A 223386-nucleotide genomic window follows, 5' to 3' on the forward strand; every position below is an offset into this window, starting at 1 on the left:
CATGATCGGGCACGTCACGTACGTCATCAGCGGCAGCCGTTCGGTGGCCTGCGCCACCGCGCCCAGCACCGACCAGGCGTACGGAGAGTGGCCCATCTCCTCCAGCCACGGGAAGTAGTGGTCGGAGATGACGGCGTAGTCGAAACCGGTCCGTTCGGCCGCGACCGCGTCCTCCACCAGCTCCTTCGCGGGCGTCTGCTCGCACATAAGGGTGAAACCGATCTCTGCCATACGGCCACCCCTACCCACGTCCGGGCGTTCAGACCGCCCAGCCGTACTGGTCGGGCCGGCGCGCGGCCGCCCCCAGCTCGCGCGCCGCGTTGTGCGGCCAGTACGGGTCGCGCAGCAGCTCACGGCCGAGCATCACCGCGTCGGCCTGCCCGGAGGCGACGATCTCCTCGGCCTGGCGCGGCTCGGTGATGAGGCCGACGGCCGACGTGGGCAGGTCGGTCTCCGCCTTCACCCGGGCCGCGAACGGCACCTGGTATCCCGGCCCCATGGGGATCCGGGCCTTCGGCGCGTTGCCGCCCGTCGAGACGTCGAGCAGGTCCACCCCGTGGGCGAGCAGCTCCTTGGCCAGCCGTACGGTGTCGTCGGCGGTCCAGCCCTCGCGGGGGTCCTCGGGGTTCTCGCTCAGCCAGTCGGTGGCCGAGACCCGGAAGAACACCGGCAGCTCCTCCGGCCATTCGGCGCGTACCGCGTCGACCACCTCCAGGGCGAAGCGAGCCCGGTTCTCGAAGCCGCCGCCGTACGCGTCGGTGCGATGGTTGCTGAACGGCGACAGGAACTCGTGGATCAGGTAGCCGTGGGCGCCGTGGATGTCCACCACCTTGAAGCCGGCCGCGAGCGCGCGGCGCGCGGCCGCCGCGAAGCTCTCCACCAGCCGCCGGATGCCGGCCTCGCTCAGCTCGTCGGGCACCGGGTGGCCCTCGGCGAACGGGATCGGGCTGGGCGCGACCGGCCGCCAGCCGTGGTCCTCGGGGCCGACCGGCGCGCCGCCCCGCCAGGGGCGGTCGGTGGACGCCTTGCGCCCCGCGTGCGCGAGCTGGATGCCGGGCACCGCGCCCTGATCGGCGAGGAACCGGGCGATGCGGCCGAACCGCTCCTGCTGGCGCTCGTTCCACAGCCCGAGGTCGGCGGGGCTGATCCGGCCTTCGGGGGACACGGCGGTGGCCTCGACCACGATCAGCCCGGCCCCGCCCACCGCGCGGGAGCCGAGATGGGTCAGATGCCAGTCGGTCGGGACGCCCTGCTCCGGCCCTTCCACCGCCGCGCTGTACTGGCACATCGGCGACATCCAGACGCGGTTGGGGATGGTCAGGTTCCGCAGGGTCAGGGGCTCGAACAACGCGCTCACGCCGTGCTCCTCTCGTCGTCGGGACTCTTGTACGATAGCTCTCGTAGTACGGCATCTGTCAAACTACGAAGACCTTCGTACAAAGGAGGCTCCGATGACTCCTCGGACGCTCGACCATCCGGACCGATCCGAGATCCGGCTCGAGAACGTGCTGCACGCGCTGTCCGATCCCGTACGCCTCCAGGTGGTGTGCTACCTCGCCGGCAGCGGCGAGTCGTCCTGTTCGGCGATCGACCTCGCGGTCAGCAAGTCGACGAGCACCCACCACTTCCGAGTGCTCCGCGAGGCGGGCGTGATCAGGCAGGTCTACCGGGGCACCGCGAAGATGAGCTCCCTGCGCCGCGACGACCTCGACGCCCTCTTCCCCGGCCTGCTCGACACCGTGATCCGGGCGTACGACATGCGGCGGGCCGCGACACCGTAACTGTCCAAGGCAACTTGACCAGTTACTCCTCTTTGCCGTACCTTTGTAACTGACTAAGCCAATTAGGACAGTTACAACGACGACCGGGACGGCAATGATGTTCTACGACTACTCCCTGGCCACCGAGCGCATCACCGAGCTGCACCGCGAGGCCGACAACGCGCGCGTCGCCAGCCGCCTGGTCGCGGCCCGGCGCTGGTCGCGTCTCGCGTCCTGGGCCCAGCGGCAGGCCCGGAGAGCGAGCCACGACCTGGGCTGACGGGTTCGTCACCGCGCCGGCCCGGAAGGGAAGGGCCGATGCGTACGACCTCCGGCATCCGCGCGGCGGTGGTGAAGCCGACGACCGCCGACCTCATGGAGGACGCGGGCACCGGCCTCGACTACGGCACCCGGCCCGACCGCCTGCCCGGCCTGCTCACTCCCACCGACCGGTTCTTCGTCCGCAACCACGCCCCGACCCCCTGTCTCGACGCGCGGACCTGGGCGCTGCGCGTCGAGGGCGGCGGCGTACGCCGGACCGTCCGCTACACCTACGACGACCTGTGGCGCCGCTTCCCCCTCGTGTCCGTCGTCCGGACCCTCGAGTGCGCGGGCAACCGGCGCGCCCTCCTAGGCGCCGAGCACGGCCACCGCTTCGGCGGGGTGCAGTGGGGCCGCGGCGCGATCGGCACCGCCGAATGGACCGGAATCCCGCTGCGCGACCTGCTCGAACCCGCCGGCCTCACGGACGCCGCCGTCGAGGTCATGCCCGAGGGGCTCGACGGGGCGCGCGGACGCCGCCCGATGCCCCTCGCCAAGGCCCTGGCGTCCGACACCCTGCTCGCGCTCGCCATGAACGGCGAGATCCTGCCGCCCGACCACGGCTTCCCCGCCCGCGTGATCGTCTCCGGCTGGCTCGGCGCGGCGAGCATCAAGTGGGTGGGCCGCATCGAGGTGTCCGACCGGCCGCTGCGCGCGCCGTGGAACACCGAGGACTACGTGATCGTCGCGCCCGGCCGGGAGGCCGTGCCGATCACCTCCACACCGGTCGCGAGCCTGGTCGAGCTGCCCTGGCCCGCGCGCCTGAGCCCCGGCCCGCAGACGATCCGCGGCCGCGCCTACGCCGGGGAGGACCGCGTCGCGGCCGTCGCCTACCGGATCGACGACGGTCCCTGGCTGCCGGCCGCCCTCGACGGTCCGGACCTCCCCGGCGTCTGGACCCGCTGGCGGTTCCCCTGGGATCCCGCCCCCGGCGCGCACGTCGTGCGGGTGCGGGCCACCGACGAGCACGGCCGCTCCCAGCCGGACGCCACCCCCTGGAACGACCTCGGCTACTGCCACAACTCCGTGCTCCCCCACCCCGTCCTGGTGGCCTGACGGGGTCAGGGCACGAGGACGACCTTGCCCGTGGTCGCGCGGTTCTCCAGCGCGGCGTGCGCGGCGGCGGCGTCCTTGAGCGGGAAGCTCTGCACCAGCGGGACCAGCGCGCCCGACCCCGCGGCCGCCAGCGCCCGCTCCTCCAGGCCCCGCAGGCCGCCCGGCCGCTTCAGCACCCGGGGGCCGACCGCCACCGCCGCCGTGATGCCCCGCGCGTACAGGTCCTCCGTGGTCAGCGCGGTCGGGCCGCCCTGCGCGTCCGCCCAGCCGAACAGCACGATCCTGCCGCCGACGCCGAGCAACTCCAGGGTCGTGCGCCCGAGGTCCCCGCCGACGCCGTCGAGCGCCAGCGTGACCTCCCGGTCGCCGAGGAGCGCCCGCACCTGGTCGGGCCAGCCGGGCGCGGTGTAGTCCACCGCGTGGTGCGCGCCCAGCGCGAGCACCCGGCGAGTCTTCTCCTCGCCGCCGGCGAGCCCGACGACCGTGGCGCCGGCCCGCACCGCCGCCTGCACGAGCAGGTTGCCCACGCCGCCGGCCGCCGCCGTCACCAGGGCGACGTCGTCCGCCCGGATCTCCGCGACGTCGAGGATGCCCATCGTGGTCCGGCCCGTGCCGATCATCGCCACCGCCTCGCCGTACCCGAGGCCGTCCGGGATCTCGTGGATCGCCGTCGCGTCCCGTACGGCCAGCTCGGCGTAGCCGCCGGGGGCCATGCCGAGATGGGTCACCACCCGCCTGCCGACCAGACCGGGATCGACCTCGGGGCCGACCGCGTCGACGACCCCGGCGACCTCCCGGCCGGGGATCGTGGGCAGGTCGGGGACGGGGATCGGGCCGCCCGCGTACTTCCCGGCGCGCAACGTGGTGTCGACCAGGTGCACCCCGGCCGCCCGTACGGCGACGCGGACCTGGCCCGGCCCGGGCTCGGGGTCCTCGACCTCCTCGTAGACGAGATTCTCGGCGGGACCGAAAACGTGCAATCTGATGGCGTACATATGCCCGTTATAGGTTTCCGGGCCGTGCCTCCACATCGGGCGATGGTCCTAGGTCCCTTGTGAGCCGATAGATGGAGTCACAGAGTTATGGCGTTCTTCGCTGGGTTTCTCCCGGCCGGCCCTTATGCTCGCAGCACGTCCTCTTTACTTCCATGAGTGAGGAGAAGTTGCGTGGCCGATGACGCGCCGCCACCACCGGGTATCGATTCGCGCGTCCCCAACCCCGCGCGCATGTACAACTACTTCCTGGGCGGCAAGGACAACTTCGCCGCCGACCGGGAGGCCGCGGAGCAGGTTCTGCGGGTCGCGCCCGAGGCCCGTGCGCTGGCCCGCCGCAACCGGGCCTTCATGCGCCGGGCCGTCCGCCACCTGGTGGCCGAGGCCGGGATCCGGCAGTTCGTGGACATCGGCACCGGACTGCCGGCCGAGGGCAGCGTGCACGAGGTGGCGCACGAGATGGACCCCGGCGTCCGGGTCGCGTACGTGGACAACGACCCGGTGGTGCTCGCACACTCCCGGGCCCTGCTGTCGGGCACCGCGGCCAGCACCGTGACCGTGCAGGGGGACCTGCGGCGGCCCGAGGAGATCCTGGCCCACCCGGAGCTGCGGTCGCTGATCGACCCCGCCGAGCCGGTCGCGATCCTGCTCGTGGCCGTGCTGCACTTCCTCACCGACGACGACAAGCCGGCCGAGCTGGTGGCCCGGCTCCGGGAGTCCGTCGCCCCCGGAAGCCACCTCGTGCTGTCCCACGTCACCGACGAGGAGCGGTCCGGCGACGCGCACGACGGGGCGGCCGTCTACCGGCAGGCCAGCAGCGGCGTCACCCTGCGCAGCCGCGAGCAGATCCTCGAGCTGTTCGACGGCTTCCGCCTCGTCGAGCCGGGCCTGGTCCCGCTGGACGACTGGCGGCCCGACGACGAGAACCTGCTCGCCCGGCAGGCCCGGCGGCACCTGCCCACCTGGTTCCTCTGCGGGGTCGGACACGCGCACTGAAAAGGCCGTGAATATTGTGTTACGTCCTGCGTGTACTGGTTTCTTCCTTTAGGTGCCGTACGCCAGGCTAGGCGGCATGCTCAAGCGCACTCGGCTGTTCGGGCAGAAGACCCGAGTCACTTTCACCCTGCCCGTCGACGACCCCACGGGGACGGTCAGCGTGGTCGGCGACTTCAACGACTGGCTGCCCGGCCGCCACGAACTGCTGCGGCGCAGGAACGGCACCCGCACCGTGTCGGTGATCCTTCCGCCCGGCGCGCACCGGTTCCGCTACCTCGCGACGGGCGGGGTCTGGTTCGACGACGACGGCGCCGATCACGTGGACGAGCAGGGCAGCGTGCTGCACCTCTGACCCGGAAAGGGCCGTTTCTCCCGCCAGAAGTAGGGCATACGGGAACGATCGCGACACCCCGGCCCTTTTCTGGAGGGGAACCATGAAGGCAGTTACCTGGCACGGCAAGCGCGACGTACGGGTGGACGAGGTCCCGGACCCGGCCATCAAGGAACCCACCGACGCGATCATCCGAGTCACCACGACCGCGATCTGTGGATCCGACCTGCACCTGTACGAGGTGCTCGGCCCGTTCATCGGCGAGGGCGACATCCTGGGCCACGAGCCGATGGGCATCGTCGAGGAGGTCGGCGCGGAGGTCACCCACATCAAGCCCGGCGACCGTGTGGTGATCCCGTTCAACATCTCGTGCGGCCACTGCTACATGTGCGACCGCGAGTTGTACGCCCAGTGTGAGACCACCCAGGTCCGCGAGTACGACACGGGCGCCGCCCTGTTCGGCTACACCAAGCTGTACGGCGAGGTGCCCGGCGGCCAGGCGGAGTACCTGCGCGTCCCGCAGGCGCAGTTCGGGCCGATCAAGGTGCCGGACGGGCCGCCGGACGAGAGGTTCGTCTACCTCTCCGACGTGCTGCCCACCTCCTGGCAGGCCGTCGAGTGGGCCGAGGTGCCCGACGGCGGCAGCGTCACCGTCTTCGGCCTCGGCCCGATCGGGCAGATGTCGGCCCGCATCGCGCGCCACCGCGGCTACCGGGTCATCGGCGTGGACATCGTCCCCGAGCGCCTGGAGATGGCCCGCAGGCACGGCATCGAGGTGATCGACGGCAACGAGACCGACGACGTGCCCGAGGCGGTCCGCTCGATGACCGGAGGCCGGGGCACCGACTCGGTCATCGACGCCGTGGGCATGGAGGCGCACGGCTACACCGTCGGCAAGTTCGCCCAGACGGTCACCGGGATGCTGCCCGACAAGGCCGCCGCCGCCATGATGACCCGCGCCGGCCTCGACCGGCTCGCCGCCCTGCAGGACGCCATCGAGACCGTGCGCCGCGGCGGCACGATCTCGATCAGCGGCGTCTACGGCGGGATGACCGACCCCATGCCCATGCTGCAGATGTTCGACAAGGGCATCGCGCTCCGGATGGGCCAGGCCCACGTCAAGCGGTGGATCGGCGACCTCATGCCGCTCCTGACCGGCGACGGCGACCCCCTGGGGGTCGGGGACCTGGCGACCCACCGCCTGCCGCTCGAGCAGGCGCCGCACGGCTACGAGATCTTCCAGAAGAAGGAGGACGGCGCGATCAAGGTCCTGCTCAAGCCCTGACGGCCACTCTCCTCGCCGCGGCCCGCCTGACCCGGCCGCGTACGGCGGTCCCGAGGAAGACCGTCCCGAACACCAGGCCCACGAACAGGGCGATGGAGGCACCGGTCGCGACGTTCCACCGCGTGGAGACCCACACGCCCGCGAGCGCGCAGGCGACCCCGATCGCCGCGGCGAGCGGGAACAGCGGCGCGAGCCTGTCGGTGAGCAGGCGGGCGGTCGCGGCCGGGCCCACGATCAGCGCCACGGCGAGGATCGTCCCCAGCGCGGGCACGGTGGCGACGACGGTCACCTCGACGACCGCGAGCAGGGCGAAGTCCAGCAGCAGGGTGGGCAGCCCGAGCGCCGCCGCCCCCACCGGGTCGAACGCCGCGAGCAGCAGTTCCTTGCCCACCAAGGCGAGCAGGAGCAGCACCCCCACGGTGACGGCGGCGGTCGCCACCAGGTCGCCCGTGCCCACGGCCAGGACGTCGCCCACGGTGTAGGCCGCCAGGTCCTTGGTGAAGCCGTCCTGCGCCGACACCAGCACCACCCCGAGCGCGAAGCCGCCCGACAGCGCGATTCCGGTGGCCGTGCCGAAGTCCTGCCCGCGGCCCCGGCCGAACAGGAGGACCGCGGCGACCACCAGCAGCCCGAACAGCCCGCCGCCGAGATAGAGGTTCACCCCGAGCAGGGCGGCGATCACGATGCCGGGGAACGTCGCGTGCGTGAGGGCCATCGTGAAGAACGGCAGCCGCCGCGCGACCACGAACACCCCGACCACCCCGCCGAGCACGCCGACCAGGACGGCCTCGACCAGGGCCCGGTGCACGGTGGAGTCAAGCCAGCTCATGCGGCACTCTCCACCACCGCGCGGCGGCGGGCGCGGCTCAGGCCCGCCTTCCTGCGTACGGCCCCGGCGGCGTGGGCCAGGCCGTACAACGCGACCAGGACGAGCACCACGGTCGCGCCGGAGGCGAGCCGCACTCCGTGCTCCACCGACGCCTCGTAGCTCACGACGAGCCCGAGCCATCCGCCGGCCGCGCCGACGAGGCAGGCCAGCGGCACGATGACGGCGAGCCGGTCCGACAGGCACCGGGCCGCCGCGGCCGGCACGATGAGCAGCGCGATCACGAGGATCGTGCCGACCGCCTTCACCGCGGCCACGACGACCAGCGCGACCGCGATGTTCAGCACGAGGTCGAGCAGGCCCACGCGTACGCCGGCCGCGCGGGCGCCCTCGGGGTCGAAGGCCCGCAGCAGGAGCGGGCGCCGCAGCACCGCCAGCAACGCCACGACCACGACCGTCACGACGGCGGTCTGGGCGAGTTGCTCCTCGGTGACCGTCAGCACCCGTCCGAACAGGAACGCCGTGAGGTCGGAGGTGAAGCCCGTCTGCCGCGAGACCACCACGACGCCGACGGCGAACAACGTGGTCAACAGCATGGCGAGCGCGGCGTCCTCGCTCACGCGGCGGCGGTGCGTCAGCAGCGTGAGCAGGACGGCCGTGAGGACCCCGGCGGCCAGCGCCCCCCAGAAGATGCCGCCGTCCCCGGCCATGAGGTGGCCGATGACCACGCCGGGGAAGACGGTGTGCGTCAGGGTGTCGCTGACGAAGGCGAGCCGGCGCAGCAGCACCAGCACGCCGACCGTGCCCGCGAGCGCGCCGAGGAGGACCAGTTCGACCAGCGCCCGCGCCATGAAGGGCAACTGGAACGGCTCGAAGAACATCATGTCTGGGTCACGATCACCCGGTCGCCGCGCAGTTCGAGCGCGTGCCCGCCGTACGTCGCGCGCAGCCGCTCGGGCGTCAGCACGTCGCCGGTCGGGCCGAAGCCGAACTGGTGCCGGTTGAGCAGGCACACCTCGTCGCAGGCCAGATGCGCGATGGCGAGGTCGTGGGTGCTGACGACGACGGAGGCGCCCTGCTCCTTCAGCGAGCCGATCGCCTCGAGCAGCGCGTGCTGGCTGACCGCGTCCACGCCGTTGAACGGCTCGTCGAGCAGCAGCATCCGGGGCTTGGCGGCGATGGCGCGGGCCAGCAGCACCCGCTGGCGCTGCCCGCCCGACAGCGTGCCGAACCGCTCCCGTGCGCGGTGGGCCAGCCCGACCCGTTCCAGGGCCTCGGCGGTCTCGGCCCGGTCGGCGGCGGAGGGGCGGCGCAGCCAGCCGATCCGCCGGTAGCGGCCCATCATCACCACCTGCTCGACCGACACCGGGAAGTCGGGATCGAGCGTGTCGGCCTGCGGCACGTAGGCGACGTCGCGGCGGGCCTGCGCCGGGGGCCTGCCCAGCACCTCGATCCGGCCGCGCACCACCGGCACCAGGCCGAGCAGCGCCCTGATCAGCGTCGACTTGCCCGCGCCGTTCGGGCCGATCAGCGCCACGGCCTCGCCCTCGTGGACGACGCCGTGCAGTTCCTCGAGGACCGGGACGTCGCCGTAGGCCACGCTCGCCCGGTCGAGCACCAGGGTGGGCGTGCGCTCGCTCATGCGGCGGTCCCCCTCAACGCGTTGACGATGGTGTCGGTATTGTGCTCCTCCATCTGGAGGTAGGTCGCACCGGCCGAGCCTTCGGGGCCGAGCGAGTCGCCGTACAACGCGTCTTCTCCGGCCACGACCGTCACCCCGGCCTCGCGGCCGATCGCCTCGGCCGTCTTGGGCGGCAGCGACGCCTCCGAGAAGATGGCCGCCACTCCGGTCGACCTGATCTCGGCGACGAGGTCGGACACCTGCTTGGCGGACAGCTCGGCGGAGGTGTCGAAGCTCGGGATGATCGATCCGACGAACGTCAGCTTGTAACGGTCGAGGTAGTAGCCGAAGGCGTCGTGGTTGGTCACGATCTTGCGCCGGGCGGCGGGCACGGACTCGATCTTCCTCGCGATGTCGGCGTCGAGCGCGTCCAGCTTCGCGTCGTACGCCGTCCGGTTGGCCTGGTAGGCCGCCGCGTCGCGCGGGTCGGCGGCGGCGAAGGCCTTCTCGATCGTGGCGACCATCGTCTTGACGTTGAGCGGGTTGTGCCAGATGTGCGGGTCGCCCTCGGACTCGTCGTGATCGTGTCCCTCCTCCCCGTGCCCCTCCTCGTGCCCCTCCTCGGAGCCCATGCGGATCTGGACGTTCTGGGAGGCGTCGACGACGGTCCCGTCGAACCCGGCGGCCGAGATCGTCTCGTCCAGCCACTTCTCCAGGCCCACGCCGTTCTTGACGAGCACGTCGGCCTCACCGATGGCCCGCATGTCGGCCGGGGACGGCTCGTAGTCGTGGGGATCGACGTTCGGCTTCAGCAACTGATGGACCGTGACCCGGTCGCCGCCGACGTTGCGGGCGAAGTCGGCGACCTGCGTGGTGGTCGCCACCACCTTCAACGGCCGGGCCGTCTCCAGGGCCGGGTCGGAGGAATCGGAAGGCTTCTGCGCGCCGCCGCACGCGGCTGCGAACAGCACGACCAGCGCGGCGGACGACAGCGTACGGGCAAGCGGCGAGAACACGACCCAAATGTCCCGCAAATGAAAATCATTGTCAACTTGCGGCGATCCGCCGGGAACGCCCCGCGAGCACCGCACGGGCCGTGCCGGGGTTGTCGGCGAAGACGCCGTCCACGCCGAGGTCGTAGAGCATCGCCAGCCAGCCCATCACGTCTCCCGTCGCCCGCGCGTACGCCGGGCCGTCCGGATCGCCGCGCCGGAAGTCGGCCGGGAGCTGGGCGTTCTCGTCGCGGACGGTCCACACGTGCACGTCCAGCCCCACCCTGTGGGCGTCCCGCACCAGTGTCGTGGGGGCGAGGAGGCGGCCGCCGGAACCGGTGGGCACGACCCGCGAGGTCGCCACGCCGATGCCGTCCGCGTACGTCGCGATCTCCTCGAGCCCGGCGGGCGTGACCATCCGGTCGTACGCCGCGCCCGAGCCGCCGATCAACTGAATCAGCGGCAGCCGGGTCGTTTCGCGCAGCTCGCGCAGGTTGGCCGCCTCGAACGACTGGATGAAGACCGGGTCGTGCCGGTCGCGCCGGCCGTGCCGGCCCAGCACGTCGAGCAGCGGCTCCTCCAGCGACAGGCCGATGGAGTCGAAGTAGGAGGGATGCTTGGTCTCGGGGTAGACGCCCACGCCGTGCCGTACGGCCAGCTCGACGACCTCGTCGAACGTGGGGATCGGGGCCAGCCCGTCGAAGGCGGCGTTGCCCGGGCGCAGGTCCGGGATGCGCTCGGTGGCCCGCAGGGTGCGCAGCTCGGCCAGCGTGAAGTCCTCGGTGAACCAGCCGGTGACCGTCACGCCGTCGATGGTCTTGGTGGTACGGCGGGCGGCGAACTCGGGGTGGTCCGCCACGTCCGTGGTCCCCGAGATCTCGTTCTCGTGGCGGGCCACCAGGACGTGGTCGCGCGTGGAGACCAGGTCGGGCTCGATGTAGTCGGCCCCGAGCGCGATCGCCGTCTCGTAGGACGGCATCGTGTGCTCGGGCCGCAGGGCGCTGGCGCCCCGGTGGCCGATGACGAGGGGTTCTGGCTGGTGCGGCACGACGGCCACCGTACATGCCCGACATACGCGTACGGCTCCCGCGCCGGACGCGGGAGCCGTACGAGGACGGGGGAACCGTCAGACCTGGCCGGCCTTCTCCAGAGCCGTGCAGCAGGTGTCGACGATCAGGCGGGTGACGACGTAGGGGTCGACGTTGGCGTTGGGGCGCCGGTCCTCGATGTAGCCCTTCTTGTCCACCTCGACCTGCCACGGGATGCGGACGGAGGCGCCGCGGTCGGAGACGCCGTAGCTGAACTTGTCCCACCGGGCGGTCTCGTGGTGGCCGGTGAGGCGGTCCTCGATGCCGTGGCCGTAGTTCTTGACGTGCTCCATGGCGTTGTCGCCCAGGGCCTCGCAGGCGGTGATGATCGGGTCGTAGCCCTCACGCATCGCCTTGGTGGAGAAGTTGGTGTGCGCGCCGGCGCCGTTCCAGTCGCCCTTCACCGGCTTGGGGTCGAGCGTGGCGGCCACGTCGAACTCCTCGGCGGTGCGGTAGAGCAGCCAGCGGGCGATCCACATGTGGTCGGAGACCTCCAGCGGCCCGGCGGGGCCAACCTGGAACTCCCACTGGCCGGGCATGACCTCGGCGTTGATGCCGGAGATCTTCAGGCCGGCGGCCAGGCAGCGGTCGAGGTGCAGCTCGACGATGTCACGGCCGAAGACCTCGTCGGCGCCGACACCGCAGTAGTAGCCGCCCTGCGGAGCGGGGAAGCCGCCCAGCGGGAAGCCGAGCGGGCGGCTGTCCTTGAAGAAGGTGTACTCCTGCTCGATGCCGAACCACGACTCCTGGTCGGCGAAGCGCTCGGCCACCTCCGCGAGCGGGGAGCGGGTGTTGGAGGCGTGCGGCGTCATGTCGGTGTGCAGGACCTCGCACAGGACCAGGACGTTGTCGCCGCCCCGGATCGGGTCGGGGCAGGTGAACACCGGCCTGAGCACCAGGTCGGAGGCGTGACCGGTGGCCTGGTTGGTGCTGGACCCGTCGAAGCCCCACAGCGGCGGCTCGGCGCCGTCGGCAAGGACCTTGGTCTTCGAGCGGAGCTTCGCGGTCGGCTCCGTGCCGTCGATCCAGATGTACTCGGCCTTGTAGGTCACGTCGATCCCTTCGAACGAGGCGGCCTGGCGTTCGTCCGCCACGCCCAACAGTGCCGTTTCGGGATTTCGTGACTTTTGCCCGTTTGTAACCAGAGTGTTAACGCGCATTCTTTGCCTTGGCAGTGCTGTGACCCGCGGCACATGATCCCGGCTCTCCTGGGCAGTCGGAGGACGTCCACCAATCGCAACCGCACTGGGAGTGAGGGCAGATGGTCTTACTGGGCCTGCTTCTGGTCCTGATCGCGGCGGCGGCTGTGATCGAGGTGTCGGTCAACGACACCGCGAACACCATGCCGATCACGGTCCTGGACCGCACGTTCAACCTCAGCCCGTTCGAGCTGTTCATCGCCGGTGTCGTGACCGCCGCCGTCTTCGTCGCCGGCCTGCTGCTCATCACCGGCGGCATGCGCCGGTCCGCAGTCAAGCGCCGCCGGCTGCGTGAGGCGCGCCTGGCGGAGCGGGACCGCGTGTCCCGTCTGGAGGCCGAGAAGCGCGACCTGGAGCGCCGCCTGGAGACGACTTCGACGGCCTCCACGACGGCTGACACGACGGCCGACACGACGGCTGAGCGGCCGAAGGTCGACCGGGACCGCGACGGCGTCGACGACCGGGCCGAGCGCGCCGAGCGTCCCACCGCGCCGCACAACCGCGTGTCGGTGCCCGCGCAGCAGTCGTCCCCCGACCAGCTGGTGGCGGGCGGGCGTCACGCGGCCGACGAGCGCCGCGTCTGATCCGTGATGCCGGGGGTGACACTCGCCCGTCCGGTCATGGCCGGACGGGCTCGGGGGACCGCTCGGGAAGCCGCGCCCTGCTCACGTCCCGCCCCTGCGCGCGGGCCAGCTCCGCAAAGGTGATCGCGTTGCGAACGGCGGCGCCGCCGGGATCGTTGTTGAAGTACACGTAGGCGTCCGGCGCCTCGCCCAGGCGGTCCACCCAGCTGCGCAACGCATGCGAGCCGTAGCTGGGCCAGGGCTCGGCCCGTCCTTCGTGGAAGCGGAGGTAGACCCAGTCGGCCGTACGCCACAGGGGTCCGGCCGGCCGGCCGAGACGGTCGGCCCAGCACAACGCCGCCCCGAACTCCGTCAGCAGGGCGCGGATCTCGTCGGTCCACCACGAGGCGTGCCGAGGCTCGACCGCGACCCGTACGGACCGCGGGAACCGGGCCAGGCAGGCCCGCAGCCGGCCGGCGTCCACCTGCAGGGTCGGCGGCAGTTGCAGCAGGATGGGGCCCAGCTTCGGGCCGAGCCCTTCGGCCACGCCCATCAGCCGCTCGACCGGCTCCTCCGGGTCCTTGAGCCGCTTGATGTGCGTGAGGAAGCGGCTGGCCTTGACCGCCATGACGAAGTCGGGCGGCGTACGCTCCCGCCACGCCTCGAACGTCTCCCGCTTCGGCAGCCGGTAGAAGGCGTTGTTGTTCTCGACGGTGGCGAAGATCTCGCCGTAGCTCTCCAGCCACAGCCTCTGGGGCACGCCCCCGTAGACGAGGTCGCGCCAGTCGGCGTACTGCCAGCCGGAGGTCCCCACGAGCACGGGCATGCCGGTCCCCTACCCAGCGGACGGCATAGATCGCACCCGTCCGGGCACGCGACGTCAAGAACGAGCAAAAGAGGGGAGCAACGATGATCCAGGGCAAGACGATCGCATTCCTCGTCGCCCCCGAGGGGGTCGAGCAGGTCGAGCTCACCGAGCCGTGGAAGGCCGTCGAGCAGGCGGGTGGCACGCCGAGGCTGGTCTCGGTGGAACGCGGGGAGATCCAGGCGTTCAACCACCTCGACAAGGCCGGCACCTTCCCGGTGGACGCCGTGGCGGGAGAGGTCTCCGCGGCCGAATTCGACGGGCTGGTCCTCCCCGGCGGGGTCGCCAACCCGGACTTTCTGCGGATGCGGCCGGAGGCCGTGCGGTTCGTGAAGGAGTTCTTCGACGCGGGCAAGCCGGTCGCGGCGATCTGCCACGCGCCGTGGACCCTCGTGGAGGCCGACGTGGTGCGCGGGCGCACGCTGACCTCGTGGCCCAGCCTGCGGACCGACCTGCGCAACGCGGGGGCGACCTGGGTGGACCAGGAGGTCATGGTCTGCACGGGCGGCCCGAACACGCTGGTGACCAGCCGGAAGCCGGACGACCTGAAGGCCTTCTGCCAGGCCGCCGTGGACGCGTTCGGCGCCTGAGCGAGGGCTTTCCCCGGCGGATCAGGGTCTGTCATGCTTTCCGGGTGCAATTCCGCGGACTCACGGCATGACCGAGGTTTTCACGCTCGGAGAGGCATTGGGCGTCGTCTCCGGCGACCGGCTGCGGCATGACACGACCATCCGGCTCGACGTGGAGGGGCCCGAGCTGACGACGGCGGTCGGCCTGGCCCGGCTCGGCCACACGGTGAGCTGGCTGGGCCGGGTCAGCGCCGACGAACTCGGCACCCGCACGCTGACCGTCCTGCGCGGCGAGGGCGTGGACGTCTCCCACGTACGGGTGGACGAGACGGCGGCGACCGGGCTGATCCTGCGCCAGCGGCGCATCGGGCGCTCGTCGCACGCCGTCCATTACCGGGAGGGCTCGGCCGGGTCCCACCTGTCGACCGGCGACGTACCCGGCGAGGCGGTGCAGTCGGCGCGGATCCTGCACGTCACGGGCGTCACCCTCGGCCTGAGCGGCCTCGCGTGGAGCGCCGTCCACCACGCCGTCAAGCTCGCCAGGGACGCCGGGGTGCTCGTCTCCGTGGACGTCAACCACCGTGCGAACCTCTGGGAGAGCGCGGAGGAGGCCCGGCAGGGGCTCACCGAACTCGCCGCCTCGGCCGACGTGCTGTTCGCGACCCAGGACGAGCTCATGCTCGTGGAGCCCGTGCTCGCGTCCACGCCCGAACTGGTCGTGACCCGGGGCGCCAAGGGAGCCAGCGCCACCGTCGAGGGCCTGCGCTACGACACCCAGGCCGCCCCCGTGACCTCAGTCGATCCCGCCGAGGTCGGCGGCGCGTTCGTCGCGGGCTACCTCAGCGCGATCCTCGACGGCCTGCACCCGGCGGACCGCCTCAAGCGCGGCATCTCGGTGGCCGCCTTCGCGGTCGCCAGCCACAGCTCCTGGCAGGGCCTGCCCACCCGCGGCGAACTTCCTCCGTGACAACCACGAACCCTCCGCGGGAGTCCGGTCAGAGCCTTCTGTAGTAGACGGCGACCGCACGACCCGCCCGCCGGCAGTGGGACCGCCGATGGCCGGGGCCGGTCGTCGTGGGTGCTGGTGGCCTCGGTGCGGGAGTCGGCGCAGTCGTTGGCGCTGGCGCCGGTTCCCGACGATGCGGACATCTGCCTGGCCGAGGCCGAGGACCTGATGTACGCCCGGGATCGGATCACGTCTGCTCTTGCGGATCGGGTGGCGCGGGTGCATCGGGCGGGGCAGGCCAGGCGGCACGGTCATGCCTCCACCCGTAGCTGGCTGCGCACCACGGGCGGGATGACCGTGGCCGGGGCGGGCCGGCTGGTGACCAGTTTCACAACCGCGACCGCTACACCCGCCACAAGATCGGCACAGACCGCTGGGCCTTCACCTACCACCCGGCCCACCCGGCCCGCACCAAGCCCGTCACCCCGGGCCGGGCTTGATACAAGAGCCTTTTGGAAGTTGCGTCATCGGTACTGCCGTGTAACACGCGACCCAGAAAATCGGATCAATGGTCTGAAGGTAGACCAAAAGGAGCCGGGCATGCCAGATCCCGTCGCAGACGACAAGACCGGCGGCTGGATACCCCGCACCAGTTAGAGCCGGTTAGAGGAGGCCTCATGGCGCAAGCCCTCGACGACGACGCCAAACGACTAGCGGAACTCGGCTACAAGCAGGAACTGGCCCGCACCTGGAGCGGGTTCTCCAACTTCGCCATCTCCTTCTCCATCATCTCGATCCTCGCCGGCTGCTTCACGACCTTCGGCCAGGCGTGGAACAACGGCGGACCGCTGGCGATCTCCGTCGGCTGGCCGCTGATCTCGGCGTTCATCCTGATCATCGGCTTCTGCATGGCGGAGCTGGTCTCCGCGTTCCCCACGGCGGGCGGCATCTACTGGTGGGCCGCCAAGCTGGGCCGGCCCGTGCACGGCTGGTTCACGGGCTGGCTGAACCTGATCGGGCTGATCGCGGTGACCGCGTCCGTCGACTACGGCTGCGCGACGTTCCTGAACATCACGATCGGGCGCTTCAGCGACTCCTGGGCGAACGGCAGCGCGCTGCACCAGACCTTCCTGCTGTTCGCCGTGGTCCTGGTGCTGCACGCGCTGATCAACATTTTCAGTCACCGGCTGATCTCGCTGCTGCAGAACGTCTCGGTGTGGTGGCACGTGTTCGGCGCCGCGGCCGTCGTGCTGATCCTGATCTTCGGTCCGACGGAGCACCAGAGCGTGGGCTTCCTGTTCGAGACGTTCAACAACTCCGGTTTCGGCGACGGCGACTCGGGCCCGGCGTTCTGGCTGTACGTGCTGCCACTGGGCTTCCTGCTCACGCAGTACACGATCACCGGATTCGACGCCTGCGCGCACGTGTCGGAGGAGACCCACGGCGCGGCCCGCACGGCGGCCAAGGGCCTGTGGCAGTCGATCTTCTACTCCGCGATCGGCGGCTGGATCCTGCTGCTGGCGTTCCTGTTCGCGGCCACGAACGTGGACGCCGTCAACGCCGAGGGCGGCTTCGTCGGAGCCATCTTCACCTCGTCGCTGTCGTCCACGCTCGCCACCGTCGTCTTCGGGATCTCCACGATCGGGCAGTTCTTCTGCGGCATGAGCTGCGTGACCTCGATGTCGCGGATGACGTACGCGTTCTCCCGGGACGGCGCGGTGCCGGGCTGGAGGCTGTGGTCGAAGGTGGACCGCAACCGCACGCCGGTCAACGCGATCATCGCCGGCTGCGGGGTCGCGCTGCTGATCACGCTGCCCGCGCTCTACGCGCCCGAGGGCACGACGACCCCCGTCGCGTTCCTCGCCGTGGTGTCCATCGCGGTGATCGGGCTCTATCTCGCGTTCCTCATCCCGATCTGGCTGCGCCTGCGTGCCGGGGACTCCTTCCAGCCGGGGCCGTGGACTCTGGGCCGCAAGTACAAGGCGCTGTCCTGGATCGCCGTGATCGAGATCGCGATCATCTCGGTCTACTTCGTCCTGCCCATCGCCCCTGCGGGCGTGCCGGGCAACGCGGACTTCACCTGGACCTCCGTGAACTACGCCCCCATCGCGGTCGGCGCCGTGCTCATCGGCATCGCCCTGTGGTGGCACCTGTCCGCCAAGCACTGGTTCACCGGCCCCCGCCGGACCGTCGACGACATCGGCGACGACGTCGGCCGGCCCGAGCCCGTGACCTGATCTCCGCGTGTACGGCCCGCCCGCCCCGGCGGGCCGTACGCTCGCCTCATGATCGACGACACTCGGCGCAGGCGCCGCCTGGCCGCGCTCGCCCGCTCGGCCCTGACGGCCTACGACGTGCCGGTGGCCCGCCTGACCGCGATGGCGAAGGGCTTCAACACCACCTTCCGCGTGAACGGCGCGGACGGCCGGCGTTATGTGCTCCGCGTCCAGCGCCCCGACGGCCCGAGCCCGGAGATGGTCAGGTCGGAGGCCCTGTGGCTGCGGGCCCTGCGCCGCGACACCACGCTGGCCGTCCCCGAGCCGGTGCCCACCCGTACGGGTGACCTGCTGACCGTGGCCGAGCACGCGGAGGTGCCGGCGGCGCGCAGCTGCGTGCTGTACCACTGGGTGGACGGCCGGTTCCTGGACACCACGCTCACCACCGCGCACCTGCGCCGGGTCGGCGCGTTCACCGCTCACCTGCACCTGCACAGCGCGCGGTGGACGGCGCCGGCCGGCTTCACCCGGGGACGCGTCGACGCCGTCACCGAGCCGGGCCGTCGCGCCGCGACCCCGCCACAGGAGGAGGCCGAGCAGGCGGCAAAGCTGGTGGAGCGGGTGCATTCGGCGGCGGGCGCCGAGATCGTGCGGACGGTGACGGAGCGCGTGCGGCGCGTCCGGGACGCCCTGGGCCACGGGCCGGACGCCTACGGGCTGATCCACGGCGACCTGCACCAGGAGAACTATCTCTTCCACCGCGGCGAGGTCCGCGCCATCGACTTCGACGACTGCGGGTACGGCCACTTCGTCTACGACCTGGCCGTGACCGCAAGCGAACTCGCCCACCTGCCGCACGCCGCGGATCTGCGTGCCGCCCTGCTCGCGGGATACCGCGCCGTACGGCCGCTGCCCGCGAGTCACGAGGACGCGATCGGGGTCTTCACGGCGTTGCGGCGCCTCCAGCTCACGCTGTGGGTGGTGCGGGAACGGGCACAGCCGATGTTCCGCGACGACTGGCGGGACCGGGTGACCCGCGGCCTGGAGAGCGCGGCCCGGGCCCTGTGACCGCCGGCGTCAGGAGGCCTCGAACGCCTCCGCGACGACCGGGCGGGTCTCCTCCATGGAGGCCCGTCCGAGCTCGCGGGCGATCGAGGTCATCTCCACGTCGGGCATGCCGCAGGGGATCGCGAGGTTCCACGGCGTGAGGTCGCCGTCCACGTTGAGCGCGAAGCCGTGGCTGGTGACCGACCGGCTCGACCGCATGCCGATCGAGACGATCTTCCGCCCGGTGTCCCGCGTCCAGACGCCGGTCAGCAGCTCCGACCCGGGCGGGGTGTCGCGGCGCTCGGCCGGGACGCCGATCCGGGCCAGCGCCTCGACCAGCCGCAGCTCCACCTCGCGGATGTAGTCGACCACGCCCTCGCCGTCCCGCAGCTTCACGATGAGATAGCCCACCAGCTGCCCGGGGCCGTGATAGGTGAGCTGCCCGCCGCGGCCGGTCGGCACCACGGGGATGCCGGCCGACGGGTCGGGCAGGTGGGTCTCCAGCGTCCGCTTGCCGACCGTGAAGACCGGCGGGTGGCTGAGCAGCCACAACGTGTCGGGCCGCGCGTCGTCCTGCCGTTCCTCGACCAGCGCGGCCATCCGCTCCATGGCCTTCTCGTAGTCGACCAGCTCGTCCTGGATCAGCGTCAGGGGCCGTTGCCGCATCATCGCTCACCTCTTCCGATGTGAGCATAAACGCGGCCGCGCCGTGCGGCGCAGCCGACTACCTGCGCCCGTACGAGTAGTCGTGGCCCGCCGACGTGGGGGCCGGGGCCTTGGGGAAGAGCACCCACATGATGATGTAGGCCACGAACTGCGGGCCCGGCAAGATGCACGACAGCAGGAACAGCAGGCGTACGACCGTCGGCGACATGCCGTACCGGTCCGCGATCCCCCCGCAGACGCCAGCGATGATCTTGTGCTGTCTCGATCGGTACATCGATCGGCTCCTTTCGTCATCCGGTTCAACGGGCCTTCCTGAAGACACGTTCCGCGAGGAACCCTGAGAAAACCCTGATCCCCCTACGTCGTTGATTCAGGGGTATCCCGACTGGTGATCTTCTCCCGGAAGAGGGCATATAGGGAGGCAACAGACCGTCTTTGGAGACTCATATGGATATAGCGACCTTGCAGGCGCAGAGCCGCCTGTACCTGCGCCAGAAGATCACCATGATGGTGAACAGGTACGTCGTCCATGTGGCTCTCCCCGACGGTTCCGAGGGCGAGGCCGTGGCGTTCGCCGAGCAGAAGCGGATGGCCCTCAAGGAGCAGGTGACCCTCTACACCGACGAGTCCCGGCAGGCGACGCTCGCCGGTTTCAAGGCGCGCAAGGTCCTCGACCTCGCCGGCGAGTACGACGTCGTCGACGACAGCGGGGCGTCGATCGGCATGTTCCGCAAGGACTTCGGCCGGTCCCTGCTCCGCTCGACCTGGCATGTCCAGCAGCCGGGGCTGCCGACGCTGACGGGCCAGGAGCGGAACCTGGCGGTCGCCCTGCTGCGCCGGTTCTCCGACTCGCTGGAGTGGCTGCCGTACCACTTCGACTTCAGCATCGGCGCCTCGATCGCGTTCTCCGTCGACCGCAGGTGGGGGTTGCGCGACCGGTACGCCATCGAGATCCGGGATCCGCGCATCGACCGCCGCCTGGTCATCGCCATGGCCGTGGCGCTCGACGCCCTGCAGTCCCGATAGATCTCGAGGAATCGCCGCGACAGGTGAGACTGTTATAGTCGAGGAACAGCCGTATGGTTCTGGCTCCATCTCGAGCCCATACGCGCCCAGCATGTGCCTGGTCAACCGCCTGGTCGACCGTCATCGTCCATCTAGACGAGACGCCGCGCCGGGAGCCCCACGCTTCGCTCCGCCCGGATGACGCGCCACGCGCGAACTCCCCCAGACATTTCCCAGCCCTAGGAGTCCCATGACCACCACCACTCTCAGCGTTCCCAAGCCGCGCAGCGTCTCCCGCGCCGCGTCGGCCCGTACGAAGAACACCCGGACCACCGAGGTGACCGGCCTGCTCGACCGGGCCGGCCGGAACACGGTGATCCGTACCAACGGCTACCTGCCCGGCCCGAAGGACGTGACCGTCCCGGCCGCCCTCGCGGACGCGCTCGACCTGCGCCGCGGCGACCACGTCCGCGGCATCGCCCAGAACGGCACGCTCACCTCCGTCACGACCGTCAACGGCGGGCCGGTGGGCGCGGCGCGGCCGGACTTCGCCGACCTCGTGCCGATCCACCCCGACGAGCGGCTGCGCCTGGAGACGGCGCGAAACGTCCTGGCCACGCGCGTCATCGACCTGTTCGCCCCGGTCGGCAAGGGCCAGCGCGGCCTCATCGTCGCCCCGCCGAAGGCCGGCAAGACCACGCTGCTCAAGGCCGTCGCGAACGCGATCGCGATCAACCACCCCGAATGCCACCTCATGGTCGTCCTGGTGGACGAACGGCCCGAGGAGGTCACCGACATGCGCGAGTCGGTCCGGGCCGAGGTGATCGCCTCGACCTTCGACCGGGCGCCGCAGGACCACATCACCGCGGCCGAGCTCGCCGTCGAGCGGGCCAAGCGGATGGTGGAGACGGGCCGTGACGTGGTCGTGCTCATGGACTCGATCACCCGGCTCGGCCGGGCGTACAACATGGCCGCGCCGAGCGGCGGGCGCGTGCTCACGGGCGGCATGGACGCCCGGGCCCTGCACCAGCCCAAGGCGGTCCTCGGCGCCGCGCGCAACATCGAGGGCGGCGGCTCCCTCACGATCCTCGCCACCGCGCTGGTCGAGACGGGCTCGAAGATGGACGACATCGTCTTCGAGGAGTTCAAGAGCACCGGCAACATGGAGCTGAAGCTGAGCCGGAACCTGGCCGACCGCCGCGTCTTCCCCGCCGTCGACGTCGTCGCCTCCGGCACCCGCCGCGAGGAACTGCTGCTCCACCCCGCCGAGCAGCCTCCGATCTGGCGGCTGCGGCGGGCCCTGCAGGACCAGGAGTCGTTCGATCGGTTCCTCACCACGCTGAAGAACACGGGCTCGAACGCCGAACTCCTCCTGGCCCTGGGGAAGAGCTAGATCCCGATCGGATGCCAGACGGTCTTGGTCTCCAGGAACGTCGTCATCCGCCCGATGCCGGGGTCCGCGAGCCAGTCCACGGGACCGGCCGGCGGCCGGAGCACCCGCTTGAGGTTCTCCGCGGCCAGTTCCTCACACGTGACGGCCGACTCGGCGTCGGCGCCCGTCAGGTCGATGCCGTTGACGTCCATGTGGCCCGCCAGCCAGGGAGCGATCTCGGCGGCCGAGCCGGTGAGGATGTTCACCACCCCGCCCGGCAGGTCGGAGGTCGCCAGCACCTCGGCCAGCGTGATCGCCGGCAGCGGCGCCCGCTCGGAGGCGATCACCACGCAGGTGTTGCCCGTCACGATCACCGGCGCGATCACGCTGACCAGCCCGAGCAGCGGTCCCGCCTGCGGAGCGACCACGGCCACCACGCCCGTCGGCTCCGGGCTCGACAGGTTGAAGTACGGCCCGGCCACCGGGTTGGCCGACCCGAGCACCGCGCCGATCTTGTCGGACCAGCCCGCGTACCAGACCAGCCGGTCGACCGTCGCGTCCACCATCTCGCCGGCCTGCTTGACCCCCACGCCGCCCATGGCGGTGATCTCCGCGACGAACTGCGCGCGGCGGCCCTCCAGCATCTCGGCGATCCGGTACAGGATCTGGCCCCTGTTGTACGCCGTGGCGCCCGACCAGCCGGGGAACGCCTTCCGCGCGGCCGCGACCGCGTCCCTGGCGTCCTTGCGCGAGGCCCTGGCCGCGTTGGCGAGGAAGTCGCCCTTGGAGGAGGTCACCACATACGACCTTCCGCTCTCCGAACGCGGGAACGCGCCCCCGATGAACAGCTTGTACGTCTTGCGCACGGCCAGCCGCTCACTCATCGAAACTTCCAATCTCCAGTGGACGGGCCGGCTGGTAGGTCTGGCCGCACCGGCACACGCCGCCGCGGTGGGCGAACCAGCCGTGCCGTACGGCGAAGCGGCCGGAGCGGCGGCCCCGGGAGAAGCCCTCGCCCGCCCCCGCGCGGACGCGGCGGACGAGACGGCGGCGACGCCCGGAGTCGCACCTGCAGGACGGGCGGCCGGTCGGATGATCACACCGCAAGGTAGGCCTCCAGACCGTGCCGCCCGCCCTCGCGGCCGTAGCCCGACTCCTTGTAGCCGCCGAACGGCGAAGTGGGGTCGAACCGGTTGAACGTGTTGGACCAGACGACGCCGGCCCGCAGCCGGGACGCCATCCACAGCATGCGCGAGCCCTTCTCGGTCCACACGCCCGCCGACAGCCCGTACGGGGTGTTGTTGGCCTTCTCCACCGCCTCGGCGGGGGTGCGGAAGGTCAGCACCGACAGCACCGGCCCGAAGATCTCCTCCCGGGCGATGCGGTGCGACTGGGCCACGCCGGTGAAGAGGGTGGGCGGGAACCAGTAGCCGCGGTCGGGGATCGGGCAGGCGGGCGACCACCGTTCGGCCCCCTCGGCCTCCCCGGCCTCCGACAGCTCGCGGATCTTGGCGAGCTGCTCGGCCGAGTTGATCGCGCCGATGTCGGTGTTCTTGTCCAGCGGGTCGCCGAGCCGCAGCGTGCCGAGGCGCCGCTTGAGCGCCTCCAGCAGGTCGGCCGCGACCGACTCCTGCACCAGCAGCCGGGATCCGGCGCAGCACACGTGGCCCTGGTTGAAGAAGATCCCGTTGACGATGCCCTCGACGGCCTGGTCGAGCGGCGCGTCCTCGAACACGATGTTGGCGGCCTTGCCGCCGAGCTCCAGCGTGAGCTTCTTGCGGGTGCCCGCGAGGCTCCTGGCGATGAGGCGGCCGACCTCCGTCGAGCCGGTGAAGGCGACCTTGTCCACGCCGGGGTGGTCGACGAGCGCGGCGCCCGTCTCACCCGCGCCGGTGACGATGTTGACGACCCCCGGCGGCAGGTCGGCCTGGCGGCAGATGTCGGCGAACGCCAGCGCGGTCAGCGGCGTGGTCTCGGCCGGCTTGAGCACGACCGTGTTGCCGCAGGCCAGGGCGGGTGCGATCTTCCACGCCAGCATGAGCAGCGGGAAGTTCCACGGGATGACCTGTCCGGCCACGCCCAGCGGCCGGGGATCGGGGCCGAACCCGGCGTACGACAGCTTGTCGGCCCAGCCCGCGTAGTAGAAGAAGTGGGCCGCGACCAGCGGGAGGTCCACGTCGCGGGACTCCCGGATCGGCTTGCCGTTGTCGAGCGTCTCCAGGACGGCCAGCTCACGCGCCCGCTCCTGGATGATCCGGGCGATCCGGAACAGGTACTTGGCCCGCTCCGCGCCCGGCATGGCCGACCACACCGGGAACGCCTTGGCGGCGGCCTGGACCGCGCGGTCGACGTCGGCCTCCCCCGCCCACGCGACCTCCGCGAGCACCTCCTCGGTGGCCGGGTTGACGGTCTTGTGGCGCTCCTCGCCCTGCGGCTCGACCCACTCGCCGTTGATGAACAGGCCGTACGACGGCCGGATGTCGACGATGTCCCGCGACTCGGGCGCGGGTGCGTATTCGAACATGCCTCAGTCCAGCCCTCAGTCCAGCGTGAAGTAGTCGGGACCGGCGTACCGGCCGGTGGCCATCTTCTGCCGCTGCATGAGCAGGTCGTTCAGCAGCGAGGAGGCGCCGAGGCGGAACCAGTCGGGGTCCAGCCAGTCCGGCCCGGCGGTCTCGTTGACCAGCACCAGGTATTTGATCGCGTCCTTGGTGGTGCGGATGCCGCCCGCGGGCTTCACGCCCACCTTGCGGCCGGTCGCGGTCAGGAAGTCGCGCACGGCCTCCAGCATGACGAGCGTCACCGGGAGGGTCGCGGCCGGCGACACCTTGCCGGTCGAGGTCTTGATGAAGTCCGCTCCGGCGATCATCGCCAGCCAGGAGGCCCGCCGCACGTTGTCGTACGTCGCGAGCTCGCCGGTCTCCAGGATCACCTTCAGATGCGCGTCGGCACAGGCTTCCTTGGTGGCGACGATCTCCTCGTACACCTTGAGGTAGTCGCCGGCGAGGAACGCGCCTCGGTCGATGACCATGTCGATCTCTGCGGCTCCGGCGGCCACGGCGAGGCGGGTCTCGGCGACCTTCACCTCCAGCGAGGACCGGCCGCTGGGGAACGACGTGGCGACGGACGCCACCTTCACCCCCGACCCGGCCAGCGCCTCGACGGCGGTCGCGACCAGGTCGGGATACACGCAGACCGCGGCGACGGGCGGCACGGAGGAGTCGGCGGGGTCGGGCCGCACCGCCTTGGCGCACATCGCCCTGACCTTGCCGGGGGTGTCCGCGCCTTCGAGCGTGGTGAGGTCGACCATCCCGATGGCCATGTCGATGGCCTGCTTCTTGGCGGTGGTCTTGATGGATCGCGTGCCCAGCATCGCGGCCCGGGCGTCCGCACCGACCCGGTCGACCCCGGGAAGGCCGTGCAGGAACGCCCGCAACGTCGAGGGTGAGGAGGCGACCTCCGCGAGCGGAGTAGTCATAGTTGGCACGGAACCAGCATCCCCGACCACTCGGATTGATTCCAAACCCGGGGACTACGCCGCTCCTAAGGCATCGCCTTAGCCGCCTTAGAAGTCCTACGCCGCAGGCCCATGCCAGAGATCGCCAGAGATAGGGCATCCGCCCGATGTGCCGCACCACGCCTTAGACCGAACCTTGAGGAGTACGGAAAGAGACCCGAACAAGGAGACGCAGCGATGGGTCCGGAACTGCACTACCAGGTAATGATCAACCGGGCGGCCGAGCTTCAGGAGGAGGCCGCCGGTCACCGGCGCGCCCGCGAGGCGCAGGCGGCGCTGAAGAGCCGGCAGCGCTCCGGCCAGCGCCGGCTGCGTGCGGCCTTCGGCAAGCTCCGCACCTCATGAGACGCGTACGAAGGCCCGGCCGGACCCTCCCTCCCGGCCGGGCCTTTGCGCCCCCTTGAGCCGTCGTGAGCCCCGCCAGTCAGTCAGATCTGACCGTAAAACCAGGCGAAGCGACGCAAAGGGTCATGACATGCTTGACGACATGACACGCCGGGCGGTGAGCCCCGTTTTCGTCGGGCGGGGCGCGGAGTTGGAGACCCTGGGCGAGGCCTACGACCAGGCCCGCAAGCAGGCCACCGCGGCGGTGCTCATCGGCGGCGAGGCGGGCGTGGGGAAGACCCGCCTCGCGGTCCGGTTCGCCGAGCAGGCCGCGCAGGACGGCGCCCACGTGCTCGTCGGGGGCTGCGTGGAACTGTCCGCCGAGGGCCTGGCGTACGCGCCGTTCACCGCCGCGCTGCGGCAGCTCGTCCGGGAGTGCGGGGCGGCCGAGGTCGCCGCCCTGCTGCCCGACGGCGCCGCCCGGGACCTGGCGAGGCTGCTGCCCGAGTTCGGCGAGCCGAGCGGCGAAGGGGAGACCGAGTCGGCCCGCGCCCGGCTGTTCGAGCTGATCCTCGCCCTGCTGGAACGCCTCGCCGAGCGGCGGCCGGTGGTGCTCGTCATCGAGGACGTCCACTGGGCCGACCGCTCCAGCCGCGACCTCATCGCCTTCCTCAGCCGCAACCTCAGGTCGGCTCCCGTCCTGATGGTCATGACGTACCGCTCCGACGAGTTGCACCGCACCCATCCCCTGCGGCCGGTGCTGGCCGAGCTGGGGCGGGTCGACGGCGTGGTCCGGGTGGAACTGCCCCGCTTCACCCAGGACGAGGTCGCCGAGCAGATGGCCGGCATCCTCGGGGTGACCCCCGAGTTCGCCAAGGTGGACCGGGTCTTCGAGCGCAGCGGCGGCATCCCGCTGTTCGTGGAGGCGCTGCTCGACTGCGGCGACGAGTGCTCGTTCCCCGACTCGCTGCACGACCTGATCATCGGCTCGGTCGAGCGGCTGCCCGAGGAGACCCAGCGGGTGCTGCGGATCGCCGCGGCCGGGGGCGTACGCGTCGGGCACGACCTGCTCGCGGCGGTCGGCGGGCTGTCCGACGTGGACCTGGAGAACGCGCTGCGGCCGGCCATCGCCGCCAACGTGCTGCAGGTGGCCGACGGCGGGGCGTACGCGTTCCGGCACGCCCTGATCCGCGAGGCGGTCCACGACGAGCTGCTGCCCGGCGAGCACGCGCGGATGCACGCGCGGTACGCCGAGGAGATCGACCGCGACCGCACCCTCGTGCCCCCGGGCCGGGCGGCCATCGAGATCGCCCACCACTGGTACTCCGCCCGCGACGACCTGTGGGCGCTGATCTCGGCCTGGGAGGCGGCGGAGAAGGCGGCCAAGTCGTTCGCCTACACCGAGCAGATCCAGCTGCTCGACCGCGTGCTGACCCTGTGGGACAAGGTCCCCGACGCCGCCGAGCGCATCGGGCACGACCACTGCACCGTGCTCGAGCGGGCCTCGGAGGCGGCGTACGTCGGCGGCGACATGGAGCAGGGCACCAAGTACGTGCGCGGCGCCCTGGCGGAGCTGGACGAGCGGACCGCCCCGGAACGGGTGGCCGAGCTGCTGGTCCGGCTGGCGAACATCAAGATCCAGAAGGGCAAGACCAGCGGGCTGGAGGAGCTGCGGCGCGCCGAACGCCTGGTCCCGCGGCCCGGCGACATCCGCACGCTCGTGCTGACCCGGCTGGGCACGGTGCTGATCAATTCCGACGAGATCGCCGAGGGCACCGCGCTCACCGAGGAGGCTCTGCGCACCGCCCGCGAGAAGGGCGACGAGGTCCAGGAGGCCGACCTCCTGATGAACCTCGCGCTCGGACACTCGATCAACGGCGACCTGGAGACGGCGTTCGCGATGAACGAGCGCGCCCTGGCCATCGGCACCCGGCTCGACTCACCCCGCATCACCCTGCGCGCCCTGGCGAACAACGTCGACGCCCTCGACAACCTCGGCCGCTCGGAGGAGGCGGTGCGGCTCGCGCTCGAGGGCGAGAAGCTCGCCCGGCGATTCGGCAGGTTCCGCCACCAGGGCACGTTCATCGCCAACAACCGTGCGGAGGCGCTGGAGTCCCTCGGCCGGTGGGACGAGGCGATCGAGATCATCGAACGGTCGATGACGATGGGGCCGACCCTGCGCAACCGGTGGCACATGCTGCGGGTTCGCGCGGACATCGCGATCGCGCGCGGCGAGGAGGACCTGGCGCAGGACATCCTCGCCGAGGTCGGGGCGTTCTCCCCGCATCTGGACGAGCAGACGCAGGAGTGGACGAACAACACCCGCCTGGTCGTCGCGTGGCACCTGCTGCGCGGCGAGCCGCTGCAGGCCCTGGCCGTACTGGAGACGGCGCTGGACGACCCGCCGCGGTCGGGCAAGGCGATGCTCGCCGGCCGGCTGCTCGCATCGGTCCGCTACGTCTGCGACGCCGCGGCGCCGGTCGCCCCCGAGCAGGTCGAGCGCGTACGCGCCATGGGCGACCGTCTCGCCGAGAACCTGGGCGACGGGCCGGTGGACGAGGCGTTCGGGCTGGTGTACCGGGGCGAGTTCGACGCCGCGGCCGAGGCGTGGCGGCGGCTGGGCCGTCCGTACGTGCGGGCCAAGGCGCTGCTGCACGCGGCGATGGCCGCCGCCGCGAGCGGCGACCGCGACGGGGCCTCGGCGCGCCTGCGCGAGGCATCCCCGCTCGCGGCCGAGTTGCGTGCCACCCCGCTGGTCACGCAGATCGAGACGCTGGCCCGCCGCGTCGGCGCCCCCCTCTCCCGTGCCACGCCGTCCGGTCCCACACCGCCGGAACCCGCGCGGCAGGCCGACCTGACCCCGCGCGAACTGGAGGTGCTGCGCCTGGTGGCGGCCGGGCGCAGCAACAGGGACATCGCGGCCGAGCTGTTCATCTCGGCCAAGACCGTCAGCGTGCACGTGTCGAACATCCTGCCCAAGCTGGGGGTGTCGACCCGGGGCGAGGCCGCCGCCGCGGCCCACCGCCTGTCTCTTCTCGATTAGGCGATCCTCGGTCTGGCGATCCTCGGTCAGGCGCTCCTCGGTCAGGCGAACAGGGGCTCGATCAGCAGCAGCACGCCGAAGACGGCGAACGCGGCGGCCGCGCCATACTTGATCCATTTCTCGGGCAGCCGGGTGCCGAGGAACCTGCCGACCAGGATGGCCAGCGCGTCGGCGGCGACCATGCCCACGGTGGAGCCGACCCACGTGCCGAACCAGCCGTGCTGGGTGGCCAGCGTGATCGTGGCGAGCATGGTCTTGTCGCCCAGTTCGCTGAGGAAGAACGCCACGGCGACGGCGATGAACGCGTTGCGGGTGGTCTTGGCCGCCTTGCCCTTCTCCTCCTCGGTGAGTTCGTCGCCGCGCAGCGTCCAGGCGGCGAAGGCGAGGAACGCGATACCGGCGATGATCGAGATGGCGGTGGTGGGGAGGGCGTCGCCGACCAGCCGGCCGAGGCCGACGCTGAAGAGATGGACGAGCGCGGTCGCGGCGGTGATGCCGGCCAGCACCGGCCCCGTCTTGAACCGGGTCGCGAAGGTCAGGGCCATGAGCTGGCTCTTGTCGCCCAGCTCGGCTACGAAGATGACGACGAGGGAGATCCAGAGGGCGTACACGGGTCGCCTTTCGTCCCTTTCAGGGGGATTTGCGACCGGGCCGGCGTACGACACCCGGGGAGTTCGGGCACGACTTCGGCCCGGCAGCATGCGGTCATGACTGTCGGGCCGAAGGTCTCGTCCGCCACGAGGGCTCCACGACCGGGCGGACGAACCGCCAGTGTGTCGATCAGTGGATTTCGGACTACTCCCCTTCGGTGTTGCCCCAGTCTAACCCGGGCTAAAGACTCACTCCCACCAGCACGGGCTCGTTGACGAGCCACACTCCGAACTTCTCGTGCACGCCGTCGCGCACCTCGCGGGCCAGCGCCAGCAGTTCGTCCGCGCCGGCCTCACCGGTCGGGTTGGTGAGGGCCAGCGTGTGCTTGGTCGAGATGCGGGCCCGCCCCTTCTCGTAGCCCTTGGGGAAGCCGGCGTTCTCGATAAGCCATGCCGCCGGGACCTTGACCATGCCGTCGGGCATGTCCCAGCGCGGGTGGCCGGGGGCCCGCAGTCCCAGGGCCGCCGCCTCGTCCGGGCCGAGCACGGGGTTGGTGAAGAAGGACCCGGCGCTGCGCGTGTCCGGGTCGCCGGGGTCGAGGACCATGCCCTTGCCCCGTCGCAGCCCCAGCACCGCCTCGCGCGCGTCGGACAGCGGCACCCGCTCACCGAGCTCCACGCCGAGGCGTACGGCCAGCTCCCGGTACGCCACGGGCCCCGACAGCGGCGAGTGCTCCAGGGCGTAGGTGACGGCCAGCACCACGTGCCTGCCGGGGTCGTGCTTGAACGCGCTGTCCCGGTAGGCGAAACCGCACTCGGCCGCCGTGAGGTCCCGCACCTCGCCGGTGACCCGGTCGTACACGCGGACGCCGGTGACGGTCTGCGAGACGTCCTGGCCGTACGCGCCGACGTTCTGGATGGGGGTGGATCCCACCAGCCCGGGGACGCCCGACAGGCATTCGACCCCCGACCAGCCCTCGGCCACGCACCGGGCGACCAGGGCGTCCCAGTCCTCCCCCGCCTGCACGGTCACCCGCACCCGTCCGTCGTCGGGGGTCACCTCGACGCCCCGGGTGGCGACGCGCACCACGAGCCCGTCGAACCCGTCGTCGGACACCACGAGGTTGCTGCCGCCGCCGAGCACCAGCACGGGCTCGCCATCGCGGTCGGCCTCGGCCACGGCCGCGATCAGCTCGTCCTGCGTCTCCGCCTGCGTGAACGCCCGGGCCGGCCCGCCCGTCCGCAGCGTGGTGTACGGGGCGAGCGGCACCCCTGCCAACCGGTCAGCCATCGGTCTCCTCGCACGCGGAACGTCCGACGAACAGGATAGCTATCCGCGGTCCTCGCGCTCCGCCTCGGCTATCGACTCGTCGATCCTCGACGTGGCCGAGCTGCCGTCCCACAGGAGCTGGGAGGCGACCATCGACGCCTCTCCCGAAGGGGTCAGCGCGGTCTCGATCGTCCCGCCGGGCGCGACGTCCCGCTCGACCTCGTCGATCTCTTCGGGGCCGGTGGCCTCGGCGGCCTGCCTGGCGTTCTCCGCCCGCGGCCGCGGCATCGCGCCGCCGTGGGCGTCGCCGGCCTTGCCGGGGTCCTGGGTCTGTGCGGCGACGCCTGCGACGTCACCGGTGCGTTCCGCTGCGTTGTCTCGATCTGCGTTGTCTCGATCTGCGTTGTCTCGATCTGCGTTGTCTCGATCTGGGTTGTCTCGATCTGGGTTGTCTCGATCGCTCACGATCCGACCGCTACCCAGCACCGCCGCGGCCAATCGGACCGGCCCGGAGGGGCACGGTCAGGAGAGCTGAACCACCGCGCGGGCCTTGGACAGGACCCGGGAGTCGCCGGACTTCGCGGTCAGCGCGACGACGACACGCTTGTCCTCGCGCTTCTCCTCGACGATCCCGCTGATCGTGATCGTCGCGCCGTTGTCGTCGTCCGGCACCACGACCATGGACGAGAAGCGGACGCCGTACTCCACCACCGCGCCGGGGTCGCCGGCCCAGTCCGTCACGAACCGGCCGCCCTGCGCCATCGTGTACATGCCGTGCGCGATGACGTCGGGCAGGCCGACCGCCTTCGCGTACCGCTCGTTCCAGTGGATGGGGTTGAAGTCGCCGGAGGCGCCGGCGTACCTGACCAGGTCCACCCGGCGGACCATGTACTCGACGGCCGGGATCTGCTGGCCGGCCTCCACCTCGTCGTACTTCACCGTCGCCGCCATGTCAGGCCGCCCCTCCCCGCTCCACGATGACGTTGTAGGTCCGGCAGACCAGCTCGCCGGAGGTGGTGGAGACGTCGCTGCGCAGGGTCAGGAACTCGTTGCGCCCGACGCTGCGGATCTCCGCGATGGTCGAGGCGCACACCAGCTCGTCGCCCGCGTGGATGGGCCTCTCGTACTCGAACCGCTGCTCGCCGTGCACGACCATGGAGAAGTCGAGCCCGAGCTCGGGGTCGGCGAGCGCCTCACCGGTACCGAGAAGGCTGAACACGATGGGGAACGTGGGCGGCGCGACGACGTCCGGATGCCCGGCCGCCACGGCGGCCTGCCTGTCGTGGTAGATCGGGTTGGAGTCGCCGATCGCGGTGGCGAACTCGCTGATCTTCACGCGGCTGACCTCGTAGGGCGCGGACGACGCGTACGTCCGCCCGACGAAATCACGGTTCAAAGCCATCGGGCCGGGGCTCCTTCTGCTGAGCGGGTAGGCCGTACCGTAACAGAACCCGGACACGACAAACCGGCGTCCCCGCGGGGAACGCCGGTGTCGGAAGTGCGATGGGGTTCCGAAGTGGTGCCTGCGCGGACCGCGCCGCGTACCGGAACTAGCGGGTCTCGCGGTGCGCCCGGTGCGTCTTGCAGTTGGGGCAGTACTTCTTCAGCTCAAGCCGATCCGGGTCGTTGCGCCGGTTCTTCCGCGTGATGTAGTTGCGGTGCTTGCACTCCTGGCAGGCCAGCGTGATCTTCGGCCTAACGTCTGTGGCAGCCACGTGGGAGTGCCTTTCTGCGTTCGGGACTACTGGACAACCCACGCCGGGGCCGTCTTGTGCAGATGACCCGGGAGGGTAGTAGCGGAGGCCGGACTTGAACCGGCGACACAGCGATTATGAGCCGCTTGCTCTGCCTGACTGAGCTACTCCGCCTTGGCCGGAAATCGGATCCGGCCACGCAAGGATACCCGACCTGTACGGCTATTCGCGCATCGGGATCAGCCATGATCGAGGTCGGTCTTCCCATGGGAATGAGACATCCCCACCAAGCCGAAAGCCCCACCCGGCAGCATCAGTCAGAAACACTGCTTGGATAGGACTTCTCGACTAGAGCCCCCAAACGGAATCGAACCGTTGACCTTCTCCTTACCATGGAGACGCTCTGCCGACTGAGCTATAGGGGCGGGTCCGCCGGCCGCTCTCGCGTTGCGGACAGGTGTAACCATACACGGCCACGGCGGCCTACGCGAATTCGAATCACCCGCGTGGCGGGCCGCCTCAGGGCGTCGGCAGGACTCCGGACAGGTCGGCCTCGGGCCGATGCCGGGCGGGCACGTCGGCCGTGACCGCGTAGCGGCTGAAGTAGCCCTTGCCCTTGACCGGGATCACGCTGCTCAACGTCACCGTGGCGTCGTACGGCGCGTCCGCGCACTCGGGCAGGCACCAGGTGCCGCTGAGTTTGCCCGCACCGGTCGCCCGGGTCGGTCCCCAGGTCCGCCAGGTGACCGCGCTCATCGCGCTGAACTCCGAGAGCACGAGGTTCGCCGGCCGCTGGTCGGGCCTGCCCCGCTCGGCGTCCCGGAAGTTGAGCACGTACACCGGCGTCTCGGCCGCGGGATCCGCGGGCGCCGACCCGCAGCCGCCCAGTACGGCGGCGAGTGCGCTCACGGTGACGAGCAGACCGGCGGGCAGACGGGCGGGCAGACGGGCGGGCAGGGCAGGCAGGCGCATCGATTCCCCCTCGGCACTGTGAGTGCCCAGGGCCCGCGACTGTTACGCCTGTGACCTGGCTATCTGACGGCCGTACGGGCGTCGCCGGCCCGGACGGGCAGCGGAATCACCTCGCACAGGTCGGCGAGGTCGACATACCGGGCGACCTCCTCGACCGACAGGCAGTCGGCGACCACCCGGCCGTGGCGCCGCACCCGCAGCACCTGGCGGTCGTGGCGGTACGCGGGAACGATCTCGTAACCGTCCGGTCCCACCCATCGGCTGTCCATGACGGACCAAACTAGCGGGTTCTCCCCACGCCTATCTCCCGTCCCATGGGAATCGGCCTTAAGTAGGGTCTTAACCGACCCCAAGTGCCCGGCCGCACAGTGAGCGCGACATACCGCCGTTCCCGCTCATGAAGGGTCCCCCGATGTCCGACACCCCCAACCTGCTGGGCTTCCGCATCACGCACCGGGCGATGCGGGCCGACTCCCGGCGCCTCGCCGACGTCACCGCCGAGATCGCCGCGGGCCGGCAGCCGTGCGGGCCGGAACGCGCCGCCGCCATCAGCGAGTACGTCACCAAGCTGTGCCGCGGCATCCACCACCATCACAAGGCGGAGGACGACCGCCTGTGGCCCCTGCTCGTCCGGTCGGCGGGCGCCGAGGTCGACCTGAGCGAGCTGAGCGAGGACCACTCCGAGCTCGACCCGCTGCTGGAGGAGATCCGGTCCGTCGCGGGCGACCCGGCCGAGCTGGCCAAGCCGCTGCGCCGGCTGGCGGACCTGCTCGACGAGCACATCGAGGAGGAGGAGCGCACGATCTTCCCGATCATCATGCGGCACGTGTCCGGCAAGGACTGGGAGGAGCTGGAGCAGTACGTCCGCAAGGGCGGCGACGTGCGCTTCGAGCTGCCGAGGATCGAGCAGCACGCGCGGCCGGAGGAGATGGCGGAGCTGCGTGCGCTGGCCGGGCCCGTGCTGGTCGTCATGCTGGCGGTGCTGCGCCGCGCCCACCGGCGCCGCGAGCGCCTCATCTTCGGCGCCGCGTGAGCGCCGCGTCGTCGAGCCCACGGCGGGCGGCCTCCTCCCAGTGCGGGGAGCCGACCTGCCGGGCGACCTCGGCTGCCCGCAGGTAGTGGGCCCCGGCGTCGCCGGGCCGCCCCAGGAACACCGCCAGGTCGCCGAGCGTGTGCGCCACCGGCCCCAGCGTGACCGAGCCCGAGTGCAGGCCGGCCAGCTCGCCGTCGTACGGCAGGAGCAGCCGGTAGCACTCCCCGGCCACCTCCGGGTCGCCCAGCTCGATCGCGTTGTCCGAGCGGAGAGCCATGAACACGAGCCAGTAGTAGTCCCGGCGAGGGGCGCGTAGGGGAGCCCAGACCGCGCGGGCCTCCTCCGTGCGGCCGGCGCCGGTGAGCGCCCGCGCGTACAGCTCGCCGGCGTCCTGCGGCAGGCGTTCCCACAGGGCGGCGAGCTCCTCGACCGAGTCGTGGACCCGTCCCGCCGCCAGCTTGACCACGAAGCGGCCGACCGCTCCCACCATCGCGCCGTTGGCGTCACCGGTGCTGGCCAGCTGCTCCCCGAGCTGTGAGTAGACGCTCTCGGCCCGCTCGAACTCACCCCTGACCAGCAGGTGCAGGGCGTCGAGGAAGCCGAGGATGCCGAGGGCCAGGCCGAGCTGGCCGCTCGTCGACAGCTCCATGGCCTTGTCGGCGTGCCGGCGCGCCGTCGTCCAGTCGTTGCGGCCCAGCGCGGCCATGAGCAGCGAGAAGTGGCCGAGCGTCTGATAGCCGAGGAGCCCGGCGGCGGCCGAGGCGGCCAGCAGATCGTGCCCGAGCCTCTCCAGGTCGTCCCGCCTGTCCGGGGTCAGGCAGACCCAGTAGCGGCCGTTGAGCGCCATGCACCGCAGCCGCGGGTCGCCGAGGGCGTCCGCGATCGCCAGCGCCTCCCCACCGGCCGCCTCGATGCGCTCCGCGTCGTGTCCTTCGAGCGCGTGGCAGAGGGCGACGAGCATCCGGCAGCGCAGTTCCCCGGCCTCCGCGGGCAGCGACTCCTCGATCGCCCGGACGAGATCGGTGTCGAGCACGCGGTCCGGCTGGATGGTCCAGATGACCGGCGCGTCGAGCGAGGACACCGCCCGCGCCACCGCGTCCCTGCCGCCCATCCGGCGGGCGACCGCCAGCGCCCTCGTCCGGTTGCGCACCGCCGTGATCACGTCGCCCGCGTGCGCCTGCGCGGACACCAGACGGCACAGGAGGTCGAGGCGGACGTCCCGATGCGCGTCGTCGGTCCCCTCGCTCAGCAGGTCGAGCGCGCCCAGCGCGCCCTGCAGCAGCCCGGCCGCCTCCCTGTGGGCGTAGAGCGCGGCGGCCTGCCCGGCGGCCCGCGCCGCGTACTCGGCCGCCGTGAGGGCGGTCGCGGTCGTCGCGGCGGCGAGCGCGTGGTGCCCGAGCGCCCCCACGTCGCCAGGGCGCACCCGCTCCAGCGCCGTCAGGACCTTGCCGTGCATCCGCGCCCGGCGCAGCCGCGGGATGTCCTCGTACAACGTCTCGCGGACGAGCACGTGGGCGAACCGGACACGGCCGGGGCGGGGCTCCTCCAGCAGGCCGGACAGCACGCCCGCCTCCAGGCCGTCGAGCACCGTCTCCTCGTCCGCTCCCGGCAGGGCGACCAGCACGTCCGCGTCGGCCTCGCGACCGAGGACGGCGGCCGTGCGCAGCGTGGTCTGCGCCGTCGCGGGCAGCCGGGCGAGGCGGCGGCGGATGAGGTCGCGCACGCCGGGCGGCAGCGCGTGGGCCGCCGAGGGGCCGTCCACCGCGAGCAGCCGGGCCGTCTCGGTCACGAACAGCGGGTTGCCGCCGGTCCGCTCGGTGACCGTGCGCGCCGTGGCCTCGTCGACCTCCGTGCCGGAGCGTGCCGTGAGCAGGCGGGCCACCTCCGGCTCGCCCAGGCCGCCCAGGGTGATGTGCTCCACCGTCTGCACGGCGAGCGCAGCGGCGGTGGCCGTGAGGTCGTCGCCCGCCTCGGCCGGCCGATGCGTCAGCAGGACGAGGACCGGCGTCCGGGTCAGGCGGCCCGCCAGGTGACGCAGGAGCTGGAGGGTCTCCTCGTCGGCCCGGTGCACGTCCTCCAGCACGATCAGCAGCGGTCCGGGCACGCCCTCCAGGTAGTCGCCGGCCGCCCGCGCCAGCCAGAACTGGCCCACGGGCGCGGCGTCGTCGGTCAGCAGAGGCGCCAGCCGGGCCGCGGTCTCCGGCTCGGGCGGGCAGGTCGCGGACAGCTCCCGCAGCACCTCGCTCCACGCCCAGGCGGGCGGCACGCCGCCGGTCGTCTCGGGGCAGCGGCCGACCACGGTCTGCCAGCCGTCCCCGGCCAGGCGCCGCACGAGCGCGTCGGCCAGCGTGCTCTTGCCCGAGCCCGCCTCGCCACCGAGCCACACGATGCGGAAACCGGCCCCGGCCTGCTCGGCCGCGGCGGCCAGCCGGGACAGCTCCGCCGTACGGCCGACCATGCGGGGGGAAGCGGAGTCCGGGGCGGGCGCGGGAACCGGGATCACGAGCTCCGGAACTGCGGGGACCGCGTCGAGCGACTCGGCCTGCGCGAGGATGTCCGACTCCAGCGCGCGCAGGGCGGGCCCGGGGTCGACGCCGAGCTGCTCGGCGAGCAGGGTGCGCGTCCGGCGCAGGGCCGCGAGCGCCTCCCCCTGCCGCCCGGCCCGGTAGTAGGCGAGCGCGAGCAGCCGAACGGCGTTCTCCCGCAGGGGATGCGCGGTGAGGTGACGCTCCAGCTCCGGGACGACCTCGGCGTGACGGCCGAGCGCGAGCCCGGCCTCGGCGCGGTACTCCACCGCGACCGCCCGCAGCTCGTTCAGATGGACCACTTCGGGGACGGCCCACTCCTCCTCGGTGAACTCCGCGTACGCCGGGCCGGTCCACAGCGCCAGGGCCTCGTCCACGGCCTCCAGCGCGTTCGCGGGCCGCCCCTCGGCGAGCAGACCGGCGGCGGCCTCGACCAGCCGGGGAAAGCGCCAGGCGTCCACGTCGCCGGGCTCCAGCGCCAGGCGGTATCCGGGGGGAGCGCTGACCAGCACGCGGGCGGCGGCGCGGGGGGCGCGGTCCGGCTCCAGGGCCCGCCGCAGGTTCGACACGTAGACCTGGAGCGCGGCCAGCGCGCGCGGCGGCGGCTGCCCCCGCCACAGGTCGTCGACGAACCGGTCGGTCGACACCACGTGCCCCTGGGCGCCCACCAGCCGGGCCAGCACGGCGCGCTGGAGCGAGGTCCCGAGGTCCGCGGGGCGCCCGTCGACCTCTGCCGCAATTCGCCCCAAAACGCGCACTTTTACCATGACGGAGCAAGCATAGGGATCAGGCCGGATAGTGGTAATAGCCGAGCAGGTCGTCCAGAACGCTCACGTCGTCCATGCGAATCCGTGTCCCGGTCGCGAACGCGTTGATCATCTTTCCCCCGCCGACGTACACCCCGACGTGGTGGGTCCTGCCCGGCCTGCCGTAGAAGACCAGGTCGCCGGGTTGCGGCACGCCGACCCGGCGCAGCCTGCCGAGGTGGTCGTCGGTGTTGCCTGGGCCGAGCACGTCCTCCCCGAAGGCCAGGCCGTACACCCAGCGGGTGAACCCCGAGCAGTCGAAACCGCGCGTCCGGCTCGCCGGGCAGGGCTTGATCGAGCCGCTGTAGCCCCGGCACGTCCCCTTCGACGGTCCCGGCCGCGCGGCGTGCCCTCCGCCCCACGAGTACGGAAGGGAGCCCTGCGCGGCGTACGCGACGGCGACGGCGCGGGACAGCTCCTCATCGAGCGGCGCCGACCCGGCGGCGGCCAGCGCGACGATCCCTCCGATCAGCAGCCGGCGCTTGATCCCCATGGATCGGGACAATAGCCACCCATCTTTTTATTGACCATGGAAGCTTTACCCCACTCGATCGACGCGCAGGAAGAGGATTGTTACTGTGAGTGCGGCTCAGCTCGTACGTTCATCGGCGTGTCGGTCGAAGCGCTTCGTCGGTCGCCCCGGACCTCCCGTCCCGTTCCCCGGTGGTCCCCGGCGCCAAGGAGAGCGAAGGGAACCACCGTGGAGACGTGGACGGCACAACCCCCTTCCCCCACCCGCTGGTGGGTGCTGGGGCTGCGCGGAGAGCTGGATCTCCACGCGGTCCGGCACCTGCGCGAGCCGCTGCGCACGCAGATCGAGGCCCACGGCCCGTGGCTGGCCATCGACCTGAGCGAGGTGCGGTTCATCGACACCACGGGCGTGGGGCTGCTCGTGCGCCTGGTGCACAACCTGCGTGAGAGGGACGGCGACCTGGCGCTCATCGCGCCGGGCGGCCAGGTGCTGCGCATCCTGCGCTGGACCAACCTGACCCGGCTGTTCCGCGTCCTCGACACCGCCGACGCCCTCGATTAGTTCGGCAGGATCTGCACCGGCGTGTCGCCGCCTCCCGCCGGACCGTCGCCCCCCGTGGGCGGCGTCACGGACACCAGCCCCCGGCAGCTTCCGCCACAGCCGCCGAACCGCTCGGTGTTGATCGGCGTGAACTCCGTCGCGGGCACGCCCCGCAGCGCCCGCAGCATCGTGTCCTTCCAGATCGGGCCGGGGACGCTGGCGCCGAAGACCGAGCCGTAGTAACGGCCGCCGATCGTGACGCCGTTCAGCTTGTACTTCGAGGTGCCACGGGGGTCGCCGAGGCTGACCGCGCCGGCCAGGTCGGGGGTGAACCCGGCGAACCAGGCCGAGGAGGAGTTGTCGTTGGTCCCGGTCTTGCCCGCCGCGTCGCGGCCGATGCCGCCCACCGCCGACATCGTGCCCTTGGTGAACACGCCCGACAGGATGTGCGCCGCCGCGTCGGCCACCTCGGGATCGAGGGCCTGCCGGCACTTCGGCTTGTAGTCGGTGCTCTTGCCCGTGCTGTCGGTGATCCGGGTGATCGCCATCGGCGCGCAGTACTTGCCGCGCGCGCCGATCGCGGCGTACGCGGTGGCCACGGTCACCGGGTCCATCTCGTTGATGCCGAGCGTGAACGTCTCGACCTCCTTGAGCGGGGCGCCGTCGGAGCGGTGGATGCCCAGCGACTTGGCCGTCTTGACCACCTCGCAGAGGCCGACCCGCTGCTCGAGCTCGACGAAGAACGTGTTGACCGACGCCCAGGTGCCGGTCTGCAGCGTCTTCCAGCCGGGAGCGCCCTCGTCGTTGGTGACCGTGTGGCTCGGGTCGCCGATGTTCTCGCCCGCGCAGTTCTTGAAGGCCGCGTAGCTCCGCGCGGTGTAACCGGCGCCCGCGCTGAAGCCGTCGTTGATCTTCATGCCCTGTTTCAACGCGGTGAGCAGGGTGAACGTCTTGAACGTCGAACCGGCCTGGAAGCCTATGCCGCCACCGTGCGCGACGTCGGCCACGAGGTTGTAGGACATCTGGTGCTTGCTCTTGCGCGTGCCGTACGGGCGGCTCGCGGCCATCGCCTTGATCGCCCCGGTGCCGGGCTGGACCAGCGCCTCGGCGGCGACGGGGTTGTCCGACGGGTGGACCCACTTCCTGATCGCCCGGTCGGCGGCGGCCTGCATCGTGGGGTCGATCGTGGTCCTGATGGTCAATCCGCCGCGGTTGAGGAACGCCAGGCGCTGCTTCGCCGTCTTGCCGAAGTCGGGGTTGTTGAGGATCTCGTTGCGCACGTAGACGCAGAAGTACGGATACTTGCTCGACTCACAGCCGCCGGGCAGCGGGGTCCCCTTGTAGCCGAGCCTGGCCTTCTTCGCCTCGGCCGCCTGCTCCTTGGTGATCTTGCCGAGCTCGGCCATCCGGTCGAGCACGACGTTGCGCCGCTTCAACAGCCGGTCGCGGCTGGTCTTGCCCAGGTTGGGGTCGGTGGCGTTGGGGTCCTGCACCGCCCCCGCCAGCGTCGCCGCCTGCGGCAGCGTAAGCTCGCTCGCGCTGATCCCGAAGAACCGCTTGGCCGCCGCCTCGACGCCGTACGCCCCCGCGCCGAAGTAGGCGATGTTGAGGTACTTCTCCAGGATCTGGTCCTTGGAGTACTTCTTCTCCACGCCCATCGCGTAGCGCAGCTCGTTGAGCTTGCGGGCGTAGCTGGCCTCCAGGGCCTTGTTCTTCTCCTCCTCGGTGTCGGCGGCGTTGAGCAGCACCTGCTTGACGTACTGCTGGGTGATCGAGGAGCCGCCCTGGGCCACCCCGCCCGACTGCAGGTTCGTGGCCAGGGCGCGGAGGGTGCCTTCGATGTCGATCGGGCCGTGCTCGTAGAACCGGTAGTCCTCGATCGAGATGATGGCCGTCTTCATGATGTCGGCGATCTTGTCGGACGGCACGACCTCGCGGTACTGCTCGTAGAACCGCGCGATCTCGCGGCCCTTCACGTCCTGGATGACCGAAACCTGCGCCAGCGGGGGCTCGGCGAGATCCCGTGGCGCGATGCCCACGTCCTCGACGGCCGACACCAGCCCGACGCCCGCGCCTCCCACAGCCGGCAGCGCGATGCCCGCGACCAGCACGCCGGCCGCCGCTCCCATGGCGGCCAGACGCAGCACCTTCCCCGTGGCGTTCACTAAGTCCTCCCCCAAATGGCTATAGACAAGGTTATGGGGCCGTAAAACGCGATCGGCCCCATAACGAGTTGTTACGGCAGCCGGCCGAGGCCGCGCGCGAGCACGGTGGCCGTCTTGGCGACGACCTTGTCGTCACCGGAGCCGTCGGCCGCCAGGCGGTTGGTGTAGATCGCCATGATGATCGGGGCGGCCCCCTTGGCCGGCCAGACGACGGCGATGTCGTTGGCGGTGCCGTACGTCCCGCCGGTGCCGGTCTTGTCGCCGACGATCCACGTCTTGGGCAGCCCGGCGCGGATGCGCGCGTCCCCTGTCGTGTTGTCGCGCAGCCACCCGATCAGCCGGGAGCGGTCCTTCGCGCCGAGCGCGTCGCCGGCGGTGAGCGCGCGCAGATCGCGGGCGATCGACGCGGGCGTGGTCGTGTCCCGCCGCTCCTTGGGCGACCACTCGTTGAGCTCGGTCTCCCACCGGTCCAGCCGCGAGATCGGGTCCTTGAGCGTGCGGAAGTAGCGGGTGAGCCCCTCCGGCCCGCCGATGCGCTTCAGCAGCATGTTGCCGGCGGTGTTGTCGCTGTAGATGACCGCCGCCCGGCACAGCTCGGCGAGGGTCATGCCGTCCTTCACGTGCTTGGCGGTCTCCGGCGAGTACGGCTTCAGCTCGTCGGCCGTCCAGTGGACGACCTTCTTCGTCAGCTCCCGGTCGGTGGTGCGGTCCAGCACCGCCGCGGCGGCCACCGCCTTGAAGGTGGACGCCAGCGCGAACCGCTCGCCCGCCCGGTAGCCGATCGTCTTCCCGGTCGCCGTGTCGATCGCGTACGCGCCGATGCGGCCCTTGAAAGACGTCTCCAGCGCGCGCAGCGCGGCGGCCACGTCCGTCGGGGGCGCGGCCGGTGCGGCGGCGGCCGGGGTCGCGGCCGGGGCGGCGCCGACCAGGACGAAGACCGTCATCGCGGCGGCTTTCACCGTCACCGGGTGTCCCATGGATGTCCTCGCTCTCGTGCGTCGGTGATCTGTCAGACGCAGGAGCAAACCAGAGGGTTCGGAACAAGTCCAATATTCATATGGACACCCGGCCGATATCGGTTCACATATGAGACCAGCTCAGAGCGGCGGGGCGAAGTGGCGGCCGGCGGCGACGAGATCGTCCACGGCCCGCGCCGCGGCGGCGAGCCGCTCCCCCGGCGATCCGGCGACGACGACGTGCGGGAGGCCGCGCCGGGACAGCTCGGCGCGCAGCCGCCGGTCCATCTCGTGCCTGACGTGCTCACCGTCGCGCCAGCCGTCCTGCTCGAAGGGCACGCCGTCCACGGACGTGTGGATCCACAGGTCGTGCCGGGCCCGCTCGTGGACGCGCAGGACGTCCGCGCTCACCGTGCCGAGGTAGCGCTCGTGCCACAGGGCGGTGGCGAGCGCGTCGGTGTCGCAGAACAGCACGGGCGAGCCGACCCGCGCCGCCGCCTCCTCCCAGCCGAGCTGCCGGTGCGCGATCAGCGTGAACTCCTCCGGCTCCCACTCCAGGTCGTCGAGCCACGGCTCGGGCGCTCCCGCCTTCTTGGCCGCCCGGCGGGCCAGGGCCAGCTTCTCCTCACAGTAGGTCCTGCCGTACTCGGGCACCCAGCGGGTCGCGGACCAGACGCCGCCGCGTGCGGCGTAGTGGGCGGCCAGGGCGCGGGCGAGCGTGGTGGTGCCGGTGGACTCGGCTCCGACGACGACCACCCGCCAGGCGAGGTGGGCGCGTACGGCGGGGCTCAGCCAGGGCCAGGCGGCCACCGGGTCGTCGCGGACCATCGTCCCGCTGACCGGGTGGCGGCTGCGGTCCGGATCGACCGCGACGTGCACGCCGCCGAACCTGCGGGCCAGCTCCGGCCCGTACGCCTCGGAGGAGAAGACGGCGTCCACGTCGGGCGCGCCGCCGCCGTGGGCGAGCGCCAGCGCGTGCCGGAACGCCTCGACGTGTGCGGCCCAGACGTCCGGGTCGTCGTAGTCGATCTCGACGTCGTCCACGACCGGCGCCACCACCACGTGCGGCTGCGGATGGGCCTCGCGCAGCCACGCCGTACGCAGGGCGAGCGGGATGCTCTCCACGCTCGAGGCGGCCACGACCACCGTGACCAGCGCGCAGTGCCCGGCGGCCGTGTCGACGAGGTGGTGGTGGCCCGCGTGCGGCGGATAGAACTTCCCGATCACCAGCCCGTGCGCGTAGCGGGTGCTCATTGCGCCACCGCCGCGTCGGGGGCGGGGACGGGCCGGGCGGCCAGGTCACGCCGCCAGGCGACCAGCCCGGCCACGCACAGCGCGAGGAACAGCACGTAGAGGACGCTGGTGAGGTAGAGGTCCTTGTACGCGTAGAGGGGGATGTAGATCAGGTCGACCGCGATCCACAGCCACCACGACTCGACCCGCTTGCGGCACTGTCCGTAGGTCGCCATGAGCGACAGGGCGGTCGTCAGGGCGTCCCAGAACGGGACGGCCGAGTTGGTCCAGGCCGCCAGCGCGGCGGTGAGCAGCCCGGTGGCCCCGGCGCCGGCGAGGGCGAGCCACACCCATTCGGCGCGGCCGGTCCTGGTGACCACGAGCGTGGTCCGCCCGGCCCCGCCGTAGAGCCACTGCCACCAGCCGTACAGGCCGAGGACCACGTAGACGATCTGCAGGCCCGCGTCGGCGTACAGGCCCACGGCCAGGAAGACCAGGCCCAGGAGGACGACGTTCGCGACGCCGATCGGCCAGTTCCAGATGTTCTGGCGGGCCACCAGCCAGACGGTGAGCGCTCCCGTCACGAACCCGAGCAGCTCGGCCCAGCTCGTCGACACGCCGCCCAGGGTGATGGCGGGCTCCAGGAGGGGCCCCAGCAGATCGGTCAGTGCCACCACGACCTCCTTAATCGTCAGTGTGACGATAACAAGGGATCGCGATCAGGGAAACATGGACGACGTATCCGGCGGCGGCGCCCACGGCGTACCAGAACAGGTCGGGGGCGTTGAAGGTCGTGCCGAGCGCCAGCCGGGCCAGCGCGCTGTGCGCCGACAGCTCGGCCGGCACGCCGGTGAGCTGGGCGAACTCGACCAGCCAGCTCAAGCAGAGCGCCACGGCCGCCACCGCGACCGGCCGGGCGCGCGGCGCGGCCACGACCACCAGCGCGTACACGAGGAGGGTGTAGAGGAGGTCGCCCGCGTACTTGCCGACCGCGCCCGGCAGCAGCGCCCGGACCGCCAGGCCCGCGCCTACGACGACCACGGCGGCGGCCAGGGCGGCGAGCCGGCGATGCGGGGAATGCGGCGGATGCGGCATCCGGGCACCGTATCGGGGCCGGTCGTCAGGGGACCCGGTGGTAGCGCACCCAGATGTCTCCGCCGATGTGCCCGGACAGCCGCAGCACGACGCCGTCGGGGTCGGGCGGCACGGGAGAGGTGTTGTGCACGCGCCTGTGCCGGATCCACCCGCCGGAGGTCACCTCGTCGGCGACGACCCGCCAGCCGAACGGGACCCGGATGACGACGTCCCCGAACATCGAGTCGCAGCGGACGGTCATGCCGATCTCCCGGTGCGGGCAGTCCGCGTACCGGAAGTCGACCACCGCCGTCCGCCAGGTGCAGTCGAGCGTGATCCGCGGCGGCACCCTCCAGCGCCCGGTCTTCCTGACGGCACGCGTGCCGCGGGTGAACAGCAGCAGATCGTCCGCCGGCTCCGATCGCACCTCGGGCGCCCGCGTCCCGGGCAGGTCCGCGACCAGGGCCTCCAGCTCACCGTAGGTGCGCGCGGCGTACAGACGGTCGAGCCGATCGGTCAGCTCGTCCAGGGTGATCCGGCCCTCGCCGACGGCGGCGCGCAGCCTGTCCGCGGTCCGGTCCCTGTCCCGGTCCCCGGCGCGTAATTCCGCCTGGTCGCCCACAAGTGAGCAGTTTAGTAATCGGCATTCCAGGGTCGCCAGGTTCATATATCCGAAATAGCGGTACTCGTCGGCCCGAAATTTCGGGAGCGCATGCGAAAAATCACGTGATGGAACGATCTAGCCGGAAAAACGATCGCTAGTTAAACTCCGAGTCAGCTTCGGCCGCCCGTCTCGGGTGGCCGTTCGCCCGTCGCCCAACGGGGAGGGCCCGTGCCCTCCCATGCCCCGGGGCGGCGCGGCTCCTCCACGCCCTGAGCGGCGGGGCCTCACAGGTCTCCATGGAGGTGTCGTGTCGAGGAAGCCCCCACCTGCCTACTTACGGACCACAGCGGTCGTCGCCGGCCTCGGCCTGGTGACGGCGATGATCCCGGCGGCCTCCGCCGCCGCCGACCCGAGCCCCACCCCGTCGCGGTCGTGGAGCGCCACGGCCGTGACGGGCGCCGAGCGCGTCCAGGGCGCCAAGTCACCCAGCGGCAGGCTCGCCAAGAGCGACCCCGCCCTGCTCGCCTCGCAGTCGCCGGAACGGACGAGCGTCGTCGTCAAGCTCGACTACGACGCGCTCGCGGCCTACAAGGGCGGCCTGCCGGGTCTGCCCGGCACCAGCCCGTCGGTCACCGGCAGAGCGCTCAACCTGAAGAGCGGCGACGCGGCGAAATACACCAAGCACATCGAGAGCGTCGAGAACACCTTCCTCGGCGAACTCGGCGCCAAGATCCCCGGCGCCAGGGTCGGGCAGAAGCTCCGCACGGTCTACGGCGGCGTCGCCCTGACACTGCCCGCCAACAAGGCCGCCGAGCTGCTGAAGCTGCCCGGCGTGGCCGCCGTGCAGGAGGACAAGCGGGAGCAGCCCCTCACCGACTCCAGCCCGGAGTTCATCGGCGCGACCACCGTCTACAACCGGCTCGGCGGCGTGAAGTCGTCGGGCAAGGGCGTCATCGTCGGCATCCTCGACACCGGCGCGTGGCCGGAACATCCCTCGTTCGCCGACCCCGGAACGCTTCCGGCTCCCCCGCCGAGGGCGGACGGCACCGCGCGGACGTGCGACTTCGGCGACAACCCGCTGACGCCGGCGGCCGACCCCTTCCGGTGCAACAACAAGCTGATCTCCGGGCAGCCGTTCCTGGAGACGTACAACGCGGTCGTGGGCGGGGAGATGTACGGGGACAGCGCCCGTGACTCCAACGGCCACGGGACGCACACCGCCTCCACGTCGGCGGGCGGGCCGGTCGACCACGCCGACCCGCTCGGCATCGACCGCGGCGCGATCCACGGCATCGCGCCCGCGGCGCACGTCGCGGTCTACAAGGTCTGCGGCGCGGAGGGCTGCTACCAGTCCGACTCGGCGGCCGCGGTCGCACAGGCCATCGCCGACGGCGTGCGGGTCATCAACTTCTCGGTCGGCGGCGGCGCGGACCCCTACAGCGACCCGGTCGAGCTCGCGTTCCTCGACGCGTACGCGGCGGGCGTGTTCGTGTCGGCCTCGGCGGGCAACTCGGGACCGGGCGCGGCGACGACGGACCACCGTGGCCCGTGGGTGACCACCGTTGCGGCCTCGACGCAGAGCCGCACCTTCCAGTCGACGATCACGCTGACCGGCGGGCCGTCGATCAAGGGCGCGTCGATCACGGCGGGCGTCGCCTCGCCGCTGCCCGTGGTGCTCGCGTCGGCCCCGCCGTACAACGACGCGCTGTGCGTCGGCACCCCGCCCCCGGGGCTGTTCGCCGGGAAGATCGTCGCCTGTGAGCGCGGCCCGAACCGGGTGCTCAAGGGAGCGCAGGTCAAGAAGGGCGGCGCCGCGGGGATGATCCTGTACAACTCCACCCCGCTCGACGTCATGACCGACAACCACTGGCTGCCGACGGTCCACATCGACAAGCCGGAGACCGACGTGCTGCTCGCCTGGCTGAACTCGCACCCGGGTGCGACGGCGAGCTTCACCCAGGGCGAGAAGGCGACCTGGCAGGGCGACGCGATGACGACGTTCTCCTCGCGCGGCCCGGGCGGCGACTTCCTCAAGCCCGACGTCACCGCGCCCGGCCTGCACATCCTGGCGGGCACCACCCCGACGCCGGAGTCGGAGCTGGAAGGCCCTCCGGGCAACCTGTACCAGGCGATCGCGGGCACCTCGATGTCGTCGCCGCACGTGGCGGGCGCCGGCGCGCTCGTGTTCGCGCTGCACCCGGACTGGACGCCCGGCCAGGTCAAGTCGGCCCTGGAGACCACCGCGACGACCAAGGTCACCAAGCAGGACCGGACCACCCCGGCCGACCCGTTCGACTACGGCGGCGGCCGCATCGACCTGAGCAAGGCGGGCGACGCGGGCCTGACCCTCGACGAGACCGCGGCGAACTACGCGGCTTCGGCCGCCGATCCGCTGAACCGGATCGATCTCAACCTGCCGTCGGTCAACGCGCCCGTCATGCCGGGCGTGATCAGCGCCAAGCGCACGCTCGTCAACGCGACCGGCAAGACGCTGATCTACACCGCTACGGGCACCACCGTCAGCGGGGCGAACATCACCGTGCTGCCGCCGCTGTTCACGGTGAAACCGGGCAAGAGCCAGAAGATCACGGTCGTGATCACGGCGCCCGACCTGCCCGACGGGCAGTACTTCGGCCAGGTGAACCTCAAGCAGGTCGGCGGCGACCGGGAGCAGCACCTGCCGGTGGCCTTCTACCGGCAGGAGGGGGCCGTGCCGATCGACCAGACCTGCGCGCCCGGCACCATCGCCAGGAACACGGGCGAGTCCACCTGCACGGTCACCGTCCAGAACAACACCCTGGAGGACACCGAGGTCACCGCGGTCAGCACGCTGGACCTCAAGCTGCGGCTGAACGGCGTCACCGGCGCGACCAAGATCGGCAGCCAGATCGTGACGGCCAAGAGCACGCTCCCCGGCAGGCAGCCGGACAAGCCGACCATCGCACCCGGCGAGAGCCCGGCCGGCTACCTGCCGCTGGCGGCCTTCGGCATCGCCCCGACCCCCATCGGCGACGAGGAGGCGCTGAACTTCACCGTCCCGGCGTTCACCTACGCCGGCCGTACGTTCACCAGGATCGGCGTCGTCTCCAACGGCTACACGGTGGCGGGCGGCACGAACGGCGCGGCGGACATCCAGTTCGCCCCGCAGACGCTGCCCGACACGGCCCCGCCGAACGGCGTGCTCGCGCCGTACTGGACCGACCTGAACGGCACCGGGGCGCCGGGCGTCTACGTCGCCTCCCTGACCGACGGCGTGAGCAGGTGGCTCGTCGTCGAGTGGCAGGTCAACCTGTACGGCACGAACAGCCGCAAGGTCTTCCAGCAATGGATCGGGCTGGGCGGCGCCGAGGACATCTCGTTCGCCTACAACCCGGGCAACCTGCCGGGTGACCCCGGGGCGGCCTACGGCCTGACCGTCGGCGCCGAGAACGCGGAAGGCAACGCCGGCAGCCAGATCAGCGGCCCGCCGACGCAGGACTACCGGATCACCAGCACGCCGGGCGCCCCCGGCGGCACGCTCAGCTACTCCTTCACGGTCAAGGGCGTGTCCCCGGGCACCGGCAGCGTCACGACCGGAACCTCCACCCCCCAGGTGAAGGGCATCACGGTCGAGGTCGACAAGATCACCGTTCAGTAGGGATACCCGGGGCCCGGCGGACCAGCGCTGTCCGCCGGGCCCTCCCGTTGCCGCCGGTCAGCCGGCGGCGGCGATCTGGGCGCGTACGGCGGGGCTGAGCCCGGCCAGAAGGCGCTCGGCGCGGCCGTCCGTGGTCGCCCGCAGCAGGGCCGCGGTGACGGGCGGGGGCACGTACTCCAGCACCTGCCGGGCCCGCCGGGTCGTCATCGCCTCGACCAGCCGGACCGCGGCGGGCGTGACGCCGAGCGCGTTGAGGATGTCCGCGGCGACCCGGTCGGCCACGTCCGCCAGAATGCTCGCGCCCCGGCTCGCCGGCATCTGCCGCAGCAGCGCGGCCGCTCCCGCGGCGGTCATGTGGCCGACCACCCGTCCCGCCTGGCCGGCCGGCAGCAGGGCCAGCACCTCGGCCGCCCGGGAGGGATCGTCCGTCATGGCGTCCAGCGCCTGTCCGGCCGCACCGGGCGTCATCGCGGCCAGCGCCGCGGCGGTGCCGCGTGAAGAGGAGCCGTACGGGGAAGATCCGCGCGGCGGCGACGGCGGCTGCTGTGGTGCAGGTGGCGGTGAGTGTGGCGGCCGCCTCGGCGGCGTGGACCGCGGCGGGGCGAGGATCGCCGCCAACCGGCGGTCGAGTTCGGCCGCCCCGATCCGGAGGCCGGGGTCCTTCCTGAGCAGCCCGGCGATCACGTCGTACAGCGGCCCGGGGCGGCGAGGCGGCGGGAGAGCGTCGTTGCAGACGGCGTGCACGGTCGCGTAGGGGTTGTCCCGCCGGAAGGGCGAGTAGCCTTCCAGCGCGCAGAAGAACGTGATTCCCAGCGCCCACAGATCGGCGGCCGGTCCCACGGTGCGCCCGTCGACCCGCTCGGGCGCCATGAACTCCGTGGTGCCGAGCAGGGTGCTGCGTGAGGTGAGCCCGCTCTCGCCGGCGATGTGGGCGATGCCGAAATCGACCAGAACCGCCTTGCCGTCGTGCCCCACGACGATGTTGGCGGGCTTGACGTCGCGGTGCAGCACGTGCGCGGCGTGCGCGGCCGTCAGCCCGGCCAGCACCTCGCGTCCCATGGTGGCGATCTCGCGCTCGGACAACCGCCGCCGCCGGATCAGGTCCTCCAGGGAGCCGCCCTCGACGTGGACCATGACGATCCACGGCGAGCCGCCCTCCTCGAAGACGTCGTAGATCCCGGCGATCGCGGGATGCCTGATGCGAGCCAGGGATCGGGCCTCCCGCAGAGCCCTCGCCCGCTGGACCTCGATCGCCTCCCCGTACGGCGTCAGGGCGACTTCCTTGAGCGCGACGAGCCGGCCGAGCATCCTGTCCTTCGCGAGCCAGACCGTGCCCATGCCGCCACGGCCGAGCTGGGACCTCAGCTCGTAACGGTCCCTGATCACCCGCCCCGGGCTCGCCATGGGAACGTCAGTCGTCATCGGGCAGCAGCTCGACTCCCCCGTGGCGCTCCGCGCCGGCCCGCGGCACCCGCATGGTCCTGTCGTCCGGCATCCGTCTCAGTTCCTGGTCCTCCAGCGAGTCGTACACGTCGGTCTCGCCGACGGTCTCCGCCCGCGTGCCGGTCGGGCCCGCCGGGTACGGCGCGCCGTCCCCGGGGACGTTCACGACCGGCTGAGGGCCGGTTTCGCCCGTACGGGACCAGATGCGCCAGACGTCCTGGGAGCGGGCCGAGGGCGGGACGGACGTCCCCGGACCGGCCGTGCCGGGCGAGGCGAAGGTGCCCCGCGCGTCCCGGAACTCGTGCTTCTCCGCCAGCGCGAGGACCTTCTCGTAGTTGCCCGGCCGCTGCATCAGCTTGACCGCGATCGGCAGGCACTCGATCAGGAGGAACAGCAGGAACAGCAGCAGGCGGGTGACGCTGAGGCTCGGGTCCTTGCCGGTGATCTCGTTCAGCGCCTGGATGCGGATGAGCAGGCCGTTGGTCGCCATGTTCTCCGCGTCGAAGGACGCCTGGAGGTCGGCCTGCCGCTTGATCCCCGCGTCGAGCTGCGCCTTCGCCTTGGGCAGGGCCTCCCGCGCGCTGGCGAGACGGGCCTGCTTGGCCTCCTCGCTACTCGCGCTCAACTCGCGCTTGCGGCTTTCGATCTGCCGGTTGATCAGGTCGATCCGCCGCTTGTCCTTCTCGTACGCGCGCCGGCTGTCCTGTGCGAGGGGACCGTCGCCCTTCTTCGGGCACGAGGGTCCTCCGTACAACTGGCACTGCCACTCGTCGTAGTGCTTGTCGGCCAGTTTCTGCTGTCTGGCGCGTTCGACGGTCAACGCCTTGACGGCCGGGTCCTGCTCGGTGTCGATGGGCACGTCGCCCCCGGAGGAGATCACCTTCTCCAGATCCGCCACCTCCTTGCGGAGCTGGCCGACGTCCTTGCCGACGTTGCCCTGCTGCTGCTGCGCGACGAACACGTCCGCACGCCGCTGCTTGATTTGCACGATTTGCGCATCGATCTCGGACCGGAAAATCTGCAGCACCAATGGCGTCGAGATGACGAAGCCGAGCAGAAGTGCCATGAGAACGCGCGGAACGGCCAGCGGCCAGCGGCGCGGGGCGTCCGCCCTCATCGTGGTGACCAGCCAGCGGTCGAGGCTCAGGATCATCAGGCCCCAGACGAGCGCCGCGATGACCGCCAGGACGACGTTGACGCCCAGGGCGCTGTTCAGGGCGAACGTCATCGAGACGACCGCGAGGACGGCCGTGGTGAGCACGGCGCCGCCGATGCCCTCGAACTTCCCGTACTCCGTCGGGCACCGTTGGAGCACCTCCGGCCGCGCTCCGGACAGCGCAATCAGAAACCGTCTCATGTTTCTCCTCGCCTATGCGGCCCCCACCTGGAGTGCCATGTCGCAACGTGGCATGACGCACGCGACGCGGGCTATCGTAGATCCCCGTCATCGGATTGCGGGAAAATGACAATTATTCGCCGCAACGACACAACAAGAAGCCTAGCGTTATGACAAGTCGTCTCTTCGTAGCTGCCAACTAGACATTATGGAACGTGGGCGACAAATAGGACGATAACCGGAGGACTCGTGCCAGAGCCCGACAAGGCTCTGCTTCGCAAGGCCGTCGCCCGGGCCGTTGCGGGGCTCACCGCCACCGGCCGCCTCACGATCGTCGAGGTCGCAGCCGACGCAATGACCGTCTTCCGGATCCACCGGGACGACAACGGCAGACCTCGCTGCCACTACTGGTCGCTGTCATGGGGCGACCTGACCTCCGAACACGGGTGGGCGGACGAGTCCACCCGGCAGGCCGTGCTCCGGGCCGCCGACCTGCCGTCCGCCGACGAGGTCGTCCTCGTCTGCTCGTTTCCGGACGGCGCGGAGGCGAACCGGGTGCTCGGCTGGCTGAGCGAGGCGCGGCCCGCCGCCGTCCACCCCGTCGACGGGCCGGTCACCGCGGTCATCGAGGACGTCCTGGCCACCGACCCCCTGTCGCGGTCGTACGACCTGGTCGTGATGCGTGCCGACCATCCGAGCGGGCGCCTGCGGCTGGGGAGCAAGCAGCTGTTCCCGATCGGCGCCGTCCCCGGCACGCGGGCCGAGGTGACCGTCCGCTGCGAGCCCGGCGACGAGTACGGCACGGCGTTCGCCGTGGTCACCTGGCAGGGCCGGGAGCCCAGGCTGCTTTCGGTGCACAGCGCCAGGCTCACCCCCGGGCGTTACCCGCTGACGGCCGAGCTGATCCGGCCGGGAAAGGTGCGGTTCACCGGCCTGGGCGAGCTGACGCGCGACCCGCGCGACTGGGGCGACCTCGTCGCCGCGGTGCCGTCACAGTTGCCGCCCCGGGCCGGACCGGCGCATCTGATCTGCGCGGTGGAGGTGTGCGGGCCGGACGCGAAGGTGGAGGAGCGGCTGAGCCGGGTGCGCCAGGTGGTCAATTTCCTGTCCGCCGAGCTGGCCGGCCTCCTGCGGGTCTCCCTCGTGGCGTACGGCGCGCACTCCTACGACGACCGGTCGGCGGGAGAGCATCCGGTGGAGGTCGCCGCCTGGCAGGTCGCGCCCGAGCACGCTCTGGCCGCGCTGGAACCGCTGGAGGACCGCGGCGCGATCACCGAGGGCTATCCCTATTACCCGCACGCCGCCCAGGTGGAGGACATGCTGGACGCCGTGGCCCGGCGACTCCCGACATCGGAACACATGCGCACGGTCCTGCTCACCGTCGGCGACCGCCCGCCGCACCCGGTGCGCGCGAACCGGTCGTTGATCCTGCCCTGCCCGCATCCGCACGACTGGCAATCGCTCCTGAGTCGCGTCCAGCACCGGCCGGACACCCTGCTCGCCGCGATCTGCGACCGCCGGGACGCCTCCGCGCACCCGGCCTGGCGTCAGCTCGGCGCGAACGCCGTCGCGCATCTCGATGCCCTCGACATCCGGGGGCTGGCCACCGATCTGGGGCTGAGCGCGCCCGCCGCCCTCCCCATCCCGTTCCCCCTCCTCGACGAGACGGAGTGAGACCAGGCATGCAGTCCGATCCGGCGCCGGGACCACCGGCACACGACATCGCGATGTGGGGCGCCCCGGGCAGTGGCAAGACCACGCTTCTGGCCGCCCTGAACATCGCGCTGATGCGGCGGCATGACGACTGGAAGATCATCGGGTCCGACGCCGCCTCGTCCGACTACCTCATCGAGCGCACGAACGCGCTGTCGAGCGGGAAGGTCTTCCCCGAGGCGAGCCAGAGCCTGGAGCACTACCGCTGGACGCTGGTCGGGCCGACCGAGCGGCACAAGCGCCGGTGGTGGCGCAGGCTCCGGCCCGCCCCGCCGCTGAAGATCGGCATCAGCATGGTCGACGCGCCCGGAGGTCTGTTCAGCGCGGCCCCCCTCCGTACGGGGACCGGCTCCGGAAGTGTCGAGGACCCGCGTCGCCGCCTCATGGACAACCTGGTGAAGAGCCGGGGCCTGGTCTTCCTTTTCGACCCCATCCGGGAGTTCGAGCTCGGTGACGCCTTCAACCACCTGCACCCGCCGCTCACCCGCCTGGCCGAGAAGATGCTGGAGACCGGCGAACTCCGGGACGGGAAGCTCCCCCATCACGTCGCCGTCTGCATCACCAAGTTCGACGACCCCCGCGTGCTCGAGACCGCGGAGAAGCTCAACCTGCTCGACCCCGCGCCGGACGACGAGTACGGATTTCCCCGCGTGAGCAGCGAGGACGCCCGGGACCTGTTCCGCGCGCTGTGCGAGGTGTCCGCGAGCGGCAACGCGGACATGGTCGTCAACGCCCTGGACCAGTTCTTCGACCGCACGCGCGTCGAGTTCTTCGTCACCTCGTCGATCGGCTTCTACGTACGGCCGCAGACCAAGACGTTCGACTGGCACGACTACCAGAACCTGCTGCCCGAGGCGGGCAGGGACCTGCGCATCCGGGGACAGGTCCATCCCATCAACGTCGTCGAGCCCATGCTGTGGCTGGGGCGGCACCTCGCCGCCGGCGGCTCCCGGTGATCGGATTCGAGTGGGCGCTGGAAGGCAAGCGGCCCGGCAGCTACGACGAATACGGTCTGCTGAACTGGAGCGACGGACGGCTCGACTACGAGGTGTTCGAGAAGCTCAGGGACCGCTACACCACGGGTACCGCCGTCGACCTGCCGCAGGTGACGATCGGGACCGCGAAGGTCAGCGAGAACGGGGAAATATCCCACTATGTGGTCCTGGCGATTCGTGAGTGGTCCGGTCACCACGACTTCGCCAACCGCAGGATCGCCTACACCCGCTGGTTCTACGTGCCGTACGAGCAGCTCGTCGACCGGCCCGTGTCCTACACGGCGCTCTACACCGCCTTCGCCGCGTTGCCGCTCGAGCCGCGGCCTCCGCTGACCGTCGACGTGCCACCGTACGATCCGGAGGCGGTCTCTCCCGGGCCGGACGCGCTCTCGGCGGCGGCGCTGCTGCTGAACGGCCGGCCGGTGTGCGTGGTGGGCGCCGACGCCGTCCCCATGATCGACCGGCTGCGGTTCGTGGACACCGTCGCGGCGCTGCTGCCGTACGGGACGCGGACCAGGTTCACCGCCGCCACCTGGACCAGCAGCACGACCGAGCACACCATCAAGCTGTCGTTCGCGCGGTACGCCCCCGAGGGAGGGCAGACGGTGGTGTGGGGACACGCGGCCGAGAGCGTCCGCGACCAGACGGCCTCGAAACTCTGCCACCAGTTCTACACACGGTCCGACGTCCCCGTGGCGACGATGGTCGCGAGGCTCGCCCGCGGCACCGAGCCGCTGTCGCTCGAGAAGGACCGGCCCAAGGTGCTCAAACTGGTCGAACTGTCCGGCAGCGCGGTGCCCGAGATCGAACCCTCTCCGGACCCTCCCCCCGCCCCGCCCGCGGGTCCCGCGGACACCACGGTGGCGTACCGGAACGGCGCGGGAAACCCCTTCATCGAGGCGCTGGCCGACGCGCTCATGTACGCCAAGGACGTCCGCGGCGCGGTCGAGGAACTGGCGCGTACGGGCACGACCCCCACGGCGCGGCAGCACCTCCAGCGGGCCCTGCTCCAGCGCAACTGCTTCCGCGGCGTGATCGATGCGCGTAGTGACGCGAGCGTCCTCTACAGACGGCTCGTGGACGCGGCCTTTCCGCTCGAGGACATGGGGAGGCGGTCCAGCCAGGACATGGCCGACGCCCTCATCTGTTCGGACACCACCCCCGAGACCGTCCGGCGGCTGCTCACCTCTCTCATGGGCGAGCCGCCGCCCGAGCGCCGGTGGACCTGGCGGGCTCTGAACCGGCGAGCGCGTCTGACGGTGACCCTGGCGGGAACGGCCCTGCTCATCGTGGTGTCCGTCGTGGCCGTCTTCCTGGCTCTGGGCGACGCCGGCGAATCCTCCCCGGAGAAGTTCGCCCCTCCGCCGGTGGTCGTGCAGGCGCCCGCGGAGCAGCAGTACGCCGCCGAGGCCTTCGCCGAGATGCTCCGCCGCGACGGCTACGCCCCGGCCATCGAGACCCTCGATCCCGCGACCGTCACGCCGCGCGCCGAAGTGCCGACCGTGACGATCGCCTACGACCTCGACGTCCTCCGGGCGGTCAGCGGCGGCCGGTACTCCGGCAGGGACGTGCGGGCGGAGCTGCAGGCTCTGGGCCTCAGCGAACTGGCGGACCTGCGGGTGACCGATCCCGACGTCCTGCTCGTCAATGACGACATCAAGCCCGAAAGGTTCCTCGACCATCCCGAGAAGGGCGACGAGGTTCTCATCCGCGACACCCTCGGCGCGGAACAGCTGAACGCGCTGCGTGATCGGGGCGTCCTGCTGCACCCCTCGTCGCCCGAGGATATTTCGCGTCGGCTCGCGGAGCACTCCGCCGACGCCGCGATCGTCCCCGAGAGCGTGAGCGCCTACGAGGGCTACCGGCCCTCTGCTGTAGGTGACCTGCCGCTTCCGCAGCGCAGGATGGTCGTGCTCGTCAACAACGCGGCGGGCGACGGGATAAAACAGGATCTGCTACAGGTCACCCGGGCGGCGGATCTCGGACACGCCCCTCCGGGCGACCTCAAGGCGGCCGCGAAGGCCCTCATCGACACGATCGCTCCGGTGGTGGAACCGGCGACCCTCGAAGAGCCGGCGAAAGGAAGCAACTCCTTCCCGTACGTCCTCTTCTTCGTGGCGGTCGCCATCGCCTTCGTGGCGGTGGTGCTGTGGATGTGGGGTCCCGACCGGATCGGCGGCCACCCCCTCAGCTCGAAGCCGTCCAGGAGAGGGAGCAGATGATTGATCGCGATAGGTCCGCCGGCTATGACATCCGGGATATGCGGGAGGACGACGCCGCCCAGGTCCTCGCCATCTACCAAGCGGGGCTCGACAGCGGTGACGCCAGCTTCGAGATCACCGCCCCCACCTGGCAGGCGTTCGACGCCGCGAAGCTGCCCCTCCACCGGCACGTCGCCGTGGACACCACCACCGGGCAGGTGATCGGCTGGGTCGCCGTCAGCGCCGTCTCCGGCCGCTGCGTGTACGCCGGGGTCGTCGAGCACTCCGTCTACGTCGATCCCGCCCACTCCGGCCGGGGAGTCGGGATGGCGCTGCTGAACGCCCTGATCCGGTCCACCGAGGCCGAGGGCGTCTGGACCATCCAGTCGGGCGTCTTCCCCGAGAACACCGCCAGCCTGCGCCTGCACGAGAAGGCCGGCTTCCGCGTCGTCGGCGTCCGCCACCACATCGGCCGCCATCACGACCGCTGGCGCGACGTCGTCCTCCTCGAACGCCGCAGCACCGTCACGGGTCTCTGACCGCGTTCGATCGACCGTGGGGAGTCTTCATGGAGAACGAAGTGGCGGAGTGGCTCAAGTCGCGAGCGATACCGCTGGACGGCCTCACACCGGGCGCCGGGACCACCGACCTGGCGCCGTTCCGCGCCGCCCTGGACGGGGTGCGGGTGGTGGGAGTCGGCGAGGGCACCCATGGCAGCCGGGAGTTCTTCCTGATCAGGCACCGGTTGCTGGAGTTCCTGGTGGAGGAGCTGGGCGTCACGACACTCGCGGTGGAGGCGAGCGCGTCGGCGTCGCGGGCCGTGGACGACTACGTGCGGGGCGGCTCCGGTGATCCGGTCGAGGCGCTCGCCGGTCTGGGCTTCTGGACGCTGCACACCGAGGAGATGCTGGCGGTCGTTCAATGGCTGCGCGACCACAACCGCACCGCCGCGGCGAAGGTACGGTTCGTGGGGATCGACCCGCAGCATCCCGCGGCCTCGCTGGAGGCCCTGCGTACCCACCTCGGCGACGACGCGCCGGACCTGCTCGACCCCCTCGCTCCCCTCACCGGCAAGCGCCTGGGTGTCGGCCCGCCGCTGGACCGGCGGATCGAAGCCGACGCCCGCCGTGTGGAGGACTTCCTGACCGGCCGGACCGCCGGCCCCGAACGGGACGAAGCGCTGGCGCACGCGCGGATCGTGCGGCAGAGCGCCGACCTCGCGAGCCGGCCGTTCCGGCATTCGGACCCCGCCGAGACCGTGAGCGTCGCCCGCGACCGGTACCTCGCCGACAACCTCGACCTGCTCCTGACCGACCCGAACGCCAAGATCGCCCTCTGGGCGCACAACGGCCACATCATGAGGGGCAGCCACAGCGGCGGGTCGGTGCCCGCCATGGGATGGCACCTCGCACAGCGCCATGGTGAGGCGTACTACGCCCTCGGCGTGCTGTTCGGAGAAGGCCGGTTCCGGGCCCGGCGGCCACGATTCGGAAAGGTGAACCCGGCCAGGCCTCCGGCCACCTTCCGGGTTCCGCTCGTCCGCAAACCCACGATCGTGGAGGGCCACCTGGCCGCCGCCTCCCCGGGCGAGTATGTGATCGACCTGCGGGGCGAGCCGCGGCCCGAGGCGGTGACGCAGTGGCTCGGCGAATCCCTGTTCATGCGGAGCTACGGCGGCCTGGTGGCGAGGCGGTTCACCTACAAACTCAGCTACATGCCCACCGTGCTCGCCGAGCACTTCGACGGCATCGCCTTCGTGCCCGAGACCACCGCCTCCACGGCTCTGTAGGCCCCGATGGCCAAGGTGTTGATCACCGGGATGTCGGGAACCGGTAAGTCGACCGCACTCCAGATCTTGGGCGCACGAGGGCACCGAGTCGTGGACACGGACTACGGCCATTGGAGCCACTGGGTCACCCTCCCGGACGGGTCGCCGGACTGGGTGTGGCGTGAGGAGGCGATGACCGATCTGCTCGCCGGCCACACGGAGGGCGCCTTGTTCGTGGCCGGCTGCAAGAGCAACCAGGGCCGGTTCTATCCGCTGTTCGACCACGTCGTGTTGCTGAGCGCGCCCGCCGAGGTGCTGCTGGCCCGGGTCGGGGAGCGGACCGGCAATCCGTACGGGAAGCGGCCGGAGGAACGGGACGCGATCCTGGAGAACCTGCGCGTCGTCGAGCCGCTGCTGCGGGCCACCGCCACCGTGGAGATCGACGCTCGCGCTCCTATCGAGCATGTCGTCCGGCAGCTCGAGGTGCTTGCCGCGGCGCCGACTCCACTCACCTGAGCAACTCAAGGCATGGGCGAGCCGACGCGATGCAGAGTTCCGTCAGAGTCGATGTAGGCGAACTCTCGAAGTCCGTATGGAGTGTCGTGAGGCTCGCCGAGGCGGCCGGTGACGTCCGCGGCGGCCCATTCGGCGTACACGGCATCGGCGTCCGAGACGTAGAGGTAGACGGCCGCAGCGGTGCGGGCAGGATCGTGCTCATTCCACTCGGTCAGATGGAGCGAAACCGACCCCCGAGCGACGAACCCATACCTCGGTGACTTCGACAACAGAACATCATCCCTCACGTTGTGGTGAAAGCATGGAATGACGGAGACCTGCGCCAGCGCGGACTGGCGCAGGCTCCTCTCATGGGAGCCCTGATGCCAAAACTACATGCAACTCGCGCTGGCGCTATCGCGAGAGCGGCTCTTCTGAGCGGCCTCATCACGACATTGACCGCCGGATGCACTGGAGCAACTACCTACGCTGCCGCAGCAAACGGGGAATCTACTGCCCAAAAGAACACGGGAGTTCCGGCCGAACAGCGCTACACACAACTACGTTGTTACAGCGTGGCCAGCCCCGAAGGGCACTTCGTCGAAGTTAGGTTCCCGCGCAAAGCAGGAGAGTTGCAGGAGCCGCAGATCACGCCTGAGGGGGCGAAGGACGCTTGTGCCACGCTATTCCGCGAGGGTCGACTCGTGGAAGGCGTAGCGAAAAACATCACTTCCCCCGGTGGCACCGAGGGTAAAATCCCCTTGCTTTTTGTCTGCACTACAGACACATCTCGTTTCGCTGTGTTCCCTTCAAAACCATGCCAAGCGATGGGGCTTAACGAGGCATAGCTTCCACTTCTGGCCGCCTTTCCCGTCGTCTGCCCGTCATGCTCAAACGTTCATATGGGCGGATAGGGGCGGGTGGTAGTCCGCATGATTGAGGTGGACGGGCGCCTGGTGTACGCGGTCTGCCGAATTACGCTTTCAGAAATCAAGGCGGCGGCGCTGCGCGCCGCCGCACAGCGGCCCGTCGCCCGCCCGCCGTCCGGGCGTGCGGCCTGGGGGCCGGTCCCGGCCAGCGGCGGCTCGGGCCGCCCGCCGCACGCTCACTACGCCGTACCCAACGCACCCGGCGCCGACGGCGCCGCACCGCCGGAACGATTCGCCAACCGCCCATCGCGGGACCGCAGTCCTTCATGTACCTTCTCGTCGTGGATGGCTCGAATCCTGACGCTGCGTCGAGGGAGAGAATCCCCTCCGGGTGTGCCATTGTCTTTGTGCTCTTCGGTCTTGTCTTCGTACTCGCTGGCGTCCGATGGATTGGGCCTGCACTGCAGGCCGCGAAGGGCGAAGGAATCCGTGGCACATTGACGATCGAGACAAGGAACTGCCGCAAGGGATGCGACTGGAGCGGCGAGTTCGTGTCCAGCGATGGGCGGCTTCGAGTCGCCGACGTGCACACCGATGATTTGAACCACAAAACGCAGGTAGGCGATCGCGTTGCTGTCCTGTACGTAGGAGACAAGGCATATGCGCCTGAAGGGTCCACCGAGTGGCTCGGCTGGGTCGTTGCCATGCTCGTCGGGGTCACAATCATGGGATGGACGATCTGGGTCTGGCGGTTCTCCGGTCGATCCTGAGCAGTTGCTGGCAGAAATAGCTGCGAGGACCATCGACGGGGCCGTTCAGCCGGCGGTACCACCTCGGTTGACAGCAGTTGCCTCCGGCGGGGGCCTCGGCTCCGGGGTGATCGCCTGCGCGTCAGCCGGGGCCGTAGCTGGCTGAGGTGGAGACCTGATCATCCCGCCCGCCACGACCCAGGCAAGCCCAGCACACCGGCTCCTACGGCTCAAGCCCGTCTGTGACCCCTGGCGTCCAATTGCCGAGGAACGGCGACCGGCTGACGTACACGCGAAGACGGGCTTGCCCCTCCGTCCCCGGCCCGCTGCCGCTCCGCGGTGGGTCGAGGCAGACGGGATGATCAGGGAGGCGAGGCGTGCGCGTCCGCGGAGGAGCACCCCCGATCGCGTGCCCCGAGCGTGCCCTAAGTCAGGGTCAGACACGGGGAATCAGGGGTACTCGCGGATCAAGAAACGAAGAAGCCCCCGACCGGCATCTCTGCTGATCAGGGGCTACTTTTCCTGCTGGTGGCAGGTCCAGGGTTCGAACCTGGGTAGGCTGAGCCGACGGTTTTACAGACCGCTCCCTTTGGCCACTCGGGCAACCTGCCTTGTCTTCCGCTCGCTGCGGCGACAGGTAGAAGAATAGCGGACTTCCCGGGTGCACGTGACATGGGTTCCGGCTCGGCCCCCTCACACGATCGCCCGGCAGCAGGCGGCCCCGGAAAACCGGGAGCGGACGCGGCGAACGGGCGGCCATAGTGGGACGGTGATCAGACAGGCTGAGCCGGCGGATCTCGCGGCCCTGGCGGAGATCGAGACGGCGGCGGACGGGATGTTCGTGCCGCTCGGCATCGTCTTCCCGCCGGGCACCACGGTCGTCGAAGGGTGCGACGATCCCGGGCGTGTCATCGTGGCGGGCCGGCCGCCGGTGGGGTTCGCCCTGGTCGGGGTGGTCGACGGGCTGACCCACCTCGAACAGATCGCCGTGCATCCCGACCACGGCAATCGAGGGATCGGGACCCGGCTCCTCGACGCCGTCTGCGCGGCGGCCGCGCGGGCCGGCAGCGCCGCGGTGACGCTGACGACGTTCCGGGACGTGCCGTGGAACGCCCCCTGGTACGCCCGGCGCGGCTTCCACGTCGTACGACCCCACGCGTGGGGGCCGGAGCTCACCGGGCTCGTCGAGCACGAACGGTCCCTCGGCATCGAGGTGGCGCCCCGCGTCGTCATGAGGAAGGACCTCTGATCACATCGGCGCCCACTAATCTCGAAGGGCAACGGAGAGAGGACACGGACACCGATGGCCGACAGCAGTTTCGACGTGGTGAGCAAGATCGACCGGCAGGAGGTCGACAACGCCCTGAACCAGACGGTCAAGGAGGTCGGGCACCGCTTCGACTTCAAGGGCACCGGCGCGAGCATCTCCTGGTCGGGGCAGAAGGACATCGAGATCAAGGCGAACAGCGAGGAGCGGGCCAACGCCGTCCTCGACGTCTTCAAGGACAAGGTCGTCAAGCGCAACCTGTCCCTCAAGATCCTGGACGCGGGCGAGCCGAAGCTGTCCGGCAAGGAGTACCGCCTGATGGTGTCCCTCAAGGAGGGCATCGACCAGGAGAACGCCAAGAAGATCTCCAAGCTGATCCGGGACGAGGGCCCGAAGGGCGTGAAGGCGCAGATCCAGGGCGAGGAGCTCCGGGTCAGCTCCAAGAAGAAGGACGACCTCCAGGAGGTGATCTCCCTGCTCAAGGGCAAGGACCTCGACATCGCCCTTCAGTTCGTCAACTACCGGTGATACGCATCACAGCCTGACACACGGATCAAGGCCCTGACCTGCGGGTTCAGGGCCTTTGTCAGTTTCGGCCGACCCCCGCGTCATGACCATTTGATTGCCCGAAGCAACGATCACTATATGATTGCTTAGGGAAACTAAGTTTGATCGTACGGGGAAGGACTTCGATGGCGAATCCGATGACCAAGGAGACGCCGCCGGGAACGGCGGCCCCGGGAATGACGCACCGGGAGATCCTGGAGGCGCTCTCGGGGCTGCTGCTCGGAATGTTCGTCGCGATCCTGTCGTCGACCGTCGTGGCGAACGCGCTTCCCACCATCATGGTGGAGCTGAAGGCGGACGAGACGACCTACACCTGGGTCATCACCGCGACCCTGCTCGCGGCGACGGTCTCGACGCCGATCTGGGGCAAGCTGGCCGACCTGACGAGCAAGAAGGTGCTCATCCAGATCGGCCTGACCGTGTACGTGATCGGGTCCGTCATCGCCGGCCTGTCGCAGAACCCCACGATGCTGATCTCGGCGCGGGTGGTGCAGGGCCTGGGCGTCGGCGGCCTCACCGCGCTCTCCCAGGTCATCATGGCGGCGATGATCCCGCCGCGGGAGCGGGGGCGCTACTCGGGCTACCTGGGGGCGGTGTTCGCGGTCGCCACGATCGGCGGCCCGCTGATCGGCGGCCTCATCGTGGACACCGACTGGCTCGGCTGGCGCTGGTGCTTCTACGTCGGCGTGCCGTTCGCGATCATCTCGCTCATCGTGCTGCAGAAGACCCTGCACCTGCCCGTGGTCAAGCGGAAGGTGCGCATCGACTGGGGCGGCGCGGTCCTCATCGCCGCCTCGGTCTCGCTGCTGCTGATCTGGGTGTCCTTCGCGGGCAACAAGTACGACTGGCTGTCGTGGCAGACCGGCGCGATGGTCGGCGGGGCCGTCGTCCTCGCGGCGCTGTTCCTCCTGGTCGAGACGAAGGCCAGTGAGCCCATCGTCCCGCTGCGCCTGTTCCGGATGCGGACGGTCAGCCTCTCCGTGGTCGCCAGCGTGCTGGTCGGCGTGGCCATGTTCGGCGCGACGACCTTCCTCAGCCAGTACTTCCAGCTCGCCCGGGGTGAGACGCCCACGGTGGCCGGCCTCATGACGCTGCCGATGATCCTCGGCCTGGCGCTCTCCTCGACCGTCTCCGGGCAGATCATCACCCGCAGCGGCCGCTGGAAGGTCTTCCTGGTCTCCGGCACGTTCTTCCTCACCGCCGGCTTCGCGCTCATGGGCACGCTGCGGTACGACACCGACTACTGGATCGTGGCCGTCTTCATGTTCCTCGTCGGTGTGGGCGTGGGCATGAGCCAGCAGAACCTCGTGCTCGCCGTGCAGAACGAGGTGCGGGCGGAGGACCTCGGCGCGGGCAGCTCCGTGGTCGCGTTCTTCCGGTCCCTCGGCGGCGCGATCGGCGTGTCGGCGCTGGGCGCCGTGATGGTCCACCGCGTCAGGAACTACCTGGAGGAGGGCCTTTCGGCGCTGGGCGTCAGCGGGACCGGCGGAGACAGCGGCGCGATCCCCGACCTCGCCGCGATGCCCGCCCCGATCCGCACCGTCGTCGAGAGCGCGTACGGCCACGGCGTCGGCGACCTGTTCCTCTACGCCGCGCCGGCCGCCTTCCTGGCGCTGCTCGCCGTGCTGTTCATCAAGGAGATCCCGCTGCGGACCAGCGCGATCACCGTCCGCGCCGACGGGCGGGAACCCGACGAGACCCTCACCCCCGAGCTCTCCCACCAGCGGGGCGGCGCCGCGCCCGGACGTCACGCGCAGCGCGACAGGCAGCGGCCGATCACGGCCGGCGCCGAGGTCGCCTCGCCGAACGGCCACGCCCTCACGCAGCCCCTGAACGCGCAGCCCCTGAACGCGCAGGTTCTCACCGCCACGCAGGCCCAGCCGTACGCCGCCGTGGCGATGGACACGCATGGCCCGGGCGGCGTGGAGATCCGCGGGTTCGTCAAGGGCCAGGACGGCGTGCCCGTGGGCCGCGCCACGCTCACGCTGATCGACGTACGCGGCCACCAGCTCGGCCGTACGGTCACCCGGGACGACGGGGGCTACACGCTCCAGACTCCGGGCGGCGGGACGTACGTGCTGATCGCGTCGGCGGGCGACCGGGAGCCGCAGGTCGCGACGCTGGTCGTGGGCGATCAGCCGGTGGACTTCGACATGGTGCTCGCGGCCTCGGGCCGGCTCGTCGGCACCGTGCGCGGGACGGACGGCGCGCCGGTCGCCGAAGCGGTGGTCGTCGTGACCGACGTGCGCGGCGAGGTCGTGGCCACGAGCGCGACCGACGCCGAGGGCGGCTTCGCCTTCTCCGGCATCGTGGCCGGCACCTACACGCTCACGGTCAGCGGCGCGGCGTACCGCCCGGCCGCCGTTCCCATCGAGGTGCTGGGCACCGGTCAGACCCGGCACGACGTCGTGCTCCTGCCCGGCGCGCGGGTGCGCGGCACGGTCCGCGTCAAGGACGGCGTGCCGCTGGCCGACGCCAGGGTCACGCTGCTCGACGCCGCGGGCAACGTGGTGGGTGTGGCGACCACCGCCGAGGACGGCGAGTACGCCTTCACCGACCTCACCGGCGGGCAGTACACGATCGTCGCCAGCGGCTACCCGCCCGTGGCGAGCACGCTGAACCTGGGCGGCCAGGGCGACGAGCCGTACGACGTGTGGCTGGGACACGAGCGATGAGCGTCTCGGAGACGGTCCCCGGGGGGCTGCACGCCATGGTCCGCAGCAAGGACGGCTGGGCCGTCCAGCACGCGGTCGTCACGGTGACGGACACGGCCGGCCGCCAGGTGGCGCGGGCGGAGGCGGACGCCGACGGGCAGGTCGCCACCGCCCCGCTGCGGCCGGGCGTGTACACGGTGGTCGCGACCGCGATCGGGTACGCGCCGGCCGCGTCCACCGCGATCGCGACCGCCTCGGGCGCCGCCGAGGCCGGCACGCTGGTGCTGGCCCGGCAGGGCGGCACCGAGCTCCCCCCGCCCGGCGTGTGGACGATCGACGTCGAACACTCGAAGATCTCGGCCACGGCCCGGCATCTCGGTCTCAGCAGCGTGCAGGGGCGGTTCACCGAGTTCTCCGGCCGGATCGACATGGGCGCCACGCCGGAGGAGTCGTCCGTGGTCGCCGAGATCGTCGCCGAGTCCATCGACACGGGCAGCCGGATGCGCGATGATCACCTGCGGTCCGCGGACTTCCTCAACGTCCCGGTGCATCCGGTGATCACTTACCGGAGCACCGGGCTGTCGCCGGCGGGCCCGGACCGGTGGACGGTACACGGCGTGCTGACGCTGAGCGGCGTCAGCCGCCCGGTCGATCTCGACATGGCGTACCTGGGCACCGGCCCGGACCTGTGGGGCGGGCTGCGGGCGGCCTTCCACGCGGTCACCGAGTTGCGCCGCGAGGACTTCGCGATGACCTACAACCAGGTCGTCCAGGCCGGGATCTCGCTGATCGGCGCGACACTGAAAGTAGAGCTGGACATCCAGGCGGTGCGCGGCTGAACGCCCTGCCCACCGCAGGCGGAAGGAGGCAGGCCATGACGCAGGCGGAGATCGTTCCCCGACCGCCGACGGCCGGCGAGCGCGAGGCGTACTGCGCGGTCGAGCGGCAGCTCGCCATCCTGCTCCGGCGCGCCAAGGCGTTCTCCGCCGGCATGGGGCGCAAGGTGCATCCCGAGCTCGACCCCGGCGCGTACGGCCTGCTGGTCCGCATCGACCAGAGCTCGCCGATGCGGTCCAGCGACCTGGCCGCCTACCTCCGGGTCGGCCGGGCGACGATCAGCCGCCAGCTCAAGGTGCTGGAGGAGCTGGGGCTGATCAGCCGGAGCCCCGACCCGGAGGACGGTCGGGCCCACCTGCTGGCTCTCACCGCCGAGGGCCGCGAACGGCTCGACGACGCGCGGGCCGCCCGCGAGGGCCAGCTGCGCACGCTGCTGGCCGCCTGGCCGGAGGAGGACGTGCGGCTGCTCGCGCGGATGCTCGAGCGGTTCAACACGCTCACGGAAGGCCTGAATCCCTGACACCACGTTTCACAGGCGTTACTGGCTACGACCCATGCAGTGGCCAATCCGTCATAAGGGACGCCTAAACTGCGCCTCAGACGTTTTCGCACCACAGCAAGGAGGCCGGTGTGGCTCCCTGGTCCACCTATCGGAAAGCGGCGAGCATCGGTGCGGCGGTGCTGGCGGCGGCGCTCGCCGTGTCCGCCTGCGGGAGCGACTCCGCCGATTCGGGCACGGCGACAGCCTCGGCCGCCCCGGGTGGCGTCGCCCTCGTGAACGCCGGAAAGATCACAACCTGCACGAACATCCCGTACGAGCCGTTCCAGTTCAACCAGGGCGACAAGGTCGTCGGGTTCGATGTGGACATCGTCGACCTGGTCGCGAAGAAGCTCGGCGTGACCCAGGACATCGTCGACATCGACTTCGCGGCGATCAAGAGCGGCGCCGCCCTGAACGCCCGCAAGTGCGACGTGGCCGCCGCCGGCATGACGATCACGGAAGAGCGGCAGAAGAACCTGCTGTTCTCCGAGCCGTACTTCGACGCCACCCAGGCGCTGTTGGCCAAGAAGGGCAGCGGGATCACCTCGCTGGACGACGTCAAGGCCAAGAACCTCAAGCTCGGCGCGCAGGCCTCGACCACGGGCCTCGACTACGTCAAGGAGCAGGGCTTCGAGCCGATCGAGTTCGCCGACTCCCCCAAGGAACTGCTCGGCCTGCAGACGGGCCAGGCGGACGTGATCGTGCAGGACCTCCCGGTCGTGCTGACGTGGCTCAAGAAGCCCGATGTCAGCGCCAAGTTCGAGCACGTCGCGAGCCTCGACACCGGTGAGCAGTACGGCATCGGCATGAAGAAGGACAACGCGGCGCTCAAGAAGGTCGTCGACGAGGTCCTCGCCGCCGCGAAGTCCGACGGCACCTACAACGAGATCTACAAGAAGTGGTTCGGCACCGAGCCCGGCGCCACGTCCGGTGGTGCCACTGACGGCGGTTCGGGCGCCGAGACCGGAACCGAGTCGCCCGCCGCCGGATCATGAGTGCTGTGAGCGAACAGCAGGACACCTCCCCGGCTGAGCCCCGCAAGGGGCTCAGCCCGCGGAAGAAGCAGCGCATCAGCCGGGCCATCCAGTACGCCGTGCTGGTGGTGATCCTCGTCGTCCTGGCCGCTCTGGCCGACTGGGGGGCGATCCGCGAGTCGTTCTTCAACCTGCACGTCGCCCGCGAGGGCCTGCCCGACCTGTTCACGGTGGCGCTCCGCAACACCGTCATCTACACGGTGTCGGGCTTCGTCCTCGGCTTCGTCCTGGGTCTGGTGCTGGCGCTGATGCGGTTGTCCTCGGTCGCGCCGTACCGGTGGGTGTCGGCGATCTACATCGAGATCTTCCGCGGCCTGCCGATGCTGCTCATCTTCCTGCTGATCGGCAGCCTGCCGCTGGCGTTCCCCGGCTTCGAACTGCCCGGCGGGGTGTACGGCAGCGCCGCGCTGGGGCTCGGCGTCGTCTCGGCGGCGTACATGGCCGAGAACTTCCGGGCGGGCATCCAGGCGGTGCCGAAGGGGCAGATGGAGGCGGCGCGTTCGCTCGGCATGCCGCACATGCGGGCGATGGTGTCGATCATCATCCCGCAGGCGATCCGGATCGTGCTGCCGCCGCTCACCAACCAGCTCGTCTCGCTGCTGAAGGACTCGTCGCTGGTGCTGATCCTCGGCGTCACGGCCGCCCAGGTGGAACTGGCGAAGTTCGGTAACGACCAAGCCTCCACCCACGCCAACCCCACGCCGATCCTCGCGACCGGCCTGACCTATCTGCTGATCACGATCCCCCTCGGGTACGTCGCGAGGCGGCTCGAAGCGCGTCAGGGAGGGGGCCGATGAGCACCGTCGAGATCAGGAACCTGCACAAGTCGTTCGGCAGGCTCGAAGTTCTCAAGGGCATCGACTTCACGGTCGAGAGCGGCCAGGTCGTCTGCGTCATCGGGCCGTCCGGCTCGGGCAAGTCCACCCTGCTGCGCTGCGTGAACCTGCTGGAGCAGCCGACCTCCGGCACGGTCGTCGTCGGCGGCGTCGACCTGACCGACCCCGACGTGGACATCGACGCCGCCCGGCGGCGCATCGGCATGGTGTTCCAGCAGTTCAACCTGTTCCCCCACCTGACCGTGCGGCGCAACGTCACGATCGCCCAGGAGCGGGTGCTCAAGCGGCGCAAGGACGAGTGCGAGCGCGTCGCCCGTGAGAACCTGGAGAAGGTCGGCCTCATCGAGAAGATCGACGCTTACCCGCCCCAGCTCTCGGGCGGTCAGCAGCAGCGGGTGGCGATCGCCCGCGCGCTCGCCATGAACCCCTCGCTGATGCTGTTCGACGAGCCGACCTCGGCGCTCGACCCCGAGCTGGTCGGCGACGTGCTGTCGGTCATGCGGCAGCTCGCGGAGGACGGCATGACGATGCTGGTCGTCACCCACGAGATGGGATTCGCCCGCGAGGTCGCCGACCGTGTGGTGTTCATGGACGGCGGCGTGATCGTCGAGGACGGGCCCCCCGAGCAGGTCATCGCGGACCCGCAGCACGAGCGGACCCGCGGATTCCTGAGCCGCGTGCTGCATCCGGGCGTCTGACGCGGACGACACGAGACGAGGCGGGGCCGTCGCGGGCGCCCGCCTCGTCTCGTCTCCGCCCAGGGCCGTTCGTGGCCCAGTCGTGACAGAACCTTTCCCCGCCGCACCGCGTCTATCCAGGCGACATCCAATCCTGGCGGGACGAAAGGAACTCCGATGAGAAAGCCCGCGATCCTCGCCCTGTCGGCGGCGGCCACCATGGCGCTGACCCCCCTCGCCGGCGCCGCGCAGGCGGAGGCGCGTACGGGGGCCGTCTCCGCCACGGCGTCCTCCGCGTCCCCCGTCCGGTACGCCTGGCTGAAGTCCTGCCACAAGAAGGACGACTACTTCCCCTGCGGCTCGTGGCATCTGCTGCTCCGCGACGGCCGTGACAGCGTGCTCAAGGACGCCGCGGTGTTCTCCCGCACCGCCAAGGGCAAGATCGACAAGCAGTCGCACGCGCCTGTCTCGGTGAGCGGCGACGGACGGCACGTGTCGTACTTCCGGCAGAAGGACGGCTTGCTCGCCGTCCGCGACGTGACCACGAACAAGGTCCGCGTGCTCCCCCGCGCGGTGTCGAAGCCGCCCAAGGGCCTCGGCACGGGCGACCTCGCCACCACCCTCTCGCGGGACGGCGGCCTGCTCACGGTCGACTACTACGACGAGGACGACAAGGTGCCGTCCCTGCTCGTGAACGTGCGTACGGGGAAGGTGAGCAAGATCCCGGCCAAGGTCACGGTCCTGGGCTTCAGCCCCGACGGGAAGCACCTGCTCGTCACCCAGGGGACCGCCGAGAACACCAGCCGGTTCAGCGTCTACGACCAGGACGGGCGGCAGACCGACACCCAGGTCGTGCCGCAGGTGGTGGCCAACAACAGCCCGATGGCGCTCGCCGACGACGGCGCCTCGGTGGCGGTGCTGATCACCACCACCTCCGGCAGGCAGCGGCTGCGGGTGTACGACCTGTCGAACGACACCGTGGGCGAGGCCGTCGACGTCCGCGTGCCCAAGAAGGAGTCGGCCAGGCGCCTGGAGTGGACCCCTGACGGCGGCCTCACGCTCTGGGAGACCCTGGACTCGGCGAAGACCGGCGAGACGACCGGAGTCGTGGTCCGCGGCCTCGACGCCGGCACCGGCGCCACCACCAAGCTGGACTCCTTCCGAGTGAAGTCCAGCCTGTGGACCTGGTGGTTGCCCGGCGAGTGAGGCGGGTTATCGTCCCGTTATGGGCAAGATCTACGAGAAGCTCACCGACCGGCTGCGCGAGTTCGTCACCACGCAGCCGGTCTTCTTCGTCGCGACCGCTCCCGAGCAGGGCGGCCACGTCAACGTGTCCCCGAAGGGATACTCCGACACCTTCGCCGTCATCGACGACACGACCGTGGCCTACCTCGACCTCGACGGCAGCGGCGTGGAGACCATCGCCCACATCCGTGAGAACGGCCGCGTCACGCTGATGTTCTGCGCCTTCAGCGGGCCGCCGAAGATCGTCCGACTGTTCGGCACCGGCCGCGTGGTGACCCCCGGGGACGCCGGCTTCGCGGACCTGCTCACGCTCTTCGGGCCGCATCCGGGCGTGCGCTCGGTCATCGTCGTGAGCTGCGACCGCATCGCCGACTCGTGCGGCTACGCGGTGCCCTTCATGGCGTACGAGCAGGACCGCACGCTGCTCGACGAGTGGGCGGGGCGCAAGGACGTCCAGCAGCGGCGGGACTACCGCGCCAAGCACAACCGGGAGAGCATCGACGGGCTGCCCGCCCTCGGCCCCGCGGAGACCGACCCGGTCACCCAGCACTCCTGAACGCCGGTCCCGGCGCGTCACCGCCGGTAGCCGGCCATCCGCTCGAGACGGGCGACCCGCGCGGCGACCGGCGGATGCGTGGCGAACAACCTGCCGATACGGGTGCCCCGGAACGGGTTGACGATCATCATGTGACCGGCCGAGGCGAGCCTGCCGTTCTCCGGGAGCGGCAGCCTGCGGACCTCCATCTCGATCTTGCGCAACGCGGAGGCGAGAGCCAGCGGGTCGCCCGTCAGCCGTACGCCGGCGTCGTCGGCCGCGAATTCTCGCGAGCGCGCGATCGCCACCTGGATCATCGTGGCCGCTACCGGCCCGAGGATCGTCACCAGCACGGCGCCGAGGAACCCCGGGCCCTCGTCGTCGTCGGAGCCGAAGAGCAGGCCCGCGTACCCGAAGTACGTGATCATCGTGGCGAGCGCGCCCGTGACCGAGGAGATCAGGATGTCCCGGTTGTGGATGTGCGACAGCTCGTGGCCGAGCACGCCCTTGAGTTCGCGCTCGTCCAGCAGCCCGAGGAGGCCGTGCGTGACGCACACCACCCCGTCACGCGGGTTGCGGCCGGTCGCGAACGCGTTGGGCTGCATGGTCGGGGACACGTACAGGCGGGGCATCGGCCCGCGGGCCTCGGTGCACAGCTCGCGGACGACGCGGTAGAGGACCGGCTGCTCCACCTCGGCCACGGGCCGGGCCCGCATGGCCGACAACGCGATCCTGTCGGCGCAGAAGTAGGCGACGCCGCTGACCACGAGCGCGGCCACGACGGCGATCCGGGCACCCGTGCCACCCCCCAGCCAGGCCCCGGCCACCAGGAGCGACGCGGACAGCGCCCCCAGCAGGGCCGCGGTGCGCAGGCGGTTGTGGTGCACGCCTCCTCCTCACGGCTCGGTGCGTCCAGCCCTACCAACGCGCATGGCCTGGACGAACGTTCCCCGTGACGCGCCTCACCCCGCCACGGACAGCACGACCTGCGGGGCGACGGAGAAGACCACGGTGACGGCGACCGTGACGGCGACGGCGGCCCCGGCCGCCGCTCGCGCAGTGACCGTACGGCTCTCGCCCGCCGCGGGCGGCGCGAACAGCCGCGCGGTCCAGGCGATGTAGTAGTACAACCCCGCCACCGTGTTGGCCGCCATGACCACGGCCAGCCAGCCGAGCCCGCCGTCCACGACGGCCCGGAAGACGACGATCTTCGCGAACAGGCCGGCGAGCCCCGGCGGCAGCCCGGCCAGGCAGACGAGGGCGAAGGCGAGGGCCAGCCCGGCGGCCGGGCTCCGCGACACCAGCCCCCGGTACGCCTCCAGGTCTCCGCCCTCGTGCCGCGACACCAGCATGACCACCGCGAAGGCGATCAGATTCATCGCGGCGTAGAAGACGAGGTAGGCGATCGACGCCCCGGCCGCCACGCGGGGTTCGGCGGCATAGGCGGCCAGCGGCGCGAGGATGTAGCCCGACTGCGCGACCGACGACCAGGCCAGCAGCCGTACGGCGGCGCGCTGCCGCATGGCGAGGACGTTGCCCGCCGTCATCGTCAGCGCGGCGACGACCGCCACTCCGGGAGCCCACAGCGCCGCCTTTCCCGGCAGCGCGGACGTCAGCAGCAGGATCAGCCCGGCGAAGCCCGACGCCTTGGACACCACCGACAGCAACGCCGCGACCGGGATCGGGGCGCCGTGGTAGACGTCCGCCGCCCAGAAGTGGAACGGCACCGCCGCGATCTTGAACGCGAAGCCCGCCACGACCAGCACGGTGGCCGCCGCCGTGACCTGGGCCATGTCCCCGCCCGCGCCTCCGACGGCGCCCAGGACCGTGCCTCCGGTCGTGCGCAGGGCGGCGTCGATCCGGTCGAGGTGGACCGAGCCGGTCGCGCCGTAGAGCAGCGATACGCCGAACAACGTGATCGCGGTGGAGACCACGGAGACCAGGAAGAGCTTGAGGGCCGCCTCCGACGCACGGCCGTCATGACGCCTGAGCGCGGTCAGCGCGAAGACCGGCAGCGACACCAGTTCCAGCGACACGACCAGCATGACGAGATCGCGGGAGGCCGGCAGCAGGACGGCCCCGGCCAGCGTGGCCAGCAGCAGGAAATACCACTCCCCGGCCGGGATCCGGCCGCGCTCCGCCGGCCCGGCGCCGGCGATCTCCGTCATCGACAGCAGCACGACGACCAGCCCGGCGGCCAGCACGACCGCCGCGACGACCAGGGTGAAGCGGTCCGCGACGAACGAGCACGACGCCGCGGCGGACTCTCCCGCCAGGGAGGCGGGGACGCAGAACGTGCGCCGGGTCGCGCCGCTCGCGGCCTGGACGGCCACCACGGCCAGGGCCGCGGCCAGGCCGCCGAGCGTGACGAGGCCGAGCGCCCGCGCGCCACCGGGCCGGGCGGGCAGGAACGCGTCCAGCAGCAGCACGAGCCCGGCCACCAGCACGAGGACCAGAGGCGCCGCCAGGGCGGCGTAGTCGATGGACTGGATCACCCCGCCCGTCATGGCGCCACCCCCGGTCCGAGGAGCGCCTGTACGGCGGGCGTGGTGACGGCGAGCAGGGCCTTCGGCCACAGGCCGAACAGCACGATCAGCGCCACCAGCGGAAGCCAGGCCGCCAGTTCGTGGGCGGTGACGTCCCCGAACCGCCGCCGCGCCCCGCGGGCCCCGGCGGCGCCCGTCGCATCGGCCTCTCCGTCGTCCACCACGACTTCGGCCTCCCGCTCCTGGGCGGCCAGCGCTGCCCCTGCCGCGACCGGCTCGACCGGTTCGGCGCCCTCCCCGGCCTCGCTCAGCGCCGCGCGTACGCCTTCGGCGGTGGCGAGCGGCGGTCCCGGCGGGATCGTCTCGACCGGCCTGCCGTGCGTCACCCGGGAGAGCATGCGCAGGAAGTAGGCCGCCGTGAGCACCGTGCCGAGCCCGCCTGCGGCCATGAACACGAGGAACAGCGGCCGGGAGAGGACGGCGGCCGGGCGGAACGCGCCGAGCAGCGCGAGCATCTCCCCCCAGAACCCGGCGAGGCCGGGCAGGCCCAGCGAGGCGACGCAGGCGAAGGTCAGCAGCGACGCGACGTACGGCAGGCGGCGCAGCATGCCGCCGCCCAGCCGCCTGATGTCGGCCGTGCCGTACCGCTCCTTCACGGCTCCGGCGAGGAAGAACAGCAGACCGGTGATGAGCCCGTGGGCGACGTTGGCGAACAGGGCGCCGTTCAGGCCCACCGGCGTGAGCGAGGCGAACCCGAGCAGCACGAAGCCCATGTGGCCGACGGACGAGTAGGCGATCATCCGTTTGAGGTCGCGCTGGGCCAGGCAGGCGAGCGAGCCGTACACGATGCCCACGACGGCGAGCGCGCCGAGCCAGGGGGCCAGGGCCGCGGCGCCCTCGGGGAGCACCGGGATCGCGATCCTGGCGAAGCCGTACGACCCCATCTTGAGCAGCACGCCCGCGAGGAGGACCGAGCCGACGGTCGGCGCCTCGGTGTGCGCGTCGGGCAGCCAGGTGTGCAGCGGCCACATGGGCGTCTTCACCGCCAGGCCCAGCCCGATGGCGAGGAACGCGACGATCTGCGCGGACCGGGCGATGCCCGAGCCGTGCCGCCCGGCCAGCGCGACCATGTCGAGCGTTCCGGCCTGGGTCCAGACCACGAGCAGGCCGATGAGGAGGACGGCCGAGCCGAGCAGCGTGTAGAGGATGAACTTCAGCGCCGCGGTCCGCCTGCCCGCGCCGCCCCACAGCGCGATCACGAAGTACATCGGGACGAGCACGACCTCGAAGAACACGAAGAACAGCAGCAGGTCGAGGGCGAGAAACGTGCCGATCATGCCGACCTCGAGCACGAGCAGCGTGACGACCAGCGCACCCGTGCGGCCCCCCGCGGGCGGGTGCCCCGCGAGGTGGACGAAGCACAGGAACGTCAGCAACGCGGTCAGCACGACGAGCGGCAGCGAGACGCCGTCCACGCCCAGGTGGAACCGCAGCCCGAGGCCGGGGATCCACGGCCGGTCGGTCCGCAGCTGCATGACGGCGGGGCGCGCGTGGTCGAAGACCGCGGCGAGCGTGACGGCGAGGGCCAGCACCACGGCGGAGACGGCGATCCCCCAGGTCACCGCCTTGTCCCGGACGGCAGGGGCGATGAGCGCTCCCAGCAGCGGCACGGCGACGAGCGCGATCGGCAACCAGCTCACGTCGTCACCACCGGCGCCCGAGGCGACGTGTCACCCTTGCGAGCCCGCCGCGTCATGTGAGCACCACCGCCGCGACCGCGATCAGCACGACCCCGGCCAGCAGGCCGGTGACGTAGAGCTGCGCGTTGCCGTTCTGGGCGAGCCGCACCAGGGTGGACAGGCCGAGCGTCGCCCGGCCGGAGCCCCGGACCGCGCCGTCCACCAGCCGCGCGTCCGCGCGGACCACCCCCCGGGCCAGGCGCAGGACAGGCCGTGCGACCAGCGCCGCGTACGCGGCGTCGGCGTAGAAGGCCCGCTCGCACGGCACCCGGAACGGGCCGAGCACGCGGGCGGGGTCCTGCTCGGGCGCGGCCCGCCACACGGCGTACACGATCCCGGCGCCGAGCAACGCCACGGCGAGGCTGACGGCCGCCGGCCCCCACTCGATCTCCACACCGGTCATCGGGCCGGCGAGGCCGAGCAGCAGGCCGAGCAGCAGGGCGGGCACGGCCAGCACACCGGCCGGCCACAGCATCGACGCGGGCGCCTCCCTGCCGTCGAAGACGTGGGCGACACCGGGCGGCGGCTCCGCGAGCGGCTCGATCCGGGTGGGGCCGAAGAACGTGCGCAGCCAGGCGCGGGCGGCGTACGCCCCGGTCACCCCCACGGTCAGCAGCGCCGACGCCTGCACGAACGGCTGGGCCGGTCCCGTTCCGTGCTCGATCGCCGAGATCACCGCGTCCTTGCTGAAGAAGCCGCTCGCCGGCGGCAATCCCGCGAGCGCGGCGAAGCCGATGGTCATCGTCCAGAACGTCACGGGAAGCGCGGTGCGCAGCCCGCCCATGTGACTGAGCAGGTTCGACCCGACATGGTGGATGACCAGGCCCGCGCAGAGGAACAACAGGGCCTTGAACGCGCCGTGCGACACCAGGTGGAACATCGCCGCCCGGTCGGACCCGGCCGCCAGCGCGGCGGCCATGTAGGCGAGCTGGCTGATCGTCGAGTAGGCCAGCACGCGTTTGAGGTCGCTTTGGGCCAGCGCGGCCAGCGCCGCGCCCAGCATGCCGACGGCCGCGACCACGCCCAGCACGTCGAGCGTGGGCGGCGCCGCGAGGAAGGCGGGATAGAGCCGGGCGACGACGAAGATCCCCGCGGCCACCATCGTGGCCGCGTGGATGAGCGCGCTGATCGGGGTGGGACCGGCCATCGCGTCGGGCAGCCAGGTCTGCAGCGGCACCTGCGCGCTCTTGCCCGCGACCCCGGCGAGCAGCAGCAGCGTCGCGGCGATCAGCGTCCCTCGCGGCATGTCCGCGCGCAGGACGTCGCCGATCCGGAAGCTGCCCGCGGCCGTGCCGAGGATGAAGATCCCGAACAGGAAGCCGACGTCGCCGAGCCGGGTGACCAGGAACGCCTTGACCGCCGCCCGCGAGTTGGCCCGGTCCTCCCACCAGTGCCCGATGAGCAGGTAGGAGCACAGGCCCATGATCTCCCAGCCCACGTAGAGGACGATCAGGTCCCCCGCGTAGACCACCAGCAGCATGGCGCTGGTGAACAGGCTGACGAACGCGCTGTAGGACGGGTAGCGGGGCTCGTCCCGCATGTATCCGACCGAGTAGACCTGCACCGCCAGCGCGACCACGACGACCAGGATGCCGGCGAGCACTGACAATCCGTCGGCGCGCAGAGTCAGGGAGATCGGCGCCGCTCCCGTCTCGACGAGCGTCAGCGTGCCCTCGGCCCGCCCGGGGAGCAGTTCCGACCAGAACCGCCCTTCCGATGCACCCGTTCCCCGCGCGAGGGCCGCGGCGAGCCACACCGTGAGCGCCGCCGACACCGCGACCGGGACGACCGCGATCCAGGCCGCCCGCCGGTACGCCGCCGGTTCGCTGCGAGCGCCGAGATTCCGGGCGCCGAGGCGGGTCGCGAGCAGCCCGGCCGCGGCGGCGGCGAACGGCACCAGGACGATCAGGGCCACCACGGCGATCACGAGGCGTCCTCCCCCTCCGGGCGCGCCGAGGCGGGTGTGCGCGCGACCTCGGCGAGCGCGCGCAACCGGTCGACGTCGACGGTCCGCCGCGTACGGAAGACCGCCAGCACGATCGCCAGCCCCAGCCCGACCTCGGCCGCGGCGATCACGATGACGAACAGCGTCAGCACCTGGCCGCCGTGCAGCCGGTCCCCGAGCCAGACGTCGAAGGCCACCAGGTTGAGGTTGACCGCGTTGAGCATCAACTCGACCGACATCAGCACGAGGATCGCGTTGCGCCGGGCCAGCACGCCGTACACACCGATGGAGAACAGCAGGGCGGAGACCACCACCGGGTAGACGACGTGCATCGCGCTCACCGCCTTCGGGCCGCGGGTCCGGCAGGTAACGAGGTCATTCCCGCCCCCTGATGTCGGTGCGGGACAGGACGATAGCGCCGATCAGCGCGGCGAGCAGGAGCACCGACAGCGCCTCGAACGGCAGCACCCAGGTGCGGAAGACGCTCGCCCCCAGGGATGCGGCCGACCCCTGCCCGGGCCGGAGCGGCGCGTACGCCGTGCGGAAGCCGGTGACGACCACGGTGACGAGCACGGCGGCGGTCGCGACGGCGACCAGCGCGGCGGCCCACCGGTTGCCCGAGTCGAGGCCGGCGGAGGGCCCGATGGGCGCGCGGGTCAGCATGATGCCGAACAGCAGCAGCACCACGACCGCGCCCACGTAGATCAGCACCTGCACCCAGGCGACGAACTCGGCGGTCAGCACCAGGTAGCCGCCCGCGAGCGCGCCGAAGCAGACGACCAGCCACAGCGCCGCGTGGACGAGTTGCCTGGTCGTGACGACCAGCAGCGCCGAGCCGACGGCGACGGCGCCGAGCAGCAGGAAGACGACCTCAGGCCCCGAGGGCGGCCACAACCCCGGCGCCTGGGAGGTCATCGCTCCCCCTCGGGCCCGTCCTTCTTCTCCTGCGACGGTCCGTTCTTCCTGGGCAGCGAGCCCGGCGGCCGGATGGAGCGGATGTCCCGCATGGCTCTCGGCGGCTCACGCCGCGGGTGGCTCTCCGGGGCCTTCGCCGGTTCGGCCGCCGGTCGCTCGGTCTCCCGCGCCGTTTCCCGTGCCATCCCCTGGGCGGGGTCCTGCGCCATCCCTTGGGCCGGCTCTTGGGCCGTGTCCTGGGCCACGGACGCACCCTCGGCCGGTCCCTTCACCTGCGCGGGCCGCGCCGTACGGCCGGCCGGCACCGGGCGGGAACTCGCCGACAGTTCCTTCGGCGGTTCGGCGCCGACCTCGTGCGCCGGTGGGGGCGGCACCGTCGCGGCCCACTCGCCCAGCCTGTCCTTCTCGTGCAGGAGGTCGCGGATGTCGTACTCGGCGTACTCGAACTCCGGCGACCAGAACAGCGCGTCGAAGGGGCACACCTCGATGCAGATGCCGCAGTACATGCACAGCGAGAAGTCGATCGCGAAGCGGTCGAGCACGTTGCGGGCGCGCGGACGGCCGCCCTCGGGCGCGGGCAGGGTCTCCTTGTGGGAGTCGATGTAGATGCACCAGTCGGGACACTCCCGGGCGCACAGCATGCAGACCGTGCAGTTCTCCTCGACCAGGGCGATGACGCCCCGGCTCCGGGCGGGCAGGTCGGGGTGGACCTCCGGGTACTGCTGCGTCTCCGACTTACGCAGCATGTGCCGCATCGTCACGGCCAGGCCCTTGGCCAGCCCTTCTCCTGGAATGCGCGCCACACGCTCATCATCGCGCACTATCGGCGGCGAGTGAACGTGTGACTCCATCCCGACGGTTTTCCACATCATCCACATGGTCATCCCCAGGTTGTCCACAGCGTGTGGGGAGAAGGGGGCAGCAGAAACACCGACATATCCGTATCGTCTGGACCATGAACGGCTATGGGGGGCCGGGAGGTTACCCGCCCGGACCGCAACGACCGCACGGACCACAGGGACCGCACGGACCACAGCGACCGCACGGACCACAGGGACCGCAGGGGCACGGGCCGCACGGACAAGGACCGCAGGGGTCACAGGGGCCACAGGGGCCACAGGGGCACGGCCCACAGGGCCCACACGGACAGGGGACGCAGGGGTACGGCCCGCAGGGGCAGGCGCCGCAGAATCCGTACCGGCAACGGGGACCGTACGGGCAGCAGTGGCCGGGCCCTTACGGCGCCCATCCGGCGCCGTCCGCACAGCCACCCGTGCCACCACCCCCTGGCCCGCCGACGCCGCCGCCCCCATCGCCACCGGTGCGGCGGCCGTCCAGCGCCCCCAGCTACCTCTGGGCGCTCGCCCCGCTGTACACCTGCGGCTTCGGCACGCCCTTCAGCATGCTGTACGCCGCCATCCGCAAGCGCAGCGCGTGGTACGGGGCCGCCTCCGCCGGGTACGCCACGGCCACGGGCGCCTGGATCTACCTGTCCGAGCTGTACGACGACATGGACGCGCCGGCTCTGGCGTCCATCGCCATGGTCCTCTGCATGCTCGGCCCCTGGCTTTTCGGCACCGTGCACTCGCTCGCGGTCAGGAAACAGGTCTTCGGCGACGCCACGCCGTACGCGCCCGGGAACGAGCACGCGCTGGCGATCGCCCAGCAGCGCCGCGCACTGCGGCAGCAGGCCAGGGAACTGGCGCAGCACGATCCGGTCATGGCCCGCGAGCTGCGGATCGGGCGGCCCGACCTGCCCCGGCAGTACGACGACGGCGGTCTCGTCGACGTCAACCATGCCCCCGCGTCGGTGATCGCCGGCCTGCCCGGCCTGACGCCCGCGCTCGCCGACCAGATCGTGCGCGTACGCGACCAGGTCGGCGGCTTCGTCTCGGCCGAGGACGTCTCGGCCGCCGCGTCCCTGCCCCCGAACCTCACCGCCGATCTCGCCGAATACGGCATTTACCTCCCATAGTCATGCGGTAATCCCGGTTGTCGTCGCACATATGCCTGGCTGAGCGATCGGCGTTTCCTTAGGCTTTACGGTGCGTCAGCCGTGAGGAACGGGAGGGCCAGTGACGTCACCCGAGATCGCCGAATGCAGGGCGGACATGGCCGCGGCCGCCACCGCCGTGCGGGAGATCCTCCAGGCGCTCGCCGCCGTCCCCGCCATGTTCGGTGACCACACCTGGCAGGGCCCGTCGGCCGACCGCTGGGCGACCGGCTGGAACGCCAGAAGGACCCAGCTCACCAGGCTGTTCGACGCCGTGCTCGCCGAGCAGCCGCACCTGATCGCCCGTGTGGAGGAGGCGGAGCGCCGCAAAGCCGCCTCGTAGGCCGCCGCATTGGGAAGGATCGCCGTGGGGGAGTTCGTCGGAGTCGATCCCGAAAACCTCAAGGAGCTGACCAGACGACTGGAACAGCTTCATGAGTTGCTGGCCCGGCACAGTCCGCTCATACAGCAGAAAATGCAGAAATGGGGGAGCGAAGTCGCGGTCACTCCGTTGCCCGGCCTCATCGCCGCCGCGCTCGACGACGTCCGCGACATGGACGCCCGCACGACCAGGGCGTACGAACTGGCGAGGCAGCAGGGCTGGAGCGCGCTGGGCCGTGCGCCCGGCGTTCCCGGCCTCACCTTCAATCGGCCGCCCAACGTACGGCTGGACTGGGAGGCGACGGGGCAGAGCGGATACCAGGGCAAGCGGGATGCGGAGACGCTGATCGCCGCCCTCGCGGCCAAAGACCCCGAGGACGCACGCATCGCCCTGTCGGGACTGCCGGACAGCCTGCGGCGGCACCTCGCCGACAAGGACTACCAGGCGGCCTTCTGGGCGGGGGCGGGCCCGCTCGCGCTGCGGGCCGCCCGCGCACTGTACGAACGAGCGGGTGGCGCCCTTTTCAGCGCGGAGAGCGTGAGCGTACTGCGGGCGCTCGGGGCGTCCCTGGCCGCCGCCAGCCAGATGCGCGTCGGCACGGGCAAGGACCGCCGCCCGTTGCTGCCCGCCGCGACCCGCGCCACCCTTACCGGAAGCTCCGACCCCTGGTCGGTCGGAATGCTCGTGAAGTACGGCCCCGAGGGCAGGTCGTGGGACTCCCGTCTGCTCGCCGACCTGACCCGTGCCATGCTCGACGCCCGCGCCGCCGGCAAGACCATCTGGCCTCCCACTCGCGGCAAGCTGGAGACCGACGTCGACGCCTCACGCCACCAGCGGCTCATGGCGGACTACGACGCCGTGGGAGCCGTCCTCCAGCGGGCCGCGGAGAACGGGATGGCCGCCCGGCACGTGCTGGGCGACGAAGCCACCGGCCTCAAGTACGCCCGCATGCTCGTCAGCGACTCCTGGCACACCCCCGGCTACGACGCAAGCCTGTACTCCAGCGCCTATCTCGACCCAGTCAGCAGGGATGCCACCCCTGGCTACCTCGAACCACCAGGGAAGATCGACACTTCTTCCTCCGCAGCCGCCTTCCTGAAGGCCGCCGTCTCGGCGGAGCGAGGCACGTCAACGGACGCTAAGGAGTCGGCCTGGTCCGTCGTTCACATCGTCCAAGCCACCGCCGAGTTCTCCAAGCTTCACCCGCAGACGGTGCTGCCCAGAGAGATCCGGCACGCGCTGATCTACACCGCCGACCGCTACCTCCCCGATTTCGCCGCCTCCGTCAACGGTTACGGCAACAAGGCCCGTCCGCACGGCGATCAGCCGGGCGCTCCATGGGTCTCCTACGTCGACAGCGCTGCTCTGGCCGAACTCCTCAGGCAAGCCTTGCACGACCCCAAGGACCTCGGCGCCTTCGAGGGGAGGATGGACGCTCGAATCAGCGCAAGCGTGGCCGCGTCCATCCGGGACCCGAATCAGAACTACCTTGCCCAGATGAGTGGACTCAACGGCATGATCGCCAGGATCAAGAAGGACTTCAAATTCAACGAAGCTCAGCAGTTGGACGAGAAGGCACAGCGCTTCCAGACATTCTTGTCCATCGTATCCGGCGGATGGGGCGCGCTCAGTTTCAGCAGAGCACTGGGCGCAGGCACCGTTTCCCAAGTATTCGTCGCCGTTGCGCAACCCCCTACGAGCGAGCTCATCAACACCGATCACAAGATAGAAGCGTATAAGATCAACGAGGACGAGTTCCGAGCACGCCTGCTCCACGTCAAGATTCCTGTGATCCAAGGGCTTCTGATCGCCGATGCGATAGATCTGCCCGCGAACACCTCCTGGTACCAGGATGGAGTGATCAGCCCGAACGCGGATTTCACCGACTGGTACAGCACACATGAAGGAGTCGTATATGGTGGCCTCAAAATGGAGGAATGGGTGAGAAACGCAGAGCACGCCATGGACATGCAACGATGACGGGGCGGTTCGCACTCCGCCTGCCCGCCCTGGTGATTCTCATCGCCTTGGGAGTGACGGCATGCGATGGTGGCGCCGCCTCAGAGCAGAAGACCGATCCGGCACGCCAACGGAAGGCAGCGATAGAGAAGGCGGTTCAATGTCTACTAGATCGCGGCGCCATTCCTGACGAGCAATTACGGTCGGCGACGTGGCTGAGAGAGGGAAAACTGCTTCCCAACGCCGACTTCACCGATTGGTACACGACGCACGATAACGTCAATTACCAGGGACAGACTCTGCTTGACTGGACCGAACAAGCCGAGGAGGCCGGGAACACGTGGAGATGCCCCCCTTGATGGTTGCTTCTCTCCGGAGTTCAGCTCCGCCATATGAACGCCGCAGTGAGTGCACTCAAGATTGGGAGCGGCCTTCTCCTGTCCATGGCGTTCACCCTGGCCGCGTGTGCCGGAGATGAACGATTCCGCAAGCCGGTGAACGATGAGATACAACGGGACCTGGCGCTCGTCGCTGTCGTGCAATGTCTCATTGACAGCGGCGTCATACCCGAAAGCGAGCTTTCCGCCAGGAGCTGGCTGGTCAACGGTCAGATCCAACCCGACGCCGCCTTCACGACCTGGGTTGCAAGCCACAAGGACACGGCCTACCGGGGAAAAAGCTTGTCCGAATGGGAGGACGAGGCGACGGCGGGGTGGCCGGGGTGGAGGTGCCCGTTGTGAGGCCGCTCAGGCGGTGAGGACCCTGACGACGCCGGTGAGGGCGAGCTGGAGGAGGGCGAGGGGCACCAGGACGGTCCAGGCGAACTTCTGCAGCTGGTCCTCCCGCATGCGGGGATAGCTCACCCGGACCCAGATGACGACGAAGGCCAGGGCGAAGACCTTGACGAGCGTCCAGACCGGTCCGGGCAGGAGCGGGCCCTGCCAGCCGCCGAGGAAAAGCACGGTGGTCAGAGCGGACAGGACGACGATCCCGGCGTACTCGGCGAGCATGAACAGGGCGAAGCGGAAACCGGTGTACTCGGTCATCGGGCCCATGATGAGCTCGGACTCGGCGATCGGCATGTCGAACGGCGGCCGCCGCAGCTCGGCCAGCCCGGCGACGAAGAAGACGAAGGCGCCGATCGCCTGCCAGGGAAGCCACCACCAGCGCCACTGCTCGGCGATGCCCTGAAGGGACAGCGTGCCCGCGGCCATCGCCGCGCTGGAGGCCGCGAGCACCAGCGGCAGCTCGTACGACATGAGCTGGGCGGCGGCCCGGATGCCGCCGAGGGCGCTGTACTTGTTGGCCGAGGCCCAGCCGGCCATGATCGCCCCGAGCACGCCGACGCCCATCACCGCCAGCACGAAGAACAGCCCCACGTCGAGGTCCACGGCCGCCAGCCCGGGGCCGACCGGAATCACGACCATCACGACCAGGTACGGCACGAGCGCCACCGCCGGGGCGATCGCGAACACCCGCCGGTCGGCCGCCGCCGGGATCACGTCCTCCTTCTGGGCGAACTTGACGCCGTCCGCGAGGAGCTGGGCCCAGCCGTGGAAACCGCCGGCGTACATCGGCCCGAGACGGGACTGCATGTGGGCCATGGCCTTGTGCTCCATCTGCCCGACGATCAGCGGCAGCAGCAGGAACGCCGCCACCACGACGACCAGCCGGACCGCGACGTCGAGCACCTCGGCCATGGGACCCCTCTCAGCCCGAGGCCCAGTCGGGCGGCACGCCCGGGGGCGACATCCTGCGGCGGCTCGGCGAGCCGTGGCCGGACTCCCCCGGTTCCTTGGCTCCGGGCCACGCCTTGGCGACGCGGGCGGCCAGCACGAAGTCCTTGCGCAGCGGGTGGCCCTCGAATCCGTCCGGCAGCAGCAATGGGCGCAGGTCCGGGTGGCCGTCGAAGACCACGCCGAACATCTCGTACGTCTCCCGCTCGTGCCAGTTCGCCCCGCGGAAGACACCGGTGGCGGTCGGCAGGCGGGGGTCGGCCCGCGGCACCCGGGTGCGCACGAGCAGGTGCGTGAACGCGACCGGGTCGAACACGTGGGCCACGACGGCGAGCGCCTCGGGCGGCTCGTCCACGGCGGTCAGCCAGTCGAAGAACTCGAACCCGGCCGACCGCGTGAACGCCAGCGTCTCCACCCACTCGCCGGGGTTTACGTCGAGCACGTCCTGGCCGAAGGAGTCGGTGACGCGTGAGCCGTACCGCTCGCGCACGGCGTCCATGCTCATGCGTCCGCCTCCGGCAGGTAGCGGTCCTCCAGCGTCTCGGCCGCGATCTTCTCCTGGAGCTTCATGATCCCGTGCAGCAGCGCCTCGGGGCGGGGCGGGCAGCCGGGGACGTACACGTCCACCGGGATGATCTGGTCGACGCCCTTGGTGACGCAGTACGAGTCCCAGTACGGCCCGCCCGAGTTGGAGCAGGCGCCGAACGAGATGACGTACTTGGGGTCGGGCATCTGCTCGTACAGCCGGCGTACGGCCGGGGCCATCTTGTCCGTCACCGTGCCCGACACGATCATCAGGTCGGCCTGCCGGGGGCCGTTGGCGAACGGGATCACCCCGAAGCGGATGAAGTCGTGCCTGCTCATCGACGTGGCGATGAACTCGATGGCACAGCAGGCCAGCCCGAAGTTGAAGACCCACAGGGAGTAGCGACGGCCCCAGTTCAGCACGAACTTCATCGGTTTGGGCGCCAGCCGGGACACCGGCCCCACCGTGGGCATCGGGAGATCGTTCACGGGCATGCGGTCACCGCCATGCCGTCCATTGTCCTCCCCGCGGCCGGTCGGGTCACGTCCAGCCCAGCACCCTCTTGCGCCAGGCGTACAGGATGCCGAGCGCGATGAAGGCGAGGAAGACGAACATCTCCACCAGCGTCGTCATGCCGTACCCGGGCGCGGCGAAGACGGTGGCCCAGGGGAAGAGGAACACGGCGTCGACGGCGAAGACCACGTAGAGATACGTGAAGACGTAGTAGCGGATCTGCGACTGCGCCCAGCCCTCGCCGACCGGGTCGACTCCGCACTCGTACGTCGTGAGCTTCTCGGGGGTCGGCCGGCTCGGTCGTAACATGCGGTTCACGAACAGGCCGCCGGCGAAGATCGCTACGCCGACGAGGAAGAGGGCGACGACCACGGCATATGAGCCGAAATATCCACTCATACCGCCTCCCGACTTCGAGGATAACCCCGGCGCGATCTCAAGGGCTGAACACGTGGCGGTCACACGTGAGTCCCGCGCATATAGTTGAGGATCGTGACCCGAATCAAGCTCGTCGCCCGCTTGCACCTAGACCTGTGCCGGCTCGCGTCGGGCCTGTGTCGCCCGGAAGGCTCGCGAGGCTGACGGTGCGCCGCCCCCCGGCGGCCAGGCACCGAACGGGAACGCGCCACAGGCGTGGAAAGTCCCGGTAGACCGCACCTCAAGTGCGCATCTACGAAAAACCAGCGTGACCCCGATGGATCTAGCATGGATATGACAACGTGCCACGAGCAGGCTGGCCTGGGCGCGTCAAGGAGGACTGAGGAGCTGTGACCAAGCAGGTTCAGCAACTCGACCGTGTGATCATCCGGTTCGCGGGTGACTCGGGCGACGGAATGCAGCTCACCGGTGATCGGTTCACGGCGGAGACGGCCCAGTTCGGCAACGACCTGTCGACGCTCCCCAACTTCCCGGCGGAGATCCGCGCCCCCGCGGGCACCCTGCCCGGGGTGTCGAGTTTCCAATTGCACTTCGCCGACCACGACATCCTGACCCCCGGCGACGCCCCCAACGTGCTGGTGGCGATGAACCCGGCCGCGTTGAAGGCGAACCTCGGCGACCTGCCCAAGGGCGCCGACATCATCGCCAACACCGACGAGTTCACCAAGCGCAACCTGTCCAAGGTGGGCTACGACGGCAACCCCCTCGAAGACGACTCCCTGGCCGAGTGGCGGCTGCACGCGGTGCCGCTGACCTCGCTGACGGTCAAGGCGCTCGAGGGTTTCGACATCTCCAAGAAGGACGCCGAGCGGGCCAAGAACATGTTCGCGCTCGGGCTGCTGTCGTGGCTGTACCACCGGCCGACCGAGGGCACGATCGCGTTCCTGGAGGCCAAGTTCGCCCGTAAGCCCGAGATCGCCAAGGCGAACATCGCGGCGTTCCAGGCGGGCTGGAACTACGGCGAGACGACCGAGTCGTTCTCGGTCTCCTACGAGATCAAGCCCGCCACCCTGCGGCCGGGGACCTACCGCAACATCTCCGGCAACCAGGCCCTGGCGTACGGGCTGATCGCGGCGTCGGTGCAGGCCAAGCTGCCGCTGTTCCTCGGGTCCTACCCGATCACTCCGGCCTCCGACATCCTGCACGAGCTGTCCAAGCACAAGCACTTCGGCATCCGCACCTTCCAGGCCGAAGACGAGATCGCGGGCGTCGGCGCCGCTCTCGGAGCGTCGTTCGGCGGGTCGCTGGGTGTGACCACCACCTCCGGGCCCGGTGTCGCGCTCAAGGCCGAGACCGTCGGTCTGGCGGTGACCACGGAGCTGCCGCTGATCATCGTGGACGTGCAGCGGGCCGGCCCGTCCACGGGCATGCCGACCAAGACCGAGCAGACCGACCTGCTGATGGCGATGTTCGGCCGCAACGGCGAGTCGCCGGTGCCGGTGCTGGCCCCGGCCACCCCCTCGGACTGCTTCACCATGGCCGTCGAGGCCGGCCGGATCGCGCTGAAGTACCGCACGCCGGTCATGCTGCTGTCGGACGGTTACCTGGCCAACGGGTCCGAGCCGTGGCGCATCCCCGAGATCGACGAGCTGCCCGACATCACGGTGCCGTTCACCACGGAGCCGAACGGCGAGGACGGCACGACCTACCTTCCGTTCAAGCGGGACCCGGAGACGCTGGCCCGGCCGTGGGCGGTCCCCGGCACCCCCGGGCTGGAGCACCGGATCGGCGGCATCGAGAAGGCCGACGGCACCGGCAACATCTCCTACGACCCGGACAACCACGACCGGATGGTCCGGCTGCGCCAGGCCAAGATCGACGGCATCGACGTGCCCGACCTGACCGTGGACGACCCCGACGGCGACGCCCGGGTGCTCGTGCTCGGCTGGGGCTCGACGTACGGGCCGATCGCGGCCGCCGCCCGCCGGGTCCGCGCCAGTGGGCACAAGGTGGCCCAGGCGCACCTGCGGCACCTGAACCCGCTGCCGGCCAACACCGGCGAGGTCCTGCGCTCCTACGACAAGGTGCTGCTGCCCGAGATCAACCTCGGCCAGCTGGCCATGCTCCTGCGGGCCCGTTTCCTGGTCGACGTGATCAGCTACAACCGGGTGCGCGGGCTCCCGTTCAAGGCCGCCGAGCTCGCCGCCGTCATTCAGGACGTGATCGAAAGTGACTAGTGCCGAACTGCCCGCCTCCGGCGCGACCACCCTCAACGGCAAGGGCCTGGCCCTGATCCCTCGCACCGACGCCAAGCAGACCATGAAGGACTTCAAGTCCGACCAGGAGGTGCGCTGGTGCCCCGGCTGCGGTGACTACGCGATCCTGGCCGCGGTGCAGTCCTTCCTGCCCGACCTGGGCCTGCGCCGGGAGAACATCGTGTTCGTCTCCGGCATCGGCTGCTCCTCGCGCTTCCCGTACTACCTCGACACCTACGGCTTCCACTCCATCCACGGGCGGGCCCCGGCCATCGCGACCGGGCTGGCCGCCTCCCGGCCCGACCTGTCGGTGTGGGTCATCACCGGGGACGGCGACGCGCTGTCGATCGGCGGCAACCACCTGATCCACGCGCTGCGCCGCAACGTCAACCTGAACATCCTGCTGTTCAACAACAGGATCTACGGCCTGACCAAGGGGCAGTACTCCCCGACCTCCGAGATCGGGAAGATCACCAAGTCGACGCCGATGGGGTCGCTGGACAAGCCGTTCAACCCGATCTCCCTGGCGATCGGCGCCGAGGCCGGGTTCGTCGCCCGCACCATCGACTCCGACCGCAAGCACCTGCAGAGCGTGCTGCGTCAGGCCGCCGAGCACCGCGGCGCCTCGCTGGTGGAGATCTACCAGAACTGCAACATCTTCAACGACGGCGCCTTCGACACGCTCAAGGACCCGGCCACCCGCGACGAGATCACCGTCAAGCTGGAGCACGGCCGGCCGATCGTCTTCGGCACCGGCGACAACGAGCAGGCCGTACGGCTGTCGCCCACGGGCGGCGTCGAGGTCGTCCGGCGTGCGGAGGTGGCCGACAGCGAGATCCTCGTGCACGACGCCCACAACCCCGACCCGTCGCTGGCGTTCGCGCTGTCCAGGCTGGACGAGCCGGCCTTCCGGCACGTGCCGATCGGCGTCTTCCGCTCGGTCGACCGGCCGTCCTACGACCACCTGCTGAACGAGCAGGTCCAGGCGGCCACGGCCGACAAGGGCACCGGCAGCCTCGCCGACCTCCTCCACGGCGGCGACACCTGGACCATCGCCTGAGCGAACCACCAGAGAAGGGACCCGTCTTCGGACGGGTCCCTTTTCGCATTAGCGGCCCCGAACATTGTTCTCGCCGTCAACCCGGGTCTCGACCGGACCGTCTCCCATGCCGAGACGCAGCATGATCGAGCACCTAGGGAGAGCGCATGGCCCGGCCCCCTTCCTCCGGACCGCCGTCACCCGCACGGCCGGAAGAACCCCCATGGGTGGGAAGGAAGGTCCTGGTCACAGGAGCGCCGGGATTCATCGGAAGCCGTCTCGCCCGCCGGCTCGCCGACATGGGCGCCGAGGTGCACGCCGTCAGCCGAAGCTCCGTGCACCGGCAGGACCCGGGCCTGTGTGAACGGGTGATCCGGCACGCCGCCGACCTGCGCGACCGGGAGACGACCGGGACGCTGCTCCGGGAGATCCGCCCGGACGTCGTCTTCCACCTGGCCGGGGAGGTCGACGGAGCGAGGGAGGTCGATCTCGTGCTGCCCACGCTGGAGAGCAATCTCCTGGGCACGGTGAACCTCCTCGGTCACGCCGCTGCCCTCCCCGGGGTCCGGGTGATCCTCTGTGGCTCCAGTGAGGAACCCCGGCCCGCCAACGAGCAGTCGCCGCCCCCGTCGCCGTACGCGATGGCCAAGTGGGCGGCCACCGGCTACGCGCGGCTGTTCCACCGGTTGTGGGGCGTCCCCGTCACCGTGCTGCGGCCGACGATGGTCTACGGCCCCGGCCAGCGGGACGCCCGGAAGCTGGTGCCGTACCTGGCGCTGTCCCTGCTGCGGGGCGAGGAGCCGCGTCTCACCAGCGGGAGCAAGCGGGCCGACTGGGTGTACGTGGACGACGTGGTCGACGCGTTCGTCCTGGCCGCCGAGACCGACCGGGCCGCCGGGCAGGTGCTGGACGTCGGCACGGGGGTTCTCACCTCCGTCAGGGAGACCGTGGAGTTGCTCTTCCGCATCTCCGGCACCCCATTGCGGCCGCGGTTCGGCGCGGTCGCCGATCGCCCCCTCGACGCGGCCCAGACCGCCGACACCGGGCCGGCTGCCGAGATCCTCGGCTGGAAGGCCGTCGTCGGCCTGGAAGAAGGGCTGCGACGGACGCTGGCCTGGTATGCCGAGCGCAGGTAACAGAAGACTCCAGAAAGGCGATAGCCGTACCGTGACCGTTATCTTCTCAGGTCCCCTTCTGACGGACGAAGAGCGCCGCACACGCCTCTACGAGGGGCAGGTCTTCCTGTATCCGGCCCGTCCCGAGTCCCTGGCGCTGATCGAGTTCGCGCGGGAGCTGATCGGCGACGCGTTCGGCGGGTTGGACCCGGAAACGGCCCAGTACGACCTGCCCGTGGAGAAGTTCGCCGCGATCCTCGCCGAGCTCAAGCCGAAGTTCATCCACCACCCGCGCGCGAAGGAACTGCTGCGGGCGCTGCTGCTCTCCTTCGGCTGCGACGCCGACCGGACGTACTTCGACGTGCCGAGGATGCGGTCGTCCACCTCCGACGACTACCTCACCACCGGGATCGCCTACGCGTTCCACCCTCACCGGGACACCTGGTATTCGGCGCCCCTGAGTCAGGTCAACTGGTGGATCCCGATATACAAGGTCGTGCCCGAGAACGTGATGACGTTCCATCCGCGTTACTGGAGCACCCCGGTCAAGAACGGGTCCGCCCGCTACGACTATTACGAGTGGAACCGGACCAGCCGGTTCAACGCCGCGCAGCACATCGGCACCGACACCCGGGAGCAGCCCAAGCCGGAGGAGCCGATCGAGCTGGAACCCCGGGTGACCCTCGTGCCCGAGCCGGGCGGCGTCATGGTCTTCTCGGGCAACCAGCTGCACTCGTCGGTGCCGAACACGTCGGGCAAGACCCGCTTCAGCATCGACTTCCGTACGGTCAACGTGGACGACGTCATCGCGCGGCGTGAGGCGCCCAACGTCGACTGCGCGTGCACCGGCACCACACTCCGCGACTTCCTGCGCGTCTCCGACCTGGAGCGGCTGCCGGAGGATGTCGCGCTCGCCTACGAGGGCAAGGGCTGATGACCGTTCCGGCATTGGACAGTCTCCGCACGCCCCCAGGAGCCCCCGCATCAGAGAGGCCCCGCCCATGAGCCGTCTGAACGCCCTGCGCAACCGCTTCGTCGACGCTCCCGGCTCGCTGGGCGCGAAGGCCCGGGCGCGGCGGTGGAGCTGGTTCGCCGAGTGCTTTCCGGACCTCGACCGGATGAACGTCATCGACCTCGGGGGGACGGCCGGAGCCTGGCTGCGCGCCCCGGTCAGACCGGCCCACGTGCACATCGTCAACCTGGAGAAGCCGCCGACGGACCTGCCGTCCTGGCTGCGCGCCGACGTCGCCGACGCCTGCGACCTGCCGGCCGAGATCCGGAACGGCACCTACGACCTGGTCTTCTCCAACGCGGTGATCGAGCACGTGGGCGGTCACCAGCGCCGGCAGATCTTCGCCGACACGGTGCACGCCCTGGCCGACCGGCACTGGGTGCAGACGCCCTACCGCTACTTCCCGGTCGAGCCGCATTTCCTGTTCCCCGGCTTCCAGTTCCTCCCGCTGACGGCCCGGACGGAGATCCTCCGCCGCTGGCCGCTCATCCACACGCCGACCTCGGACCGGGAGGCGGCACGGCGCATCGTGATGGACGTCGAGCTGCTCAGCGTGACGGAGATGCGGCACTACTTCCCCGGCTCGCGGATCCGGTTCGAGCGGCTGGCCGGCCTGGTGAAGTCGGTGATCGCCTACAAGCGCGCCTGACGCCGGACGAGCGGCCGGGCCCCGTGGGGGCCCGGCCGCTCGTCGTCGTCACGACTTGCCGGGATTCACGGCTCCGCCGTCCTCCCAGGTGTTGCCCTGCCAGACGTTGCCGGAGCCCTCGTGGTCCCAGTAGGCCACCGGGCCGGCGTGCCCGCCCTTCGGCCACACCTGGCGGCTGAAGACGTTGCCGATGACCTTGACGTTCGACGAGGTGCCCTTGGTGCCCGCCCCGGCGTACAACGCCCAGCCGCCGCCCGCCAGCAGGTTGCCCTCCACCGTCACGTCGCGGATGACCCCGAAGTCCTGGAACAGCGCGATGGCGCCGGTCTGGTCGAGCGTGTTGATCACCGTGTTGTGCCGGATGATCAGCTGCGTGCCCTTGGCCGGCGCGCTGGTGCTCATGATCATGTCCGTGTGGTCGCCCGAGTAGTACTTGGGGTCGTGGAGGTAGGAGTCCTCCACCACGCCCTGCTCGGTGCAGATGCCGTTCGAGATCGTGTGGATGTCCACGCGCCGAATCGTGATCATCTTGCCCTGGTTGAGGATGCCGAACTGGGTGCGCACCTTGCCGTTGCCGAAGACCTCGACGTCCTCGACCGTCAGCCCCGAGTGGCCCTCACGCTGGAGGATCCCCCAGTAGTCCCGCTGCCCGCGGACCCGCGTGTTGCGGATGGTCACGTTGTCCGCGTCCACCGTGATGTCGCCGTAGACGTCCAGGCCGTCGATGACGGTGCCGTCCTTCGTGATGACGAGCGAGTCGGACCTCTTGAGCGTGACACCCGCGGGGACGCCCGTGTTGCCCGGACCCGGCCAGTCTCCCGTACGCGGCGGCGTCGTCCCGTTCGACGGTGTCGGGGAAGGACGGGCGGACGCGGACCTCGACGGCGTCGGTGAGGGCCGGTCCGGGAAGGGGGAACGCGACGGGCTGTGTGCCGGACTCTGTGCCGGACTGTGCGACGGACTGTGCGTCGCGCTGCGCGAAGGGGTCGCGCTACGCGAAGGAACGGCGCCGGGAGAAGGACTGCGCGTGGGGACGACGCTGGGAGAGGGTCCGCGCGTGGGCCGGACTGTCGGCCGGTGGGTCGGCCAGAAGGTCGGGCGCGTCGTCGGGCGCGTCGTCGGGCGGAGGGTCGGCGACGCCTCCGGTGGAGGGCCGGCCGAGATGCCCGGACGCGGGGAGGCCGACGATCTCGCCGTCCAGGACACCCTCGGAGTGGGCCGCACAGTGGGCCGCACAGTGGGCCTCACAGTGGGCCGGTGTCCCCTCCGCGGCGGCAGGGTGGTCCACCAGGTGACCGCCGGATACGGGTTCCGCCGCCCCGTGGGAGCCGGCGTCGCCCCTTTGCGACCGCGGCGGGAGGAGGGCGAGGCCCTGACCACCTCGGCGCCGGCCGCCCGCGCTTCCGCCCGCGCGTCCTGCTCCGCGCCGTCCCGCGAGCCGGCGCCCGTCAGCGCGACCGTCCCGTCGGACGCGTCCCGGCCGCCGGCGCCGCATCCGCCGCCGGCGAGGACGACGAGGGCGGACAGACCCGCCACGACCAGCAGCCCGCTTTTCCGGGTGTCCTTATATATCCGCACAGTCGACTCCTTCCGGTCCACGGTTATGCCGACTGTCCGCCTCTATAGGGGGAGGCTCCTTCGGGAGGGTAGCCACACCTGACACACAATGTGGGCTGTTTTCGCAAAAGGAACCATTTTCAGCGCAATCTACATGCGTCCCAATCCGCGTATAAATCGCATTCAGGCGACAAAGGGTGTTATTCGGGCGTTACCTTCCCGCCGCTCTCCCAGACGTTGTCCCGCCAGACGTTCCCGCGGCCGTGGGCGTCCCAGTACGCCACCGGGCCGGCGTGCCCACCCTTGGGCCACACCCTGCGACTGAAGACGTTGCCGATGACCTTGACGTTCGACGAGGTGCCCTTGACGCCCGCTCCCGCGTACAGCGCCCAGCCGCCGCCCGCCAGCAGGTTGCCCTCGACCGTCACGTTCCGGATCACGCCGAAATCCTGGAACAGCGCGATGGCGCTGGTCTGGTCGAGCGTATTGACCGCCGTATTGTGGCGAATGATCAATTCGGTTCCCCTGGCCGGCGGTCCGGATGACATGATCATGTCGACGTGATCGTCTTTGTAGAGCTTCGGGTCATGGACGTAGTTGTGCTCGATGAGGCCCTGCTCGGTGCTGATGCCGTTGGAAATCGTGTGGATATTCGCCCGCCGCACGGTGATCATCACGCCCTGGTTGAGAACACCGAACTGCGTGCGTTCCCTGCCGTTGCCGAAGATCTCGACGTCCTCGACCGTCAGCCCGGAGTGGCCCTGCCGCTGGAGGATCCCCCACCAGCCCGGGGTACCGCGAACCCTGGTGTTTCGGATGGTCACGTCGTCGGCCTCGACCGTGATCGCGCCGTTCACCTCCAGGCCGTCGACGACCGTGCCGTCCCTGGTCACGGTGATCGATCCGGACGGGCGCAGCCTCGTCCCCTCCGGCACCCCGGTGTTGTCCGGCCCCGGCCAGGCCGCCGGCCGCGACGGTGAGGGCGCGGGGCTCGGCGTGGTGCGCGCCGACGGCGTCGCCGAGGGGGTCGGACGCTTCGGGCCGCCGTCCGTGGTCGCCTGGCACGCGGTCTGCGAGGTCACCAGTACGGCTCCCGCGAGCAGGACCGCCGTACGCCTCGTCACCGCCCGGCGCACGCCGGGCCAGTTCCTTGGGCGATGCGGGCGCACCGGAATGACGTGATGCGGCTCACCGCGCTTACCCCCCTTGCGCCCGTCGTGCGGGCCTGTCGGCGCCGTGCGTCCCGGCGCATCTCCGGCCGCCATCACCGTACCGGGCGAGTCCGCGCCACGCCGGGAATACCGGCGGCGAGCCTCCCGCGCCCCGTCCGGCTACGCCTTGCCGTCGCGGCTGAGCAGGTCCACCAGCGCCGGAGGCGTCCAGCGCTTCAGCGTCTGACGGAAGTTGCTCTTCCACTGCTCGCCGGGCCGCTGCTTGAAGAGGGTCGTGTGGTCCGCGCCCGTCTCCTCCTCCGGCCGGCCGTTCGTGTAGTAGTACAGCGCCATCGAACGGCGGGCGCGGTCGTCCGGGCACGTCAGCGGATCAGGGTGCCCGTGGTTCGCGTCGTCGGTCGTGGCGAAGACGACGAAGCGGTTGAAGACCGGCAGGATCTTGTGCTCGCAGTGGGTCATGTCCTTGTCCCAGAGCTGCAGGTGACCGCCGTAGTCCTCTTTCCAGTCCTTGTTGAGGTAGAGCAGCCCGTTGAGCCGCCGGTCGAGGTTGAGCCTGCGGTGCCGGTTGAAGTCGGCGTGCACCTTCAGGAACCCGCCGGGCTTGATCTGGTGCAGTCCGCCGCCCTCCAGGTGCGGATCGGAGACGAGCTGCGTGATCCCCGTCAGCCGTTCGAGGAACTCGACGAACACCTGGCCGTTGAACTCGGCGAGCAGGTGGCGGGTGGCGGGGCCCATCCGCTCGGTGTCCGCCAGCGCGAGCTTGATCTCGCGTGAGCTGTCGAACTGCTGCCAGCTCGCGTCCCGCGGCTCCGGGAACTCCTCCAGGATCGGCTCCAGCACGCCGGGCGGCAGGAAGTCGTCGATCACCACGTGCCGGAACGGCCGGGCGTCGAGGAAGTCCTGGCGCCGGCGGTCGGCCAGCGGGAACAGGTCCTCCCGACGGAAGGTGAACGCCTGGGTCTCCTGCATCGATCTCTCCCTCGCCGCCGGCTGAAAGGTGTCTTTCTCGATCCGTCGCCCCCGCGCTCGCCACCGCGCACGGAACGGCGAGGCCCCGACTTGAATATCGTGCGGCGAATCCGCCGGTGTTACAGCGTCGCGTCCGGCCAGACGTTCCTCGGCCTCTTCCTTGACACGAACAGCCGGCGGCCGGCTCGGCGACGACGTGGACGCTCGCACATCAGGAGACCGGCGAGCCGGGCGAGATCGCCGTGGTCCACGACCGAGTCCGCTGAGCGGGGACGCGCGCCCGGCCACATCGACGCTCGACGCCGGGGCGAAGACCGCGGAACGCATTGCCTCCCGGATGCACCGCCTCTAGCATGCGCCTGGCGGGCAGTTCCCGACCCCCGGAGGGCCGCATGTCCGAGACCCCGCGGATCGCGGTCGTCGTCGTGACCTACAACAGCGCGCGTGTGCTGGCAGACTGCCTGGAGTCGCTCGCCGCGGGCGCGCGAGGCGCCGACCTCGTGCGGGTGATCGTCGCCGACAACGCGTCACGAGACGAGTCCGTGCCGCTCGCCGAGCGGGCCGGGGCGACGGTGGTGCAGCTGGGCCGCAACGCCGGCTACGCGGCGGCCATCAACGCGGGCGTCGCCGCCCTCGACCGCGAGGGACACCTCGGCCGCGTCGACGCGGTCGCCATCCTCAACCCCGACTGCCGCACCCGTGAAGGGGCGCTCACCCGTCTCGCGGCCGCGTTGCGCGCCCCCGGCCGCGGCATCGCCGTACCCCGGCTGGTCAGCCCGGACGGCCACACGCATCCCTCCCTGCGCCGCGCCCCCACCGTACGCGGCGCGCTGGCCGAGGCGGTGATCGGCGGACGGCTCGCGGACCGCGTCGGGCGACTCGGCGAGGTGATCACCGATCCCCGCCGGTACCGGACGCCCGGCGCCGCCACGTGGGCCACCGGGGCCGCCCTGCTCGTCTCCGTGGCGGCCGTTCGCGACCTCGGGCCCTGGGACGAGTCCTTCCTGCTCTACAGCGAGGAGACCGAGTACGCGCTGCGGGCGGCCGACCGGGGCTGGACGCTCTGGTACGAACCCGAGGCCGTGGTCGAGCACATCGGCGGCGAGGCGAACGTCAACCCCGTGCTGGCCGCGCTGCTCACGACGAACCGGGTGCGGCTGTTCCGGCGGCGGCGCGGGCCCGTCTCCTCCTCCGCCTTCTATCTGGCCGTGGTTCTCGGCGAGGCGCTGCGCGCGCTCGCCGGCCGGCGTACGGCACGGGCCTCGCTGGTGGCACTCCTGCGGCCCTCCAGGCGCATGCGGGTGCTGCCGCAGTGAGCGTGCGGGGCGGCGGAGGCGGCGTAACGGCCGGCCCGTCCGCCGCGACTACAGACATGTGAAAGTGACGCGACTCGCCCTTGAAGGCGTGCTGCTGTTCGTCCCCACGCCCCACCACGACGAGCGCGGCTTCTTCACCCGGACCTTCGACGCGGCGGTCGCCGCCGGGCACGGGCTCGACCCCGCCGCCTTCATCCAGGACAGCCAGTCACGCTCCCGCAAGGGCACCGTCCGCGGCATGCACGGCCGTTCGGGGCGTGGCGAGGCCAAGCTCGTCCGATGCGCCCGCGGCGCCGTCCTGGACGTGCTGGTGGACGCCAGGCCAGGCTCGCCGACCTTCGGCCGCCACCTAACGGTGCTGCTCGACGACGAGACCTTCGCCCATCTGTACGTGCCCCCGGGCCTCCTGCACGGTTACCAGGCGCTGACCGAGGCCGACGTGTGCTACCGCATCGACCGGGAGCACGACCCGTCGGAGGATCTCGCCGTGCGCTACGACGACCCGGATCTCGCGCTGCCGTGGCCGCTGCCGGTCGGCGCGATCAGCGGCCGGGACCTGTCGGCCGGGTCATGGGCCGAGCTGCGCGACCGCCTCGGGGCGTAGCCGGGCACGCGCCGCCTCCGCCGCGGGCGGGGCGGGCGGCGCGGCGGCGTTCTCGGCCTTCAGCGCGCGCAGCAGCGCGCCGGCGGCCCCGATCAGCAGGAACATCAGGCTGGTGACGCCGGGATAGGACAGCAGGTCGAAGGTGGCCGCGCCGACGAGCGGAACCAGCAGGCAGGCGGCGATGGTCAGGGCCAGGTTGCGGACGTTGGGATCGCCGCTGAGCCGCCGCGCGCGCAGCGCGACGACCACCCCGCAGACGATGACGCCGACGAAGGCGACCACGCCGACCACACCGGTCTCCACCAGCGAGAGCAGGTACTGGTTGTCGAACACCTGGTGCTTGTAGGGATACCAGGTCCCGATGCCCCGGCCGAAGAGCGGGTGTTTGGTGACCTCGCTCAGCGCGAACGGGTAGTCGTGCGTGCGGTAGAGGATGCTGTCGTCGGAGCCGGCGTTCGCGAACAGGTTGTAGAAGGTGCCGAGCAGTCCGGGAGCCGCCACCTTCATCAGGCCGAGGAACACGGCGAGCGCCCCGAGACTCACCAGGCAGCGCCTGAGCGGCCAGCCGGTGAACAGCACCGCGCCCACCACGACCATCCCCAGCACGGCCGACCTGGAGACCGAGAACATCAGCCCGGCCGCTATCAGGGCCGCGCACAGCCACCAGCGCCGCCACGGCTCGCCCCGGTCCCGCGCCTGCAGGGCGAAGTGCGCCGCGAACGGCAGGACCATGGAGCAGAAGACGCCGAACTCGATCGGGTGGCCCAGCGTCGCGGCCACCCGGCGCAGGTCCGCCCGCGACATCACGGTCTCGGTGCCCTCGACTGAGGTGTGCCGGAACCCGGGAAGGGACATGTAGGTCGTGGGGTCGAACTCCAGCAGATACTGGCACGTGGCGACGACCGACACGATCGCCCCGGCCACCACGACCGTCTTGAGCACGAAGTCGAGCCGATCCCGTCCCCTGACTCCGTCGCACATCATGAGCACGAGCCCGACGTACCCGGCGAACAGCACCAGGGAGTGGTCCGCCAGGTTGAGCTCGTCCGAGGGCAGGTATCCGAGGCTGGCGAAGCCGTAGCAGGTCAGGAACGCCATCCCGTACGCGAAGATCGCGGTGCGGACGGGGTTGGCGCCCTTGGCGGCGCCGAGGGTGGTCGTGAATTGCGCCAGGAGCCACACGAGGAGGAGCAGGAGGGCGACGACGTCGGCGAGCGTCAGCGACATCGGCAGCCCGCGCAGGACCAGCCGGGCCGGGATGAGCAGCAGGGAGAGCACGAACAGGCAGACGAGCGTCGCACCGTCGGCGCGCCGGCGCGATCCGGGCAGCGGGCTGTCGATCCTCACGGCACTCCCGATGGTCACGGCTGTCATTGCCGGAGCAGCGGCGCCGGCTTCGTCCGCGCGCCGGCTGGATAGGCGGATCCGTTGAGGGACGCCTGCGGCTTCGCGGCACCGGAGCGGCGGGCGCGGCGCGACCGCGCCCAGCTTTCGACGGCGAATGCGGCGGCCATGCTCAGGAACAGGCCCATCGCCAGCGCGACGCACGCCGCCCGCAGCCTGCTGCCCGTCTTCTCCTCCGGGGTTGTCGGCGGCACGACCTCGAACGCCCTGAGATAGGTCGCCCGCGGCGCGCCCAGCGCCCGCTGCTGCTCGACCAGCTTGTCCTGCGCGATCCGGCCGAGCCGCGCCACCACGTCATGGGCCTCCTGCGCCGTCGGGGCCTCCGCGGAGATGACGACGAACGGCAGCGTGATCATCAGCTCCGGGTTGGTGGTGCCGTTGCTGACCTTGAACGTGGTCCGTCCGCCGGGCGTCACCCCCACCCGTTGCGCGACCTCGGCCGAGCTGAGGCCCTGGATGAGGATCGAGGCGGAAAGGCCCAGCCCGCTGTCGACGTTGACCAGCGGGTTCGTCACCGGGTTGGGGAACTTGGGGTCCGCGGGCAGGCTTCCCCCGTCGCGGGGGACGGTCAGCACGAGGCTCGAGGAGCACACGAAGGTCTTCGGGAACATGACGTAGACGCCGGCCGCCCCCGCGAGCACGAGCACGAAGACGGGGAAGGTGACGTACCACCGCCGGAACAGGACGAGGACCGTCGCCCAGAAGTCCATGCGTCAGTCCTTGTCGTCGTCCGTACGCGCGTCTGTGGGCACACTCGCGAAGCGACGGTCGTCGTCGGCGCGCAGCGCCTCGGCCGCGTCCTTCCCCTTCACCGGCTCCGTCACGACGACGATCTCCTGGGTGTCCCACAGGACCACGTCCACGTCGTCGTCCTCGTACGCGGGGACGACGGGAGCGACGTGAACCGCCGGGAGCGCGGCGGCCGGCGGCGCCGGGTCACGCGGGGGTGGCGGGGCCTTGCGGAGCAGCGGGACCCGGCCTCTGCGCGTCAGGGCGTAAACCAGGCCGAGACCCGCGCAGGCGGCCAGGAGGCCGACGCCGGCCGCCACCTGCCACCGCGTGGACAGCATGGCCTCCGGCTTGGAGGGCGGCACGATGTTGGCGACCGTGAGGTAGGTCGAGGGCGGGGCGCCGAGCGTCCGCTGCCACCCGGTCAGCTCGTCGCGGACGCGCCGCTGCGCCTTCGTCAGGACGCCGGAGGCGACATCCGGGGACGGCGCCACGACGCGGATGTAGATGTACGGCCCGCTGATGTCCAGAACCCGGGGGTTGCTGCGCCCGTCGTCGATCGTGATCGTCGTCGGCCCGTCCTTGGGGGCGCCGAGCTGCGTCCACACGTCCTGCGTGTTCATGGACTGGATGACGATGCTCGCGGCCGTCTTCAGCGCGTCGTTGAACTGCAGGAGCGGGTTGCCCCGGGGCAGCGGGCGGTTCGGGTCCCTGGAGTAGACGCCGCCGTTGACGGGCGTGGCCAGCACCAGCGAGGTGTCCGCCTCGTAACGGGTCGGGACGACGAAGAAGGTGACCGTGCCGACCAGGATCGAGATCGCCAGCAGGGGGAGTCCGATCGACCATTTCCGTAGGAGACCGGCGATCGTCGTCCAGAACTCCACGTATCCCCCCGGCCTGTCCAGTGCCGTCGGCCTGCCAGCAGGCGTCCGGACCCTGCTTGGATACATCGTCACGCGCGGCTGTCACGTTACAACGATCCGGTGTCCCGCGCCGGGTGGTTACGTTCGGCGAACTTCCTCCGATATACGTTGCGGCGACCGGTCCGGGCGACGACGGGAGTACGGCGGATGGAGTCCTCTGCGGACCAGGCGACGGCCCCGTCCACCTCCGCCTCCACCCGGGTGACACGTGCGCCCGCGCGTCTGCCGGGCCTCGACGGGATCCGCGGGATCGCGGCCCTGTTCGTGGTCCTGCACCACTGCTGGCTGCTGTCCTTCCCGGGCTTCCCCGCCGGCACGGGCCCCGCGTGGGCCGGTTGGCTCGTCTACGGGCACCTCGCGGTGGTGATGTTCATCGTCCTGTCGGGGTTCTCGCTGGCGGTCTCACCGGCGAGGTCGGGCTGGCGGCTGAACGGTCTCCGCCGGTTCGCCTACCGGCGGGCCTGGCGCATCCTCCCGCCCTACTGGGCGGCCCTGCTGTTCAGCCTCGTGGTCGCGTGGACGCTGATCCCGCAGCCCGGGCAGGGCAGCCCGACCGTGAAGTCCGTCGTCGTCTACGGCCTGCTGGTCCAGGACCTGTTCGGCTCGCCGAGCCCCAACGGCGCCTTCTGGTCCATCGCGGTCGAGGCGCAGCTCTACATCGTGTTCCCGCTGATGCTCCTGGTGCTGCGGCGGGCCGGCGCGGCCGTCCTGCTCGCCGTCCTGACCGTCGTCGTGGCCCTCATCGGACTGCTCGCGCCGAGCGTCCCCGCGGTGGACCTGTTCATGCGGCTGACCCCGCAGTTCGCGGTGCTCTTCGCGATCGGCGCGGTCGCGGCGGGAGTGGCGGCGAAGATGCCGGCGGGCATGCCGGCGGGCATGGTGACGGGCATGGCGGCGCGCGGAGAGGCCCACGAGAACGGGTCGCCGTGGCCGTCGCGTCTCCCCTGGCTGGCCCTGGCCGCCGCGGCGCCCGTCGTCCTGCTGATCGTCGTGCGTGGTCCCGAGTGGACCGTCGGGCACTACTTCTGGGTCGATCTGGCCGTCGGCCCGGCGGCCGGGCTGCTGCTCGCCTCCGTCGCGGCCGGCCGGCCCCGGCCCCTCGTGCGCCTGCTCGACACGCGGGCGCTGCGCCGGCTCGGCTCGTTCTCCTACAGCCTCTATCTCATCCACGCGCCGATCGTGGTGGTGGTGAACCGCCTGGTCCTCGCCCCCCGTCTCGCCCCGGGCGTGACGATGTTCCTGGCCACCCTCGTGCTGACCGTGCCGTTCACGCTGCTCGCGGCGTGGCTTTTCGCGTCGGTCTTCGAGCTGCCGTTCCAGCGCCACCGCGGCTGGGGCGCGCTGCGGGCGGCGGTCCTGCGGCGCTAGCCGCCGCCCGGTTCCTTCGTCTAGAGCGGCAGCTCGGTCTGGCTGTCGGGGCGGCCGACGTACCGTCCGTAGTCGGGGTGGTCGAAGCGGTGCAGCGCGACGATGTTGTCGTTCCACGGCGCGGGCACGGCCCGTTTGTGGCGCAGGCCGTTGATCGGGGCGATCTTCAGGGTCTCGTGCGCCTCGTTGAACTCACTGATGGCCCGCAGCTCGCCGACGTAGTCGTTGTGCAGGATCTGGTCGTCGTCGCCGACGGTGTCGTCCAGGTAGCAGAAGACGCGGGGCAGGAAATACTTGTGGTCGCCCGCGAAGATCCGCAGCGCGGCGGCCGTGGAGGAGTAGAAGTCCACGTCGACGGAGACGAAGCCGATCGGCGCGGGCCGCCTGTCGTCCAGGAACTCCGCCACGGTGTCGGTGATGTTCCCGAGGACCAGGTGGGCCTCGGGCAGTCGCGCGCGCAGGGCCGCGACGTCCATGCTGAAGTCGCCCTCGCGCCAGATGTAGGGCAGGTCGCGGTAGTCGGTCGGCTTCGGCAGGCCCTCTCCCGTGTCGAAGCCGTACACGTCGATCCGCACGCCGGTGGCGGCGGTGGCCAGCCGTGCCTGGCGGCACATCTCGACCAGGCCCGCGCCGCCGGCGACGCCGAACTCGACCACGCTGATGCGGTCGACGCCGAGCCGCCTGGCCAGTTCCGCCGCCTGCTGGACGCCGTAGGCGTAGTGCGGCCGGGGGAACAGGTCGAGGGCGCAGCGCAGCTCGTACGAGCCGAAGGGCAGGCGGCGCATGACGGCGAGAACCGACCGTCCGGGCTGCATGAGCACCCGGACGAGGCGTATCACGTTCCGGTCGAACCCGCTTCGCGGCGAGGACGTCATAGTGGGTCGGCCTTTCTTCTGGTCACGTGGATGGATTGCGGCCGCCGTGCCCGCGGTCAGCCTCCCAGGAGGCGAACGGCGAGACCGGTGAGCTTGCGGCCGCGGTGGGCCAGCACCTGGCGCTGGCGGCGCCCGTATATGCGGGCCAGCACGGCCCGGCCCCGGCGACGCTGCTCGGGGGTGAGGTCCATGGCGTGCAGCGCCCGGTACATCGCGCGGAACTGGAGCGTGTTGGCGAAGTGCGCGGTCCACACCGGCACGCCGAGGGCCCGGGCGATGTGCGGCAGCCGCTTCCAGCGCAGGTTGCGGTGGGCCAGCACCTCGGGGACGTGGCCCCACGGCCCGGTCAGCGCGAGCACGGTGGCGTACACCTCGTCCTCGCGGATCATCACGGGCCTGCGGATGCCCGCCACCGCCGCGCGCCGCATCACGCCGTACAGCGGGTCGAGGAGCATGTGCTCGGTGGTGACCGCGTCCCACAGCTCCGCCAGCCGGTCGACGGGGTCGTCGGAGAGCATCCCCGTGCCCTGGTAGGCCGGCCGGTGCACCGAGCCGTCCGGGCTGGTGTACGCCGTGTCCGAGGTCACCAGGATGAGCCGCTCGTCGCTCAGGAGCGGCTCGAGCGACCGGGACACGCAGTGCGGCTCGAGATGGTCGTCGTCGCCCATCCACCGGAAGAACTCGCCCCGTGCCAGCCGCAGCACCTCGGTGAAGTTGCCGACGATGCCGATGTTGCGGGGCTGGCGGTGGTAGACGACCCGGGAGTCCTCCCGGGCGAGCCGCCGGCACAGCTCCTCCGTGCCGTCCGTGGACGCGTTGTCCGAGATGACGACCTCGAGCCGTTCGTGGTCCTGGGCGAGGACGGACCGCACGGCCTCCTCCAGCCGGTCGGCGCCGTTGCGGACCGGTATGCCGATGGAGACGAGTCTCCGTGAATCCGCCAACTCAGTGCTCCTTCGCCGTCGCCTCGACCGGCACCGGATGCCGGTGACCGGCGGGCAGCCGCTCCATCACGTGGCCGCCCACCGTTCTCATCTGGTGCAGCGGCACCACGATCAGCACGTAGACCAGCAGCCCTCCGGCGCCTCCGACGACGAGCTGGAGGAACTGGCTGCCCGCGGTCAGCGCGGCCAGGCCCACGGTGACCGCGAACGACACCGCGGCCCCGGCGAACGGCCGTACCAGCTGGGGCAGGATCGGCCGCAGCCGCACCCCGGTGCGCTGCACGGCGAGCATCGCGAGCGGGAGGGCCACCAGCAGCGCGGCCGCCGCCTGGCCGACGGCCGCGCCCCGGATTCCGTCGAGATGCGTCCCCACGATCACCGCGGGGATCAGCGCCACGCCGTACCCCAGGTTCATCCAGACGGTCGAGCGGGTGGCGCCCTGCCCGTTGAGGATGTCCAGGGCGAAGGAGGTCAGCATGCGCACCACCATCAGCACCGCGAGGAACCGCAGGACGCCGGCCGCCTGCCCCCACTTGTCGCCGTACAGGAAGTGGATGAGCGGGTGGGCGAGCACCGCCATGGCCACGGCCAGCGGCAGGATCGCGGTGATCAGGATCGGCACCGACTTCTGCACGCCGAGCGACAGCGACTCCTCGTCCCGCTCGGCGAGGCGCGAGAAGCCGGCGATGGACACCGAACGGATCGCGGTGCCGATCAGTCCGGGCACCCAGCTCGACACGTTGAAGGCCATCAGGTAGAAGCCGAGCCAGTCGGGCCCCATGATGGCGCCGACGATGATGTAGCCGACGTTGAGCAGCACGATTTCCAGGGCGATGCCCGCGGCGGAGGGGATGCCGAACCCCAGCAGCCTCTTGGCGACGCCCCGGTCGAACGCCAGACGCCAGGGCAGCCGGGCGTAGGCGAGCATGAACACGCCGGTGACCACGGCGCCGGCCACCTGTCCCCAGGCGAAGCTGTACGGCCCGGCGCCGCTCGCGGCGAGCGCGATCGCCACCGGGGCGTTCACCAGGAACCCCGCCAGGATCGCCTTGGCGCTCTTGCCCACGTGGAACCTGCGCAGCAGTGTCGCGCTGCGCACCGCGGTCACGGCCTCGATGAGGATGACCGCGGTGAGGAGCCGCACGACCGGGGTGGCCTCCTCGCTGCCCGCGAGGCTGGAGAAGTACGGCGCGCCCACGTAGAACGCGCCGTACAGGGTGACGGCGGAGATCATCGAGAGGGTGGTGGCGGTCGGCGCGACGTCCTCCAGCCTGCCCCGCCACTGCACCACCGCCGCCATGACGCCGATGTCCTTGACGACCATGACGAACTGGGTCGCGGCCAGCGCGACCGCGTAGATGCCGAAGTCCTCCGGGGACAGCAGACGGGCCAGGACGAGGCCCATGAGGAACGACCCCGCCCGGGTCGCCAGGGTGCCCAGCAGGCTCCAGCCGAGCCCGCGTCCGGCCTTGCGGCCGATATCCCGGAGGTGGCCGGCCTCGCCGTCCTGTGGCTCGGCCGGCTCCGGCGGTTCCGCCGGTTCCTCCGGCTCCGCCGGCTCCGCGTCCTGGCTCTCTCGCATCGGCTCTCCCCGATCCCTAGTTCTCCTCGGTGACCCGCTCCAGCCAGATCTCCCGCCAGAACGGCACGAACGCCCGTGGGCAGTTGGCCTTGTACACACCCGCGCAGACGACGCCGTCGAGGATGATGCAGGGGTTCTTCATCTGCAGCATGCGCCCGGTCTTCTCGTCGATGCACCGTTCCACGCGCGCGGCGACCCGGGCCACACGCCCGCAGTACCGCGCCATCTCCTCCTCGAACCCCATCCCGCGGTTGAGCCGCTTCGTGTCGAGCGTGGCGACGATCGCCTCCCGCGACTTGACCCGCACGAGCTCGCCCGGCTGCAGGTCGCTCAGCTCGGTCGGGGTCGTGGTGTTCGGGCCGGGCGGCACGAAGCCCCACGCCATGCCGTCCCTGAACCGCAGCCGGCGGGGCAGCCTGCGGCTCGCCCGCTGTAATCGGTTGAACAGCCCGAAGAAGATCGTGCGGAGGGTGGCCGGGACGCCGGCGTTGCCCACCCGGACGTCCGTGACGTACTGGCCGAGGTCCCTGAAGGGCAGGGGCTCGGGAGCGGCGCGCAGCAGCTCGGTCGCCTGGCAGCGGTACCGCACCTCGCCGTCCGCCGCCGGCTTGCCTCGGGAGTTGATCTCGAGCAGGGGAAGGCTGCGTACGGGCTCGGGTGCGGCCTCGGGTGCGGGCGCGCCCGGGGCCACCCGTTTGAGCCAGGCCTCCTTCCAGTACAGCGAGCACGAGGTCTGGCAGCCGCCGTGGGCCGAGCCGTCGCAGCGCGCGCCGGTCAGGTGCACGGCGTCCCGCATCCGCCGCATGCCCGTGCCGGTCACCGTGTCGCACAGCTTGTGCGCCACCTTGTGCACCGTCATCCGCCGCCCGCAGAACGACAGCATCTCCGGCATGAAGGGCAGGCCGTCGAGCTCGCCCTTCTCGTCGAGTGTGGCCATGATCTCCTCGACGCTGCGGACCTCCACCACCTCGCCGACCGTGAGGCCCAGGGCCTCCGGTCGTGCGGAGGCCTCGAACTGCGTCATCCGGCTACTCCTTCACGAGTCCCGCGACCAGCAGAGCCTGGGCCGCGTCCGCCACCACGTCGAACGGCAGTCCGGAACGTTCCGAGATGTCGAGCAGGCTGTGGGCGCCGTCGGACTGGTTCAGCACCCACAACATCGCCATCTGCGCCTGTTTCGTGTCACTGCGCCCGCCGAGCGAGTCGTACAGGCCGCGCCTGCCCAGCTGGGGCTCGCCGTACGGGCTGAGGTTCACGTAGGTGCGGTTGCGCTCCAGCACCCGCACGGCCCGCAGGCAGGCGTCCAGCGTGTCCTCCATCGCCTCCTCGGTGACGAAGTCCGGGTCGTCCGCCGAGGTGTGGTACTCCGGATAGCCGGCGTACGGGGTCCTGGTCAGGCAGCCGACCGGCAGGTCGAACCCGGGCGAGCAGTACTGCCGCTCGTCGTAGCCGTAGGGGGAGAAGTCCACCAGCGTGTGCGGGCGGTCCCGCAGGACGTGGGCGAGGACCCGGTCGATCTCGGCGTCCCCCCGCCGGCTGCGTTTGTAGGTGATCGGTCCCCGGTCTCCCGCGCAGGCGAGCACGAGCCCGTGCCCGATCCGGCCGGCCCGGTCCCGGTTGCGCGCCAGCCAGGCGATCGAACCGATGGTGCCGGGCGCGAACAGGAAGCGGTAGGTGTAGCGCCGCTCCTCCCGCGCCAGCAGCCGCGCCAGCCGGGTCGCCACCGCGACTCCCGCCAGGTTGTCGTTGGCCAGCGAGGGGTGGCAGACATGGCACGAGATCAGGACCTCCTCCGCGCTGCGGCCCGGGATCACGTGCTCGCCGTACGTCAGGTGCCCGTCGGCGAGCGTCGAGTCGATCCGCACCTCGTACGGCCCCGGCCCCATCCCCGCCAGCGTGTTCTCGCTGAGGCAGAACCCCCACGTCTCGGCGTAGTAACTGGTGCGGTACGGCACCAGGCCGGGCCGGTCGGGAAGCGTGTGCAGGTGGGGGCGGAGCTCGTCCAGGGTCATGGTCGCCGACACCGGCACGCTGTAGCCGACCACGTGCAGGTTGGACGCCGCGAAGTCGACGATCCGGGTTCCGGAGGAGTCCTTGATGTAGGCGTCGCGGATGTTCCATTCCTTGGGAATGGTCCAGTCGAGAACCTCGGTGCCCGTGGGCACCTCGCTGATCTCCAGCGGGATCGACTCGCCGATGATCTCCAGAGTGCGCCGCAGGCCGGATCCGGTGATGCTGCGGCACAGCGGGTAGAGCCGCCTGACCAGCGCGTGCATCTCGCTCATGGGCGCAACGAAGAGTCGACGGCGCCGGCCTCCCGCCGGTCGGACAGGCGGGCGAGCCGGGTGAAGCGGCGCTCGAAGTCCTCCCTGGTCAGCCCGTACTCGCGGTAGGCGTCGACCAGTTCAACCGCGCCGTCCTTGACCGACCAGCGGGCCTCGTACCCGGGGAGGGCGGCCCTGATGCGGGAGAAGTCCACGCGGTAGGAGCGCGGGTCGGCGCCCGCCTCGCCGGTGATCACGAGAGCGGCGCCGGGCACGGCCTCGACGACCTCGGCCGCGATCTCCGCCACGGTCAGGTTGTTGCGCTCGGTGCCGACGTTGAACGCCTTCGCGTGCACCGCCTCCCTGGGCGCGGTCAGCGCGGCGGCGAACGCCTCCGCGATGTCGCGCGCGTGGACCAGCGGGCGCCAGGGCGTGCCGTCCGACAGCACGCGCACCTCCCCCGACAGGCACGCGTGGCCGACCAGGTTGTTGAGCACGATGTCGGCCCGCAGCCTCGGCGAGAAGCCGAATGCCGTCGCGTTGCGCATGAAGACCGGGGTGAAGTCGTCGTCCGCCAGAGCGGTCAGGTCGTCCTCCACCCGGACCTTCGACTCCGCGTAGGGGGTCACCGGCCGGAGCGGCGCGTCCTCGTCCAGCAGGTCGTCGCCGCCCGACGCGCCGTACACCGAGCAGGTCGACGCGTACAGGAACCGGCGGACGCCCGCGTCCCTGGCGAGCCGGGCCAGCCGCGAGGAGGCGTAGTGGTTGATGTCGTAGGTCAGCTCGGGGGCCAGCGAGCCGAGCGGGTCGTTGGACAGCGCGGCGAGGTGGACGACGGCGTCGAACCCCTCCAGGTGCTCGGGCCGGACGTCCCGCAGGTCCACCGCGTACGTCTCGGGGTCGGCGGGCGGGGGGCCGAGCACGCAGTCGGCGAACAGCCCCGAGTCGAGGCCGACCACCTCGTGGCCGGCCTCGGCGAGCACCGGGGCCATGACCGTGCCGAGATAGCCCTGGTGTCCGGTCAGCAGTAGCCGCATCAGTTCTCCAGGTCGAGGGTGAGCTTGTCCACGTGGAAGGCCTCGGCGTACCGCGCGTGGCACTCGATGCCGCGGATGCGGGCCAGGCCGAGGAAGGCTTCCGGGTCGTACCAGGGGCGGTGCCGTTGCGAGGGGTAGTGGCTCTGCAACAGGGCGGCCTTCTCCTTCGCCACATCGGGGGTGAGCGGCTGGTAGACCGCCGGCCGGCCGAGGTCGCCGTCCCACTTGACGATCTCGTAGCCCAGGACCAGGTGGTCGCGGAACGCGGTCGGCACAAGTTCGGCGAGGCCCCGGTGATCCTGGTGCAGGTCGCCCCGGTGGGGGGCGACGACCAGGTCGGGGTCGCCCGCCGCGCGCAGCTCCTCGACGGCGTTCTTGGCCTCGTCCCAGTGGGCGGGCAGCCGCCCGTCGGGCAGCTTCAGCACGGTCAGCCGCAGGTCGGCGCCGGGGCAGAAGGCGGCGAGCGCGGCCCGCTCCTCGTCCTCCCGCTCGGTGCCGCCGCCGGACAGCACCAGGGCGTCCACGCGGACGCCGGGGTGCGCCGCGCAGACGGTCAGCAGCGTGCCGCCCGCCCCGATCGCGATGTCGTCGCAGTGCGCCGCGAGTGCCGCGATCCTGCGCACGCGGCCGGGCCGCAGGCCGATCACACGTGCTCCCACAGCGCCCACGGCCGGTCGCCGCGCGCCCACGCATGGTCCAGCTCCAGCCGCTGGTTGACGGTGTCGCTCGGCCGCCAGTAGCCGCGGTGCGGGTAGGCCAGCAGCCGGCCGCGCTTGGCCAGTTCGGCGCAGCCGTCGGCCACGAGGTCGCCGTTCACGGGGATGTGGTCGAAGACCTCCTGGCGGAGCACGAAGAAGCCGCCGTTGACCCACAGCGGCATCTCGCTGACCGGCGTGATCGAGCCGACCCTGCCGTCCTCGCCCACGTCGACGCAGTGGAAGGTGTTGGACGGCGGGACCACCATCATCGACGCCCCGGCGTCCGTGGCGCGGAACCGCTCGACGATGTCGGACAGCGGCGCGTCGGTGAGCACGTCCGCGTAGTTCGCCAGAAAGATCTCATCGCCCTCAAGATAGGGGCGCACCCGGCGAAGCCGCTCCCCAATGGGTGAATCCACCCCGGTGTCCACGAGGGAGATCGACCAGTCGGAGATGTCGGTGGACAACAGGTCCACCCGGCCGTTGCGCAGGACGAAATCGTTGGACGCCGTTTCCTGATAGTTCAGGAAAAAACTCTTGATGTGCTGTGCGCCGTATCCGAGACAGAGGACGAAATCCCGATGTCCGAAATGCGCGTAATACCGCATCACATGCCAGAGCAGCGGGCGCGGGCCGACGAGCTGCATCGGCTTGGGAATGTCCCCGCCGGGAAGGTCGCTGCGCATCCTGGTGCCCCGGCCTCCGCAGAAGAGGACGACTTTCACACGATCTCCAGTCTGGGGATCGGGAAGACCAGCCGGCCTCCCCACTCGCGTACGTACGAGAGCTGGGCGGTCAACTCCTCCCTCAGGTTCCAGGGGAGCACCAGCACGTAGTCGGGGCGGTCGGCGGCGATCTGCTCCGGCGGGAGGACGGGGATCCGCGCGCCGGGGGTGAACCGCCCGTGCTTGTAGGGGTTCCGGTCGACCGTGTAACGCAGCAGGTCGGGGCGGATGCCGCAGTGGTTGAGCAGGGTGTTGCCCTTGCCGGGGGCGCCGTAGCCCACGACCGTCCTGCCCTGCGCGGCGGCGTCGAGAAGGAAGCTCAGCAGCTCCCGCCGGACCCGTGCCACCCGCTCGGCGAACTGCGCGTAGCCGGACAGCTCGTGCAGCCCGGCGGCCTTCTCCGCCGCCAGCACCTCGGCCACACGCGGGCTCGGCTCCGCGCCGAGCTCGCTCGGGCGGGCCCACAGCCGGATCGACCCGCCGTGGGTCGGCAGCAGCTCGACGTCCACCAGGGAGAGCCCGCCGCTCGCCAGCGCCCGTTCCGCGGAGGCGACCGTGTAGTACTGGAAGTGCTCGTGGTAGATCGTGTCGTACTGGTTGAGCTCCATGAGGGTGAGCAGGTGCTGCACCTCGATGGACACCCAGCCCTCGTCGTCCAGGAGCGCGCGCAGCCCCCGGGTGAAGCCGACGACGTCGGGGATGTGCGCGTAGACGTTGTTGGCCACGACGAGGTCGGCGGGCCCGTGCTCGGCCCGTACGGCGGCGGCCGTCTCCGGCCCGAGGAACGCCGTGAGCGTCGGGACCCCGTTGTCCCTGGCCGCCTGGCCGACGTTGACCGACGGTTCGATGCCGAGGCAACGGATGCCGCGTTCCACGACGTGCCGCAGCAGGTAGCCGTCGTTGCTCGCCACCTCGACCACGAACCGGGGGCGCAGCCGCCCGGCCGCGTCCGCCACGAACCGCCGCGCGTGCTCCACCCACGAGGTGGAGTACGACGAGTAGTAGGCGTACTCGGTGAAGGTGTCCTGGGGCGTGATGAGCGCGGGAATCTGGGCGAGCCAGCAGTCCGTGCACACCCGCAGGTGCAGCGGATAGGTCGTCTCCGGCTCGTCGAGCTGCTCAGCGGCGAGGAACCTCTCGCACGGCGGCGTCGCGCCGAGGTCGACCACGCCGACGAGGCTCGCGGACCCGCACAGCCGGCACGTCGTCATCAGGACCTCCCCCGGCCGCACGGAGAACTCCGCGCCGGCCGTTTTCCGGATGATTTCCGGGCAGGCGTAATCGACAGAAACTGAGCTGGCATTTCCCCCCCAGCACCGGAGTCCGACAGTCATAAGTCGGGCGATGGACTGCGAGCGTTACAAGACGCCTGTGTCATGCTTCCGCCCATGGAGCGGATGAGTATCGAGGGAGCGTGGAGCTTCACCCCGCGAATCCACAGCGACATCCGGGGCGACTTCCTCGAATGTTTCAGGGCGGGGGAGTTACGCGAGGCGATCGGGCACACCATGGAGCTGGCCCAGGCCAACTGCTCGGTTTCCCGGCGCGGCGTGCTGCGCGGCGTCCATTTCGCGGACGTACCGCCCGGCCAGGCCAAATACGTGACCTGCGTCTCCGGGAAGGTGCTCGACGTCGTGGTGGACCTGCGAGTGGGCTCGCCCACCTTCGGCACGTGGGAGGGGCTCGTCCTCGACGACGTGTCCCGGCGCGCGGTGTACCTGTCGGAGGGCCTCGGCCACGCGTTCGCCGTCCTCAGCGAGCAGGCCACGGTGCTCTACCTGTGCTCCCAGCCGTACGCGCCGGGGCGCGAGCACGGCGTGCACCCGCTCGACCCGGAGATCGGCGTCGACTGGCGGCTCGACGGCGAGCCGGTCCTGTCGGACAAGGACGCCGCGGCGCCCACGCTGAGCGAGGCGCTGGATTCCGGGATCCTCCCGAGATACCGGCCCTCCTGACCCCTGCCGAGGCCCATACTGCTCGTGTGACGAGCGTCGTGATCCCCGCGCACAACGAGGCTCCGGTCCTCGGCCGTCTGCTCTCCGGGCTGCTGGGCGAGGCCCGGCCGGGCGAGTTCGACGTCGTGGTCGTCGCGAACGGGTGCACCGACGAGACCGAGTCGGTCGCGCGGGCGCACGGCGTGCGCGTGCTGAGCACGCCGGTGCCCTCGAAACGCGAGGCGCTGCGTCTGGGCGACCGGGCGGCCCGCGGCTTTCCCCGGCTCTACGTGGACGCCGACGTCACCGTGAGCACCGCGGGCGTACGCGCGCTCGTGGCCCGTCTCGGCGGGTCCGGCACGCTGCTCGCGGCGGCGCCGGAGCGCGATCTGGCGCTCACCGGCCGGCCCTGGACCATCCGCGCGTACTACGCGATCTGGACCCGCCTGCCGCACGTGCGCACGGGGCTGTTCGGCCGCGGGGTCATCGCGGTCACCGAGGCGGGCAACGACCGGATCCGCGCGCTCCCGGCGGTCATGGCCGACGACCTGGCCGCCTCCCTGGCGTTCGGCGAGGACGAGCGGGTGGTCGTGGCGGAGGCGCGGGCCGGGATCCAGACCCCCCGCACGTTCGCCGACCTGCTGCGCCGGCGCGTCCGCGCGGCGACCAGCGTGAGTGAGCTGGAACGCGAGACCGGTCCGGGCGGGCCGTCCGCGCGCACCAGCCTGGGCGACCTGGTCCGCATCGCCGCGCGGGAGCCGTGGCTGCTCCCGGCGGCGGCCGTCTTCGCCTGCGTCACCGTGCTGGCGCGGCGCAGGGCGCGCCGCTCCGTACGGGCGGGCGACTACACGACCTGGCTGCGCGACGAGAGCAGCCGGGCGCCGGGGTCATGACTGACGCAAGGTCATGACGGACGCGGGAACTCGAACAGCCAGGCGTACAGGAGCCAGCCCAGCTCGTACGGCCGGCATTCGCGGTCGACGGCGACCGGCGGGTAGAACCGGTCGAGGGTGGCGAGCCGGGCCGCCGGACGGGTGCGGGTGGCCACCGCGCGCAGGCCGCGCACCAGCTTCCTCGGGTCCGCCCTGGCCGCCTTCCGCCAGGTGAGGCTCAACCCCTCGTCGATGAGGGGCTCGCCGGACTCGGGCCGTTCGCTCATCCAGCGCACGCCCTCGCCGATCTCGTCCAGGTAGGCCGTGCCCCCGGCGTCGGCGAGGTCGAGCAGGGCCATCGGGGCCATCGCGAGCTGGTGGACGCTGTAGACGGGATACCCCTCGACCACGGCGCCGGTGCGGGCGTCGTAGTGCCACCACCACTGCCCCTCGGCGCCCTGGGCCGCACAGATCCCCGCGGCCACCTGTTCCGCGGCGGCCAGGGCGTCGGCGTCCCCGACCGCGGCGTGCAGCCGCGCCAGCGCCTGCAGCGGGTACACCTGATCGGCGAAGCAGCCGACGTGCGCCCGGTACCACGGCACGAGCGGCCCGGACGACGGACCGAGCACGTGCCGGTAGAGGCGGTCGGACGCCAGGCCGCCGAGCAGCCGGGCCCGGGCGCGTTCCAGCCTGCCGTCCAGCTCGGAGCTCGCCCCCAGCGTCGTCCTGGCGGCGACGAGCGCGGCGAGCTCCCAGGCGGCCTCGACCGTGTACACCTGACCCGGGGATGCGAGCCGGTCGATCCCGGCCAGGTGCCGCAGCGCCTCGTCCAGCCGCGGATGCCCCGTCTCCGCCGCCGCCCAGCAGATCAGGGCCGCGTCGCCGAGCCCGCGCACGCCGGGCAGACGTTCGACGAGGCGCCCGGCCAGGTCGACGGCGGTGTCGCCGGCGAGCGCGGCGCGCTGCCGCTCCTGCGGGAGCGTGGCCACGCCGAGCGCGACGATCGCCGAATAACGCACGCTGCGGCCCTCCGCGACGGCGTCCCACGTGCCGTCGGGCCGCCGCACGCCCCTGCGGGTGAACACGAACTCCCCGTCCACGTAGCCGGGCGGCAGTCCGCGCACCGCCAGGTCCACCATGGCCGGCAGCAGGCCGGCCGGCGCGCCCGGGCCCAGCAGGGCGATTCTGCGGTGCTGCGTCACGTTGTCACTCCAGAGAATCGGCGGAACTCGCGAGACGGCCGCGGTCACGAATCAGTCCCGCGGCCACGAGGAGGAGGAACCTCCCGTTGGTCTTCAGATATCGGGGGCCGAGGCGCGCCGGCTCCTGCAGCAGGCGGTACAACCACTCGAACCCGAGGCGCTGCCAGGCGCGGGGCGCCCGGCGGGTGCGTCCGGACAGCACGTCGAAGGCGCCGCCCACCCCGTGCACGACCTTCGCCCCGGTGGCCTCGCCCCAGTCGCGGACGAAGATCTCCTTCTTCGGCGAGGTCATGCCGAGGAACAGCAGGTCGGCTCCGGACAGCGCGATGTCCTCCGCCACCCGCGCGGACTCCTCGGCCGGGAAGTAGCCGTCGCGGTAGCCGGCGATCCGCAGGCCGGGGAAGTCGCGCCGCACCCGCTCGACCAGCAGCGCGAGCACCTCGGGCGTGGCCCCCAGGAAGTACGGCCGGTATCCGCGCCGCTCCCCCTCGGCCAGCAGCTCCGTGAACAGGTCGATCCCGGCCACGCGTTCCGGCAGCCGGTGGCCAAGCAGGCGCGCGGCCCACACGACGGACTGCCCGTCGGCGAGGACGAGGTCGCAGCCGAGCACCGACCGCCGCAGCTCGGGGTCCCTGTGCATGGTGACGATCTTCGCGGCGTTCACCACGCCGATGTCGAGCCGTCCGCCGCCGTCCACCGCCTCCACGCAGGCGGCGACGACCTGTCGCATGGTCAGCGCGTCCAGCGTCGTGCCCAGCACCGACCGCCGGTGCGCCCGTCCCGGCGCCGTCATCGGGGGACAGTCCTGTCCACGGCGTGCGCCACCGATCCGTCCACGAATCCCCACCGTCCATGAATGCCGCCACGGGATGCCGTCCATGGGTTATCGCGCGGACGCCCGCGAACGTCACAACTCGCCGGAGCCGGCGAGCCGGGGCCAGGCGTCGCGCAGCGCCTCGCGCCAGTCCCGCATCGGGGCCAGCCCCGCCCTCCCCCATGCCCCGTGCCCGAGTACGCCGTACGCGGGGCGCCGGGCCGGGCGGGGGAAGTCCCGGCTGCTCGTGGGCGTGACGCGGTCCGGGTCGGCGCCGAGCAGGCGGAAGATCTCCCGGGCGTAGCCGTACCACGTCGTCTGGCCCGCGTTCGTCCCGTGGTAGACGCCGGGGGGCGGGCTCGCCCGCACCAGCCGCACGATCTGGGCCGCCAGGTCGGCCGTCCAGGTGGGCTGGCCGTGCTGGTCGTCCACCACGCGCACCGGGTCGCCCCCGGCGGCAAGTCTGATCATCGTCCTGGCGAAGTTCGGCCCGTGCGCGCCGTACAACCAGGCGGTGCGGACGACGTAGCCGCCGTGCCGCAGGGCGGCCCGTTCCCCCGCCGCCTTGGTCCGCCCGTACGCGTTGACCGGGTTGACCGGCTCGTCCTCGGCGTACGGCGTCCGCGCCGTGCCGTCGAACACGTAGTCGGTCGACAGGTGGACGAGCGTCACGCCGTGGCCGGCGCACGCGGCGGCGAGCGGGCGCACGGCGTCGCCGTTGACCGCCAGCGCCTCCCGCTCGCGTAACTCCGCCTCGTCCACGGCCGTCCAGGCCGCGCAGTTCACCACGACGTCCGGTTTCTCCGTGCGGACCGCCGCCCGCACGGCGGCCGGGTCGCACAGGTCGAGGTCGCGCCGGGACAGCGCGGCGACGTCCTCGCCCTCGCCGGCCAGCAGCGCGGTGAGATCGGCGCCGAGCATGCCCGCGGCGCCCGTGACCAGCCACCTCATCGCGACGCCGTCACCGGGCCTGCGCCCGCAGCGGTTTCCACCACGACGGGTTGTCGGCGTACCACCGCACGGTCGCCTCCAGGCCGTCGTCGAAGGACACCCGGGGGGCGTAACCGAGGGCGCGCAGCTTCCGGTCGTCGAGGGAGTAGCGGCGGTCGTGCCCCTTGCGGTCCTCCACCCGGGTGACGAGGTCGGGTGAGGCGCCGAGCAGGTCGAGCAGGCGCCGCGTGAGCTCCAGGTTGGTCAGCTCGGCCGTGCCGGCCACGTGGTAGACCTCCCCCGGCTGGCCCACCTCGGCGACGAGCTGGATGGCCCGGCAGTGGTCGGACACGTGGATCCAGTCGCGGACGTTTCCGCCGTCGCCGTACAGGGGGACGGGCCTGCCCTCGATCAGGTTGGTGATGAACAGCGGGACGACCTTCTCCGGGTACTGGTACGGCCCGTAGTTGTTCCCGCACCGCGTCACGGAGACCGGCAGGCCGTGGGTGACCGCGTACGCGCGGGCGATCATGTCGCCGCCCGCCTTCGACGCGGCGTAGGGCGAGCGCGGCGCGAGCGGCGCGTTCTCGTCCCACGACCCCGTCTCGATCGACCCGTACACCTCGTCGGTGGAGACGTGGACGACGCGCCGCACCCCCGCGGCCAGGCACGCGTCCATGACCGTCTGCGTGCCCAGCACGTTGGTCCGCACGAAGTCGGCCGCGCCGTCGATCGACCGGTCGACGTGGGACTCGGCCGCGAAGTGGATCACCACGTCGTGGCCCGGCACCACCTCGCCGAGCAGGCCCGCGTCGCACACGTCGCCGTGGACGAAGTCGTACCGCCCCTCCACCGGGGCGAGGTTGGCGAGGCTGCCCGCGTACGTGAGCCGGTCGAGCACCGTGACGGACGCCCCGGCGAAGGCCGGGTATCCGCCCGTGAGAACCGTACGGACGTAGTGGGAGCCGATGAACCCGGCGCCGCCGGTGACCAGTAACTTCACGGAAGGTCCACACCTGTCTTCGAGCTCGGGACTGGAAAGGGATTGTGCCGGACGGGCCGGGAGAGCGGCAGCGGTCGAAATCCGTGCGGCGGCGGTCAGGAACTGATCTGGACCCTGCTGTGGTCCCCCAGCACCAGCCGGTGGGCCTTCGGCGTGTCCGGCGCCGGCGTGATCTCCACGTCGTGGCCGATCAGCGACGCCTCGATCCGCCGGACCCCCTCGATCGAGGAACGGGCGAGCACGATCGAGTACTCGATCTCGCTGCCGCTCACCACGCAGTCGGTGCCGATCGACGTGAACGGGCCGACGTACGAACGGTCGATGACGGTCCCCGCGCCGACGACCACCGGGCCGACGATGCGGGAGCGGCGCACCGAGGCGCCGGCCTCCACCACGACCCGCCCGATGAGCTCGCAGTCCTCGGTGTCGCCGTCGACACGGCGCTCCAGGGACTCCAGCACCAGCCGGTTCACCTCGAGCATGTCGGCGACGTTCCCGGTGTCCTTCCAGTATCCCGAGATGACGGCGGGCTCGACCTCGTGGCCGGCGTCGATGAGCCACTGGATGGCGTCGGTGATCTCCAGCTCTCCCCGCCAGGACGGCTTGAGCTCCGCCACGGCGTCGTGGATGGCCGGGGTGAACAGATAGACGCCGACCAGGGCGAGGTCGCTCTTCGGCTCGCGCGGCTTCTCCTCGAGGCCGACGACCCGGCCGTCATCGGCCAGTTCCGCGACGCCGAACTGGCGGGGATCGGAGACCTTGGTCAGCATGATCTGCGCGCTCGGCCGCCGTTCCCGGAATCGTCCGACCAGGCTCTCGATGCCGCCCACGATGAAGTTGTCGCCCAGATACATGACGAAGTCGTCGTCGCCGAGGTAGTCGCGGGCGATCAGGACGGCGTGCGCCAGCCCCAGCGGCGCCTCCTGCCTGAGATAGCTCGCCTGCAGGCCGAACCGGGAGCCGTCGCCCACCGCCGCCTCGATCTCGTCCTGGGTGTCGCCCACGACGATGCCGACCTCGCTGATGCCGGCGGCCGCGATCGACTCGAGGCCGTAGAACAGGACGGGCTTGTTGGCCACCGGGACGAGCTGCTTCGCGCGGGTGTGGGTGATGGGCCGCAGCCGGGTGCCGGACCCGCCCGCGAGCACGAGGGCCTTCATGTCAGTAGGCCCCCCTGCCGCCGGTGACCGCGGACCACGTCTTCCACAGGATCTGCAGGTCCAGCAGGAGCGACCAGTTCTCCACGTACCGCAGGTCCAGCCGGACCGACTCCTCCCAGGACAGGTCCGACCTGCCGCTCACCTGCCACAGCCCGGTCATGCCCGGCCGTACGACCAGGCGCCGGTGCACGTCCGTGCCGTACCGCTCGACCTCCGCGGGCAGCGGCGGGCGCGGCCCGACGAGCGACATCTCACCGCGCAGCACGTTGAGGAGCTGGGGCAACTCGTCCAGCGAGTAGCGGCGCAGCAGCAGGCCCACGCGGGTGATCCGTGGATCGTTCCGAATTTTGAACAACACGCCGTCCGATTCGTTGGACGCGGCCAGCACCGGCTTGAGCCGCTCGGCGTTCACGACCATGGTCCGGAACTTCAGCATGTCGAACTCGCGGCCGTACCGGCCGATCCTGGTCTGCCGGAACAGGGCGGGGCCGGGGCTGGTGGCGCGCACGAGCGCCGCGATGACCAGCATCGGGAAGAGCAGGATGAGCAGGAACGCGGCCGCCACGATCCTGTCGAAGCCGTTCTTGACGAGCCGCCGGGAACCCTGCAGGTCGGGGTGCTCGACGTGCAGCAGCGGCATCCCCGCGACCGGGCGGACGCTGATGCGCGGCCCCGCGACGTCCATCAGTGCCGGGGCGACGAACAGGTCGGTCCCCCGCGACTCGATCCCCCAGGCGAGGCGGCGCAGCGCGGCGCCGTGGAGTTCGGGGCACGCGAGGACCGCGACCGCCTCGGCGTCGACCTTGTCGACCACGGCGGGCACGTCCCGGAAGTCTCCGAGCACGGGCACGCCGTCGATGTCGGAGCGCTGCCTGCGGTACTGCCCGCTCGGCAGGCATGCGGCCACCACCCGCATGCCGTGGTACGGCTGCCGTCTGAGCTGCAACACCAGTTCGTGGATGGACTGCCGGTGCCCCACCGCCACGACCGGCCGCATGTACCGGCCCTTCATGCGCAGCCGGTGCAGCCGCTTGCGCATGCGGTGCCGGATCAGCAGCGTCAGCACCGTGGCGAGCGGCAGCATCGCCATGACATAGCTGCGGGCGACGTTCGTCTGCGTGAGGTACGCCCCGATCGCGACGGCCGCGATGAGACCCAGGCCCGCCTGGGCGACCGAGCGGAACTCCTCCGTCCCCTCGCCGTGGGCGCGTCCGCGGTAGCCGCCGGCGACGCCCACGACCAGTGGCCAGGAGATCGTCAGGGTGGTGCCGAACGCGATGTCGTACACCGGGATGAAGGCGCCGAACCACAGCCGCGTGAGCTCGACGCCGGCGAGGGCGGCGGCAGCGCAGAGGAGGTCTCCCGCCAGGAGGATCTTCGAATAGGAACCCGACGAGACGCTCACCGGCAGCCGCACATGGACTTCGCGGGGAAACACCCCCGATTCCGCCAACTCCGTTTGCGATTCCATCTCACCGCGCCTAGGTAGTCGGACCGTCCAGGTGATTGACGCCCCTCGCGTCCCAAAGGTTGACCCATGACTCACCCATTTGAGGGCGTGCACGCACGAGGATGATGTTAGACAGCGACGGCCCGGTAGGGAACGTAAGCCACCTGTCCACAATTGGTCGCAATGACCCCAGGTGGAGGACTTGACGGGAACGGTCCAAGATGGCACGAGGGCCCCTCAGCATGGCATATACCGCTAATATATGCCGATACATAACAGCCCATACGGCCGTCTCATACGTCCGCGAAGAGGAGTGACAGGCTCGCGAATCCAGCGAATACGTGCCTCTCTGCACCTCGAAAATACTATTTGGCCGAATCGACTCCACAATCGAACTCGGCCTTACTCGCCGATTCAAATACGTCGTAATGCGAGGCCGCTTGAACGGCCGGCGCCGGCCGGAACTCACCGAGCCGCATTCGGAGCAGCGCGGGAGCCCGCCTCACCGGCGTGAACGATTCACGGGCCGGCGCGGCACTGCCGGCCACTAGTCGTATTCGAGGTCGGGCAACGGGGACGGCGGCTCCGGGCTGCGCCACACGACGACGTAGTCCGCACGCGCGCTCGCGACCGCGGTGCTCAGCCGGTCGAGGTCGAAGTCCGGCAGATAGCGCAGCCGGGTCAGGAAGCTCGCGTCGGTCGCCGAGTGGGGGACCACACAGCCCTCGCCCTCACGGTCCAGCAGGACGATGAAGACGTCCTCCGGCTGGCCGGGCGGCTCCCGGTGGCCGTGGCCGCCGACGCGGACCTCTACCACGTCCTCCCAAGCGAGGGCCTCGACGCTGCCGTCGGCGTAGTGACGCGTCACGCCTTCTTCGGTGACGTACACATAGGTGTCCGGCACAGGGTTGCCGTGCATGGGCGCGATTGTGACGACTTGAAGTGGCGCCGTGCAAGGGAATCCGGATCCCCGGCCGCCCGGAGCCCGCGCGGCTCAGGGATGCCGCCACCGCAGGTGCTCGCGCATGGCGCGGACCGCCGCGTCCGCGGGCCCCTCCGCGATGACGCGCAGCAGCCCGGCGTGCTCGGCCGCGAGCTCGTGGGGGTCCTCGTACGCGTGCCTGAGCCGGACCAGCCCGAGCCGCGTCTCGGCCGCGAGCGTGGCGTACAGCCGCTCCAGGCGGGGGCTGCCCGCGGCGGCGACGAGCGCCTCGTGCAGGGCCATGTGCTCGGCCACGACGGCCGCCCAGGGCGCGCCCGGCGGCAGTGCGGACAGGCGGCCCAGCGCCTCCTCCGCCGCCGTCACCCGGCGCCCCGCCACGGCCCGCGCCATCAGTTCCTCCAGCGGCCCGCGCACGTACATGAGGTCGTCCAGGTCCGCGGGGGTGATCACGGGGACGTACGCGCTGCGGTTGCGCTCGCGCCGCAGCAGCCCCTCGTGGACGAGCAGCGCCAGGGCCTCCCGCACCGTGGGGCGGGCCACGCCGTAGCGTGCGGACAGCTCCTGCTCGGGCAGCGCGGCCCCCGGCTCGATGTCCCCGGACAGCACCCGCTCGCGCAGCGCGGCGGCGAGCGCCTCGACGGTGGAGACGGGTCTGAGGGTGGTCACGTGGCCGAGCCTACTAACGGGTCGCGGCCGCCGCCGTGGGCGTTTGCGCCGGGGCCTGCGGCACGGCCGCCCTCGCGGGCAGCGCCACCACGACCAGTCCCAGGGCGAGCAGCACCAGACCGGCCCACGAGACGACGGACAGGTGCTCGCGCAGCGCCACGACGCCCAGCAGGGCCGCGACGGCCGGCTCGGCCAGCGCCAGCGTGGCCGCCGTGGCGACGGGGGTCGTGCGCAGGCCCCGGCCGTACAGGAGATAGGCCAGCCCGGTCGTCGCGCAGCCGAGGTAGAGCGCGGTCAGCAGCCCGGCCGGCCGCGCGAGCCAGACCGGTCCGGTCAGCACGAGGACCGGCAGCATGAGCACGGCCGCGCCGCCGAACAGGACGCCCATCACCGTCCCCGACTCCATGCCTCCGCCGATGGCCCGGGCCGCCACGACCGCGTAGAAGGCGTACAGGAGCCCGCCGAGGAGGGCGAGCGCGATGCCCGCGGCGTCCGCGCCGCCGGCTCCTGCGCCGGCTCCTCCGCCGGTGACGAGCACCGCGCATCCGGCGACGGCGGCGGCCGTGGCGAGCGTCCAGCGCCCGCTCGGCCGTTCCCGCCCGGTCAGCCAGGACAGGAGCCCGGTGAAGACCGGGCCGCTGCCGATGGCCACCACCGTGCCGATCGCCACGCCGGTCCTGCCGACCGCCGCGAAAAAGCACAACTGGTAGGCCGCGACGGCGACGGCTCCCAGGACCAGTGCCCAGCGCGTCGCGTTCCCGAAAGCGTACCCCGGTGCGTTCCCCGGTGCGTTCCCACGCGCCGTGCGCCGCGCCCGCCGAGACGCGACCAGTGCCAGAGCGCCCAGCAGGGCCCCGCCGAGCACGAGACGGGCCGCCGCCAGCGAGACGGAACCGGCTGAGGCGAGAGTGCCCGCGGTGCCCGCGGTCCCCCACAGGACGGCCGCCGCGACCACCGCGAGCGAGCCCGATCTGGATTTCATGGAGCGATTGTCTGACAATCAGACAGTGAGTGACAAGAGCTTTCCCCCGGAACGTCGAGACTGTCCCGATATGGGGTGTGGCCCAAGTCGTTAGGAACGATCCCTGGTGGCCCAGCTCACGGATTGCTATGGTTTCGCCACTGTTAACACATGTGTAACCGACGGGCAGGTCTCATGGCTGGTCGGAAACGATCCATCCGATTCAAGATTTTCGCGATCCTGCTGGTGCCTGTGACCGCCCTGGTGGTGATCTGGGGGTTCGCCGCCAAGCTGACCATCGAACAGGGGCAGCAGCTCCTGCGTATCCAGAAGGTCTACGACAACATCGTCTATCCCGTCAGTGAGGCCATCAACCAGCTGCAGAGCGAGCGGTTCGTGTCGGTGAGCTACCTCGCCTGGCGCACCTCCTCGCTGCGCACCGACCTCCAGGTGCAGCGCCGCAAGACCGACGCCACCGCGGTCCTGCTGACCCGCCTGTCGGCCGAGGCCGAGGACGACACGCCCCCGGCGATGTGGGACCGGGTCCAGGACCTGCTCCGGCAGATGGACCGGCTCGACGTCCTGCGCGGCCAGATCGACGACCACCGGCTCACCCGCCTCGACGCGATCGAGGAGTACAGCGCCGTCGTCGAGGCCGCCCACCAGGTCTACGACCGGCTGATGATCTCCCCGGACATCGACATCATCGAGCAGACCAAGGCCCTCATCCTCATCACCCGCAGCCGTGAGCTGGTGAGCCAGCAGTCCGCGCTCGTGCTGGGCGCGCAGGCGTCCGGACGGATGACGCAGGACGAGCGGGACGCCTTCTCCGGCATGGTCGGCAAGCGCCGGCTGCTCTACCAGCTCGGCACGAGCCAGCTCGACGCCGGCCTGATCAAGCAGTACGGCGCGCTGAACTCCACCCCCGTCTACACGTCGTTCATCTCGCTGGAGAACGACGTCATCGCCAGGGTGCGGCCGGGCCAGCCGCTCCCGCCCGAGGCGATCGCCTGGCCGACGACGGCCCAGGCCCTGACCCGCCAGCTCACCGAGACGACCGACGCGGCCGCCGACGCCACCGCCGCCCGCGCCGTGCCGCTGGCCGAGGACGTGCTCTGGGACATCGGCGTCGTCGGCGCGCTCGGCCTCGCGGCCCTGCTCGCCACCGGGTTCATCTCCTTCCGGTTCGCCCGTACGGTGACCGGCGAGCTGAGCGCCCTGCACCGGGCCGCGGCCGACCTGGCCGGGCGGCGGCTGCCCGACCTCGTCAGGCGGCTGCGGCGCGGCGAGGACGTCGACGTGACGGCCGAGACCCCGCCGGTGACCCAGGCCAGCGGCACCGTCGAGATCGAAACCCTCGGCCGCGCGTTCACCTCGGTGCAGCACACCGCGATCGAGGCGGCCGTCGGGCAGGCCGAGCTGCGCAAGGGCGTCAACAAGGTCTTCCTGAACCTCGCCCGGCGCAGCCAGTCGCTGCTGCAGCGCCAGCTCGGCATGCTGGACGGCCTGGAGAAGGAGATCAGCGACCCCGACCTGCTCGAACGGCTCTTCGGCGTCGACCACCTCACCACCCGCATGCGCCGCCACGCGGAGGGCCTGATCATCCTGTCCGGCGCCGTGCCCGGCCGCGGCTGGCGCAACCCGGTCCCGCTGTACGACGTGGCCCGCGCCGCCACCGAGGAGGTGGAGGACTACCTGCGCGTGGACGTGAACGTGCCGCACGGGTTCTCCCTCGTGGGCACCAGCGTCACCGACGTCGTCCACCTGCTCGCCGAGCTGATCGAGAACGCCACGGTCTTCTCCCCGCCGCACACCCGCGTACAGGTCCGCGGGGAGATGGTCGCCCGCGGCTTCGCCGTCGAGGTCGAGGATCGCGGGCTCGGCATCCCCCCGGACGAGCTGGCGCACCTCAACGCGCGGCTCGCCGACCCGCCGGAGTTCGACCTGGCCGACAGCGACCGGCTCGGGCTGTTCGTGGTCGGGCTGCTGGCCAGGCGGCACAACATCCGCGTCTCCCTGCGCACCTCGCCGTACGGCGGGACGAGCGCCGTTCTCCTGCTCCCGAAGGAGATCGTGGTGGAGAACGAGACCAGGGAACCGGTGGTCGAGCGCCTCGCGCAGCCGGAGGCCGCGCCCCCGGCCCTGGCCCTCACGCCGCCGATCGGCGGCGGCGCCGACGACTCCCTGCCCCGCCGGGTACGGCAGGCCAATCTCGCGCCGCAACTCAAAGAGGAGCGGGGCGACCTGTTCTCCTCCTTCCAGGCAGGCTGGCGACGCGCTCAGGAGGACTCGTGAACGAGCACGAGGACGGGCCGCTGCTGCGCCCCTACACGATCACCCGTGGCCGTACCCGCCCGACCGGGCCGGACTTCGACCTGATGACCATCATCAGGACGGCTCCATCGGCGTACAGCGGGGTGACCGGGCTGGCCCCCGAGCACTGGCGGATCCTGCAGCTGTGCCGGGTCCCCTCCTCCGTGGCCGATCTGGCCTCGGAGCTCGGCCTGTCGCTCAACGTCGTCCGCATCCTGCTGGGCGACCTGCGCGACCAGGGGCTGATCACGGCGCGGCCGCAGGCCACGGTCGCCCAGCTGCCCGAGGAGCGCCTCCTCCGCGAGGTGATCCAGGGACTCCAGGCGCTCTGAGCGTCAGGAGTCCGCTTCGCAGGACTCCAGGAGCCGCTGCACGTGCCAGCGGGCGGGTGTCAGCAGCTCGTCGGCGTACCGGTCCAGCAGGTCCGCGCACGCCAGCGGATCGGCGATCTCGACGGACGGCAGGACCAGGATCTCCTCCTCGCCGTCGAGCACGAGATCGCCCCGCACGCCGAAGGTCCCGTCGCCGACCCGGACCGCGGTCTCGAACACGAGGTCGTGCCCCGGCAGCGCCAGCGCGGCGCCGAGCCGTACGGCGGGCCCGGCCAGATCGGAGACGGGCTCGGCGCGGACGTGGGGGAAGAAGTCACGGGAGACGGAGCGCCCCATCTCGCTGAACCGCGCCGCCGTACGCATCAGCGCCTTCAGGAGTTCGGCGGCGCCCTGACTGTTGGCGTCCACCCCCGCAGGGTAGATCACGGAAAGTTGCGGTTTGGCCAAATAATTGGGTTCGGCCGGAATTTCCGCCGAAAAGGGCGGCCTCAGCGGAAGGCGTAGCACTCCACCTCGGCCCGCCGGCGGGTCAGTCCGCCGTTCACGGACTCCTCGACGCAGGAGCGCTGCGCGGCGGTGAGTTCGAGCGTGCCGCAGACGCTGACCCCGGAGTACGTGCGGCAGTCGAGGTTCGGGTTGAAGGCGCCGACCTTGTACCGTTCGCGCACCTCCGTGCGGCAGGCTTTCCGCGCCTCGGACGTCTTGCGGTAGCGGCACTGGCCGACGAGGACGTCGTACTGGTCCCGGCTCACCTCCTGCCGCTCCACGCCCCCTCTGGGAGCGGGCGCCTGCGGCGCGATCCCCGCCCTCGGACCGGTCCGCGGGTGGACGCCGGCCCCGGCGTCCACCGAGGCGACCGCGGCGACCGTCCCGAGCATGGTCATCGCGGCGAGCACGGCGACAGCGACGATCTTTCTCATGGCGATCCTCCCGAGCAGGAACGTACCCACGCGGGAACCCCCGCCCCCGGCGCCGCACGGCGCCCGCATGGACGGCCGTGACCTCACGTCATGGCGAAGCCGATGCTTCCACCGGAGCGGGTAAGCGCGACATTGCGAAGCGTGCGGGCGGACCGTCGCGGGTAGGCGCGGCCGCGGGAACGGCGGGGGCGGCGTTCCCGCGCATCACCCTCGATCCCCCGGGCCGGATTCCGGTCATTCCCGAGGCGACAGACCTTTTACGGAGTCTTTGGCCGGGTCTTCACGGTGTGACCGCGGCCCCTTCCCTCCGGCGGCGCGCCTCCGCCCGTACGGCGGCGCGTACGGCGACGACCAGCACCACCGCGCAGAGCACGACCGCGAGCAGCACCGCGACGGCGTAGTCGTCGGGCAGGCCCGCGCTCCAGCCCAGGAACGGCAGGAAGACGGCGGCGAAGGCCGCGGGCGCCGCGAGCAGGAGACGCGTCCCCCTCGCCTGCCACCGCAGCAGCCAGACCGTGAGCACACCGGTCACGCCGGCGACGAACATGGGCGCGGCGAGCAGCAGGGACAGGTAGTCCTCGATCCCGTCCGCCGTCACGGCCAGCAGGACGCTCGTCCACAGGAGCGCGGCGCAGATCCCGAACCAGACCGGCCACCTGCGTGCCCCCGCCGTCGTGCCGAGGGCGGCCAGCAGCGCCGCGAGAGCCACCAGGACGGCGACCTCCAGTTCGGGGCCGATCCGATTCCCGGGGGACGTGAGGGGAGCCGGGGCGCTCTCCGACAGCGGGGCCCCTTCGGGGTTGTGCTCCGGGAAGCCCAGCCGCCGCCACCGTCCCGACACGTCGCGCAGGGCGACCCCGTCGGTCCCGTTCGCCACGGCGACGACGTGGCCGCCGGGCACCTCCTGGACGGCGACGGCCAGGGAGACGGCCGGGCCGCTGGGCACGCCCAGGGAATCGGGATTCTCGTAGACCCGGTCGAGCCAGCCCTGCCTGCCTCTGGAGATCTCCCAGGCGACCGTCCAGGTCGCTCCCCCGTCCGCGGTCTGCTCGACCCTGAGCCGGCCCGGTGTGATCCGGTAACACCGCCCCGGGTCGGAGGGCACGCACGCCCGGGTCGCCGGAGACCAGGACGGGGACGGGGACCCGGAGGGGGACGGGGACCCTGACGGGGACGCGGAGCCTGACGGGGACGCGGACCCTGACGGGGACGCGGACGCCCGGCCCTTCCAGTCGTGCCAGGACCTCCCGCCGTCCCCGCTGGCGATCGCGAACCAGTCCGGCGCCACGACGACGATCTCCCCGTCACGCACCTCGACGGCCCGGGCGGACGGCGCGGGGGGCACCGCGCTGGTCGCCGTGACGGCGAAGACCGCGGCGGGCAGCACCACCAGCAGGCGGGCCCGGGCGGCCTCCCGGCGCCCCGCACGGGCCGCGCGCCGCCACACCGGCCAGGCGACCGCGAGGGCGGGAAGGGCGAGCAGGTCCGTGGGGTCGGCCACCACCCGCGAGGACGGCACGAGCATCGCCCACGCCCGGGTCGCCGCCTCCGCGCCGGTCCCGGTCGTCTTCATCCAGGCGAACAACACCCCGGTCAGCGCGATCGCCCCCGCCGCCGTACGGCCGCCAGGCGGGACGCGGCGCACGGCCCGGGCCGCGTACGCCACGAGCAGGGCGAGCAGCGGGGGCGCGACGAGCATCCCGGCGAAGTCGCTGAGCTTGCCGGTGACCACACCCGGCCACGCGAGCTTCAGCACCCGGTCGTTGACGATCAGCACACCGATCGCCGCGACGGTCACCGGATGGCCGAGCCAGGCCGCCTGCGCCCCGAGTCCGGCCACGCTCGGCCGATCACGGTCGTACTGAAGACGATCACGCATTCGCCGATCGTAAACGCCTACCTACCGGTGCGACAGTGACTTATCGGCACGGCCGCGCCGCCGGACGAAGAAGGGGTCGACCGCCCGGCGGCCTCCGCGTGCTACGGGGTGCTGACGGGAGACGGCTCCTTGCTGAGGATGACCGGGGAGGCGCCGCCCAGCGCCAGGTGGGCGGGCAACCCCGCCGTCCGGCTCTGACGTCCCGCGCGTGCCAGCCCGCTCACGGTCAGCGTCCCGTCGCACGGCCATTCGTCCGCCCGATCGCCCGGCCGGTCCCACACGGCCAGCGGGCCGTCCACGCGCGCGGTGAGCAGATACTGCAGCGGAGTGCGCGGCAGGAACAGCTCGACGTCGGGCGTCGCGCGCCGTACGGCCCTGGGGAGCACCGGCTCGCGCAGCCGCACCAGCGTGGCGGGCTCGGTCCGCTCGACCAGTGCGCGGATGTCGGGCGTGGCCAGGTTGGCCACCTCCCTGGCCATCGAGACGTTCCGGACCAGCACGCGGACCCGTCCGGACGCGCCGTCCATGCGCGCCAGCGCCTGCTCCGACCTGGCGTCGCAGACGACCTGGTCGGCGAACAAATCGTGCAGGCCGGCCACTCCCCCGGCCCCTATCGACGCGACGGCCGCCGCCAGGGCGTCCGGACCCGTGATCGCCTCCCATCGCAGGCCGGGGCCGCAGGCCGCGCAGCCCGTCGCGGCGGACACGGACCTACGGGCGTGCGGCCCGCGGCACTCCCGTCCGCAGTCGGCGCACAGGACGGCGGAGGGCGCCGCTCCGGCCGGCGGCCGGCAGTCGTCGCAGCAGACGAGCGGGTACATGTACCGGCGGCCGGCCCGGTCGAACAGCTCACGGACGCAGGCGGAACAGAGCCCGTGCTCGCTTCGCCGAGCGCCGGGGGAAGCCGAGATGACCATGGAAGCCGCACTGCCCGCCGCAGGTCGCTCTAATCACATCCGTCACAGGGATATCGGCCTTGATCAGATTCGCTCGACGCCGAGGTGGACGCGGTGATGGCGCGGCCGCTCCGCCTCGTCCAGCACGGCGACCGCGAGATCGGGGTAGGAGATCCGGCTCCCGGCGTCGCCCGGCGCGACGCGGTACCCGCCGGTGCGGATCCCGTCGTGGTCGAAGTCGCCGGACGGGCTGATCACCAGCCAGTCCACCGGGGTGACCGCCTCACGCAGGACGGCGTCGCCCGCCTCGTGGCCGAGGTAGAACTCGCGGTACTCCTGCGGGTAGCCCGGCGTGTCCATGAGCAGCGTGCCCTCGGCCGTCCGCAGGCCGGTGGCCAGCCCGACCGCGATCAGCCGCCGGACGCCGGCCCGCTCCAGCCCGCCGAGCAGCGCACGGGCCGCCGCCGGGAAGAACTCCATCGGCGGAGCGGCCAGATCGGCGGCGGCGTTGACCGCCACCTGGTGCCCCGCCGCGACCCGCGCGATCACGTCCGCGTCCGTGACGTCGCCCGCGACGACGTCGTCCGCCTCCGGGCCCGGCCGCCCCTCCCGGAGGGCGTACGCGGCCGGGTCGCGCACGACCGCCGTCACCCGGTGCCCGCGCTCGCGGGCCTCCCGCACCACCGCGCGGCCCGCCCTGCCGCCCGCTCCGAACACCACGATCGCGCTCACGTCCGCCCCTCTCCACAGGGGACCGGCCCCACGGCCGGTCACGCAGCGGACGGTATCCGGATGGGTGGTTACCTCCGGGTCACCGGTTAGCGTGATCGCCGTGACCGAACCTCTCGACCCGGACATGTTCGATCCGCTCTGCCCGTCCGGCCTGATGCCCATCCGGCTCGGCGACAAGTGGTCGGGCATGATCATTCGCTGCCTTGAGCAGGGGCCCCGGCGGTTCTCCGAACTGCGCGTCCCCCTGCGCGGCATCTCGGCCAAGGTGCTCACCCAGTCGCTGCGCGCCCTCGAACGCGACGGTTTCGTCCTGCGCACGGCCCATTCCGGGCCCGTCCAGCGGGTCGAGTACGCGCTGACGCCACTCGGCCGGAGCCTGATCGAACCGCTGAACACCATGTGCGCGTGGGCCGAGGAACACTGGGAGGAGCTTCTCGACGCCCGCGAGGCATAGCCGTACGCGCCTGCTCAGCCGTCGGCGAGGGCGCGCAGGGACGGGCGCAGGGCCTCGGCGATCCGTTCGGGCGACGCGCCGCGCAGGGCGGTGAGGTCGAGCAACTGGTGGGCGATCGTCACGCCCAGCATCGTGCTGACCATCAGGGCGGCCCGCAGTTCCGCGTCGCCGGCCCCGATGGCGTCAGCGAGATGCGCCACCTGGCCGTCGAGCTTGCCGCGCACCTCCTCGGCGGCGTCGGGGTGGGTGAGCATGGAGCGCATCATCGCCAGCGTCGCCTCGGGCAGCGGCCCCATCTTCATGCCGATCCTGCCCAGCAGTTCCTCGACCGGCTCCGGCCCGCCGTCAAGCGGCGGGATCGACGGGATCCGCACGGCCTGGTCGAACAGGTCCTGCTTCGACCCGAAGTACTGCATGACCAGGGCGGGGTCGACCTCCGCCGCCGCCGCCACGGCCCGGATCGTCGTGCGCTGGAAGCCGCGCTCGGCGAAGATCGCCCGCGCGGCGGACAGGATGCGCTCCTCCGTGCGGCGCCGGCGCTCGGCCCGGCTCGTCGGCGTCCCCTCCACACGACGACTCTACCGGCGTTGACCATGCCGGACCGTTCGCTCTACAGTCGTTGAGTCAACAACCGTTGAGCGAAGTGGAGAATTTGATGCCGCTCACCCCACGCGAGGTGCTGGCCCGCTATCACCGGGCGATGGTCGACAGGTCGGCCGACGACCTCGCCGGTCTCTACGCCGCCGACGCCGTCCACACGTTCCCGTTCCGCGTGCCGCTGTTCCCCGCACGGCTGGAGGGACGCGAGGAGATCCGCGCCCTCTACCGGAAGACGTGGGGCGCGAGCCCGGTCCGGCTGGCCGAGATCCGCGACGTCGTCGTCCACGAGGCGGCCGACCCCGAGGTCGTCACCGGGGAATGGGAGGGCATCGGCAGTGTCGAACCGGACGGCCGGCCCTTCCGTGCCACCGGCCTGCTGACCCTGCGCGTACGAGACGGCGAGATCGTGGAGACGCGCGACTACATGGACGTGTTCGGCACCTACCACGCGATGGGCCGGCTGCGGGACGTCGCGGCCGCCGCGGAGAGCGGCGGCTGAGCCCTCGGGTCACAATGGGCACCATGACGATCTCCGGGAGGATGGTCCGCCGGGCGGAAGCGGCGGACGCCGCGGCCCTCGTCCGCCTGCGCGCCGTGATGCTGGAGGACATGGGCGCGGACACCGGGGACGAGAGCGCGCCCTGGCGGGCGGCGGCCGTGGAGTGGTTCGGGCGGCGGCTGCGCGATGCGGGGGACTTCGCCGCGTTCGTGGTGGACGACCCGGAGCTCGGGGTCGTGAGCTGCGCGGCGGGCACCTGCGACCCCCACGCGCCGGGGCCGACGAACCCGAGTGGCCTGCACGGCCACGTCTTCAACATCTGCACGGACCCGCGCCGCCGCCGTCTCGGCCTCGCGCGGGCCTGCCTCGACGCGCTGCTCGGCTGGTACCGCACCGAGACCGAGGTCCGGACGATCGACCTCAACGCCACGGCGTACGGCATCGAGCTGTACCAGTCCCTCGGCTTCGACGCGCCCCGCTACCCGGCTCTCCAGCTGCGGCTGGGCCCGCCGCTCGGGCGCGGCTTCACGGGCGGCTAGAGGTCGAACCGGTAGTGCACGGTCCGGTGCGTCGGCACGTAGCCGAGTGCCTCGTTGATGCCGCGCATGTAGGTGTTGCCGTCGGCGGTGTCGGCGAGCAGCCCGCCGAGGCCCGGGTGGCGTTCCCGGACCAGCCGGATCGTCTCGGCCTTCATCCAGCGGCCGAGGCCGCGTCCGCGATGCTCGGGAAGGACGCCGGTGCCGTAGTGCTGCCCGTCGCCCGTCCCGTCGCCGGGGACCACCAGCTCGGTGAAGCCCGCGATCGTCCCGGCGGCCTCGTCGACCGCCGCGACGGTGTGCAGGAGGTCGCCGCGCCGCGCGACCGCCTCCGCGGCGGCCCGGACCCGGCCGACGTCCCAGGGCGCCGGCCTGTAGTCGAGGCCGTCCATCGGCATGTCGTCCATCGCGCGGCGGGACGCGGCGAAGGTCTCGGCCAGTTCGTCCGGGACGACGCCCTCCCAGGAGACCAGCCGATATCCGGGATGCGGCTCCGCGAGGGCCGCGGCGAGGACGGCCTGATCGACGTCGGCCGGCGCCAGCCGGGTGAACGTCAGGCCCAGTGCCGCGCGGAACCCCCGCGCGGCCAGGAACGCCTCCCCGGGAGCGCCGGCCGCCACCTCCGCGGTGACACACTGCCGGCCCTCCTCACGCGCCGCCGTCAGGGCCGCGGCGAGCAGGCGCGAGCCCACCCCGGCGCGGCGCTCGGCCGGGTGGACGTGCAGGTCGAGCTCGGCGAGATGCTCACGCCCCGCGGTGGTGAACAGGCGCAGGTACGCCGATCCGGCGGGCACGCCGTCGGATCGGGAGGCCAGCCAGGCCAGCCGCCGGCTCGACGCGCCGGATTGGGGATCGACCAGATGGGTCAGAAGGAAAGACACGGGCGCATACCGTAACCATCGGCCCGCTCACGGTTCAATGGGATTTACCTGGTCCAGGGCCGACAGGACCCGCAGCGCCCGCAGGAACGCCTCCCTGTCTCCGGCCGGCAGCCGGGCGAGCAGCGCCTCCTCCATCCGGCGGATGCCCGCCCGAGCGCCGTCCCGCACGCGCCGGCCCTCGGGCGTGATGGACAGCAGCCGGACACGGCGGTCGCCCGGATCCGGGCTGCGCTCGATCAGCCCCCTGCGCTGGAGGTCGTCCAGGACGCGGATGATGCGCGTCTTGTCCGCGCCGATCGACTCCGCCAGCGCGGCCTGCGTGCGCACCGGCCGATCGTCCAGGCCGAGCAGCACGGCGTACGCCCACATGGACAGGCCGTGCTCGCGCAGGATCGGCGTCTCGGCGGCGATCAGCGCCCTGGTGAGGGGGACGGTCATCGCGGCGAGGTCGGGGCGGTCGGGCATGCCCCACAGCTTAAGGATCGACAATTTATAAGCATGTGCATATGATCTGCCGGAGCTTACCGATTGGAGGAGAGATGGATATCCGGGCATTTGACCGCCGGGCCGTGCGGGCGAGCGTCGAGATGGTCGCCAAGGTGCGTCCGGACGACCTGGGACGCCCGACGCCCTGCGCGGACTGGAACCTGGCCGGCCTGCTCGCGCACATGACCGCCCAGCACCACGGCTTCGCCGCCGCGGCGGAGGGCCGTGGAGCCGACCCGGACGCGTGGCGGGCGCCGCCCGCCCCCGACCCCGTCCGCGCCTACGCCGCGGCGGCCGAGCGTGTCACCGCCGCGTTCGCGGCCGAAGGGGTGCTGGACCGCGGGTTCGTCCTGCCCGAGGTGGGAGTGGACGCGCCGTTCCCGGCCGTGCAGGCGATCGGTTTCCACTTCATCGACTACCTGGTCCACGGGTGGGACGTCGCCCGCGCACTCGGGATCGACTACGTCCCGGACCCGGACCTGGCCGAGGCCGCGTGGCCGATCGCCCTGGCGGTGCCGGACGGCGGCTACCGCCGAAGGCCCGGCGCCGCGTTCGCGCCGAGCCTGCCCGCCCCACCGGGGACCAGCCGCTTCGACCAGGTCCTCGCCCGGCTCGGCAGGACTCCCGTCCACGGAGCACCTCAGTAAAGGCCACCGGCTCACGCGACCCACTGAGAGCCGTGTGAGCTGGGTTATCGTGAAAATGCCGCCCATGGCCGGACGCTGTCATGCCGGTCACGGTGCGGGCGCACCATACGGCCGCTCTCGTCGGGGAAGGGAACGTCCGATGTCCGAAGTGCTCCGTGCCGTGGACAGGCTGAGACAGGCCATCAACCGCCACGACCTCGACGCCCTGGCGCAGTGCTTCGACGAGCGGGCCGTTCTCGTGGCCCCGGACGGCATCGCCGAGAGCAGGGAGGAGATCGCCTCCTATTACAGCCAATGGCTGGAGGCGTACCCCAACATGGTGATCACGCCGCAGTCGGTGACCATGTTCGGAGACACCGTGGCGGCGGAGTTCACGATCAGCGGCACGCACAAAGGGCCGCTCCTCTTCCCCGGCGGGGACGTTCTCGAGGCGACCGGGCGGCCCATCCTCCTGCGATCGTGCAGTTTCTCCACCGTGGAGGATGGGCTGATCCTCAGTCACCGGCTCTTCTACGACCAGCTGGAGGTGGCGTCCCAGATCGGCGGCTGCCTCTGCTTCAGCGACCGCCCGTAACCGGCCTTCGCGGGGAAGGCTTCACCCGTCCGCGAACTCTTTGCCCCGCAGCGGGTGAAAGCGGGTAGCCGGATGGATGGAGCCCCCCACGTGATCCCCGAAGCACCGCCCGACCGCGTCGACGACGCCGAGCTGATCCAGCGGTCCCGGCGCGACCCCGAGGCCTTCGCGGACCTGTTCGACCGGCACGCCTCCGCTCTGCACCGGTACGTCGCCCGCCGCCTGGGCGCGTCCCTCGCCGACGACGTCGTCTCCGACACGTTCCTGGCCGCCTTCCGCAAGCGCGAGCACTACGACCCGGCCCAGCCCGACGCGCGCCCGTGGCTGTACGGCATCGCCGCGAACCTCATCGGGCGGCACCGCCGTACCGAGATCCGGTTCTACCGGGCGCTGGCGAGGACGGGGGTGGACGAGGTCGCCGAGCCGTACGCCGACCGCGTGGAGCAGCGGGTGTCCGCGCAGAGCGCGCAGCGCGGGCTGGCGAAGGCGCTGGCCGGGCTGTCGGCGGGCGACCGCGACGTACTGCTGCTGGTCGCGTGGGCCGACCTCACCTACGAGGAGGTCGCCAGGGCCCTGAACATACCGGTGGGGACCGTGCGATCGCGATTACACCGGGCGCGGGCGAAGACCCGCGCGGCACTCGGCGGCGACGACCCCAGCGCGACAAGTGAGGAGCCTTCCCATGGATGACCTGCGACTGCTCCGTGAGATGCGCGCCGAGGTGCCGGACCCGGGCCCCGAATGGCTCGTCCCGGCCAGGGCGCGGCTGCTGCGCGGTGTCCGCGCGTCGCGTCTCCCCCGGTTCGGCCGCAGGCTGCTGCTCGCCGGGGCCCTCGGCGGCGCCGCGTCCGTCGTGATCGCGACCCGGCCGCACGAGCCCGGCGGGGTCGCGCGGCCGGCGACCATACGACTCGACTCCGCGAGCGTGCTGCGGCAGGCGGCCGAGGTCGCCGAGTCGCGGCCGCGACCGGCCGTCCCCCGGCCGGACCAGTGGCACTACACCAGGACGCTGGACAAGCAGGCCAACGACGATTCCGGCACGACGCGGGAAGGCTGGATGCGCTACGACGGAAAGCAGACCGCCGGCTACGGAGAGGACGGCCGGATGCATGTCAGCGACGTGCCGCCGGACCCCGGCGACGACGACCTGTCCCCCCAGCAGTACGACGCGAAGCTGCGCCGGCTCCCCACGGACCCGGACGACCTGCTGGCCCACGTCGGCGGCGACCGGCACTGGATCGACCTGCCGGTCGAGGAGGGGGTGAGGAAGAACGCCGAGCCCCCGGACGCGCGGGCCTTCCGTGTGATCTTCCTGTATCTCGAACGGCACGTGGTCATGCCGCCGAAGCTGGAGGGCGCGATGTTCCGGGCACTGATGAGGATCCCCCGTGTCGTGGTCGACAAGGACGTCGCGGACGCGGCCGGACGGCGCGGCCTCGGGGTCCGCTTCGACTGGGGCGGCGATCCGGGCACCCTGAGCTACCACATCCTCGACCCCCGCACCTACCGCTACCTCGGCAGCCGGATGGTGTGGCTGCGCGACCAGTACTTCGAGGGTGATCCCGAGCCGGCGTTCCGAGCGGGGTCGGTGTGGGCGACCGCCCTGCTCGCCTCCGGCATCGTGGACCGGCCCGGCCTGCGGCTCTGAATATTTCACCGCAGTCGGACGCCGCCCGCGGATCCCGTACGACGTTTCGCGAGGTGCCATACGGTTCCCGCATTTCTGCCGCGGAAAGGGACATTTCCACTTCGGCGATTCGTGTACATGAGCCGGGCGATTGCCGAGTCTGGGAGCGTCGGCGCCCGTGCGTACACCGGAGACGGGCGCCGCATGCCGGAACCTGTCACCACGCCCCTGGAGACGATCGCCTATGCGCTTCGGCCACCATCGTTCCGTCCGCAGGATCCTGACGGCCGTCGCAGCGGTCGTCCCCGCCGCGGCGCTGGCCGTGGCGGGACCGGTCCTGGGCACGACATCCGCCGACGCCGCGGTCACGTGCCGGGTGACCTACACGAGCACCCAGTGGGGAACGGGTTCGGGCGGCTTCACGGCCGCCGTCTCCGTGAAGAACAGCGGTGATCCGATCGCGGACTGGACGCTGACCTTCACCTTCCCGGGCTCCCAGCGGGTCACGCAGGGCTGGTCGGCCCAGTGGAGCCAGTCCGGCGCCCGGGTCACGGCCAAGAGCGAGCCGTGGAACCGGTCCGTCGCCTCGGGCGGCTCCTTCCAGATCGGCTTCAACGGCACCTGGACCGGGAGCAACCCGACGCCCACGGACTTCGCCGTCAACGGCGTGCCCTGCCAGGTGGCGGGCACCTCGCCGAGCCCGTCACCGAGCCCGTCCGCCGGCCCCGGCACGAGCCCGAGCCCGAGCCCGAATGTCAGTCCCAGCGTCGAGCCGAGCCCGGACGTGCCGGTGGACAACCCGTTCACCGGCGTCAAGGGGTACGTCGACCCGGGCTGGGCTGCCGACGTCGAGTCCTCCGCCGTGAAGGTGGACGACGCGACCGCGCAGAAGATCCGCGGCCTGAAGACGACGCCCACCGCGGTCTGGCTGGACCGGATCGCGGACGTCACCGGCGGCGCCGGGGTCACCCGTACGCTGAAGGACCACCTCGACACCGCCGTCGAGCAGGGGGCCGGCTACATCACGCTCGTGCTCCACAACCTGCCGGACCGCGACTGCCGGTCGCGGGTCTCCAATGCCGAGCTGCACGAGCAGGACAACGGCCTCAACCGCTACAAGACCGAGTACGTCGACGCCATCGCCGCCCTCCTGGCCAAGCCGCAGTACCGGAACCTGCGCGTCGCGGCCGTCATCGAACCGCGGGCCCTGATCGACCTCATCGTGGGCGGCGCGTCGGGCATCTTCCCGTGTAACCAGGCGGCGGCGTCGGGCGCGTACGTGACGGGCATCCGGTATGCCCTCGACAAGCTGGCGCCCCTGCACAACGTCTACACGTACCTGGACGCGGGCAGCGCGGGATGGGCCGGCTGGGAGACGAACTTCACGGCGCTCACGGCCCTGGTCACCGACACCGTGCGCGGCACGACAGGCGGCCTCAACAGCCTCGACGGCATCGCCACGAACGTCGGGGACTACGTCCCCCTCGAGGAGCCGTTCCTCACGGACCCCTATCAGACCGTGAACGGCCAGCCGATCCTCCAGAGCAGGTTCATCGACTGGAATCCCTACCTGAACGAGCGGAGCTACGCCGTCGCGATGCGCGCCGCCCTGCTCGCCAAGGGCTTCCCCGGCTCGCTCGGCGTGGTCGTCGACACCTCCCGCAACGGCTGGGGCGGGCCCGCCCGGCCGACGGCCGCGAGCACCTCCGGCCAGGTCAACACGTATGTGGACGAGAGCCGCGTCGACCGGCGTCCGTCGCGGGGCGCCGAGTGCAACCAGAAGGGCGCGGGGCTGGGGGCCCGGCCGGTCGCGGCGCCCGCTCCCGGCGTCGACGCCTACCTGTGGATCAAGCGGCCGGGCGAGTCGGACGGCGCCGGCGGGCCGGTCCTGCCCGAGGGCTCCGACCGGCTGATCGACCACCGGTGCGACCCCAACGGCTCCCTCACCCCCGGTACGGACGGTATCCGGCCGACCGGCGCCCTCCCCGACGCGCCGCTGATCGGCGACTGGCACCACGAGCAGTTCGTGATGCTGGTGGACAACGCCTACCCCGCGCTCTGAGGCCGTGCCGCGGCTCCGGCGCCCGGCGCCGGAGCCGCGCTCACTCCGCCCCGGCCGAGGCGTTCACAGGCTCGCCACCCGTCGGGTGATGTCGTCCCGGGAACGGACGACCTCGTCGCGGAGGGCGTCGATGTCCTCGCCGACCAGGGAACCCGCCCACTTGCGCGCGTTCCCGGCGACCAGGACGGCGTCGATGTTGCGCGCGTCCGAGCCGAGCACCAGGGTGCCGACCGCGTCGTTGAGGGGCATGTTGTTGATGTCGTCGGCGCGGACGACGAGGATGTCGGCCTCTTTGCCCGGACTGAGAGAACCCGTCACGTCCCCGAGGCCGTTGGCCTCGGCGCCCCGCAGGGTGGCGAAGTCGAGGACGTCGCGTGTGGTGATCTTGTCGTGGGTCTCCTCGGTGCCGTAGGCGGCATTGGTGGCGCGCATCCGCTGGATGGCGTGGAGGGCTCGCATCTGGGTGAACATGTCGCTGGCGAGCGCGACCTCCACGTCGATGCCGAGACCCGGACGGATCCCGGCGGCGAGGGCCTCGTCGATGGCGGGCACGGCCGTTTCGAGACCGATCTGCGCGTCGGACGTCGGAGCGAGCGACACCGTGACGCCGGCGTCACCCATCGCGGACCAGGCGTCCCGGGTCAGCCCGGTCGAGTGGATCAGTGTGAGAGTCGGATCGAGGATCCCCATATCGGCCCAGCGCAGGATCGCGTCCGAGGAGGGAATCCCGAAGACCGCGTCGATGCTGGTCCAGACGCCGAGGTCGCGGGCGACGGCGGCGAGTTCCGGGCCGTACGCGACAGCCGGTCCCGCGATCTCGTCCGTCGACAGGGCGGCGAGCCGCAGCGTGACGAGGCCGTTCCCGGCCCCGTGGAAGTCACGCACGAGCCGGCCCATGTCCGCGGGCCACTGGCGGTCCCACTCGCCGAAGTGCGGGCCCATCGACGCGTGCACCCCACGGATTCCCGTGTCGATGAGGGCGTTGACGGCCGCGTCCGAGTGCGATGCGCTCCGGGAGTTGTGCGAGAAGTCGAGCATCGTCGTGATGCCCGAGTCGAGCGCGGTCAGAGCAGCGAGGCGGGTGCCCACGTACATGTCGTCCGGCGTGTAGCTCGGCGCGATGCCGGCGAGGGTCGACATGACGTACTCGCCGAGGTCGCGGACGTCGGGGATGCTGCGACGCAGTTGCGCCTCCCACGCGTGGCGGTGGGTGTCGACGAAACCGGGGCTGACGATCGCCCCACGAGTGTCGACGACGAGCGCCGAAGCGGCCGCGGCGGCGTGCTCCGGATCGGCGAGGAGATCGGGGCCGATCGCGACGATTCGCGAGCCGGCGAGGAGCACGTCGCCGGCGTCGAGGTCCGCGACGGCGGGGTCCATCGTGACCACGGCACCGCCGGTCAGCAGGATCGGACGCCCGCTGTCGCGTGCGGCGGCGAAATCGGCCAAGGAGGTCTTCATCAAGGTCTTCTCTCGGTATCGAGTGAGTCTCGGGAGTGGTGGCACGTGCGGCCGGGCGACGGGGGGTTCCGGCGGCTCGGGTGTGACCGCGGAGGTCACGTGCGCTCCGGACCGGCGTGGTGTCGCCGGGGGAACTCCCGGCGCATGTCAACGATCGGGGCCGGCCCGCGTCCGGACCAGGCCGGTCCGTGCCGGGGTGCGGCACGGCCCGGTTGGAGGCGGGCCAGTGAGGCGCCACAGCGCGGTGCGCGCTGCGGGGGTGCGGCACGGCCTGTTTGAGCTCGAGCATGGGACGCTAGCGTCGTCCCATGAGCTCAACCGAACTCGGCGCGTTCCTCAAAGCGCGTCGCGGCCTCGTGCAGCCGTCGGATGTCGGCATCACCGCGCAGTCGGGCCGGCGCGTCTCCGGCCTGCGACGCGAGGAGGTCGCCATGCTCGCGGGCGTCAGCGTCGACTACTACACCAGGCTCGAACAGGGCCGCGAGAGGAACCCGTCACCGGCGGTGCTCAACGCGCTGGCCGGCGCGCTCGATCTCGACGCCGACCTGCGGGAGCACGTGTTCCGGCTCGCCGGCCTGGCACCGGCGCCGCGCAGGCCGGTGCAGGACGCGGTCGACGATTCGCTCAGGGAGCTTCTCGCGGCCTGGACGCACACCCCCGCGCTGATCATCAACCGTCAGCTCGACGTCCTCGCGTACAACGACCTCGCGGGAGCCCTCTACAACGGGTTCGAGCGGATCGACAATCTCGCGCGGATGACATTCATCGACCCGTTCGGACGGCGGTTCTTCACCGACTGGGAGCGCGCGACGACGACATGCGTCGCGAATCTCCGGCTCGCCCTCGGCCACACGGGCTCGGCTGAGCACGTCCGGGCTCTCGTCGCCGAGGCCCACGCGAAGAGTGCGGAGTTCCGTCTCCTCTGGGACCGCCGCGAGGTCCGCGGCAAGACCCACGAGGCGAAGGCCTTCCGCCACCCCGACGTCGGGGATCTGCTCCTGGAGTTCAACGCCTTCGACGTACGCAGCGCACCCGGGCTCCAGCTCGTCGTGTACCAGGCGCCATCCGGCTCCCCGAGCGCCGAGAAGCTGCGGCTGCTGGGGTCCCTCGCGGTTTCCGTCGACGTCGACCGTTAATCACCCGCACGCCCCTGGAGCAGCTGCGCGTCGGCGGGGAGCGACGCCTGCGTGGAGGTGTCCACCTGTGAGGTGATGTCGATGCCGTTCCTCAGCTGGCTCCACAGGCCGAGGATGGCCGCCGCCTGCGCGACGATGAGCGCGATCCCGCTGCCCGCCGTACCGAGCCGGTAGACGACGGCCACGGGGGTGAGCCGGGACGCGAGACCACCCGGGCGGGTCTGGAGGGTCCGCGCGTCCATGAGGACGGCGACGACGGTGAGCACCAGGAACAGCAGCAGCACCCGCACGAGCGAGCCGCGCACGGGGGCCTGGCCGATGACGTTGTTCAGCACGGCGTGCGCGCCCGTCGCCGCGGCGTACGCGAGGACCGGCACGACCCCCTTGAGATAGCCGCGCCTGCCGGGCAGGCGACGCCACAGCGCGCCCAGCACGAAGCCCGCCACCGGCCAGATCAGCAGCCCGCCGATCAGGTCGCCGGCCAGGCCGTAGAACCCGTTCGGGTCGCCGAGCCGGTCGAGCCAGCCGTCTCGTCCCCGGCTGTCGGTGCTCCAGGTCGCCCAGATGAGGAACACGGCGGCGGGCGCGCCCACGTAGGACGCGTACCGCGCGGCGAGCCGCGCGTTGGCCCACCACGACACGCCCGGGCCGCGCGACAGCGCCAGGTCGAGCGGGCTGATCCCGTCCTCTCTGTCAGGGTCGAGGCCGATCTCCATCCGGAGCCCGCGGATGCGGTCGACGACCGGCCCGTTCTCCCTGTGGTAGGCGTCGTCGTCCATGTCGCCCGCGGCCCAGCGCCTCCGTAGGCCCTTCTCCCGCGCCTCCAGGTCCCGGTACTCCTCGACGATCACGGCGAGCCGCCGCCGCGACACGTCCGGGTCCGCGGCCTCGGCCCGTCGCGTCAACCGCAGCAGCAGGGGCAGCGCCGCCAGGCCGGCGAGCGCGGCGAGCGGGACGGGCATCCCCGCGTACGTGCCGGGCCACCTGATCGTGCCCACGACGAACAGGAAGACGACGAGCCAGGTGGTGAGCGGCCCGACGGTCTCCGTACGCCGCCCGTGCAGGCGCAGCAGCAGGAGAAGCAGGAGCACCACCAGCGGCCACATCAGGTACGCGACGCTCCGCAGCAGGATGAAGGGCGACTCGACCACGTCCGCCAGGCTTCCCTCGCGGACGACGACCGCGTGGGCCTCGAACGCCAGGGTCATCAGCGCCAGTCCCGGGACGCTCCAGCACAGCAGCACGCGGACGGCCCGGGGCGTCCGTCCACCCGGAATCCGGGCGGCCCGGACCGCGACCCCCCACGCCGCCCCGGTGAGCAGCAGCGCCGTCGCGACGCCCGACGCGACCACCGCGGGCTCCCCGGGGCTGGGGAAGTACCGCATGGACAGGGGCGCGTAGCCGCAGGCGACGACGAGCACCACTCCCGCGAGCACCACCGCGGCGAACACGGCGAGTCCGGAACGGGTGGGCGCCGGACGGGTGGACGCCGGACGGGTGGACGCCGGGCCGGCGCGCCGGAACCGCGTGCGCGCCCAGCGCCACGCGGCCACGCAGAGTGGCCCGACCAGGAGCGCGATCGCCGCCCCGTCCGTCAGGCCGATCAGATGGGCCAGGAAGCCCGCCTCGGTGAGCACGAGGACGACCGTGATCGCCTCCACTGTGGTGATCGCCGCCAGGACGCCGAGGACGATCCTGACAAGGGTGCGCTCGCCCCGATCGCCCGAACCCCGATCGCCCGAACCCCGATCGCCCGAACCCCGATCGCCCGAGCCCCGGTCACCCGAGCCTCGCTCACCCGAGCCTCGCTCACCCGTACGCCGCTCAGCCGTACGCCGATCCCCCGCACGCCGGTGGAGCAGCACGAGCAGCCAGGCCAGCAGCAGGTACGGCAGCGCGAAGCCGAGGTAGGTCGCGACCGTGAGCACGCTCTGCCCCCGCAGGTACACCCAGCGCTGGAACATCGCCCGCGCGGACAGCGGCACGGCGACCTCGACGCGCGGCGGGGTGGCGCCGTCCCGCCAGACATAGGTGCCGCCGGGGAGCACCTGCGACGGCAGAGGCGTCACCGTGCGCACCCGGGACTCCGGCATCTTGACGACCACGGTCCGCCAGCGTGCCCCGGCCAGCCCGGGCGGCAGGTCCACGGCCGGCGGCGCGCCGGCGGCCGAGGGCAGCAGCGCCACGAACCAGGTCCCGCCGGACTCGTGGCTCGCCCACAGTCCGGCGGACTCCCCGCTCCACCGAGGGCCGTAGTGCTCCAGGCGGGTCTCCTGCGTGCTCTGGACCACCACCTCGGCGCCGTCGTCCGAGGTCGTGACGCTCGGCGTGCCGCCGTCCGGCAGCAGGCAGCCGACCGTGCTCCCGTCGCCGCTCCCGTCGCCGCTCCCGTCGCCGCTCCCGTCGCCGCTCCCGTCGCCGAGCAGAGCGGCGGACCCCGCCCAGTCACGCGGGACGCCGACCCGCGTCGTGCTCGTCAGCACGGGAGCGTCGTGGCCGCGTTCCGTGATGGTCACGGACGTCTCCACCCACGCCGAGCGGGGAGGCCCGGACCCGCAGGCCGCCCCGTCCGCGAGCGCCCGGCCCGGGATCAGCAGGCCGAGCGCCACCACGACGAGCGTCGCCACGGCGAGGATCCCGGCCGGCTTCGTCCCCGCACCACTCGTCAGCCACCGCACAACCGGCCTCCCGTACGCGATCGATCCCCCGAAGGATGAGTCGCACCGAAAGCGGCATTGGTTACGGACGATCCCCCGAGGACCGTCCCGCCCCCGGCCTCACCTGCCGTCAGGGGCCGGTCAGGCGGCGCTCGCCCTTCGTGGTGATCACGTAGACCTGCCACGTGTAGTAGGCGTAGTAGTTCCTGATGTCCTGCTTCATCTGACGGGCGTGCAGCAGGACGGCGTCCACGTACGCCTGGGAGTGGTTGTAGGCGTACAACGCGCGCCGGTAGTCGCCGGGCGCGCCCGAGGCGTGGAGGTAGTTGGCCGCGGCGAGCAGGGCGTCGCCGGTGTCGTCGATGTCGCCGCCCATGCCGTACGCCCTCCAGGTGCCCGGCATGAACTGCATCGGCCCCCTGGCGCCCACGTAGCTGGGCGAGCGCACCCGGCCGAACTTGGTCTCGACGAGCATCACCGCCGCGAGCACCTCCCACTCGACGCCGAACCGGCGCTCGGCGCGTTTGAAGGCCGCGAGCAGGGCGTCGGCCGGCTCCGCCGGTCTGACCTTGATCTTGATCGGGCCGCTGACGGGGTGGGCGAGGGAGAGCAGGTCGCGGATGGCCGTCACGTTGTCCTTCGTCCGCGCGGCCACCGCCTTGGGCAGCTTCTCGTAGACGCGGGAGGCGGCCTTGGGATCGCGGGCGAGGTAGCGGTACACGCGCTGCTCGTACAGGGACAGCAGGACCACGGGCTCGGGCGCCTCCCCCTTCGCGGGGTCGCCCGTACGCCTCCAGTCGTCGATCGCGTCGCGCAGTCGTCCGGTCGTGCGGCTGAGGGCCTCGGCCAGCCGTGCGGGGTCCTTCGGAACCGCCTCGTCCGGGGCGGGCAGGTCCCGTGCGGACGGCTCCGGCGCGGGGCTCGCCGGGGACGCCGGCGCGGGCGGGGACAGGCGCTCGCGCGGAGCGACCGAGGCGGCCTCCCCCGCCGAGCCGCCGCAGCCCGAGAGCGGGACGACCACGGCGGCGAGCACGGCGGCCAGCACCCGGCGGCGCGGCGGTGGGATCACAGCAGGCTGATCGTTCATCGTCACCAACGTATGCCCAGCGGTGACGATCCCATGAGCCTTTCCCGGCCTCCCGCCCCTCGTGCCGCGCGTCGTCCCGTCGCGGGCTCGTCAACCGGTCCGGGCGCGCAGGCTCCGCGCCAGGGTGACGATCATCAGCGTCGCGGGGACGAGGTGCAGTCCGAGGAGGGCGATGGTGGTGGCGGTGTTCGCCCCGGAGAGGAGCGGCGGGACCAGCGAGATCGCGGTCAGCGACACCGCGGTCCACACGAATCGCCCGGCGGGGCGGGTGCTCCAGCGGAGAAGAGCGACGGCGATGACGATGCCCACGACCGAGAAGAAGCCGGTCACCACGGCGAACCCGGGCAACGGGATCGTCTCGCCGCCATCGGGGATCGCGAAGTCGACGCCGGCGGCCCGGGCGAGCGCGGCGGCGAGGGTGGTGGCCGCCATCGCCGCGAGCGTGGCGACGAGGCCGGTGCCGGCGAGCCCGCGGAGCCGGTGGGTGTGGCGGGTCCGGCCCGATGCCGGGCCTGCGACGACCCCGGTGTCGTTCGTGCTGTTCATGTCGTCCTCCATCGTTCGGTGGCTGTCGTTCGGCGGCTGGAGCAGGGGTGGGTCGACCCGCGTGTGACGGTGCCGGTCCCGGGGGTGCCCACTACTCCGTGCCGTCCGCCGGCAGGCGCTCGGGCAGCCCGAGCCGCGGGAACCGGTCGGCGTGGAAGATGAAGATCTCGGTGATCGCCCCGCCGGTGACGCGCAGGACGTCGATCGTCAGCGGCAGGTACGCGCCCTCCCGCTTGCGCCACTGGTAGAAGGCGACGGCGGGCTGCCGGTTCACGGCGGTGGGGACGGCGCGCAGGTGCTTCATGCCTTCGAAGCCGCTCTCGACCCAGTCGTTCACCACCGCGTCCCGGCCGGCGCACAGACCCGGCGTGGGCGGCATCGAGCAGCGGACGTCGTCCCGCAGCAGTGCGGCGAGCCCGTCGATGTCCGTGGCCACGCTGGCGTCGGTGAAGCGGCGCACCAGCTCACGCGTCCCGGCGTCCTCCTCGCCGCCGGTCCAGTCCTGCCGCTCGGCGGGCAGGTGCTCCCGCATGCCGGCGCGGGCCCGCTGCAGCGCGCTGTTCACGGAGTTGACGGAGTCCCCGAGGAGCTCCCCGACGTCCTTCGCCGGCCAGCCGAGCACGTCCCGCAGGATCAGCACGGCCCGCGGGCGCGGCGCGAGGTGCTGGACCGCGACCAGGTACGCCAGCTCGATCGTCTCCCGTGCGACGGCGACGGTCTCCGGCTCGTCCGCGTCGCCCGCGGGCAGCTCGTCGAGCAGCCGGTCCGGGTAGGGCTGCAGCCACGGCACCTCGCCGCCGGTCGCGGGCTCCGGGCGGCACCTGGCGAGCAGGTCCAGGCAGGCGTTGGTGGCGATCCGGTACAGCCAGGCCCGGAACGTCGACCGCCCCTCGAAGGTCTCCCGCCGCCGCCAGGCACGCAGGAACGTCTCCTGCACGGTGTCCTCGGCGTCCTCGAACGACCCGAGCATCCGGTAGCAGTGCACGTGCAGCTCCCGCCGGTGCCGCTCCGCCAGCCCCGAGAACGCCGGCTCGTCGAGCTCTCCCAGACCGCTCACGCCCAGACCGCTCACGCCCAGCTCCTCCAGCCGCGTGTCCGCACTCATCACGTCATCCTTCCGCCTCGTCGTGTCCCGTCGTAGGTGTGACGGGTGCGGGCCCGGCAACTCATCACCGGGGCGGCGGGCACGGCCGATCCGGTGACGGACCCGGTGGCGGACCGGTGGCGGAGCCCGCATCGATGCGAGCTCCGCCGGCGCGGGAACGTTTTACGGCCGACCCCTTTTTCCCCACCGCGAAAATCGGTGTTGACTCACCCAGTTATCGCCCACTAAACGTCGTCACGTGCGACTGCCCCGCGTGAAATTCGAGCACCGGCCCCACCGGTACGACGACGGCACCATTCGCATCGGCGGTGAGATTTACGGGATCGCCGCCGAAATCGCGGATCCGTACGGCTGGGTGTGGACGGCCCTCACGCTGATGGACGGCACCCGCTCCCGCGACGAGATCGCCGAGCGGCTGCGCCTGGCCCACCCCGACGTGCCGGACGCCGCGTCGATCGTCGAGCAACTGGTCGCCACCCGATACGTCGAGGACGCCGCGGCCGGGCCGCCCGCCGGGCTGAGCGAGCGCGAGCTCGACCGCTACAGCAGGAACCACGCCTTCTTCCGCGCGGTCGACGTCGCGCCGCGCGGCCACGGCTGGGAGACCCAGCTGCGGCTGAAGTCGGCGCGGGTCGTGGTGCTCGGCCTGGGCGGCACCGGCAGCCACGCGGCGTGGGCGCTCGCCGCCGTCGGCGTCGGCACCATCCACTGCGTGGACCCCGACGTGGTCGAGCTGTCCAACCTCAACCGTCAGGTCCTCTTCGGCGAAGACGACGTGGGGCGCCCGAAGGCGGAGGCTGCCGTCGCGCGGCTGCGGTCCGTCAACTCCGACATCCGGGTCACCGGCGAGCGCCGCCACATCGGCAGCAGGCGGCAACTCGACGACCTGATCGCGGGCTACGACGCGCTCGCCCTGTGCGCGGACCGGCCGACCGGGCACGGCATCCGGGTGTGGGCCAACCGCGCCTGCGCCGCCGCGAACATCCCCTGGGCCGGCGGCGGATACAACGGGCCACTCGTCACCGTGGGGTGTTTCGCGCCGGGAGCGGGCGCCTGCTACGAGTGCCTGAGCAGCGGCGAGGAGGCGCGGCGCCGCCCGGGCACGCCGGTGGACCTCGGCGGGCCCGGCGTGATCGCCACCTCGGCGGGCGTGTCCGGCCAGCTCGTCGCCCACGCCCTGCTCGGGCTGCTCACCGGGGTGCCCGTGCCGCCGGCCGGCACCATTCAGGGCGTCAACCTGGTCGCCGCCGACCACCACGTGTGGGTCCGGCATCCGCCGCGCCCCGGCTGCCCGGTGTGCGGCACGCGGGCCCCTTCGGGACCGGAGCACAATTCATTCCGGCCGATGACCGAAATCGACGCCGGCTGAATGAATAAAGAATTCCTTGACTCCCCGCAGTCAAAAGGCGAATCATGAACGCGTTCTCGCGAGAACATCCTTGTCCCCTCCCCTCAAGAGAGGAACCGGATGAACACGAACGAGCACGAGACCGAACCCGTCGACGAGACCGCCTCGCCGGCGAAGACGAAGATCACCATCCGGCTGCTCGACAAGATCGAGACCACGACCAGCAGCAACAGCGTCGGCAACTGACGAAGCACCGCCCGAGGCGTGCGGGGGTGCCGCGGGGCCGCCCGCACGCCTCGGACGACGAGAGCCAGCATCAGGGAGTGCCCAGGGAGGGAAGGGTGGCACACGCGGGGACCATCTTCGACGACGTACGGCGGGCCGAGGCGCGGGTCCTGCCCGCGGACGCCTACCAGGCCGAGTTCACCGAGGAGTTCGAGCGGGCCCCCGACGGGGTGTGGAAGCTCGAACGCGCCCAGGAGTTCTTCGAACCCGACGTGGCGAGCTGGCGGGCGATGATGGCCGGCGACTGGGACGGGTCGCTCGCCATGCTGGAGGAGCTGCGGGAGTTCCTCGTCGGCTACTACCGGACCCGGCCCGAGGCCCGCCGCGTCCGCGTCGTGGAGACGCCGCTCACCCCCTATCTCCAGTGGGAGCTGCACGTCCTCGCCGTACGGGCGACGGCGGGCGAGCGTCCCCGGGTGCTGCACGCGGACGCCGTGCGGGAGCTGGAGCATCATGCGCCGTTGCCCGAGATCGTCGTGCTCGGCCCCACGCTGCTCTACGAGGTGCTCTACGACGAGATCGGCGCCCACGTGGGCGCCCGGCGGATCACCGACCCCGGTCTCGTCGGCCCCTGCCTGGCCGCGATCAAGGAGCTCTACGGCCGCGGCGAGGACGTGCGGACGTATGTCGAGCGCAAGGTCGCCCCGCTGCCGCCGCCCGTGATCTCCGACAGGGCACGGGCCCTCCTGCCCGGCTACTCCCACCACACCGGGACCATCCGCCCCTGACCCCCGCGTCTGGAGGCCCGCGTTGGGAGAGGCCACCGTGGTCCGGCTGCGCGAGCTGGCGTTCCGGCAGGACGGCGCGCAGTGGATCGTCGGCCGCCCGGACGGGGACGAGTTCGTCGCCGTGCCGTACGAGGGGATGCGGGCCATCGAGCTGCTGTCGGCGGGCGCCACTGTCGGGGAGACGGAACGGCGGCTGCGCGCCGAGACGGGCGCCGATCTCGACGTCGGCGACTTCGTCCGCGCCCTGGGCGCGCTGGGCTTCCTGGAGGAGCCCGGCACCCCGGCCGCCCTCGCCCGGCCGCCGACCTTTCCCCGGTTGCGCCCCCGGCACGTGCGGTGGACGCTGCATCCGCTGCCCCACCTGCTGGTCGCCGGCCTGATCGCCGCCGGGATCGCGACGGCGGTCGTGCGGCGGGAGACGCTGCCGGGCTGGCGCGACCTGCTGTGGAGCGAGCGCGGCACGCTCGTGCTCGCATCGCAGATCGCGGTCGGCTGGGCGCTCATCTTCCTGCACGAGATGGCCCACCTGTCGACCGCCAGGGCGGCCGGGGTCCCGGGCAGGATCCGGCTCGGCACCCGGCTGCAGTTCCTGGCCGTCCAGACCGAGGTGTCCGGCGTCTGGCTGGCCGGGCGGCGCGTCCGCCTGACGGTCTACCTCGCGGGGATGGCGACCGACGCGGCGGCCTGTTCGGCCGCGCTCCTCCTGACCGCCGTCGTGGGTCGCCAGCCCGCGCTGTCGCTGGTCACGCTGACCTCGCTCGGCATGCTGGCCACGCAGTTCCTCGTGTTCATGCGCACCGACGTCTACTTCCTGCTGCAGGACCTGAGCGGGTGCCGCAACATGTACGGCGACGCCTCCGCCTACGTCCGCCACCTGGCGCTGCGGCTGCTGCGCCGTCCCTCCCCCGACCCGCTCGCCGGCCTGCCGCGCCGGGAGAGGCGCGCCCTGCGCGCTTACGCGGTGCTGCTGGTCGTGGGCACCGCGGCCTGCCTGGCTATGGCGTTCGCGGTGACGGCGCCGGCGACGCTGACGCTGCTCGGCCGGGCCGTGCGCACGCTGGCCGCCCCCGCGGACCCGCTCGCCGGGCTGGACGCCGCGGCGGTGCTGCTGACCGCGGTCGCGTTCCAGGTGCTCTGGGCGCGGGCCTGGTGGCGCAGGCACGGCCCGCGCGTACGCCGCGCGCTGCGTCCGCGGCGGGGGAGTTGATCAGGACCGCGCGTAGGAACCGGTCGTCAGCTCCTCGATCAGTCCCGGCCGCCGCGGAGCCCACCCGAACAGCCGCCGGGCCCGCGAGGCGTCCATCGGCGACGAACGGGTGAGGGCACCGGCGGCCGGCCCCATCGCGGCGACCGCCTGCTCCGTCGTCAGCGACACGGCCCGGGCGCCGGTCAGGCCGGCGACCGTCTCGGCGATCCGCCGGATCGGGGTCCGCTCGGCCGAGGCGGCGTTGACGACGACCCCGTCGCCGGCGGGCTCGCGGCGCTCCAGTGCGGCGACGTACAGCTCCGCGAGGTCGTCGACGTGCACCGACGACCACTCGTTGGCGCCGTCGCCGACGTAGGGCACCATCCCGTTCCGCCGGCCGGCGCCGATGAGCCCCTGGAGCAGGCCCGACCCGCCGCGCCCGTAGACCAGCGCCGCCCGGATCACCGTGCCCGCCACGTGGCCGGCCGCCAGGACCTGCCGCTCGCCGAGGACCTTGTACGGCTGGGGCGACGTCTCCGGGGCGACGGGGTGGTCCTCGTCCACGGTCGCGCCCCGCCGGTCCGGGTAGACCAGTCCCGTGCTGGTGTAGACGAACGCGCCGCCGTCGTGCAGGCCGCCGAGCAGCGCCCCGAGGGTGTCACGCTCGATGTCGCCCATGTCCGGATCGACGTAGTCCACGGCGGTGTGGACCACGGCCTCGGCCGCCGCGGCGGCGCCGCGCAGGACGTCGAGGTCCCGCAGGCTTCCGGGCACCGCCTTGGCGCCCAGCCCTTCGACCCGCTCGCGCGCCGCGTCCGAGCGGGCCAGGGCGACCACCTCGTGACCGGCCCCGACGAGGTGCTCGGCCACGACCCCGCCGACGTAGCCGCTCGCACCGGTGATGAAGATCCGCATGTTCGTGTGCCTTCCGTGAGGTCGGGTGACCGCGGCGGGTCCGTGTCCGCCGCCGGTCGGTGCCAACCCCACCGTCACCCGCGTCCGTCCCGCACAGCCAGGGACCGAGAGTCCGTGGCTGAGGGGGTCCGCGCATCCGATGCCGGACGTACGGTCACAAGCATGGACAAGCACGGGCTGGCGCGGTTCCTCCGGAGCAAGCGGGAGAGCATCGACCCCGCCGACGTCGGACTGCCTCCGGGGCGCCGCCGCCGCACCCCCGGCCTGCGGCGCGAGGAGGTCGCCCAGCTCGCGTACATCTCGGCGGACCACTACACCCGGCTGGAGCAGGCGCGGGGCCGCCACCCGTCGCGGCGGGTGCTCGACGGCATCGCCCGCGCCCTGCGCCTGTCGGACCAGGAACGCGCCCACCTGTTCCACCTGGCCGGGGAGCGGGAGGACAGCCGGTCCGCCGAGCCCGCGAGCGAGGTGCGCCCGAGCACGCTGAGCCTGGTCAACCGGCTGACCGACGCCGCCGCGATCGTGGTGGACGACATGTGCCGCGTGCTGGCCTGGAACCCGCTGGCGGCGGCCCTGTTCGAGGACTGCCCCACCCTGGCCGGCCGGGAGCGCAACGTCATCCGGCACTACTTCCTGCATCCCGACCCCGAGCGGCGGCACTTCGGCAGTGGCAGCCCGGAACGCTTCGCCGTCACGGCGGTCAGCTACCTGCGCGTCGCCGTGACCCGGTATCCGGACAGCCGCGAGCTGAGGAGCCTGATCGAGGAGCTGCTGGCGGGGAGCGAGGACTTCGCCCGGTTGTGGCACTCCCAGCGGTTCCACATCGAGCGTCACCTGCACGAGACCGTGCGGCACCCGCGCGTCGGCCCGATCGAGCTGGACTTCGACGTGCTCACCGTGCCCGACCAGGAGCAGCAGGTGATCATCTTCACCGCCGAGCCCGGCTCCCCGGCGTACGAGTCCCTCCAGTTCCTGAAGGTCATCGGCACCGAGCAGGTGCCCGCCGGCGCCTGATCCACGCCCGCGACGTCCATTTCCCCGCCCGTCGGCGGTCGATGTAAAAAGTTCTGTACATCAGGTCAAAGACGCGTTACCTTGAGGGTGTCAAAGATTTTGTACACCCGAAGGGAATCGAGCATGACCCACGAGGAGAAACGCGCCTGGATCCGGCTGGTCGTCGCCGTGATCGCCTACGCCGCCTACGTCGTCACCATCCTGAGACGGGCGGACGGAGGCCCGTTACCCGATGTGCCGTACGCCGCCGCCCTGCTGTGGACGATCGGCGGGGCGATCGCCGCGGCGATCGTGGCCGAGATCGGGATGGCGATCGTCAACCCGCGGGCCTCGCGCGTCATCGACGTCCGCGACAAGGAGATCGGGCGGCTCGGCGACTACACCGGTCAGGCGTTCGTGGTCATCGGGGCCATCGCGGCGATGCTCATGGCCTTGGCGGAGTGGGACCGGTTCTGGATCGCCAATGTGATCTACCTCTTCTTCGTCCTGTCGGCGATCCTCGGCGACGTCACCAAGATCATTCTCTACCGCAGGAGCGTTCCGGAGTGGTGAAGCCCACGCGCGTGACGAACCGCATCCGCGCGCTGCGGTTCGCCCACGACGAGATGACCCAGGCCGAACTCGCCGAGCGCATCGGCGTGACCAGACAGACCGTCATCGCCATCGAGCAGGGCCGATACTCGCCCTCCCTGGAGATGGCCTTCCGGATCGCCCGGGTGTTCGGCGCCCCGCTCGACGACGTGTTCCAGTATCCCGACCTCCCCGAGGAGACGAAGTGAAGGCCATCGTCCAGGACACGTACGGCCCGGCCGACGTGCTCGAACTGCGCGACATCGACCGTCCCTCGATCGGTGACGAGGAGGTGCTCGTCGAGGTCCGCGCGGCCGCCGTGGACCCCGGCGTGTGGGTCCTGATGACCGGCACGCCGTACCTCGCGCGTGGGGGATTCGGGCTGCGCCGCCCCAAGGTGCCCATCCGGGGCCGCGACGTCGCCGGGGTGGTGGCGGCGGTCGGCGCCGGCGTCACCCGCTTCCGGCCCGGTCAGGAGGTGTACGGCACCTGCCCCGCCGGCTCGCTCGCCGAGTACGCGAAGGCGCCGCAGGCCCGCCTCGCGCCGAAGCCGGCCAATCTCACGTTCGAACAGGCCGCCGCGGTGCCGGTCTCCGGCATGACGGCGCTGCAGGCCGTGCGCGACGTCGCCGGTGTGCGCCCGGGGCAGCGGGTGCTGGTGATCGGCGCGTCGGGGGGCGTGGGGTCGTTCGCCGTGCAGATCGCCAAGGCGCTCGGCGCGAGCGTCACCGGCGTGTGCGCGGCGGCGAAGGCGGAATTCGTACGGTCGCTCGGGGCCGACGACGTCATCGACTACACCCGCGAGCAGATCGACCGCGACGGCGCACACTACGACGTCGTCGTCGACACCGGGGGCAACCGGCCGCTGTCCCTGCTGCGGCGCGCCCTGACCCCGCGCGGCACGCTGGTGATCGTCGGCGGCGGGCACACCGCGTACCGCTTCACCGGTGGCATGGGACGCACGTTCCGGGCGCCGCTGCTGTCGATGGTCACCAGAGGGCAGCGGCTGCGCCCGATGTTCTCCGGCGAACGCGCCGAGCACCTGGAGGACCTGACCAGGCTCATCGAGTCCGGCGCCGTCGTCCCGGCGATCGACCGCGCCTATCCCCTCGCCGCCGCGCCCGACGCGATCCGCCACCTCATGGAAGGCCACCCCGCCGGCAAGGTCGTCGTCACGGTGCCGGGAACGGCCTGATTCCCGACTCCCCGGGTCTGGTGAAAAATGATATCACTTTGCTAGTGTCGTGCTAGACACCCCCGAGGAGAAGACATGACAGACCTGCAGATCGCCGTCGACATGCCGGCCCCCCAGACCCACGAGCGGACGGCGCGAGCGGCCGTGGGATGGCCCATCCTGATCCTGGCCCTGGTGGGCCTGCTGAGCCCGGCCGCGCTGGTCCCGATCGGAGCCGTCCTCGCGAACGACGGCAGCGGCGGCGCGGGAGCGGCGCTGATCATCGCCGGGGTGCTGCTCCTCCTGGCGGCGATCGTCGTCTTCTCCGGCCTCACCGCGGTCGCCCCGGGCGAGGCACGCGTGGTCCAGCTGCTCGGCCGCTACGTGGGCACGGTCCGCACACCCGGCCTCCGGTTCGTTGCTCCCTTCACCCAGAAGCGCCGGGTGTCGACCCGGATCCGCAACCACGAGACCGACATCACCAAGGTCAACGACGCCGACGGCAACCCGATCGAGATGGCCGCCGTCGTGGTGTGGCAGGTCGAGGACACGGCGAAGGCCGTCTTCGAGGTCGACGACTTCGTGGAGTTCGTCGCCTTCCAGACCGAGACCGCGGTCCGGCACATCGCCGGCAGCTACCCGTACGACGGGCACGACGACACGCTGTCCCTGCGCCAGAACGCCGACGAGATCACCGGCCGCCTGTCGGCCGAGATCCAGGCCCGGGTGGCCTCGGCCGGGGTCAAGGTCATCGAGTCGCGCATCACCCGCCTGGCGTACGCTCCCGAGATCGCGCAGGCGATGCTGCGCCGCCAGCAGGCCGGAGCGGTCGTCGCGGCCCGCCAGCGGATCGTGGACGGCGCGGTCGGCATGGTCGAGGCCGCCCTGGCCCGCCTCGACGAGCACGACGTGATCGAGCTCGACGAGGAGCGCAAGGCCACCATGGTCAGCAACCTGCTCGTCGTCCTGTGCGGCGACCGCGACGTGCAGCCCGTGGTGAACACCGGCTCCCTGTACCACTAGACCGTGGCGACCGAAAGAAAGAGCATCCTGCTGCGGCTGGACCCCGCGGTGCACGACGCGCTGGCCCGCTGGGCCGGCGACGAGCTGCGCAGCACCAACGCCCAGATCGAGTTCCTGCTGCGCCGGGCGCTGTCGGAGGCGGGACGGCTCCCGGGCGGCGCCGGTCGCATCCCCCGGCGCGGCAGGCCCCCCAAGAAGCAGACGCAGCCGCCGGAAGCCCCCGCCGCCGACCCGCCCGACGACTGAGAGGAGGGCAGTTCCGTGAACGTCCCCGGTTCCCTGACGGCCCAGCTCTATTTGCTCGCCTACGACCCCCGCAAGGAGCGGGTGGTGACGAACTACCGCATCCCCTACCTGCTGCGCGCGGCCGCGCTCACCGATCTGCTGCTCATGGGCCGGATCGCCGACGACGACGGCAAGGTGCGCGTGGTGTCGAAGGACCGGCTCGGCGACCCGGTGCTCGACGGCCTGCTCCGCCAGCTCGCGGAGACGGGGCCCAAGCCGTGGCGGCACTGGATCGGCAAGGACGGCCGGGCCACGGTCCGGGCGGTCCGGGACGAGCTGGAGGCGGGCCGCTGGGTCAAAGTGGAGCTGCGCCAGCCGTTTCTGATCTTCAACAGGAGCGCCGTCCGCGTACGCGACACGCGGGTGGTGAAGCGCCTCGCGGCGCGGGTCGCCGACGCCCTCACCGGGCCGGTGTCCCGGGTCGGCGACCGCGCGGCGGCCCTCGTCGGGCTGGCCGCCGCGGCGGACCTGGGCACGGTCCTCCCGCGGGCGAAGCGGCGGGAGCACAAGCGGCGCATCGACCAGCTGGCCGAGCGCGGCGGCCCGGCCGCGGCGGCCCTCCGCAAGGTCATCCAGCAGGCCCGCGGCGCGAGCAGCGGCTGAGCCCGCCCGCCGGCCGCGCGGGCCCGCTCATCGCCCGCAGGTGCGGAGCATGTTGAGCAGGGCCACCTTCTCCGCCCGGGTGACGAAGAGCCGGTAATGGTGCTTCACCGTGATCCACGAGGTCGCGTAGCGGCACCAGTAGCGGCGGCGCGGCGGACGCCAGCTCTGCGGTCCCTGGCCCCCCTTGGCCATGTTGACGGAGTGGCTCACCACGACCAGCTCGGGACGGGTGAGGTCGTTGGCGAACGCGCGCCGTTTCGCCTGGCTCCATCGCTTGGCGCCGGAGCGCCAGGCGTACGCCAGGGGAACGACGTGGTCGACGTCGGTCTGTTTCACGCTCTTCAGCACCTTGCCGTCGTACGGGCTGCGCCAGACGCCCTTCACGGCCTGGCAGGCCGCGTTCCTGCGCACGCCCCGCCCGTCGCGGGCGAGAACCGCCTCCCGCGCGTCGCACTCCCCCTTGTGGTGTGCCCAGCGCGGCTGGAACCGCCGATGGCTGTACCCGCGGATCGACAGCGGCTTGGCGACCTTCAGCTGGGCCAGCATGCGGCGGGCCGGCGCCCCGGCGTCGGCCGAGGCCTGAGGGGCGAGCGCGACAGCGGTGATGGGGAGGACGAGAAAGGTAAGCGCGGCGACTCGGAGCGTGCGGTGCATGAAGATCATAGTTACAGCCATACCAAATACTCCCCACCGAGCGTGACGATATGCGGCTACTACGGTCGGCCGGCCGTGGGGACGGTCCGCACGGGAAGGGAGACCTCGACGAGGGTGCCGCCGCCGGACGGGGAGGTGATCAGGCAGAAGCCGCCCACCTCGGCGGCGCGTTCCCGCATCGAGGCCAGGCCCACCCCGTCGCGCCGCGACTCCGGCAATCCGACGCCGTCGTCACGCACCCGCAGGGTCAGCGTCCCCGCGCCGTTGTGCAGCGTCACGGACACGGTCGCCGCGTCCGCGTGCCGGATCACGTTGGTCAGTGCCTCCTGGACGATCCGGTAGACCGCCACCTCCGCGGCGGCGGGAAGATCCGCCAGATCTCCGCTCACCGACACCGTGATCCGCGGGGGACGACCACCGGCCCGGTCCCTCTCGTCCCCGTCCGCCACGGCGACCGCGGTGGCTCGATCGGCTGCCGCGCCGTCGCTCCCGCTCGCCCGGGCCGTTCGCGGGCCGGGCGGGGAGTCCGGGCCCGCGCCGCCACCCCCCATCGCCTCGGCGGCGAGCGCGCGTACGGCTCCCTCCAGGCTCAGCTGGTCGAGCACGGGCGGACGCAGGCCGTAGACGAGCTCGCGGATCTCGCCGGCCACTCCGTCCATGGCCGTACGCAGGTCGAGCAGGATCCGCTCGGCCTGCTGGGGTGACGTCCGCAGCGTCCGCCGGGCCATGGTGATCGTCATCGCCATGGCGGCGAGCGCCTGGCCGAGACCGTCGTGCAGGTCGCGGCGGAGCCTGCGGCGCTCCTCCTCCCGGGCGCTCAGGATCCGCTCGCGCGAGCGCTGCAGATCCGCGGACAGCCGTACGGCATGGGCGATGTCGGCGACGTACGGCGTCACCACGCTGATCAGCCGGTCGTTGTGGGCGGCGGGGAAGCGCCGCGGGCCGGGCGCGCCGATCAGCAGCCGGCCGACGTCCTCACCGTGCCACACCAGCGGCACCACGCGCCCGGCGTCGACTACGCCGCTCTCGACGTAGCGCGGCCGCCCGTCGTACACCTCGACGGCCACGCCCCGGACCGCCAGGCCCTGGCGTACGGCGGCGGCGACGGAGGCGAGCGCGGTGACCGGGTCGGCGGCGTGCACCTCGCGGGTGAGCCGCTGCCTGAGCGCCTCGGGATCCCCGACGGGCCCGTAGAAGACGCGGTCGAGCAGCCGCCGCAGCCGGCGACGGAGCGGCTGGAAGAACGCCCCGGCGAACAGCGCCGCCACCAGTCCCTGAATCTGCCCGTACTCGGAGACGAAGACCCCCCACAACACCCCGACGCCGAAGTAGACCGCGGTGACCGACGCCAGCACGCCGGTGGCGACCACGGTCCTGCTGACCAGCGTGTCGATGCCGTACAGCCGGTAGTGCGTGACCGCGACGGCGATCGCGACGGGCACGGCGGCGCTGGTGACGAGCGACAGCGGCGACTGGTGCCACCACACCTCGACGATCAGGTTGGCGGCGGTGGCGTACAGCAGCCAGCCGATCTGCCGCCGCCGCACGGTGTCGACGGTCAGGAACCTGACGACGAGCGACAGCAGGCACACCGCTTCGACCGGATAGAAGAAGTTGAAGGGCAGGTCGCGCAGCCATTCGTACAGTGGAGCGATCCAGGCCACCGCCAGGGGGTTCGGCCCCCGCGGCGCGTCCGCCGGGACGACGCGGCAGACGAACGCAACGGACTGGATCAGCGTGACGGCGCTCACCGCGACGGCGACGGGACGCCAGCGCCGCGACGGGAGCCGCCCGTCCGGATACAGCAGCGGCAGCAGTTGGTCCACCGCGAGCATCCCGAGGGCACCGACGACGTTGTTGATTACCAGGGGGTGGTACTGGGCCCGCAGGTCGCCGTGGTAGGCGAGCCACTCGTACGCCGCCTGCGAGGGCCCCAGCACGGCGATCGCCAGACCGCCCAGGACCATCAACCACCCGACACGGAGCCTGGGCCGCCGCACGACCAGCAACGCGCCGATGACCGGGTAGGCGATGCCCACCACGTCGTCGCCCGTCAGCACCGCCGGCCGCACCCGGAACCCGGCGGGTATCGCGAAGCGGCTCGCGGCGGCCGCCACCACCATGACCACGGAAAGGGCGGCCAGTCCCCCGGCGACCAGCCCGGCCGTACGGGCTCCGGTGAGTCGGCGCACCCCGTGCTCCTCCTTCGACGCGCCCACTCGATCAGCGGCGTCGCCGGATCCTAACGCGGCCGGGGCGGCCGCCGTCGCGGCAGAAACCGCCGGACATCGTGACCGGATTTCGTAGGGAGCCGCCTGCCGGACCCGCCCGCGCTCTCAACCGGCGTTCCGGTGTCACTCCGTCCGGAGTCCCGCACCGATCGTGCGCAGCGCCTCGAGAAGGTCGTCCGCCGACGGGGCCTGGTCCGGATCGACGAGCCACTGGGCCGCCATCCCGCCGAGCAGCGCCTGGTAGAAGGAGCCGAGGGCCATCGCCTTCCGCTCGTCCGCGGCCGGATCGAGCTGCTCGAACATCGCCGCCAGTCCCAGCCTCGCCTGCCGGTTGGCGGTCGCGAACGCCTCGCGCAGTTCCGGAAGTCGGTCCATCTGGGCGATGAGCTCGAACTGGATGGCCCAGAGCGGTCTCAGCCGGACGAAGGACTCGGTGATCCGCGTCCAGGTCGTCAGGAACCGTTGGGCGGGAGTGCCGGACAGTGACGCGTCGGCGGCGAGAGTCCGCTCGATCTCCTTTCCCCACTCCTCCATCGCCTCGATGAGCGCCGCGTCGAGCAGGGCCTTCGTCGATCTGAAGTGATAACCGATGGCGGCGAGGCTCGTGCCCGCCGCCGCCGCGATGTCCCGCGCGGTGGTGCCCGAATATCCCTTCTCCATCAGGCAGCGCTTGGCCCCCGCGAGCAGATCTTCCCGGTTTCCCATGGTCGGAGCTTAGCCCGTCGTCAAGACAATCGTCTTGGACAATTGTGCTAGACAGATGAGTGAGACGTTTGTACAGTTTCTGGCATGAGGAACATCCTGATCTCCGGCGGGAGCGTCGCCGGGCTGACCCTGGCCTTCTGGCTGCGCCGGCACGGGTTCGCGGTGACGGTCGTGGAGCGCTCGCCCGCGCTGCGGGACGGCGGCTACAAGATCGACATACGCGGAGCGGCACTCGACGTCGTCGCCCGCATGGGCCTGCTCGACGAGGTGCGACGGCACGGCACGGACATGCGGATCGCGCGGTTCGTCGACGCGCGCGGCAGGCAGCTGGGCACGATGGACGCCCGGTTGTTCGGCGGCCGCGAGGGTGACGACGTCGAGATCATGCGCGGCGACCTCGCCGGGCTCCTGTACGCGGCGGCCGGAGACGACGTCGAGTACGTCTTCGACGACTCCGTCACCGCCCTGCACGAGACCCCCGAAGGGGTGCGTGTCACCTTCGCGAGCGGCCCTCCGCGTACGTTCGACCTGGTGGTGGGCGCCGACGGCCTGCACTCGAACGTGCGCGCGCTGGCCTTCGGCGAGGAGTCCCGGTTCGTCCACGACCTCGGGCACCACATCTCGATCTTCACGGTGCCGAACCATCTCCACCTGGACCGGACCGAGATGATGCACCCCGCTCCGGGCCGGAGCGCGGGGATGTACAGCACCGGGGGCGGCGACGACGCCAAGGCGATGTTCCTCTTCTCCTCGCCGCCGCTCGCCCACGACCGGCGAGACGTCGCCGGGCAGAAGAAGCTGCTCGCCGACGCCTTCTCCGGTCAGGGCTGGGAGGTTCCACGCCTGCTCGACGCCATGGAGGACACGCCGGACTTCTACCTGGACTCGATCAGCCAGGTGCGCATGGACCGCTGGTCGTCGGGCCGGGTGGCACTCGTGGGCGACGCGGCCTACGCGGCCTCGCCCGCCTCCGGCCAGGGCACCAGCCTGGCCCTGGTCGGCGCCTACGTCCTGGCGGGCTGCCTCGCGGAGGCGGCGGGAGACCACGCCGCCGGCTTCGCCGCGTACGAGCGCGAGATGCGGCACTTCGCCGAGGAGAACCAGAAGCTCGCCGCGAACAACCTCAAGGGCATGGTGCTCAAGTCGGCGACGCGGATCCGGTTCCAGATGCTGATGTTGCGGCTGATGCCGCACCTGCCGGGGAGGAACCGCGTGATCGAGCGGATCACCGGGCCGATCCGCAGGGCCGCGACCGCGATCACGATCAGGGACTACCGGGCGCCGGCCTCGCGATAGACCCACAACATTTCCCGGATCTCCGGCATCTCACCCTGCATGAGATTGCGCATGACCCTCGGGGCACTGCTCCTGACCACCGCGCCACTGACCGTCGTGCCCCTGGCCGCACGGCCCGCCGCGGCCGCCACCCCGGTCACGATCGCCTACGCCCAGCGGACGCAGACCTGGGAACTGGTGCTGACCAACGGAGACGTGGTGCCGGTGCCGGAAGCGCTCGCGGTGGCGCCCGAGGACGCGGTCAACGCCGGCGCGCGGGCGCCCTTCCTGATCAGTGGGGACGGCCGGCACTTCTTCTACTTCCGCAAGTCGGATGGGCTGTTCGTCGAACGCGCCCTCACCGGCAAGGAAAGGGTGGTGTCGCGGGAAATCACGGCGTACGCCATCGACGAGGAATGGCCGCTCGTGTCGGACGACGGCAGCTACGTGATCACGACGACCTCGGCGCCGGGGCTGGGAGCCCTGGTTGACCTGCGAAAAGGCAAGACGTTGCCGCCGCCCGCAGGCAGGGACGACTGGAGCCTCGCGGGGTTCAGCCCGGACAGTCGACGGCTGCTGCTGCAGGGGGTGGTAGGGGGCCGCGTGACGGTGTTCGACCGCGGGCTGCGTGCCCGGTCGCGGCTGAAGACGCGGATGTCGCCCGCGGCGCTCGCGAACGACTACCGCACGGCGGCCGAAGTCGTCGGCACCTGGCCGAAGTTCCGGAAGATGCGCCTGTTCGACCTGCGTACCGGCCGCGCGCGTGGCGCGGTGACCGTACGGCTGCCGCGCGGGCAGTACATCGACGACCTCGACTTCGACAAGGCGGGGCGCGTCGTCGTCCGGTCCAAGACCAAGACGGGCGTGGCGGTCTATCGGGTCTCGAGGACCGGCAAGACGACGGTGCTGCGGACGATCACCAGGCCCGGCACGCGGATCTGGGTGCTCCCGGGAGACAGCACGTACGAACCGTGGACGGAGAAAGCGAGCAAATCGTCCCGGTGACGACGTGAACTGATCCCTTCCGCCGGACGTCATCCTCATGACGGAAGGGGAGGCGTTGTGCGTACCGCGATCGTCTCGGGGATGACGGCGCTCGCGCTGGCGTGCGCGCCTGCCGTGGCGGCCTCCGGCGTGACCCACGAGGGCGGCCGGGCCGGGGAGGCCGCCGCATGGCGGCCGGCCGGGGTGAACACCCTGCCCGGCGACGACGTCCTCGACGACGTGACGGTCCTGGGCGACGGGTCGGTGTGGGCGGCCGGTCACCGGGTCGCGAACGGGAAGCAGCGGGGCCTGGTCCAGAGGTACGACGGCCGGGCGTGGCAGGTGGTCCCCGGCGCCCCGCCGTACGAGCTGAAGGCCGTGGCGGCCACCTCGAACACGAACGTGTGGGTCTTCGGCCAGGGGAAGGCCGCCCGGTGGAACGGCCGCGCGTGGACCGCCTTCTCGCTGGGCGGCGCGTTCCCGGCGGCGGACGCCGACGCGACGGGCGCGAAGGACGTCTGGGCGGTGGCCGGGTCCTTCGCCTCGGCCAGGCGCTGGAACGGGTCCTCGTGGCAGAGCGTCCGGCTGCCGGCCCACGCCGCCGCCGTCGACGCGTACAAGGCCCGCGACGTCTGGGCGGCGGGGAGCAAGGGCGACCGTCCCGTGATCATGCGGTGGAACGGGAGGTCCTGGGCGCTGGTGCCCACACCCGCGGTCAAGCTGCCCGCCCCCGGCGCGGCCGCGTTCCTCAACGACATCGCCGTCGTGAGCCCGCGGAACGTGTGGGCCGTCGGCGGCGTCACCTGGGAGGGCGCGAACGACGAGGGTGACGACGTCACCTACAACCGCACCCTGGTGATGCGCTGGAACGGCACGTCGTGGGCCACCTCGGTCGGGGCCGTCAACGCGCAGCCGTACACGGAGGTGGAGCCCGACGGCAAGGGCGGCATGTGGGTCGTGCAGGGCAGCTGGAACGCCATCCTGTGGCAGGTGACGGGCTCGGCGTGGAGGAGCGTCCCCCTCCCCCGGAAGGCGGGCACCGACGCCGTCCTGTCCTCGATCGCGCGCAGGCCGGGGACGGCCACCCTGTGGGGTGCGGGTTTCACCGTGCCGCAGGGCGACCCCGACGACCCCTCGGCCAACGGCACGTTCTGGCGTACGCGCTGATCTTCACGAGCCGAGGGCGTCACACCGGCTCTCGCGCGGATGTGACGAGCGCCACGTTTTTTCCGATGACACGGCTCTGACCTGCACTTATGCAGGCGTGATCCTTTTTATGGGCTTCTTACCCTTTATGTGCCCTTTGCCCGAATATGGGCGAGCTTGGTAGTTTCCTTGCCCTGCGACGGCGGCGTACCCCATGACGCCGCCGTCGCGGAACCGGCACCGCCGTGCTTGAAAACGAAAATCCACTGTCACCGCCGCCATGTCCTCTCCGCCCCCCGGGGCGCCGGTGACGCCGAATCCGTGCGGCAAGGAAGCACGGAGCCGGGGAACCAGTCGACCTTCGCACGAAGGTCCGGGGTGAATCGGCGCGCCACGCGCCGTAGGGCGACTTCCCTGCCCGAATCCGTCAGCTAACCCGGTAGGCGCAAGCGGAAGACTCTAGGAGAGATCCCCTGTCTGCCAACCCCGCCACTCTGTCCCGCATCGCCCGCGTCACGATCGGTGGCGTCGCGCTCACCGCCTCTGTCGCGGCCTTCGGCGCGCTGCCCGCGACCGCCGCAACGGGGACGGTCACGGCACCACAGCCCGCCTCGACGCTCATCCCGCCCCAGCCCCCCGCGACGGGCGCCACCTCGGACACCCCAGCGGCACCCACGACCCCGACCCCGACGGCGACCACGGCGCCGGCCACCGCCGCGGCCGCCCCGAACGCCGCGGCGGACAAGAAGCTCACCAAGTCCGCCCTGCAGCAGGAGAAGGCCAAGCGCGCCATCAAGGTGGCGAAGAAGCAGCTCGGCGATCCCTACGTGTGGGGCGCCACAGGCCCGCGGGCGTTCGACTGCTCCGGGCTGGTCCAGTTCGCCTGGCGCAAGGCCGGGATCAAGCTCCCGCGCACGACGTGGTCGATGCTCGACGCCGTCAAGAAGAAGGTCTCCCTGGCCCACCTCAAGCCCGGCGACCTCGTATTCACCAGCGGCGGCGGCCACGTGGGCATGTACATCGGGCACAAGAAGGTGATCAACGCCCCCCACAGCGGCGCGGTGGTCCACATCGACAGCCTCAAGGGCTACTGGAGGAGCGGCTTCCTCACCGCCGTACGCCCGGGAATCTGACGCCGGGCGCGAGGAAGACGATTCCCGGCCTGCGTCGTCGCAGGCCGGGAACTCGACGCGCGCCCGCGCGTCCGGAAACAGGAAACCTCCGGTCGGCGACACCGACCGGAGGCCTCATGAGTCCTGCGTCACATCATCAGCGCTGCAGCGTCAGCACGCCCGGCCGGTAGGGCAGGAGGCCGTAGTCGCCGCCGGAGCTGGGGCTGCGACCCTGGTAGAGCAGCTGCAGGTTGCAGGCGTCCACGGTCTTGGTCTGGTCGGGGTTGTTGCGCACCAGGTCACCGTGGCTGATGTCGTTGGTCCAGGTGGCGCCGCTGTTGGCCTTGCCCGCGAAGGGGTTGCTCTCGCTCGTGGCCTGCGGGGTCCACGAACCACCCAGGCTGGAGGCGGTGTACGAGCGGAAGTAACGGCCCTGCGAGCCGATCGACTCGACCAGCATCAGGTACTTGTTCAGGCCCTGGAGCTTGTAGACCTCGACGCCCTCGAACAGGTTGTTCGTCGTGTCGCTCATGATCTGGGTGTAGTTGGAGCCGAAGCTGCCCGGGAAGTTCCCGATGGGCATGCTCTGCCGGTAGATCTTGCCGTTGTCGCCGGCGAAGAACAGGTACATGTTCTGGCCGTCACCGATGAGCGTCTGGTCGATCGGCCCGGTGCCCGAGCCGGAGATGCTCGCGGTGGACAGCGTCTGCTGCGCGGACCAGCTGTTCACGTTGCTGGGGTCGCTCGACGTCCGGTAGGAGAAGGCGGTCCCGCCCCACTGGTAGGCCAGCACCCAGATGTTCTTCGGGGCGAAGTAGAACAGCGTGGGCGCGACGGCCGAGAAGGGCATCGTGTTCTGGCTGGCCGAGGCCATGTCGGACCAGTTGGTGAACAGGCCGAAGTTCATCGAACCCCAGCTCGTGCCCGTGTTGTGCGTCGTCGCGTAGACCAGGTGCTTGCCGTTGTAGACGACGTTGGTGAAGTCCTTCAGCGAGACCCACCCGGACTTCGGAGTCGCCAGCGCGCCGGTCGAGCTCCAGCGGTACGTCGACGGGAGATCGCACGTGCCACCGCTGGTCGGCGTCACCGTCGGGGACGGCGTCGTGCTCGGGCCGCCGCCTCCGCGGATGCTCCACTTCTGGTTGTCGCCGCCCCAGCAGCTGTAGAGCTGGATCTGGCTGCCGTTGGCGGTGCCGGCGCCGACGACGTCCAGGCACAGCCCGGACGCGACGCCCACGATGGTGCCGTCGGCGTTCTGGCGCCACTTCTGGTTGTTCTGGCCGTTGCAGGACCAGATCACGACCTTGGTGCCGTTCGTCGTGCCCATGTTGTAGGCGTCCACGCACCGGGTGCCGTTGAAGGTCCGCAGCTCACCGGCGGAGGTGAACTCGAAGCCCTGGTTCGCCTGCCCGTTGCAGTCGTAGATCTGCAGAGCGGTGCCCAGCGCGTCGGTGTTGCCCGCCACGTCCAGGCAACGCCCCGACGCCACACTCACCAGAGGTGCCGGCGCCGCCGACGCCGGCACCGCCCACGTCGCAGTGGCCGCCACCAACGCGGCCAGCACCGCCACGATGCGTACGCCGACACCGACCGGCGAACGACGCCGGCCGCTCGTCACACGAATGGGGGGTGAATCCATTGTTTCGTTCTCCTCCTTCGGGGGGTGGAAGCGTGGCGAAGCGGGCCACGCCAGGAAAAACCGCAGTGGCATCACGGAGCCCGGGCAGGGACGGTCCGCGATGGAAAGGCCAAGGGCGGCCACGGTGCTGTTAGCGCTAACATGCGGCGCAATCCCGGGTTCCTCTCCCTCGGCGGTTCGGCGGTGATGGTGCAGCGGCGCGGATACGACCGGGCGGGGCGCCGCGTCAAGGACGCGACTGCGCCCCCTGCCGGCCACGTCCGGATGCCGCCGGGGTGGCGCGCGGCCGCGGACCGCCTCCGATCATGGAGACCCTCCTTTCGTGGCCGGCGCGTGTTAGCGCTCACAATTCACGACGCGGAGAGCCGCGTCCACAGGTCTCGATGCCGGTGATAATGGCGGAGCAAACTAGGACTCGCCGGGGCCCGTCAAGAGCGGACCGCGCGCGTCGATGGCGGTCAGCCCTTCTGAAACGCACGTAGCTGGCGTTACGGGCCCGGCCCGCACCGCGCGCGGACCGGCACGTGATGAAACTTTCAACCGAGTAAGCGCCGTCGCGGGCGGCGGCCCGCAGAGTCATCGGTGATCCCACGCTCCGGCGACCGGCCGGGACCCGGCTTCACGGCCTGACGCCTTCGGGGAACCCGGTCCAGCGCAGGTCGGGCGGGAGGTGGCTCATGTCGTTGAACATCACGAGCGTGGGCGGCAGGCCGTCGCGGTAGTCGATGACCGTCAGCGCGGTGTCGGCGCTGTTCAATCCGAGCCACCGGGACGGCGGCGCGTCCAGTGCGTGCCGCACCAGCCACGCGATCTGATAGGCGTGCGTCACCAGCACCTCGCGTGTGTCGCGCCGGGCTCCCTCCGCGGTGGCGCCGGGGACCTTCGCGAACCGGGCGACCAGGGCCTCGGCGAGTCCGCGTCCCGAGGCCGCCTCGGCGTCGTCGTAACCGTCGAAGAAGCCGGCCCAGGACGGAGGCGTTTCGGCCGCACTCGGAACGTAGGGCACGTGGTCGACGAGTTCGGCGGCCTCGGTCACGGGCACGTCCGGCAGGTGACGGGCGAGCTCCCGCGCGCTCGCGACGGCGCGCGGCAGCGGCGAGTGCCACACGGCGTCGACCGGTACGCCGGCGAGCCGTTCGCCCAGCAGGGCCGCCTGCCGGCGTCCGATGTCGGTGAGCTCGCCGAGTGCGTCGGCCGCGCCGTGCCGGGCCAGGTAGAGGCGTCGAGTTGCCATGCGCAGCCGGGGGGGAGTCCGTGCGGACCCTTCCCCGTCTCCTCCCCATCGGTAGGTGTGGGTGGGGCGGCGGGACGCCGAGCCACGGGGCCGTGGAGGTCAGTCGCCCTCTGCCGTGACCGTGCCGGTGGTGCCGTCGATGGTGATGACCGTGCCGTCGCGGAGTGCGCTCGTCGCGTCCGGGAGGCCGAGGACGGCGGGAATGGCGCGCTCTCGAGCGACGATCGCGGCGTGGGAGAGCACGCCTCCGGTCTCGGTGACGACGCCGGCGGCGATGCGCAGCAGCGGCGTCCACGCGGGGTCGGTGAAGGGGCAGACGAGGATGTCGCCCGGGCGCACGCGCGCGAAGTCGACGGGACCACGGACGATCCTCGCGGTGCCGGTCACGGTTCCGTGGCTGCCCGGCGTACCGCTGAACCTGCCGCCCGGGACGTCCGAGGCGCCGGAAGGCGACGTCGGCGGCGGGGGTGCGGCGGTGACCGGCCGCGCTTGCAGAATCCACGTGCGGCCGTCGGCGATCGCCCATTCGATGTCCTGCGGTCCACCGAGGGCGGCGGCGGCCCGTCCGCCCAACTCGGCCAGCCGTACGGCGGTCGCGTCGTCGATCGCCGGCCGGGTCCGGGTGGCGGCGGGCACGTCGCGGATGACGAGCCGCGCGCCGCGCCGGTCGAGGCGTCTCTGCTTGTCCGCGACAGAGCGGGTGACCGACCCGTCCCCGGCGACGCGGTAGGCGTCCGGGGTGACCCTGCCCTCGACGATGCTGGGGCCGAGGCCCCAGGACGCCTCGATCCGGGTCGCGTCGTTGCGGTCCGCGGGTGTGAACATGACTCCGGACGCCTCGGCGTCCACGTGGCGCTGGACGATGACGGCCATCAGAAGATCGCCGGATGGCCGGTCGCGGCGCCCGGAGGCGGCACGGTAGGCGACGGCGCGCGAGGAGAACAGCGACGCCCAGCAGGCGCGCACGGCCGCGGCGACCTCGCCGGCTCCGCGCACGGCGAGGAAGCTCTCGTGCTGACCGGCGGCCGATGCCTGACCGGTGTCTTCCCCCGCTGCCGATGACCGCACCGCCACGGGCGGGTCGCCGAGCTCGCCGAGCGCGCGTCCCAGCGCGTCGGCGACGGCCGCGTGGATCGGCCGGGCCTCGATCGCCCGCCGCGCGTCGTCGGCGTCGCCCGTCTCGCCGGCGAGCCGCCCCAGGTCCAGGTCGCGGACGGCGGCGAGGTAGGCGGCGAACGGGACGACGAAGCCGTCGGGGACCGGCAGACCGGCGCGGTGCAACGCCCCGAGTGCGCCGGCCTTGCCCCCGCAGGTCTCGGCGACAGCCTCCGTGAGGGGTACGATCACCGCTCCGCCCTTCAACATAAAGTTGACAACAATTCGTTGATTGTGCAGTCTCGGACACATGGAACGCAAGGACGACATCGGTCGTGGCACGCACGCGGACCACGTCCGGGCCCAGCGCGAGCAGGACGCGCGTGACCGTCTTCTGCGCCTGGGCGCGGATGCGCTCGACGCCCGTCCGTGGCGGCCCGCGCCCGTCCCGCCGTCGGCGGTCGACCTTGCGCAGTTCGCCGTCTGGCGCAACGCCGATCTGGACCCGGACGACATCCTGAGCGCGCTCGCCCTCCTGCCCGCCGCACGAGCCGAGGTCGAAGGACTCGAATCGGCCCTGCTGTTCATCGCCCGGAGCGCGGGTCTGACCTGGGCGCAGATGGCACACGTGATGGGGTTCAACTCCCCGCAGGCGTGCCAGCAGCACTACACCCGCCTGACCGCACGACAGGACGCCGGCTCGTGACGTGCGACTCTCCGCCCGGCCTCCTGGTCCTGCACGCCGTGCGCGTCACCGGGTTCGCGGACACCCCGGCGATCGCCGGCCGGTACGGGCTCGACCCGGCCGAGACGAAAGAGCTGCTGCTCGACGCCGAGGCCCTCGGCTGGGTCGAGCACACCGCCTTCGCCGGCACCGGAGGCTGGTCGCTGACCGAATCGGGCCGGACCGAGAACGAGCGCCTGCTCGCGGCCGAGCTCGCACGCGTCGGCGCCGCCGACGAGGTCCGGGACGTCTACCGCGAGTTCCTCCCGCTGAACGCCCTCCTGCTGCGGGCCTGCACCGACTGGCAACTGCGACCGGCCGCCGGCGATCGGCTCGCCGTCAACGACCACTCCGATCCCGCCTGGGACGCCGGGGTCCTCCACGAGCTCACCTGTGTCGGCCGGGCGCTCACGCCACTGGCCGACCGGCTCGGTCGCGTCCTCACGCGGCTCCGCGGATACGACACACGATTCACCACGGCCCTGGCGCGCGCCCGGGCCGGCGAGGTCGCCTGGGTCGACCGCACCGACGTCGACTCCTGCCATCGTGTCTGGTTCGAGTTGCACGAAGACCTCATCGCCACGCTCGGCCTCGACCGGCACGCGCACCCCTGACCCGCATCCCCGGTTTCCGGAACATCAAGCTGCCCCGGCAGCCGGGCCGGAGGCGCCGACGATGAAAATTTCACCCCGGCGCCGACGACGGCCGTGGTTTCTGCCTGGTCACATCCGGAGGAGCGGACGGTCGGCTCGGGGGACAGGCGACGTCCTTGACACGATTCCTGACTTCCTATTTGCTCCGCACCACCACCACCTCCAGTCGACCGGCAGAGAGGAGCACATCGCCGCCCCCGTCATTGTTAGCGATAACAGTCTGCCGTCTCCACGGCGGACGCCATGCTGACGCCAACGGGCATCTGAACTCGCCCTGCTCTTCCGCAGCAGGAAAGGGGCGAGCACGCGCACGCCGACGATGGCCGGTCGCCGCGCGGCTCCGAATCGACTGACGGTGGGCTCACTCAGCGTTCGAATCCGCCCCGGGAGGCCGCTCGGCCGGCACGCGAATACCGGCCGCGGATGCTCCACGAGGTGAAGGAAACCGATGACTTCCCTACCGACGCATGTCGGTTTTCGAACGGCAAAGGGAGTTGTGTGAAGTTGAGACAGAGATCCATTTTTGCCTCTGTCGCGGCCGCCGCGCTTCTCGTCCTGGCTACGGGACGCATGGCACTCAGCGACAGTCTCGGCGCGACCACGCCGTCCTCGGCCGCCGCCGTCGCGGCGGCGACCGCCGGCTGCGGCAAGACCCCCACGCTGAGGAGCGGCTCGCAGACGATCACGACCAGCGGCAAGAGCCGCAGTTGGATCCTGCGGATCCCCGACAATTACGACAACAACCGCCCCTACCGGTTGATCTTCGCGTACCACTGGCTGAACGGCACCGCCCAGATCGTCGACTCGGGCGGCTCGGACGGATCCGTCTGGGCCTACTACGGGCTCAAGCAACTGTCCAACAACAGCACGATCTTCATCGCCCCCCAGGGCATCAACAACGGCTGGGGCAACTCCAACGGTGAAGACCTGACCTTCACCGACGACGTGCTGAGGCTTGTCGAGAACAACCTGTGCGTCGACACGACGCAGCGCTTCGCCATGGGGTGGAGCTACGGCGGCGCGATGAGCTTCGCGGTCGCCTGTGCCCGGCCGACGGTCTTCCGTGCGGTCGCGGTCTACTCCGGCGCGCAACTCAGCGGGTGCAACGGCGGCACTCAGCCGGTCGCGTACATGGGCATCCACGGCACCCATGACTCGGTGCTCAACATCTCCCAGGGACGGTCGCTGCGTGACAGGTTCGTCGCGAACAACGGCTGCACTCCCCAGAACCCCCGGGAGCCCGCGCAGGGCAGCCTGACGCACATCATCACCGCCTACTCGGGCTGCCGGGCCGGCTACCCCGTCGTGTGGGCGGCGTTCGACGGAGACCACACCCCCTCTCCGAACGACGGGTCCACCTCCACCAGCGGCGCCAGGACCTGGACGTCGGCAGAGGTGTGGAAGTTCTTCACCCAGTTCCAGTCCGGTTCGTCTCCCTCCCCCTCCCCCTCCCCGTCGTCATCGCCGTCGGCGTCGCCCTCGGCATCGCCCTCGGTGTCGCCGTCGGTGTCGCCTTCCCCGTCGCCGTCGCCCGGCGGATCGGGCGCCTGCCGCGTCAGCGCCACCGTCAACGCGTGGAACAACGGCCTGACCGAGCAGATCGCCATCACCAACACCGGGTCCTCCGCCGTCAACGGCTGGTCGCTGACCTTCACCCTCCCCGGCGGGCAGACCATCACCGGCGGATGGAACGCCACCTACTCGCCCACCAGCGGACAGGTCACGGCGAAGAACGTCAGCTACAACGGCTCGCTGGCGCCCGGAAGCACCACCGAGATCGGCTTCCAGGCCACCCACACCGGCAACACCGGCAAGCCCACCGGGTTCGCCCTGAACGGAAGCCCCTGCACCATCGCCTGACCGGCGAGAACCACCGGGGGTGGCGCCCTGCCGGACGTCACCCCCGGGCCTCCCGGCGCACCGGGTCCGCCCCCTCAAGCAGAGTCGGCTCGTGCGGAGCCTCCGCGCGTCATCCGACGGCGGCCAGAGCGTCGAGCATGCCCCGGCGGAACGCGCGCATGGACGGCACGGTCGCGTGATCGAAGTCGGCGCCGTGGTACATGCCGGGCTCGACGACCAGGTCGACCGGAACGCCGGCCGCCCTGAGCCGTTCGGCGTAGCGCAGGTTCTCCGAGTAGAACAGGTCGAGGTCGCCGACGCCGATCCACGCGGGGGGCAGGCCACGCAGATCCTCCCGGCGGCCCGCCGCCGCGTACGGGCGGGGTTCGGCGACGAGCGGCCCGCGGCCGAGGTAACAGGTCCAGGCGTACCTGTTGGAGCGCGGCGCCCAGCCGATCCTGCCGCGTCCCCGATGGTCGCGCACAAGGGCCGTACGGTCGTCCAGCATCGGGTAGAGGAGCAGTTGGAACGCCACCGGAAGCCCCTGATCGTGCGCCTTCTGCACGACCGAGGCCGCCAGTCCGCCGCCGGCGCTCGCCCCGCCCACGGCGACGCGCGCGCCGTCCACGCCGAGTGCGGGGGCGGCGTCGTGCAGCCAGCGCAGCGCGGCGAAGCAGTCGTCGAACCCGGCGGGGAACGGGTGCTCCGGAGCGAGCCGGTAGCGTGCGCTCACCACCAGGATCCCCAGGTCGCGGGCGATGCGGCTGCACAGTTCGTGGTCGCTCTCGGGGTGACCGAGGATGGTGCCGCCCCCGTGGATCCACAGCAGCGCTCCGCCGGGGCGCCGGCGGCCCGGCGACTCGTACGCGAAGGCGTCCAGCCCGCCGGGGACCTCGTGCCGGGTGACCGCCACCCCCGCGAGCGGTCGCGTGGTGCCGCGTGAGAGCCGCCGGGCGAGGGTCAGGCTCAGCCTGCCGATGATCGGGCGCGGCAGCCACAGCGCCGGTGTCCTCAGGGCCGGTTTCCTCAGGTCCGGCGCGACGGCCGAGAGCGTGTGGCGACGCCGTGCCGCCAAGGCCATCACCGCGGCCGCTCCCAGCACTCCCGCCGCCGTGCCGCGCGGCGTGCTCAACGCCGTGCCCCCGGCGACGCGGGAACGACCACAGAGGTGGCGGCTCCGTCCAGGGTGAGTTCGAGGACCGGGGCGATCGTCCCGCCGAAGGCGGCTCTCGCCTCGGCGGGCCCGGCCGTCCACGGGTCCGGTCCTCCGGTGGAGCGGTAGTTGAGGAAGCCCACGACCTTCAGGTCGGGCAGGACCAGCCAGGCGTACGCCTGGTCGGGCTCTTCCGCCGGGTTGCGCAGCACGAGCCCCGAGCCGTTGAGCGGCGTGTACGGCCCGGCGAGGCGGGGGGCGACGAAGCCGTAGAGCCCGGTGGGCGCGCTTCCCGGCGGGTGGAACGAGTGACGATGGGTGCAGAAGAAGAGGTAGTACGACGACCGGTGCACCACGATGTGCGGCCGTTCGATCTCGTGGTTGACGCCGTCGGCCACGAGGAGGGGCGGCCGCAGCGACCAGCCGCCCGGTTCCGCGGCGGCGAGGGCCACCGCACCCATGAAGGCGTGGTCCGCCCCGGCGGACGCCGCGACGGACGCGGCGACGAGCAGATACTCGCGTCCGTCCGCGGGGTCGCGGAACCAGCCGGGATCGCGGAAGGCCCTGATTCGCCCGGGTCCTCCCTCGACCTCGTCGGCCGGCAGGTACGTGACGCCGTCCGAGCGGAGGACCTCCCGGTGCTCGGCGGCCTGGTCGAGCAGGATCCGGCCGCCGTCGGTCACCAGCCGGGCGCGGGCCTCGACGACGGTCTGAGTGAACGTCGTTCGGGTCTCCCCTCGCCTGCCCGCGGCCGTGTAGAACACCGACACCGTGCCGTCCGGTCTGCGGACCGCCGATCCCGACCATTCGCGGCTGCCCGGCGAGGCTCCGTCGGCGAAGGCGTGGCCGAGGTCGGTCCAGCCGTCGGCGTCCAGGCCGAGCAGCCGGAGGCGGGCGCGGTCGTGACGCTCCTCGGGATGGCCGGCGGCGGGCGCGGACAGCGCCATCCACAACTCGCGGCCCCGCACCACGGACGTCGAGCCGTCCTCCTCCTGGATCGGCCACAGATCCCAGATGTCGTCGTGCGGCAGCACGCGCGGTGCCGGAAGGCCGATGACCGGCGCCGTCGTCGCCGCACCGCCGGCCGGTGCGGCGAGGTGCCGCCGCGTCCAGCGCGCGGGCTCGCCGTTCACGCGGTCCCCCCGTCACGTCGCCGTCCATCGGCGAGGGCCTCGTACGCGCCGGACCGGGTCTCCGGTCCGGGCGTGCCGCCTCGCCGCCCCCATGGAGCCATTCGAAGAACCTCCAAATCAGTCGCGCGGGGCGTTTCCCGGCGCGTCACAGAAAACGGTCGAATTAGGGCAGCGCCGCGCGTGCGAGTTCCACGGCTCCGGCCACTCCCGAGTGGTCGCCGAGGGAGGGGCCGACGACGTACTCGTCCATGGCCGCGGGCCCGGCGGGCACCGGCGCCCCCGGGTAGCCGGCGGCGAGGGTGAGCAGCCGCGCCCGTACGGCCGGAAGCAGCGCGGGGTGCTTGGCGACGCCCCCGCCCACCACGATCCGCTCGGGCGACAGCGCGTAGATCAGGTTCATGACCGCGAGGGCGACGTACTCGGCCTCGAGTTCCCAGGCCGAGGGGTCGTCCAGGTGCTCGGCGGGACGTCCCCATCGCCGGCGCATCGCCTCACCCGACGCGAGCCCTTCGAGGCAGTCGCCGTGAAAGGGACAACTCCCCGCGAAAGGGTCCCTGACCGGGTCGTGGGGGATGCGGATGTGGCCGAACTCAGGGTGCAGGAGTCCGTGCACGAGGCCGTCGTTCACCACCGCTCCCACGCCGACGCCGGTGCCCACGGTCATGTACGCGAACGTGCCGAGCCCGGCGCCCGCCCCCCGCCGCCACTCCCCCAGCGCCGCGGCGTTGACGTCCGTGTCCAGGCGGACGGGTACGCCCAGCGCGGCGCGCAGCGGGGAGACGACGTCGACGTTCGCCCAGCCCGGCTTGGGCGTGGCCAGGATGCGGCCGTACGTCGGCGAGCCCGGCCGTACGTCCACCGGGCCGAAGGTGCCGACGCCGAGCGCGGCGAGCGGCCGGTGTCCGCCGAAGAACCGCACTGCGGCGCCGATCGTCGTCTCCGGCGTGGTCGTGGGGATCACTTCGGTCGCGAGAAGCCCTCCCCCGGCGTCGGCGACCGCGCACACCCACTTCGTCCCGCCCGCTTCGATCCCCCCGTAGACCCGGGTGGCTCCGTCCACGCGCGTCACCCCTTCAGGGAGCCCTGGAGCAGAGCCGTGACGAAGCGGCGCTGGAAGATCAGGAAGATCACGAGCGTGGGGGCCAGGATCAGCAGCGACCCCGCGCAGAGCAGCGGCATGTCGGTTCCCCACTGGCCCTGGAAGGCGCCCAGGGCCCCGGACATCGTCCGTTTCAGCGGGTCGTCGACGAGGACGATCGCCAGGAGGAACTGGTTCCAGGTCCACAGGAACAGCAGGATGGCCAGGGACGACAGCGCCGGCATGGCCAGCGGGACGTGGATGCGCCAGAAGAGCTGCCACACGTTCGCGCCGTCCATCCGCGCGCTCTCCGACAGCTCGTCGGGCATGTTGACGAAGTGCGCCCGCATCCAGAAGACCGCGAACGGCATGTACAGCCCGATGAGCGGCAGGATGATGGCCCACCTGGTGTTCAGCAGTCCCATGTCGCGCACCTGGTAGTACAGCGGCGTGATGATGCCCTCGAACGGCAGCGTCAGCCCGAGCACGAACAGCAGGAACACCAGATTCCGTCCCGCCATCCGCAGGTGACCGATGGCGAAGCCGGCCAGCGTCCCGAGGAGCAGCGCGACGGGAACCACGCCGAGCACGATGAGCGTGCTCGACTTCACCAGCTCGATCATCCGCGCGGCCTCGAACGCCTTGACGAAGTTGCCCCACTGCGGATCGCGCGGCCACTCGAGGCCCGAGGGGTAGCTGCCGGACGGGTGCAGGGCGGTGACGAACAGGCTGACGAACGGCATGAGCGTGACCGCCATCAGCAGGACGAGCAGCAGCCTTCCGGTCCACGTCTCCCGGCGTCCGACGATCATGAGGACCTGTCCTTGGTGAGCCACTGGATGGGAAGGGCGACGAGGATGACGAGCACCATGAGCACGACGGCCAGTGCGGACGCCATGCCCACCTGCCGCTCGGAGAAGGCCAGGTAGTAGATCTCCAGCCCGGGGACCATCGTCGCGTTGCCCGGTCCGCCCTGCGTGGAGACGTAGACGATGTCGAAGCTGGCCAGCGCCGCGATCACGGTCACCGTGACGCAGACGCCGATCTCCTGCCGCAGGCAGGGCACGGTGATCGAGACGAACTCGCGCAGCGGCCCTGCTCCGTCCATCCGGGCGGCCTCGTACAGCGCCGGATCGATCTTGCTCAGGCCGGACAGGAGAAGGATCGTGCACAGGCCGAGCAGCACCCACGCCCCGATCACGCCGACCGCCGGCAGGGCCGTGGAGAAGTCGCCCAGCCAGGCGCGCGCCACGCTTTCGAGGCCGACGTACGCGAGCAGCTGGTTGACCAGGCCGGTCGACGACATCAGCCAGCTCCAGGCGATGCCGGCGGCGACGAGCGGGATGACCTGCGGCAGGAACAGGACCGTCCGCGCCACCAGCGCGAGCCGGCTCGCGGCGATCCGGCGGATCGTCGAGGCGATCGCGAGGCCCAGCACGACCGGGATCACGCTGAAGAAGACGATCAGCTTGATCGCGTTGAGGATGGAGGCGAACAGGTCGGGGTCGGTGAACACCCTGACGTAGTTGCCCAGGCCGGCCCAGGTGGACGGGCCGATGCCGTCCCAGCGGTACATCGAGTACTGGACGGTGAGCGCGATCGGGCGCAGCACGAAGACCGCGTAGACGCCGAGTGCCGGAGCCACGAAGAGCCAGCCGACCCAACTCGGGGTGCGGAGCCCCGCCGCGCGGGCGGGGCTCTGCTTCCTGGGCACGGGCTTCCTGGGCACGGGCTTCCTCGTCACGGCTGCCGGCCCGGGGCGGGTCGCGGGGGGATCGACCTCGCTGTCGGGAGTCGGCCGTGTCATCGGTGCTCAGCTCCCCTTGACCTGGCTCGTGTAGTCGCTCTGCACCGACTTCAGCAGCGCCTCGGGGGTCTGCTGACCGGCGACCAGTTTCTGCAACTGCGGCGTCCAGCTCTTGGCGTAGATCGCGCCGGTGGCGTTGGCGATGAAGTCCATCGAGCCGTTGTCCTCGGCGATCTTGGCTCCTGCCGCCAGGGTGCTCGCGGTGACCGTGCCCTCGCTGACCTCCGGCATGGGAGCGTCCGCCGGCCCCATCGGGTGCGACCCGCCGACCTGCACGCCGATCTCACGCGCCTTCGGGTCGGTCGCCACCCAGTTGAGGAAGTACGCCGCGCAGTCGGCGTTCTTCGCCCTGGAGCTGATCCCGTAGGTGAGGGGCGCCGACATCGCGGCCTGCTTGCCGCCCTGCTGCGCCGGCGGCATCAGGAAGAAGCCCACGTCGCCCGGCATCTGCTTGTCGAGGTTCCCCGACTCCCAGTCGCCGTTGAACATGAACAGGCCCTCGCCCTTGATGAAGCGGCTCATCATGGTCGCGTAGTCGACGGCGTTGACGTCCTTCCAGAAGTACCCGGCCTTGATCCACTTCTCCAGGTGCCGCGTCGCCTGCAGGTTGGAGGGGGTGTCGATCGTGGCGCCCGGCTTCTGGTAGATCCACTCGTTGATCGGCCCCGAGGGACCGTACGCGGCCATGAGGTCCTGCAGTGGGAAGGCGAGACCGCCGGTGGCTCCGCCGTTGAACTGGGCGATCGGGGTGATGCCCGCGCTCTTGGCCTTCGCGAGCGCGTCGTCCAGCTCGGCCAGGGTGGCGGGCGGGGACGACATGCCGATCTTGTCGGCGAGCTTCTTGTTGTAGAACACGCCGGTCATGCTGAAGTTCAGCCCCATGGCGTACAGCGACCCCTCCCCGCGGGTCTTGCCGCCGGGGGCCATGCGCATCTGCTCCAGCTGTGAGGCGGGCCAGGAATCCCAGCCGAACGCCTTCGCGTAGCCGTCGAGGTTCTTCAGCAGGTTGTTCTTCACCAGCTCCGACACCTGCGGGAGCCGCATCAGGTCCGGCGGGTCGTCGGCGAGGACGCGCGGCGCGTTCTGCGTGATCACCGCGAACTGGTCCTCGCGGATGTTCCACTTCACGTTCGGATGCTGCTTGGAGAACTCGGTGCTGAGCTCCTTCGGCAGGGGAAAGCCGGTCTCGATGTAGGCGTTGAGCGTGACCGGCGCCGTGCCGCAGGTCGGCGCGGCCGCCAGGGACGCGCCGGTGGCCTCCGGCCGGGGGGCGTCGCCGCCGGGCGCCCCGCAGCCCGCCGCCAGCGCCCCTCCCATCACGACCGCGAGCGCGGCCCCGTTCCAGCGAGTTCGACGCGACATCTGCGTCTCCTTGATTGCTCGGGGACCCGCCGGCACACACCGGACGCCCCAGGACTCAGGTTTGCTAAATCGGATTAGCAGTGCGATAGTCTCATCACACGTGCCGCGGGGTGTCAACCCCCACATCGCAGGAGGTCGACCGGTGAGCCCACGACGGGTCACGCTGGCGGACGTCGCCAAGACCGCCGGCGTCTCGCCGACCACCGCGTCGCTCGTGCTGTCCGGACGCGGCCGGGAGCTGCGCATCTCCCAGGACGTCGAGCAGCGTGTCCTCAAGGCCGCGGCCGAGCTGCAGTACCGGCCGAACATCGTATCCGTAGGCCTCCGAACTGGGACAACTCGGACTATCGGCTTTATTTCGGACACAGTCGCCACGTCGCGGCTCGCCGGCGACATGATCAAGGGAGCACTCGAAGCCGCGCGGGAGCGCGGCTTCATGTTGTTCATCGGTGAGACGGAGGGCGACGCCGAGCTGGAGCGCCTCCTGCTGCAGGCCATGCACGACCGTCAGGTGGACGGCATCATCCTGGCCGCGATGTACACGAGAACCATCAAGGTGCCGAAGGGCATGGCGGTCGCCCCCGCCGTCCTGCTCAACGCGCTCCCCAAACAGCCGTCACCGCTGCCGTCGGTCATCCCCGACGAGATCGAGGCCGGACGCGTCGCCGCGAGAACTCTGCTCGACGCCGGCCATCGCGAGGGCATCCACCTGATCGGCGCCGGCCCCGGCCGGCGCAACGTCCCTCCGGGTGGAAGCGTCGCGGCCGTCGAACGGCTCATCGGCATCCGCGAGGTGCTCGCCGAGGCGGGGGTCAAGCCGGCGGGCGGGCACGTCTGCCCCGACTGGCAACCCGAGTACGGCCTCAGCGTGACCCGGGAGCTGCTGAAGAAGGAGCGCCCGCGGGCGTTGATCTGCTTCAACGACCGGGTCGCCCTCGGCGCCTATCAGGCACTCGACGACTTCGGGCTCAAGGTGCCCGCCGACGTCTCCGTCGTGTCCTTCGACGACCACCCCATCGCCTCGTGGATGCGCCCCCAGCTGACGACGGTGGCCCTCCCCCACTACGAGCTCGGCCGCAAGGCCGTCGACGTGCTGTTCACGGAGATCGGCCGCGACCGCGAGGACGACGGCGGGGAGGGTGAGGTGCATCGCGTGCCGATGCCCATCCGCCTGCGGGAGTCGGTCACCTCGCCGGGCGCGTGACCGGCACAGCGGCCCCCTCCCATGCCGGTCGACGCGTCTTCGCACCGCTGCCGGGGCGGACCGCAGGCTAGCGGTCCGGGTCGTGGATGACGGCCCACTTGTCACCGCGTTTGAAGTAGAGCATCTCCGTGTCGGTGTAGAGGGTGGGGGATGCCTTGCGGTCGTCGCGAATCCACAGCCTGCCGGCCCGCGACGTGGCGAGGTCGAAGATCACTTCGGCCTTCCGTCCCTGCTCGTCGACCTGGGTCAGGGTGACGAAGCGGCCGGCCACGAGTGACCGGGGGCTGTCGCCCGGCAGGTCCAGAACCTGGCTGCCGTCGCGGCGGGTCGCCTGGGTGCCGGTCAGGCACCAAACCACATCGCACCGCGCCCGCGCCGGATCGTCGAGCCGCTCCCCTGTGCTCAGGTTGAGCAGATTCGTCATGGCCGCCGGACCGTCGGCGGGACGCCCCGCCCAGGGCCAGGAGAAAAGACGCAGCCCCTCCGTACCCGGGACGAACGACGGTTCGCCGCCCGCCACCGGAACCTGGTTGACGCCCCCCGACTTGGTCGACGACCAGAAGATCCTGCCGCCTCCGACCGCCAGGTCCACACCGTAGATGGTGTCCCCGTTCTTCTTGTCCACGTCCAACTCGGCCGGGAACGAGACCACCGTGCGCGGAGTGCCCCCGGTCACCGGAACCGTCATGATGTGGATGTCTCGGTCCACGTACTTGAACCAGGCGATCACGCCTTCGCCCACCGCCAGCGAGTCCACCGGCGCGATGGGATAGTCGATGACGGCCAGGCGTTGAAAGGTCTGCGATTCCAGCTTGTAAGCCCACAACTGAGGCGCAGGATCGTAGCCCTTCTTCGACACGTACCCGAGCATGGTGCGTGGATCGATGAACAGCTTCGGCGTGAAGTTCTTGCCGTTGGGGACCTGCCGGGGGACCTCCGCGATCACCGAAGGCAGCACCTGTTCCAGCGGCGGCGCGATCTCCTCCACGATCCGGTGTTCGTGAACGCGCGGTGCCGGCGTGGCCGTGATGGCGGGTGGCGGCGCGGGAGCCCGCCACGTCACGGCTGACGCCGCCCAGATCACCAGACAGGTGGCCGTCGCGGTCGCCACCACCAGCCCGCGGCGTCCGCGCCGAATCCGCCCCAGGGTCACCTGGCGCAGCAGATCCGGCGGAGTGGCCGGCATCCGCGCCTCCGCTTCGGCGAACGTACGGCGCAGCGCCTCCTCGACGTCGTTCATCGCAGCCTCCTCAGCGGGGTGACGGTGTCGCGCAGTTTGCCGAGAGCGCGGGATGCCTGACTCCGTACGGTCCCGGGGGAGATCCCGAGGATCTCGGCGATCTCGGCGTCCGACCGGTCCTCGTAGTAGCGCAGGACCAGTACGGCCCGCTGCCTCTTGGGCAGCTTGACCAGTTCGTCCCAGAGGTCCAGCGGTGGCGGCTCCGCCGCCGGTTGCGACTGTTCGGGCACCTCCCATGCCAGATGTTCGCGCCTGCGCCGCCTCCAGACGGAGATGTGCAGCCGGGTGATCGTGGTCTTCACGTAGCTCTCCGGGTTGTGCTTGTGCTGCACGCGCGGCCATGAGCCGCGCAGCCGTACCATCGCCTCCTGGACGAGGTCGGCGGCGTCGTGCGGGTTGCCGGTGAGCATGTAGGCGTAGCGGAACAGCGCATCGATCCGATCGGCGGCGAAGTCCGCGAAATCCGGCGCGTCATCCACGGGCGGGAGTCCTCTCGTCCATCCCGCCTGAGACGCTCGAGAACCCGGAAATGTTGCATCACGCGAAATCCACTGAGACGACGCTCAGCGGGAAGTTACGGCGAGACGGCCGTGCGGGCACCGGCTACGGCAGCGTGGAAACGGTCCCCGTGGTTTCACCGGAGGCGCCGCACGCGATGGCGTACTCGGTGAACCGGCCGCAGGTCTCGAATCCGAGGCGGCGGTAGACGGGCTCGCCGTCCGCGGACGCCTGCAGGACCGCGGTGCGGTAACCCTCGTCGTACGCGGTGTGCAGGGTGGCCAGGGTGATGGCGCCGCCGTAGCCGCGCCGGCGGTCCGTCGCGAGGGTCGCGATGTTGTAGATCCCGGCGACTCCACCGTGGAGGAGGACCTCGGCCGAGCAGACCGGGCGGCCGCTCACGTAGCCGACCAGATACCGGGCGGGGCAGCCGGGAGCAAGGGCCCACTCGGCGGCGTCGGCGAAGAACCGGCGCACCGTGGCGGCCGGCGGGTCCCAGTTCGCGGCCAGGACCAGCGCGTAGTCGGCGAGCTGCTCCGGAGTCGTCACCAGGCGGATGTCCAGGCCGTCGGCGTGCGGCTCCGGCAGTGCCGCATGCAGGTCCTTCCACATGCCCGTCTCGGTCTCGGCCGCCTCGAGGCCGGCGCCCTCCAGGAGCGAGGCCAGGTCCGCCGGTGTGGAGGCGGGGCCGACCCACCAGGAGAAGGGGCGACCGGTCGCGGCCAGTGCACGGACGGTCTCCTCCACGCGCGCGGGGGCGGTGTCCGCGGTGAACCGCGCCGCCGCGACGATGTTGAAAGTGTCGTCGTCGAGCCCGCTGTCGGCGATCAGGAGGTCGTCCGTCTCCATGACGGTCGAGCGCTCCAAGCGGCGGTGCAAGTGGCAGGCATGCTCGGCGAGGTTCTGCTCCATGGCGATCAGCAGGTCGAAATCGCCGGGAATCTGTTGTTTCGTCTCATTCATGTGAGTGATCACATCATGCCCGCTTGTGGCGCGCCCGCGATTTTCCCACGGCGACCGGCCCGGCGCCCCGTACGCCACGGCGCGCCCGGCAGGGGGCGATGATCAGCGTTGGGGGCCGCGGACGCCCTCGAGCACAAGCGAGACGTACCTGCGCCAGCCACCGGCGCCGGTCATGTTGGCCATGGCGCCCCGGGTGATGAGGACGAAGTCGTCGGCGCGGAAGTCCTCACGGAGGCGGCCCGCGTCGACGGCGCGCCGCACGATGCGTTCGGTGATCGCCGCGAAATCCGTCTTCTCCGCGACGATGTCGTTCCAGCTCGGCTCTTCCGGGCCGAGGAGCGCGAAGCGGAACGCGGCGTCGGACTCCGCGGACTCCAGGTAGCCGTAGAGCAGCGTCTCGAACGCCACCCAGGGGTCCTCGGCCTCCGCGGCGGCGCGGGCGAGGGCGGTCATCGCCTCGAACCGGCGGCCGATGATCGCCGCGAGTAGCGCTCGTTTGTCGGCGAAGTGCCGGTAGAGGGTGCCGACACCCAAGCCGGCACGCTCGGCGATCTCGTCCATCTGCACGGCGTCGCCTCGCCGGGCGAACAGCTCGCCGGCGGCGTCGAGGACGGCCTCACGGTTGCGCCGGGCGTCGGCGCGCAACCTGCTCGGGCAGCTCGATGCGATCTGCGGGCAGGGCGCGTTCTCCCTGACCTGTGCGGGTGACCTGCCGCTGGCGTCGGTCGCGACGCGGGACATCGCGGGCACCGCCGCCGGCCTGCTCACCGACCTGTCCTGGACCGGACAGGAGAGTCTCCCCGTGTTCGGCCCCGACCGGCTGACCCCCGACGGCATGGCGGAGGTGATCAGCCAGGAACTCGGCCGGGCGGTCACCTACCGTCGCACGAGCATGGACGACTACGCGTGGCTGCTCCGCTCCCGGGGCGCCGCCGACCAAGCGATCAAGGACGTGACCGAGGCGTTCGCCGCACAGGACCTCGGCATCTACGACGCGGACTGGGCGACCGCCGAGCCCACCTCGACAGACTTCCGCACCTGGTGCAGGGAAGTGCTCAAGCCCGCCGCGGCCGCCCGGGCATCCTGCCGGGAGTGAGGCTGACCGCGCTCGAAAGCCACATGAGGGTGCGATCGGGCCCGGGAAGGCGACGGACCGTTCGCCGTACTGAAGAAGTCGTCCGCCCCGGACAGGCACCAGCCGAAGGGTCCCCGGTGTCGCCAGGCTGGGCGCTCCAGGTCACCGAGACCGGTGGCCCCTCCTCTTACGACCGGCCGGCGCGGCCCGGCGGCCGGAGCCGTTCTGCGCGGGTTTCTGCGCCTGCCGCCGTGCCGGTTTCTCCGCGGGGGCGGCAGGGGCACGGCCCCGCGAGCTGTTCACTGTCCGGCCCCGGACGATGCCGATGAAGTCCTCCACCAGGTCGGTGGTCGCGTCCGTGGGCCAGGTCAGCGCGACCTGAGACTGCGGCGCGTCGAGCACCGGCCGGTAGGTGAGATCCCTGCGGTGGTGGAGGCGTGCCAGCGACTGCGGAACCAGGAGAATCCCGGTGCCGGCCGCCACCAGCTCGACCGCCTCCGCCGTTGTGGCCGGGCGGGTGAACGCGCTCCGCCCGGGCCGGGCGGTCCACTCGATGGTGTCGTCCAGGGTGTGGAACACCTCGTCGTCGTCAAGGTCGGCGACGGTCACCTCGTCAGCGGCGGCCACCGCGTGGTCCTTGGGCACCACGACCACGGTGGTCTCCACGTAGAGAGGGATCACGCTGAGCCCGTCCCGGTCGACCGGCAATCTGGCGAATCCGGCGTCGGCGCCGCCGTTCCGCAGGACTGCCACCACCTCGGCGGCGGGAACCGGGACCAGGGTGACCGGCACGTCGGGCATTCTCTCGGTCCAGATGTTGACCCATTTCGCGGGTGTCACGCCGGGCACGTACGCCAGCCGGAACACCCTGCCGGTCTCTCCAACAGTCACTTCCTCAGGCTACCGATGTCATGGGAACCCGTTCCGACTGACTACTCTTGACGTTTATGAGCTCGTCCAAGCCGAAGACCACCCAGACCATGAAGCCCGCGACCGCGGCCAAGAAGCTGGGTGTCCTCCTCTCGGCCACCCCCGCCGAGTTCCAGGCGGGTGTGGTCTCCAGGGACGAGCTGAACGAGTTGCAGTCGAAGCCACCCGCCTGGCTCGTCGACCTGCGCCGCAACGGCCCGCACCCCAAGCAGGTCATCGCCGCGAAGCTCAAGATCTCCATTTCCGGGCTGATCAGAGGTGGCATCACCGGACCGCTCACCACCGCCGAGATCGACGCCCTGAAGGCGGAGAACCCGCCGTGGCTGGAGCACGAGCGGTCCGTCCAGGCCGAGGTCCGCAAAGAGGCACTCCGTCTCAAGCAACGCCAGGCAGCGGAGACCCGGCGCGTCTCCGAGTGACAGCGGCACTGACCGTAACGTCCTCACCGGCCGCGGCAGCCGAGCCGGACAGGCATGATGACGGCGGCCCCGGACGTCCACGGCTGTTCCAGAATTGAGCGCGGCACGTATTGATGAACCGGCCTTGACGCCTTGCGGCGATAACGGGTTTCATTACGCGGAGAATGTCACGCCTGCCGTTTCCTCGGACTGGTCCCACGAACGATCGGTGGTGAACCGACCGGAGGTGTGGTCGAAGGCGAAGAGGTGAGCGGGTGCGGAGCAGGTCTCTCGTCTCTCGGGACGTATTGACGTTGAGTCTCGCTGCCGCGGTCTCCGGCACGGGCGGCTCGTGGCCGACTGGTATTGGACCGGCACCGATGCGACCACCGGCCAGGAGGTTTTCTCCGCGACCAAGTCCTACTCCGGCACTTTGATGGGCATCGCCGAAGCGGAGGGCCGGTCTTGCCCAGGACGCGGCCCCGGGGACGTCTGGGCGTACAACGATTCCGCCATACAAACGCTCGACGCAGTGCTCACGAAGGCAACCAGGCAGAGTCCCGCAGCATACGCGCACCCGCGGGTCCTGTCGTCGACCCGCTGAAGCCCAGCACGCGAAAACAGAGTTCCACCGCCCCGCATCGGCGACTGGCCGAGGACGCACCTCACGACATGTACTGGGCGATTGGCTTCGGCGGCCAGATCATCCAGGTCGATCGCGGCTCGGACACGGTCGTCGTCCGGCTCGGACGCAACGTTCCGGGAGCCCGATACGGACCCGCCGACACCGCCAAAGTCGTGACCATGGCCCTCGTCACGCCGTAGCGAGACCGGGTGCGGTCCGGGTGCCTGGGCGGAGCGAGCGGACATCACGAGCCCGGCCACGGTCAGTGCCAGCCAGTCAGCGCGTCGAAGGCCAGCTCGGCCAGGTGCAGCCCGGACCGCTCGGCCACCGCGGCCGGCACGACATCGGGGTCGGTCGAACTCAGGGTCGACCCCGTTGGCACCACGATGGCCGTCCGTACATCCCCGACGACAGCCCCCGGCCTGACCGCTCCTCACGCGCCTCCCGCTCGGCGGACCGGGGCCGGCGGGCCCCTGCGAGCGGAGGCCGCGAGCCGGTCGGCCAGCGCGGCGACAAGGCCGCGGAGTTCGTCCGGTCGCTCGATGACGAACGGCCGGTCGAGCGACGCGAGCACCGGGGGCAACCAGTCGAGCCGCTCCGCTCGCAATTCGACGCGGAGCCAGCCCTCGGTGTCGCGAGCTGTGCCGTCCGCCGATGTGGGTTCGTCCACAGTCGCGACACTGGCGGGAAGCCGGGCGCGGATCTGCTCGACCGTCCCCTGGATGAGCAGGACCACTTCATACCGGTACGGAGCCTTGGCGAGTGCCGACAGAACGCGCTGCGCCGGATCGAGCCCGGCGGGCGGCTCAAACGAACCGGGCAGGGTCCTCGCGTCCGTGATGCGATCCAGCCGGAAGGTCCGCTCCTCACCGATCTCGGGATCCGCGCCCGTGACGTACCACCGGTTCGAATGGGAGACGAGGCCGTATGGATGCAACGTCCGTTCGCTGCGCCGGCCGTCGGCGGCGGTGTACCTGATCGAGACCGGCCGGTGATGGCGCACCGCATCGGCGATGGAGAGCAGAACCGCGGTCTCCGGGGTGACGAAGTCGCCGGGTGGAGCCGTGAAGGCGAGGGATTCGATCACGGTGTCGAGCCTGCGGGCGAGCCGCGCGGGCAGGACCCGCCGGATCTTGGCCGCCGCCGTCTCACTCGCCGTGCCCGTCGTCGTCGTCAACCCCGACCGGCGACCGGCGACCAGACCGAGCAGCACGGCGAGCGCCTCGTCGTCGCTCAGCATGAGCGGAGGCAGGCGGTATCCGGGGGCGAGCCGGTACCCGCCGTAGCGGCCGCGCACCGACTCGACGGGCACGTCGAGGTCCACCAGGTGGTCCACGTACCGCCGTACGGTGCGCTCGTCGACGCCGAGCCGGTCGGCGAGCTCGGCCATCGTCCGAGTGCCGCCCGACTGCAGGAGCTCCAACAGCGTGAGCACGCGGTGAGTAGGTCGAGCCACGACAGACAAGTTAGTGGAGATACTGGGCGGTTTCTGTCCGGTATTCGTCCTAGCCTGCGGTCGGAGAACAGCCCACAAGCAGGGAGACCACAATGGACTTCGTATCGATCCGCATCATCACGGGCGACGTCGCACGCCTCGCCGGCTTCTACGAGCGGGCCACGGGAGTACCCGCCACCCGATACGGCGAGGACTTCGCCGAGCTCAGCACCACCTCCGGCACCCTGGCGATCGGCAGCACCCGGACCGTCTCGCTGACCGCGCCTGGTGCTGCCCGGCCGGCCGACAACCACTCGGTGATCATCGAGTTCCTCGTCGACGACGTGGACGGCGTGCATCGCAATCTGTCCGGCTTCGTCGAGGAGTTCGTCAACGAGCCCACCACGATGCCCTGGGGCAACCGCTCGCTCCTGTTGCGTGACCCCGACGGCAACCTCGTCAACTTCTTCACCCCCGTCACCCCGGCCGCCCGCGAGAAGTTCGCTCGCTGACGTCACCCGGCCGCCGGATGCCCGGATAGGCGTCGGGGCACTGACGGCAACGCGGAAGTCGTTGTTCTGCGCCGCACCGGCGATCGCCGTGACGCGCCGGCCTGCCGTACACCACTTCAGGCCTCACCACATGTCGGCGGCCGGTCCGTTCGACCCGGCGGGATACGCGCCGCGATCCGTTCGCGGGCGTGCGCGCAGTCCGCGAACCTGTGCGGGCAGGCGAGGGCGTGCTCGATCATGTCCTTGGCCGCGCGCGCCCGCGCGATGCGCTGTTCCAGTTCGACGACGTGGCGGCGCAACAGGTCCCGGTGGTCCATCGGATCGGCAGCGGACAGCACGGCGCTCAGCTCGCGCAATCCGAGGCCGGCCTCCTTCCCCATCAGGATCAGCGCCACTCGTGCCGGCGCGTCCTGTCCGTAACGGCGCTGACCACCGGCACGCCGAGCGGGCTCGATCAAGCCCATGCTCTCCCAGTGCCGCAGCACATGCGTGGCCAGGCCGAACCGGTCCGCCAACTCTCCGATGGTCAGTTCCTCGCTTGACTTCATGTGCACATTAACCGGCACCGTTGGCCGCATGCTCAAGCCAACGATCGCCGCTACCCGTTTCACCGACCCGTGGTTCACCGCGCGATGGTCCCTGCGCCGCGGCGAGCCACTCGGGCTACGGGTCGCCGAGTCGCCCCCACTCGCCGCGATCGTCGTCACCAGTCCGGCCGCCGACCACCGGGACCCGCGCGGGCTGCGCCCGTTCCCCCACGAGGGCTCCACACCCCTGTACGTCCCCCGCTGGACGAAGGCGCCGGGCTTCCGGCGCGCAGAGCAGGTGCGGAGGGGAGAGACGCGCGAGGTCGCCGGGGCGTCCGCACTCGGCGCAACGGTGCCGGTCCCGGTGCGCGACGCCCACGGACACCATCCGCTCCCGGTACTGTTCCGCACGACAGGCACAGCCTCGGACCCGATCGCCCTGGCTGAACCGGATCTGACGGTGGTGGGCCTGCCCACAGGCGAGCGCTGGGAGCCGGCACGATGAGTATGTTCCTGCACGGGACGGTCCAAGAGATCGAGCCGATCACCACACGCATGCGCCGCGTCCGGATCACCGGCCCCGATCTGCGCGACCTGACCTGGGTGCCAGGCATGCACACCCGCCTGCGGGTGGGCGACCCCCGCTCTCCCCGCTCGTGGCTGCGCGGACTCCTCCGCACCTACTCAATCTGGGACTACTCCCCTACGGGCCGCCTCGACCTGTGCATACTCGACCATCCGTCCGCCGGGCCCGGAGCGCAGTGGTCGCGAGGCACACGCGTCGGCGACCCGGCGGCTCTCACCCCGCCCGAAGGCAGGCTCGTCCTCCGCGAGGATGCGGGATACCACCTGTTCGTCGGCGACGAGACCGCGACCGTCGCCTTCGGGGCGATGCTGCGCGCATTGCCCTCGTCCGCGATCGTGCACGGCGCGATCTCGGTTGAGGATCCTGGGGACCGTCTCCCACTGGAACACGAGGGCCGCCTGACGTGGAGGTGCCGACCGACCGATCTCGCCGACGTGGTCCGCTCTCTGGAACTCCCCCGTACGCCCGGCGTCGCCTACCTCGCCGGAGAGGCCCGTAGTTGCCAAGCCGTGCGTGCTCACCTCGTCAAGGAGCGCGGCTGGTCCCGCAGAGCCGTCGTCGTGAAACCGTTCTGGACGCCCGGACGCCGCGGCATGGACTGACCCACCCCGCCCGCCCTTCGGATGTCGCGTACGTCTCCACCAGATCGCCCATACGCTGCAGATCCGCGATCAAAGAGATCAACCGAGGTCAAGCCTGTTCACACTCACCGGCTCGGCACGCAGCCGGTATGCCGGCGCGATCCATCGTTCGCCGCTCGGCCGTTGAAGGCCTTATCGGCTCGCGGAGTCCGGGTGCCGGGGGAAACCGGCCATCGGGGTCAGGCCGCGAGAGCGGTGCGGCGGCCGCGACGGGCCACCTCGCGCTCCAGGTACCACTCCACGACCAGCAGCGGGATCGTCCAGCCGAGCCAGCCGGACAGGCCGGAGATCGTCCACGCCATCAGGTCGGGATCGCCGTGGAAGACGGTGTCCTGCAGCGGGGGCAGGGTGACGATCAGGATCCCGGTCCACACCCGGTTGGTGATGATGGAGTAGGTCAGCACGGTGCTGCGCAGCATCCAGCGCCGGTGGTCGGCGTACCGGCGGGCGCGTGCGGCGCGCCAGCCCGTCACGGTGAAGGCGAGCCACAGCAGGGCGAGGAGCACGTCGCTGACCGCGAGGAACAGCCCGAACGGGGTACGCGCCCCGATGACCAGACCGGTCAGCCCGGCCGGCAACACCCCGGCGAACACGTAGACCCGCCCGGCACGCCGGTGCCACACCGGGTGCCGTCGGCGGAACCACGGCCACACCTGGAAGAACGCGGTGACCATGGCGACCGAGGCGAACAGCACGTGCGCAACGAGCAGCGGGTAGTGCAGGCCGAACCCCTGTGGCTGCGGCACTCGGGACAGCGACGGGTTCCCGGTCAGGTACGGCGGCAGCGAGAACGCGAGGAACCCGGCCGTGACCAGGCCGAGCGGCATCGTCCAGCGGCGCCGCCACCACGGACGCCGGCGGGCCGATAACGGCGGAGGACTGTCGATCGTCGTGTGCATGACGGCTCCAAGAGACGGTCGGGAGATGCGTATGCCATACGCTCAATGCGTACCATATACGCAAAGCGTAGGCCATACGCAAACTGGTAAGCTCCCTGGAATGCCGGACGACATCGGGAACGAGCTGCCGCACGCGCTGAACGTGCTGTGGGGGCGGGCCAAGCCGAAGGGACGAGGACGCACGCCCGCGCTCAGCCTGGAGCGGATCGTGGCGGCGGCCATCGCCCTCGCCGACGAGGAGGGCCTGGCCGCGCTGTCCATGGCCCGGCTCGCCGAACGGCTCGGCTGCGCGCCCATGTCGCTGTACCGGCACGTGGCCGGCAAGGACGACCTGCAACTGTTCATGCTGGCCGCCGCGCCCGGCCCGCCGCCGGAGTTCGACACGGCGCCGGCCGACTGGCGCGGCTCACTCACCCGATGGGCGGTCGAACTGTTCGCTGTCTACCTGCGGCATCCGTGGATCGCCCAGCTGGCGAACTCCCCGCCGATGGACCCCGGCCAGCTCGCCTGGCTGGACGCCGCGCTGCGCTCCCTCGGCGGCACACCCCTGGACCCGCGGGCCCGGTTCTCCGTGGTCATGCTGGTGCTGCACTACGTGCGCGGCGCCGCCCAACTCCTGACGTCCATCCCCGCCGAACCGGAAAGGGCCGACGAGACGTACGCCGCTCTGCTCACCGAGCTCGCCGACCGCGACCGGTTCCCGGCGCTGGCCCATGCCGTCGAGGCCGGGGTGTTCGACCCCCACGCGGGGGCCGCTCCGGACGACGACTTCCACGCCGGCCTTGACCACCTGCTCGACGGGGTGGGAGTGGCGATCGAACGCGCCTCCCGGGCCTGAGCCGGGTCAGCGGGCCGGCGCCGCGCCAGGAGTCGCGGACCTTCAGCCCGGACGACCGAGGCGGCCGGACCTGCGTCCCAAGACGGTCCATGCCGAGCGCATCGTGAGCGTCCGGGCCGTGCGTCTCCCGATCTCCGGGCCCAGCCGGAGACGTACGCCGAAGCGGGGGACGACGGAGGCACCGCGAGTCCCCGCTGCTTTCTCATGTGGTCTGCTGATGAGCCGGTACTCGTGGGGAGCGCTCCTACCTGGCACGGAACTGCGCGCCCCGAAGTCCAGATGGAAGGCGAGTTCCGCGTCGCCCGCGCGACCGTCCGCAAGGTGACCGCCAAGCTCCGCGAGGACGGGCACCAGGCCGAAGGGTGACTTGCGTTGACGCCGGTGCCTCCGATGCCGCAGTAGCCGTTCGGCACCTTGAAGAGGTATTGCTGGTGGTAGCAGTTCTCTTCGGGCAATAATTCGCGGCTAGCGTGGCCTGGAGCGGAAGTCAGCCCAGAGGTCGACCGCCTGCTGCAAGTCGAGGGCGGCGACGTCCTCGCGAGACATACCGACGGTGTAGATCAAGCGATCTGCGAGCCAATCCGGCACTGGCTCCCTGGGAGGCGGGTGCTCGACGCGAATGTGATCGGCCAGCGCGCCCAGGCGTTCGATGACCCGACCAAGCTGCACCACCTCGGGACGCCCCGTGCCGGCGGCACGCACCCTGGCTGTGGCCTCGGCGTAGACCTCACCGTCGGCTCTTTCGCCCACAGCCCATACTTCGCAAATCTCGATCGATTTCTCGTCCGTGATTCGATACACGACCCGCCAGGTGTTACGCCCGACCACGAGCTTGCGAAAGCCGGTCAGCTCTCCGCCCAGCGGATAGCCCGCCTCGGGATTGTCAAGCAGGAGAAGGATCTTCTTGAGCACCTTGGGCGCGGCGTCCGGACCGATTCGCCGCAGGTCATCGACCGCCGGAGCCGTGAAGACGACGTCAGACACGGGCTATTCGTCGTCCGGCAGCGCGGCTAGCGACTCCCGTGTGTGCCCGAAAGCGGAGAGCACGTCATCGAGCGAGACACGCTCCCCGGTGTCGGTCACCGAGCGCGCGAGCACGAGCGCCAAGTCCCGGAGATCGGCGGCGGCCTCCTCCAACTCTTCCAGGCGACGGATGCTGACGACCGCCGCCACCGGCTGATGCCGACGGGTCACCACCAGATCGGTCCCGCGTTCAGCGTCGGCGACGAGACGCGCCACCCCACGCTGAGCCGCTTCTGTGACACTCAACTCGGCAGCTTCATGCAGCATGGTCATACGGACTACTGTACAGCAACCTGTACAGAAAAGGCAGAGATGCCCGCGTCGTTCGGCGACGGCGATCACGGACACTGGAGCGCCAGATGGGCGGCTTGCGTACACCCCGCAGGTGCACTGCTCAGGGTGGCTGCTTCTGCGAAGCTATGGCGTGAACGCGGCAATAGGATTCATCGTCTCTGGCGTGCCATTATCGCTTCTCATGGATGAGGACGGATTCTGGGAACTGATCGACCTTTGCGCCAGGGAGACCGGCAGCAGAAAGGAGCGCCTGGCCTGGCTGAAGACCCAGCTCTGCCAACTTTCCGCCGACGAGATCATCGATTACCACATGTGGTGGGAGCTGAATGCGAACCGCGGCTGCACATGTGACATGTACGCGCTGAGCTGTCACCTGTTACGACGCGAATCAACGGACGGCTTCGAGTATTTCGTCTACTGGCTCATGAGCTTGGGCCGAGAGGCGTACGACCAAGTCGCCGATTGCCCGGATCGCGTCATGGAACTGCCGCAGGTCATGGACCTTCTCGACCTGAAGCGACGCTGGTTTGCCGAACGTCGTCGCGGCTTGCCGTGGTCCGACGAGGAATACCCGGGTTTCGAACTCCTTGCCTACGTGGCGCTGGACGCCTATGAGCAGGTCACCGGCGCGGAGGTGGACGTTCTTTACACCGCCGTCAAAGCTCGAGGAGTCCGCAGTAGGTTTCCGCTCCTGGCGGCCGAATTCGGCGAGCAAGACTGGGATATCGCCGATGATGCGGAGATCGCCCGCAGGCTTCCCCGGCTGGCCCGCCACCTGACCAGCCGTGGCTGATCTCAGTCATTCCCCATTCCGGGAAGCGCAGGTGAGATCGACGCAGAGGCGGTGAGCGCTCCCCCTCTCCGCACTCACCGATACCGGAATACCCGACCGCACGCCGCTCGGGCTCAACCCGGTCGTTGCCCCTCGTCATCTTCCCAAGGGGCAACGACTCACGATCCTGCCGGGCGACTGATCAAGCGTCGCCGGCGGTCAGGCCGACGGGGCAGGAGACGCCGGTGCCTCCGATGCCGCAGTAGCCGTTCGGCACCTTGAAGAGGTATTGCTGGTGGTAGACCTTCGCTTCAGGCAATAAGTCGCGCTAGGACCTTGCGACACTTGCTCCTGCCCTCGGCGCTGGGACTGGCTGTGTCACATTCGTCAGCAGGTCAGCCGGCCTCAGGCATCGGTGTCCTTGGGATGACGGGGTGAGGCATAGACGATCCATACCGTGTGAGCGGTGTCATCGATCACGTAGCGCACGCGCCCGCCGCTGGTAACCTCGAACTCCCATTGCTCGAGGTCCTGTCCGTTGTGGCGATGAGTCGCAAGGTCGCCACGCAGGCGATGCTGACGCTCATGGTCGGTGCGTGAGCGTGGATCTGCGCGCAGCGTCTCCAAGCATCGGCGCGTGTTGGCCAGGGCATGACGGCATAGTTCCTCCCAGCCCTTCACCGCATCGCTCGTGCCGAACCGTACGTCCCATTCGTTGTCAGGAGGCGGGACTGTGACCCGGTCTCCGCGCTTCGGACTCATACCGAAACCTCAACCGGCCCGAAGTCTCCGCTCGTCGCCTCACGCGCCTGCGCATAGTGCGCGGGGTCGGCCTTGATCCGGGCGGTGGCCCGCCAGCCTGCGATGACTTCCTGTGTAGTGGCGTCGACATCCAGCTCGGCAGCGTCAGAGAGCGCCTCAACCAGTTCAAGAGTGAAGGACCGCACCTCGTCAGAGGAGAGGTGACGAACCCAGGGGAAGACATCAGGCATAGCGATGACCAGGGCGCGGGCGGTCGGATCATGCCTTAGGAGAGCGAGGAACAGACGGGAAGCAGTGGCCAGCGTCTGTTCGCGTCGTTCCTCACGGTCAGCCGCGGTCAGGTAGAAGTCCTCGGCATCCCGGTGAGTCACACGTACGCGACCGAGTCGTGCGGCGCGTTCGGCGACGGCCCGGGGGTTCCTCGACAAGTCCGAGAAGGTGACGGCGTCGGCATTGCTGATGCTCACGCCGCCAGTCTAATTCAGAACACATTCTGATAGCGCTTCAACCTCGCCCACCTGGCGCGCCGCGCCGTGGGACGGCTCCGCCCCACCCAGGCCCGCACTTTGAGACCGCCGATCGCGTCGAGCCTGACCCCGGCCCACACCGCACCGGCCCGGGCGGCGAAGGGCCAGGATCAGTCAGTTACCCGCAGGTCAGGCTTCGCCGGCGGTCAGGCCCACTGGGCAGGAGACGCCGGTGCCGCCGATGCCGCAGTAGCCGTTCGGCACCTTGAAGAGGTATTGCTGGTGGTAATCCTCCGCAAAGTAGAACTCACCGGCGGGGGCGATCTCGGTGGTGATCTCGCCGTATCCGGCCTTGGCGAGCACCTCCTGGTACGCGTCCCTGGAGGCCGCGGCCGCCTTGGCCTGCTCGGGGCCGTGGGTGTAGATGGCCGACCGATACTGGGTGCCGACGTCGTTGCCCTGCCGCATGCCCTGGGTCGGGTCGTGGGCCTCCCAGAACACCTTCAGGAGCTCCTCGTACGTCACCTCCGCCGGGTCGAAGACCACCCGGACGGCCTCGGTGTGCCCGGTCAGGCCGGTGCAGACCTCCTCGTACGTAGGGTTCGGCGTGTAGCCGCCCGCGTAGCCCACGGCGGTCGAGACGACCCCGGGGGTCTGCCAGAACTTGCGCTCGGCGCCCCAGAAGCAGCCCAGCCCGAACTCGGCGATCTCCGTGCCCTCGGGGTACGGCGGAGCCAGCGGCGCGCCGAGGACCTGGTGGCGGGTGGCCACCGGCATGACCTCGGCCCGGCCCGGCAGCGCGTCCGCGGGGTCCACCATCGTCGTCTTGTCTGTGCCGAACAGCCAGCCCATCACGTAGCCTTCCTTCCGCTCTGCCATCCCCAACCAGCCGCCGGGCGGCCTTGTTCCTCACGTAAGCGCTTCTAAACCTCAGTCATAGAGACCCTTATTTGTGCTGAATCCAGGTAAGCGGCGAAGATGGGGGTCATGCCTGATACGCGCCGTGGTGTCCTGTATGGCGTCGCCGCCTACACGATGTGGGGTCTGTTCCCTCTCTACTGGCCCCTGCTCAAGCCGTCCGGCGCCGTGGAGATCCTCGCCCACCGAATGGTCTGGTCTCTGGTCGTGGTGGTCGCGGTCCTCGCCGTACGCCGCCACTGGTCCTGGATCCGCACCATGACCCGCCGCCAATTCCTCCTCCTCGCCCTCGCGGCCGTCACGGTCTCGGTCAACTGGGGCGTCTACATCTACGCCGTCAACGCCGGCCATGTGGTGGAGAGCGCGCTGGGCTACTTCATCAACCCCCTGGTCAGCGTGCTGTTCGGCGTTCTGGTCTTCCGCGAGCGGCTGCGCAGGTGGCAGTGGATCGCGGTAGGGCTGGGCGCGCTCGCGGTCCTCATCCTGACGCTCGACTACGGGCGTCTCCCCTGGATCGCCCTCGTGCTCGCCTTCAGCTTCGGCACGTACGGCCTGATCAAGAAGGCCGCGGGGGTGGGCAGCGCGGAGAGCCTGACCATCGAGACGCTCGTGCTGCTGCTGCCGGCCCTGGGCTACCTGCTCTTCCTGCAGGCGGACGGCACGGGGACCTTCGCCAATCACGGCCTCGGCCACGCGCTGCTGCTGGTGACGGCCGGCCTCATCACCGCGGTGCCGCTGATGCTCTTCACGGCCGCCGCGCTGCGGGTTCCGCTCACCGTCATCGGCCTGCTCCAGTACATCGCCCCCGTGCTGCAGTTCCTGTGCGGGGTGCTGATCGCCCACGAGACGATGCCGGCCAGCCGGTGGGCCGGGTTCGTGGTCGTCTGGCTCGCACTGAGCGTCTTCACCTGGGACAGCATCCGCGCCGCCCGTACGTCCCGCCAGGAACGTACGGCGGCGGCGCTCGAGACCGTCTGATACGTCCCCCGGAGTACGGAGTCCGCCTCCGGCGGTGTGACGACGGCATGGGCCGCGACGGCGAGGATCGCCGCATGAGCAAGGAATTCCGTTTCGGGATCGTCGCCGGCCTGGCCCCCGACGCCGCCGCGTGGACGGCGACGGCCCGCCGTGCCGAGGACCTCGGCTACTCGACCCTGCTCGTCCCCGACACACTGGGGACGCTGCCGCCGCTGCTCGCGATGACCGCCGCGGCCACCGTCACGACGACGCTGCGCGTGGGCACGTTCGTGCTCGCCGCGCCCTACCGCAATCCCCCACAGCTCGCGCACGAGCTCGCCGGGCTCGACTTCCTGTCGGGCGGACGGCTGGAGGTCGGCGTGGGGGCCGGCCGGCCCGCCGCCGAGGAGGAGGCCCGGGCGCTCGGCATGCCGTACGGCACGGCGGGCGAGCGCGTGGCGCTGGTGCGGTCGGTGATCGGCGAGGTGCGGGCGGCCTTCGCCGGGAGCAGGACCACCGTGCAACGTCAGGGGCCGCCCATCATGGTCGCGGGGGCCGGTCCCCGCATGCTGGCGCTGGCCGCGGAGGAGGCGGACACCGTCGCGCTCGCCGTACCCCCCGCCACGTCGGAGGAGGGCCTGCGCGGGCCCGTCGGCGCGCTACGGGAGATGGCCGGGGCGAGGTTCGACGACATCGAGCTGAGCATGAACCTGCTCCAGGTGGGCGAGGAACCGCCCCCGTGGGTGCCCGGCGGGCTGACCGCCCCGTCGCCGGACGCCGCCGCCGTGCTGCGCGGCTCGCCCCGCGAGATGGCCGGCACGCTGCTGCGCCGCCGCGACGAGCTGGGCCTGTCCTACATCACCGTCAACGGCTTCTTCGCCGACGCCCTCGCCCCCGTCGTCGAACTCCTCGCGGGCCGCTGACGTCAGCGTGTGGCCGACAGGCGTGACCGGGTGCGGGCAGGCGCCCACTCGGGCAGCTCGGCGAGGATGTCGGCGAGCGTCACCCCGGCGAGGCTGCTCCGCCACGCGCGGTGCGCGTCGGTCATCTTCTCGGCGATGACGCAGATGCGCCGGCAGTCCTCGGGGGGCAGCGCCCCCCGTCCCTGCTGGCGGATCTCGCGGCACTCGTACGGCGAGGAGGCGCCGTCGACCGCCTCGACGATCTGCAGCAACGTGATGTCGGAAGCCGCCCGCGCGAGCCGGAAGCCACCGCGCGGGCCCGTCATCGCGGTCAGCACACCGGCCCGGACGAGCGCCTGTAGCTGCTTGGCCAGGTAGGGAGCGGGAACGTCGTAATAATCCGCCAGTTGCGCCGCCGACGCGGTGGCTCCCGGCTCGAGCTGCGCCAGCGTCGTGGCGCAGTGCAACACCCACTCTGTGCTCGCAGGCAGCTTCATGCCCGACAGTCTATCGAAGATATTGCGGATCTATTTTGTCCGAGATAGCATCCGAGGCGTCTAGCGAAGGAGAGACCATGAGAATCGCAGTCGCCGGCGCGACCGGGAACATCGGCAAGCTCACCGTCGCCGCCCTCGAACGGGACGGCCACGACGTCGTACGCGTCAGCCGCTCGCTCGGCGTGGACCTGCTGACGGGCGAGGGGCTCGACAAGGCCCTGGACGGTGTCGAGGCCGTCGTCGACGCGATCAGCTCGGAGGCGACCGACCGGGACGAGTCTGTGAGGTATTTCGGCACGACCACCACGAACCTGCTCGCCGCCGAGGAACGGGCGGGCGTCCGCCACCACGTGCTGCTCTCGATCATCGGCATCCACGGAGTGGAGGGCAACGCCCACTACGCCGGCAAGCGCGAGCAGGAGCGCCTGGTCTCCGCGGGTCGAGTGCCATGGACGATCGTGCCGGTCGCGCAGTTCCACGACTTCGCCGGGATGGTGGCGAGCTGGACCGAGCAGGACGGCGTCGCCACGATCGCGCCGCTGCTGGTGCAGCCGATCGCGCCCGCCGACGTGGCCGACGTCCTCGCGGAGATCGCGGTGGGCGATCCGCAGGGGCGCCACGCCGACGTGGCCGGTCCCGAGCCGCAGGACCTCGTCGACATGGCCCGGCGCACCCTCGCGGCACGCGGCCGGACGGTCAAGCTCGTGCCGACCTGGGCGGGACTCTTCGGGACGGAGATGGCCGGCGACGTGCTGCTGCCCGGGAAGGGCGCCCGCATCGCGCCGACCACCTTCGACGAGTGGCTCGCCACTCAGAAGTAGACGACCTCACGAGAGCGCCGCACGCCCCCGCGGCGTCCCGCCCGGGTGACGGTCGCCGACAACAGCCACCCCGTCACCGATGTCACCGCAGCGCCGCCTCGGCCCTGACGTACGCGGCCTCGGCGATTCGCGGCAGCAGTACGGCGGGGTCGACACGCGGCTTCGGCCACTGGTCGGGGACCCGGATCTCCAGCACATAACGCGGCGTCTGCACCATTTCGACCCACTGGGTGACCGTCTTCCCTTCCATGACTCGGAAGGCCCAGGACCGGGCGCCGAGAGGCGGCACGGGGAACGGCCGCACGCGTATGGGGTAGCCCTCCTCCCCGGGGGATGTCCGGCAGGAGCCCATCACGGCGGGATCGCCGAGGTTCGCCAGCATCGGGGCGGGCCCGGTGACGATGGTCTCGGAGAACTCCGCCGACCGTTTCCACGCCTCGTCGCTCATCGCGCTCAGCAGCGTCGCCGCGATCCGCACGCCGGGCCGGTTGAAGTCGCGCAGCACGACGCGCCACGCTCCCCCGGCCACTGCCCGGCAGGCGGGAGGCCCCTCGGACCCCCCGGCCACCTGACGGAGTGCGAGGAATCGCGAGGCGTCGTCCACGGCGGCGGGCAGAGCGACGACCGCGGCCGGGGTCATGACCGACTCGCCGGCCCCTTCGTAGTGGACGAGCAGCGCCTGCCGCAGCCGGGGGTCGCCGGGCCCGCCGGGGTTGGGAACCGCGGCCGGCCGCCCCCTCCCGAAGGCCCTCCCCTCGAAAACCTGCTGAACGGACGGCGTCGGAGCGGGGGTAGCGGGCACGGGCGAGGCCGGCCTGCGGGAAGAGGGCACGGGCGAAGCCGACCCCCGGGAAGCAGCGGCGAACAGATCCGCGAGCGACGGCGCCTCGCCCTTGCCTGCTCCGGGCGCGAGGGTCTGGTCCTTGTCGATGATGACGGCGCCGGCGGGCATCGGGCTCTCCGGCGCCGGGGTGGCGGGCGTGCCCGTGCGTGGCGTGCCGCCGCAGGCCGCCGCCAGGAGGCACAGGACCGCGAGCCGGCCGATCTTCACCCGGCCAATGATCCCCTACAAGCCGGTCAGCCGGTGCGCTCGACGACGTAGTCGCACAGCGCGATCAGGGCCGTGCGAGCGGGGATGTCGGGCAGGCCGGCGAGGGCGGCCTTGGCCCGGCCGATCCAGCGGGTGAGCTCGTCGCGGGCCTGGTCCATGGCCCGGTGGGCCCGCAGCAGCGTCAGCGCCTCCTCGACGTCCTCCTCGGCCACCGGCCCGGACAGCAGGGCGCGCAGCCGCTCGTCCGCGGGGTCGTCGGAGGTCAGGGCGTACAGCACGGGAAGCGTGCGGACGCCCTCACGCAGGTCGGTGCCGGGGGTCTTGCCCGAGTCGGCCGTGGGCGCGGCCACGTCGATCAGGTCGTCGCCGAGCTGCCAGGCCACGCCGATCGCCTCGCAGGCGTCGGTCAGGCGGTCGACCACCTCGGCGGGCGCGCCGGCGAGCATGGCGCCGAAGCGGCCCGAGGTGGCGATCAGGGAGCCGGTCTTGTCGGCCAGCACGCCGATGTAGTGGGCGATCGCGTCGGAGCCCTCGGCGGGCCCGATCGTCTCGCGGATCTGGCCGCGCACCAGGCGGGAGAACGTACGCGCCTGGATCCGGATGAGCTCGGCGCCGAGGTCGGCGAGGATCTCCGACGCCTGGGCGAACAGGTAGTCGCCGGTGAGGATGGCCACGGTGTTGTCCCACCGGGCGTTGGCGGACGGGGAGCCCCGGCGCACCGGAGCCTCGTCCATCACGTCGTCGTGGTAGAGCGTGGCCAGATGGGTCAGCTCGATGACGACGGCCCCGGGCACGATGCCCGGGGCGTCGGGGTTGCCGAACTGGGCGGCCAGCAGCACGAGCATCGCCCGGAACCGCTTGCCGCCCGCCTCGATGAGGTGCCTGGACGTCTGGGTGACGAAGGCGTCCTCGCTCTCGACCGACGAGCGCAGCAGCTTCTCCACCGCCGCGAGCCCGCCTGCGAGGTCGTCGGCCAGCCGCTCGTCTACGAGAGGAATGTCCACAACGGGCGGCGCGGCCATACGGAGATCTCCTATCGGACGAACAGGGACTGTGCTGCCGTGTGCGCGAGGTCCAGCACGGGCTGGGGATAAACCCCGAGAACTACCGTAGCCAATGCCGCGACACCGACGACCGCCGCGGTCCCCCGCGAGGGCAGCACGACGGACGGGCCGTCGGCGGCCGGGTCGCTGAAGAACATCAGCACGATCACACGGACGTAGAAGAACGCGGCGACGGCCGAGGCGACCACACCGATGATGACCAGCGGCGTGGCGCCGTTGGCGACGGCCGCCTGGAAGACCGCGTACTTCCCGAAGAACCCGCTGGTCAGCGGGATACCGGCGAAGGCCAGCAGGAAGAACGCGAAGACTCCGGCCAGCAGCGGCGAGCGCTTGCCGAGACCGGCCCAGCGGGACAGGTGCCACGCCTCGCCGCCCGCGTCGCGGACCATGGTGACGACCGCGAACGCGCCCACCGTGGTGAAGCCGTACGCCACCAGGTAGAACAGCAGGCCGGACAGGGCCGAGGTGTTCTCGGCCTGGGTGTGGCCGGTGGCGATCACGCCGATGAGCAGGAAGCCGCCGTGCGCGATGGACGAGTAGGCGAGCATCCGCTTGATGTCGGTCTGCGTGATCGCGAGGACCGCGCCGACCACCATCGTGAGAATCGCCACACCGTACAGCACCGGACGCCAGTCCCAGTCGAGACCGCCGAGACCGACCCAGAACACCCGCAGCAGCGCGCCGAAGGCGGCCACCAGGGTGCCGGAGGCCATCAGCGCGGTGATGGGCGTGGGCGAGCCCTGGTAGACGTCCGGCTTCCACGCCTGGAACGGCGCCGCGCCGATCTTGAACAGCAGACCGACGCCGAGCATGGCCGCGCCGATGTAGAGCAGCGTGTCCTGGCCGCCGACCGCGCCGAGCGCCTGGTTGATCTTCACGAGGTCGACCGACCCGGCGAAGCCGTAGAGCAGGGCCGTGCCGTACAGGAAGAAGGCCGAGGAGAACGCGCCCAGCAGGAAGTACTTGACCGCGGCCTCCTGCGACAGCAGGCGGCGGCGCCGGGCCAGGCCGCACAGCAGGTACAGCGGCAGCGACATGACCTCGAGGGCGACGAACGCCACGAGCAGGTCGTTGGCCGCCGGGAACAGCAGCATGCCGCCGACCGCGAACAGCAGCAGCGGGTAGACCTCGGTGTGCGCGGCCCGCTCGACCAGCGACTGCTCCTCCTCGGCCGAGCCCGGCACGGCCGCGGCGGAGCCGACGAAGTGCTCCTCGTCCTTGATGAGCAGCACGCTCACGAAGGCGAGGATGAGGATCGTGCCCCAGATGAACAGGGCCGGGCCGTCCACGGCCACCGCGCCCATCGCGGCGGGCTTGGTCGGCACGCCCTTGACCGCCTGCCAGACGGCCAGCGCGAACGCGCCGGCCAGCGACAGCAGCGTGAGCGGCAGGTGGATCGCCGAGCGCAGGTAGCGCGGGGCGAACGCCTCCACAAGCACGCCGACGATCGCCGCGCCGAAGACGACGAGCAGCGGCGCCAGCAGGGCGTACTCGATCGTGGGCGCCTCAATGGTGCCGTTCACTACTGGCCCTCCTGAGCAACGGGTACGGCCGGCTGCGGGTCCGTGACCGACACACTGGACAGCGTGTCCTTCACGGCGGGATTGATCACGTCGAGCAGCGGCTTCGGATAGAAGCCGAACACCAGCAGCAGCGCGACGAGCGGCGCCACCACCCACTTCTCCCGGGCGTTCAGGTCGGGCAGCGACTTGACCGACTCGGCCGTCGGGCCGTTCATCGTCCGCTGGTACATCCACAGGATGTAGATCGCGGCGAGGATGACGCCGACCGTCGCGATCACCGCCGGGACGACGTACCGCTGGTAGGTGCCGGTCAGCACCATGAACTCGCTGACGAACGTGCTGAGCCCGGGCAGCGAGAGGCTGGACAGACCGGCCACCAGGAACGTCCCGGCGAGGATCGGGGCGACCTTCTGCACGCCGCCGTAGTCGGCGATGAACTGCGAGCCCCTGCGGTAGATGAGGAAGCCCGCGATCAGGAACAGCGCACCGGTCGAGAAGCCGTGGTTGACCATGTAGAGCGTGGCGCCCGCGCCCGCGCTGGTGGTCATCGCGAACACGCCCATCGCGATGAAGCCGAAGTGCGACACCGAGGTGTAGGCGATGAGCCGCTTCATGTCGGTCTGCCCGATGGCCACGATCGCGCCGTACACGATGCCGATCACCGACAGCGTGATGACCAGCGGCGTGAAGAACTTCGCGGCGTCGGGGAACAGCTCGAGGCAGAAGCGCAGCATGCCGTACGTGCCGACCTTGTCCAGCACGCCGACCAGCAGGACGGCCGCACCGGCCGGGGCCTGGGCGGCGGCGTCCGGCAGCCAGGTGTGGAACGGCCACAGCGGCGCCTTGATCGCGAAGGCGATGAAGAAGCCGAGGAACAGCCACTTCTGCGTCGTCACGTCCTGGATGGTCCCGACCAGGTCGGAGAACATGAACGTGCCCTTGCCGGCGATCGAGTAGAGCGCGATCACCGCCACCAGCATCAGAAGCCCGCCGAACAGCGAGTACAGCAGGAACTTCACGGCCGCGTACGACCGCTGCGCCCCGCCGTACGACCCGATCATGAAGTACATCGGGATCAGCATGGCTTCGAAGAAGACGTAGAAGAGGAAGACGTCGGTCGCCGCGAAGACGCCGATCATCATGGCCTCGAGCACGAGCAGCAGCGAGAAGTACGTCCGGACCGAGCGCTTGCCGGCCTCGGCGTCATGCCAGGAGGCGAGCACCACGATCGGCACGAGGATCACCGACAGCAGGATCAGCACCAGGGCGATGCCGTCCACGGCGACGCCGTAGTGGACGCCGAACGCGGGAATCCAGTCGTACGTCTCGGCGAACTGGAACTTGTCGCCGTTCGGGCTGAACTGGACCGCCATGGCGACGGTCAGCGCCAGCACGATCAGCGACACCACGAGGGTGAACTGCTTGGCGAGCTTGTCGTTGCGGACAAGGGTCACGCCCAGCGCGCCGAGTACGGACACGCCCATCAGGGTTGAAAGCCAGGGCATCACAGGTTCCCTACGACGAGCCAGGCACCGGCCAGGACGGCGGCACCCAGGAATATCGACAGCGCGTACGAGCGGACGAACCCGGTCTGGACCCGGCGCAGGCGCCCGGACGTGCCGCCGATGCCCGCGGCGAGGCCGTTCACGAGGCCGTCGACGCCGCGGTTGTCGAAGAACACGGCCAGGCGGGTCAGCCACTGGCCGGGGCGCATGAACAGCGCCTCGTTCAGGGCGTCGCCGTACAGGTCACGACGGGCGAAGGTGGTGAGGAACGAGCCGCGCGGGGCGACCGCGGGCACCTCGGCCCTGCCGTACTTCATCCAGGCGAAGGCCGCGCCGATCGCGACGAGCGCGAGCGTGGCCAGGCCGGGGACGCTGAACGGGTGGAACGAGGGCATCTCCTCCGGCGCGCCGACGGCCGGCGCGAGGAAGGTCATGAACCGGTTGCCCATGATGAGGAACCAGCCCAGGACGACCGCGCCGATCGACAGGACGATCAGCGGGACCGTCATGACGGCGGGCGACTCGTGCGGGTGGGCCGTGGGCTCCCAGCGCTTGGTGCCGAAGAACGTCATGAACACCAGGCGCGACATGTAGAAGCCGGTGATGCCCGCGCCGAGCACGGCCAGCCAGCCGAGGACGGCGTTGTGCTCCATGACGGTCTCGATGATGCCGTCCTTGGTGAAGTAACCGGACAGCAGCGGGAACCCGATGATCGCCAGGTAGCCGATGAGGAACGTCCAGAACGTGAGCGGCATGACCTTGCGCAGCGCGCCGTACTTCCGCATGTCCACTTCGTCGTTCATGGCGTGCATGACCGAGCCCGCGCCGAGGAACATGTCGGCCTTGAAGAAGCCGTGCGTGATCAGGTGCGCGATCGCGAAGGCGTAGCCCGCCGGGCCGATGCCCGCGGCGAGCACCATGTAGCCGATCTGCGACATCGTCGAACCGGCCAGCGCCTTCTTGATGTCGTCCTTGGCGGTACCGATGATCGCACCGGCGAGCAGCGTCGCGACGCCGACGATCGTCACCACGAGCTGCGCGGTCTCGGTGCCGATGAAGATCGGGCCGGACCGGACGATCAGGTAGACGCCGGCGGTGACCATGGTCGCCGCGTGGATGAGGGCCGAGACCGGGGTCGGGCCCTCCATCGCGTCGAGGAGCCAGGACTGCAGCGGGAGCTGGGCCGACTTGCCGCAGGCGCCGACCAGAAGCAGCAGGCCGATCGCCGTGAGCGTGCCGGAGGACGCCTTGTCGGCGTTCGCCAGGACGCCGTCGAAGGCCAGCGTGTGGAACGTCGCGAAGATCGTGAAGATGCCGATCAGCAGGCCGAAGTCGCCGACGCGGTTGACGATGAACGCCTTCTTGGCCGCGGTCGCCGCCGACGGCTTGTGCTGCCAGAACCCGATCAGCAGGTACGACGCGAGGCCGACGCCCTCCCAGCCGACGAACAGGGCCACGTAGTTGTCGGCCAGCACCAGCAGGAGCATCGCCGCGACGAACAGGTTGAGGTAGGCGAAGAACCGCCGCCTGTTCGGGTCGTGCGCCATGTAGCCGATCGAGTAGATGTGGATCAGTGAGCCCACGAACGTGATCAGCAGGCAGAACGAGATCGACAGCGGGTCGACCAGCAGGCCCACCTTCGCCAGGCCCGGGATGAAGTCGTACAGCTCGATCCCGCGGCGGCGCTCGCCCGGGGCGAAGCCGAGGAGCTGTACGAACGACAGCGCCGCCACCACGAAGGACGCGACGGCCATGAGCACGCCCAGCAGATGGCCGAACTTGTCGGTCCTCCGGCCGCCCAGCAGGAGGACCGCGGCTCCCACCAGGGGCAGAGCGATCATGAGCCAGGCGGCTCCGATCGCTCCGCCGGAGTGCTGGATGATCTCAGCGGGTTCCACGGCCACCTCTTAGTACTTCAGCAGGCTGACGTCGTCGACCGACGCGGACCTGCGGGTTCGGAAGATCGTCACGATGATGGCCAGGCCGATGACCACCTCGGCGGCGGCCACGATCATCACGAAGAACGCGATGAGCTGGCCGTCGAGGTTGCCGTTCTGCCGGGCGAAGGTGACGAACGCCAGGTTGCAGGCGTTGAGCATGAGCTCGACGCACATGAACACCACGATGGCGTTGCGCCGTACGAGCACGCCGACGCCGCCGATGGCGAACAGCAGCGCGGAGAGCACCAGGTAGTGCGTGGTCACTTGCCGTCCTCCTCGCTCCGGGAGTCAGCGCGGGAGCTGACGACCCGGCCGGCCACGACGCCCTCTTCCACCGGGCCCTCTTCGGCCATGGGCTCGGTGTCGGGACCGCCGTCCCTGGCCTCGTCCGCGACCGTCGGGGTGCTGTGCCCGTTGGCCCGCTGCGCGGCCTCCTCCTGCTCCAGCACGCGGGCGACCTCCGGGGGCAGGATGCCCTGGGACTCCTCGTACCGCGCGATGTACCGGTTGACCGACAGCGGCGAGACGGACCCGTCGGGCAGCAGCGCCGGCATGTCGATGGCGTTGTGCCGGGCGTAGGTGCCGGGGCCGGGCAGCGGCGCCGGGTTCTTGCCCGTCTTGCCGAAGGCGACGAAGCGCTGCCGGGACAGGTCCTTCTGGGTCGGCTTGGGCTCGCTGCGCTCCCGGTGCGCGAGCACCATCGCGCCGAGCGCGGCCGTGATCAGCAGCGCCGAGGTCACCTCGAAGGCGAACACGTGGCGCGTGAAGATCAGCTCGGCCAGGGAAGGCACGTTGCCCGCCTGCGTGGGCGCGGCCAGGCCCTTGGGGGCGCCGACGACCGCGTTGCCGATCCCGAGGGCGAGCAGGGCGGCGAAGCCGAGCCCGCCCACGATGGCCCAGAAGCGCTGACCCCTGATCGTCTCCACGAGGGAGTCGGACGAGTCCACACCCACGAGCATGAGCACGAACAGGAACAGCATCATGACCGCGCCGGTGTAGACGATGATCTGCACCGCCGCCAGGAACGGAGCGTCCTGGACCGCGTACAGCACCGCCAGCGAGAGCATGACGACGCCGAGCATGAGGGCCGAGTAGACGGCCCTGCGGCTGAAGACGAGTCCGAGCGCGGCGATCACCGAGACGACCGCGAGCACCCAGAACGTGATGGACTCACCCATTGCTTCGACCCAACCGGTAGTAGTCCTCCTCGGTCTCGCCGAGGCGCATCGGGTGGGGCGGCTGCTCCATGCCCGGTCCCAGCGGCGCGAGGAGCATCTCCTTGGTGTAGATCAGCGACTCGCGGCTGGAGTCGGCGAGCTCGTACTCGTTGGTCATCGTGAGCGCCCGGGTGGGACACGCCTCGATGCACAGCCCGCAGAGGATGCAGCGCAAATAGTTGATCTGGTAGACGCGGCCGTAGCGCTCACCCGGCGAGAAACGCTCCTCGTCGGTGTTGTCGCCGCCCTCGACGTAGATGGCGTCGGCCGGGCAGGCCCAGGCGCACAGCTCGCAGCCGACGCACTTCTCCAGCCCGTCGGGCCACCGGTTCAGCTGGTGCCTCCCGTGGAAGCGCGGCGCGGTGGGCCGCTTCTCCTCCGGGTAGTTGACGGTCACCGGCTTCTTGAACATGTGGTGGAAGGTGACGCCGAATCCCTTGATCGGGTTCAGCCAATCAGTTGCTCCCACTGGTCACCTCCTTGGCGGCGTCGGGATTGAGACGCGCGGCGGGCACGACTCCGTGGTAGTGCGGGGCGTCGAGCGGCGGCACGGGGAACCCGCCCGCGACCGGCTCCTCCCGCAGCTGCTCGAACTCCTCCTCGATCTGGGCGGCCTTCGCTTCCTTGCGGCGCTGGTTGACCGTGTCGAACCGGAGCCAGATCGCGAGGGCGCCGATGATGACGACCGCGCCGATGGTCATGATGACCGCCCGGTTGCTGTCCGGCAGGCGCAGCGCCTTGAACGTGGCGGCCATCAGGATCCAGGCCAGGTTGACCGGGATGAGCACCTTCCAGCCGAAGGCCATGAGCTGGTCGTACCGGACCCGCGGCAGCGAGGCGCGGACCCAGACGAAGAAGCCGAACGCGATGACCAGCTTGATGAAGAACCACAGCATCGGCCACCAGCCGGAGTTCGCGCCGTCCCACATGGAGATCGGCCACGGGGCCCGCCAGCCGCCGAAGAACAGCGTGATCGCCATCGCCGAGACGGTGAAGACGTTCACGTACTCCGCGAGCATGAACATCGCGAACTTCAGCGACGAGGAGTACTCGGTGTGGAAGCCGCCGACCAGCTCGCCCTCGCCCTCGGGGAGGTCGAAGGGCACGCGGTTCGTCTCGCCCAGCATCGTGATCGCGTAGATCAGGAAGGACGGGATCAGCGAGACCACGTACCAGGACGGCATCGGGATCGACAGCGAGCCGATGTCCCAGGTGCCGCCGCCCGCCTGCTTCGCCACGATCTCCGAGGTGGACAGCGTGCCCGCCTGGAGGAACACCGCGACGAACGACAGGCCCATCGCGATCTCGTACGACACGACCTGGGCGGCCGAGCGCAGGCCGCCCAGCACGGCGTACGGCGAGCGGGAGCCCCACCCGGCGAGCACCACGCCGTAGACGCCGATCGAGGCCGTGGCCAGGACCAGCAGCACCGCGACCGGCAGGTCGGTGAGCTGCAGCGGCGTCTTGTGGCCGAACATCCATACCATCGGCCCGAACGGCACGACGGAGAAGGCCAGGAAGGCGGGGACGGCGATGATGACAGGGGCCAGGAAGTAGATCACCTTGTCCACGGTGCGTGGCATGATGTCTTCCTTCAGGCCCATCTTCAGGCCGTCGGCCACCGTCTGCAGCAGGCCGAACTTACCTGCGCGGTTGGGGCCGTAGCGGTGCTGCATGCGCGAGATGAGCTTGCGCTCGGTCCACACGCCCATCAGCACGCCCAGCATCAGGAACACGAAGATCGCGACGGCCTTGATGATCGTGATCCACAGGGGATCGTGGCCGAAGTCGCTCAGCGTGGGTCCGGGGTTGTTCACGAGACGCTCCCGATCTTTACGACGTCTCCGGCGACCGCGCGCAGGTCGCGCGTGACCGACAGGCCGGCGGAGTTGGACGGCACCCACACGACACGGTCGGGCAGGTCCGCGACGCGCACCGGCACGACCACGTCGTCACCGATGGTGATCTTGCCGCCGTCGACCGCGCCGATCTCGGCGGCCGTCGCCTCCGACAGCAGCGCCGCCGCCGAGCGGGCGGTCCCCGCCAGGTACGGCTCGCCGTCCTGCAGCCGGCCGTCGTCGAGCAGCAGGTGCCAGGTCGCCAGCACGGCCTCGCCCGCCCGGGGCTCTCGGACCGGACGGCCGGTGACCGCCGGCGCGGCCGGGCGGGTGCCCTTCCAGGAGCCGAGCGTGGCCATCTCCCGCCGGGCGGCGGCGGGGTCGGGCAGGCCGAGGTGGACGTCCATCTGGTCGGCGATCGACGCGATGGCGCGCAGGTCGCTCATCAGACCGGGGACGGCCGTGGCCACGCCGAACGAGCGGCCCCTGCCCTCCCAGTCGACGAACGTGCCGGACTTCTCGGCCACCGCGGCGACCGGCAGGACCACGTCGGCCCGGTCGGTGACCGCGCTGGCGCGGATCTCCAGGCTGACGATGAACGGCGTGTTCTCCAGCGCCGCCAGGGCCCGGGCCGGGTCGGGCAGGTCGTAGGGGTCCACACCCGCCACGACCAGCGCGTCGACCTCGTCGTTGAGCGCGGCCTCGATGATGCCCGCCGTGTCGCGGCCGGGCGCGTCGGGCAGCGAGCCGACGCCCCACACCCTGGCGACCTCCGCGCGGGCGGTCTCGTCGGAGGCCGGGCGGCCGATCGGCAGCAGGCCCGGCAGGGCGCCCGCCTCCAGCGCGCCGCGCTCACCGGCCCGCCGCGGCACCCAGGCGAGCCGGGCGCCGGTGGCCTGCGTGAGCCGTACAAGCGCGGACAGGGCGCCGGGGGCGGTGGCCAGCCGCTCGCCGGCGAGGACGATCGAGCCGGCGGGCAGCACGTCGCCGCCGACGAGGTCGCCGAGCGCCTCGGCCTCGGCGCCGGGCGCGGTGCGGATCAGCGTGCCCTGCATCTTGGCCAGGCCCGGCGTGGCGAACGGCGCGAGCGAGTAGACCTTCAGGCCCCGCTTGCGCGCCGCCTTGCGCAGGCGCAGGAAGACGATCGGCGACTCCTCCTCGGGCTCGAACCCGGCGAGGAGCACGGCCGGGGCCGTCTCCAGGTCGGCGTAGGAGACCTCGATGCCCTTGCCGGCGACGGCGTGGGCGAGGAAGCGCGCCTCCTCCTCGGAGTGCGGGCGGGCCCGGAAGTCGATGTCGTTGGTGCCGAGGGCGATCCGGGCGAACTTGCTGTAGGCGTAGGCGTCCTCGACCGTGAGCCGCCCGCCGACCAGCACGCCGGCCTTCCCGCGGGCCCGCAGCAGGCCCTCGGCCGCGACGGCCAGCGCGTCCGGCCAGGAGGTCGGGACGAGCTTGCCGCTCTCGTCACGGACCAGCGGCGACCGCAGGCGGTCGGGCGCGGTGGCGTAGGTGAAGGCCCAGCGGCCCTTGTCGCAGTTCCACTCCTCGTTGACCTGCGGGTCGTCCCCGGCCAGGCGGCGGGTGACCTTGCCCCGGCGGTGGTCGGTGCGCAGCGAGCAGCCCGACGCGCAGTGCTCGCACGCGCTCGGCGTGGAGACCAGGTCGAACGGGCGGGAGCGGAACCGGTAGGCCGCGCCGGTCAGCGCGCCCACCGGGCAGATCTGGATGGTGTTGCCCGAGAAGTAGGACTGGAACGGCTCGCCGTCGGCGACGCCCACCTGCTCCTTGGCCCCGCGCTCGAAGAAGTCGATGAGCGGGTCACCGGCGATCTGCTCGGAGAACCGGATGCAGCGGGCGCACTGGATGCACCGCTCGCGGTCGAGCAGCACCTCGCTCGACAGCGGGACGGGCTTCTCGAACGTCCGCTTCTGCTCGGTGAACCGGCTCTCGCCCTGGCCGTTCGACATGGCCTGGTTCTGCAGGGGGCACTCGCCGCCCTTGTCGCAGACCGGGCAGTCGAGCGGGTGGTTCAGCAGCAGCATCTCCATCACGCCGCGCTGGGCCTTCTCGGCCACCGGTGAGGTGAGCTGCGTCTTGACCACCATGCCCTCGGCGACCTCGATCGCGCAGGACGGCTGCGGCTTGGGGAAGCCGCGGCCGTTGCCCGCGTCGGGGATGTCGACCAGGCACTGGCGGCAGTTGGCCGCCGGCGAGAGCAGCGGGTGGTCGCAGAACCGGGGGATCTGGATCCCCAGCAGTTCCGCTGCCCGGATGATCAGCGTGCCCTTGGGGACGCTGATCTGGAAGCCGTCGATGGTCAGGGTGACCATGTCCACGACCGGCTGCTCCGGCTGCGTCGTCTGAACTGTCACTTGGACCCCCACACCGTGGAAGCGGCGGGATCGAACGGGCAGCCGCCGATCTCGAAGTGCTTGAGGTATTCGTCGCGGAAGTGCTTCACCGACGAGTGGATCGGGCTCGTCGCACCGTCGCCGAGGGCGCAGAACGAACGGCCGAGGATGTTGTCGGCGATGTCGGTGATGGTGGCCAGGTCGTCCTCGGTGCCCTGGCCCTTCTCCAGCCGCTTGAGCACCTGCTTGAGCCAGAAGGTGCCCTCACGGCAGGGCGTGCACTTGCCGCAGGACTCGTGCGCGTAGAACTCGGTCCACCGCATCACCGCGCGGACCACGCAGGTCGTCTCGTCGAAGATCTGCAGGGCGCGGGTGCCCAGCATGGAGCCCTTGGCCCCGACCGACTCGAAGTCGAGCGGCACGTCGAGGTGCTCGGCCGTGAAGATCGGCGTCGAGGAGCCTCCCGGCGTCCAGAACTTCAGCTCGTGGCCCTCGCGGATGCCGCCCGCCATGTCGAGCAGCTCGCGTAGCGTGATGCCCAGCGGGGCCTCGTACTGGCCCGGCCGGGTCACGTGGCCCGACAGCGAGAAGATGCCGAAGCCCTTGGACTTCTCGGTGCCCATCCCGGCGAACCAGTCGGCGCCGTTGGCGATGATGCTCGGCACGCTCGCGATCGACTCGACGTTGTTGACCACCGTCGGGGAGGCGTACAGGCCGGCGACCGCCGGGAACGGCGGCTTGAGCCGGGGCTGGCCGCGGTAGCCCTCCAGCGAGTCGAGCAGCGCGGTCTCCTCGCCGCAGATGTACGCCCCGGCGCCGCTGTGCACGACGAGTTCGAGGTCGTAGCCCGAGCCGAAGATGTCCGTCCCGAGGTAGCCCTTCTCGTACGCCTCGCGGACCGCGGCCTGCACCCGGCGGATGACGTGGACCACCTCGCCGCGGATGTAGATGAACGCGTGGTTGGCCCGGATCGCGTAGGACGCGATGATCACGCCTTCGACCAGCGCGTGCGGGTTGGCCATCATGAGCGGGATGTCCTTGCAGGTCCCCGGCTCCGACTCGTCGGCGTTGACGACGAGGTAGTGGGCCTTGCCGTCACCCTGCGGGATGAAGCCCCACTTCATGCCGGTGGGGAAGCCCGCGCCGCCGCGGCCGCGCAGGCCCGAGTCCTTCACCGCCTGGATGACGGCGTCGGGGTCCATGCCCAGGGCCTTCTTGGCGGCCGCGTACTCGCCGTACCCGTCGATGGTGAACGAGTCGTCCTGGTCCCAGTTTCTAGTGAGAACCGGCGTAAGCTGTGTCATTTGGTCGCTCACCGCTCCTCGTTCGCTACGCGGGCCGCTCGTACCTCGCGGACCGCTCCGCTCACTGCGACGGGTTCGTTCCGCGTCACTTCTCGCTCCCCTCGGCCTTGGGGGCCTCCCAGCCGTTGGCCTTGGCGACCTTCAGGCCCTCCAGCGACGGGCCGGCGGCCGACGGGCCCTCGGCGGCCTGGCCGTCGGGGAAGCCGGCGAGGACCCGGGACGCCTCCTTGAACGTGCACAGACGGCGCGGGCCGCGCGTGGGCGCGACCTCCTTGCCGGCACGCAGGTCGTCGACGAGCTGCTTGGCCGACTCCGGGGTCTGGTTGTCGAAGAACTCCCAGTTGACCATCATGACCGGCGCGAAGTCGCAGGCGGCGTTGCACTCCAGCCGCTCAAGCGTGATCTTGCCGTCCTCGGTGGTCTCGTCGTGGCCGACGCCCACGTGCTCGCTGAGCTCGTCCCAGATCTGGTCGCCGCCCATCACCGCGCACAGCGTGTTGATGCAGACGCCGACGTTGTACTCGCCGGCCGGCTTGCGCTTGTACATGGTGTAGAAGGTCGCCACGCCGACGACCTCGGCCTTGGACAGGCCCAGCATCTCGGCGCAGAACTCCTGCCCGGCGTCGGAGATGTAGCCGTCCTCCGACTGCACCAGGTGCAGCAGCGGCAGCAGCGCCGAACGCGGCCGGGGGTAGCGGCCGATGATTTCCTTGGCGTCCGTCTCCAGACGCTCGCGGACCTCCGGGGAGTACCCCGTGCTCATGGTCGCGCTCCCCTTCTCATTCGCTACGCGGGTGGCCTCGTCCCTCGGCCTGCCGCTCCGCTCACTCGTCGGCTCGCCGCTCAACGGTCCACACCTCCCATGACCGGGTCGATCGAGGCGACCGCGGAGATGACGTCGGCGACCATGCCGCCCTCACACGTCGCGGGCACCGCCTGCAGGTTCGTGAACGACGGGTCGCGGAAGTGGACCCGGTAGGGCCGGGTGCCGCCGTCGCTGACCACGTGCGCGCCCAGCTCGCCGCGCGGCGACTCGACCGAGGCGTACGCCTGCCCGGCCGGCACCCGGAAGCCCTCGGTCACCAGCTTGAAGTGGTGGATCAGGGCCTCCATCGAGCTGCCCATGATGTGGGCGATGTGGTCGGGCGAGTTGCCGAGGCCGTCGGGGCCGAGCGCGAGCTGCGACGGCCAGCCGATCTTCTTGTCCTCGATCATCACCGGGCCGCCCTTGAGCGGGCCGGAGAGCCGGTCGAGCGCCTGCTCAATGATCTTGAGGGACTCGTCCATCTCGGCCATGCGCACGAGGTAACGGCCGTACACGTCGCAGGTGTTCTGCGTCGCCACCTCGAACTCGTACGTCTCGTAGCCGCAGTAGGGCTGGGACTTGCGCAGGTCCCACGGCAGCCCGGCGGCGCGCAGCATGGGCCCGGTGACCCCGAGCGCCATGCACCCGGTCAGGTCGAGGTAGGCCACGTCCTTCGTACGCCGGGTGTAGACCGGGTTGGCGTCGAGGAGCTTGCGCATCTCCTTGATCCGCCCCGGCATGATCTTGAGGAACTCGCCGATCTTGTCGACGGCGCCGGCCGGCAGGTCGACGCTGACGCCGCCCGGCCGGACGTACGCCATGTTCATCCGCAGGCCGGTGATGTACTCCATCAGGTCGAGCACCATCTCGCGCTCGCGGAAGCCGAACAGCATCGGCGTCGTCGCGCCCAGCTCCATGCCGAACGTCGCGATCGCGACGAGGTGGGAGGAGATCCGGGTGAGCTCCATCGTCAGGACCCGGAGGGCCTGCGCCCGGTCCGGGATCCTGTCGGTGATCCCGAGAAGCTTCTCCACCCCCATGCAGTAGGCGGTCTCGTTGAAGATCGGCGCGAGATAGTCCATGCGGGTGACGAACGTGACCCCCTGGGTCCACGTCCGGTACTCCATGTTCTTCTCGATGCCGGTGTGCAGGTAGCCGATCACTGTGCGGGCCTCGGTCACGGTCTCGCCGTCGAGGGTCAGCACGAGCCGGAGCACGCCGTGCGTCGACGGGTGCTGCGGGCCCATGTTGACGACGAGGCGCTCCTCGGCCGACTCGCTGACGGTCTTGACCAGTTCGTCCCAGTCCTGACCCGCGACGTCGTAGATCCGGCCCTGGGTCTCAGTGGCGGTCTCGGTGGTGCTCACGACGCTCTCCTCGCTGCCCTCGTCCACTCGTGCAGGTCGACGCTCACGAGTACGACCTCCTCCGGTCCGGCGCGGGGACCTCGGCGCCGCGGTATTCCACCGGAATGCCGCCGAGCGGGTAGTCCTTGCGCTGCGGGTGCCCCTCCCAGTCGTCCGGCATCTCGATCCGGGTCAGCGCCGGGTGGCCGTCGAAGACGATTCCGAAGAAGTCGTACGTCTCGCGCTCGTGCCAGTCGTGCGTGGGGTAGACCTGAACCGTGGAGGGGATGTGCGGGTCGGCGTCGGGGCAGGAGACCTCCACCCGGACGCGCCGGTTGTGCGTGATGGAGCACAGGTGGTAGACGGCGCGCAGCTCCGCACCGGTCTCCTCGGGGTAGTGGACCCCCGAGACGCCGAGCGACAGCTCGAACCGCAGCGCCGGGTCGTCACGCAGGTGCTTCATCACCTCGGGCAGCCGCTCGCGCCGCACGTGGAAGGTGATCTCGCCGCGGTCGACGACCACGCGCTCGATCGCGTCGGCGAACGCCGGCTCCAGCGCGTCGGCCACCTCGTCGAAGTACGACCCGTACGGCCGGCTGCTGGACAGCTTCGGCGGACGGCGGACGACCAGGCGGTTGTAGCCGGAGGTGTCGCCGCTGTCCTTGACGCCGAACATGCCCCTGCGGGCGACGGGCTCCTCGGGCAGCCCGGGCAGGTTCTCGGTGGTCACTTCCCGGCTCCCTGATCGATCAGCGGCAGCGTGCGCAGCGCCTGGAGCTCGAGCTCCTCGATCTGCTTCTCGCGGTGCGCGCCGAACTTCATGTTCTGGATCTTGTCGTGCAGCTTCACGATGGCGTCGATCAGCATCTCCGGGCGCGGCGGGCAGCCGGGCAGGTAGATGTCGACCGGCACCACGTGGTCCACGCCCTGGACGATGGCGTAGTTGTTGAACATGCCGCCGCTGGACGCGCAGACGCCCATCGCGATGACCCACTTGGGCTCGGCCATCTGGTCGTAGATCTGGCGGAGGACGGGCGCCATCTTCTGCGACAGCCGGCCGGCCACGATCATGAGGTCGGCCTGCCGCGGGGAGGCGGAGGCACGCTCCATGCCGAAGCGGGCCAGGTCGTGCTTCGGGCCGCCGGTGGCCATCAGCTCGATGGCGCAGCACGCGAGACCGAAGGTCGCCGGCCAGACGGAGTTCTTCCGGGCCCAGCCCGCCACCTGCTCGACGGTGGTGAGGATGAACCCGCTCGGGAGTTTCTCTTCAAGACCCATGGCTAATCCCAATCGAGGCCGCGACGCCGCCACACGTAGGCGTACGCCACGAGAACGGTGACGATGAACAGCACCATCTCGACCAGCCCGAACACGCCGAGTTTGTCGAAGGCCACCGCCCACGGATAGAGGAAGATGATCTCGATGTCGAACACGATGAACAACATCGCGGTGATCATGTACTTCAGCGGGAATCGGCCGCCGCCGACCGGCTGCGGAGTGGGCTCGATGCCGCACTCGTAGGCGTCCAGCTTCGCGCGGTTCCAGCGCTTGGGCCCGGTGAATGGCGCGATGCTCACGGAGAACACGGCGAATCCCGCCGCGAGGACCGCGAGCACCACGATCGGCACATACAGCTCCATGGCTACATGTCCTCGCTTACTCGGTGAATTTGGGCGATCACGAGAATGCCGAAGGGCGCCGCCGGCCGGGCGGCCACCTGCGGGGCCGGGGGCGACATGCGCATCGTCTCGGTCATGCGGGCTTCAGTCATGCTGGCTTCGGCGATCATGATGGCGGAGCCACCTTGGACAGGGCGTTGATTATGCGGTCGGAGACGTCGCCCCGCCGGTCTGTGAGATTAGCGAGCAGCTTGAAGGCGAATCTCATCAGGGTGGGATGGGGCATCCCGTGCCGGGTGGCGAAACTCATCACACCCGGCCTTCCGATCGCCTCCACGAACAGGCGGCCGAGGGTGAAGTATCCGCCATGGGCGTCTTTGAGCATACGAGGATACGCGAGTAACACGCGCTCACGCTGGGCGGGCGTCGGCCGGGACAGCGCCTGGACGATCACTTCGGCCGCGGTCCTGCCGGTCTCCATGGCGTACGCGATGCCCTCGCCGTTGAACGGGTTGATCGACCCGCCCGCGTCGCCGACGAGAACCAGCCCGCGGGCGTAGTGCGGCTGCCGGTTGAAGCCCATCGGCAGCGCGGCGCCCCTGATCGGGCCCGTCATGTTCTCCTCGGTGAAGCCCCACTCCTCCGGCGTGTTCCTCATCCACCGCCGCAGCAGGTCGCGGTAGTCGATGTTCTTGAACGCGTCGCTGGTGTTCAGCAGGCCGAGGCCGACGTTGGAGGTGCCGTCGCCGACGGGGAAGATCCAGCCGTAACCGGGCAGCAGCCGGTCGCCGTCCCAGAGCTCGAGCCACGTCTCCAGGTAGTCGTCGTCGTGGCGGGGGCTCTTGTAATAGGTGCGCACCGCCACGCCCATCGGGCGGTCCTCACGCTTGTGCAGGCCCAGGGCGATCGACAGCCGGGTCGAGTTGCCGTCGGCCGCCACCACGAGCCGCGAGCGGTAGGACACCTCCTCGCCGTCCGCCTTGGCCGTCACGCCCACGACGTGACCGCTGCGCTCGTCGAGCAGGGGGCCTGTAACGTTCACGCCCTCGCGCAGCCGGACGCCCGCGCGCTCGGCGTGCCTCGCGAGGATCTGGTCGAAGTCGGCGCGGGTGCGCACGAGGCCGAAGTCGGGGTAGCTCGACAGCTCGGGCCAGTCGAGTTCGAGGCGCATGCCGCCGCCGTAGACGCGCAGCCCTTTGTTCCTGATCCAGCCGGGCGCGTCGATGTCGACGCCCATGGCGACGAGTTCCTTCACCGCCCGCGGGGTCAGTCCGTCACCGCAGACCTTCTCTCTGGGGAAGCGCGTCTTCTCCAGGAGCAGCACGTCGAGACCGGCGCGGGCGAGATGGAAGGCCGTCGTGGCACCCGCGGGGCCCGCGCCGACGACGATGACGTCGGCGTCGACCTCTCTCCGCGTCACGCGGGTTCGCTCACTCACGGGGGACCTGTCCGTTCCAGGGAAGGAAGGCCTCGAAATTGGTTTAGACCTTCGTGCCTTTGTGAACAACTTCACAAACTGTCGCGCCGCAGTCTAACCCCTATCCGGGGCGAAGTGTCAGAGGGGTACGGCCAAGCACGTCTCATCACGCTTTGACCGCCCGATGCAGGGCCACGATGCCGAGCGTGAGGTTGCGCCAGGCGACCTTCCGCCAGCCCGCCCGCTGGATGATCCGCGCCAGCGCCTCCTGGTCGGGCCAGGCCCGGATCGACTCGGCGAGGTACTCGTAGGAATCGGGGTTCGAGCTGACCATCCGGGCCACCGGCGGCAGCAGCTTCATCAGGTACTGCGAGTAGACGAGGTCGAACGACTTCGGCGTGGGCCGGGAGAACTCGCAGATCACCAGCCGGCCGCCCGGGCGGGTCACCCGCAGCATCTCGCGCAGCGCCTGTTCGGTGTCGGCCACGTTGCGCAGGCCGAAGGAGATCGTCACGGCGTCGAACGTCTCGTCGCGGAACGGCAGGCGCAGCGCGTCGCCCGCGACGAACGTCACCCCGCGCACGCCCCCGCCGTACAGACCCGAACCGCCGCGCCGCTCGACCCCGGTGCGGAGCATGCCGAGCGAGAAGTCGCACGCGATGGCCCGCGCCCCGAGCTCGGTGAACGCGTCGGTCGAGGTGCCGGTGCCCGCGGCGAGGTCGAGGACCAGCTCGCCGGGGCCCGCGTCGATCGCCGCCGCGGTGGCCTTCCGCCACAGGCGGTCCTGGCCCAGTGAGAGGACGTCGTTGACCAGGTCGTAGCGCCGGGCCGTGCGATCGAACATCGCGGCGACCTCGTGCGGCTGCTTGTCCAGCGATGCGCGCGTCATGCAGGCAAGCCTAGGACGCGACGGGCGTGCCCCCTCACCACCGCCACCGGATGAGCGGAACGTAGTTCTCCGATTACGCTGAGTCTGCTAGAAATTGGGGAATGCGCGTCACCACCGCACTGCTCCCGGTCGCATCGCTCGTCACATGCGCCGCCTTTCTCCCAGCCGTCACGGCGTCCGCCGGCATCCCGCAGCCCCGTGTGGTGTCGGAGAATCCGGTGAACATCACGCCGCACGTGCTGGACGGCATCGTGACCGCGTTCGCGCTGGTCGGCCGCACCGTCGTGGTGGGGGGCGAGTTCAGCGCGGTCCGCGAGGCCCGGGGCGGGGAGGACCTGCCGCGGGCCAACGTCTTCGCCTTCGACCTCTACACCGGGCGCGTCCTGCGCGACTTCGCGCCGGACCTCGACGGGCCGGTGGCCGCGCTGGCGGCCGGCCCCGGCGACACGGTCTACGTGGGCGGCGCCTTCGGCGTGCCCTCCCGGGCCCTGGTCCGCCTCCGCCTGTCCGACGGCGCCGTCGACGACGACTTCTCCGCCCCCGTCTACGGCGGCGACGTCACCAGCCTGGTACGGCTGGGCGGCGCGCTCTACGTGGGCGGCGACTTCAGCAGGATCGGCCGGAGCCCGCGCACCGCGCTGGCCCGGGTGGACGCCGGGACCGGTGTGGTCGACCCCCGGTTCACCGTCACGCCCGGCGACGAGCGCCGCGGCGATCCCCGGATCTACGCGATGGCCGCCGTACGCGACCGCTTAGTGGTGGACGGCTCGTTCACCACGCTCGACGGTCTGCGCCGCCCGCAGCTCGGCGTGATCGACCTGACCACCGGGCGGGTGGCCGACTGGCGGACCGAGGCGTACGCCCCGGCGTGCAAGCCCGACTTCCCGTCGTACGTGCGGGGGCTCGACCTGTCTCCGGACGGGCGCTACTTCGTGGTCGTCACGACCGGCGGGGCGGCGCGCGGCACCTCGAAGCTGTGCGACTCCGCTGCCAGGTTCGAGACGTACGCGAAGGGTGAGGCGATCCGCCCGACCTGGGTGAACCTGACCGGAGGCGACTCCCTGTACGCGGTCGCGGTCACGGGGTCCGCCGTCTACGTGGGCGGACACCAGCGCTGGCTGGACAACCCGAAGGGCGCCGACACGGCGGGCCCGGGGGCGGTCCACCGGCCCGGGATCGGGGCGATCGACCCGGTCAGGGGCAGGGCGCTGCGCTGGAACCCGACGAGGGAAAGGGGTATCGGGGTAAAGGCGTTCCTGACCGTAAAGACAGGTCTTTTGGTGGGAAGCGACACGACGGAGCTCGGGCATGAGTACCATGCCCGCGTCGGCATGTTCCCGGCGACCTAGTTCTTCCCCGCCTCCCGCCGTTTCCCGGCGATGCGCTCGCTCACCGCGTCGCGCTGTTTGGACAGCAGCACGTAGCTGGCCAGACCGCTGACCAGGACGGCGACCAGGAGAAGCGGGAACGACCGCAGGCCGACGAGATACAGGACGCCGAGAGCGACGGCGAACAGCCCGAGGCGCGAAAGGGTGTAAACGACAACCGGATGCACAGCGTCGAGGTTACGTCACCCTCCCGGCCCGCCAGTCTCTCTTCGCATCTGCTGCGGGCACTGCTAGTGTTCACAACAAGGCGCTTTTGTAAAGAAACACCCATGAGCGCCCCAAAGAGGCTCTATCATATAACAATCGGGCACTGAGCCGGTAACAACCCGTGATCTTCTCCGAAAACCACGGATAAATCAGGCTTCGCTCGGCACACTGGTTACCTGTCCGCCCGCTGCAGGACGCGGGACGCGAGGGGGAGAGATTGTGGAGAGTAGCAGCGAGCGACTGCTGACTCCTGGAGAGGTTGCCGCTCTCTTCAGGGTCGACCCGAAGACCGTGACCCGTTGGGCCGCGGCCGGGCGCATCAGCAGCATCCGTACCCCCGGGGGGCACAGGCGATTCCGTGAATCGGAAGTGCACGCCCTCCTTCGCGGTGAGGACGTCCTCACGGCCGAAAGGCCGAACGGCGACTCCCCGCGAGTCTGACGCAGTACCAGCACCAGGTGATCCTGCGCGCTACCCGGACGCCGCAGGGTCACCGGAGTCAGCCCCACGTCGAGTCTGCGTCCCCGGCTTGTCCTGCTCCCTTGCCGGGTACGTCAGTCCTGCTCCGCCTTGAAGGCCAGGAACGCCTGCTCGAGCGCGTCGTCGCCCTCACGCCAGCGGCGCCGGCGCTCGGCGTCCTCCTCCTCGGTGATCGACTCGGCCAGCCAGCGTTCGTAGCCGGGCTCGCCCGGCGCGACCTCCACGTACGCGTTGCCGATGAGGCGCCCGTCATCGGTGGTCAGTGACCGGGGCACGCGCAGCGTCCCGTCGCCGAGCCGGATCACGTACATCCGAATCACCTAGATTCCGTAACGCCGGTTGAAGAAGAGCATGACGTTGAGGGCCGTCCGCGTGTCGCCGCCCAGCATGTCGACCAGGGCCGGACGCTGCCGGGACGCGATCGCCGCGAACGCGTCGGCGAAGAACTCCTTGCGCCCCAGGCCGCCGGGCTGCCGGTGGAACGACGACGCGAACAGCGGCAGGCACTCCTCGTAGAGCGCCGCGAACTCCGGGGAGTCCGACACCCACTCTCCCGGACCCGCGTCCACGTCGTCCAGCGCATGCCCGACTTCGTGCATCATCACGTCGGGCGTCGGCGACGGCCGGTCCCCCACCACGATCTTGCGGTCGCCGTACGCGCCGGCGCAGATGTCCCAGGTGGCCCGGCCCGACGGCAGCGGCGCGCCGCGCAGGTAGCCCATGTCGTCCAGGTCGGGCACCCCGCCGCGCCCGACGTAGATGCCTTCGAGCCCGATGGCGAGCTTGGTCTTGAGCTGCTCGGGGAGCCTCGCCAGGCTGTCCACGGCCCGTACGGCGTCGGCGGACGGAGGTCCCTCGGCGGCGTCCCACTCGCGGTACAGGATGCGCTCCAGCGGCCCGCAGTGCCGTCTGCCGTCACGCAGGTCGGGTGCGTCGGGCGGGTGGGGCGCGGCCCGCGTCGGCAGGTCGTCGAGCTCGAAGTCCTGCCAGGTGTACTGCGGCCGGTCGTCCACCACGGGCGCGGTGACCGCGTGGACCCGGTCCACCGGCCGCTCCGGCCGATCGGCCGCCCATTCGCCGCTCCACTGCGCATCCCACTGCGCAGTCCACTGGACATCCCACTCCGGGCGCCGGCTCTGGGCCCGCTCGCCGGGCCGGTCCCGCTCGCGTTCCGCCGCCCGATCGGAAGCACGCTCGGAAGCCCGATCGGAAGCACGGTCGGAAGCACGGTCGCGCGGGCGTTCTGGGGCGTCCGTCCGGCGGTGGGAGGACAAATAGGGCCCTCGCTGCCACCACCGCGACCCCCGCCGGTGGCGGCCTCTGTCGCCCGGCTCCGCCATGGCACCCCTCAGTCAGGCTCCGCGTCCTCGTGCCGCGTACCGGTCCACCGTACGATGCCGCGCTGTCCCCGTCACCCCGAAGCCCGACCCGATCAGTGGCCGGCATGGCTTACCGTGTGGGCATGCCTAGCGTGATTATCGGCCTGGCGCTGCTTGCCCTCTGGCTCTACTGCCTCTTCGACGTGATCACGACCCCCGAACAGGACGTGCGCAATCTCCCGAAGTTCCTGTGGGTCCTCATCGTGATCCTCCTGGCGGACATCGGTGCGCTGACCTGGCTCCTCGTGGGTCGCCCCCGCCGTCAGCACGCCGTGTACGCGGCGGGAGGCGGCGGGTGGGCCCAGAGCGGCGACGTGCCCCGCGGACCCGACGATGACCCCGAGTTCCTGCGCAGCCTCGACCGGCGCCTGCGCGACGAGGACTGACCCGCACGAGACCCCACACCAGACTGACCTGAGACCCCGCGCGACCCCCCCGCGCACCTCCCTCGCGACAACCCCCGCCGGGTCCCCCGCGTGAGGCCCGCGCCGCGAACGGCGTGAGGCCCTGTTGCCGCGAACGGCCCCTTACTTGGGCACGTCGGCGTAGGAGTGCAGTCCCGAGAAGAAGATGTTGACGCCGACCAGGTTGAACAGCAGGCAACCGAAGGCGACCAGCGAGATGATCATCGCGGCCTTGCCGCGCCACCCGGCCGTCGCCCGGGCGTGGAGATAGGCGGCGTAGACGACCCACGTGATGAACGCCCACACCTCCTTCGGGTCCCAGCCCCAGTAGCGGCCCCACGCGCGGTCGGCCCACAGGGCGCCGGCGATGACGGCGAACGTCCAGATCGGGAAGGAGATGACGATCGCGCGGTGCGCGACGCGCTCCAGGCTCTCCCGGCTCGGCAGCACCGAAGGGCGCCCGTCCTTGCGGATCAGGTAGAGGATCGCGCACACGCCCGCAACGATGAACAGCCCGCTCGCCACGATCGCCGCCGTGACGTGGATCGCGATCCAGTACGAGTGCAGCGCGGGCATCACCGGGCCCGCCTGGACGTGCAGGAACAGCACGGCGAAGCCCAGTCCGAGCGCCGCCGTCACGGTCACGAACGCGCCGAGGAAACGGATCGGCTGCCGGATCAGCAGCGCGAGGAACGCGGTCACGGCGGCGAAGCAGATGGCCACCACGAACTCGTACATGTTGGCCCACGGCCAGCGGTCGACCGCGATGCCGCGGGTGAGGATGCCGGCGAGGTTGCCGGCCCACGCGATCCAGGTGAGGACCACGCCGATGGTCCCCGCGCGGACGGCCCACGCCGCCGGCTGCGCGCCATGCGGCGTGTCGCCGGTCGCGTCGCCGGTCGCGTCATCGGGCACCGCCGGGCCGCCCGCGCCGACGAGCTCCCGCCGCCGGGCGGACACGACCGTGCGGGTCCGGCCGAAGGCGAGATCCAGCGCGTAGCAGATCATCGCGGCGAGATACAGCAGGACGGTGACCAGGATCAGCTGGTCGCTCAACGTCGCGAGACTCTCGTTGACCGCTTGGGTTACCGGGGCGGGCATCACTCACTCCTCGTCCGGGCGGCCGCCCGGCGCAGCGTTTCCGGTGGGCGCGTCCGGCGCGGACGCCCCGGGCTCGGTCGTGGCGGGCGCGTCCGGCACGGACACCCCCCGCTCGGTCGTGGCGGGCTCGTCCGGCGCGGACGCCCCGGGCTCGGTCGTGGCGGGCGCGTCCGGCCCGGTCGCCTCCGGCGTCTCGGCCGGGGATCCGTCGGCGCCGCCGCGCAGGGCGGTGACGATCTGGGCGAACTCCTCGGCGAAGGCCGCGCCGCCGCCTTCGGTGCGGGTCAATCCGCCCACCGTGGCCGTCCCGTCCTTCACCCGCACCCAGACGCGGCGCCGGCGGATCGTGAGGGACAGCACGAGCCCGATCACCGCGGCGGCCGCGGCCAGCAGGGCGGGCTCCCGGCCGGGGTCGTAGGTGACCTGGAGGCTGATCCACTCCTTCACGCCGGTGAACTCGATCTTCCCGGCGCCGTCGGCGAGCTCCTTGGTCTCGCCCACGTTGAGCGGGGTCGGCTGGGCCGACATCTTGCCGAGCGGCTTCAGGTTCGTGGTGTCGAGCTGGTAGACCGACTGCGGCTGCCCCGACTTCAGGCCGAGGTCGCCGGCGAACGGGAAGATCTGCACGGTCGGGTTCGCGGCGCCGGGGAAGACCGACACCCAGGCGTCGCCGCTCGGCACGGTCGTGGGCAGGAAGCGCGCCAGGAACCCGAGCTGGGTCGGCTGCGCGTCCGGCACCTTGATGACGCACTCGGACGTGTACGTGGCCTGGTCGTCGGCCAGGCACGGCACCGGGCCGTCGTAGGCCACCTGGCCCTTGCCGTCGGTCACCCGGAACGTGGGCGCGTAGCCGTGCCCGATCAGGTAGGTCAGCGTGCCGTCCACGTCCAGCGGGTCGTTGACCTTGAGGTCCGCCTCGCGCGGCGCGGACGTCGGCGAGTCCTGGACGGTCAGTTTGGCGAGATAGTCGAGCGGCTGGCCCTGTTTGTCCCCCGCGGCCACGTAGCTCGCCTGGAAGTCCTTCAGCGTGAAGGAGAACGGCTCCAGCGACTCGGCGGTGACCCGGGTGCCGGGCATGAAGCGGTCGTAGGCCGCCACCGCGTTGGAGAAGCCGTCACCCTCCACGACCAGCACGTTGCCGCGGTAGCCGTACAGGCCGCCGGCGCCGACGGCGAACAGCAGCGCGAGCAGCGCGACGTGGAACAGGAGGTTGCCGGTCTCGCGGAGGTAGCCCTTCTCGGCCGCCACCCAGCCGTCGCCGGTGACCACCCGGAACCGCCTGCGTCTGAGCGTGGCGGCGGCCTGCTCCAGGGTGAGGCCGCCGCCGAGCGCCTCGCTGTGCGGCAAGCGCAGGAGGTTGCGCGGCGCGGCGGGCGGGCGGCGCCGGATCTCCTTGACGTGCGCCAGCGCGCGCGGGAACACGCATCCGGCCAGCGAGACGAACAGCAGCAGGTAGATCGCGGCGAACCAGGGCGAGCTGAAGACGTCGAACAGCCAGAACCGGTCGAGCCACTTCGCCTGGGTGGGGTTGTCCTTGAAGTACTGCGCGACCCTGGCCGGGTCGACCCCCCGCTGCGGGTAGATGGAGCCGGGCACCGAGCCGAGCGCGAACAGGAACAGCAGGATCAGCGCCGTGCGCATCGAGGTGAGCGTGCGCCAGGCCCAGCGCAGCCAGCCGACCGGTCCCAGGCCGACCGGCTTGGTCCGCTCCTGCTCCTGCGTCTCCTGCCGGGCCGCGGGCTCGTCCCGTACGGCGGACGCGAGGTCGTCGGGGGCGCTCATCAGATCACCGGCCTGAAGCCGCCGACCCAGACCTGCAGGTGGACGATGATCTGCGACCACTGCCCGGTCACGAGCAGCAGGCCGACGGCCACGAGCATGCCGCCGCCGACCTTGGTGATCAGCGGGGTGTGGCGGCGCACCGCCTTGAACGTGTGCAGCGCCTTGCGGTAGGCCAGCCCCGCCACCACGAACGGCAGCCCGAGGCCCAGCGCGTACGCGAAGGCGAGGGCGGCGCCGCGCAGCGCGCTGCCCTGGTCCACCGAGAGCGTCATCACCACCGCCAGCGTCGGGCCGATGCACGGCGTCCAGCCGAGGCCGAAGACGACCCCGAGCAGCGGCGCCGTCGCTATGCCGGCCGCCGGCAGCCGGTGGATGCGCACGTCACGCTGGAGTCCGGGGATCACGCCCACGAAGGCCAGCCCGAGGACGATCGTCACCACCCCGAGGACCCTGGTGATCACGTCGGCGTTGCCGTGCAGCGCCGCGCCGAGGCCGCCGAACAGCGCGCCTCCGAGCACGAACACGACCGCGAACCCGAGCACGAAGAGCGCGCTGCCGAGCACCATCCGGCCGCGCTTCGGGTCGCCGCTCATGCCCGTGACGTACGACAGGTAGCCGGGGACCAGCGGCAGCACGCAGGGCGAGACGAACGACACGAGCCCGGCGACCACGGCGATCGGCGCGGCCAGCAGCAGCGATCCGGTCGCGACGGTGCTGCCGAGGTCACTCATCGGTCACCTTGGTGACGGCCGAGAGCAGGTCGTCGTACTTGACCGCGCCGAGCGCGCGGGCGGCGATGCGGCCCTGGGCGTCGATGATCAGCGTGGAGGGGATGGCGGCGGGCGGCACCGTGCCCTGGAACTGCAGCAGCACCTTGCCGCTCTGGTCGTAGATGCTCGGGTAGCCGGGCTCGACCGAGCGGTCGTACGCCTGGGCGGAGGCCTTGAGATCCTTGAAGTTGACCCCGAGGAACTCCACGCCCTTGGACTTCGTGGTCGCCGCGATGTCCTTGAGCACCGGCGCCTCGGCGCGGCAGGGCGCGCACCAGGAGGCCCAGAAGTTCAGCACGTGGACCTTGCCCGCGGTCAGCGTGGCGGAGCCGCCGTCGAGGGTCTGCCCCTCGACCACGGGAGCCTTGTGGCGCTGGGCGGCGGCGAAGAACTCGACGCGGCCGTCCCCCGCGACGAAACGCGTGTCACCGGAGCGGGGCTGGGCCGCCTGGCCGCCCGCGCAGCCGGCGAGGGCCGTCGCGGCCGCGGCCGCGGCGGCGAACGCGGTCAGACGCTTGACGGTCACGCGCGTGGCGGACGGACGCATGGCGGACACGGGAGGAGATTCTCCTTGTACTACAACCGGTAGAGCTGTAAGCCTACCGACCGATGCGGGTGCCCCGTTCGCCGGGTCATGCGCCGGGAACGGATCGCGGGCCGGGCGTCTCCTCGTCCTCCGGACCCGCCCGCAGGACCTCCGGGAGCGCCTCGCCGGCCTTGTCGAACAGCGCGGCCTCGCCCTGCGGCTGCGCACCGGACGCCCGGAGCAGTGCCCCGGCGGGTTCGCTGTAGCCGACGCTGATGAGCCGGTCGCCCTCGAAGGTCAGGCTGGTGAGGCTGGCGAGCGCGCACTGGCGGCGGCGCGGGTCGTGCCACAGCCGCCTGCCCTCGGCGGCCAGCCGGATGATCCAGATGGGCAGCTGGTGGCTGACCAGCAGCGCCTCGTGGCCGCGCGCCGCCGCCCGGGCGTCGTCCACGACGGCCTTCATCCGTGCCACGACATCCCGGTACGGCTCTCCCCAGGACGGCCGGAACGGGTTCCTGAAGTGGCGGTAGGACCGCGGATCGCGGAAGACGTTGTCGGTGCCGGCCATCCGCAGGCCCTCGAAGACGTTGCCCGCCTCGATCAGCCGCTCGTCGGTGGCCACCTCCAGGCCGAG

At 71.1% G+C, this 223386-nt stretch carries 232 protein-coding genes, 3 tRNA genes, 2 pseudogenes and 1 riboswitch (2 of these 238 running past the window's edge); of the genes and pseudogenes, 95 read left to right on the top strand and 142 right to left on the bottom strand.

Going from position 1 to position 223386, the window contains the following annotated elements:
• Positions 1-231, bottom strand: the 5' portion of a protein-coding gene (locus AAH991_RS06590) for an LLM class F420-dependent oxidoreductase (protein WP_346224844.1). 735 nt of this gene lie to the left of the window's left edge; the window shows 231 of its 966 coding nt (coding positions 1-231); it begins with the start codon at positions 229-231; its stop codon lies off the left edge, out of view.
• 28 nt (positions 232-259) lie between these two features.
• Entirely contained in the window at positions 260-1357 is a 1098-nt protein-coding gene (locus AAH991_RS06595) for an NADH:flavin oxidoreductase/NADH oxidase (protein ID WP_346224845.1), read from the bottom strand.
• 94 nt (positions 1358-1451) lie between these two features.
• On the opposite strand from AAH991_RS06595, the gene AAH991_RS06600 reads away from it, so the two are divergent.
• The 3 genes from AAH991_RS06600 (at position 1452) to AAH991_RS06610 (ending at position 3137) form a co-directional block, all read left to right on the top strand.
• Positions 1452-1781, top strand: a complete 330-nt coding sequence (locus AAH991_RS06600; RefSeq protein WP_346224846.1) for an ArsR/SmtB family transcription factor — start codon at positions 1452-1454, stop codon at positions 1779-1781.
• A 94-nt stretch (positions 1782-1875) separates the two neighbouring features.
• Positions 1876-2040 carry a hypothetical protein gene (locus AAH991_RS06605; RefSeq protein WP_346224847.1) on the top strand — a complete coding sequence of 55 codons (165 nt, stop codon included), beginning with the start codon at positions 1876-1878 and terminating at the stop codon, positions 2038-2040.
• Between the two features lie 38 nt (positions 2041-2078).
• On the top strand, positions 2079-3137 hold the full coding sequence (locus tag AAH991_RS06610; RefSeq protein WP_346224848.1) for a sulfite oxidase: 1059 nt from the start codon (positions 2079-2081) through the stop codon (positions 3135-3137).
• 5 nt (positions 3138-3142) lie between these two features.
• Here AAH991_RS06610 and AAH991_RS06615 read toward each other — a convergent pair whose 3' ends face one another.
• Positions 3143-4132, bottom strand: a complete 990-nt coding sequence (locus AAH991_RS06615; RefSeq protein ID WP_346224849.1) for a zinc-binding dehydrogenase — start codon at positions 4130-4132, stop codon at positions 3143-3145.
• A 171-nt stretch (positions 4133-4303) separates the two neighbouring features.
• Here AAH991_RS06615 and AAH991_RS06620 point away from each other — a divergent pair, with 171 nt between their 5' ends.
• The 3 genes from AAH991_RS06620 (at position 4304) to AAH991_RS06630 (ending at position 6741) form a co-directional block, all read left to right on the top strand.
• Entirely contained in the window at positions 4304-5125 is an 822-nt protein-coding gene (locus AAH991_RS06620) for an SAM-dependent methyltransferase (protein WP_346224850.1), read from the top strand.
• Positions 5126-5201: 76 nt separating this feature from the next.
• Entirely contained in the window at positions 5202-5477 is a 276-nt protein-coding gene (locus AAH991_RS06625; RefSeq protein WP_346224851.1) for an isoamylase early set domain-containing protein, read from the top strand.
• 82 nt (positions 5478-5559) lie between these two features.
• Positions 5560-6741, top strand: coding sequence for a zinc-dependent alcohol dehydrogenase (locus AAH991_RS06630; RefSeq protein WP_346224852.1), 1182 nt, complete (start codon positions 5560-5562; stop codon positions 6739-6741).
• Here AAH991_RS06630 and AAH991_RS06635 read toward each other — a convergent pair.
• From AAH991_RS06635 to glnII, 6 genes are all read right to left on the bottom strand, one after another.
• On the bottom strand, positions 6731-7570 hold the full coding sequence (locus AAH991_RS06635) for a metal ABC transporter permease (RefSeq protein ID WP_346224853.1): 840 nt from the start codon (positions 7568-7570) through the stop codon (positions 6731-6733). The two genes, AAH991_RS06630 and AAH991_RS06635, sit on opposite strands and share 11 nt — an antisense overlap.
• The gene (locus AAH991_RS06640; protein WP_346224854.1) at positions 7567-8451 is read right to left on the bottom strand and encodes a metal ABC transporter permease; all 885 of its coding nucleotides are present in this window, start codon (positions 8449-8451) and stop codon (positions 7567-7569) included. The genes AAH991_RS06635 and AAH991_RS06640 overlap by 4 nt, the downstream gene beginning before the upstream one ends.
• Positions 8448-9209: a metal ABC transporter ATP-binding protein gene (locus AAH991_RS06645; RefSeq protein WP_346224855.1), complete on the bottom strand. Its 762-nt coding sequence runs from the start codon at positions 9207-9209 to the stop codon at positions 8448-8450. The genes AAH991_RS06640 and AAH991_RS06645 overlap by 4 nt, the downstream gene beginning before the upstream one ends.
• Positions 9206-10204, bottom strand: coding sequence for a metal ABC transporter substrate-binding protein (locus AAH991_RS06650; protein ID WP_346224856.1), 999 nt, complete (start codon positions 10202-10204; stop codon positions 9206-9208). Before AAH991_RS06650 ends, AAH991_RS06645 begins: the two co-directional genes overlap by 4 nt.
• Positions 10205-10235: 31 nt before the next feature.
• Positions 10236-11228, bottom strand: coding sequence for a glycerophosphodiester phosphodiesterase (locus AAH991_RS06655; RefSeq protein WP_346224857.1), 993 nt, complete (start codon positions 11226-11228; stop codon positions 10236-10238).
• Positions 11229-11306: 78 nt separating this feature from the next.
• Positions 11307-12362, bottom strand: a complete 1056-nt coding sequence (gene glnII, locus AAH991_RS06660; protein ID WP_346224858.1) for a glutamine synthetase — start codon at positions 12360-12362, stop codon at positions 11307-11309.
• 167 nt (positions 12363-12529) lie between these two features.
• Here glnII and AAH991_RS06665 point away from each other — a divergent pair, with 167 nt between their 5' ends.
• A complete protein-coding gene (locus AAH991_RS06665) occupies positions 12530-13051 on the top strand; it encodes a hypothetical protein (protein WP_346224859.1) in 522 nt (173 codons plus the stop codon).
• A 34-nt stretch (positions 13052-13085) separates the two neighbouring features.
• Here the strand turns inward: AAH991_RS06665 and AAH991_RS06670 are convergent, their stop codons facing one another.
• Complete coding sequence (locus AAH991_RS06670) at positions 13086-13856, bottom strand: DUF72 domain-containing protein (RefSeq protein ID WP_346224860.1); 771 nt, start codon at positions 13854-13856, stop codon at positions 13086-13088.
• Between the two features lie 83 nt (positions 13857-13939).
• On the opposite strand from AAH991_RS06670, the gene AAH991_RS06675 reads away from it, so the two are divergent.
• The 4 genes from AAH991_RS06675 (at position 13940) to AAH991_RS06690 (ending at position 18694) form a co-directional block, all read left to right on the top strand.
• A complete protein-coding gene (locus AAH991_RS06675; protein WP_346224861.1) occupies positions 13940-14485 on the top strand; it encodes a type 1 glutamine amidotransferase domain-containing protein in 546 nt (181 codons plus the stop codon).
• Between the two features lie 67 nt (positions 14486-14552).
• On the top strand, positions 14553-15431 hold the full coding sequence (locus AAH991_RS06680; RefSeq protein ID WP_346224862.1) for a sugar kinase: 879 nt from the start codon (positions 14553-14555) through the stop codon (positions 15429-15431).
• 656 nt (positions 15432-16087) lie between these two features.
• Positions 16088-17647, top strand: a complete 1560-nt coding sequence (locus AAH991_RS06685; protein ID WP_346224863.1) for an amino acid permease — start codon at positions 16088-16090, stop codon at positions 17645-17647.
• Positions 17648-17695: 48 nt separating this feature from the next.
• Positions 17696-18694, top strand: coding sequence for a phosphotransferase enzyme family protein (locus AAH991_RS06690; RefSeq protein ID WP_346224864.1), 999 nt, complete (start codon positions 17696-17698; stop codon positions 18692-18694).
• Between the two features lie 9 nt (positions 18695-18703).
• Here AAH991_RS06690 and lipB read toward each other — a convergent pair whose 3' ends face one another.
• Positions 18704-19342 carry a lipoyl(octanoyl) transferase LipB gene (gene lipB, locus AAH991_RS06695; protein WP_346224865.1) on the bottom strand — a complete coding sequence of 213 codons (639 nt, stop codon included), beginning with the start codon at positions 19340-19342 and terminating at the stop codon, positions 18704-18706.
• Positions 19343-19397: 55 nt separating this feature from the next.
• Positions 19398-19613, bottom strand: a complete 216-nt coding sequence (locus tag AAH991_RS06700) for a PspC domain-containing protein (protein WP_346224866.1) — start codon at positions 19611-19613, stop codon at positions 19398-19400.
• A 173-nt stretch (positions 19614-19786) separates the two neighbouring features.
• On the opposite strand from AAH991_RS06700, the gene AAH991_RS06705 reads away from it, so the two are divergent.
• The gene (locus tag AAH991_RS06705) at positions 19787-20365 is read left to right on the top strand and encodes an LURP-one-related family protein (RefSeq protein WP_346224867.1); all 579 of its coding nucleotides are present in this window, start codon (positions 19787-19789) and stop codon (positions 20363-20365) included.
• A 229-nt stretch (positions 20366-20594) separates the two neighbouring features.
• The gene (rho, locus tag AAH991_RS06710; RefSeq protein WP_346224868.1) at positions 20595-21737 is read left to right on the top strand and encodes a transcription termination factor Rho; all 1143 of its coding nucleotides are present in this window, start codon (positions 20595-20597) and stop codon (positions 21735-21737) included.
• Here the strand turns inward: rho and AAH991_RS06715 are convergent.
• The 3 genes from AAH991_RS06715 to deoC form a co-directional block, all read right to left on the bottom strand.
• Complete coding sequence (locus AAH991_RS06715; RefSeq protein ID WP_346224869.1) at positions 21734-22600, bottom strand: aldehyde dehydrogenase family protein; 867 nt, start codon at positions 22598-22600, stop codon at positions 21734-21736. The genes rho and AAH991_RS06715 overlap by 4 nt on opposite strands.
• A 212-nt stretch (positions 22601-22812) precedes the next feature.
• The gene (locus AAH991_RS06720; RefSeq protein ID WP_346224870.1) at positions 22813-24240 is read right to left on the bottom strand and encodes an aldehyde dehydrogenase family protein; all 1428 of its coding nucleotides are present in this window, start codon (positions 24238-24240) and stop codon (positions 22813-22815) included.
• A 15-nt stretch (positions 24241-24255) separates the two neighbouring features.
• Positions 24256-25194 (bottom strand): deoxyribose-phosphate aldolase, encoded by a 939-nt coding sequence (gene deoC, locus AAH991_RS06725; protein WP_346224871.1) that lies wholly within the window; start codon positions 25192-25194, stop codon positions 24256-24258.
• A gap of 216 nt (positions 25195-25410) precedes the next feature.
• Here deoC and AAH991_RS06730 point away from each other — a divergent pair, with 216 nt between their 5' ends.
• Entirely contained in the window at positions 25411-25578 is a 168-nt protein-coding gene (locus AAH991_RS06730) for a hypothetical protein (protein WP_346224872.1), read from the top strand.
• A gap of 142 nt (positions 25579-25720) precedes the next feature.
• The gene (locus tag AAH991_RS06735; RefSeq protein ID WP_346224873.1) at positions 25721-28600 is read left to right on the top strand and encodes a helix-turn-helix transcriptional regulator; all 2880 of its coding nucleotides are present in this window, start codon (positions 25721-25723) and stop codon (positions 28598-28600) included.
• A gap of 41 nt (positions 28601-28641) precedes the next feature.
• Here the strand turns inward: AAH991_RS06735 and AAH991_RS06740 are convergent, their stop codons facing one another.
• The 10 genes from AAH991_RS06740 to AAH991_RS06785 all read right to left on the bottom strand — a co-directional run bounded on the left by AAH991_RS06740 (position 28642) and on the right by AAH991_RS06785 (position 33395).
• Positions 28642-29211, bottom strand: a complete 570-nt coding sequence (locus tag AAH991_RS06740) for a TMEM165/GDT1 family protein (RefSeq protein WP_346224874.1) — start codon at positions 29209-29211, stop codon at positions 28642-28644.
• A gap of 220 nt (positions 29212-29431) precedes the next feature.
• Entirely contained in the window at positions 29432-30481 is a 1050-nt protein-coding gene (locus AAH991_RS06745; protein WP_346224875.1) for a UDP-N-acetylmuramate dehydrogenase, read from the bottom strand.
• Positions 30482-30520: 39 nt separating this feature from the next.
• Complete coding sequence (locus tag AAH991_RS06750) at positions 30521-30748, bottom strand: hypothetical protein (protein ID WP_346224876.1); 228 nt, start codon at positions 30746-30748, stop codon at positions 30521-30523.
• Between the two features lie 234 nt (positions 30749-30982).
• Positions 30983-31411, bottom strand: coding sequence for a MaoC family dehydratase (locus tag AAH991_RS06755; protein WP_346224877.1), 429 nt, complete (start codon positions 31409-31411; stop codon positions 30983-30985).
• 1 nt (position 31412) lies between these two features.
• Positions 31413-31862, bottom strand: a complete 450-nt coding sequence (locus tag AAH991_RS06760) for a MaoC family dehydratase N-terminal domain-containing protein (protein WP_346224878.1) — start codon at positions 31860-31862, stop codon at positions 31413-31415.
• Positions 31863-32010: 148 nt separating this feature from the next.
• Positions 32011-32175 carry a 50S ribosomal protein L33 gene (gene rpmG, locus AAH991_RS06765; RefSeq protein WP_036325591.1) on the bottom strand — a complete coding sequence of 55 codons (165 nt, stop codon included), beginning with the start codon at positions 32173-32175 and terminating at the stop codon, positions 32011-32013.
• Between the two features lie 79 nt (positions 32176-32254).
• Positions 32255-32328, bottom strand: a tRNA-Met gene (locus tag AAH991_RS06770).
• Positions 32329-32506: 178 nt separating this feature from the next.
• Positions 32507-32579 (bottom strand) — tRNA-Thr (locus AAH991_RS06775).
• A 94-nt stretch (positions 32580-32673) separates the two neighbouring features.
• On the bottom strand, positions 32674-33126 hold the full coding sequence (locus AAH991_RS06780; protein ID WP_346224879.1) for a hypothetical protein: 453 nt from the start codon (positions 33124-33126) through the stop codon (positions 32674-32676).
• A gap of 59 nt (positions 33127-33185) precedes the next feature.
• A complete protein-coding gene (locus AAH991_RS06785) occupies positions 33186-33395 on the bottom strand; it encodes a transposase (RefSeq protein ID WP_346224880.1) in 210 nt (69 codons plus the stop codon).
• Between the two features lie 143 nt (positions 33396-33538).
• On the opposite strand from AAH991_RS06785, the gene AAH991_RS06790 reads away from it, so the two are divergent.
• Positions 33539-34159, top strand: a complete 621-nt coding sequence (locus AAH991_RS06790) for a hemerythrin domain-containing protein (RefSeq protein ID WP_346224881.1) — start codon at positions 33539-33541, stop codon at positions 34157-34159.
• On the opposite strand, the gene AAH991_RS06795 is transcribed toward AAH991_RS06790, so the two are convergent.
• Positions 34140-37442 carry an ATP-binding protein gene (locus AAH991_RS06795; protein ID WP_346225147.1) on the bottom strand — a complete coding sequence of 1101 codons (3303 nt, stop codon included), beginning with the start codon at positions 37440-37442 and terminating at the stop codon, positions 34140-34142. The genes AAH991_RS06790 and AAH991_RS06795 overlap by 20 nt on opposite strands.
• A 28-nt stretch (positions 37443-37470) precedes the next feature.
• A complete protein-coding gene (locus AAH991_RS06800; RefSeq protein ID WP_346224882.1) occupies positions 37471-37983 on the bottom strand; it encodes a C40 family peptidase in 513 nt (170 codons plus the stop codon).
• A gap of 207 nt (positions 37984-38190) precedes the next feature.
• Here AAH991_RS06800 and AAH991_RS06805 point away from each other — a divergent pair, with 207 nt between their 5' ends.
• Positions 38191-38523 (top strand): STAS domain-containing protein, encoded by a 333-nt coding sequence (locus tag AAH991_RS06805; RefSeq protein ID WP_346224883.1) that lies wholly within the window; start codon positions 38191-38193, stop codon positions 38521-38523.
• Here the strand turns inward: AAH991_RS06805 and AAH991_RS06810 are convergent.
• The 6 genes from AAH991_RS06810 to AAH991_RS06835 form a co-directional block, all read right to left on the bottom strand.
• Positions 38520-40667, bottom strand: a complete 2148-nt coding sequence (locus AAH991_RS06810) for a transglycosylase domain-containing protein (protein ID WP_346224884.1) — start codon at positions 40665-40667, stop codon at positions 38520-38522. The genes AAH991_RS06805 and AAH991_RS06810 overlap by 4 nt on opposite strands.
• 71 nt (positions 40668-40738) lie before the next feature.
• Positions 40739-41611, bottom strand: coding sequence for a class A beta-lactamase (bla, locus tag AAH991_RS06815; RefSeq protein ID WP_428833959.1), 873 nt, complete (start codon positions 41609-41611; stop codon positions 40739-40741).
• A 153-nt stretch (positions 41612-41764) separates the two neighbouring features.
• Entirely contained in the window at positions 41765-42877 is a 1113-nt protein-coding gene (locus AAH991_RS06820; protein WP_346224886.1) for an AAA family ATPase, read from the bottom strand.
• Complete coding sequence (gene pnuC, locus AAH991_RS06825) at positions 42874-43530, bottom strand: nicotinamide riboside transporter PnuC (RefSeq protein WP_346224887.1); 657 nt, start codon at positions 43528-43530, stop codon at positions 42874-42876. The genes AAH991_RS06820 and pnuC overlap by 4 nt, the downstream gene beginning before the upstream one ends.
• 10 nt (positions 43531-43540) lie before the next feature.
• Positions 43541-43951 (bottom strand): ribosomal maturation YjgA family protein, encoded by a 411-nt coding sequence (locus AAH991_RS06830; protein WP_346224888.1) that lies wholly within the window; start codon positions 43949-43951, stop codon positions 43541-43543.
• 25 nt (positions 43952-43976) lie between these two features.
• On the bottom strand, positions 43977-44552 hold the full coding sequence (locus tag AAH991_RS06835; protein WP_346224889.1) for a DUF1707 SHOCT-like domain-containing protein: 576 nt from the start codon (positions 44550-44552) through the stop codon (positions 43977-43979).
• 289 nt (positions 44553-44841) lie between these two features.
• Between AAH991_RS06835 and AAH991_RS06840 the strand changes: the two genes are divergently transcribed.
• Positions 44842-48171 (top strand): S8 family serine peptidase, encoded by a 3330-nt coding sequence (locus AAH991_RS06840; protein ID WP_346224890.1) that lies wholly within the window; start codon positions 44842-44844, stop codon positions 48169-48171.
• Positions 48172-48228: 57 nt separating this feature from the next.
• On the opposite strand, the gene AAH991_RS06845 is transcribed toward AAH991_RS06840, so the two are convergent.
• Both AAH991_RS06845 and AAH991_RS06850 read right to left on the bottom strand, forming a co-directional pair.
• Positions 48229-49593, bottom strand: coding sequence for a protein kinase domain-containing protein (locus AAH991_RS06845; protein ID WP_346224891.1), 1365 nt, complete (start codon positions 49591-49593; stop codon positions 48229-48231).
• Positions 49583-50971: a DUF4407 domain-containing protein gene (locus AAH991_RS06850; RefSeq protein ID WP_346224892.1), complete on the bottom strand. Its 1389-nt coding sequence runs from the start codon at positions 50969-50971 to the stop codon at positions 49583-49585. Before AAH991_RS06850 ends, AAH991_RS06845 begins: the two co-directional genes overlap by 11 nt.
• A 228-nt stretch (positions 50972-51199) precedes the next feature.
• Here AAH991_RS06850 and AAH991_RS06855 point away from each other — a divergent pair, with 228 nt between their 5' ends.
• The 6 genes from AAH991_RS06855 to AAH991_RS06880 are packed head-to-tail and all read left to right on the top strand — an operon-like array spanning position 51200 to position 58143.
• Entirely contained in the window at positions 51200-52624 is a 1425-nt protein-coding gene (locus AAH991_RS06855; protein WP_346224893.1) for a hypothetical protein, read from the top strand.
• 8 nt (positions 52625-52632) lie between these two features.
• A complete protein-coding gene (locus tag AAH991_RS06860) occupies positions 52633-53619 on the top strand; it encodes a DEAD/DEAH box helicase family protein (protein ID WP_346224894.1) in 987 nt (328 codons plus the stop codon).
• Positions 53616-55880, top strand: a complete 2265-nt coding sequence (locus AAH991_RS06865) for a hypothetical protein (RefSeq protein ID WP_346224895.1) — start codon at positions 53616-53618, stop codon at positions 55878-55880. Before AAH991_RS06860 ends, AAH991_RS06865 begins: the two co-directional genes overlap by 4 nt.
• Positions 55877-56398, top strand: a complete 522-nt coding sequence (locus AAH991_RS06870) for a GNAT family N-acetyltransferase (protein ID WP_346224896.1) — start codon at positions 55877-55879, stop codon at positions 56396-56398. Before AAH991_RS06865 ends, AAH991_RS06870 begins: the two co-directional genes overlap by 4 nt.
• A 29-nt stretch (positions 56399-56427) precedes the next feature.
• Positions 56428-57648: an erythromycin esterase family protein gene (locus AAH991_RS06875; RefSeq protein WP_346224897.1), complete on the top strand. Its 1221-nt coding sequence runs from the start codon at positions 56428-56430 to the stop codon at positions 57646-57648.
• Positions 57649-57654: 6 nt separating this feature from the next.
• On the top strand, positions 57655-58143 hold the full coding sequence (locus AAH991_RS06880) for an ATP-binding protein (RefSeq protein WP_346224898.1): 489 nt from the start codon (positions 57655-57657) through the stop codon (positions 58141-58143).
• Between the two features lie 5 nt (positions 58144-58148).
• On the opposite strand, the gene AAH991_RS40640 is transcribed toward AAH991_RS06880, so the two are convergent.
• Positions 58149-58430, bottom strand: a complete 282-nt coding sequence (locus tag AAH991_RS40640) for a DUF8817 family protein (RefSeq protein ID WP_507185140.1) — start codon at positions 58428-58430, stop codon at positions 58149-58151.
• Positions 58431-59317: 887 nt separating this feature from the next.
• Between AAH991_RS40640 and AAH991_RS06885 the strand changes: the two genes are divergently transcribed.
• Positions 59318-59761, top strand: coding sequence for a hypothetical protein (locus tag AAH991_RS06885; protein WP_142619344.1), 444 nt, complete (start codon positions 59318-59320; stop codon positions 59759-59761).
• A gap of 505 nt (positions 59762-60266) precedes the next feature.
• Here AAH991_RS06885 and AAH991_RS06890 read toward each other — a convergent pair.
• Positions 60267-60351, bottom strand: a tRNA-Tyr gene (locus AAH991_RS06890).
• A gap of 158 nt (positions 60352-60509) precedes the next feature.
• On the opposite strand from AAH991_RS06890, the gene AAH991_RS06895 reads away from it, so the two are divergent.
• From AAH991_RS06895 to AAH991_RS06940, 10 genes are all read left to right on the top strand, one after another.
• Entirely contained in the window at positions 60510-60989 is a 480-nt protein-coding gene (locus AAH991_RS06895) for a GNAT family N-acetyltransferase (RefSeq protein WP_346224899.1), read from the top strand.
• 54 nt (positions 60990-61043) lie between these two features.
• Entirely contained in the window at positions 61044-61535 is a 492-nt protein-coding gene (locus AAH991_RS06900; protein WP_346224900.1) for a YajQ family cyclic di-GMP-binding protein, read from the top strand.
• A 164-nt stretch (positions 61536-61699) separates the two neighbouring features.
• Complete coding sequence (locus AAH991_RS06905) at positions 61700-64249, top strand: MFS transporter (RefSeq protein ID WP_346224901.1); 2550 nt, start codon at positions 61700-61702, stop codon at positions 64247-64249.
• Complete coding sequence (locus AAH991_RS06910; protein ID WP_346224902.1) at positions 64246-65067, top strand: YceI family protein; 822 nt, start codon at positions 64246-64248, stop codon at positions 65065-65067. Before AAH991_RS06905 ends, AAH991_RS06910 begins: the two co-directional genes overlap by 4 nt.
• 35 nt (positions 65068-65102) lie before the next feature.
• The gene (locus AAH991_RS06915; protein ID WP_346224903.1) at positions 65103-65585 is read left to right on the top strand and encodes a MarR family winged helix-turn-helix transcriptional regulator; all 483 of its coding nucleotides are present in this window, start codon (positions 65103-65105) and stop codon (positions 65583-65585) included.
• 110 nt (positions 65586-65695) lie between these two features.
• On the top strand, positions 65696-66601 hold the full coding sequence (locus AAH991_RS06920; protein ID WP_346224904.1) for an ABC transporter substrate-binding protein: 906 nt from the start codon (positions 65696-65698) through the stop codon (positions 66599-66601).
• Positions 66598-67437 carry an amino acid ABC transporter permease gene (locus AAH991_RS06925; RefSeq protein ID WP_346224905.1) on the top strand — a complete coding sequence of 280 codons (840 nt, stop codon included), beginning with the start codon at positions 66598-66600 and terminating at the stop codon, positions 67435-67437. Before AAH991_RS06920 ends, AAH991_RS06925 begins: the two co-directional genes overlap by 4 nt.
• Positions 67434-68174, top strand: coding sequence for an amino acid ABC transporter ATP-binding protein (locus AAH991_RS06930; RefSeq protein ID WP_346224906.1), 741 nt, complete (start codon positions 67434-67436; stop codon positions 68172-68174). Before AAH991_RS06925 ends, AAH991_RS06930 begins: the two co-directional genes overlap by 4 nt.
• A gap of 156 nt (positions 68175-68330) precedes the next feature.
• Positions 68331-69359 carry a hypothetical protein gene (locus AAH991_RS06935; RefSeq protein ID WP_346224907.1) on the top strand — a complete coding sequence of 343 codons (1029 nt, stop codon included), beginning with the start codon at positions 68331-68333 and terminating at the stop codon, positions 69357-69359.
• Positions 69360-69378: 19 nt separating this feature from the next.
• A complete protein-coding gene (locus AAH991_RS06940) occupies positions 69379-69954 on the top strand; it encodes a pyridoxamine 5'-phosphate oxidase family protein (RefSeq protein ID WP_346224908.1) in 576 nt (191 codons plus the stop codon).
• A 17-nt stretch (positions 69955-69971) separates the two neighbouring features.
• On the opposite strand, the gene AAH991_RS06945 is transcribed toward AAH991_RS06940, so the two are convergent.
• The 7 genes from AAH991_RS06945 to AAH991_RS06975 all read right to left on the bottom strand — a co-directional run bounded on the left by AAH991_RS06945 (position 69972) and on the right by AAH991_RS06975 (position 77821).
• Entirely contained in the window at positions 69972-70820 is an 849-nt protein-coding gene (locus AAH991_RS06945) for a M48 family metalloprotease (RefSeq protein WP_346224909.1), read from the bottom strand.
• Between the two features lie 75 nt (positions 70821-70895).
• Positions 70896-72440 carry an NADH-quinone oxidoreductase subunit N gene (locus tag AAH991_RS06950; protein WP_346224910.1) on the bottom strand — a complete coding sequence of 515 codons (1545 nt, stop codon included), beginning with the start codon at positions 72438-72440 and terminating at the stop codon, positions 70896-70898.
• Positions 72437-74119 (bottom strand): complex I subunit 4 family protein, encoded by a 1683-nt coding sequence (locus AAH991_RS06955; protein WP_346224911.1) that lies wholly within the window; start codon positions 74117-74119, stop codon positions 72437-72439. Before AAH991_RS06955 ends, AAH991_RS06950 begins: the two co-directional genes overlap by 4 nt.
• A gap of 52 nt (positions 74120-74171) precedes the next feature.
• The gene (locus AAH991_RS06960) at positions 74172-76085 is read right to left on the bottom strand and encodes an NADH-quinone oxidoreductase subunit 5 family protein (RefSeq protein ID WP_346224912.1); all 1914 of its coding nucleotides are present in this window, start codon (positions 76083-76085) and stop codon (positions 74172-74174) included.
• Positions 76082-76435, bottom strand: coding sequence for an NADH-quinone oxidoreductase subunit NuoK (nuoK, locus tag AAH991_RS06965; RefSeq protein WP_346225148.1), 354 nt, complete (start codon positions 76433-76435; stop codon positions 76082-76084). The genes AAH991_RS06960 and nuoK (AAH991_RS06965) overlap by 4 nt, the downstream gene beginning before the upstream one ends.
• Before the next feature lie 43 nt (positions 76436-76478).
• On the bottom strand, positions 76479-77018 hold the full coding sequence (locus tag AAH991_RS06970; protein WP_346224913.1) for an NADH-quinone oxidoreductase subunit J family protein: 540 nt from the start codon (positions 77016-77018) through the stop codon (positions 76479-76481).
• On the bottom strand, positions 77015-77821 hold the full coding sequence (locus AAH991_RS06975) for a NuoI/complex I 23 kDa subunit family protein (protein ID WP_346224914.1): 807 nt from the start codon (positions 77819-77821) through the stop codon (positions 77015-77017). The genes AAH991_RS06970 and AAH991_RS06975 overlap by 4 nt, the downstream gene beginning before the upstream one ends.
• A 518-nt stretch (positions 77822-78339) precedes the next feature.
• On the opposite strand from AAH991_RS06975, the gene AAH991_RS06980 reads away from it, so the two are divergent.
• From AAH991_RS06980 to AAH991_RS06995, 4 genes are all read left to right on the top strand, one after another.
• Entirely contained in the window at positions 78340-78993 is a 654-nt protein-coding gene (locus AAH991_RS06980; protein ID WP_346224915.1) for a ComEA family DNA-binding protein, read from the top strand.
• 100 nt (positions 78994-79093) lie between these two features.
• The gene (locus AAH991_RS06985) at positions 79094-79354 is read left to right on the top strand and encodes a hypothetical protein (RefSeq protein WP_346224916.1); all 261 of its coding nucleotides are present in this window, start codon (positions 79094-79096) and stop codon (positions 79352-79354) included.
• 24 nt (positions 79355-79378) lie between these two features.
• The gene (locus AAH991_RS06990) at positions 79379-81373 is read left to right on the top strand and encodes a hypothetical protein (protein ID WP_346224917.1); all 1995 of its coding nucleotides are present in this window, start codon (positions 79379-79381) and stop codon (positions 81371-81373) included.
• A gap of 422 nt (positions 81374-81795) precedes the next feature.
• Positions 81796-82092, top strand: a complete 297-nt coding sequence (locus AAH991_RS06995; protein ID WP_346224918.1) for a hypothetical protein — start codon at positions 81796-81798, stop codon at positions 82090-82092.
• Positions 82093-82098: 6 nt separating this feature from the next.
• Here the strand turns inward: AAH991_RS06995 and nuoH (AAH991_RS07000) are convergent, their stop codons facing one another.
• The 4 genes from nuoH (AAH991_RS07000) to AAH991_RS07015 are packed head-to-tail and all read right to left on the bottom strand — an operon-like array spanning position 82099 to position 84526.
• Positions 82099-83052: an NADH-quinone oxidoreductase subunit NuoH gene (gene nuoH / locus AAH991_RS07000; protein ID WP_346224919.1), complete on the bottom strand. Its 954-nt coding sequence runs from the start codon at positions 83050-83052 to the stop codon at positions 82099-82101.
• Between the two features lie 10 nt (positions 83053-83062).
• Positions 83063-83593: an NADH-quinone oxidoreductase subunit C gene (locus tag AAH991_RS07005; protein ID WP_346224920.1), complete on the bottom strand. Its 531-nt coding sequence runs from the start codon at positions 83591-83593 to the stop codon at positions 83063-83065.
• Positions 83590-84108: an NADH-quinone oxidoreductase subunit B gene (locus tag AAH991_RS07010; RefSeq protein ID WP_428833953.1), complete on the bottom strand. Its 519-nt coding sequence runs from the start codon at positions 84106-84108 to the stop codon at positions 83590-83592. The genes AAH991_RS07005 and AAH991_RS07010 overlap by 4 nt, the downstream gene beginning before the upstream one ends.
• Positions 84109-84154: 46 nt before the next feature.
• Positions 84155-84526 carry an NADH-quinone oxidoreductase subunit A gene (locus AAH991_RS07015; protein WP_169981257.1) on the bottom strand — a complete coding sequence of 124 codons (372 nt, stop codon included), beginning with the start codon at positions 84524-84526 and terminating at the stop codon, positions 84155-84157.
• Between the two features lie 368 nt (positions 84527-84894).
• Between AAH991_RS07015 and AAH991_RS07020 the strand changes: the two genes are divergently transcribed.
• The 5 genes from AAH991_RS07020 (at position 84895) to AAH991_RS07040 (ending at position 90575) form a co-directional block, all read left to right on the top strand.
• Entirely contained in the window at positions 84895-86742 is a 1848-nt protein-coding gene (locus AAH991_RS07020) for a 2-oxoacid:acceptor oxidoreductase subunit alpha (protein WP_346224921.1), read from the top strand.
• Positions 86735-87820: a 2-oxoacid:ferredoxin oxidoreductase subunit beta gene (locus AAH991_RS07025; protein ID WP_346224922.1), complete on the top strand. Its 1086-nt coding sequence runs from the start codon at positions 86735-86737 to the stop codon at positions 87818-87820. Before AAH991_RS07020 ends, AAH991_RS07025 begins: the two co-directional genes overlap by 8 nt.
• Before the next feature lie 206 nt (positions 87821-88026).
• Positions 88027-88935, top strand: coding sequence for an NAD-dependent epimerase/dehydratase family protein (locus AAH991_RS07030; RefSeq protein WP_346224923.1), 909 nt, complete (start codon positions 88027-88029; stop codon positions 88933-88935).
• 31 nt (positions 88936-88966) lie between these two features.
• Positions 88967-89848: a phytanoyl-CoA dioxygenase family protein gene (locus AAH991_RS07035; RefSeq protein ID WP_346224924.1), complete on the top strand. Its 882-nt coding sequence runs from the start codon at positions 88967-88969 to the stop codon at positions 89846-89848.
• A 67-nt stretch (positions 89849-89915) separates the two neighbouring features.
• Positions 89916-90575, top strand: coding sequence for a class I SAM-dependent methyltransferase (locus AAH991_RS07040; RefSeq protein WP_346224925.1), 660 nt, complete (start codon positions 89916-89918; stop codon positions 90573-90575).
• A gap of 48 nt (positions 90576-90623) precedes the next feature.
• Here AAH991_RS07040 and AAH991_RS07045 read toward each other — a convergent pair whose 3' ends face one another.
• The 3 genes from AAH991_RS07045 to AAH991_RS07055 form a co-directional block, all read right to left on the bottom strand.
• Entirely contained in the window at positions 90624-91268 is a 645-nt protein-coding gene (locus AAH991_RS07045; protein ID WP_346224926.1) for a right-handed parallel beta-helix repeat-containing protein, read from the bottom strand.
• 298 nt (positions 91269-91566) lie between these two features.
• The gene (locus AAH991_RS07050; RefSeq protein WP_346224927.1) at positions 91567-91863 is read right to left on the bottom strand and encodes a hypothetical protein; all 297 of its coding nucleotides are present in this window, start codon (positions 91861-91863) and stop codon (positions 91567-91569) included.
• 469 nt (positions 91864-92332) lie between these two features.
• Positions 92333-92989, bottom strand: a complete 657-nt coding sequence (locus AAH991_RS07055) for a right-handed parallel beta-helix repeat-containing protein (protein ID WP_346224928.1) — start codon at positions 92987-92989, stop codon at positions 92333-92335.
• Between AAH991_RS07055 and AAH991_RS07060 the strand changes: the two genes are divergently transcribed.
• On the top strand, positions 92949-93314 hold the full coding sequence (locus tag AAH991_RS07060) for a hypothetical protein (protein ID WP_346224929.1): 366 nt from the start codon (positions 92949-92951) through the stop codon (positions 93312-93314). The genes AAH991_RS07055 and AAH991_RS07060 overlap by 41 nt on opposite strands.
• Before the next feature lie 149 nt (positions 93315-93463).
• Here AAH991_RS07060 and AAH991_RS07065 read toward each other — a convergent pair whose 3' ends face one another.
• Positions 93464-94273, bottom strand: coding sequence for a 2OG-Fe(II) oxygenase (locus AAH991_RS07065; protein WP_346224930.1), 810 nt, complete (start codon positions 94271-94273; stop codon positions 93464-93466).
• A gap of 392 nt (positions 94274-94665) precedes the next feature.
• Between AAH991_RS07065 and AAH991_RS07070 the strand changes: the two genes are divergently transcribed.
• Positions 94666-95589, top strand: coding sequence for a glycosyltransferase family 2 protein (locus AAH991_RS07070; RefSeq protein WP_346224931.1), 924 nt, complete (start codon positions 94666-94668; stop codon positions 95587-95589).
• Positions 95590-95653: 64 nt separating this feature from the next.
• Positions 95654-96193: a dTDP-4-dehydrorhamnose 3,5-epimerase family protein gene (locus AAH991_RS07075; protein ID WP_346224932.1), complete on the top strand. Its 540-nt coding sequence runs from the start codon at positions 95654-95656 to the stop codon at positions 96191-96193.
• Here AAH991_RS07075 and AAH991_RS07080 read toward each other — a convergent pair.
• Genes AAH991_RS07080 through AAH991_RS07090 form a run of 3 tightly spaced genes read right to left on the bottom strand, consistent with a single transcriptional unit; the run spans position 96158 to position 99282 of the window.
• Positions 96158-97540, bottom strand: a complete 1383-nt coding sequence (locus AAH991_RS07080) for an O-antigen ligase family protein (protein ID WP_346224933.1) — start codon at positions 97538-97540, stop codon at positions 96158-96160. The genes AAH991_RS07075 and AAH991_RS07080 overlap by 36 nt on opposite strands.
• A 23-nt stretch (positions 97541-97563) precedes the next feature.
• Positions 97564-98307, bottom strand: coding sequence for a GumC domain-containing protein (locus tag AAH991_RS07085; RefSeq protein WP_346224934.1), 744 nt, complete (start codon positions 98305-98307; stop codon positions 97564-97566).
• Positions 98308-98310: 3 nt separating this feature from the next.
• On the bottom strand, positions 98311-99282 hold the full coding sequence (locus AAH991_RS07090) for a hypothetical protein (RefSeq protein WP_346224935.1): 972 nt from the start codon (positions 99280-99282) through the stop codon (positions 98311-98313).
• Positions 99283-99396: 114 nt separating this feature from the next.
• Between AAH991_RS07090 and AAH991_RS07095 the strand changes: the two genes are divergently transcribed.
• Positions 99397-100617, top strand: a complete 1221-nt coding sequence (locus tag AAH991_RS07095; RefSeq protein ID WP_346224936.1) for an acyltransferase family protein — start codon at positions 99397-99399, stop codon at positions 100615-100617.
• A gap of 20 nt (positions 100618-100637) precedes the next feature.
• Here the strand turns inward: AAH991_RS07095 and AAH991_RS07100 are convergent, their stop codons facing one another.
• The 9 genes from AAH991_RS07100 to AAH991_RS07140 form a co-directional block, all read right to left on the bottom strand.
• Entirely contained in the window at positions 100638-101456 is an 819-nt protein-coding gene (locus AAH991_RS07100; protein WP_346224937.1) for a hypothetical protein, read from the bottom strand.
• A 92-nt stretch (positions 101457-101548) separates the two neighbouring features.
• Positions 101549-102436 (bottom strand): glycosyltransferase family 2 protein, encoded by an 888-nt coding sequence (locus AAH991_RS07105; RefSeq protein WP_346224938.1) that lies wholly within the window; start codon positions 102434-102436, stop codon positions 101549-101551.
• Position 102437: 1 nt separating this feature from the next.
• Positions 102438-104018, bottom strand: coding sequence for an oligosaccharide flippase family protein (locus AAH991_RS07110; RefSeq protein ID WP_346224939.1), 1581 nt, complete (start codon positions 104016-104018; stop codon positions 102438-102440).
• A 16-nt stretch (positions 104019-104034) separates the two neighbouring features.
• Positions 104035-105042: a hypothetical protein gene (locus AAH991_RS07115; protein ID WP_346224940.1), complete on the bottom strand. Its 1008-nt coding sequence runs from the start codon at positions 105040-105042 to the stop codon at positions 104035-104037.
• A 4-nt stretch (positions 105043-105046) separates the two neighbouring features.
• A complete protein-coding gene (locus AAH991_RS07120; protein ID WP_346224941.1) occupies positions 105047-106303 on the bottom strand; it encodes a DUF4910 domain-containing protein in 1257 nt (418 codons plus the stop codon).
• The gene (locus tag AAH991_RS07125; RefSeq protein ID WP_346224942.1) at positions 106300-107319 is read right to left on the bottom strand and encodes an NAD-dependent epimerase/dehydratase family protein; all 1020 of its coding nucleotides are present in this window, start codon (positions 107317-107319) and stop codon (positions 106300-106302) included. Before AAH991_RS07125 ends, AAH991_RS07120 begins: the two co-directional genes overlap by 4 nt.
• On the bottom strand, positions 107319-107966 hold the full coding sequence (locus AAH991_RS07130) for a PIG-L deacetylase family protein (RefSeq protein ID WP_346224943.1): 648 nt from the start codon (positions 107964-107966) through the stop codon (positions 107319-107321). Before AAH991_RS07130 ends, AAH991_RS07125 begins: the two co-directional genes overlap by 1 nt.
• Positions 107963-108742: a glycosyltransferase family protein gene (locus tag AAH991_RS07135; protein ID WP_346224944.1), complete on the bottom strand. Its 780-nt coding sequence runs from the start codon at positions 108740-108742 to the stop codon at positions 107963-107965. Before AAH991_RS07135 ends, AAH991_RS07130 begins: the two co-directional genes overlap by 4 nt.
• A complete protein-coding gene (locus AAH991_RS07140) occupies positions 108739-109953 on the bottom strand; it encodes a class I SAM-dependent methyltransferase (protein WP_346224945.1) in 1215 nt (404 codons plus the stop codon). Before AAH991_RS07140 ends, AAH991_RS07135 begins: the two co-directional genes overlap by 4 nt.
• A 177-nt stretch (positions 109954-110130) precedes the next feature.
• Here AAH991_RS07140 and rfbC point away from each other — a divergent pair, with 177 nt between their 5' ends.
• Positions 110131-110697 carry a dTDP-4-dehydrorhamnose 3,5-epimerase gene (gene rfbC, locus AAH991_RS07145; RefSeq protein ID WP_346224946.1) on the top strand — a complete coding sequence of 189 codons (567 nt, stop codon included), beginning with the start codon at positions 110131-110133 and terminating at the stop codon, positions 110695-110697.
• A gap of 26 nt (positions 110698-110723) precedes the next feature.
• Positions 110724-111569 (top strand): glycosyltransferase, encoded by an 846-nt coding sequence (locus tag AAH991_RS07150; protein ID WP_346224947.1) that lies wholly within the window; start codon positions 110724-110726, stop codon positions 111567-111569.
• Positions 111570-111580: 11 nt separating this feature from the next.
• On the opposite strand, the gene AAH991_RS07155 is transcribed toward AAH991_RS07150, so the two are convergent.
• The 9 genes from AAH991_RS07155 to AAH991_RS07195 form a co-directional block, all read right to left on the bottom strand.
• Positions 111581-112750: a hypothetical protein gene (locus tag AAH991_RS07155; RefSeq protein ID WP_346224948.1), complete on the bottom strand. Its 1170-nt coding sequence runs from the start codon at positions 112748-112750 to the stop codon at positions 111581-111583.
• A gap of 4 nt (positions 112751-112754) precedes the next feature.
• Entirely contained in the window at positions 112755-113543 is a 789-nt protein-coding gene (locus AAH991_RS07160; RefSeq protein ID WP_346224949.1) for a WecB/TagA/CpsF family glycosyltransferase, read from the bottom strand.
• A 114-nt stretch (positions 113544-113657) separates the two neighbouring features.
• Positions 113658-114515, bottom strand: a complete 858-nt coding sequence (gene rfbD, locus AAH991_RS07165; RefSeq protein ID WP_346224950.1) for a dTDP-4-dehydrorhamnose reductase — start codon at positions 114513-114515, stop codon at positions 113658-113660.
• Between the two features lie 10 nt (positions 114516-114525).
• Positions 114526-115497: a dTDP-glucose 4,6-dehydratase gene (gene rfbB / locus AAH991_RS07170; protein WP_346224951.1), complete on the bottom strand. Its 972-nt coding sequence runs from the start codon at positions 115495-115497 to the stop codon at positions 114526-114528.
• A gap of 95 nt (positions 115498-115592) precedes the next feature.
• Entirely contained in the window at positions 115593-116657 is a 1065-nt protein-coding gene (locus AAH991_RS07175) for a glucose-1-phosphate thymidylyltransferase (RefSeq protein ID WP_346224952.1), read from the bottom strand.
• A 1-nt stretch (position 116658) separates the two neighbouring features.
• Positions 116659-118128 carry a sugar transferase gene (locus AAH991_RS07180; protein ID WP_428833954.1) on the bottom strand — a complete coding sequence of 490 codons (1470 nt, stop codon included), beginning with the start codon at positions 118126-118128 and terminating at the stop codon, positions 116659-116661.
• A gap of 526 nt (positions 118129-118654) precedes the next feature.
• Positions 118655-119026 carry a hypothetical protein gene (locus tag AAH991_RS07185; RefSeq protein ID WP_346224954.1) on the bottom strand — a complete coding sequence of 124 codons (372 nt, stop codon included), beginning with the start codon at positions 119024-119026 and terminating at the stop codon, positions 118655-118657.
• Positions 119027-119101: 75 nt separating this feature from the next.
• Positions 119102-119716 carry a GntR family transcriptional regulator gene (locus AAH991_RS07190; RefSeq protein WP_346224955.1) on the bottom strand — a complete coding sequence of 205 codons (615 nt, stop codon included), beginning with the start codon at positions 119714-119716 and terminating at the stop codon, positions 119102-119104.
• A gap of 13 nt (positions 119717-119729) precedes the next feature.
• Positions 119730-120698 carry an EamA family transporter gene (locus AAH991_RS07195; RefSeq protein WP_346224956.1) on the bottom strand — a complete coding sequence of 323 codons (969 nt, stop codon included), beginning with the start codon at positions 120696-120698 and terminating at the stop codon, positions 119730-119732.
• A 225-nt stretch (positions 120699-120923) separates the two neighbouring features.
• Here AAH991_RS07195 and AAH991_RS07200 point away from each other — a divergent pair, with 225 nt between their 5' ends.
• The gene (locus tag AAH991_RS07200; RefSeq protein ID WP_346224957.1) at positions 120924-122972 is read left to right on the top strand and encodes a sensor histidine kinase; all 2049 of its coding nucleotides are present in this window, start codon (positions 120924-120926) and stop codon (positions 122970-122972) included.
• On the top strand, positions 122969-123322 hold the full coding sequence (locus AAH991_RS07205) for a DUF742 domain-containing protein (protein ID WP_346224958.1): 354 nt from the start codon (positions 122969-122971) through the stop codon (positions 123320-123322). The genes AAH991_RS07200 and AAH991_RS07205 overlap by 4 nt, the downstream gene beginning before the upstream one ends.
• 3 nt (positions 123323-123325) lie before the next feature.
• Here the strand turns inward: AAH991_RS07205 and AAH991_RS07210 are convergent, their stop codons facing one another.
• The 5 genes from AAH991_RS07210 to AAH991_RS07230 all read right to left on the bottom strand — a co-directional run bounded on the left by AAH991_RS07210 (position 123326) and on the right by AAH991_RS07230 (position 127749).
• On the bottom strand, positions 123326-123730 hold the full coding sequence (locus AAH991_RS07210) for a hypothetical protein (RefSeq protein WP_346224959.1): 405 nt from the start codon (positions 123728-123730) through the stop codon (positions 123326-123328).
• Positions 123731-123810: 80 nt separating this feature from the next.
• Positions 123811-124242 carry a hypothetical protein gene (locus AAH991_RS07215; RefSeq protein WP_346224960.1) on the bottom strand — a complete coding sequence of 144 codons (432 nt, stop codon included), beginning with the start codon at positions 124240-124242 and terminating at the stop codon, positions 123811-123813.
• 280 nt (positions 124243-124522) lie between these two features.
• Complete coding sequence (locus AAH991_RS07220) at positions 124523-126121, bottom strand: hypothetical protein (protein ID WP_346224961.1); 1599 nt, start codon at positions 126119-126121, stop codon at positions 124523-124525.
• Between the two features lie 101 nt (positions 126122-126222).
• A complete protein-coding gene (locus tag AAH991_RS07225; protein WP_346224962.1) occupies positions 126223-127038 on the bottom strand; it encodes a carbamoyltransferase HypF in 816 nt (271 codons plus the stop codon).
• 63 nt (positions 127039-127101) lie between these two features.
• The gene (locus tag AAH991_RS07230; protein ID WP_346224963.1) at positions 127102-127749 is read right to left on the bottom strand and encodes an NAD(P)-dependent oxidoreductase; all 648 of its coding nucleotides are present in this window, start codon (positions 127747-127749) and stop codon (positions 127102-127104) included.
• A 100-nt stretch (positions 127750-127849) separates the two neighbouring features.
• On the opposite strand from AAH991_RS07230, the gene AAH991_RS07235 reads away from it, so the two are divergent.
• Positions 127850-128203 carry a winged helix-turn-helix transcriptional regulator gene (locus AAH991_RS07235; RefSeq protein ID WP_346224964.1) on the top strand — a complete coding sequence of 118 codons (354 nt, stop codon included), beginning with the start codon at positions 127850-127852 and terminating at the stop codon, positions 128201-128203.
• A gap of 14 nt (positions 128204-128217) precedes the next feature.
• Here AAH991_RS07235 and AAH991_RS07240 read toward each other — a convergent pair whose 3' ends face one another.
• Complete coding sequence (locus tag AAH991_RS07240) at positions 128218-128772, bottom strand: TetR/AcrR family transcriptional regulator (protein ID WP_346224965.1); 555 nt, start codon at positions 128770-128772, stop codon at positions 128218-128220.
• 86 nt (positions 128773-128858) lie between these two features.
• Between AAH991_RS07240 and AAH991_RS07245 the strand changes: the two genes are divergently transcribed.
• Together AAH991_RS07245 and AAH991_RS07250 are read left to right on the top strand one after the other, a co-directional pair.
• On the top strand, positions 128859-129302 hold the full coding sequence (locus tag AAH991_RS07245) for a nuclear transport factor 2 family protein (RefSeq protein ID WP_346224966.1): 444 nt from the start codon (positions 128859-128861) through the stop codon (positions 129300-129302).
• 23 nt (positions 129303-129325) lie between these two features.
• Positions 129326-129841 (top strand): GNAT family N-acetyltransferase, encoded by a 516-nt coding sequence (locus AAH991_RS07250; RefSeq protein ID WP_346224967.1) that lies wholly within the window; start codon positions 129326-129328, stop codon positions 129839-129841.
• Here AAH991_RS07250 and AAH991_RS07255 read toward each other — a convergent pair.
• Positions 129838-130719, bottom strand: a complete 882-nt coding sequence (locus AAH991_RS07255; protein ID WP_346224968.1) for a GNAT family N-acetyltransferase — start codon at positions 130717-130719, stop codon at positions 129838-129840. The two genes, AAH991_RS07250 and AAH991_RS07255, sit on opposite strands and share 4 nt — an antisense overlap.
• A 27-nt stretch (positions 130720-130746) precedes the next feature.
• Complete coding sequence (locus tag AAH991_RS07260) at positions 130747-131184, bottom strand: MarR family winged helix-turn-helix transcriptional regulator (RefSeq protein ID WP_346224969.1); 438 nt, start codon at positions 131182-131184, stop codon at positions 130747-130749.
• A 74-nt stretch (positions 131185-131258) separates the two neighbouring features.
• Here AAH991_RS07260 and AAH991_RS07265 point away from each other — a divergent pair, with 74 nt between their 5' ends.
• The 5 genes from AAH991_RS07265 to AAH991_RS07285 all read left to right on the top strand — a co-directional run bounded on the left by AAH991_RS07265 (position 131259) and on the right by AAH991_RS07285 (position 136115).
• Positions 131259-131852, top strand: a complete 594-nt coding sequence (locus AAH991_RS07265) for a TIGR03086 family metal-binding protein (RefSeq protein WP_346224970.1) — start codon at positions 131259-131261, stop codon at positions 131850-131852.
• Between the two features lie 139 nt (positions 131853-131991).
• Positions 131992-132426, top strand: a complete 435-nt coding sequence (locus AAH991_RS07270; RefSeq protein ID WP_346224971.1) for a nuclear transport factor 2 family protein — start codon at positions 131992-131994, stop codon at positions 132424-132426.
• 90 nt (positions 132427-132516) lie between these two features.
• The gene (locus tag AAH991_RS07275; protein WP_346224972.1) at positions 132517-133116 is read left to right on the top strand and encodes an RNA polymerase sigma factor; all 600 of its coding nucleotides are present in this window, start codon (positions 132517-132519) and stop codon (positions 133114-133116) included.
• Positions 133109-134074, top strand: a complete 966-nt coding sequence (locus AAH991_RS07280) for a CU044_5270 family protein (protein ID WP_346224973.1) — start codon at positions 133109-133111, stop codon at positions 134072-134074. The genes AAH991_RS07275 and AAH991_RS07280 overlap by 8 nt, the downstream gene beginning before the upstream one ends.
• 223 nt (positions 134075-134297) lie before the next feature.
• Positions 134298-136115, top strand: coding sequence for a glycoside hydrolase family 6 protein (locus AAH991_RS07285; protein ID WP_346224974.1), 1818 nt, complete (start codon positions 134298-134300; stop codon positions 136113-136115).
• Positions 136116-136178: 63 nt separating this feature from the next.
• Here AAH991_RS07285 and AAH991_RS07290 read toward each other — a convergent pair whose 3' ends face one another.
• Entirely contained in the window at positions 136179-137576 is a 1398-nt protein-coding gene (locus AAH991_RS07290) for an amidohydrolase family protein (protein ID WP_346224975.1), read from the bottom strand.
• A 308-nt stretch (positions 137577-137884) separates the two neighbouring features.
• On the opposite strand from AAH991_RS07290, the gene AAH991_RS07295 reads away from it, so the two are divergent.
• Positions 137885-138712, top strand: a complete 828-nt coding sequence (locus AAH991_RS07295) for a helix-turn-helix domain-containing protein (RefSeq protein WP_346224976.1) — start codon at positions 137885-137887, stop codon at positions 138710-138712.
• On the opposite strand, the gene AAH991_RS07300 is transcribed toward AAH991_RS07295, so the two are convergent.
• From AAH991_RS07300 to AAH991_RS07315, 4 genes are all read right to left on the bottom strand, one after another.
• On the bottom strand, positions 138709-141390 hold the full coding sequence (locus tag AAH991_RS07300) for a DUF6185 family protein (protein WP_346224977.1): 2682 nt from the start codon (positions 141388-141390) through the stop codon (positions 138709-138711). The two genes, AAH991_RS07295 and AAH991_RS07300, sit on opposite strands and share 4 nt — an antisense overlap.
• Before the next feature lie 109 nt (positions 141391-141499).
• Positions 141500-142456: a lytic transglycosylase domain-containing protein gene (locus tag AAH991_RS07305; RefSeq protein ID WP_346224978.1), complete on the bottom strand. Its 957-nt coding sequence runs from the start codon at positions 142454-142456 to the stop codon at positions 141500-141502.
• Positions 142457-142546: 90 nt separating this feature from the next.
• A complete protein-coding gene (locus tag AAH991_RS07310; protein WP_346224979.1) occupies positions 142547-143002 on the bottom strand; it encodes a DUF6069 family protein in 456 nt (151 codons plus the stop codon).
• 91 nt (positions 143003-143093) lie between these two features.
• Positions 143094-144107 carry an RNA polymerase subunit sigma-70 gene (locus AAH991_RS07315; RefSeq protein WP_346224980.1) on the bottom strand — a complete coding sequence of 338 codons (1014 nt, stop codon included), beginning with the start codon at positions 144105-144107 and terminating at the stop codon, positions 143094-143096.
• 253 nt (positions 144108-144360) lie between these two features.
• Here AAH991_RS07315 and AAH991_RS07320 point away from each other — a divergent pair, with 253 nt between their 5' ends.
• The 4 genes from AAH991_RS07320 (at position 144361) to AAH991_RS07335 (ending at position 147675) form a co-directional block, all read left to right on the top strand.
• Positions 144361-145476, top strand: coding sequence for a HesA/MoeB/ThiF family protein (locus AAH991_RS07320; RefSeq protein ID WP_346224981.1), 1116 nt, complete (start codon positions 144361-144363; stop codon positions 145474-145476).
• A gap of 99 nt (positions 145477-145575) precedes the next feature.
• On the top strand, positions 145576-145701 hold the full coding sequence (locus AAH991_RS07325; protein ID WP_346224982.1) for a hypothetical protein: 126 nt from the start codon (positions 145576-145578) through the stop codon (positions 145699-145701).
• Positions 145702-145796: 95 nt separating this feature from the next.
• Positions 145797-146468, top strand: a complete 672-nt coding sequence (locus AAH991_RS07330; RefSeq protein ID WP_346224983.1) for a DUF6879 family protein — start codon at positions 145797-145799, stop codon at positions 146466-146468.
• A 22-nt stretch (positions 146469-146490) separates the two neighbouring features.
• Positions 146491-147675 (top strand): hypothetical protein, encoded by a 1185-nt coding sequence (locus tag AAH991_RS07335; protein ID WP_346224984.1) that lies wholly within the window; start codon positions 146491-146493, stop codon positions 147673-147675.
• Here AAH991_RS07335 and AAH991_RS07340 read toward each other — a convergent pair whose 3' ends face one another.
• A complete protein-coding gene (locus AAH991_RS07340) occupies positions 147676-148569 on the bottom strand; it encodes an NAD-dependent epimerase/dehydratase family protein (RefSeq protein WP_346224985.1) in 894 nt (297 codons plus the stop codon).
• Between the two features lie 162 nt (positions 148570-148731).
• Between AAH991_RS07340 and AAH991_RS07345 the strand changes: the two genes are divergently transcribed.
• From AAH991_RS07345 to AAH991_RS07375, 7 genes are all read left to right on the top strand, one after another.
• The gene (locus AAH991_RS07345) at positions 148732-149583 is read left to right on the top strand and encodes a helix-turn-helix transcriptional regulator (RefSeq protein ID WP_346224986.1); all 852 of its coding nucleotides are present in this window, start codon (positions 148732-148734) and stop codon (positions 149581-149583) included.
• A gap of 123 nt (positions 149584-149706) precedes the next feature.
• Positions 149707-150135: a hypothetical protein gene (locus tag AAH991_RS07350; RefSeq protein ID WP_346224987.1), complete on the top strand. Its 429-nt coding sequence runs from the start codon at positions 149707-149709 to the stop codon at positions 150133-150135.
• Positions 150129-150362: a helix-turn-helix transcriptional regulator gene (locus AAH991_RS07355; RefSeq protein ID WP_030510150.1), complete on the top strand. Its 234-nt coding sequence runs from the start codon at positions 150129-150131 to the stop codon at positions 150360-150362. Before AAH991_RS07350 ends, AAH991_RS07355 begins: the two co-directional genes overlap by 7 nt.
• Positions 150359-151348 carry an NAD(P)-dependent alcohol dehydrogenase gene (locus AAH991_RS07360; RefSeq protein ID WP_346224988.1) on the top strand — a complete coding sequence of 330 codons (990 nt, stop codon included), beginning with the start codon at positions 150359-150361 and terminating at the stop codon, positions 151346-151348. The genes AAH991_RS07355 and AAH991_RS07360 overlap by 4 nt, the downstream gene beginning before the upstream one ends.
• 75 nt (positions 151349-151423) lie before the next feature.
• Positions 151424-152350 (top strand): SPFH domain-containing protein, encoded by a 927-nt coding sequence (locus AAH991_RS07365; RefSeq protein ID WP_346224989.1) that lies wholly within the window; start codon positions 151424-151426, stop codon positions 152348-152350.
• 3 nt (positions 152351-152353) lie between these two features.
• Complete coding sequence (locus tag AAH991_RS07370) at positions 152354-152596, top strand: type II toxin-antitoxin system antitoxin (RefSeq protein ID WP_346224990.1); 243 nt, start codon at positions 152354-152356, stop codon at positions 152594-152596.
• A gap of 15 nt (positions 152597-152611) precedes the next feature.
• The gene (locus tag AAH991_RS07375) at positions 152612-153238 is read left to right on the top strand and encodes a GOLPH3/VPS74 family protein (protein ID WP_346224991.1); all 627 of its coding nucleotides are present in this window, start codon (positions 152612-152614) and stop codon (positions 153236-153238) included.
• Between the two features lie 27 nt (positions 153239-153265).
• Here AAH991_RS07375 and AAH991_RS07380 read toward each other — a convergent pair whose 3' ends face one another.
• The 3 genes from AAH991_RS07380 to AAH991_RS07390 all read right to left on the bottom strand — a co-directional run bounded on the left by AAH991_RS07380 (position 153266) and on the right by AAH991_RS07390 (position 156828).
• Positions 153266-153892 (bottom strand): HNH endonuclease family protein, encoded by a 627-nt coding sequence (locus tag AAH991_RS07380; protein ID WP_346224992.1) that lies wholly within the window; start codon positions 153890-153892, stop codon positions 153266-153268.
• Between the two features lie 59 nt (positions 153893-153951).
• Complete coding sequence (locus AAH991_RS07385; RefSeq protein ID WP_346224993.1) at positions 153952-156084, bottom strand: sensor histidine kinase; 2133 nt, start codon at positions 156082-156084, stop codon at positions 153952-153954.
• Between the two features lie 162 nt (positions 156085-156246).
• On the bottom strand, positions 156247-156828 hold the full coding sequence (locus AAH991_RS07390) for a TetR family transcriptional regulator (protein WP_346224994.1): 582 nt from the start codon (positions 156826-156828) through the stop codon (positions 156247-156249).
• Positions 156829-156912: 84 nt separating this feature from the next.
• On the opposite strand from AAH991_RS07390, the gene AAH991_RS07395 reads away from it, so the two are divergent.
• From AAH991_RS07395 to AAH991_RS07410, 4 genes are all read left to right on the top strand, one after another.
• On the top strand, positions 156913-158124 hold the full coding sequence (locus AAH991_RS07395; RefSeq protein WP_346224995.1) for an FAD-dependent monooxygenase: 1212 nt from the start codon (positions 156913-156915) through the stop codon (positions 158122-158124).
• A 51-nt stretch (positions 158125-158175) separates the two neighbouring features.
• Positions 158176-159108: a WD40 repeat domain-containing protein gene (locus AAH991_RS07400; protein WP_346224996.1), complete on the top strand. Its 933-nt coding sequence runs from the start codon at positions 158176-158178 to the stop codon at positions 159106-159108.
• 57 nt (positions 159109-159165) lie between these two features.
• Positions 159166-160254: a hypothetical protein gene (locus AAH991_RS07405; protein ID WP_346224997.1), complete on the top strand. Its 1089-nt coding sequence runs from the start codon at positions 159166-159168 to the stop codon at positions 160252-160254.
• A gap of 280 nt (positions 160255-160534) precedes the next feature.
• Positions 160535-160694, top strand: a riboswitch (cyclic di-AMP (ydaO/yuaA leader).
• A gap of 336 nt (positions 160695-161030) precedes the next feature.
• Positions 161031-161366: a C40 family peptidase gene (locus tag AAH991_RS07410; protein WP_346224998.1), complete on the top strand. Its 336-nt coding sequence runs from the start codon at positions 161031-161033 to the stop codon at positions 161364-161366.
• Between the two features lie 136 nt (positions 161367-161502).
• Here the strand turns inward: AAH991_RS07410 and AAH991_RS07415 are convergent, their stop codons facing one another.
• The 3 genes from AAH991_RS07415 to AAH991_RS07425 form a co-directional block, all read right to left on the bottom strand.
• Positions 161503-162984 carry a non-reducing end alpha-L-arabinofuranosidase family hydrolase gene (locus AAH991_RS07415; protein WP_346224999.1) on the bottom strand — a complete coding sequence of 494 codons (1482 nt, stop codon included), beginning with the start codon at positions 162982-162984 and terminating at the stop codon, positions 161503-161505.
• 619 nt (positions 162985-163603) lie between these two features.
• Complete coding sequence (locus AAH991_RS07420; RefSeq protein ID WP_346225000.1) at positions 163604-164218, bottom strand: histidine phosphatase family protein; 615 nt, start codon at positions 164216-164218, stop codon at positions 163604-163606.
• A 99-nt stretch (positions 164219-164317) separates the two neighbouring features.
• Positions 164318-165565: a PEP/pyruvate-binding domain-containing protein gene (locus AAH991_RS07425; RefSeq protein WP_346225001.1), complete on the bottom strand. Its 1248-nt coding sequence runs from the start codon at positions 165563-165565 to the stop codon at positions 164318-164320.
• 58 nt (positions 165566-165623) lie between these two features.
• Between AAH991_RS07425 and AAH991_RS07430 the strand changes: the two genes are divergently transcribed.
• The 3 genes from AAH991_RS07430 to AAH991_RS07440 all read left to right on the top strand — a co-directional run bounded on the left by AAH991_RS07430 (position 165624) and on the right by AAH991_RS07440 (position 168550).
• Positions 165624-166019 carry a DNA-binding protein gene (locus tag AAH991_RS07430; protein ID WP_346225002.1) on the top strand — a complete coding sequence of 132 codons (396 nt, stop codon included), beginning with the start codon at positions 165624-165626 and terminating at the stop codon, positions 166017-166019.
• Positions 166016-166651 (top strand): transcriptional regulator, encoded by a 636-nt coding sequence (locus tag AAH991_RS07435; protein WP_346225003.1) that lies wholly within the window; start codon positions 166016-166018, stop codon positions 166649-166651. Before AAH991_RS07430 ends, AAH991_RS07435 begins: the two co-directional genes overlap by 4 nt.
• Positions 166652-167260: 609 nt before the next feature.
• On the top strand, positions 167261-168550 hold the full coding sequence (locus AAH991_RS07440; RefSeq protein ID WP_346225004.1) for a CE1 family esterase: 1290 nt from the start codon (positions 167261-167263) through the stop codon (positions 168548-168550).
• A 109-nt stretch (positions 168551-168659) separates the two neighbouring features.
• Here AAH991_RS07440 and AAH991_RS07445 read toward each other — a convergent pair whose 3' ends face one another.
• The 6 genes from AAH991_RS07445 to AAH991_RS07470 form a co-directional block, all read right to left on the bottom strand.
• Positions 168660-169661 (bottom strand): alpha/beta hydrolase, encoded by a 1002-nt coding sequence (locus tag AAH991_RS07445; protein ID WP_346225005.1) that lies wholly within the window; start codon positions 169659-169661, stop codon positions 168660-168662.
• On the bottom strand, positions 169658-170815 hold the full coding sequence (locus AAH991_RS07450; protein ID WP_346225006.1) for a glycoside hydrolase family 68 protein: 1158 nt from the start codon (positions 170813-170815) through the stop codon (positions 169658-169660). Before AAH991_RS07450 ends, AAH991_RS07445 begins: the two co-directional genes overlap by 4 nt.
• 163 nt (positions 170816-170978) lie before the next feature.
• Complete coding sequence (locus AAH991_RS07455; RefSeq protein ID WP_346225007.1) at positions 170979-171875, bottom strand: ROK family protein; 897 nt, start codon at positions 171873-171875, stop codon at positions 170979-170981.
• A gap of 5 nt (positions 171876-171880) precedes the next feature.
• Entirely contained in the window at positions 171881-172705 is an 825-nt protein-coding gene (locus AAH991_RS07460; protein WP_346225008.1) for a carbohydrate ABC transporter permease, read from the bottom strand.
• Complete coding sequence (locus AAH991_RS07465; protein WP_346225009.1) at positions 172702-173622, bottom strand: carbohydrate ABC transporter permease; 921 nt, start codon at positions 173620-173622, stop codon at positions 172702-172704. The genes AAH991_RS07460 and AAH991_RS07465 overlap by 4 nt, the downstream gene beginning before the upstream one ends.
• Before the next feature lie 84 nt (positions 173623-173706).
• Positions 173707-175062 (bottom strand): ABC transporter substrate-binding protein, encoded by a 1356-nt coding sequence (locus tag AAH991_RS07470; RefSeq protein ID WP_346225010.1) that lies wholly within the window; start codon positions 175060-175062, stop codon positions 173707-173709.
• Positions 175063-175204: 142 nt separating this feature from the next.
• On the opposite strand from AAH991_RS07470, the gene AAH991_RS07475 reads away from it, so the two are divergent.
• Positions 175205-176266, top strand: coding sequence for a LacI family DNA-binding transcriptional regulator (locus tag AAH991_RS07475; protein ID WP_346225011.1), 1062 nt, complete (start codon positions 175205-175207; stop codon positions 176264-176266).
• A gap of 67 nt (positions 176267-176333) precedes the next feature.
• Here the strand turns inward: AAH991_RS07475 and AAH991_RS07480 are convergent, their stop codons facing one another.
• The 4 genes from AAH991_RS07480 to AAH991_RS07495 form a co-directional block, all read right to left on the bottom strand.
• Entirely contained in the window at positions 176334-177506 is a 1173-nt protein-coding gene (locus AAH991_RS07480; protein ID WP_346225012.1) for a hypothetical protein, read from the bottom strand.
• The gene (locus AAH991_RS07485) at positions 177503-177985 is read right to left on the bottom strand and encodes a SigE family RNA polymerase sigma factor (RefSeq protein WP_346225013.1); all 483 of its coding nucleotides are present in this window, start codon (positions 177983-177985) and stop codon (positions 177503-177505) included. Before AAH991_RS07485 ends, AAH991_RS07480 begins: the two co-directional genes overlap by 4 nt.
• Before the next feature lie 124 nt (positions 177986-178109).
• Positions 178110-178967, bottom strand: coding sequence for a GNAT family N-acetyltransferase (locus tag AAH991_RS07490; protein ID WP_346225014.1), 858 nt, complete (start codon positions 178965-178967; stop codon positions 178110-178112).
• Between the two features lie 102 nt (positions 178968-179069).
• A complete protein-coding gene (locus AAH991_RS07495; protein WP_346225015.1) occupies positions 179070-179612 on the bottom strand; it encodes a TetR/AcrR family transcriptional regulator in 543 nt (180 codons plus the stop codon).
• Between AAH991_RS07495 and AAH991_RS07500 the strand changes: the two genes are divergently transcribed.
• Positions 179590-180063, top strand: coding sequence for a Rossmann-fold NAD(P)-binding domain-containing protein (locus AAH991_RS07500; RefSeq protein ID WP_346225016.1), 474 nt, complete (start codon positions 179590-179592; stop codon positions 180061-180063). The two genes, AAH991_RS07495 and AAH991_RS07500, sit on opposite strands and share 23 nt — an antisense overlap.
• Positions 180064-180204: 141 nt before the next feature.
• On the opposite strand, the gene AAH991_RS07505 is transcribed toward AAH991_RS07500, so the two are convergent.
• Entirely contained in the window at positions 180205-180933 is a 729-nt protein-coding gene (locus AAH991_RS07505) for a LysR family substrate-binding domain-containing protein (RefSeq protein ID WP_346225017.1), read from the bottom strand.
• A 56-nt stretch (positions 180934-180989) separates the two neighbouring features.
• On the opposite strand from AAH991_RS07505, the gene AAH991_RS07510 reads away from it, so the two are divergent.
• Both AAH991_RS07510 and AAH991_RS07515 read left to right on the top strand, forming a co-directional pair.
• Entirely contained in the window at positions 180990-181391 is a 402-nt protein-coding gene (locus tag AAH991_RS07510; protein WP_346225018.1) for a DUF5997 family protein, read from the top strand.
• Between the two features lie 651 nt (positions 181392-182042).
• Positions 182043-182195, top strand: coding sequence for a hypothetical protein (locus AAH991_RS07515; RefSeq protein WP_346225019.1), 153 nt, complete (start codon positions 182043-182045; stop codon positions 182193-182195).
• Between the two features lie 62 nt (positions 182196-182257).
• On the opposite strand, the gene AAH991_RS07520 is transcribed toward AAH991_RS07515, so the two are convergent.
• Positions 182258-182380: a hypothetical protein gene (locus AAH991_RS07520; protein ID WP_346225020.1), complete on the bottom strand. Its 123-nt coding sequence runs from the start codon at positions 182378-182380 to the stop codon at positions 182258-182260.
• A 48-nt stretch (positions 182381-182428) separates the two neighbouring features.
• Positions 182429-183451 carry a helix-turn-helix transcriptional regulator gene (locus AAH991_RS07525; protein ID WP_346225021.1) on the bottom strand — a complete coding sequence of 341 codons (1023 nt, stop codon included), beginning with the start codon at positions 183449-183451 and terminating at the stop codon, positions 182429-182431.
• A 92-nt stretch (positions 183452-183543) separates the two neighbouring features.
• Between AAH991_RS07525 and AAH991_RS07530 the strand changes: the two genes are divergently transcribed.
• The gene (locus tag AAH991_RS07530) at positions 183544-183942 is read left to right on the top strand and encodes a VOC family protein (protein ID WP_346225022.1); all 399 of its coding nucleotides are present in this window, start codon (positions 183544-183546) and stop codon (positions 183940-183942) included.
• 116 nt (positions 183943-184058) lie between these two features.
• Here AAH991_RS07530 and AAH991_RS07535 read toward each other — a convergent pair whose 3' ends face one another.
• On the bottom strand, positions 184059-184520 hold the full coding sequence (locus AAH991_RS07535; RefSeq protein WP_346225023.1) for a MerR family transcriptional regulator: 462 nt from the start codon (positions 184518-184520) through the stop codon (positions 184059-184061).
• Here AAH991_RS07535 and AAH991_RS07540 point away from each other — a divergent pair.
• Together AAH991_RS07540 and AAH991_RS07545 are read left to right on the top strand one after the other, a co-directional pair.
• Positions 184519-184974 (top strand): MBL fold metallo-hydrolase, encoded by a 456-nt coding sequence (locus AAH991_RS07540; protein WP_346225024.1) that lies wholly within the window; start codon positions 184519-184521, stop codon positions 184972-184974. The two genes, AAH991_RS07535 and AAH991_RS07540, sit on opposite strands and share 2 nt — an antisense overlap.
• Positions 184971-185657 (top strand): siderophore-interacting protein, encoded by a 687-nt coding sequence (locus AAH991_RS07545; protein ID WP_346225025.1) that lies wholly within the window; start codon positions 184971-184973, stop codon positions 185655-185657. The genes AAH991_RS07540 and AAH991_RS07545 overlap by 4 nt, the downstream gene beginning before the upstream one ends.
• 218 nt (positions 185658-185875) lie before the next feature.
• On the opposite strand, the gene AAH991_RS07550 is transcribed toward AAH991_RS07545, so the two are convergent.
• Positions 185876-186595 (bottom strand): DUF2306 domain-containing protein, encoded by a 720-nt coding sequence (locus AAH991_RS07550; RefSeq protein ID WP_346225026.1) that lies wholly within the window; start codon positions 186593-186595, stop codon positions 185876-185878.
• Positions 186596-186695: 100 nt separating this feature from the next.
• Between AAH991_RS07550 and AAH991_RS07555 the strand changes: the two genes are divergently transcribed.
• Positions 186696-187433 carry a TetR/AcrR family transcriptional regulator gene (locus tag AAH991_RS07555; RefSeq protein WP_346225027.1) on the top strand — a complete coding sequence of 246 codons (738 nt, stop codon included), beginning with the start codon at positions 186696-186698 and terminating at the stop codon, positions 187431-187433.
• Between the two features lie 231 nt (positions 187434-187664).
• A complete protein-coding gene (locus tag AAH991_RS07560; protein ID WP_346225028.1) occupies positions 187665-187799 on the top strand; it encodes a hypothetical protein in 135 nt (44 codons plus the stop codon).
• Positions 187800-187898: 99 nt separating this feature from the next.
• Here the strand turns inward: AAH991_RS07560 and AAH991_RS07565 are convergent, their stop codons facing one another.
• Positions 187899-188417, bottom strand: a complete 519-nt coding sequence (locus AAH991_RS07565; protein ID WP_346225029.1) for a type II toxin-antitoxin system RelE family toxin — start codon at positions 188415-188417, stop codon at positions 187899-187901.
• Between the two features lie 3 nt (positions 188418-188420).
• Positions 188421-188729, bottom strand: a complete 309-nt coding sequence (locus AAH991_RS07570; RefSeq protein WP_346225030.1) for a type II toxin-antitoxin system prevent-host-death family antitoxin — start codon at positions 188727-188729, stop codon at positions 188421-188423.
• A gap of 202 nt (positions 188730-188931) precedes the next feature.
• Between AAH991_RS07570 and AAH991_RS07575 the strand changes: the two genes are divergently transcribed.
• A complete protein-coding gene (locus AAH991_RS07575) occupies positions 188932-189543 on the top strand; it encodes a DUF4240 domain-containing protein (RefSeq protein ID WP_346225031.1) in 612 nt (203 codons plus the stop codon).
• Positions 189544-189724: 181 nt separating this feature from the next.
• On the opposite strand, the pseudogene AAH991_RS07580 reads toward AAH991_RS07575, so the two are convergent.
• The 4 genes and pseudogenes from AAH991_RS07580 to msrA form a co-directional block, all read right to left on the bottom strand.
• A pseudogene (locus tag AAH991_RS07580) lies at positions 189725-189832 on the bottom strand (peptide-methionine (S)-S-oxide reductase MsrA); the annotation flags it as partial.
• A gap of 95 nt (positions 189833-189927) precedes the next feature.
• A complete protein-coding gene (locus AAH991_RS07585) occupies positions 189928-190284 on the bottom strand; it encodes a type II toxin-antitoxin system RelE family toxin (protein WP_346225032.1) in 357 nt (118 codons plus the stop codon).
• Positions 190281-190751 carry a hypothetical protein gene (locus AAH991_RS07590; RefSeq protein ID WP_346225033.1) on the bottom strand — a complete coding sequence of 157 codons (471 nt, stop codon included), beginning with the start codon at positions 190749-190751 and terminating at the stop codon, positions 190281-190283. The genes AAH991_RS07585 and AAH991_RS07590 overlap by 4 nt, the downstream gene beginning before the upstream one ends.
• Positions 190752-190940: 189 nt before the next feature.
• Positions 190941-191603, bottom strand: a complete 663-nt coding sequence (gene msrA, locus AAH991_RS07595) for a peptide-methionine (S)-S-oxide reductase MsrA (protein WP_346225150.1) — start codon at positions 191601-191603, stop codon at positions 190941-190943.
• 135 nt (positions 191604-191738) lie between these two features.
• Between msrA and rarD the strand changes: the two genes are divergently transcribed.
• Positions 191739-192647, top strand: a complete 909-nt coding sequence (gene rarD, locus AAH991_RS07600; RefSeq protein WP_346225034.1) for an EamA family transporter RarD — start codon at positions 191739-191741, stop codon at positions 192645-192647.
• Positions 192648-192721: 74 nt separating this feature from the next.
• Entirely contained in the window at positions 192722-193549 is an 828-nt protein-coding gene (locus tag AAH991_RS07605; RefSeq protein WP_346225035.1) for an LLM class flavin-dependent oxidoreductase, read from the top strand.
• 2 nt (positions 193550-193551) lie between these two features.
• On the opposite strand, the gene AAH991_RS07610 is transcribed toward AAH991_RS07605, so the two are convergent.
• On the bottom strand, positions 193552-194025 hold the full coding sequence (locus AAH991_RS07610) for an RrF2 family transcriptional regulator (RefSeq protein ID WP_346225036.1): 474 nt from the start codon (positions 194023-194025) through the stop codon (positions 193552-193554).
• Between the two features lie 77 nt (positions 194026-194102).
• On the opposite strand from AAH991_RS07610, the gene AAH991_RS07615 reads away from it, so the two are divergent.
• A complete protein-coding gene (locus AAH991_RS07615) occupies positions 194103-194846 on the top strand; it encodes an SDR family oxidoreductase (protein WP_346225037.1) in 744 nt (247 codons plus the stop codon).
• Positions 194847-194928: 82 nt separating this feature from the next.
• On the opposite strand, the gene AAH991_RS07620 is transcribed toward AAH991_RS07615, so the two are convergent.
• The 19 genes from AAH991_RS07620 to AAH991_RS07710 all read right to left on the bottom strand — a co-directional run bounded on the left by AAH991_RS07620 (position 194929) and on the right by AAH991_RS07710 (position 214715).
• Positions 194929-195897 (bottom strand): hypothetical protein, encoded by a 969-nt coding sequence (locus AAH991_RS07620; RefSeq protein ID WP_346225038.1) that lies wholly within the window; start codon positions 195895-195897, stop codon positions 194929-194931.
• A 26-nt stretch (positions 195898-195923) separates the two neighbouring features.
• Positions 195924-196919: a polyprenyl synthetase family protein gene (locus AAH991_RS07625; RefSeq protein WP_346225039.1), complete on the bottom strand. Its 996-nt coding sequence runs from the start codon at positions 196917-196919 to the stop codon at positions 195924-195926.
• Between the two features lie 11 nt (positions 196920-196930).
• On the bottom strand, positions 196931-198484 hold the full coding sequence (gene nuoN / locus AAH991_RS07630; RefSeq protein ID WP_346225040.1) for an NADH-quinone oxidoreductase subunit NuoN: 1554 nt from the start codon (positions 198482-198484) through the stop codon (positions 196931-196933).
• Positions 198484-199989 carry an NADH-quinone oxidoreductase subunit M gene (locus AAH991_RS07635; protein ID WP_346225041.1) on the bottom strand — a complete coding sequence of 502 codons (1506 nt, stop codon included), beginning with the start codon at positions 199987-199989 and terminating at the stop codon, positions 198484-198486. The genes nuoN and AAH991_RS07635 overlap by 1 nt, the downstream gene beginning before the upstream one ends.
• Positions 199989-201830 carry an NADH-quinone oxidoreductase subunit L gene (gene nuoL, locus AAH991_RS07640; protein ID WP_346225151.1) on the bottom strand — a complete coding sequence of 614 codons (1842 nt, stop codon included), beginning with the start codon at positions 201828-201830 and terminating at the stop codon, positions 199989-199991. Before nuoL ends, AAH991_RS07635 begins: the two co-directional genes overlap by 1 nt.
• Before the next feature lie 66 nt (positions 201831-201896).
• Positions 201897-202193 (bottom strand): NADH-quinone oxidoreductase subunit NuoK, encoded by a 297-nt coding sequence (nuoK, locus tag AAH991_RS07645; RefSeq protein WP_030506864.1) that lies wholly within the window; start codon positions 202191-202193, stop codon positions 201897-201899.
• Positions 202190-203107, bottom strand: a complete 918-nt coding sequence (locus tag AAH991_RS07650; RefSeq protein WP_346225042.1) for an NADH-quinone oxidoreductase subunit J — start codon at positions 203105-203107, stop codon at positions 202190-202192. The genes nuoK (AAH991_RS07645) and AAH991_RS07650 overlap by 4 nt, the downstream gene beginning before the upstream one ends.
• The gene (nuoI, locus tag AAH991_RS07655) at positions 203100-203615 is read right to left on the bottom strand and encodes an NADH-quinone oxidoreductase subunit NuoI (RefSeq protein ID WP_139574090.1); all 516 of its coding nucleotides are present in this window, start codon (positions 203613-203615) and stop codon (positions 203100-203102) included. The genes AAH991_RS07650 and nuoI overlap by 8 nt, the downstream gene beginning before the upstream one ends.
• Positions 203602-204963: an NADH-quinone oxidoreductase subunit NuoH gene (gene nuoH, locus AAH991_RS07660; RefSeq protein ID WP_346225043.1), complete on the bottom strand. Its 1362-nt coding sequence runs from the start codon at positions 204961-204963 to the stop codon at positions 203602-203604. Before nuoH (AAH991_RS07660) ends, nuoI begins: the two co-directional genes overlap by 14 nt.
• A complete protein-coding gene (locus AAH991_RS07665) occupies positions 204960-207314 on the bottom strand; it encodes an NADH-quinone oxidoreductase subunit G (protein ID WP_428833960.1) in 2355 nt (784 codons plus the stop codon). The genes nuoH (AAH991_RS07660) and AAH991_RS07665 overlap by 4 nt, the downstream gene beginning before the upstream one ends.
• Positions 207315-207352: 38 nt before the next feature.
• The gene (gene nuoF / locus AAH991_RS07670; RefSeq protein WP_346225045.1) at positions 207353-208639 is read right to left on the bottom strand and encodes an NADH-quinone oxidoreductase subunit NuoF; all 1287 of its coding nucleotides are present in this window, start codon (positions 208637-208639) and stop codon (positions 207353-207355) included.
• Positions 208640-208724: 85 nt separating this feature from the next.
• Positions 208725-209486, bottom strand: a complete 762-nt coding sequence (gene nuoE / locus AAH991_RS07675; protein ID WP_428833955.1) for an NADH-quinone oxidoreductase subunit NuoE — start codon at positions 209484-209486, stop codon at positions 208725-208727.
• Entirely contained in the window at positions 209483-210811 is a 1329-nt protein-coding gene (locus tag AAH991_RS07680) for an NADH-quinone oxidoreductase subunit D (RefSeq protein WP_428833956.1), read from the bottom strand. Before AAH991_RS07680 ends, nuoE begins: the two co-directional genes overlap by 4 nt.
• Positions 210812-210854: 43 nt before the next feature.
• Positions 210855-211520, bottom strand: coding sequence for an NADH-quinone oxidoreductase subunit C (locus AAH991_RS07685; protein WP_346225046.1), 666 nt, complete (start codon positions 211518-211520; stop codon positions 210855-210857).
• On the bottom strand, positions 211517-212068 hold the full coding sequence (locus AAH991_RS07690; protein WP_169980970.1) for a NuoB/complex I 20 kDa subunit family protein: 552 nt from the start codon (positions 212066-212068) through the stop codon (positions 211517-211519). The genes AAH991_RS07685 and AAH991_RS07690 overlap by 4 nt, the downstream gene beginning before the upstream one ends.
• Positions 212069-212070: 2 nt before the next feature.
• Positions 212071-212430 carry an NADH-quinone oxidoreductase subunit A gene (locus AAH991_RS07695; RefSeq protein ID WP_079315519.1) on the bottom strand — a complete coding sequence of 120 codons (360 nt, stop codon included), beginning with the start codon at positions 212428-212430 and terminating at the stop codon, positions 212071-212073.
• Positions 212431-212432: 2 nt separating this feature from the next.
• A complete protein-coding gene (locus AAH991_RS07700) occupies positions 212433-212579 on the bottom strand; it encodes a hypothetical protein (RefSeq protein WP_346225047.1) in 147 nt (48 codons plus the stop codon).
• Complete coding sequence (locus AAH991_RS07705; protein WP_346225048.1) at positions 212576-213829, bottom strand: geranylgeranyl reductase family protein; 1254 nt, start codon at positions 213827-213829, stop codon at positions 212576-212578. Before AAH991_RS07705 ends, AAH991_RS07700 begins: the two co-directional genes overlap by 4 nt.
• A 163-nt stretch (positions 213830-213992) precedes the next feature.
• Positions 213993-214715, bottom strand: coding sequence for a demethylmenaquinone methyltransferase (locus AAH991_RS07710; protein ID WP_346225049.1), 723 nt, complete (start codon positions 214713-214715; stop codon positions 213993-213995).
• A gap of 218 nt (positions 214716-214933) precedes the next feature.
• On the opposite strand from AAH991_RS07710, the gene AAH991_RS07715 reads away from it, so the two are divergent.
• Entirely contained in the window at positions 214934-216064 is a 1131-nt protein-coding gene (locus AAH991_RS07715) for a hypothetical protein (protein WP_346225050.1), read from the top strand.
• Here AAH991_RS07715 and AAH991_RS07720 read toward each other — a convergent pair.
• Positions 216061-216270, bottom strand: a complete 210-nt coding sequence (locus tag AAH991_RS07720) for a DUF4229 domain-containing protein (RefSeq protein ID WP_346225051.1) — start codon at positions 216268-216270, stop codon at positions 216061-216063. The two genes, AAH991_RS07715 and AAH991_RS07720, sit on opposite strands and share 4 nt — an antisense overlap.
• A gap of 259 nt (positions 216271-216529) precedes the next feature.
• Between AAH991_RS07720 and AAH991_RS07725 the strand changes: the two genes are divergently transcribed.
• A complete protein-coding gene (locus AAH991_RS07725; protein WP_079315524.1) occupies positions 216530-216751 on the top strand; it encodes a BldC family transcriptional regulator in 222 nt (73 codons plus the stop codon).
• Between the two features lie 113 nt (positions 216752-216864).
• Here AAH991_RS07725 and AAH991_RS07730 read toward each other — a convergent pair whose 3' ends face one another.
• Both AAH991_RS07730 and AAH991_RS07735 read right to left on the bottom strand, forming a co-directional pair.
• Positions 216865-217101, bottom strand: coding sequence for a hypothetical protein (locus tag AAH991_RS07730; protein WP_346225052.1), 237 nt, complete (start codon positions 217099-217101; stop codon positions 216865-216867).
• A 9-nt stretch (positions 217102-217110) separates the two neighbouring features.
• A complete protein-coding gene (locus tag AAH991_RS07735) occupies positions 217111-217836 on the bottom strand; it encodes a hypothetical protein (protein WP_346225053.1) in 726 nt (241 codons plus the stop codon).
• Positions 217837-218252: 416 nt separating this feature from the next.
• Between AAH991_RS07735 and AAH991_RS07740 the strand changes: the two genes are divergently transcribed.
• Positions 218253-218555 (top strand): PLD nuclease N-terminal domain-containing protein, encoded by a 303-nt coding sequence (locus AAH991_RS07740; protein WP_346225054.1) that lies wholly within the window; start codon positions 218253-218255, stop codon positions 218553-218555.
• A 141-nt stretch (positions 218556-218696) separates the two neighbouring features.
• Here the strand turns inward: AAH991_RS07740 and ccsB are convergent, their stop codons facing one another.
• From ccsB to AAH991_RS07765, 5 genes and pseudogenes are all read right to left on the bottom strand, one after another.
• A complete protein-coding gene (gene ccsB / locus AAH991_RS07745) occupies positions 218697-219674 on the bottom strand; it encodes a c-type cytochrome biogenesis protein CcsB (RefSeq protein ID WP_346225055.1) in 978 nt (325 codons plus the stop codon).
• Between the two features lie 3 nt (positions 219675-219677).
• Positions 219678-221456, bottom strand: a complete 1779-nt coding sequence (resB, locus tag AAH991_RS07750; RefSeq protein ID WP_346225056.1) for a cytochrome c biogenesis protein ResB — start codon at positions 221454-221456, stop codon at positions 219678-219680.
• Positions 221456-222187, bottom strand: coding sequence for a cytochrome c biogenesis CcdA family protein (locus AAH991_RS07755; RefSeq protein WP_346225057.1), 732 nt, complete (start codon positions 222185-222187; stop codon positions 221456-221458). Before AAH991_RS07755 ends, resB begins: the two co-directional genes overlap by 1 nt.
• Positions 222180-222773 (bottom strand): TlpA family protein disulfide reductase, encoded by a 594-nt coding sequence (locus AAH991_RS07760; protein ID WP_346225153.1) that lies wholly within the window; start codon positions 222771-222773, stop codon positions 222180-222182. Before AAH991_RS07760 ends, AAH991_RS07755 begins: the two co-directional genes overlap by 8 nt.
• A gap of 220 nt (positions 222774-222993) precedes the next feature.
• A pseudogene (locus tag AAH991_RS07765) lies at positions 222994-223386 on the bottom strand (histidine phosphatase family protein); its annotated part runs 216 nt beyond the window's last position; the annotation flags it as partial.

Origin of the sequence: Microbispora sp. ZYX-F-249 (assembly GCF_039649665.1) — a bacterium.
Classification (GTDB): Bacteria; Actinomycetota; Actinomycetes; order Streptosporangiales; family Streptosporangiaceae; genus Microbispora; species Microbispora maris.

What these genes read in the sequence shown, in the direction of transcription:
- AAH991_RS07065 (WP_346224930.1), bottom strand. Translation starts at nt 94,273, where the DNA reads ATGCAGGAGACCCAGGCGTTCACCTTCCGTCGGGAGGACCTGTTCCCG.
- AAH991_RS07160 (WP_346224949.1), bottom strand. Translation starts at nt 113,543, where the DNA reads ATGACGGCGCCGGGACGGGCGCACCGGCGGTCGGTGCTGGGCACGACG.
- AAH991_RS07390 (WP_346224994.1), bottom strand. Translation starts at nt 156,828, where the DNA reads ATGGGAAACCGGGAAGATCTGCTCGCGGGGGCCAAGCGCTGCCTGATG.
- AAH991_RS07615 (WP_346225037.1), top strand. Translation starts at nt 194,103, where the DNA reads ATGAGAATCGCAGTCGCCGGCGCGACCGGGAACATCGGCAAGCTCACC.
- AAH991_RS07295 (WP_346224976.1), top strand. Translation starts at nt 137,885, where the DNA reads ATGAGCTCAACCGAACTCGGCGCGTTCCTCAAAGCGCGTCGCGGCCTC.
- AAH991_RS07195 (WP_346224956.1), bottom strand. Translation starts at nt 120,698, where the DNA reads ATGAAATCCAGATCGGGCTCGCTCGCGGTGGTCGCGGCGGCCGTCCTG.
- bla (WP_428833959.1), bottom strand. Translation starts at nt 41,611, where the DNA reads ATGACGGTCTTCGTCCTGGTCGGCGCCGCCCCGGCCGCGACCCCGGCC.
- AAH991_RS07345 (WP_346224986.1), top strand. Translation starts at nt 148,732, where the DNA reads ATGGACAAGCACGGGCTGGCGCGGTTCCTCCGGAGCAAGCGGGAGAGC.
- AAH991_RS07545 (WP_346225025.1), top strand. Translation starts at nt 184,971, where the DNA reads ATGAGTATGTTCCTGCACGGGACGGTCCAAGAGATCGAGCCGATCACC.
- AAH991_RS07530 (WP_346225022.1), top strand. Translation starts at nt 183,544, where the DNA reads ATGGACTTCGTATCGATCCGCATCATCACGGGCGACGTCGCACGCCTC.
- AAH991_RS07400 (WP_346224996.1), top strand. Translation starts at nt 158,176, where the DNA reads ATGACCCTCGGGGCACTGCTCCTGACCACCGCGCCACTGACCGTCGTG.
- AAH991_RS06995 (WP_346224918.1), top strand. Translation starts at nt 81,796, where the DNA reads ATGGCGTTCACCCTGGCCGCGTGTGCCGGAGATGAACGATTCCGCAAG.
- AAH991_RS06640 (WP_346224854.1), bottom strand. Translation starts at nt 8,451, where the DNA reads ATGATGTTCTTCGAGCCGTTCCAGTTGCCCTTCATGGCGCGGGCGCTG.
- AAH991_RS07710 (WP_346225049.1), bottom strand. Translation starts at nt 214,715, where the DNA reads ATGACGCGCGCATCGCTGGACAAGCAGCCGCACGAGGTCGCCGCGATG.
- AAH991_RS07470 (WP_346225010.1), bottom strand. Translation starts at nt 175,062, where the DNA reads ATGTCGCGTCGAACTCGCTGGAACGGGGCCGCGCTCGCGGTCGTGATG.
- rho (WP_346224868.1), top strand. Translation starts at nt 20,595, where the DNA reads ATGACCACCACCACTCTCAGCGTTCCCAAGCCGCGCAGCGTCTCCCGC.
- AAH991_RS07185 (WP_346224954.1), bottom strand. Translation starts at nt 119,026, where the DNA reads ATGCACGGCAACCCTGTGCCGGACACCTATGTGTACGTCACCGAAGAA.
- AAH991_RS06635 (WP_346224853.1), bottom strand. Translation starts at nt 7,570, where the DNA reads ATGAGCTGGCTTGACTCCACCGTGCACCGGGCCCTGGTCGAGGCCGTC.
- AAH991_RS07260 (WP_346224969.1), bottom strand. Translation starts at nt 131,184, where the DNA reads ATGCCCGACCGCCCCGACCTCGCCGCGATGACCGTCCCCCTCACCAGG.
- AAH991_RS06880 (WP_346224898.1), top strand. Translation starts at nt 57,655, where the DNA reads ATGGCCAAGGTGTTGATCACCGGGATGTCGGGAACCGGTAAGTCGACC.
- nuoK (WP_346225148.1), bottom strand. Translation starts at nt 76,435, where the DNA reads ATGCACGTCGTCTACCCGGTGGTGGTCTCCGCCCTGCTGTTCTCCATC.
- rfbD (WP_346224950.1), bottom strand. Translation starts at nt 114,515, where the DNA reads ATGAGGTGGCTGGTCACGGGCGCCGCGGGCATGCTCGGCGCCGATCTC.
- msrA (WP_346225150.1), bottom strand. Translation starts at nt 191,603, where the DNA reads ATGGGCTGGCTGTTCGGCACAGACAAGACGACGATGGTGGACCCCGCG.
- AAH991_RS06690 (WP_346224864.1), top strand. Translation starts at nt 17,696, where the DNA reads ATGATCGACGACACTCGGCGCAGGCGCCGCCTGGCCGCGCTCGCCCGC.
- AAH991_RS07555 (WP_346225027.1), top strand. Translation starts at nt 186,696, where the DNA reads ATGCCGGACGACATCGGGAACGAGCTGCCGCACGCGCTGAACGTGCTG.
- AAH991_RS07015 (WP_169981257.1), bottom strand. Translation starts at nt 84,526, where the DNA reads ATGAGTGGATATTTCGGCTCATATGCCGTGGTCGTCGCCCTCTTCCTC.
- AAH991_RS06675 (WP_346224861.1), top strand. Translation starts at nt 13,940, where the DNA reads ATGATCCAGGGCAAGACGATCGCATTCCTCGTCGCCCCCGAGGGGGTC.
- AAH991_RS06685 (WP_346224863.1), top strand. Translation starts at nt 16,088, where the DNA reads ATGGCGCAAGCCCTCGACGACGACGCCAAACGACTAGCGGAACTCGGC.
- AAH991_RS06720 (WP_346224870.1), bottom strand. Translation starts at nt 24,240, where the DNA reads ATGTTCGAATACGCACCCGCGCCCGAGTCGCGGGACATCGTCGACATC.
- AAH991_RS07700 (WP_346225047.1), bottom strand. Translation starts at nt 212,579, where the DNA reads ATGATCGCCGAAGCCAGCATGACTGAAGCCCGCATGACCGAGACGATG.
- AAH991_RS06935 (WP_346224907.1), top strand. Translation starts at nt 68,331, where the DNA reads ATGAGAAAGCCCGCGATCCTCGCCCTGTCGGCGGCGGCCACCATGGCG.
- AAH991_RS06875 (WP_346224897.1), top strand. Translation starts at nt 56,428, where the DNA reads ATGGAGAACGAAGTGGCGGAGTGGCTCAAGTCGCGAGCGATACCGCTG.
- AAH991_RS06845 (WP_346224891.1), bottom strand. Translation starts at nt 49,593, where the DNA reads ATGACGACTGACGTTCCCATGGCGAGCCCGGGGCGGGTGATCAGGGAC.
- AAH991_RS06700 (WP_346224866.1), bottom strand. Translation starts at nt 19,613, where the DNA reads ATGTACCGATCGAGACAGCACAAGATCATCGCTGGCGTCTGCGGGGGG.
- AAH991_RS07115 (WP_346224940.1), bottom strand. Translation starts at nt 105,042, where the DNA reads ATGACGCAGTTCGAGGCCTCCGCACGACCGGAGGCCCTGGGCCTCACG.
- AAH991_RS07535 (WP_346225023.1), bottom strand. Translation starts at nt 184,520, where the DNA reads ATGCGGCCAACGGTGCCGGTTAATGTGCACATGAAGTCAAGCGAGGAA.
- AAH991_RS07005 (WP_346224920.1), bottom strand. Translation starts at nt 83,593, where the DNA reads ATGAGCATGGACGCCGTGCGCGAGCGGTACGGCTCACGCGTCACCGAC.
- AAH991_RS07140 (WP_346224945.1), bottom strand. Translation starts at nt 109,953, where the DNA reads ATGACGACGTGCCGGCTGTGCGGGTCCGCGAGCCTCGTCGGCGTGGTC.
- AAH991_RS07365 (WP_346224989.1), top strand. Translation starts at nt 151,424, where the DNA reads ATGACAGACCTGCAGATCGCCGTCGACATGCCGGCCCCCCAGACCCAC.
- AAH991_RS07215 (WP_346224960.1), bottom strand. Translation starts at nt 124,242, where the DNA reads ATGAGAAAGATCGTCGCTGTCGCCGTGCTCGCCGCGATGACCATGCTC.
- AAH991_RS06730 (WP_346224872.1), top strand. Translation starts at nt 25,411, where the DNA reads ATGGGTCCGGAACTGCACTACCAGGTAATGATCAACCGGGCGGCCGAG.
- AAH991_RS06610 (WP_346224848.1), top strand. Translation starts at nt 2,079, where the DNA reads ATGCGTACGACCTCCGGCATCCGCGCGGCGGTGGTGAAGCCGACGACC.
- deoC (WP_346224871.1), bottom strand. Translation starts at nt 25,194, where the DNA reads ATGACTACTCCGCTCGCGGAGGTCGCCTCCTCACCCTCGACGTTGCGG.
- AAH991_RS07380 (WP_346224992.1), bottom strand. Translation starts at nt 153,892, where the DNA reads ATGCACCGCACGCTCCGAGTCGCCGCGCTTACCTTTCTCGTCCTCCCC.
- AAH991_RS06930 (WP_346224906.1), top strand. Translation starts at nt 67,434, where the DNA reads ATGAGCACCGTCGAGATCAGGAACCTGCACAAGTCGTTCGGCAGGCTC.
- nuoL (WP_346225151.1), bottom strand. Translation starts at nt 201,830, where the DNA reads ATGATCGCTCTGCCCCTGGTGGGAGCCGCGGTCCTCCTGCTGGGCGGC.
- resB (WP_346225056.1), bottom strand. Translation starts at nt 221,456, where the DNA reads ATGAGCGCCCCCGACGACCTCGCGTCCGCCGTACGGGACGAGCCCGCG.
- AAH991_RS06785 (WP_346224880.1), bottom strand. Translation starts at nt 33,395, where the DNA reads ATGGACAGCCGATGGGTGGGACCGGACGGTTACGAGATCGTTCCCGCG.
- AAH991_RS06900 (WP_346224900.1), top strand. Translation starts at nt 61,044, where the DNA reads ATGGCCGACAGCAGTTTCGACGTGGTGAGCAAGATCGACCGGCAGGAG.
- AAH991_RS07540 (WP_346225024.1), top strand. Translation starts at nt 184,519, where the DNA reads ATGCTCAAGCCAACGATCGCCGCTACCCGTTTCACCGACCCGTGGTTC.
- AAH991_RS06755 (WP_346224877.1), bottom strand. Translation starts at nt 31,411, where the DNA reads ATGGCGGCGACGGTGAAGTACGACGAGGTGGAGGCCGGCCAGCAGATC.
- AAH991_RS07070 (WP_346224931.1), top strand. Translation starts at nt 94,666, where the DNA reads ATGTCCGAGACCCCGCGGATCGCGGTCGTCGTCGTGACCTACAACAGC.
- AAH991_RS07740 (WP_346225054.1), top strand. Translation starts at nt 218,253, where the DNA reads ATGCCTAGCGTGATTATCGGCCTGGCGCTGCTTGCCCTCTGGCTCTAC.
- AAH991_RS06780 (WP_346224879.1), bottom strand. Translation starts at nt 33,126, where the DNA reads ATGCGCCTGCCTGCCCTGCCCGCCCGTCTGCCCGCCCGTCTGCCCGCC.
- AAH991_RS07270 (WP_346224971.1), top strand. Translation starts at nt 131,992, where the DNA reads ATGTCCGAAGTGCTCCGTGCCGTGGACAGGCTGAGACAGGCCATCAAC.
- AAH991_RS07420 (WP_346225000.1), bottom strand. Translation starts at nt 164,218, where the DNA reads ATGGCAACTCGACGCCTCTACCTGGCCCGGCACGGCGCGGCCGACGCA.
- AAH991_RS07060 (WP_346224929.1), top strand. Translation starts at nt 92,949, where the DNA reads ATGGTCACGTCGTCGGCCTCGACCGTGATCGCGCCGTTCACCTCCAGG.
- AAH991_RS07515 (WP_346225019.1), top strand. Translation starts at nt 182,043, where the DNA reads ATGTACTGGGCGATTGGCTTCGGCGGCCAGATCATCCAGGTCGATCGC.
- lipB (WP_346224865.1), bottom strand. Translation starts at nt 19,342, where the DNA reads ATGATGCGGCAACGGCCCCTGACGCTGATCCAGGACGAGCTGGTCGAC.
- AAH991_RS06745 (WP_346224875.1), bottom strand. Translation starts at nt 30,481, where the DNA reads ATGGCTGACCGGTTGGCAGGGGTGCCGCTCGCCCCGTACACCACGCTG.
- AAH991_RS07180 (WP_428833954.1), bottom strand. Translation starts at nt 118,128, where the DNA reads ATGGAATCGCAAACGGAGTTGGCGGAATCGGGGGTGTTTCCCCGCGAA.
- AAH991_RS07040 (WP_346224925.1), top strand. Translation starts at nt 89,916, where the DNA reads ATGAGCCGTCTGAACGCCCTGCGCAACCGCTTCGTCGACGCTCCCGGC.
- AAH991_RS07175 (WP_346224952.1), bottom strand. Translation starts at nt 116,657, where the DNA reads ATGAAGGCCCTCGTGCTCGCGGGCGGGTCCGGCACCCGGCTGCGGCCC.
- AAH991_RS07350 (WP_346224987.1), top strand. Translation starts at nt 149,707, where the DNA reads ATGACCCACGAGGAGAAACGCGCCTGGATCCGGCTGGTCGTCGCCGTG.
- AAH991_RS07110 (WP_346224939.1), bottom strand. Translation starts at nt 104,018, where the DNA reads ATGCGAGAGAGCCAGGACGCGGAGCCGGCGGAGCCGGAGGAACCGGCG.
- AAH991_RS06910 (WP_346224902.1), top strand. Translation starts at nt 64,246, where the DNA reads ATGAGCGTCTCGGAGACGGTCCCCGGGGGGCTGCACGCCATGGTCCGC.
- AAH991_RS07325 (WP_346224982.1), top strand. Translation starts at nt 145,576, where the DNA reads ATGAACACGAACGAGCACGAGACCGAACCCGTCGACGAGACCGCCTCG.
- AAH991_RS07460 (WP_346225008.1), bottom strand. Translation starts at nt 172,705, where the DNA reads ATGATCGTCGGACGCCGGGAGACGTGGACCGGAAGGCTGCTGCTCGTC.
- AAH991_RS07510 (WP_346225018.1), top strand. Translation starts at nt 180,990, where the DNA reads ATGAGCTCGTCCAAGCCGAAGACCACCCAGACCATGAAGCCCGCGACC.
- AAH991_RS07430 (WP_346225002.1), top strand. Translation starts at nt 165,624, where the DNA reads ATGGAACGCAAGGACGACATCGGTCGTGGCACGCACGCGGACCACGTC.
- AAH991_RS06970 (WP_346224913.1), bottom strand. Translation starts at nt 77,018, where the DNA reads ATGACCTCCCAGGCGCCGGGGTTGTGGCCGCCCTCGGGGCCTGAGGTC.
- AAH991_RS07265 (WP_346224970.1), top strand. Translation starts at nt 131,259, where the DNA reads ATGGATATCCGGGCATTTGACCGCCGGGCCGTGCGGGCGAGCGTCGAG.
- AAH991_RS06625 (WP_346224851.1), top strand. Translation starts at nt 5,202, where the DNA reads ATGCTCAAGCGCACTCGGCTGTTCGGGCAGAAGACCCGAGTCACTTTC.
- AAH991_RS06870 (WP_346224896.1), top strand. Translation starts at nt 55,877, where the DNA reads ATGATTGATCGCGATAGGTCCGCCGGCTATGACATCCGGGATATGCGG.
- AAH991_RS06705 (WP_346224867.1), top strand. Translation starts at nt 19,787, where the DNA reads ATGGATATAGCGACCTTGCAGGCGCAGAGCCGCCTGTACCTGCGCCAG.
- AAH991_RS06630 (WP_346224852.1), top strand. Translation starts at nt 5,560, where the DNA reads ATGAAGGCAGTTACCTGGCACGGCAAGCGCGACGTACGGGTGGACGAG.
- AAH991_RS06800 (WP_346224882.1), bottom strand. Translation starts at nt 37,983, where the DNA reads ATGGGGATCAAGCGCCGGCTGCTGATCGGAGGGATCGTCGCGCTGGCC.
- AAH991_RS06885 (WP_142619344.1), top strand. Translation starts at nt 59,318, where the DNA reads ATGTACCTTCTCGTCGTGGATGGCTCGAATCCTGACGCTGCGTCGAGG.
- AAH991_RS07610 (WP_346225036.1), bottom strand. Translation starts at nt 194,025, where the DNA reads ATGAAGCTGCCTGCGAGCACAGAGTGGGTGTTGCACTGCGCCACGACG.
- AAH991_RS07760 (WP_346225153.1), bottom strand. Translation starts at nt 222,773, where the DNA reads ATGCGTCCGTCCGCCACGCGCGTGACCGTCAAGCGTCTGACCGCGTTC.
- rarD (WP_346225034.1), top strand. Translation starts at nt 191,739, where the DNA reads ATGCCTGATACGCGCCGTGGTGTCCTGTATGGCGTCGCCGCCTACACG.
- AAH991_RS06645 (WP_346224855.1), bottom strand. Translation starts at nt 9,209, where the DNA reads ATGAGCGAGCGCACGCCCACCCTGGTGCTCGACCGGGCGAGCGTGGCC.
- AAH991_RS07690 (WP_169980970.1), bottom strand. Translation starts at nt 212,068, where the DNA reads ATGGGTCTTGAAGAGAAACTCCCGAGCGGGTTCATCCTCACCACCGTC.
- AAH991_RS06905 (WP_346224901.1), top strand. Translation starts at nt 61,700, where the DNA reads ATGGCGAATCCGATGACCAAGGAGACGCCGCCGGGAACGGCGGCCCCG.
- AAH991_RS07120 (WP_346224941.1), bottom strand. Translation starts at nt 106,303, where the DNA reads ATGAGCGAGATGCACGCGCTGGTCAGGCGGCTCTACCCGCTGTGCCGC.
- nuoF (WP_346225045.1), bottom strand. Translation starts at nt 208,639, where the DNA reads ATGACACAGCTTACGCCGGTTCTCACTAGAAACTGGGACCAGGACGAC.
- AAH991_RS07755 (WP_346225057.1), bottom strand. Translation starts at nt 222,187, where the DNA reads ATGAGTGACCTCGGCAGCACCGTCGCGACCGGATCGCTGCTGCTGGCC.
- AAH991_RS06615 (WP_346224849.1), bottom strand. Translation starts at nt 4,132, where the DNA reads ATGTACGCCATCAGATTGCACGTTTTCGGTCCCGCCGAGAATCTCGTC.
- AAH991_RS07340 (WP_346224985.1), bottom strand. Translation starts at nt 148,569, where the DNA reads ATGCGGATCTTCATCACCGGTGCGAGCGGCTACGTCGGCGGGGTCGTG.
- AAH991_RS07395 (WP_346224995.1), top strand. Translation starts at nt 156,913, where the DNA reads ATGAGGAACATCCTGATCTCCGGCGGGAGCGTCGCCGGGCTGACCCTG.
- AAH991_RS07550 (WP_346225026.1), bottom strand. Translation starts at nt 186,595, where the DNA reads ATGCACACGACGATCGACAGTCCTCCGCCGTTATCGGCCCGCCGGCGT.
- AAH991_RS07280 (WP_346224973.1), top strand. Translation starts at nt 133,109, where the DNA reads ATGGATGACCTGCGACTGCTCCGTGAGATGCGCGCCGAGGTGCCGGAC.
- AAH991_RS06850 (WP_346224892.1), bottom strand. Translation starts at nt 50,971, where the DNA reads ATGAGACGGTTTCTGATTGCGCTGTCCGGAGCGCGGCCGGAGGTGCTC.
- AAH991_RS07625 (WP_346225039.1), bottom strand. Translation starts at nt 196,919, where the DNA reads ATGGCCGCGCCGCCCGTTGTGGACATTCCTCTCGTAGACGAGCGGCTG.
- AAH991_RS07440 (WP_346225004.1), top strand. Translation starts at nt 167,261, where the DNA reads ATGGCACTCAGCGACAGTCTCGGCGCGACCACGCCGTCCTCGGCCGCC.
- AAH991_RS07695 (WP_079315519.1), bottom strand. Translation starts at nt 212,430, where the DNA reads ATGGAGCTGTATGTGCCGATCGTGGTGCTCGCGGTCCTCGCGGCGGGA.
- AAH991_RS06940 (WP_346224908.1), top strand. Translation starts at nt 69,379, where the DNA reads ATGGGCAAGATCTACGAGAAGCTCACCGACCGGCTGCGCGAGTTCGTC.
- AAH991_RS07315 (WP_346224980.1), bottom strand. Translation starts at nt 144,107, where the DNA reads ATGAGTGCGGACACGCGGCTGGAGGAGCTGGGCGTGAGCGGTCTGGGC.
- AAH991_RS06750 (WP_346224876.1), bottom strand. Translation starts at nt 30,748, where the DNA reads ATGCCGCGGCCGCGGGCGGAGAACGCCAGGCAGGCCGCCGAGGCCACC.
- AAH991_RS06950 (WP_346224910.1), bottom strand. Translation starts at nt 72,440, where the DNA reads ATGACGGGCGGGGTGATCCAGTCCATCGACTACGCCGCCCTGGCGGCG.
- AAH991_RS07480 (WP_346225012.1), bottom strand. Translation starts at nt 177,506, where the DNA reads ATGAACGACGTCGAGGAGGCGCTGCGCCGTACGTTCGCCGAAGCGGAG.
- AAH991_RS06760 (WP_346224878.1), bottom strand. Translation starts at nt 31,862, where the DNA reads ATGGCTTTGAACCGTGATTTCGTCGGGCGGACGTACGCGTCGTCCGCG.
- AAH991_RS07585 (WP_346225032.1), bottom strand. Translation starts at nt 190,284, where the DNA reads ATGAGTCCGAAGCGCGGAGACCGGGTCACAGTCCCGCCTCCTGACAAC.
- AAH991_RS07490 (WP_346225014.1), bottom strand. Translation starts at nt 178,967, where the DNA reads ATGAATGAGACGAAACAACAGATTCCCGGCGATTTCGACCTGCTGATC.
- AAH991_RS06665 (WP_346224859.1), top strand. Translation starts at nt 12,530, where the DNA reads ATGGTCTTACTGGGCCTGCTTCTGGTCCTGATCGCGGCGGCGGCTGTG.
- AAH991_RS06735 (WP_346224873.1), top strand. Translation starts at nt 25,721, where the DNA reads ATGACACGCCGGGCGGTGAGCCCCGTTTTCGTCGGGCGGGGCGCGGAG.
- AAH991_RS07225 (WP_346224962.1), bottom strand. Translation starts at nt 127,038, where the DNA reads ATGGTCATCTCGGCTTCCCCCGGCGCTCGGCGAAGCGAGCACGGGCTC.
- rfbC (WP_346224946.1), top strand. Translation starts at nt 110,131, where the DNA reads ATGGAGCGGATGAGTATCGAGGGAGCGTGGAGCTTCACCCCGCGAATC.
- AAH991_RS06820 (WP_346224886.1), bottom strand. Translation starts at nt 42,877, where the DNA reads ATGAGCACCCGCTACGCGCACGGGCTGGTGATCGGGAAGTTCTATCCG.
- AAH991_RS06925 (WP_346224905.1), top strand. Translation starts at nt 66,598, where the DNA reads ATGAGTGCTGTGAGCGAACAGCAGGACACCTCCCCGGCTGAGCCCCGC.
- AAH991_RS07290 (WP_346224975.1), bottom strand. Translation starts at nt 137,576, where the DNA reads ATGAAGACCTCCTTGGCCGATTTCGCCGCCGCACGCGACAGCGGGCGT.
- AAH991_RS07220 (WP_346224961.1), bottom strand. Translation starts at nt 126,121, where the DNA reads ATGCGTGATCGTCTTCAGTACGACCGTGATCGGCCGAGCGTGGCCGGA.
- AAH991_RS06670 (WP_346224860.1), bottom strand. Translation starts at nt 13,856, where the DNA reads ATGCCCGTGCTCGTGGGGACCTCCGGCTGGCAGTACGCCGACTGGCGC.
- AAH991_RS06680 (WP_346224862.1), top strand. Translation starts at nt 14,553, where the DNA reads ATGACCGAGGTTTTCACGCTCGGAGAGGCATTGGGCGTCGTCTCCGGC.
- AAH991_RS07570 (WP_346225030.1), bottom strand. Translation starts at nt 188,729, where the DNA reads ATGACCATGCTGCATGAAGCTGCCGAGTTGAGTGTCACAGAAGCGGCT.
- AAH991_RS07605 (WP_346225035.1), top strand. Translation starts at nt 192,722, where the DNA reads ATGAGCAAGGAATTCCGTTTCGGGATCGTCGCCGGCCTGGCCCCCGAC.
- AAH991_RS06790 (WP_346224881.1), top strand. Translation starts at nt 33,539, where the DNA reads ATGTCCGACACCCCCAACCTGCTGGGCTTCCGCATCACGCACCGGGCG.
- AAH991_RS07095 (WP_346224936.1), top strand. Translation starts at nt 99,397, where the DNA reads ATGGAGTCCTCTGCGGACCAGGCGACGGCCCCGTCCACCTCCGCCTCC.
- AAH991_RS07415 (WP_346224999.1), bottom strand. Translation starts at nt 162,984, where the DNA reads ATGGATTCACCCCCCATTCGTGTGACGAGCGGCCGGCGTCGTTCGCCG.
- AAH991_RS07285 (WP_346224974.1), top strand. Translation starts at nt 134,298, where the DNA reads ATGCGCTTCGGCCACCATCGTTCCGTCCGCAGGATCCTGACGGCCGTC.
- AAH991_RS06715 (WP_346224869.1), bottom strand. Translation starts at nt 22,600, where the DNA reads ATGAGTGAGCGGCTGGCCGTGCGCAAGACGTACAAGCTGTTCATCGGG.
- AAH991_RS07010 (WP_428833953.1), bottom strand. Translation starts at nt 84,108, where the DNA reads ATGCCCGTGAACGATCTCCCGATGCCCACGGTGGGGCCGGTGTCCCGG.
- AAH991_RS07730 (WP_346225052.1), bottom strand. Translation starts at nt 217,101, where the DNA reads ATGTACGTGATCCGGCTCGGCGACGGGACGCTGCGCGTGCCCCGGTCA.
- AAH991_RS07085 (WP_346224934.1), bottom strand. Translation starts at nt 98,307, where the DNA reads ATGGACTTCTGGGCGACGGTCCTCGTCCTGTTCCGGCGGTGGTACGTC.
- AAH991_RS06605 (WP_346224847.1), top strand. Translation starts at nt 1,876, where the DNA reads ATGATGTTCTACGACTACTCCCTGGCCACCGAGCGCATCACCGAGCTG.
- AAH991_RS07250 (WP_346224967.1), top strand. Translation starts at nt 129,326, where the DNA reads ATGACGATCTCCGGGAGGATGGTCCGCCGGGCGGAAGCGGCGGACGCC.
- AAH991_RS07650 (WP_346225042.1), bottom strand. Translation starts at nt 203,107, where the DNA reads ATGGGTGAGTCCATCACGTTCTGGGTGCTCGCGGTCGTCTCGGTGATC.
- AAH991_RS07245 (WP_346224966.1), top strand. Translation starts at nt 128,859, where the DNA reads ATGCCGCTCACCCCACGCGAGGTGCTGGCCCGCTATCACCGGGCGATG.
- AAH991_RS06600 (WP_346224846.1), top strand. Translation starts at nt 1,452, where the DNA reads ATGACTCCTCGGACGCTCGACCATCCGGACCGATCCGAGATCCGGCTC.
- AAH991_RS07125 (WP_346224942.1), bottom strand. Translation starts at nt 107,319, where the DNA reads ATGCGGCTACTGCTGACCGGACACCAGGGCTATCTCGGCACGGTCATG.
- AAH991_RS07305 (WP_346224978.1), bottom strand. Translation starts at nt 142,456, where the DNA reads ATGAACGATCAGCCTGCTGTGATCCCACCGCCGCGCCGCCGGGTGCTG.
- AAH991_RS06830 (WP_346224888.1), bottom strand. Translation starts at nt 43,951, where the DNA reads ATGCCGCATCCGCCGCATTCCCCGCATCGCCGGCTCGCCGCCCTGGCC.
- AAH991_RS07575 (WP_346225031.1), top strand. Translation starts at nt 188,932, where the DNA reads ATGGATGAGGACGGATTCTGGGAACTGATCGACCTTTGCGCCAGGGAG.
- AAH991_RS06860 (WP_346224894.1), top strand. Translation starts at nt 52,633, where the DNA reads ATGCAGTCCGATCCGGCGCCGGGACCACCGGCACACGACATCGCGATG.
- AAH991_RS07665 (WP_428833960.1), bottom strand. Translation starts at nt 207,314, where the DNA reads ATGGTCACCCTGACCATCGACGGCTTCCAGATCAGCGTCCCCAAGGGC.
- ccsB (WP_346225055.1), bottom strand. Translation starts at nt 219,674, where the DNA reads ATGCCCGCCCCGGTAACCCAAGCGGTCAACGAGAGTCTCGCGACGTTG.
- AAH991_RS07310 (WP_346224979.1), bottom strand. Translation starts at nt 143,002, where the DNA reads ATGAACAGCACGAACGACACCGGGGTCGTCGCAGGCCCGGCATCGGGC.
- AAH991_RS07635 (WP_346225041.1), bottom strand. Translation starts at nt 199,989, where the DNA reads ATGCCCTGGCTTTCAACCCTGATGGGCGTGTCCGTACTCGGCGCGCTG.
- nuoH (WP_346224919.1), bottom strand. Translation starts at nt 83,052, where the DNA reads ATGGCCGAGGTGCTCGACGTCGCGGTCCGGCTGGTCGTCGTGGTGGCG.
- AAH991_RS06915 (WP_346224903.1), top strand. Translation starts at nt 65,103, where the DNA reads ATGACGCAGGCGGAGATCGTTCCCCGACCGCCGACGGCCGGCGAGCGC.